Below are 229752 nucleotides of genomic sequence, written 5' to 3'. Positions count from 1 at the left end.
GCACCGCGTCCGCGCGCCTAACCTCGCTCCATGACCGGGATGTACGCACCGTCGCCCACACCCCAGGTCTGGCTGACCACGTACGACCAGGGGCTGGTGCGCGCCGACCTGGTGATGCGGATCGGCGCGGCCGAGCTGCTGGCGCACGGCAGGCCCAAGCCGTTCGGGGTGCTGGTGCAGCTGCACGGAGACGTGGAGGTGGCGCAGCGCGGCGCGCGGCAGTACGTGGTGGGCCACACCGACACGCTGCAGCAGGCCGAGGTGCTGATGCTGGAGCTGCTCGCCCTGCTCGACACGGCGCTGTGCGCCCGCGCCTCCGGGGTCATCGACCTGGACGCGGGCGTGCCCCGGCTGACCAGCCTGCACCCGGCCGCCCCCGCGCAGGGCGGCTTCGAGGAGGCCGTCTGACACCGGGCCACCGCGCGGGCACCGCCGGTGAGCGTCCCAGTAGGACAGTGTGTTCCGGTCACGGCGCGCGGTCTCCTCCGCGCTGCCGGTCGAGCCACGACCAGGGTCCGGACACGACTGCTCCGCCGGTCCTGGAGCGGGCCGGCGGAGCTGGTGTCGCGGGGTGGGTCAGCCGCGAGCCTCGTGGGAGACCCGCTGACCGGACTCGCGGGCCCGGTCGGCCACCTGCTGGGCGCTTTCCTTGGCGTGCTCAGCCGTCGTGCGCGCGGCGTCGGAAGCCGTCTGCTTGACCTCCGCGGCCGCTTCGCCGACCGTGGACATGGCGTCCTCGCGCAGGTGCTGCGCGGACTCGCTGAGGGCTTCCTTCACCGGCTCGACCACGCCGCTGGCGCGCTCGCCGAGCTGCTGGACGGCCTGCTCCTCGGTGCGCGTGCGGGGCAGCAGCGTCGCGGCCAGCAGGCCGCCGCCGAACGCGATCAGGCCCGCCGCCAGCGGGTTGCCCTGGGTCTGCCGCACGGCCTGCTGCGGCATGGCCTGCACGGCTTCGGCCGCCTGGCCCGCCTTCTCCGCGACGGTGCTCTTGGCCCCGTGCGCGTGGCCGTGCAGCGTCGAGGTGGTGTCCGATGCGGTACCCATCACCCTCTCCTTCAACGTGGTCAGCCCGTCGCGGACGCCCCGGACCCGGCGCTGCGCGATGCGCTTGGGGCTGGTGTGGTCGACCAGCCGGTTGGCGTCGGCGACCAGCTCGGCGCGAGTCCGGTCGATGTCCCGCTTTATTTGGTCGGGTGTCGGGCCCATTCCGCGTCCTCCTTGAGCGTTTCGATGGTGCGCTCGGGCTTGGAGACCCGGCGCAGCTTGGCGCGTCCGCTGCTGAACATCACAGCGCCCGCGATGCCCCACAGCGCGGCCACGATCAGCGCGGCCCACCCGAGGTCCATCAGGTTGCCCAGCGCGAAGACCAGCGCCAGGCTCAGCAGCACGGCCGTCATGTAGCCCGCGAAGCCCGCTCCGGCGAGCATCCCGGTGGCCTTGCCCGCCTTGCTCGCCTCCTCGCGCAGCTCCGCCTTGGCCAGCTCCAGCTCCTGCCGCATCAGGCGGGACAGGTCCTGGGTCAGCTCGCCGACCAGCTCGCCGATCGAGGCGCGGTCGTCACCGGGGGTAGCGGCGTCCACCCGAGGGTGCGGGACACCCGCTCCCACGCCGATGCCCGGCCCCGTTCCGGAGCCCGCCTCAACGCTGGACATGCGGCACACCTCCGCCCTGGTACGCGCTGCCCTGGTAGCCGCTGCCCTGGTAACCGCTGCCCTGGTAGCCGCCCGTCGGGTAGGCGCCGGGCACCGGGACGGGCTCCTCGCCCGTGCGCGGTGTGGGCGCGCCCACCGGGGCGGTGCCCATCGGGGTGGTCGTCTCGACCGCGGACACCGGGGGCACGCTGTAACCCGCGGGCTGCGGGGTGCGGCCGACCTGCTGGACCTCGTGCTGACCGCCCTGCCCGGTCGCGCCCTTGGCGATGCGGCCCACCAGGAAGCCCGCGACCGCGGCGCCGAGCAGGAACGCGCCCGGCTTGCGGCGGGCGAAGTCCTGGGCGGAGTCGAGCAGGCCGCGGGCGCCGCGCTCGTCGATGAACCGGGCGGCCTGCCTGCTGGTGTCCGCCACCTGGCGGATCGCCCCGGAGGTCATCGACTGCGACGAGCCCTCCGCCATCGAGGTCAGCTCGTCGGCGATCCGGTTGAGCTGCTGCGAGACCCGCTGGGCCTGCTGCTCGGCTTCGCTGGCGACCCGCTCGCGCACGTCGTGCACAGCGTGCCGGGCCTGCGCGCCCGCCTCCTGGGCCACCTGCCGGACCTGCTCCCCAGCGGTGGAGCCCACATCGCCTGCCGCCTGCCTGGCGTGCTGGGCCACCGCGGCGCCTTCTTCCTTCGCGGCCCCTCGGACCGCACCCATCTGGTTCTCGGTCACGACTGACTCCTCAACAGTCTGCGTGTACTGACTGCGATCTACCCGCCGTCCGAGGGGCCTAATCGATTTCCAGGACCAAAAACCTGAAGTCCGCAAGAGGTTTTCGCGCGCGAATCCTGGGTATGACCCCGCCTTCTCGTGCGTGAACCCCTATTACGGGTCAACAAACGAGGTCTTCACCTCACCGGGAACGGATGACGAGAAAAATTCGTGTCCATCGGGGATAGTCCGATGTGGATCTTCATCCGGTGGCGACCGCCGCCGGGACCACCGAGGCCGGTCCGGCGGCGGACCGCCACGCGCCCGCACCCGCGGGCCGTGAGAAGTCGATTACGCGCGTCCCTCCGGCAGCGCAACCCGGTCGCTCCGCGGAGCACGACGCCGCGTGATCGGCAGGGGGTCGCACCACGTGGTCAGGCTGCCACCTCGGCGTCACCGACCACCAGCTCCAGCGCGGGCGCGGACCGCTCCGACAGCAGCTCCCCCGACAGCAGCTCCGGCAGCTCCTCCTCCGGCAGCGGCTCCAGCAGCGGCGCGGCCCCGGCCAGCACCTGCTGCGCCAGGCGCAGCTCGTCGGAGATCCGGGACCGCCGCTCGCGCAGCTCGTCGACCCGCCGCTGCGCCTCGGCCACGACGCGACGGGCGTGCTCCTCGGCGTCGTGGACCACCTGGTCGGCGCGCGCCCGTGCGGCGGACTCCAGCTCCTCGGCCCGGCGCGCCGCCTCGGCCCGCCGGGCGGTCATGGCCAGCTCGAAGTCCTGCCGGACCTGCTCGCGCAGCCGCGCCGCCTGCTCGTCCAGCTCCCGGCGGCGGCGCTCGGCCTGCCCGGTCACCGCCTGGGCCTGCTGGTGGGCGCGGGCCAGCAGGTCGCGCTGCTCAGCCTCCAGCTCGCGACGCCGCTGCTCCAGCTCGGCGACCAGGTGCTCGGCCCGGCGGCGCATCCGGTCGGCGGCCTGGTTGGCCGCGGTCCAGGTCTGCTCGGCGGCGGCGCGGGCCTGCGCGGTGACCTCCGCGGCCTCGGCGTGGGCCAGCTCGACCATCCGCCGCAACCGGTCCGACAGCGCGTCCGGGTCCACCGGGGTCCGGCAGAGCCGGTCCACCTTGCCGGTCAGCTCGTGGACCTGGGAGCGCGCCTGCTCCAGTTGCCGCGCCAAGTCCTCCGCGCGCGCCACCGCCGCGTCGCGGTCGGCGGCCAGCAGGCGCAGGTCGGCCTCCGCGGCCCGCACGTAGTGCTGTACCTGGCCGCGGTCGTAACCGCGCCACGCCAGGTCGAAGTCGGTCCGCAGGGGCAGCAGCTCTTCACGCGGGTCCAGGGCCACTGATGTCGCCGTCCTTCCTGATCGGTGGGGTGGGTTCCACTGGTAAGGACGATTCCGTGTTGCGCGGAGTTCCGGAAGGGCAGACGCCCCCTGTGATCACATTGCAGTAAGCGGAGAACCGATAGCAGGCACCGCCGGCTACTCCCCGTCCCCGCTCACGCCGTGCTGCGCGCCGGCCCCCCGCGCCACGCCCCGCCACCCGCCACCGTCTCGGCGGCGAGGTGGTCCACCACCTCCGCCATCGACCCCGCGCGGGCGAACGCGCGGCGCTGCCGGGCCGCGCCGCCACCGCCGCGCACCAGCGCCGCCGACAGCTGCCGCACCACCCCCAGGTCACCGCTGGCCGCCAACTGGTCCCCCACCCGGTGCAGCAGCCGGTCCAGCAGCAGCCGCGCCGCCACCAGGCGTCCGGACAGCACGTCGAAGGCGTGCCCCTCCAGCCCGTCCCGCGCCGCGCGCCACTGGGCGGCGCGCAGCACCTCGGCGGGCACCGGCGGGGCGGGCAGGCCGCGCCGCACGTCGGCCAGGGCGGTGGACACCAGCCCGCGCACCAGGCCCGCCAGCAGCACCGCCTCGTCCACCGTCGCCGCCACGTCGGCCACCCTGACCTCGACGGTCGGCAGGTGGGAGGACGGCCGGACGTCCCAGTAGAGCATCTTCAGATCGGCCGCGGCCCCGGAGGCCAGCAGCAGGTCGCAGGTGGCCCGGTAGGTCCCGGCGGAGCCGAAGTACGGCGGCGGCCCCGACACCGGCCAGCGCGACCACACCACCGCGCGCCAGCTGGCGAACCCGGTGTCCCGACCGCGGGCGAACGGCGAATTGGCGGTCAGCGCGGTGAGCGCGGGCAGCCACGGCCGCAGGTGGTCGCACACCAGCACGGCGGTCTCCTGGTCCGGCACGGCCACGTGCACGTGGCAGCCGCAGATCGACTGCTCCGCGGCGAGCAGCCGGTGGTCGCGGGTGAGCCTGCGGTAGCGCTCCTCCTCGCCCAGGCCGACCTCCGGCCCGCCCAGCGGCGGCACCCCGACGGCCAGCAGCAGGCAGCCCAGCTCGCGCGCCACCTCCGCGGCCACGAAGCGCATCCCGTGCAGCTGCCTGCGCACGTCGGCCAGCTCCCGGCACACCCCGGTCCTGGTCTCCAGCTGGCAGGTGGCCAGCTCGACGTCGAAGTCCACGCCGAACCGCTCGCGCGCGGCCCGCACCAGCTCGCGCCCGCGCGGCACGGGCCGCCCGGTGGCGGGGTCGACGAGCAGGAACTCCTCCTCGACGCCCAGCGTCGGGGCCGGTGGTGCGTCCACAATGGTCCTCCGACGGTCCTCCGGCGGTGCTCCGGCGGTGGCGCAGGCACCCCGGCTACCCGGCCCGACCGGGGGCAAACGCGGTCTCCGCTGGTCGGGTGACCCCGCTCAGAGCCAGTCGCGGCGCTTGAACAGCGCGTACAGGCCGCCGGAGAGCAGGGCGATGGCGGTGGTGGAGGTCCAGAAGCCCCACGGCTGCTCCGAGCCGGGGTAGGGCACGTTCTGCCCGTAGAAGCCGGTGACCGCCGTGGGCACGGCGATGATCGCCGCCCAGCCGGTGACCTTCTTCATGATCAGGTTGAGCCGGTTGCTCTGGATGTTGAGCTGGGTCTCGCGGATGGTGGTGACCAGGTCCCGCAGCGACTCGGTCCACTCCGACGCGCGCAGCACGTGGTCGTAGACGTCCTGGTAGTACGGCCGCATGAACTCGTCGACAATGCCGTGGTCGGTCCGCATCAGCGCGTTGACGACCTCGCGCATCGGCAGCACCACGCGGCGCAGGGTGACCAGCGACTTGCGCAGCGACAGGGCGCGGCGCTGCATGTCGGCGCTGCTGGGGCGCTCGGCGAAGACCATGTCCTCCAGGTCCTCGATGTGCTCGTCGAGGTCCTGGACCGCTTCGAAGTGGGTGTCCACGACGTGGTCGAGCAGGCCGTGCAGCAGGAAGCCGACGCCGCTCTTGGCCAGGTGCGGCGACTCATCCCAACGGGCGACGACCGCGGCCATGTCGAACCGGTCGTCATTGCGCACCGTGACCAGGGCCTGACGGGTCAGGAAGACGGCCAGCTCGGCGGTGGCCAGCTTGCCGGACCCGCCGTCCAGCCCCACCGAGTAGGCGGTGAGGAAGCTGTGGGTCTCGTAGCGGTCCAGCTTGGGGCGCTGGCGCTCGTGCAGCGCGTCCTCCACGGCCAGCTCGTGCAGGCCCAGCTCCTCGGCGAGCATCGCCAGCTCCACCGGGGAGGGACCGCACAGGTCCAGCCACACCACGGCGTCCGGGTCGCGCAGGTGCTCGGAGATGTCCTCCGGGGGGAAGCCGTCGGCTTCCAGGACGCCGTGCCGGTACAAGCGGGTGCGGACCACGCTGGCGAGCCTAGCGGGGGCCACGCGGCGCTCACCCGATGCGGTGTTCCCCCGGCGGCGGGGTGCGCTGCGCGGGCACCTCGCCGCGCAGGGCGCTCTCCACGTCGGCGTGCACGTGCAGCAGCTCGCCCAGGCCGATGACGGTCAGCGGGCGCAGCACCTGCGGCGAGGGCACCACGCGCAGCTGCGTGCCGACCCCGTGGGCGCGGTGGTGCTGCAGGCAGACCTCGTTGAGCCCGGCGGCGCCGAAGAAGGTGGTGCCGGTCAGGTCGACCACCACCGGCGCGGGCGGGGTGGACAGCGCGAGCGCGACCGACAGCTCGTCGTGGAGCATCTCCACGCTGGTGCCGTCGACCTCCCCGGTGACGCGGACCACCACCGCGAAGCCGACCAGGTCCCGCTGCACCAGCAGCAGGCCCTTCAGGACGTCGATCACCGGGACATCGGTTGACACGGGCACGACAGCCTCCTGGCGCTACGCGGCCGGACAGCGGCTGCTGGGCTGAACCACTTGTGCCCCGACTCTAGCGGCCGTTCGGCGGAAAGCAATACGAAACGCTCGCCAGTCGAAGAGGGGTCACCGATTTGAGTGATGTGTCCACATCGGACGGATCAGTAGCGCCCGGCGTACCAGGCGGGCGGTTCGCCGAACACCTTCCTGAAGTCCCGCACCAGGTGGGACTGGTCGACGTAGCCCAGCTCGGCGGCCAGCGCCGCCCACGCCACCCGCTCGCCGCGCTCCAGCCGCCGGGTCACCTCGCGCAGCCGGTAGCGGCGGATCACCCGCTTGGGGCTCAGCCCCACGTGCTCGGCGAACAGGCGCTGCAGGTGCCGCACACCCACCCCCAGCTCTCGGGCCAGCGCCTCGACCCTGGTCAGCGCGGGGTGCGCGGCGATCCGCGCGACCGCCTCCACCGCCTGCCCGGCGGCCGGGTCGGGGGCGGGCAGGCGGGCTCGGAGGAACCCCTCCACCTCCGCCACCCCCGGATCGCGGGGCAGCTCCGGGCCGAACACCCGTTCGGCGTCGAGGACGCGATCGGTGATCGTGCGCACCGGCGCCCCCAGGAAGGCGCGGAAGACCCCCGGCCGGAAGGCCACCCCGAACACCCGTCCCTCGCCCCGCAGCACCTTGACCTGGTGGCCGCCGCGGGCGCCCTGCACGGACGCCGCGCCCGCGCGGAAGGTCAGGTGGACATTGGGGTACGGGACGACCAGCTGCCGGTACGGCTGGTCGTAACGCCACGAGACCACCCAGTAGCGCTCGACGTACGGGGCCAGGTCCGGCGAGGGGGTCGGGAAGTCGTGCCGCTGGTGCTCGGCCCACGCCCCCGCCAGTCCACGGACGTCCCTGACCACGCCCCCAGCCTACGTCGCGTTCGTCCTATACCGCCGCCGAGCGCCGTGCTTGTCTGCTCCGCATGTCAGCCGAGCACCTGGTCCCCCTCGCCGCGGGGCCCTTCCTGGAAGTCGTCCACGCCATCGAGCCGCACCACCTCGACGCGCCCACGCCGTGCGCCGATTACGACGTGCGGGCACTGGTGGACCACCTGCTGACCTGGGGTCCTCCGCTGGAGGGCGCGGCGGGCAAGCGCTTGGTCCCGCCCGCCGAGCCCGACCCCGACTGGCGACCCGCGCTGGACGCGCTGACGGCGCGGCTGGTCGCGGCGTGGGGCGAGCCCGCCGCCTGGGCGGGCACGGCCCGCGTGGGCGGCTCGCTGGAGCTGCCCGCCGAGGTGGTCGGCCACATGCTGCTGGCCGAGTTCGTGGTGCACGGCTGGGACCTGGGCCAGGCGATCGGCCACCGGGTGCAGTGGGACCACGAGCTGCTGCGCCGCCTGCTCGACGGGGTGACGCGGATGGCGGACCAGGCCCGCGCGATGGGCGCCTTCGGCCCCGAGGTCCCGGTGCCCGACTCCGCCCCGACGCTGGACCGGCTGCTCGGGATGACCGGCCGGGTTCCCGCGCGGCGGTAGGTTCGGTCGCGGAGGTGTCCCGGACGTGTACCTGATCTCCTACTTCACCACCGACGCCGAAGCGCTGCACCTGGCCACCAGCCGGGACGGCGAGCACTTCGAGCCGGTGCGCGGCGGCGAACCGGTGCTGTTCGGCGAGGTGGGCACGCGCACGCTGCGCGACCCGTTCGTGGGGGTCGCCCCGGACGGGCGCTACCACCTGCTGGCCACCGACGGCTGGTCCAGCCCGCACATCGTCCACGCCACCTCCGCGGACCTGCGGCGCTGGTCGCCCCAGCGGCTGCTCTCGCCCATGGCGGAGGTGCCGGGGGCGCTCAACGCGTGGGCGCCCGAGATGTTCGTCGACGACGGCGGCGTGTGCCACCTCATCTGGTCCTCGGTGGTCGACCCGCGCCCCGACGACGAGCGGGACTGGCACCACACCGCGCAGGAGCAGCGCATCTGGCACGCCCGCACCGAGGACTTCGAGACCTTCAGCGAGCCCGCGCTGTTCTTCGACCCCGGCCACCCGGTCATCGACGCGACCGTGCTGCGCGACGACGGCCGCTTCGTCATGGCCTACAAGGACGAGCGCGGTGACAACGACCCCGCGACCCCGCACAAGAACATCCTGCTCACCACGTTCACCGAGCCGGGAGGGCGGTTCACCCCGCCGATCGGGCCGGTCACCCCGCCGCTGGTCGAGGGTCCGTCGCTGTTCCGGCGCGGCGAGGAGCGGGTGCTCATCTTCGACCACTACGCCGAGGGCGGCTACGGCGCGCTGGCCACCCGCGACTTCGTCTCGTGGGAACCGGCGGCCGTCTCGCTGCCCGCGGGGATGCGGCACGCGTCGGTGGTCGAGCTGCCCTGAGCGGGCCGGGACTCAGCCCCCGCCCCGCGCGCTCTGGTGCAGGTGCTCCAGGGCGTCGAGCACGGTGGTGCGCTGGTGCCACTGCAGCCAGCGACCCGCCTGGGCGGCCAGCTGGTCCAAGTCCGCCTGCTGGGCGGGCGTGGGGGTGCGCCCCGGCCGCGGGTCGCAGGTCGACACCACGGCCAGGCAGCGCCCGGACGGCGCGAGCACCGGCGTGCTCTGCACCGCCCGCAGGCCCGCCCGCAGCATCGCCGCGGTCACCGGGTTGGCCGGGAGCACCAGGCTGCTCGCGACGTCGACGAGGGTGACGCGGGAGCGGCGGCGCAGCGCCAGCCCGCAGCAGGTGCTGTCGCCGGTGACCTCGGTCAGCAGCGCGACGAGGTCGGCGGGCAGGCCCTCGTGGCGCTCCAGCCGCAGGCCGTCGACGCCGGGGTCGAAGCGCTGCGCGTACCCCGCCGAGGTCGCGGTGCGCGACAGGGCCGCCCGGAGCAGGGCTCCCAGCAGCTCGGCGGCGTCCAGCGCGGGCCGCCGGTCCCCGGCCAGGAAGTCGGGCACCGGGGCGGGGGTGCGGGCCCGGCCGGGGAACCACCACGGGGTCGCCGCCGACGCCGGGCGCGGCGCGTGCAGCAGCGCGTCGGCCAGCACGCGCATCTTCAGGTTGTGCCGCTGGGAGGCTTCGCAGAGCAGGCGGTGGGCGGTGTCCTCGTCGGGCAGCCGGTAGCGCTCCTGGAGCACGCCCAGCGCCTTGGACAGCAGCGGCCGGGTGCGCAGCTTGGCGCGCAGGTCGCCGACCTCGCGGCGCAGCCGGTGCAACTCCTCGGCCTCGTCGTCCAGCGCCCGCGCCGCGGCGCTGCGGCGCACCGCGGCGACCTGGGCACCCACCGCCGCGTCGAGGTGGCCGAAGGTCTCCAGCACGTCGGCCACCTGCGCGGCGCGCAGCACGCGCCGCACCTCCGCGCCGCAGACCAGGCGCAGCCGCCGGGCGGTGCCCGCCAGGTGGTCGGCGGTCTCCAGCAGCACGCGCACGCCCGCCGCGGCGATCAGCCGCACGTCGCTCAGGTCGACGATGACGTCCCCCTCGCAGGCGTCGACGAACGCCGCGAGCTGCTCTTGGAAGGAGCCGCAAGCGGCGCTGTCGACCTCGCCGACCACCACCAGGACCCCGGCGGTCGGGCGGGCGGGCGGCAGCGGGCTCAGCCGCAGCGTTCGCGAGGTGAACACCATCCGGACCCCTATCGGTGGCGGGAGGCGGGAGGCGTCGCGCGGGAGGCTCGGACGCACCGCTACCGCAACCTAACAACGCGTGAGGGCAGGCCGCACGACGAGACGTGCCGGGCCCCGGCCTCACCTCCTCCGGCAGGTGGTGTGCAGGCAGGCGCCGGTCATCAGCAGCAGGCAGCCGAAGAAGACCAGCGGGAGCGCCACCGCCGTGCCCGCCACCACGAGGGTCAGGCCCGCCGCGTCCACCGCGAACCGGACCGAGCGCCGGTTGGCGGTGCGCACCGGTGCGCCCGGCCCGGCCAGGGTCGCGGCCAGGCGCGGGTCGGTGACCTCGAACCAGCGCTCGATCCTGCGCAGCTGGCGGCGTTCGTACTCGGCGTCCATCACGGGTCCTCCCCGTGCGCTCGGTCAGTCGTGCTCGGTGTCGCGGTCGGTGGGCGCGAGGTACTTCTCGGTGGTCTTGTCCACGCCGACGTCGCGCTGGTCGCGCCGCTTGGTCACCGAGTAGTGGGACTCGGCGCGCATCCGCTCGACCATCTCCGGGTAGTGCAGCTCGAAGGCGGGCCGCTCGGAGCGGATGCGCGGCAGGTCGGTGAAGTTGTGCCGGGGCGGCGGGCAGGAGGTCGCCCACTCCAGCGAGTTGCCGAAGCCCCACGGGTCGTCCGCGGTCGCGGGCTCGCCGAAGCGGTAGCTCTTGAACACGTTCCAGATGAACACCAGCGTGGAGGCGCCCAGCACGAACGCGGCCACCGTGGAGATGGTGTTGAGCAGGGTGAACTCGTCGGTGGGCAGGTAGTCGGCGTAGCGGCGGGGGAAGCCCTGCGTGCCCAGCCAGTGCTGGACCAGGAACGTGCCGTGGAAGCCCAGGAAGGTCAGCCAGAAGTGCAGCTTGCCCAGCGGCTCGTCCAGCATCCGGCCGGTGAACTTGGGGAACCAGAAGTAGATGCCGCCGTAGGTGGCGAACACGATGGTGCCGAACAGCACGTAGTGGAAGTGCGCCACCACGAAGTAGGTGTCGTGGACGTGGAAGTCCAGCGGCGGGGAGGCCAGCAGGATGCCGGTCAGGCCGCCCAGCAGGAAGGTGACCAGGAAGCCGATGCTGAACAGCATCGGCGTCTCGAAGGTCAACCGGCCCTTCCACATGGTGCCGATCCAGTTGAAGAACTTGATGCCGGTGGGGATGGCGATGATGAAGGTGGTCGCGGAGAAGAACAGCAGCAGCACCGCGCCGGTGGCGTACATGTGGTGGGCCCACACGACCACCGAGTACAGCGCGATGGCGATGGTGGCGAACACCAGGCCCTTGTAGCCGAAGATCGGTTTTCGGCTGAACACCGGGATGATCTCGGAGATGATGCCGAAGAACGGCAGCGCGACGATGTAGACCTCGGGGTGGCCGAAGAACCAGAACAGGTGCTGGTAGAGGATCACCCCGCCGTTGGTCGGGTCGAACACGTGCGCGCCCAGCTGCCGGTCGGCCATCAGGCCCAGCAGCGCGGCGGTCAGGATCGGGAAGGCGATCAGCACCAGGATGCTGGTGATGAAGATGTTCCAGGTGAAGATGGGCATCCGGAACATGGTCATGCCCGGCGCGCGCAGGCACACGATCGTGGTGATCATGTTGACCGCGCCCAGGATGGTGCCCAGACCGCTCACCACCAGGCCCGCGATCCACAGGTTCGCGCCCGCGCCGGGGGCGTGCATGGCGTCGCTGAGCGGGGGGTAGGCGGTCCAGCCGAAGTCCGCCGCGCCCGCGGGCGTGAGCAGGGAGGCGAGCACGGTCAGCCCGCCGAACAGGAACAGCCAGTACGAGAAGGCGTTGAGCCGGGGGAAGGCCACGTCCGGCGAGCCGATCTGCAGCGGCAGGATGAAGTTCGCGAAGCCGAACACCACCGGGGTGGCGTAGAGCAGCAGCATGATCGTGCCGTGGATGGTGAACAGCTGGTTGTACTGCTCGTTGGACAGGAACTGCATGCCCGGCCGCGCCAGCTCGCCCCGGATCAGCAGCGCCATCAGACCGCCGACCAGGAAGAAGCCGAAGGCCGTTACCAGGTACATCAGGCCGATCAGCTTGTGGTCGGTGGTGGCGAACAGCCGCAGCAGCGCCGAGCCCTTGGCGCGGCGGCGAGCGGCCTGGACGGGGACGGCGGGCGTCGGCTTGAGCGTGGTCATGGACGTCCTTCGACGCAGGGGAGTGCGCAGCACGCCGACTGCCTGACGCGCCGCAGGAGTACCCCCCCACCTTCGCGCGCAAGCGGCCGATCGGCCACTCGAACGCGGATTCCGTCGATCGGGTGAGCGGTTCCTCCTCAGTCGAGTGCGTTGGCCACGTCGGCGATGACGGCGCGTCGCGCGTCCAGGTCGGCGATCATGCGGTCGAGGACGGCCAGTGCCTCCTGCGTGGCCCCGGAGCCCACCAGCTCGACCACCTCCGCCGCCTGCTCGCCGATCTCCTGCGGCCACTGCTCCCACGACGAGCTGCCCTGGTTCGCCTCGGTCATCACGGCTCCTGTCCTCGCGCGGTCCCGCCGTTCAGCGCTGCTGGGGGTTGGTCCGGTCCTGGCCCGCGTCGGCCGTGCCGACCCGCGGGCCGCCGGGTGCGTCGGACCGCTCCGCCCTCGGGCGGCGTCCGCACCCCCATCGTCCTCGGACTCCCGCGCCCCGGCATCGCGGTCCACCGGGGCGTACCCGGTGGGGTGGGGGCGAACCACCGCGTTCGCGGCGGGATGCCAGGTGGGGGATTCCAGGCGGGGTTTCCCGGCAGGCTGATCGGGCACCCGTGATCACATGCGAGGTACGCGCACGCGAGTGCTGGACGAGACCGCCCGACTGCTCGTCCACGGCTACAGCTGGCTGCCCGCGCTGCGGCGCGACAACGGCACCGGCGTCGCGCACACGCGGGTGATGGGCCAGCGGGCCGTGGGCCTGTCCGGGCCGGACGCGGTGCGCTTCTTCTACGACGAGGACCACGTCCAGCGGCGAACGGCCATCCCCGGACTGGTGCAGAGCACGCTGTTCGGCCACCACGCCGTGCACACCCTCGACGGGGCGGCCCACCGCAAGCGCAAGGGGCTGTTCCTCCAGGCGATGACCCGGCCCGACGTGGCCGACCTGGTGGACCACACCGCCGCGGCCTGGGACGACGCGGTCACCGCGTGGCGGCCGGGACAGCGCGTGGTGCTGTTCGACCAGGCGGCCCGCGTGCTGACCAGGGGCGTGTGCCGGTGGGCCGGGGTGCCGCTGGCCGACGCCGACACCGCCCCGGTGGCGCGCGACCTCACCGCGATGGTGGACGGGTTCGCCACGCTGGGCCCCCGGCACTGGCGCGCCCGGCGTGCCCGCGCCCGCCGGGAGGCGTGGCTGGCGGACGTGCTCCGGCGGGTGCGCGAGGGCAGGCTGGAGACGCGCCCCGGTTCGGCGGTCGACGTGGTGGCCCGGCACCGCGACGCGGACGGCGAGCCGCTGGAACCGCGACTGGCGGCCGTGGAGCTGCTCAACGTGGTGCGGCCGACCGCGGCGGTGGCGTGGTTCGTGATGTTCGCCGGGCACGCGCTGCACCGGTGGCCCGAGCACCGCGAGCGGCTGCGCGGCGGCGACCGGGCCTTCGCCGAGGCGTTCGTGCACGAGCTGCGGCGCTTCTACCCGTTCGCGCCGTTCCTGGGCGGCCGGGCGGTGCGGGACCTGCACCTGCGGGGCGAGGCCATCCCGAAGGGCTCGCTGGTGCTGCTGGACGTGTTCGGGCAGAACCACGACGGCGACCTGTGGGGCGACCCGTACGCGTTCCGGCCGCAGCGGTTCCTGGACCGGCCGATCGGGGCGTTCGAGCTGATCCCGCAGGGCGGCGGCGATCCGGTCACCAACCACCGCTGCCCCGGCGAGCCCGCGACCATCGCCCTGCTCAGGACGCTGGTCGTGCGACTGGCCGACGCCGACTACGCGGTGCCGTCGCAGGACCTGACCATCTCCCTGCGCCGCATCCCCGCGATGGTGCGCAGCCGGTTCGTCATCACGCCCACCGAGGGCCGCACCGCCGAGCGGACCGACTGGTCGGAACAGGCGGTCACACCGGCCGGGTGAGGGCCAGTCCCGCGGCCAGGTCGCCGACGGCCCCCCGCTCCACCAGGTCCAGGAACACGTCCACCAGGCGCGGGTCGAACTGGGTGCCGCGACCCGCGCGCAGCTCGGCCACCGCCTGCTCCCTGCTCAGCGCGCCCCGGTAGGGGTGGTCGGCGCGCATCGCGGCCCACGCGTCGCACACCGCGAGCACGCGCGCCTCCACGCCGATCTCCTCACCCGCCAGGCCCTCCGGGTACCCCGAGCCGTCCCAGCGCTCGTGGTGCCCGCGGATGGCCGCGACCACCTCCCCCTCCTCCGGCAGCACGGCGACCAGCCGGGCGCCGCTGTCCGGGTGGGCGCGCAGCAGCTCCCACTCCCGCTCGGTCAGCGGACCGGGCCGGACCAGCAGCTCCTCCGGCAGCACGGCCAGCCCGACGTCGAGCAGCCTGCCCGCGCGCCCGGCGGTGCGCACCCGCGCGGGCGGCAGGTCGAGGTGGCCTGCCACGGTGCGGGCCCACTCGGCGATGGCCAGGCTGCGGCCGGGGCAGGCCAGGCGCAGGTCGACCAGGTCGGCGACCTGGTCCAGGTAGCCGCCCAGGGGGTCCTCGGGGGACACCGCGCCGCCCGCCACCACCCGGTCCCGCCCCGAGCCCTTGGCCAGGTACAGGGCGCGGTCGGCCGCCGAGACCAGCGCCTGCGCGCTGTCGTGCCGGGGCTCGAACACGGCGGTGCCCGCGGAGACGGTGACGGTGATCGACGTGCGGTCGTCCAGCCGGACCGGCCTGCGCGAGACGCCGTCGCGCAGCCGCTCCGCCAGTCCGCTCGGGTCCTCGGCCTGCGGACCGGTCACCACCACGGCGAACTCCTCGCCGCCGTAGCGGGCCAGCACCGCGCCGGGACCGGCGACCGCGCGCAGCCGGTCCGCCACCTCCACCAGCACGCGGTCGCCCGCCGGGTGGCCGAACCGGTCGTTGACGGACTTGAAGCGGTCCACGTCCAGGATGACCACGCCCAGCGGCACGCCCGAGCGCCGGGCCGCGGCCACGTCGTCGGCCAGTCGGGCCTCGAAGTAGCGGCGGCTGCGCAGCAGGGTCAGGCTGTCGGTGGTGGCCAGCCTGCGCTGGTCCACCGCCATGCCCGCCAGCCGCGCCGCGCCCAGCGCGAACAGCACCGCGCAGCAGGCCGCGATGACCGGCACGTCGCGCCACTCGCCCTTGGCGTGCTCCACCAGCAGCACCGCCGGGCCCACCAGCGCGCCCGCCGACGGCAGGGCCAGCCTCGGCGCGCTGAGCCGGGGCTCGGGCGCCTCGGCGGGCAGGCCGAGCCCGCTCATCGCCGGGTGCAGCGCGCACGCGCCCAGCGCGAGGTTGCCCGCCAGCCAGACCGCGTCCAGGAAGTTGCCCGCCTCGTAGGTCCCCGCCAGGCGCTGCAGCACGTAGGCGGTGTCCGCCGTGAGGATCGCCGCCAACCACCCGGTCAGCAGCACGAACGGGGCCCCGCGCGGCCCGGAGCCGAAGACCAGGCACAGCGCGACCAGCAGCAGCACCAGGTCCATCAGCGGGTAGGCCACCGAGGCCGCCTCGACCAGCGGCGAGGTGCCCAGCCTGGTCTGCGGGCCGAGCACGAACACCCACGACAGCAGGGCGGCGACCACGGTCAGCGAGGCCGCGTCGAGCAGGCCCGCCAGGTCGCGGCCCGAGCGGCGGGCCCGCACCAGCACCACCAGCCCGGCCACGACCAGCGGGTAGTGCGCCAGGTAGAGCACGTCGGCGACGAACGGGTACCGGGTCTGGCCGAACACGTAGTGCGCGGTGTAGAAGGCGGTGTCGGCCAGGGCGTACACCGCCTGGCTCAGGCCCAGCAGGACCCACGCCGCGCGCGGCCGGGGCCGGTGGCGGACCACGCCCCACCACACCGCGACGGCCGCCGACGCGCTCACCGCGCAGTAGACGAGCACCCGCGAGGGCACGCCCCCGGCGGGGACCGGCAGTGCGTAGTACAGCGCCACCGCGCAGAACCCCAGGACCAGGTAACCGGACCATAACCGGCTCCGGCCCTGGTCGCTGCGGGGCCTGCGGTTCCGGTCCGGGATTCCGCCACCACCGACCGTCGTTCCGGCGCGCAATCCCGAGCCCCTGTTCGCGTCAGTCCGATGAGACCGGGCCATGAGATCGGGAAACCGCGACTTGGTCAACAGTCCGTAGCTGATTCGTCACCCCACCGGGTTCGCGTGCGGGCGGGTGCTCGTCGCTAGGGTGGGCGGCCGGTTGTCGACGACGGGTTCGGGGGTTGCGGTGGGGCACGACGAGCAGGACCTGCTGGCACGGGTGCGCGTGGAGATCCAGGCGGAGGGAGGCGAGAACCGCCTGGTGCCGCTGGCCGCGAGCGGAGCCGCCGCGCCGCGCGCGCTGGCCGTGCTCGCCGCCGAGCAGCACCACGTCATCAGCAGCGACTGGCGGGCCTTCCTCGCGCTGGCCGCGCAGGCCACCGAACCGGCGGAGCGCGAGTTCTTCACCGCCCTGGCCGGGGGCGAGGGGCTCGCCATGGCCAAGCTCGCCGACTTCGCCGCGGCGTGCGGCCTGAGCACGGACGAGGTGGCCGCCCACCGACCGCTGCCGGGGTGCCAGGCGTACCCGTCCTACGTCGCCTGGCTGGTGCTCAACGGCGACCCGCACACCGCGCTGCTGGCGATCCTGGCGAACTTCGCGGAGTGGGGCGGTTACTGCGCGGCCATCGCCGCCGGGCTGCGCGAGCACTACGGCTTCGACGACGCCGGGTGCGCGTTCTTCGACTTCTTCGCCGAACCCGCGCCGGACCTCGACGAACTGGGGCTGCGCGCGCTGCGGGAGGTGCTGGCCTCGGGGTGGTCGCCGGAGCGCGCGTTCGGCCCCGCCCGGCTGCTGCACGGGTTCGAGCTGATGTTCTGGAACACGCTGGCCGAGTTGGCCTGAGCGGCGCTGGGTGCGGCGGAGCCGGGAGCCTCACGCCTGGGGGTGCGCAGGCTCCACCGGCTCCGCCGCGGCCGAACGAGGCTCCCCTCCTCCTCGTCCGGGCTCTCGGGCCCCGGTCACGCGGGGCCGCAGAGAAGTGTCCCACGCACTGTCCCACCTTCTCCGCAGAACAGCGGAGTCAATCCCGGTAGTTCTTGCCCCTTCGGGCAGGTGTTGTTGCCCGCAGCGCTACCAACCGACCACTCCCGCCCCTCAGACCTGGTAGGGCGGTAGTGGTCCGTAAACCGCACTCTGGGCGGCGGGTCGGTGGTGAAATGGTGCGGTGTACTCGGACGCGGAGAACGCGGCGCTCTACGACATGCTCAACGCGTGGGGCCCCAGCGACGACTTCTACCTCGATCTGGTGATGGCCGCGGAGTCGGTGCTCGACGTGGGTTGCGGCACCGGCGTCCTGCTGCACCGGGCCCGCGAGAACGGCCACCGCGGCAGGCTGGTCGGGCTCGACCCGGACCGGGCGGCACTGGACCGGGCCCGCGCGCGCGACGACGTGGACTGGGTGGTGGGCACCGCCGCGTCGGCGCGGTGGGACCGGGAGTTCGAGCTGGCCGTGATGGCCAGCCACGCGTTCCAGGTGTTCGTCACCGACGACGACCTGCGTGCTTCGCTGACCGCGATCCGCGCCGCGCTGGTCGACGGCGGCCGGTTCGCGTTCGAGACGCGCAACCCGCTGCCGCGCCCGTGGGAGCGGTGGACGCCGGACAACGCCGTGGAGCTGGTCGACCCCGGCGGACGGCACATCCGGGTGTTCCACCGGGTGGAGTCGGTGGTCGGCGATGTCGTCACGTTCAGCGAGACCGTCGCGACCCCGGCGGGCGAACCGCTGCGGGTGGACCGGACCAGCCTGCGGTTCCTCCCACCGGACGCGCTCGACTCGTTCCTCGGCGCGGCCGGGTTCGCGGTCGAGGCCCGCTACGGCGACTGGTCCCGCGGCCCGCTCACCCCGACCAGCCGCGAGATCATCACCGTCGCCCGCCGCGTCTGAGCGTCAGTCCAGGTGGCGGATCTCCGGCCACAGTGCGGCCCAGGACGCGGTGAACCCCGTGCACAACCACACCCGGCCGCCGTGCTCCTTGTTCTCGACGCCCTGGCCGTTGTAGGTCCGCGCCACCACGCGGAGCTCGCCGCAGGACCGCTCGGCCCAGCGCGGCGGCTCGGCCTTGGCCGCCGGGCGCACGATCAGCGCGGTCGTCGCGCCTTCGCGCGGGTGCCCCCAGTACCCGTAGCCCCGGTAGCCGCTGTAGACCTCCGGCAGCCCCAGGGCGGGTCCGTAGCGCTCCAGCGCGCCCGCCTCGCCGAAGTTGTCGGTCACCAGCACCGCGCGCCCCCGCTGCTCCTCGGGCAGCCCGTGGTAGACCCGCGCCACCGCCTCGGTCAGCTCGGGCCAGCCGAACTGCTCGGCGGTCAGCCCGTTGAGCTCCACCACCGGGACGACCGACAGCTTGTCCAGCGGCACCAGCGGCAGCGCCAGCGGCGCGACGAACGCCGCTGATGCCGCCAGTGACACCCCCACCGCGACGCGACGGGCCGCCGCTCCCCGTTCGAGCCAGCCGTCCACGGCCAGCGCGCCCGCCGCCAGCAGCGCGGGGTAGGCGCCGAACAGGTACAGCGGAGATCCCGCCGAAGCCAGGAACACCGCCGCCAGCAGCAGGTAAGCCGCACCGAGGAAGCGGAAGGCCGGGGTGCGCAGCAGCCGGACCAGACCGGCGATCCACAGTGGAGCGAGCATCGGGCTGACGTAGAGCAGTTGCAGCGGCAGGAAGGCCAGCCGCACGTCGTTGCCGCCGCGTTCGCTGATGAGCTTGGCCATCTCCCACTGCGGCCAGCCGTTGGCCACCTGCCACAGCAGGTTCGGCGTCCACAGCGCCAGCGCGAGCAGCGCGCCGCCGAAGAACCACCGGCTGCGCAGCACGCGCCTCGGCCCGATCACGGCCAGCCCGACCACCAGGGCCACCGCGACCACCGCGATCTGGTACTTGTTCAGCAGCCCCACGCCCAGCACACCGCCTGCGGCCAGCAACAGCCGCGCGTCACCGGTGCGGATCACGCGCACCACCAACCACGCCAACGCCGCCGACAGGCAGATGTCGACGGTCGTGGTGTGCAGCATGTGGCCGGGCACGAGCACCGGTCCGGACACCGCCGCGCTCACGGCGGCGATCAGCTGCGCTCGTGGCCTGCCGCCCATCTCCCTGGCGATCAGCGCCACGAACAGCACCGTCCCGCCCGCCGCGAGCGCGGCCGGAATCCTCAGCACGGCAAGGGAACCGGGCGCGAGCGAGTCCATCAGGTGCGCCAGGAACGGTGTCAGGGGCGGCTGGTCCGGATACCCCCACGCCAAGTGGCGACCCGCCGCCACGAAGTACAACTCGTCGCCGTGGTAGCCGTACCCGCCCGCGAGCGCCACCAGCACCACCACGACCGCCCCCGCCACCACGACCGCGCCACGCGACAGCCGTGCCACCACCGCCGAACCCACTTCCACGAGATCCCCCAAAGGTCGAACGCGAGGGTTCGAAACCTAGGCGGGCCGGGGCGGCCCCACGATGCAGCGCGCCCCCCGGATCATGGTGGGCCTACCACCCCGATCCCTCGCGGGAGACGGCGCCGAAGAACTCCCGGATGTCGGCGGCGAGGTGGTCGGGCTGGTCCATGGCGGTGAAGTGGTGCCCGCCGGGGTTGTCCTCGGCCCAGTGGACGACGCGGGTGTGCCGCTCGGCCAGCCTGCGGATGCCGGGCGGCCCGCTGTAGACGCCGGTCGGCACGCCCGGCACGCCCTGCGGCCAGGCGAAGCCGCTGCTGTCGTAGTAGGGCCACGCCGACGAGCCGAACGTGCCGGTGAACCAGTAGACGCTGGTGTTGGTCAGGATCTGGTCGCGGCTGATCACCTCCTCCAGCGGCTTGCCGGAGGCGTTGAACTCCTTGAACTTCTGCACCATCCACGCCAGCGCGCCCGCCGGGGAGTCGTGCCAGCCGTAGGCGAAGGTCTGCGGTGCGGCGCGCAGCAGGGCGTGGTGGTCCACGCCGTTGGCCCAGTCCGCGCTCATGAGAGCGGTGTAGGTCTCGCGCTCGGCCTCGGTCAGCTCGGGCAGGTCGGCCTCGGTGGGGAATCCGAGGCCGCTGATGAGGTAAACGCCGATCACGTGCTCCGGTGCGATCCTGGCGATCTCGGGCGCGACGTACGCGCCGAAGTCGCCGCCCTGCGTGCCGTACCGGGAGTAGCCCAGCCGGTCCATCAGCTCGGCCCACATCCGTGCCACGCGCGCGGTGTCCCACCCGGTTCCGCTTGGCGGGGCGGAGAACCCGAAGCCCGGCAGGGAGGGCACCACGACGTGGAAGTCCTTGGAGAGCGGGCCGATCAGGTCGGCGAACTCCACGAAGGAGTTCGGCCACCCGTGGGTCAGGATCAGCGGCACGGCGTCCGGCGCGGTCGAGCGGACGTGCAGGAAGTGCACCTCGTGGCCGTCGATCTCGGTGGTGTGCTGGGGAAAGCCGTTGAGCCGCGCTTCGTGCGCCCGCCAGTCGTAGCCGTCGCGCCAGTACTCGACCAGCTCCCGCAGGTAGTCCACCGGCACGCCGCGCCGCCACTGGTCGCCGGGCAGCGGGCGGGGCCAGCGGGTGCGGCCCAGCCGGGCGCGCAGGTCGTCCAGGTCCTCCTGCGGGATGTCGATGCGGAAAGGTCGGATGTCGGTGTTCATGGCCCGAACGCTAAACGCCATGTAGGTCGGATCATGTCCTACTTCTGCGCCATCATGGATCGCGTGACCGACACCCCGGGACGGCTGCTGCGGCTGCTGTCACTGCTGCAGACCCCGCGCGAGTGGCCCGGCAGCGAGCTGGCCGAACGGCTGGGCGTCAGCCCGCGCACCATCCGCCGCGACGTCGAGCGGCTGCGCGACCTGGGCTACCCGGTGGAGGCGAGCATGGGCGCGACGGGCGGCTACCGGCTGGTCGCGGGGACCGCCGTGCCGCCGTTGCTGCTGGAGGACGACGAGGCGGTGGCCATCGCGGTCGGCCTGCGCGCGGCGGCGGGCCAGGCGGTGGAGGGCATCGACGAGGCGTCCGTGCGGGCGCTGGCGAAGCTGGAGCAGGTGCTGCCGTCCCGGCTGCGGCGGCGGGTGGCGGTGCTGGGCGCGGCCACCGTGCCGCTGGTGACCGGTGACGCGGCCACCGTGGACCCCGCGCACCTGACCGCGCTGGCCGGGGCCATCGCCAACCGCGAGCGGCTGCGCTTCGGCTACCGGAACGGTGAGGGCGAGCCCACCAGGCGCCACGTCGAGCCGCACCGCCTGGTCGCCGCCAGTCGCCGCTGGTACCTGCTGGCCTTCGACGTGGAGCGGGACGACTGGCGGGTCTTCCGCCTCGACCGGCTGCGCGACCCCCTGCCGACCGGTGCGCGGTTCGCGCCGCGCGAACCGCCCGCCGACCCGGCCGAGTACCTCACCGGCCGGTTCCACTCCCTGCAGCCCACCTACCGCACCGTGGCGACCCTGCGCGCTCCGGCCGAGGAGGTGGTGCGGGCCTGGGGCGGGGTGGTGGGCGAGGTGCAGCCGCTGGACGAGCGGACGTGCCTGCTGCGCAGCCGCTCCGACACGCTGGAGTGGCTGGCGTTCCGGCTGACCGCGCTCGGCTGCGAGTTCGAAGTGCACGAGCCGCCGGAGCTGGCCGAGCACCTGCGCGCGTTGGCGGCGCGGGCCTCCCGCGCGGCGGAGGGGGTGTGACACGGCCGTTCCGGTACCACCACGCGGATGCGGTTTGGACTTCCCGCGCCCTGGATAAGGAGCGGTAGACCTCTTACCGGGAGCGGTGACATGCTGAGTTCCTACTGGGAGTCCATCAGGACGGGCTTCTTCGCCTTCGTGGGCGTCGGCGCGCTCGTGCTGCTCCCGCTGGTGGCGCTGCACTACTACCGGTTCGGCCGGGTGGAGCCGCGCCGGGCGCTGGTGCTGTACGGGCTGCTGGCGTACGGGCTGGTCGCGCTGGCGCTGATCTTCCTGCCGTTCCCGGCGCGGTCGCAGGTGTGCCAGGGCGAGCAGATGCTGTCCACCACGCCGTTCCAGTGGGTCACCGACGTGCGCAACAACCTGGCCGCGACCGGGCGCTCGGGGCTGCCCGCGGTGGTCACCTCCTCGGCGTTCGTGCAGCAGGCGTTCAACGTCGCGCTGTTCGTGCCGCTGGCGGTGGTGCTGCGCAAGTCCTACGGCCGGGGGCCGCTGACGGTGGTGGCGATCGGGTTCGCCCTGTCGCTGGCGGTCGAAGTGGTCCAGTACACCGGCAACTTCGGCGTCTACCCGTGCCCCTACCGCATCTCCGACGTGGATGACCTGATCTCCAACACCGGGGGCGCGCTGCTGGGTTGGGTGCTCGCGCCCGCCGCGCTGGTGGTGCCCGCCGTCCCGCCTTCGGCCGACTCGGCCGCGCCTGCGGGGACGGTGACCGTGCCGCGCCGGGTGGTCGGGCTGATGGCGGACCTGCTGGTGCTGCTGGTGATCAGCAGGCTGGTGCTGCCGGAAGAGCCGGGCTGGTTCCTCGCCGCCGCCGTGGCGCTGCGGGTGGCGCTGCCCTCGCTGACCGGCGGGCGGACAGCGGGCGGCTGGCTGCTGCGCTACCAGGTCCGCCGAGCGGACGGGGCGTGGGCCAACCCGGCGCGGATCGCGGTGCGGGAGCTGTTCGGCGTCACCGGTTTCCTGGCCTACGCCGTGCTGGTCTCCCCCGCCCTGGGCACGTGGGGCGACCTGGCCGTGGTGGCGCTGGTGCTGCTCGGCGCGTTCGCCGTGCCGGTGTTCCGCCGCGACCAGCGCGGCTGGCACGAGCGGATCTCCGGGACGCGCGCGGTGTCCACCGCGATCGCCGAGCCCGGTCCGGGTGGACCGGCCCAGGGCGGTGAGCCGCTCCAGCGCCGGTCCACCGCCCGTGAGCCGCAGCCCGACCGCCGGTGACCAGCTCACCTCGGCACAGCAGCTGCGGGTGGCCTCCCCGTGAGCTCGTCCTGCCACACCACCGCGCCGAAGCCTGCCGGGTCGAGGACCGCCTCGGCGTGGGCGGAATCGGCCGTGTCGCGGGTGACCGCACCCCGCTCGACCGTGGACACCATGAGCCGCAGAGGCATCCGCGCTCCCAGTTGGAGGTCGTCGGGGACGTGCACCCGCCAGCGCAGGTCCAGGGGCTTGCCGGGGACGACCACCCGGTCACCCGAGCGGCCCACCGGTTCGGCGGTCCACCCCCTGGGCAGCAGCAGCTCCGGGCGCACGGTGAGCGGCGCGGTGGTGCGGACCGAGGCGGTGACCTCGGCGCTGCGCCCCGGTCGCACGGCCACCACGTCCGCCCCGAGCCGCGCGGTCACCCGGCTGTCCCCGGTGCGCCACGACTGCAGGGCGGTGATGCCTACCGCGCCGCCATCCGCGCGGGACGGCAGGACGCGCAGGCCGTCGGTCAGCACCGGGGGGCTGACCAGGACCCTGTTCAAGCGCCCCTTCTCGGGCGTGCGAGGTGATCTGGCCTGGCCCGGCAGATCGGCCCACGTGCCGTCCGGCTCGCGGTACTGCACGGCGTAGGCGTCAGGCGTGCGGACTCCCCCGCCGTCGTCGTAGAAGGAGATCCGCACGTCCGAGACGCGCGTCGGCGCCCCGAGGTCGACCGCCAGCCAGTCCTGCCGGTTGGGGCTGCCGTAGCTGGTCCAGCGGGTCGACGGGACGTCGAGGTGGAAGTCCTGGCCGTCGATGGCGTCGGCGGCCCGGTCGGCGTGCCAGGTGTGGGACGCCGACGCCGTCGGGTAGCCGGTCTCGGCGGGGTTGACCAGGTCGTCCGCTGACGGCTCGGCGTCGCGCCGGTCGACCGGGGCGACGCTCACCTCGGCCGGGCGCAGGTCCGCCTGCCGGTGCACCGGTCGGCCGTCGAGCCAGACGCGCAACCCGGCGCCCCGCCCGTAGGCGGAGCCGTCGCGGTCCCACACCACGGTGAGGTTGCGCCCGTGGTACGGGACGTTCTCGGCGGCGAAGTGGTCCCAGTCCGGCGGGACCAGCGGCGCGATCCGGACGCGGTCGCCGCGCTGCGGGCGGATGCCCAGCAGGCCGGAGAGCACCAGGTCGTTGAACGTCGAGTGGTTGTAGTCCTCGCTGTGCCCGCGTGAGTCGTAGAGCCAGCGGTCCTCGTCGGGGTGGTGCGCCTCGGCCACGTACGGCTGCCCGTCCTTGCGCTGGGTCAGCGCGTACCCGCGCAGCAGCCGGTAGTAGTCGTGCGCGCCGACGTGGGGCTGGTCCGGGTAGTCGATCAGCAGGTTCGCCATCGCGGTCAGCGTCTGGCTGGTGGCGTACGGCCAACTCGGGCCGGACCACCGGCAGCAGCCCTTGAGCGCGTCGTGCATGAACCACGGGCTGCGTCGCTCCACTGTGGACGGCCCGAAGGGCGCGGCGAAACCCTGCGGGTCGGTCAGCTGCGCCCACGCGGCCGAAGCACTCGGCGGAGCCATGTGGAAGTACCACGGCACGTAGCCGATCTGCTCGCGGTCGGCGAGCTTGGCGCGGTCGGGATTGCCCTCGCGCATGACGTGCTTGTAGAACTGATCTTCCGCGTCCCACAGGTATTTGTCCATATTGGACCGCAAGGCGTGGGCTTCCTGTTCGTACCGCTTGGCTTCGCGGTGGTCGCCGCGCATCCGCAGCAGGGTCGCGATGGCCATGGCGTCGCCGTACTGGTAGGCGTTGAGAGTCGGCCGGAACCCGTCGCCACCGTGGTAGGGGTCGTCGCTCTGATAGGAGCCTGCCGTGTACTCCATCGCGTCCCACACCGGCACCTGCCAGTACAGGCCCAGTTCGCGGTCGAACTGCGGCGCCCACGCGGCCCACTGGCGTCGCAGCTCGGGCAGCCGGTCCAGCGCGAAGTCCCAGCGGCCGTCCACGGAAGCCCGCGCCACCACGGCATCGGCCGCCCAGAAGGAGTACTGGTGGGCCCAGTCGGTGGTGTTCTCGTTGAGGAAGTCGGTAGCGGGCTTGGGGCCCGATCCGCTGCCGCGCAACCAGTAGTCGAGGTAGTCGTCCAGGTAGCGGCTGTCGCGCAGCCAGCGCCCCTCGTACACGTGGTGTCCGGCCGCGGCCACGATCCCGCCGCCGGGGGCCGAGTAGCCCACCGGCCCCAGGAACTCCGAGACGATCCAGCCGTCACCGGTGCGCTTGAGGGCTTCTTTGTAGGTGCGCCAGCGGTAGTAGTACGTGTCCTCGATCTCCCGGTCGGGCAGGTCGACGAACGGGATGTTGGCCTCGTACCACTCCGGCTCCACGAAACCCGCCAGCTTCGCCGGGTGGTCCAGCAGGCGGGTGCCCGCGCCCACCTCCGGGTACGGCGGCGAGGGCCGCGCGGGTCCGGCGGACGCGGGCGGCACGACCAGGCAGGTCGCGAGCAGGAGAGGGGTGAGCAGGGAGGTGGCGCGGCGAGCGGACGACATGGAGGGCTCCCATCCTCGTCGGACCCGAGACCCGCGCCGACGGGCGTCATCGCGCGTCACCGCTGTTTATAACGTTTTCTTCTAACGTTGTATATAGACCCGCGGCAGGGGGTCTTGACAGGTGGCCGCACCGACGAACAACCTATGGAAGCGCTCTCACGGGTGGTCCCGGAGGTCGTCGACATCCCGGCCACCCCGGCGCGACCTGGCGCCGCGTCCCCCTGCCGGGAACGGCCGACCAGCCCTGCCCAGCGGAACCGAGGAGTCCTTCCTTGCGCACCAGAAAGAAGTGGTCGGGTGTGCTCACCGCACTGGCGGTGGGCGCCTCCCTGACGGGCCTCGCGCAGCCCGCGCAGGCCATTGGTCCGGACCTCCTGCCGATCACCGTGACCAACAACAGCGGCCGTTCCGAGGCCGTGCACCTCTACGTCCTGGGCACCGACATCCGCCCCGGCGGCAAGCTCGGGTACGTCAACCAGTCCGGCACCTTCACCGCGTGGCCGTCAGGCGCCAACCCGCCGGTGCCCGCGCCGGACGTGTCCATCGCAGGACCGGCCAACGGCGGCAGCGTCACCCTGCGCGTGCCCCGCTACATCTCCGGTCGGGTCTACATGTCCTTCGGGGAGAAGCTGAAGTTCTTCCTGACCCCGGACGGCCTGGTCCAGCCCGCCCCCTGGTCGCCGAGCGACCCGAACCGCAACATCCTGTTCGACTGGAGCGAGTTCACCTACAACGACGCGGGCCTGTGGCTCAACAGCTCGCAGGTCGACCAGTTCGCCGTGCCGCACGCGGTCAGCGTCACCGGCGCCAACGGCGTGACCAAGAAGACCGGCGAGCTGGTGAACAACGGCCGCGAGAACATCATCAACGGCCTGCGCAACCAGCCCGGCTGGGGCAACGCGGTGCAGACCCGGTCCGACGGCACCGTGGTGCGCGTCCTCGCGCCGGGCAAGGCCGCCGACGCGGGCCTGTTCGACCGGAACTACCTGGACCCGTACATCACGCAGGCGTGGAACGCCTACACGAGCAAGACGCTGACCGTGGTGCCCTTCGCCGACCAGCCGGGCACCAAGTTCTTCGGCCGCACCTCCGGTGACGTCATGAACTTCACCAACACCGCCGGTCAGCACGTGGCGTCGTTCCGCAAGCCCAGCACCGCCAACGTGTGGGGCTGCGACGGCGCGCTGGCCGCGCCCAACGACCAGGTGGTGGGCCCCATCGCCCGCACGCTGTGCGCGGCGCTGCACCGCTCGACGCTGGGCACCATCGACACCCAGCCCGGTGGCGGGCCCGCCGACTTCTACAAGGGCTCGCTGACCAACCACTACTCGCGGATCATCCACCAGAACATGGTCGACGGGAAGGCCTACGGCTTCGCCTTCGACGACGTGCAGGCGCAGGAGTCCCTGGTGCACGACGGCGACCCTCGTTCGGCGGGCATCACCCTGACGCCGTTCGGCGCGGGCGGGCCGGGCACGCCCCAGCCCACCGGCAGCATCATCAGCAACTGGAACAACAAGTGCGTCGACGTGCCGAACTGGAACTTCGCCGACGGTCAGCGGCTGGTCATGTGGGACTGCACCGGCGGCACGAACCAGGCGTGGGAGTTCGTCGGCGACACGGTGCGCACGCGCAACAACATGTGCATGGACGTGGCGTGGGGCTCGCGGGACAACGGCGCCGCCGTCCAGATCGCCACGTGCAGCGGCAACCCGGCGCAGCAGTGGGTGCTCAGCGCTGCGGGCGACCTGGTGAACCCGCAGGCCAACAAGTGCCTCGACATCGCGGAGTGGAACCCGAACAACGACGCCGTGCTGCACATCTGGGAGTGCGGCGGCACCGCCAACCAGAAGTGGCGGCGCGGCTGAACCATCGCTGAACGACCGGAGCGCCGGGGGACCACTCCCCCGGCGCTCCGGCGTTCTCCCCCTCAGTGGTTCTTGTTGAACTCCTTGAGGTCCTTCAGGTACTCCTCGGACGTGGGGTCGCGCTTGAGCTCGCCCTTCTCGTCCCGGTCGAAGTTGCCGTCGCGGTTCTCGTCCGACAGACCGCCCTGGTTCTTGGCGTACTCGTCGGAGGCGAGCTCCTTCCACAGCTCGTGCGCGAGGTGCAGGAGGCTGCCGCTGGCGACGACCTTGCCACTGGAGGTGGTGAAGCCGCCGCCGGGCGCGGCCAACTCCTCCACGTTCTTGATCCAGCGGGTGATCTCCGCGGCCTCCTGCGGGGTCTTGCCGTGCTTGGTGATCAGCGTCTGCTCCAGCTTGTCCTTGCTAAACTTCTGGAACTGCTGAAGCCCCTGCGGGTGGCCTTCCTTGATCTTGTTGGCGATGTCGTTGATCCTCTGCCACGCCGACGTGCCCGGCTTGGGGCCACCGGGGTTGGGCGTGGGGTGCGGCGTGGTGCCACCGGGAGCCGGGGTCGGCGTGGTGTTGCCACCGGGAGCCGGAGTCGGCGTCGGCGGCCTGACCGGGGGCGGCGGGGTCACCGGGTTGCCGCTGGTGGACGTCGTGCCACCGGGAGGCGGCGTGGGCGTCGGGTCCGGCGGCTTCACCACAGGCGGCGGAGCAACCGGGTTGCCGCTGGTCGACGTCGTGCCACCCGGAGGCGGCGTCGGCGCCGGGTCCGGCGGCTTCACCACAGGCGGCGGAGCAACCGGAGCACCACTGGTCGACGTCGCACCACCCGGAGGCGGCGTCGGCGCCGGGTCCGGCGGCTTCACCACAGGCGGCGGAGCAACCGGAGCACCACTGGTCGACGTCGCACCACCCGGAGGCGGCGTCGGCGCCGGGTCCGGCGGCTTCACCACAGGCGGCGGAGCAACCGGAGCACCACTGGTCGACGTCGCACCACCCGGAGGCGGCGTCGGCGTCGGGTCCGGCGGCTTCACCACAGGCGGCGGAGCAACCGGGTTGCCGCTGGTCGACGTCGCACCACCCGGAGGCGGCGTCGGCGTCGGGTCCGGCGGCTTCACCACAGGCGGCGGAGCAACCGGGTTGCCGCTGGTCGACGTCGCACCACCCGGAGGCGGCGTCGGCGTCGGGTCCGGCGGCTTCACCACAGGCGGCGGGGTCACCGACGAGTTGACCGGCGGAGGGGTCGGGGCACCGCCGGAGCTGCCGCTGCGGTTCAGCCTCCCCGCGCCGTCGACGACCTCGTCCAACTGCCTGCTGATCTGCTGGGTGGCGTTCTTGTTGGCGGTCAGCAACGACTTCAGGTTGGCGATGTGCCGCATGATGCGGCCCAGTGCCTCCATGGCCGTGGCGACGGCCACGCCGACGAACGCGACGATCGACGCGCCGAAGGTGAACGGCGCCAGTCCCGCGGCGGTGATCGCGCCGCCGATCAGGTTGCCCACGACCATCGCGATGATGTCGCGGACCAGCGACCGGAACGCCGTGACGCAGGCGCCCATGGTGGCCATGATCTCCGCGGCGCCGTGCACGCCCAGTGCGATCGCCTGGATCTCGTCGGCGACCTTGATCATGCTGTCCTTGAACCGCTGCGCGGTCTCCCCGGTCCAGGGGTCGAGCTTCTTGAGCGCCTCGACGTGGGTGGTCGCGATCGCCTGGTACTTCTCGGCGTCCTTCTTGATCTTGTCGGTCTCCAGGCGCACCGCGATGTTGTCGCCCATCAGCAGGTCGAGCGGCTCGCGGAGGAAGAAGATGTGGTCGATGAGCCAGCCCACGCCCGCGCCGATCACGGCGCCCAGCGGGTTGAGCGCCGCGCCTACGACGTCGAAGCCCAGTCCGACGCCGTAGGCGGCGATCGCGGCGGTGTTGTTCTCCCTGATCGACTTCACCAGGCCCGCCACGGTGTCCACCATGCCCGCGCCGGAGAAGCCGTCCCAGAACTCGGTGTCCTTGCCGAACCCCGGTGTCAGGTCGAGGCCCTGCACGTTCTCAGCCATGCTATCCCTTGAAGGTGTCGGAGATGCCGGACTCGGTCTCGCGGTAGGTCTTGGCGGTCTCCTTGGTGTTGTCCCGCGCCGAGGTGATCGCGTCCCGGTACTGGCCGATGACGTCCTTGGCCTTGTCGACCTTGATCCGCGCGGCGATGCTGAAGAACTGGCCCACGATGCCGAAGACCAGCGGGTCGAAGTGGACGCCGTTGAGCACTGTCACCGACTCGTCCAACTGCGCCACCAGCGCGTCGAGGTTGTCCGAGAACGTGTCGAGGTCATCGGGGTTGACCTGGAACCCTGCTGCCACCGGAGCCCTCCCTGTTCCGCAGCCGGGTCACCACGGCTGGTTGTCGTCGTCTTCGTCGTCGCGCCGGGGCGCCGCGGGCCGCGCCTGCGGTGGGTACTGCGGCTGGGCGTACTGCCGGGCAGGCGCGTACTGCTGGGGCGGGGGCGCGTACTGCGCTTGGGCCTGCGGGGCCGGGTACCGCTCCCGGTCTGCCTCGTCCGCCTCGTCGTCGTCCTCGACGGGGTAATCGTCCTCGTCGTCCATCGGCGGCAGGAAGCTGGTCACCAGGTTCATCGACTCGGTGCCCGCCCCCAGCGGCGCGAACGCCTCCAGCATCATCCCGGACGCCTGGCGCTGCCCCTTGCGCAGCGCTTCCATGATCGACGCGGTCAGCCGGTCCGGGCTCATCCCCGCCGCGCGCTGCTCCACCGCGATGTTCTGCACCGCCCCGGTGGGCGCGACGGTCACGGTCACCGCGCCGTCCTTCGAGGTCACCGTGGCCGTGGAGGCGGCGAGGTTCTGCGCCAGGTCCGCGCTCTTCCGCTTGAGGTCGGCGACCCGCAGTTCCATGTCCTTCATCCACTGGTCGGGGTCGACGCCCCGCATCCGATTCGCGTCGATCGGGCCCAAGGGGTCCATGCTGTCCCTTCGCTTCTCAAGACCTGCAACTGCGGCCGTCACACCACCCGTGCGCTGTGGAGCGCGCACGAGAGCAGCCAGGAGTTCACCTGGTCGATCCGCGGTGGTGTGGTCCGGGCCTTCGCCGACGAAGGCCCCGCCCGTGCGGGCGGTTCGGCAGAGTATGCGCGATATCGGCGGCTCGGCAGGGCCTATTGCGCATACAAGCGCCGTGACCTGCGTGTCAGCGCGAGAAGTTGCCCGTTCGGGCAACACGCTCCTGCGGATGGTGGAGGCGGGACGCGCTCGGCCCGCAGTTCACCGTGGACCGTCGTGGTCGCGGTCCACACCGGACCACTGCCGTTCGTCATCCCGGTGCGACGAAAGTTCTTCGACGGGTGCGCGAAGCACATCGACGGCGGCACCGGTCCGCCGGAGCGGCGTCGTCCTCGCCTTCCGCACGAGGACGACGCCCGTCCGTTCTCAGACGACCAGGACGCGGCGTCCGCGCGTGTGGCCTGCCTGGCTGTCGATGTGGGCGGCGGCGGCGTCGGCGAGCGGGTAGGACTTCTCGATCGGGATGTGGAGCCCGCCCCGCGAGATGAGGCGGACGGTTTCGGCGAGCGCTTCCGACATGCTCCCGGCCGTGTTGGAGAACCGGGCGCCGGACTCGGGCGCGCTCGGGTCGGCGATGGAGATCACCTTCCCCGCGTCCCCGGTCAGCTCGACGAGTTCGCGGATCACCCCCGAGCCCGCCAGGTCCAGCGCCGCGTCGACCCGGCCGAGCTGCCGCACCCGGTCCACCCAGCCCTCGCCGTAGGTCGTGGCGAGGGCGCCCAGGCCGCGCAGGTAGTCCTGGTTCGCGGCGCTCGCCGTGCCGATCACCGCGATGCCGCGGTCGCGGGCGACCTGCAGCACGGCCGACCCGACTCCCCCGGCGGCACCGCTGACCAGCAGCGTCTGCCCGGCTTCCACACCGACCTCGCGGATGACGCGCAGCGCGGTCTCCATCACGGAGGGGTATCCGGCCGCCTCCTGGAACGTCAGGCCCTCGGGGACGCGGGCCCAGGCCGACAGCACGGCGAACTCGGCGTAGGTGTGCACCCCTCCGCCGAACACGTGGTCGCCGACCGCGACCCCCTCGACGCCCTCGCCGACCTCGTCCACCACCCCGGCGGCGTCCTGGCCGACCCCGCTGGGCAGCTCGATCGGGTGGAACCGCTGCATCTGGCCTTCGCGAATCCGCCAGTCCACGGGATTCACCCCCGCCGCCCGCACCGCGATGCGCACCTGGCCAGGACCCGCGTGGGGCTCCTCGACATCCACCAGCCGCAGGACTTCCGGACCGCCGTACTCGGCGAAGCTCACCTTTTTCACGCCGCCGACCGTAGCACTAACGGTTAGCATTTAGGAACGGGTCTGGTTTTGCACCTGGTAGGGTCAGCGCATGACCGAGCCGTCCGGACGCCGTGAGCGCAAGAAGGCCGCGACCCGTCAGAAGATCGCCGACACCGCGCTGCGGCTCTTCCTGGAGCGCGGGTACGACGCGGTGGGCATTCGCGACGTGGCCGCCGAGGCCGACGTGGCCGTCACCACGCTGTTCTCCCACTTCGCCTCGAAGGAGGCGCTGGTGTTCGACCAGGACGAGAACTTCGAGCGGCGCCTCACGCGGGCGGTCACCGACCGCCCGCCGCACGAGCCGCTGATCCCCGCCCTGCGCCGCGAGATCCTGGCCCTGCTGCGGCACTGCGCCTCGGAGGCCGCCGCCCCGATCTGGCGCATGATCGACGGATCACCCGCCCTGCGGGAGTACGAGAAGTCGATGATGACCCGCCACGCGGAGTCGCTGGCGGCGGCCATCGCCGCGGACCTCGGTTTGCCGAGGCCCACGACCGCCTGCCGGACGATCGCGCGGTTCACGGTCGACGCCTACTCCCTGGCCCGTGAGGCGGCCGACCCGGAGACCGCGCTGGACGAGATCTTCCGGATGGTCGAGGCGGCCTGGGAAGTCGCGCGCCCGGACACCGCGAGCCGCGCGTTCGCACACCACGGATCGGGCGCTCAGGACGTCGGGTAGTGGTTACCGGCCCTGACGGGCGCGTCGGGTAGTACTTGCCGACGGGGTCAGCGTTGTTCGCGGGAGCAGGCGATACGCACGTACGCGATGTCCGACCTGCCCGCACGCGCGTCGGCCACGTCGGTTTCCTCCACGCCCCACCGGGTCAGGTTCGCTTCCGGCAACCGGTCGGGCAGGAACCGCAGGACGTCCGTCGTGCACCGGTTGCCGAGGTTGCTGTTGGCGACGCCTTCGAGCAGGCCCTGCCACTCGTCCGGGACGGTGGCCCCCTCGCGCGGCTCGCTCCCGTCGGACAGGCGCGCCCGCGGACCGCTCCCGGACCTCGGACCGACGTAGACGCCGTACGACACGAGGTCGGCGGACAGGGTCTGGTGCACCACCGCGACCCGCCGGAACCCGGTCAACGCCACCCCTTCGAGCAGCTCGGCGGGATCGACCGGGGCTTCTTCCTCCGCCACCGCGACGACCAGCGACCACGCCGCCACCGCGGCGACGAGGAACAAGCCTCCCGCGATGAGCGACTTCCCGCGACCCCCCACGGACACCCCTCCAGCCGCACAGCGCTCGCGCCGCAGCGTAGTGGGTGGGGTGAAGGGCGGGCCCCTCACCCCCAGCCCGTCGGTCAGTACCGCAGCTTGGTCAGGTAGTCGTAGCCGACCTGGGCGGTGACCAGCGCGTCCTTCGGCTCGTCGTTCTCCACGATGTACTCGGCCACGTCGGTGGCGCGGAAGATCCGGGCGAAGTCGATGTTCCCCTTGCCCAGGTCGGCGAACGACCCGTCCGGGGCGCGGTCCTTGACGTGGAACTGCCGCACCCTCGGGAAGTCGCGCCGCCACACCTCCACCGGGTCCACCCCGCCGACCACCGCCCAGTACAGGTCCACCTCCAGGTGGACGTTGCGCCGCGTGGTGGTCGAGGTGATCACGTCGAAGGGCCGCCGCCCCTCCACGGGGGCGAACTCGTGCGCGTGGTTGTGGTAGCCCAGGCTCAGCCCGGCGCGGCGCAGCTTCCTGCCCGCCTCCTCCAGGCGCTCGGCGAACGCCCGCCACTCGGCCAGCGTGGCGTAGTTGACGTAGGGCACCACCACGTACTGGTTGCCCAGCGTCCGCGCGTCGGCGATGACCTGGTCCAGGTCGCCGTCGATGCCGACGTGCGCGGACGAGGCGCGCAACCGGTGGCGGCGCAGCAGCTTGGCGAACTCGGCCGCGCTGCGCCCGTAGGTGCCCGCCAGCTCGACCCGGCGGTAGCCGATGTCGGCCAGCGCGGACAGCACGGGCTCGGGGTCGTCCCCGATGATGCCGCGCAGCGTGTAGAGCTGGATGCTGATCGCTTCCCTTGGCACGCGGCGGCCACGGCCGTGCGAACCGGCGGAGGCGGTGCCCGGCAGGGCGGCGCCCGCGGCGGCCGCGGCGAGCGCCCCGCTGAGCAGGGTCCGGCGGGAGGAAGGCATCGGTGGCTCCTCTGGTCGTCAGTGGTCGGTGGCGAACGCGGCGTCGAAGCTGGCGCTGGGCGGTTCGAACAGCACGGTGCGCAGGTAGGTGATGGCCTCCTCGGCGCCGCGCAGGCGGTCCATGCCCGCGTCCTCCCACTCCACCGAGATCGGTCCGGCGTAGCCGATGGAGTTCAGCGCCCGGAAGCTCTCCTCCCACGGCACGTCACCGTGCCCGGTGGAGACGAAGTCCCAGCCGCGCCGGGGATCGGCCCACGCCAGGTGCGAGCCGAGCCTGCCGTTGCGGCCGTCGAAGCGCTTCTTGGTGTCCTTGCAGTCCACGTGGTAGATCCGGTCGGCGAAGTCGAGGATGAACCCGACCGGGTCCAGGTCCTGCCAGATGAAGTGCGACGGGTCCCAGTTCAGCCCGAACGCGGGCCGGTTGCCCACCGCCTCCAGCGCCCGCTTGGTGGTCCAGTAGTCGTAGGCGATCTCCGAGGGGTGCACCTCGTGCGCGAACCGGACGCCGACCTCGTCGAACACGTCCAGGATCGGGTTCCAGCGGTCGGCGAAGTCCTGGTAGCCGTCGTCGATGACCGCCTGGGACACCGGCGGGAACATCGCCACGTACTTCCAGATCTTCGACCCGGTGAAGCCCACCACCGTGCGCACGCCGAGCTTGGCCGCCGCGCGCGCGGTGTCGGCTATCTCCGCCGCCGCCCGCCGCCGCACGCCCTCGGGCTCGCCGTCGCCCCAGATCCGGGCGGGCAGGATGGCCTTGTGCCGCTCGTCGATCGGGTCGTCGCACACGGCCTGGCCGACCAGGTGGTTGGAGATGGTCCACACGTCCAGCCCGTAGGACTTGAGCAGCTCGCGCTTGGCCGGGACGTAGTCGTCGTCGGCGAGCGCCTTGTCCACCTCGAAGTGGTCGCCGGAGCAGGCGATCTCCAGGCCGTCGTAACCCCACCCGGCGGCCAGCCTGCACACCTCCTCGAAGGGCAGGTCGGCCCACTGTCCGGTGAACAGCGTGATCGGTCGGCTCATCGGGTTGTTCCTTTCAGGCCCTGCAGGGACAGCAACAGGTCGCGGACGGCGGTCGCGGGCAGCAGGCCGTCCCGCTCGACCCCGGCGGGTGCGGCCGGGTCCGAGCACAGCAGCACGGGTCCGTCCTCGGCGCGGTCGGGCAGCCGCCCGTGCGTGCCGCGCACCGGGGACGGGTCCAGTGGCACGGTCTTCATCGCGTAGCGCAGCCCCAGCTTCTTGCGCACCAGGTTCGCGCCCGCCTTGGCCTTGGCCAGCCGGTCGGCCGGGTCGAAGAACAGCTCGGCCGGGTCGTAACCGGGTTTGCGGTGGATCTCCACACCTCGGGCGAAGTCGGGCGCGCGGTCGTCGTGGAGCCAGTAGTAGTAGGTGAACCAGGCGTCGGGTTCGGCGACCGCGACCAGTTCGCCGGAGCGCTCGTGGTCCAGGCCGAAGCCCGCCTGGCCGTCGCGGTCGAGCACCAGGTCGACGCCGGGCAGCGCCTCCAGGAGCGCCCGGACCTTCGGCACGTCGGCCTGGTCGGCCACGTAGACGTGGGCGATCTGGTGGTCGGCCACGGCGAAGGCGCGGGAGGTCCACGGGTCCAGGTATTCCATGCCCGCCTGGGTGTGCACCTCCAGCAGCCCCTCCCGGCGCAGCGCCCGGTTGACGTCGACCGGTCTGCGGGCGGGCGTGATGCCGTACTCCGACAGCGCCACGACGGTCGCGCCCGCCGCCTCGGCGTCGCGCAGCAGCGGCGCGACCGCCAGGTCCACGTCGGCCGCCGCGCGCCGGGCTTCCGGGCTGTCCGGGCCGAACCGCTGCAGGTCGTAGTCCAGGTGCGGGACGTAGACCAGCAGCAGGTCGGGCCGGTGCTCGGCGAGGACCTTGCGCGCCGCCCCGACGATCCACTGGCTGGACTTCAGCGCCGCGGTCGGCCCCCAGTACTGGAACAGCGGGAACTCGCCCAGCGCGGCGGTCAGCTCGTCGTGCAGCGCGGGCGGGCGGACGTAGGCGTCGGGCGACTTGCGGCCGTCGGCGTGGTAGATCGGGCGCGGGGTGACGGTGATGTCGGTGCTCGCGCCCATGGCGTACCACCAGCAGATGTTGGCCGCGGTGTAGCCGGGTTCGGCCCGGCGCGCGGTCTCCCACACCTTCTCGCCGCCGACCAGGCGGTTGTGCTGCCGCCACAGGAAGACCTCGCCGAGGTCGCGGAAGTACCAGCCGTTGCCCACCACGCCGTGCCGGGCCGGGGTGAGGCCGGTGAGGAAGGTGGCCTGCGCCGAGCAGGTCACGGCGGGCAGCACGGTGCCGAGCCGGGTCTGGAAGCCCTTGGCCCCCAGGGCACTCAGGTTGGGCATGTGCGGCAGCAGGGCGGGCGTCATGCCCACCACGTCCAGCACGACGAGCGGTTTCACCGGCACACCTCCGAGAACCAGCGCAGTTCGGCCGCGATCCCCTCGGCCAGGTCGTCCACCCCGCCGGGCAGCACCGACCACGTGTACGTCTCCACCTCGACGTCCGGCGGTTCCGCGCACGTCGCGTCCACCGCCGCCATCGCCCGCCGCAGCACGTCCGTGGTGGAGCGCAGCGGCGCGGGCGGGGCGGCGTGCAGCGGGACGTGGAAGTGCACCCGCCACGGGCCGCCCGTCGGCAGCCGGTCGAACGCCTCGGGCAGGTCGTCGGCCCGGTGCACCTGGCCGCCCGCCAGCGCCCGCACCTGGTGCAGGTACCGGGGTTCGGCGAACTCCCCGAGCGCGGCGCGGGCGTCGGTCGGGTCGGGCAGCTCCAGCGCGGCCGACGCCTGCACCTTGACCACGCGCAGGCCCGCCGCCGCGATCGACCGCACCGCCTCGGCCGGGTCGGCGAAGGACACCGCCAGGTGGCAGGTGTCCAGGCAGACGCCGATGTGCTCGGCGTCCACCCGGCCCGCGAGCAGCCGCACCGCGTCGGCCACGGTGTCGATCACGCAGCCCGGTTCCGGTTCGACGGCCAGCCGGACCGTCCGGCCGGTGCGCCGCGCCAGCTCGCGCAGCGCGTGGGCGGCGTCGTCGAGCGCGGCCACAGCGCGGCCGTGCTCGGCGTCGGACCACGGTTCCCGCCAGGCCAGCGGCAGCGTGGAGATGCTGCCCGCCGCCCCGTCCGGCAGCAGGTCGGCCAGCACGGTGGCGCAGTCCAGCGTGTAGTCCAGCCGGGCGGCCTCGGTCCAGTCCGGGCGGTAGACCCGGTGCTTGACCACCTCGTCGTGGAAACCCCCGTAGGGGAAGGCGTTGAGCGTGCGCACCACCAGGCCGCGGGTGTCCAGCGCCTCGCGCAACCGCTTGCGCTCCAACGGGTCCGCCGCCAGCGCGCGGGCCACCGGGGCGGACAGCCACAGTCCAAGGCCGAGTTCGCCGCCGAGCCGCTCGCGCACCGGGACCCCGTAGCGGTCGAGCTGGGCGAGCACGCCGGGCAGGTCCTCGGCCGGGTGGACGTTCGTGCAGTAGGACAGGGTCACGAGCCACCACGCAGGATGGAGTTGCCCGCGAAGGTGGCCTCGCCGTCGGCGGGCTCGTCGAGCATGAGCCTTCCGCTCTGGCCGTAGAACTCCACGGGGTTGCGCCACAGCACCTTGTCCACATCGGACTCGGTGAAGCCCGCTTCGAGCATGGCCAGGCCGGTGCGGTAGGTCTTGAGCGGGTCGGAGCGCCCCCAGTCGGCGGCGGAGTTGACCAGCACGCGATCGGTGCCGTGCTCGCGCAGGATCGCCACCATCCTGGCCTCGTCCATCTTGGTGTCCGGGTAGATGGAGAAGCCCATCCAGCACCCGGAGTCGGCCACCGCCTTCACGGTGACCTCGTTGAGGTGGTCGACCACCACGCGCTCCGGCGGCAGGCCGGACTCGCGGACCACGTCGAGCGTGCGGCGGGTGCCCGCGGCCTTGTCCCGGTGCGGGGTGTGCACCAGCGCGGGCAGGCCGTGCTCGACGGCCAGCGCGAGCTGGTGGGCGAACACCTCGTCCTCCTCCGCGGTCATCGAGTCGTAGCCGACCTCGCCGACCGCCACCACGCCGTCCTTGGCCAGGTAGCGCGGCAGCAGGTCGAGCACTTCGCGGCAGCGCGGGTCGTTGGCCTCCTTGGGGTTGAGCGCGATGGTGCAGTGGTGGCGGATGCCGAACTGCGAGGCCCGGAACCTCTCCCAGCCGATCAGCGAGTCGAAGTAGTCCACGAAGGAGGCCGCCGAGGTGCGCGGCTGCCCCAGCCAGAAAGCCGGTTCCACCAGCGCCGCCACGCCGACGGCGGCCATCGACTCGTAGTCGTCGGTGGTGCGCGAGCTCATGTGGATGTGCGGGTCGAAGATCCTCATGGCGTCCTCCCCAACAGGCGCAGGGCATCGTGCGGGACCGCGCGGCCCGCGGCCCGGCGTTCCGCGGCGTAGTCGGCGACCATCCGCCGCAGCTCGTCGTCGGCGCGCCGGTCCAGGTCGTGCACGGCGGCCAGCGGAACGCCGGTGAACAGGCACTTGAGCACGCCGTGCCGCCAGCCGTGCGGGTCCAGGTGCGCGGCGGCGAACGGGCCCATCGCGGCGGCGACCAGCCGGGTGTCGTTGGTGCGCAGCGCGTCGCGCACGATCGGCAGGCCGACCTTCGGGTCGGTGTCGGCGGTCAGGCCGCGCAGCACCCCGCGCTTCTCCGCGTCGTCGCCGTACCGGTAGAGCGCGGGCAGCTCACCCGCGTCGGGCAGTGCGGCGACCAGCCGGGCGCGGGCGGCGTCGTCGGCGGTGCCGTGCACCAGGCCGCCGGGGTCGTCCGCGCGCAGCGGGGCCCGCCCGACTTCCCGGCCCGCCGCCGGGAACAGCGCGCGGATCGCGGTCGGGTCGGCGCGCACCTTGCGCTCGGCCTCGGCCAACCAGTCCGGGGTCAGCGCGGCGCGCAGCGCGGACATGGCGCGGCGGGCCACGTCCGGGGCGGCGTGGCTGTGCCGGGGCAGCTCCACGGCGGCCAGGCCGGTGTAGCCGATGTCGGCCAGCGCGGCGAGGGTGGCGGCCAGGTCCAGCGTCCCCTCGCCGAACTCCAGGTGCTCGTGCACGCCGCGCACCATGTCGTCCAGCTGCACGTTGACCAGCAGCCCGCCCGCCCGGCGGACGCACGCCGCGGCGTCCTCCGGTTCGACGGCCACGCAGTGCCCCACGTCGAGGGTGACGCCAAGAGCGGTGGGCCCGCCCAGCTCCGCGCGCAGCGCCAGCGCCTGGTCGAGCCGTTCGACCACGTGCCCCGGCTCCGGTTCCAGGCCCAGCCGCACGCCTTCGCCCTCGGCGATCCGCACGACCTCCTCGACACCGGACCGCAGCCGCTGCCACGCGCGCTCCGGCGGCACGTCCGGGGGGCGCACGCCGGACCAGAACGACACGCAGTCCGCGCCGAGGTCCCGCGCGATCAGCACGGCCCGGCGCAGGAAGTCGATCCGCCGCTGCTGCTGGTCCGACACCAGGGTCGGGTGGTGCTTGCGGGTGGGGTCGAGCAGGTAGCGCGCACCGGTCTCGACCACCACCGACAGGCCCAGCTCCGCCAGCCGCCGGGCGACGGCGTCGACCCGCGCGGGCAGGTCCTCGGCGAACGGGTCGAGGTGGTGGTGGTCCAGGGTGAGCGCGACGCCGCTGTAGCCGAGGTCCGCGATCACCGCCAGCGCGTCGTCGAGCCGGTGGTTGGCGAAGCCGTTGGTCCCGTAGCCCAGTCGGATCACGTCGGCCCCACCTTCCGCCCGAACCGCCGCGCCAGCGGCAGCGCCGCGGCCACCGCCAGCGCCGCCCGCACCGACCCGCGCGCGGTGAGCGCGGCCTGGAGCGGGACCATGCCGTGGATGCCCGCCGCGGTGGCCGACCGCACGGTCCGCGCGCCGTTGTCCCGCACCGCCTTGAGCTGCGCCCGGCCCACGAACGCGGCGTACCCGATCGCGCCGACGAGTCCGCGGCGGCTGGCCGCCCCGGCGGCCACGGCGGTCGCCGCCGTGCCCGCCAGCACCGCCCGCGCCACGGCGGGCGTCGTCCCGTGCACCTCGCCTCGGGACAGCGCGGTCACCCCGAGGGTGTGCGCGAACAGGGCCCCGGCGGCGGGCAGCGCGGCCCCGCGCCGTCCGGGCGGGGCCCCGAGGAGCACGTCCAGACCTCGGCAGGCCGCCATCGCCACCGGGCCCACCGGGGTGTCCTTGAGCACGGTGTCGTAGGACCACAGCGCCGCGGTCAGCGCGCAGGCCGTCCCGAGCGCCTGCCGCCCGCCGCCCGCCGCGGCCAGCGCCAGTCCGGCGGCGCTGAGCCCGCAGGCCACCGCCAGCGCCCGGCCCGCGCTGATCCGCCCGGACGGGATGGGCCGCTCCGGCCGCTCCACCGCGTCGAGCTCGCGGTCGGCCCAGTCGTTGAGCGCCATGCCCGACCAGTACAGCGCGACCGAGGACAGCGGCAGCAGCAGCCGCCGCCCGCGCAGGCCGCCCGCCGCCCCGGCCGCCGTGTCGCCCAGGACGGTCAGCGCGGCCGGGGCCCGGACCAGGTGCAGGTAGGGGTTCCCGGAGATGTTCACAGTCCTCCCGCCCAGTCGACCAGGGTCCGCGCCTGGTCGGCGAAGCCGTGCTCGGCCGAGCCGAGCGGGTCCTTGAAGAAGAAGCCCAGCTCCGCCTGCGCGCCGACGCGGCCCGCCCGGTGCGCCGAGGACACCAGCCGCGCCAGGTCCAGCACCAGCGGCGCGGCCAGCGCGGAGTCCAGGCCGGTCCAGGTGAACTGCAGGCTCATCCGCGCGCCGAGGAAGCCCTCGAAGGACACGTGGTCCCAGGCGGTCTTGCGCTCCCCCAGGTCCGGCACGTTGTCGATGTGCAGCGGCGCCACCACCGGGTAGCCCAGCAGCGCCGCCAGCCCGGACGCCTTGGTCCGCAGCTTGCTCGCCGCGTGCGCCGGGTCCTCCAGCGTCGAGCCGTCGCCGCCGCCGAGCAGGTTGGTGCCCGACCAGGACAGCACGCGCAGGGCGCGGGCGGTGAACATCGGCGCGAGCACCGTGCGCACCAGGGTTTCCCCGGTCTTGCCGTCCCGCCCCGCGTAGGGCACGCCCACCTGGTGCGCCAACCGGTCCAGCGCGGGCAGCGCGGCACCGGTCGACGGCGTGAAGTCCACGAAGGAGCAACCGGCCCGCATCGCCGCGTACGCGGTCAGCGAGCTGGGCGGCAGGACCGCCTCCCCGGCGGCCAGCGCCCGTTCCAGCGCCGCCAGGTCCTCGTGCTCGGGGCGCGGTGGCTCCGGTGGTTCGGTGGAGGCGACGTTGACCACGACCACGCGGGCCAGGCAGTGCCTGGCGCGGAACGACTCCAGATCCGCCACCAGGCGGGCCGCGGCCTCGCCCTGCGGTCCGGTCGGCGCGTCCCGGATCTCCGCCTCGACCTCGGCCAGCCCGCCGTCGATCGGGCCCAGCAGGTCCGACGGGACCACGCCCGCCTTGGCCAGCTGCTCGGCGCGCTTGGCCAGCGGGGTGCAGACCACGTCGTGCCCGCCGACCACCAGCGAGTCCCACGGCGGCAGGTCGGCCTCCAGCAGCTCGGTCACGCAGCCCGTGGGCGGCACCAGGCCCGCGCGCAGCCCCAGCAGCCCGCACACGGCGGTGGTGGCCACCGATCCGCGAGCGCCCGCCAACCACAGCCCGGTTCGTTCGTCAGCCATCGACATCCCTCCCTGGCGGTCCCGCCGCCGGGGGCACGCGCCCCCGGCGGCGGGGTTGTTCAGCGTCGGTTCGTGCCGTCCCCCGGTCCTCGCAGGGACTCCAGCACCACCCCGCCGTCGCGGGCGAGCACCGCCCGCACGGCCGCGTCCGGCACCGACCGGGCGTCGCCCGCCAGTTCCAGGAAGCGCTCCAGCTCCTTCGCGGCCCTCTCGTCCCGGCCCGCGGCCTCGGCCGAGCGGACCTTGGTCAGCTGCTTGCTCAGGTCCGCGTGCGCCTTGGCGGACAACCGGTTCGTGGCGCGGAACCGGTCGAGCAGCTGCGCGATGTCGCGCAACGAGGTGGTGGTGGCGAAGGCCAGGTCCGCCCTGGTCTCGTTGCCCGCCCCGTCCTTCACCGACACCGCCAGCGAGTGCAGGCCCAGCGGCAGGGCGTGCAGGGCGATCAGCGAGCCGGACGCCACGGCCTGGCCGTCCAGCGTGCTGGTCACCGAGGCGACGCCGGAGGTGGCGTCACCGGTCTGCCACGACACCACCAGGTCGGTCGCGTCGCCGTAGACCCGGCCGTTGGCCACGCCCGAGACCAGCAGCGTGGGCGCGGTGGCGTCGATGTCGAGCGTGGCGGCCTTGTCGACCTCCACGTTGCCCGCCACGTCCACCGCGCGGTGCAGCAGCGTGTGCGAGCCGTCGCCGGAGATTTCCACCGGCCCGGTGTACGCCTTCCAGGCGCCGCCGTCGAGGCTGTACTCCGTGCGCGCCACGCCGGAGGTCGGGTCGGTCGCCGACAGCACCACGGACACCTTGCCCCGGTGCCAGCCGGTGTCGCCGGCAGCGGCGAACGAGGCCGTGCTCAGCGGCGCGGTCGCGTCCACCCTGAGCTGCGTGGACTTGACCTGCTCCACGTTGCCCGCGGTGTCGGTCGAGCGGTACTCCACCGTGTGCACACCGTCCCCGGAGACCAGGACGGCCTCCGCGTAGCGGGTCCACTCGCCGCCGTCGACCCGGTACTCGGTGCTCGCCACACCGCTGTCGTCGGTGGCCGCCAGGGTCACCGCGACCGGCGCGGCGGTGTACCAGCCGCTGTCCCCCGGCGGGGCGGCGGTGGCGGTGGTGACCGGCGCGGTCGCGTCGATCTCCTTGATCCGCACGTTGCGGAACCACACGTCGTCGCCGTCGCCGTGGTTCTGCAGGCCGATGTAGCCCTGCGTCAGGTCGCGCGCCGGGTCGGTGCTGGTGAAGTCGTTGATCAGCACCCCGTTGAGCAGCACCTGGATGCGCTGGCCGGTCACCACCAGCTCGTAGGCGTTCCACTGCCCCGGCGGCTTGAGCGCCGCGTCCCGCGCGGCCAGGTCGGCCGACTTGAAGGAGTAGACCGAGCCGGTGGTGCGCTCCGGCGCGTCGGTGGGGTCGATCTGGATCTCGTAGCCGTTGTTCACGGCCACCCACGGGTCGTCGCCGGGGTCGGGGAACCCGATGAAGACACCGGAGTTGTCGTCACCGGCCATCCGCCAGTCCAGCTTGAGGCTGTAGGAGTTGAACTCCTCCTCGAACCAGAGCAGGCCCATGCCGCCGGTGGACAGCACGTCGCAGCCGCTCTCGACGAACCGCCCCGGCCCGGCCTGCTTCCAGCCCTCGGTGCCCGAGTCGTCGAGCAGGCTGCGGTAGCCCTCCTCCACGGTGGTGCCGCACCCGGTGCCGATCGGCTTGTAGTTCTGGTACTTCACCGTGTCCACGTCGTAGAGCGCGCCGCCGGTGCCGCCCTTGAACACCAGGTACAGGTCCCGCACGCCGCGTTCGGTGACCGCCTTGGGCGCCAGGTCCAGGTAGGTGTCCCAGTTCCCGGTCACCGGCACGGTCAGCGGCTCGTGCACCAGCGGGCCGTCCGGGGAGTCGGCGTGCGCCTCAAGGGTGCCGCCGATGCCGCCGGAGGAGACGCGGTAGCCGATCGCGCCGACCCGCGAGAGGTCGACATCCTCGTACGACACCCAGTCGCCGTCGTGGATCTCGCCGACCCGCTTGCCGCCCTGGGCGGTTTCCCGGTCGTAGACCATGACGCCCTGCTGGCCGCTGAGGTTCTCGGCGGGCACGTCCACCCCGGCGACCGCGCCCGGTCCGGCGAAGGTGATCGTGTCCACGTCGAACAGCGCGCCCGAACCACCGCGGAACACGAAGTACAGCGCGTGCGCGCCACCGGGGTCGGTGACGCCGTGCGGGGCGATGTCGGCGTACGAGCGCCAGCCGCCGGTGTTGCCGACCGCGGTGGTCTGCAGCAGCGGACCGGTCGGCGAGTCGGCGCGCACCTCGATCGTGCCGCCCGCGCTGTCGGAGGCGACGCGGTAGCCGATGCCGCTGATCCCCGCGAGGTCGACGCCGTTGAAGGCGATCCAGTCGCCGTCGTGGATGTCGCCGACCTGCCGGCCGTCCTGCGCCGGGCCGTCGTCGAACAGGTTCACGCCCTGCTGGGAGTCGAACGACTCGGCGGGCTTGGGCTGCACGGGCTGCCAGCCGCCGGGACCGGTGCCGGTGCGGAACCGGATCGCGTCCACGTCGAACAGGCTGCCCGAGCCCCGGAACACCAGGAACAGCCGGTGCGTGCCGCCGGGATCGGTGATCGGCGCGGGGGCGATGTCGACGTAGTTGTCCCAGCCGCCGGTGGCGGGCACCGCGACCTGCTGCACCAGCGCGCCGTCGGGCGAGTCCACGCGCACCTCGATGACGCCGCCGCTGCCGCCGGAGGAGACCCGGTAGCCGATCGCGTCGACACCGGCCAGGTTCACCGGGTCGAAGGCGATCCAGTCGCCGTCGTCGATGTGGCCCACGCGCTTGTCGCCCTCGGCCTCACCGGCCTCGACGACCTGCACGCCCTGCATGGTGGTGAAGAACTCGGCCTGCTTGTCCTTCGGCTGCAGGATCACCTCGTCCGACCCGGTCAGCGCCGGGGCGCCCGGTGCGCCGGTGTCGGTGTAGGAGGCGTTGATGACGCCGAAGATGTTGGCGTCCATGCCGTGCCCGCCGTCGGACGGGGTGGCGATGACGCCCTCGCAGCCGGTGGCCCGGCTCAGCGGGTGGCCGTGGCTGTCGTGGCCGAGGATGTACTCCACGGTCACCTTCGAGCAGTCGACCTGCCCGTCCTCGGGGTCGGTCACGGTGACCGAGAACGGCACCTGGTCGCCGAAGCTGAACACCTTGCCGTCGGCGGGCGCGTTGAGCGTGACCACCGGGGCGGTGTTGCCCACGCTGATCACCACGCTGGCCGAGCCGACCAGGCCGGTCGGGTCGGTCACCGACAGCTTGGCGGAGAACTGGCCCAGCTCGGTGTAGGTGTGCGAGACCGGCCCGGCGGTGGTCGAGTCGACCGTGCCGTCGCCGTCGAAGTCCCACGCGTAGGTCAGCGCGTCGCCGTCCTCGTCCGCGGTGCCGCTCGGGTCGAAGTCGACCGTCAGCGGCGCCGGGCCGGAGGTCTTGTCTGCGGTCAGCTTCGCCACCGGGGTGTGGTGGCCGCGGGTGTAGTCGATGCGGTACACCGCCGAGTCCGGGGCGCCGCCGAAGTAGCCGCTGCCGTAGTCGAGCACGTACAGCGAGCCGTCCGGGCCGAACTCCAGGTTCATCGGGCGGGTCAGCGTCATCGAGTCGAAGAACGGGGTGATCGCGCCGCGCTCGCCGTCGGGGCCGACGTCGATGGTCTTGATCCAGCCCCGGTCCCACTCGTAGGCGAAGTTCTTGCCGTCGAAGTGCTCCGGGAACTTGGTGACCACGTCCAGGTCCGGGTCGAACCGGTAGGTCGGGCCGCCCATCGGGGACTCGCCGCCGCCGCCGAACTCCGGCACCGAAGCGCCGTCGTAGGGGATCCAGGCGGGCTGCACCGGCGGCAGGTCGACCAGGCCGGTGTTGTGCGGGCTGGTGTTCTTCGGCGCGGCGCAGTCGAACTTCTCACCGGAGGTGCCGGTGGCGAAGTCGTAGTCGACGTAGGGGACGTTGTCGCCCACGCAGTACGGCCAGCCGTAGTTGCCGGGCTGCTTGACCAGGTTGAACTCCACGCTGCCGCCGGGGCCGCGCGCCGGGTTGGCCGAGCCCGCGTCGGGGCCGTAGTCGCCCAGGTAGATCCAGCCGGTCTCCTTGTCCACGGAGAACCGGAAGGGGTTGCGGAAGCCCATGGCGTAGATCTCGGGCCGGGTCTTCTCGGTGCCGGGGGCGAACAGGTTGCCGTCCGGGATGGTGTAGCCGCCGTCCTCGCCGACCTTGATCCGCAGCACCTTGCCGCGCAGGTCGTTGGTGTTGGCCGAGGAGCGCTGCGCGTCGAACGCCGGGTTGCGGGTGGCGCGCTCGTCGATGGGGGTGTAGCCGTCCGAGGCGAACGGGTTGGTGTCGTCGCCGGTGGACAGGTACAGGTTGCCCTGCGCGTCGAAGTCGATCTCGCCGCCCGCGTGGCAGCACAGCCCGCGGTCGGCCGGGACCTGGAGGATCTTCTGCTCGCTGGCGTTGTCCACGGTGCCCGCCTCGGTCAGCTTGAACCGGGAGAGCTGGTTGTGGCCGCGGAAGCGCGCGAAGTCCGCCTCGGTGCCGTTCTCCGGCGCGTCACCGGCCGGGGTGTCCAGCGGCGGCGCGTAGTAGAGGTAGATCCAGCGGTTGTTGGCGAAGTCCGGATCGATGGCGACGCCCTGCAGGCCGTCCTCGTCGTGGTTGTAGACCGGGATCTGACCCGCCAGCGTGGTGGTCGCCTCCGGGGTGGTCAGCCAGATCCGGCCGTCGCGGGAGGTGTGCAGGACGCGGCGGTCGGGCAGCACGGCCAGCGCGATCGGCTCGCCGGTCTTCTCCTCGCCCTGCGCCAGGGTCACCTGGTCGAAGTCGGCGTCGGTCGGCGGGCTGTCCGGGTCGGGCTCGCAGTCCGCGGCGGTCGCGCCCATGGCGTACTTCAGGCCGCCGAGCAGGTGGGACCGGAACTGCGGGTCGGCGTAGGACTCCTTGGTGTGGCCCATGCCGGTGTACCAGGAGCGGCCCTGACCGGGGGTGTGGCACCAGGAGATCGGGTGGTCGCCGGAGGGGTCGGTGGGCGCGTAGCTCTGCTCGTCCAGCGAAGCCAGCACGTGCACCCTGCTGCGCGGGTTGCTGCGGTAGCTGTACCACTCGTCGGTGCGCGTCCACACCTCGGGCAGTCCCGCCGTGGCGGGGTGGTCGTGGTCCTCGACGTGGACGTCGGCTTCCTGGATGGCCGGGTGGGACTTGAAGTAGGAGCCCACCAGCTCGCCGTACCAGGGCCAGCTGTACTCGGTGTCGGCCGCGGCGTGCACGCCCGCGTAACCGCCGCCGCCGTTGATGTACCGCTCGAAAGCGCCCTGCTGCGCGTCGTCGAGCACGTCACCGGTGGTGGACAGCCACACTACGGCGTCGTAGCGGGCCAGGTTCTCGTCGGTGAACGCGCCCGCGTCCTCGGTCGCCTCCACGGTGAACCCGTTGGCCGCGCCCAGCTCGGTGATCGCGGCGATGCCCGCCGGGATCGAGTCGTGGCGGAAGCCCGCGGTCTTGGAGAAGACGAGGACGTGCTCGCCGTCGGGGTGGGCCGCCGCCGGGGTCACGCCCAGGGCAGCCGAGCCCAGGGCCGTGGTCAGCGCCAGCGCGGCGACGGCCGCGCGGCTCGCGGCGGAGCGGGGTGTCGGTGGGATGTCGGGGCTGCTTCTCTTTCCTCGCACGGGGTGTTCTCTCCTCGTTCTCACGCTCACGACGACGGGAACCGCGGACGGGTGGGCGTCCTCCTCTCCGCACGGCGATGCCGCCCCCGGCCCGCGCGCCGGGGCGGCGTTGCCGCCTGATCCGGGCTGGTCAGCCCCCGACGGGGGTCCAGGTGGCGCTGTGCGCGGCGCTGTCCTCCACCGCGGCCAGCACGCGCTGCACGCGCAGGCCGTCGGCGAAGCTGGGCGCCGGGTCGGTGCCGGTGCCGATGGCGGTCAGCAGGTCGGCGACCTCGTGGGTGAAGGTGTGCTCGTAGCCCAGCAGGTGCCCCGGCGGCCACCACGCGCCCACGTAGGGGTGGTCGGGCTCGGTGGCCAGGATTCGCCGGAACCCGGCCTCCGCGCCGGGCGCGTCGCCGTCGAAGAACGACAGCTCGTTCATCGACTCGAAGTCGAAGGCCAGGCTGCCGCGCGAGCCGTTGACCTCCAACCGCATCGCGTTCTTGCGGCCCAGCGCGTAGCGGGTGGCCTCGAAGGTGCCGACCGCGCCGCCCGCGAAGCGGGCCAGGAACAGCGCGGCGTCGTCCACGGTGACCTGCCCGGTGCCCTCGCCGTCGGGACGTTCCCGCACGAAGGTCTCCGACAGCGCCGAGACCCCGGTGATGAGGTCGCCGACCACCCACTGCGCGGCGTCGACGATGTGCGCGCCCAGGTCGCCCAGCGCGCCGGAGCCCGCTTTCTCCTTGCGCAGCCGCCAGGTCATCGGCGCCGCGGGGTCGGACAGCCAGTCCTGCAGGTAGACCGCGCGGACGTGGCGGACCTCGCCGATCCTGCCGTCCTCGACGAGCTTGCGGGCCAGCGCGAGGGCGGGCACCCGGCGGTAGTTGAACGCCACCATCGAGCGCACGCCCCGCGCCGCGGCCCGCTCGGCCGCCGCCGCCATGGCCTCCGCCTCGGCCACGGTGTTGGCCAGCGGCTTCTCGCACAGCACGTGCTTGCCCGCGGTCAGCGCCGCGATGGCGATCTCGGCGTGGGTGTCACCGGGGGTGCACACGTCCACCAGCCCCACGTCGTCCCGCTCCACCAGGGTTCGCCAGTCGGTCTCCACGCCCGCCCAGCCGTACTTGGCCGCGGCCTCCTTGGCCCGCGACTCGTCCCGGCCGCACAGCGCCGCCAGCCGCGGCGTCAGCGGCACCTCGAAGAACCGGTGCACGTTGCGCCACGCCTGGGAGTGGACCGCGCCCATGAAGGCGTGGCCCACCATCCCGACCCCGATCTCCCCGTTGCTCTCGCTCATCGCGTCGCCTTCCGTCCTGTGCCGTCTAACCGCAATGCCGCCTCGCTCACGAGTCGAAGCCGACGTCCATGTACTGGTCGACGTTGTCCTTGGTGACCACGGCGGAGTAGGTGGTGATCAGCGCGGGGATCTCGTGCTCGGCCAGGTCGCCGATGCCCTTGGCCTGGCCGAGCAGCCGGGCCAGCGCGATGGCCGACGAGGCCATGGAGGGGCTGTAGAGCACGGTCGCCTTGACCACGCTGCTGTCCGCCTTGATGCGGTCCATCATGTTCTTGGAGCCCGCGCCGCCGACCATGATGAACTCGCTGCGGTTGGCGTTCTCGATCGCCGCCAGCACGCCGATGCCCTGGTCGTCGTCGTGGTTCCACAGCGCGTCGATCCGGCTCGCGCCCTGGAGCAGGTTCGAGGTCTGCTGCTCGCCGGACTCGGAGGTGAACTGCGCCGAGACGCGGGGGCCGACGCTGAAGCCGCTGCGCGCCAGCGCGTCCTTGAAGCCCTGGCTGCGCTCCTGGGTCAGCGGCAGCGCGTCGATGCCCGCGACCTCGGCGATGACCGGGTTGGCGATGTTCTTGGCCTTCATCTGCTCGGCGATGTAGTTGCCCGCGTTGACGCCCATGCGGTAGTTGTCGCCGCCGATCCAGGTCCGGTAGGCCAGCGGGGTGTCGAAGATCCGGTCGACGTTGATCACCGGGATGCCCGCGTCCATGGCCTGCCTGCCGACCTCGGTCAGCGCCTTGCCGTCGAAGGGCAGCACCACCAGCACGTCGACCTTGTCGTTGATCAGCGTCTCGACCTGGGCGATCTGCTGGTTGACGTCGTTGGTGCCCTCGGTGGCCTTGAGGGTCACGTCGGAGAACTGCTCGGCCTGGGCGCGCGCGTTCTTGGTCATCGCGGCCATCCAGCCGTGGTCGGCGGCGGGTGCGGAGAAGCCGATGGTGACCTGCTTGCCCGGCTGGGTGTTCGCGCCCGAGGCCCCGGCCAGCGCGGCGCCGGTGCTCTGCGGGGTCTCGTTGGAGGTGCAGCCCGCGAGCAGCGCGGTGGCGCCCACGGCGGTGGTGCCCCAGAGGAACCTGCGGCGGTCGAGTGAGGACATGGCGGACTCCAGCGGTGTCGGTGGACGGCGGTGGGGGCTGGGACTGCTGGTGCGGTCAGGTCTTGAGCACGCGGCGCCTGCGCGCGGTGATCCCCTGGAGCAGCACCGCGGCGATGATGATCACGCCCTTGGCGATGTTCTGGATGTCGGTGTCGAGGTTGTTCTGGGTGAAGATGCTGTTGAGCACGGTGAAGATCAGGACGCCGATGAGCGTGCCGATCAGGGTGCCCCGGCCGCCGCTGAGCAGCGTGCCGCCGATGACCACCGCGGCGATGGCGTCCAGCTCGTAGAACAGGCCGTTGGTGGAGGCGCCGGAGGTGGTCCTGGCGACCACCATCAGCGCGGCGATGCCGCAGCACAGGCCCGCGATGCCGTAGACCAGCGCGGTGTGCCGCTTGACGTTGATGCCCGCCAGCCGGGCGGCCTCGGCGTTGCCGCCGACGGCGAAGGTGCGGCGGCCGAACGTGGTGCGGTTGAGCACCACCCAGCCGATGGCGAAGACCAGGGCCAGCATCCAGATCAGCACCGGGACGCCGAGGAACGCGCCGCGGAAGAACGTGGTGAACCCGGTCTCGGTGACCACCTGGGTGCGCCTGCCGGACAGCCGCTCGGCCAGGCCGCGCGCCGAGGCGTACATGGCCAGGGTGGCGATGAACGGCACGATCTTGCCGTAGGAGATCAGCAGCCCGTTGACCAGGCCGCAGCCCAGGCCGACCAGCAGCGCGCACAGCACCATCACCGCGGGTCCGTAGGACTGGGTGGCCACCGTGGTCATCCACACGCTCGACAGCGCCACGATGGAGCCCACCGACAGGTCGATGCCGCCGCTGATGATCACGAACGTCATGCCGACGCTGACCACGCCGATGGCCGCGGCCAGGCGCAGCATGGTGGAGATGTTGGCCTCGGTGAGGAAGCTGTCGGGTCGGGTGGCGTAGCCGACCGCGCACAGCACCAGCAGCACGCCGAGCAGACCGGCCAGCCGCACGTCGAAGCTCAGCCCACCGGACCACTTGCGCTCCCCCGGCGAGGGCGGGGCCTTCCCGACCCCCTGCTGCGCGGTCAGTTCCCGTTGGGGCGCAACCATCAGACAGCCTCCTCGGTGACGTCCGCGATCTCGCTCACGGCGCTGCCCTCCATCACGATGTCCAGCACGGCGGCCTCGGTCAGCTCGGCGGCGGGCCGCTGCGCGGCCACCTCCCCCTCGCGCAGCACCAGCACCCGGTCGGCCAAACCGAGCACCTCCGGCACCTCGCTGGAGACCAGCACCACGGCCACGCCCTCGGCGGCCAGCTCGTGGATCAGCCGGTACAGCTCGGCGCGCGCCCCCACGTCCACGCCGCGGGTCGGCTCGTCCAGCAGCAGCACCCGGCAGCCGCGCACCAGCCAGCGCGCCACCACCGCCTTCTGCTGGTTGCCGCCGGAGAACGTGCCGACCAGCCTGCGCGGGTCGGCCGGGCGCAGGTCCAGCCGCTCCAGGGTGGCGCGCGAGTCGCGCAGCTCGCGGGCGCGGTCGGTGAAGCCCGCCCGGCTGTAGGCGGACAGGCTGGCCAGGGTCACGTTGTGCGCCACCGGCAGCTCCAGCAGCAGGCCCTGGCTCTTGCGCTCCTCCGGGGCCAGCCCGATGCCCGCGCGCACCGCGTCGGCGACGCTGCCCGGCCGCAGCGCGCGGCCGTCGACGGTGACGCTGCCCGCGTCCGGCTTGCGCGCGCCGAAGACGGTCTCCAGCACCTCGCTGCGGCCGGAGCCGACCAGCCCGGCGATGCCGAAGATCTCCCCGGCGTGCACGGTGAAGCTGACGTCGCGGAACTCGCCGTGGCGGGTGAGCCCCCGCACCACCAGCACCTCGCGCCGCTCGTCCGCGGTGGATGCCTGCCTGACCGGGAAGACGGCCTCGACCTTGCGGCCGGACATCAGGTCCACCAGCTCGTTGGTCGGGGTGTCGGCGGACAGCCCGGAGGCGACCGTGCGGCCGTCCTTGAGCACGGTGACCCGGCTGCCGATCCGGCGGATCTCCTCCAGCCGGTGGGAGATGTAGACCACGGCCACGCCCGCGGCGGTCAGCTCGCCGACGATGCGGAACAGGTTGTCCACCTCGTCGGAGGCCAGCGCCGCGGTCGGCTCGTCCATCACGATCAGCCGGGCGTCGTGGACCAGCGCGCGGGCCATGCTGACCAGCTGCTGCCCGGCCGCGGACAGCAGGCCCACCTCGCGGTCGGGCCGGATCTCCGGGTGGCCGAGCCTGCGCATCAGCTCCACCGCGCGCTGCCGCATGGCGCCGCGCCTGCTGAAGCCGAAGCGCGCCCGCTCGTGGCCGAGGAAGATGTTCTCCGCCACCGAGATCCCCGGCACCAGGTCCAGCTCCTGGTACATGGTGGCCACGCCCAGCCGCAGCGCGGCGACCGGCGAGGACAGAACCGCAGGCGCGCCGCGCCAGGTGATCGTGCCCGCGTCCGGCTGGTGGGCGCCCGCGAGCACCTTGATCAGCGTCGACTTGCCCGCGCCGTTCTGGCCGAGCAGGCAGTGCACCTCGCCCTCGCGGACCTCCAGGTCCACCCCGTCCAGCGCCCGCACGCCGGGGAAGGTCTTGACGATGCCGGACATCGTCAGCAGCGGTTCGCTCACGCGGGGGCCTCCTCGTGGTCGTGGTGGTCCGGACCGGATCTGGCCGGGTCGTCGAACGCGCGCTCCAGCGCGAGCAGCGCGCCGCCCGCCCCCGCCGCGCTCGCGCCCAGCGCCGAGGCGCGCACCGAGGGCACCGCCGCGGCGGCCACCGGCCCCGCCGCGACCTCCGCCCGCACCGGTTCGACCAGCCACTCCGCCAGCGCGGCGAAGTAGCCGCCGAGCACCACGGCGGTGGGGTTGAGCAGGGTCGCCAGGATCGCCACGCCGGTGCCCAGCGCCGCGCCGATCCGGTGCAGGCCGTCCAGCGCGCGCCAGTCCCCGGCCGAGGCCCTGGCCCGCACCACGGCCAGGCTCTCGGCGGCGTCCAGCGCGGGGTCCAGCAGCGGGTCGCCGGGCGCGGCCACGGCGTGCAGCAGCGCGTCGAACCCGACGCAGGCCTCCCAGCAGCCGCGCCTGCCGCACGCGCAGTAGGGGCCCAGCGGTTCCAGCGCCATGTGCCCGACCTCGCCCGCGTAGCCCGACGCGCCGCGCACCAGGACGCCGTCGGCGACCACGCCCGCGCCCACGCCGTGGTCGCCGACCAGGCACAGCAGGTCGGGCACCGGGTCGGCGCGGTGCTCGGCGAGCGCGGCCAGGTTGGCGTCGTTGCCCAGCGCGAGCAGTTCCAGCGGCAGGCCGGTGCGCGCGGCCACGGTGTCCAGCAGCGCCACCTCCCGCCAGCGCAGCCGGGGCGCCAGCCGGACCACGCCGTGCTCGGTGTCGATCAGGCCGGGCGCGACCACGGTGATCCCGCAGACCCACCCGCCCGCCGCGCGCACGTCCGCGCTCAGCTCGGCGATCACCCACCCGATCCGGTCGGCGACCTCCTCGACCCGCAGCGCGGCGGGCTCGCACACCGCCTGCCTGCTCAGCCGGGTGCCGCCGTCGAGGTCCACGGCGGTGGCCACGACCCTGGTGAGGCGGACTTCGACGCCGATGCCGAACGCGGTGCGGGGCAGCAGCTCGACGCGGCCCGCGACGCGCACCAGGCCCCGCCGGGCCAGTTCCACGACCAGGGTTGAGACGGTGGCCTTGGGCAGTCCGGTCAGGACGGCCAGCCGCGCCCTGGAGGCGGGGCCGTGCTCGCGGAGGGTGCGGGCGAGCAGGGCGAGGGTGTCCCGCCTGCCCGGCGAACCGACCGATCGCGGCACGTGCGCCTCCGCTCCATCGAGGGGCGTTCCCGTGCTCCAGCTCACACTTCCGGCTGAAGCCGAGCGCAATCCTGTGGGCAAAAGGTCAAACTTGGCAAGACTTTTGCTTAAACTTGTCGAAAGTAGGCTCCGAACGGACGAAACATGGGCGCAACGGGGTAGCCGCGGGTGCCCCTGTCGGGGATGACGGCGCGGGCGCGCTCAGGCGATGTCGAAGGCCCGATCGGTGGCCGACCAGGCCGCGCCGATGACGCCGGACAGCTCGCCCAGCTCGGACAGCACGATGGGCAGGTTGCCGGTGGCCAGCGGCAGCGACCGCCGGTAGACCGCGCTGCGCACCTCGGCCAGCAGGGAGTGGCCCAGCCGGGACACGCCGCCGCCGATGACCACCATGCCGGGGTTGAGGAAGCTGACCAGGGAGGCGACCACCTGCCCCAGCCTGCGCCCGCCCTCGCGGATCAGGTTGGCCGCGGCGAAGTCGCCCGAGGAGGCGGCCACGCCGACGTCCTCGGCGGTCAGCGAGCCCTTCTCGGCCAGGGTGGCGGCCAGCATCGGCGAGCGCCCGCTGCGGGCCAGCGTCAGCGCGTCGCGGGCCAGCGCCGCGCCGCCGAAGTACGCCTCCAGGCAGCCCAGCTCGCCGCACGCGCAGGCGGGCCCGAAGTCGTCCAGCCGGATGTGCCCGATGTCGCCCGCGGTGCCCGCGGCGCCCCGGTAGACCCGCCCCCCGACGACGATCCCGCAGCCGATGCCGGTGCCCACCTTGACCAGTATCAAGTCGTCCAGCGAGCGCGCCACGCCCGAGTGGCGCTCCCCCAGCGCCATCACGTTGACGTCGTTGTCCACGGTGACCGGGCAGCCCCAGCGGCCCGCCAGGTCGTCGCGCACCGGGTAGCGGTCCCAGCCGGGCATGATCGGCGGCGCGACCGGCATCCCGTCGCGGAAGCTGACCGGCCCCGGCAGCCCGATGCCCGCGCCGATCAGCCGGCCGGGCGCCTTCTCCAGCACCCGCTCGGCCAGGTCCGCGACCCGCCGCAGCACCTCGACCGGGCCCAGCCGCACCGCGCAGTCCTCGCTCTGGCTGGCCAGCACCTCGCACCGGCCGTCGGTGACCGCGACCGTGATCGAGGTGACGCCCACGTCCACCCCGATCACCCGCAGGTCGTCGGCGAGGTGCACCAGGGTGGAGCGCCTGCCGCCCCGACTGGCGGCCGGACCGCCCACCGCGACCAGCCCCTCGTCGACCAGCCTGGCGATCTCGGCGGTCAGCTTGGCGCGCGGCAGGTCCAGCCGCTCGCCCAGGGCGACCCTGGACGTGGCGCCCTCGTCGCGCAGCAACCGCAGCAGGTCGGTCCGCGTGCGCGGACCACGTCCTCCACCAGGTGCCGCCATCGCCCGCCTCCTTCACCGCCCGCCTCCATTCAACACCCCCGCCCACCCCGCGAGTCGGACTCCCGGCACCCCGAGTTCGCCGTTCGGAAAACCCGGAGCCGACGCCCGACGCGCGGCCCTCGACGCACGGACGGCCCCGTCAAGCGCACGTTCGGCCGAACCGGTGAGCACGAACGGTGATCGGTCCGTCCACAGTGGCCACCCGGCGGAGCCCTCCGGTCCACAAAGGATCAACACCGGGTGTGAGCACAGTCATGCGCCACGGGCGACCACCACCGATAAAATAGTTTGGCTAGCTAACCGAGTCAGTCTCGGTCACTGTCGACACGGGGCACGGAGTCGACAGGAGCACCCCCATGACCGCGACCGCCACCGCCGCACCCGCCACCCGCCGGGGCAACCCCGCCGCCATGGCCGCGCTCGCGCTGGGCGGTTTCGGCATCGGCACCACCGAGTTCGCCACCATGGGCCTGCTGCCCCAGGTCGCCGACACCTTCGGCATCTCCATCCCCACCGCGGGCCACGCGATCAGCCTCTACGCGCTGGGCGTGGTGGTCGGCGCCCCGCTGATCACCGTGCTGGCCGCGAAGCTGCCGCGCAAGGGGCTGCTGATCGCGCTGACCCTGGCGCTGGCGGCGGGCAACGGGCTGTCCGCCGTGGCGCCGAGCACGGGGCTGCTGATGACCAGCCGGTTCCTGGCCGGGCTGCCGCACGGCGCGTTCTTCGGCATCGCCGCCGTGGTGGCCGCCGCACTGGTGCCGCCGGAGCGGCGGGGCACCGCGGTGGCCCGGATCATGGTCGGGCTGACCGTGGCCAACCTGGTCGGCGTGCCGGTCGCGACCGTGGCCGGGCAGCAGATCGGCTGGCGCGCGGCCTACCTGGCGGTGGCCGTCATCGAGGTCGCCACGGCGCTGGCGGTGGCCAGGTGGCTGCCCAGGACGCCCGCCCCGCGCGACGCGGGCGTGGCCGCCGAACTGCGCGCGTTCCGCCGTCCGCAGGTGTGGTTCGCCCTGCTCACCGGCATGGTCGGGTTCGGGGGCATGTTCGCCGTCTACTCCTACATCTCCCCGATCACCACCGAGGTCGCCGGGCTGCCCGGCGGGGCCGTGCCGTGGGTGCTGGCGGTGTTCGGGCTGGGCATGACGATCGGCGCGACGGTCGGCGGCCGGTTCGTGGACCGGTCGGTGATGGGCACCGTGTTCGGCTCGCTGATCGCGGTGACCGCCGTGCTGGTGCTGCTCGGGCTGACCGCCACCGCGCCCGCCGCCGCGTTCGGCTCGGTGTTCCTGCTCGGCCTGACCTCGCAGGTGCTGGCGTCGGCGCTGCAGGTGCGGCTGATGGACGCCTCCCCGGACGCGCCGTCGCTGGCCTCCTCGTCCAACCACTCGGCGCTCAACATCGCCAACGGCGCGGGGGCCTGGCTGGGCGGCCTGGCCATCGCGGCGGACTGGGGCTACACCGCCACCGCGTGGGTCGGCGTGGCGCTGAGCCTGGCGGGCCTGGCCCTGGTGGCGCTGTCGGTGGCCGTCGAGCGGCGCACGGCCTGATCCGCATCGCGCCGGTGGGTGCGCGGTGCCGCACCCACCGGCGCCGGAGCACGGGTCAGCCGAAGTAGCCGCCGAACATGATCCTGCTGGTCTCGGTCGTGGTCCGCACGCCGACCTCGTAACCGTTCTCGACGACCTGGGTGTTGTCCATGATGGCCAGGGTGTACCGCTCGTCGGGGCCGACGAAGCCGACCGAGTTGATCAGCCACGAACCGTCGTCGTTGTCGTCGGACCAGCCGTTCTTGTTGCCCGGCCGGGCGGTGCTCCCCGCTCCCCAGACCCCCCACTGCTGGTTGGGGTCGACCCCGCGCATCTCGTTGACGATGTAGTCGCGGTGGACGGCGGGCAGTTCCTCCAACACGTAGTTGATCAGCCGGTCGAGGTCGTCGGCCGTGGTGAGGATCCAGCCCCAGTGGTGCGGGTGCTCGTCGGTGAACCGCATGTCGGTCATGCCGTAGGACGGGAAGCGGGAGGCGAACTCGGCTTCTCCGCCGAAGCGGTTCCACAGGGTGTGCGCCGCGTCGTCGTCGCTGGAGTGCAGCATGCGGTGCATCAGGTCGCGGTCCTCGGCCGTGAGCGTGACGGCTCCCGCGTCGCTGCGCAGCAGCAGGTCCACCACCATCGCGAGCTTGGGGGTGGAGCAGGCCCAGATCAGCGTGTCGGAGTCGGAGTTGCGCCAGACCGCGCCCGTGAGGCGGTCCCGCACCACGATCCCCGCGAAGCCGGGGCGGTTCTGGGCGTAGGCGTTCGCCCGGTGGATGCGCGCCAGCAGCGCGGGGTCGAAGCGGTGCTTGGCGTCCTGCTGACCGCTGACGAGCACGGGCGCGGCACCCGCGGGCAGCGCGGGCGCGGCGGTCATGGCCACGAGGACGGCGACCGCGACCGCGCCCTTCCTGAATACCTTCATGGAGTCCGAACGATCCTTTCCCGCGGGACGACGCGCGGTGGGCGCACCCGCCGCGCGAACAGCCCCGTCATCGACAAGACGAATGGGACGTCACGAAGCGCGGGCGGCGCGCCGGTCCGGCGCGGTCGGCCACGGCTTCGATCTCCGCCACGTGCTCCCCCAGAGCTCGGACTGGCAGGCGCTCCACTCTAGTGGCACAGGTCGGTCCTACCGATCACCGGGTGGGACCGACGTCCCCGGCCCCGCTGTCCCGCCTGGTCGTCGCGGCCCGCGGTCAGCGGCCCCCGCGAGCGTGCCGGGACGCGCTCGGGAACGCCTCCGCGGAGCAGTCGTCGGTGGCGACCACCACCACGGGATCGCTGAAGTCCTCCGCGCCGTCGGAGCCGTTGAACACCACCACCTGACGGCTGCCCACCGCCTCGGCCAGCACGTCGGTGGAGACCCGCCAGGTGAAGGTCGGCCCGGCCACCTCCTGCTCGACCTCGGCGACCGGCTCCCAGGCCCAGCCCGGCCCGGTGTACCGGTAGAGCACGGAACCCTCGACCATGTGGTCCATGCCCTGCGGCTGCCCCGGCGGCAGCGCCCACCCGGTGGCCGGGTCGTCGTCGGAGTCGATGAACACCCGGCGGTGGGTGAAGTCCCTGGTGAAGTCGGCCCGGTACTGCGCGGCGGTCGGGGTGACGCACCCGGCGGGCGCCAGCACCGAGGCGGGCGGCGTGGTGACGGTGACCGGCGCGCTGGGCGTGGAGGCGTTGCCCGCGACGTCGCGGGCCCGGACGCTGAACGTGTAGGCGGTGCCCGGCTGGAGCCCGGTCGCGGTGAACGCGGTGTCGTGCGTGGTGCCGACCGGGACGCCGTCGCGCAGCACCTCGTAGTCGGTCACCGCCACGTTGTCCAGCGAGCCCCGCCAGCGCAGCACCACCTGCACCGGCGAGGCGACCGCCGTGGCCTCGCGCGGCGCGGCGGGCGCGGTCGTGTCCACCACGCCCGCCACCTCGCCCAGCTCGGCGTCCCAGTACCCGGCGATCACGTCCCACGGGTACGGGTCGTGCCCGCGGTCGGTGACGTAGACGTAGCCCGCGCCGTTGGCCTTGCTGCGGGCGACGACCGCCGCCATGTCCTCCCGCGTGGGCACGTCGTAGACCAGGTGCCAGAACTTGTCGTGGTCGGCGTGGGCCAGCTCCCAGTCCGGCGGGGTGTGCGCCAGGTAGGACTGGTAGTCGCCCTCGAAGGACAGGATGGTGTCGGCCACGCCCTCGTAGCACTGCTCGGTCGGGTGGCCGGGGTTGAGGGCGATGTGCGCGTGCGGGTGAGTGCTCCTGATCCGGGCGCTGATCGCGGCGTAGCGGGCCACGTGCTCGCCCTCCGCGCCGCAGGTCGCGATGGTCTGGTCGAGGAACACGCCGTCGACGCCGTAGCCGCCGTAGAGGGCGTACCAGTCGTCGATGTCCCGCTCGATCTGGGCGGTCCACGCCTCGGGCGAGGTCTCCCCGTCGCGGGTGCGGTGCGCGCCCTGGCCGAACTCCACGCCCAGGTAGCCGGTGTCGACGTAGACCAGGACCTTGATCCCCGCGTTGTGCATCGCCTCGATCGCGTCCGCCCACGCTCGGGAGAACGGCGCCTCGGGCATGCTGCGGCTGCCGTTGACCACCACGATGCCCGTGGTGGGCCGGTTCTGGGCCAGACGGCGGAACCCGGTCAGCCCGTCGGGCGTGGTCGGGCTCCAGTAGGCGGGAACGGCGGTCTTCTGGTGCGGTGGCGCGGCGCTGGCGGGTGCGGGCGCCAGCGCGGCGACCGTCGTGACGACAACCCCGGCGCGGCCCACGGCGGTTCTCAGGCGCGTCATGACGGTCAGTCTTGGCCGGCCCCCGGACCAGGGCAATCCTGCGAAGGCAGGTCCGGGGTGGGCCGGCTGGCGGCCGGTTTCGGCAACGATTCAGCCGCCGCGGCCGCGCAGGTAGGCCAGCACGGCCCGCACCCGCCGGTGGTCGGCGCTGTCGACGTGCAGGTCCAGCTTGGTGAAGATGCCGCCGATGTGCTTGGACACGGTGACCTCGGAGATCACCAGGTCCGCGGCGATGGCCGCGTTGGACCGGCCCTGCGCCATCAGCCCCAGCACCTCCAGCTCGCGGGCGCTGAGCAGGCGCAGCGGGTCGCGGCGGTGGGACAGCAGGCGGCGCACCACGTCCTGGTCGACAACCGTGCCGCCGCCCGCCACCTCGGTCAGCTTGGCCAGGAAGTCCGCGCCGTCGGCCACGCGGTCCTTGAGCAGGTAGCCGGTGCCCGCGCCACCGGTCTCCAGCAGCTCGGCCAGCGACGGGGTGTCCACGTGCTGGCTGAGCACCAGCACCGGCAGCGCGGGCAGCTCCGCGCGCAGCGCGATGGCCGCGCGCAGGCCCTCGTCGCGGAACGCGGGCGGCATCCGGACGTCGGTCACCACCACGTCGGGCACCTCGGCGCGGACGGCGGCCACCAGCTCCTCGGCGGTGCCCACCGCGGCGGAGACCCGGTGGCCGAACCGGGTGATCAGGCCGACCAGGCTCTCCCGCAGCAACCCGGAGTCCTCCGCCAGCACCACGCGCATCACCGCCCACCCGCCCCACCGGGCTCGCACGGGATCTCCACCCGCACGACCGTAGGCCCTCCGGGCGGGCTGGACAGCAGCGCCCGGCCGCCCACCGCCGTCACCCGGTCGGCCAGCCCGCGCAGCCCGCTGCCCCGCTCCGGGTCCGCCCCACCCGGTCCCCGATCACCCACCTCGACCACCAGCAGGTCCCCCGCCACCCGGCCGCGCACCCACGCCTGGTCGGCACCGGAGTGCTTGACCACGTTCGTCAGCGCCTCGCTGACCGCGAAGTAGGCCGTGCTCTCCACCGCGGCGGGCAGCCTGCCCACGCCGTGAATGCGCACGTCCACCGGCAGCGGGCAGCGGGTGACCAGCTCGGCCACCGCGGTCCGCAGGCCGCGCTCGACCAGGACGTGCGGGTGGATGCCCCGCACCAGCTCCCGCAGCTCGGCCAGAGTGGTGACGGCCTCGGCGTGGGCCCGCGCCAGCGGCTCGGCCGACTCCTCCCCCGCCCGCGCCCGCGCCGCGTCCAGCAGCACGGCCAGCGCCACCAGCCGCTGCTGGACGCCGTCGTGCAGGTCCCGCTCGATGCGCCGCCGCTCCGCGTCGAAGGCGTCGAGCAGCCGCCCGTTCGACCGGATCAGCTCCATGTCCTGGTCCGATCGCGCGGAGGTGCCGGTCAGCAGGGCGCGGGCGGTGCCCGCGTGCAGCGCCGCCACCAGGGTGACCAGGTACAGCCCGACCAGCAGGCCCAACAGCGCGGGCACGACCAGCGGCAGCGACGCGCGCACCGAGGTCAGTTCCAGGCCCAGGTAGCGCACCGACCCCGGCGAGAGGCCGCGGACCACCGGTGCGGCCAGCAGCGCCAGTGACAGCGCGGGGATCGCGGCGGCGACGAAGTCCAGCACCCACAGACCGGTGGCGAACAGCGCCGTGTAGGCGAACTCGCGCCACGTGGCGCTCTCGCCGCCCCTGGCGCGCACCCACCGCCTGCCCCGCACCGCGCCCAACGACCGGTGCGGGCTGGGCGGTGGCGGCCCGCCCAGCAGCGCCAGCCTGCGCCGCTCCAGCGCGCCGACCGCGAGCCCGCTGAACCCGACCGCGACCAGCACCGGCAGGCCGATGAGCACCGGTGTGAACGCCGTGCCCAGCGCGATCAGCGCGAACAGCGCCACCAGGGTGGGCAGGCCCAGCAGCGCGCCGGTGGCCGCGTAGGCCCAAGCCCGCCACGGGATCGCCGAGCCGAGCAGCCGCACCGGGTTCCGCATCACCGCGATGTCCACGTCCCCGCAGCGTACGAGGAAACCGCACGGGCGCAGCACAGCTGGCTATACCCGTGAACGGGTCTCCGCTGTGATCCGCCGGGCGAGCGGAGCCGCTGCACTGGTCGCCACAGCCGATTTCGGAGGAGCGGTGATGGCGGAACCCACGAGCACCAGCGCGCCCGACGACCGCCGGGGACCGGGGAAGCGCCCGTCGAGCAGGCGGATGAGACCGGGAGCGCGCAAGGTGTGGCTGCTGCTGCACGTCGCGATCTCGGTCGGCTGGTTCGGCGGCGCGTACGCGATGCTGGTCATGGGCGTCGCGGCCACGACCAGCGCGGGCGAGCCGCTGCGGCCCGCCGCCTACGAGCTGATGCACCTCAGCGACAGGGTGATCATGATCCCCGGCAGCCTGGGGGCCCTGGTGACCGGCCTGGTGCTGGCGCTGCGCACCAAGTGGCGGGTGCTGCACCACTGGTGGGTGGTGCTGAAGCTGGTGCTCACCGTGGGCGGGATGGCGTTCGCCTACGCCTGCGTCGCGCACAACGTCAGGACCGCGCTCGCGGCGACCGAGCACGACCCGGCCGCCGACATCGGAGCGCTGCCCGCGAACGTGGTCTCCGGGTCGGCGGTCATGCTGGTCGTGCTGTTCGTGATCACGCTGCTGTCGGTGCTCAAGCCGTGGGGCCGCACCAGGTGGGGACGCGCTGCCGCGCGGGACGCGGCCCGCCGGGGCGCGGTCGCGCCAATCGGCCGCGCGGGCGCGCAAGAGCTAGGCTCGACCCCGTGAGCAGCACCCCGGAAACCGCGCAGACCAGCGAGAACCCCGAACACGGCGAAGGCGGCAAGTACTCGGTCAAGGGCAAGGAGTACACCCGCGACACCCGCTACATCACCACGCGCGTGACCGCCGACGGCCGCGACGGGTTCCCGGTCGAGCCCGGCCGGTACCGGCTGGTCGCCGCCCGCGCCTGCCCCTGGGCCAACCGCTCGATCATCGTCCGCAGGCTGCTGGGGCTGGAGGACGCGATCTCCCTCGGCCTGCCCGGCCCGACGCACGACGCGCGGTCGTGGACCTTCGACCTCGACCCCGGCGGGCGCGACCCGGTGCTGGGCATCGAGCGGCTCCAGGAGGCGTACTTCAAGCGCGACCCGGACTACCCGCGCGGCATCACCGTGCCCGCGATCGTGGACACCACGACCGGCGCGGTGGTGACCAACGACTTCGCGCAGATCACCCTGGACCTGTCCACCGAGTGGCGGCGGTTCCACCGCGAGGGCGCGCCCGACCTGCTGCCCGAGGCGCACCGCGAGGAGATCGAGGAGGTCAACCAGCGGGTGTTCACCGAGGTGAACAACGGCGTGTACCGGTGCGGCTTCGCGGGCAGCCAGCGGGCCTACGACGAGGCGTACGCGCGCCTGTGGACCGCGCTGGACTGGTTGGAGGAGCGGCTCAGCGGCAGGCGCTACCTGGTCGGCGACACCATCACCGAGGCCGACGTGCGGCTGTTCACCACGCTGGTGCGCTTCGACCCGGTCTACCACGGGCACTTCAAGTGCAACCGCAACAAACTCGACCAGATGCCCGCCCTGTGGGGCTACGCGCGGGACCTGTTCCAGACGCCGGGGTTCGGCGACACGGTGGACTTCTGGCAGATCAAGCAGCACTACTACGTCGTGCACGAGGACATCAACCCCAGCGGGATCGTGCCGCTGGGACCGGACCTGTCCGGTTGGGTCACCCCGCACGGGCGCGAGGCGCTGGGCGGGCGGCCGTTCGGCGACGGCACCCCGCCCGGCCCGGTGCGCGAGGCCGAACGGGTCGACCCCACCCACACCCCCCTGCCCTGACCACGTCGGCAAGTACTACCCGTGCGCCTCGATCGAGCGCACAACTACCACCCGTGCGAACGGATGTCGTGGACGGGCAGTGGTCAACGGCCCGCCGCGGCGGCTCGGGTAGTACTTGCAGACGTGGCCAGAGGGCGGGTTTGGCGTAGTCCAAGGGGAGAGATCGTCCGCGCCGCAGCTCTCGCGGCGGCTGGTGAACGCCCCCAGCGGGGGTCGGTCGCGGTGGCCCCCAACGGGTTGTAGAAGGTGCCGGGGTTGCGCGAGTACCGCTCGATCCTGCCGCCCCAGCGGGCCGACCGGTCGCCGTCGGCGTCCCGCTCGGCCCGCCAGAAGTCCAGCAGGTGTCAGTCGACGGCTGGTAGATCGTCACCGAGGCGTCGGTGCCCTTGGACACCAGCATGTCCGGTGGGGTGGTAGATCGGCGTGGAGCACTCATCGGTGTTGACCGCTCAGGTCCCGTAGTTGTTCTCCTTGTCCAGCTTGATGTTGTCGACGATCTCCGCCGAACGCGGGTCCAGCGGCACGTGGGCGGGCAGCTTGGTGTTCCACGGCCCGCTGCGGGAGAAGCCGTTGGTCGGCCGCGCCTGCTCCGCGGTGGTCGGCGCGGTGACCGCGATCCCCAGCACCAGGACCGGGAGCGATGACACGACTCGTGCAATTCCGCGCACGGCGCATCGCCTCTTCACGTCGTGGGCGGCCACGTGGTGCGGAGGAGCGCCGCGCGGCGGACACGGGCGGTCCGGGATTCCGATCCGCACGGCCGCGATTGTCCCGAACCGCCGCGCACGCCTGTGTGCGTTTGCAAGTACTGTCGAAATTCGCGAAGGTTAACCCGAGACGCGCGAGCGCGCGACTTGAACGACGAACTCAGAGGTCGCGAACGTTCGACCCGTGGGGCGACAGGGCGTGACTCGCACGACACCGCCTAGTCCACTGTGGAGTCAGCGGTGCTGTGACGTGCTGCGACACCAGGGATAACACTTTTTCCGGAGAAATCCGCCGAGTCGCAGATCAGAGCGGGCGAGGAAATGCGACAACCCCTACGTCACGGCCTCCGGCCTTGACATCGCGCAGCGGAACCACAACGCTACGGGAGCGCTCTCACGGGATGTGGCGCCCTTTCCCGCCCGTCCCACGCCCCGGCGGCCCCCTGAACCGCCGGTGGGCGGAGACCGATATGCCCTGCACAAAAGAGGAGTTCTCGCTCGATGCGCACCAGAACTAAATGGGTGAGCGCACTGGTCGTGGGCGCGGCCGTCGCCGCCGGAACCCTGATCATCAAGCCCGTGCTGGCCAGCGGACCGGACCTGCTCCCGCTCACCGTGACCAACAACAGCGGCCGTTCCGAGGCCGTGCACCTCTACGTCCTGGGCACCGACATCCGCCCCGGCGGCAAGCTCGGGTACGTCAACCAGTCCGGCACCTTCACCGCGTGGTCGCCGGGGGCGAACCCGCCGGTGGCCGCGCCGGACGTGTCCATCGCCGGGCCCGCCAACGGCAGCAGCGTCACCCTGAAGGTCCCCCGGTTCATCTCCGGTCGGGTCTACATGTCCTTCGGGGAGAAGCTGAAGTTCTTCCTGACCCCGGACGGCCTGGTCCAGCCCGCGCCCTGGTCGCCCGGCGACGCGAACCACGACATCCTGTTCGACTGGAGCGAGTTCACCTACAACGACGCGGGTCTGTGGCTCAACAGCTCGCAGGTCGACCAGTTCGCCGTGCCGCACGCGGTCAGCGTCACCGGCGCGGACGGCACGACCAAGAAGACCGGTGAACTGCTCCCCGGTGGCCGTGACAAGGTCATCAACGGCCTGCGCAACCAGGCCGGGTGGGACAAGACGGTGATCACGCGGTCCGACGGCACCGTGCTGCGCGCCCTGGCGCCCGGCAAGGCCGCCGACGGCGCGTTGTTCGACCCGAACTACCTGGACCCGTACATCACGCAGGCCTGGAACGCCTACACGAGCAAGACGCTGACCGTGGTGCCGTTCACCGACCAGCCGGGCACCAAGTTCTTCGGCCGCACCTCCGGTGACGTCATGAACTTCACCGACACCGCCGGTCAGCAGGTCGCCTCCTTCCAGAAGCCCACCACGGCCAACGTGTGGGGTTGCGACGGCGCGCTGGGCGCGCCCAACGACCGGGTCGTCGGCCCCATCGCCCGCACGCTGTGCGCGGCGCTGCACCGCTCGACGCTGGGCACCATCGACACCCAGCCCGGTGGCACGGCCGCCGACTTCTACAAGGGCGAGCTGACCAACCACTACTCGCGCCTGGTCCACGAGAACATGGTCGACGGCAAGGCTTACGGCTTCGCCTTCGACGACGTGCAGGCGCAGGAGTCCCTGGTGCACGACGGCGACCCGCGTTCGGCGGGCATCACCCTGACGCCGTTCACCGGTGACGGCGGCACGCCCGCGCAGCCGCCCGCCACGCAGACCAAGACGGCCACCCCCACCACGACGACGGGCGTCACGAGCACGACGACCGCCGCTGCGCAGCCCACGGGCGGCACGATCGTCAGCGACTGGCAGGGCAAGTGCCTGACCGCGCCCCAACTCGCCGACGGCCAGCGCCTGACCGTGGCCGACTGCGCGGGCAGCGCGGGCCAGAAGTGGGAGTTCGCCGGCGGCACCCTGCGCACCGGCAACAACCTGTGCGCCGACGTCGCGTGGGGCGCGACCGCCAACGGCACGGCCGTCCAGGTCGCGACGTGCAGCGGCAACCCGGCGCAGCAGTGGGTGCTCAGCGACGCCGGTGACCTGGTGAACCCGCAGTCGAACAAGTGCCTCGACATCGCGGAGTGGAACCCGGCCAACGGCGCCGTGCTCCAGCTCTGGGAGTGCGGCGGCACCGCCAACCAGAAGTGGCGTCGCGCGTAGCTCGACCGCGATCGGAGAAAGGGGGCACGGGTCGTCGCGACCCGTGCCCCCTTTCTCGTTGTCCGCCCCAACTCCAGCACCCTCGGACTCCAGTTCGAGGAGCCGGGCGTGCTGTTCTCCGGTCAGGGCCACGCGTTCGTGCGCACCGCGTCCGGGCGGACGAAAGGGCCCGGCCCGGTCGGCGGTGCGGGCCGACCGGGCCGGGCCTGTGGTTCGCGGGCCCGCGTTCCCCGCTACGGAGCCGGGTACTCGTCGACGTACACCGGCACGCCGGTCTTGGTGGTGTCGGCCGCTTCGCCGACACCGTTGACGACGTGGTCGATGGTCCCCGCCGCGAGGTTGACCGTCATGATGTGGTGCAGCTTGACGCCCTTGGTCCGGGGGACCTCGAACCCGTTCTCGGTGTGGATGTCCGGGTTGTTCTGGTTGAACACGTACACGCCACCGCCGTGGAGGGTGTGCGACCGCACGCGGTCGCCGACCTTGTACCCGGCCCAGCCCTCGACGTCGCCGTTCATCCAGTGGGCCTGCGTCGGCGGGTCGTAGGGCAGTTCGTTCTGGTACAGCACGGTGGTGCCGTTCTCACCGTTCCACACGGTGTTGTACTGCTGGAAGTGCTCCACGAACAGACCGGTCGCCGTCACGTTGTCCCCGTTGACGATCACGCCGTTGCGGCCGGTGTTGGTGTGCCAGCGCTGGGTGTCGGTGAAGCCCTCCACGCCGTGGTCGGCCCGCCACACCCAGGTGTGGTCGATGAGCACGTTGTCGCTGTTGATCTCCAGCGCGGTCTCGGTCTTGCCGACGTGCGGCCCGCCGACCCGGAAGTAGACGTCGGAGAGCGTGGTCGGGTTGAGCGGCGAGCTGGGGCGCTTGCCGTGCTTCTGCCCCACCCGCAGCAGCACCGGCGAGGTCTTGGTGCCCGCGTCGACCGTGACGCCCGCGATGACGACGCCGGGCACGTCGGCGACGTCGAGCGGGATCGCGCCGTTCACGGCGGTCAGCGTGGCGTGCCCGATGCCGAGGACGACCGTGTTGGCGCGCTTGACCTCGATGCTGCGGGCGATGTCGTACACGCCGGGGGTGAGCAGCAGGTGCTTGCCGCGCGCGAGCTGGCTGTTGATCTCGCGCACCGAGTCGGTTGGCTTGGCGACGAAGAAGTCGCTCAGCGGGATGGTGCGGCCGGGGGTCATGCCGTTGGCCCAGGAGACGCCGCTGGTGTTCTTGCGCGCGGCGGGCACGCGGACGGCGTACTCGCCCGAGGCGTCGACGAACAGGTACGGCTTCTCCCGGCTGAGCGGGGTGGTGTCGAGCGTGGTGTACGGCGGGTTGGGGAAGGCCGCGTCGTCGGGAGCGCCCTTGACGCCGGAGAACACCTGGTTCCACACACCGTTGGACCAGCTCGCGACTTCGCTGTTGCGGGTCAGCCACTGCTGCTGCGAGCCGTTGGTGACCGTGGGCAGCTTGGAGTCGGCGATGAACCCGCCGCTGGCGTACTGCGGACCGGCGGTGCAGTAGTCCATCAGCGACAGTGTGCCGTTGGGAATGTTGAGGCGCCGCAGGGAGACCGCCTGGGAGACCGCCCAGAAGTTGGCGGTGGACCGGCAGTCGTCCTGGCCCTTCGGGTCGGTGTTGATCGTCAGGTTGCCCAGGGTGCGCCAGAAGTTGACCAGCGCCAGGCAGTTGGCCGTGCCGCCTTCGGTCAGGCAGCGGTTGTAGACCTCGACCTTGCCGTTGATGGCGACGTCGGTCGGCGCGGCGCCCAGGCCCGCGACTTCGGTGTAGTAGCCGACCTTGAGCTGCAGCGGCTGCTCGGCGGTGCCGTAGCGGCCGGGCTTGAACAGGTAGGCGTAGCGCTGGGTGCCCATCTCGTTGTCGACCTGGGCGGCGTGCGTGGCGTCCAGCGCCGCCTGGATTTCGCTGACCGGCATGCTCGGGTCGAACACCTTGACGTTGGCCCCGAGGTCCGGGGTGCCCTGCCGGGGCGGGTCCGCGGTCGCGGTGGGCGCGGTGGCCGCGGTGGTCGCAACCAGCACGAGGCCCAGCGCGAACGCCCGGCCGAGCCGTGTGTGAGCGCTCTCATGGTTGACGTGGCGCGTGATCGTCATTGACCTGCCTCTAGGAGGAGTAGGGACGCCTCCCCGCCACCTCACTGCGAGAGCGCTCTCACGGAAAGTCCGATGAGGTCACGCGGCGGACGGCGGGTGCGCTATTTCTACTTCACGAACCGGCGGGACGCCATGCCCTGCGGCCGATTGACCACTGAACCTACGTTCAGCCGGCGTCTCCTGCTGAACGGTCGTTCACTCAGTAACCGAGGAGAGCCGCCAAGGGCAAGCGCATCGTCATCGTCGGAGCAGGGCCGGGCGGGCTGCTGCGCGCCCGCGTCCACGATCGAGGCGGACCTGGCCCATCGGCGCGGACGGCGCGTGGTCACGGGTTCGGCCGCTCCTGAGCGACGCGGTGCCCGCGTACACCGGCGTCCGGTTCCTCGACGCCCGCTACGAGAGCGCCGAGCAGCGCCACCCACGGATTGCGGAACTGGTCGGCCACGGCCAGGTGTCCGCCACCGACGGCAACCACCGGGCGATCGTCGGGCAACGCAACGGCAACGGCCACGTCCGCACCTACATCGCCATGCGCGTCCCGCTCGACCGGCCCGACGCGGCGGGCGTCGACCCCGCTGGCACCGGGCCGTGCGGCGGTTCCTGCTCGGCGAGTTCGCCGGGTGGGCCGACGAGCTGCTGGCCTTCGTCACCGACAACGACGGGGACTTCGCCCAGCACCCGATCCACGCCCTGCCCGCCCCGCTGACCTGACGCCCGCTCCGGGGGTGACGCTGCTCGGCGACGCCGCCCACCTGATGGCGCCTTCGGCCGGTTCGGCGCCAACCTGACCATGCTCGACGGCGCGGAACACCCGTTCTTGGGTGATCGGCCGGGGATGGGTCCAGGCGACCGCGCTCAAGCCGCAGGACAGGTTGCAGGGCCGCGACGGCAGCGCGCCCGAGGTCACCGGCATCACCACCGAGGCCCGGGCCGTCCCGGTCTACAACTTCGAGGTCGAGGACGACCACAACTACTACGTCACCAGCGCGCACGTCTTGGTGCACAACAACTGCACGTCCGACCTCGGTGCCGACTGAGTGCCCAAGCCCGTTTCCGAGGTCTGCGATGTCGGCAGGTGCGAGGCGGTGGCCAAGGGCATTCAGCCCAAGATCGGCGGCGACCTCGTCATGATCCGGAACGCGGGCGGCGTCAACACGAACTCCTTCATCGGCAACGTCCGCAAGACGGAGACGAACTGGCGGTACCACGTGTTCCTGGTCAAGGACGGCAAGGCATTCGACACCACGACAGGCCGCTACGGGATGGAGATCGCGGAGTACTCAACCTGTTCAAAGACCGGCCTCCCTACGCTGGGCAGTCACCATGGACACTCGTGAACGGCTCGCACACGTGATGGCACGCCCGTCTGCGTACGGCCTCACCACCTTCGAGAAGGCCACCACCTTCCTGTTCGGGTTCGACTCCGCGCTGGAGTTCAGCTTGCTGGACGGTTTCGCGGACTGGTTGGCGGACCGCTTGGGAGAGGGGCGCAGCCTGGTGTGGTCCAGGCTCGCGCACGACCTCGCGGTGGCCCGCGAAATGCAAGCGGGCGGGTCGCTGGACGAACTCGCGCCCGAGGAGCGGATCGGCAAGTTCTTCGGGATCGTCCGCGAGTTCCTGGAGCAGCGCGACGGCCGCCCCCTGCCCGCACCGCCGACCGTGAGCATCGGCTGATCCACAAGGGAATCGATCGAGGTGAGGGGCTGTCGACCACGGCAACCCCTCATCTCTTCCAACGACACCCGCTGCACACCGACACGGGTCCACTACGCACCGCACACAAAGAACGGGCGCAAACAGGCCTACCGACCGCAGATTTCGTGGCCAAAACTGGTCTGGACGCGCAGGTATCCAGTGCGCGTACGCTGGCTCCTAACAAGTGTCGGGACTTCCCACTGGGGAGCGGGAGGTGCCGACATGGGGGAAACCGATGCGCCGCACCGCTGACGGGCGGTGGCGCGTCACGACGCCGCCAGGGGGATTCACATGACCGAGTTAGTCAGCAGGGCCTTACCCGCCGCGGAGGGGCCCACCTTCGGACTCACCAAGTTCCTCGACCCGCTGCGCGTGCCGCCGGTGATCCGGCCGCACTCGTGGTGGCACCAGGACGCGCTCACCGTGACCACGGTCCGCGCGACCACCCAGCTGCACTCGCAGCTGCCGCCCACCGAGGTGTGGGCCTACGACGGGCACTTCCCCGGACCGACCATCGAGGTGCGCCGCGGTCGCCAGCTGCGGGTCTCCTGGACCAACGGCACCGAGGGGAAGATCCCGCTGATCGCCGTGCAGGCGCCGATCGCGTCGGCGCCGCAGAACAACCCCGGTTTCCGCAACCCGGACGGCTCGCTGCCCGACGGCGTGTCGCTGATCGACGGGGTGGCCGACCTGCCGTCGTGGAACGTCGTGCACCTGCACGGCGCCCTCACCGGCGGCGGCAACGACGGCTGGGCGCACAACGCCGTGCTCAAGGACCTCTCCCAGCTCGCGGAGTACCCGAACCGGCAGCAGTCCACCACGCTGTGGTACCACGACCACGCCATGGCCATCACCCGCTTCAACGTGCACGCGGGCCTGGCCGGGGTGTACCTGATCCGCGACGAGGAGGAGGCCAGGCTCAACCTCCCCTCGGGCGAGCAGGAGGTGCCGCTGCTGATCACCGACCGCAACCTCGACACCGACGCGTCGGGCGCGCTCACCGGGCAGCTGCTCTACAAGGTCCCGTTCGTCACCGCGCCCGACGGCACGCAGCTGCACCTGCCGTTCACCGGGCCGTTCACGCTGGTCAACGGCGTCATCTGGCCGCACATGGAGGTCGAGACCCGCTGGTACCGCTTCCGCGTGGTCAACGCCTCGAACGCCCGCTTCTACCAGCTGCACCTGGTCGACGACGCCACCGGCGAGTCGCTCGACCACGCCGTCCACCAGATCGGCACCGACGGCGGTCTGCTGCCCAGGCCCGCCGCGCTGCCCGCGGGCGGGCTGGTCGTCGCCCCGGCGGAGCGGGCCGACCTGCTCATCGACTTCACCAAGCTGCGCGGCAGGCGGGTGCGGCTGACCAACGCCCACCGCAGCGCCGCGCCCGAGCCGGACATCATGCAGTTCCGGGTGGAGAACCGCGACCGGAACGACCGCTTCCGGCTGCCCGCGCGGCTGTCCACCTCCTACGTGCGGCTGCACCACGGCACCACGGTGCCCGAGGACCACGACCACGTCTTCATCGCGCTCGTGCCGCCCGGCACGGCGGGCGAGGGCCACCCGCAGATGTGGGAGCTGCACGAGATCGAGGAGCCCCCGCCGCTGCCCGCGGAGGGGATCATCCAGCTCACCGACCCGGCCACGGGCCAGGTGCGCACGTTCGAGCGGGTCGCCAGCCTGTTCGACGACACGACCAGCATCTTCATCAACCACGACCGCTGGGCGGTGTGGAACTTCATCCACCTCGGCGGCCCGACCCACCCGATGCACGTCCACATGAGCCAGTTCCAGGCTCTCAACCGCACGAAGTACGCGCTGGACCCGAACACCGGCAACGTCGCGGGGTTCGACCTCGCCACGGGCGGCACCCCGGCGCCGCTGCCGGTGCCCGGTCCGGGCACGCCGCTGACCCCGCAGGAGGAGGGCTGGAAGGACACCTTCCAGGTCGCGGCGGGCGAGTGGCTGTCCATCGCGGGCCACTTCGGGGGCGCGACGGGCGATTTCATGTACCACTGCCACATCCTCGACCACGAGGACGAGGGCATGATGCGGCCCTTCGTGGTCATGCCCGCCGAGGCCGCCCGGTTCCACATCCACCGGTTCGGCGGTCACCCGCACCACGGTGCGGTCGCGGGTGAAGCCCGCGACAGCGGCGACGCGCTCTGACGCCGACCCGCACCCGGTGGCCCCCGCCTGGCTCAGGCGGGGGCCACCGCGCGAGCGCCGCAGGACGATCATCAGTCCACAGTGGACACACCCGGCAGGGGCAGTCCGCGCTGCGGGGAGCCGACCGGCCCGCGCACCGGGCCGTACTGCCAGGTCGTCGGTTCGCCGGGCACGTGCACCCATCCCTGCCTCGGCGCCGGGCCGACCTGGATGTTCACCAGCGGCGCGAACGACGGCACCGCGATGCTGTCGTAGCCGTGGTGCACCACCGACCAGTACAGCTCGTCGGAGACCACCAGCACCAGCGGCGCGCTGGTCTCCCGCAGGGCCAGCTTCAGCCGGGGCGCGTCGAGCAGCCCGCACGCCACGTCCAGCAGCTCCCCGAACTGGCCGCGCTCGTCGAAGTGCACCTCACCCGCGTGCACCACCGCCCGCAGGCGCATCGACACCTCCGGCCGCCGGGTGTTGTGGCGGGTGAGCAGCCTGCTCAGCTCGGGCACGACCGATCCCAGCAGGAGCGTCTTCGGAACCCGGTCGGACGGCCGGATGAGGGCCAGCGCGCCGTCACCCCGGTCCACCAGCCGGTCGACGTCGTCGCCGATGCCGTGCCGCGCCAGCGCCTCGGCGATGATCTCGTACATGACCTCGCGCAGCACGGGCTTCTCCCGGTTGCTCCGGGTCGTCGAACCCTCGATGTCCACCCCGAGCGCTATGCGGTAGACGGGGTGCGCGTGTGCGTTGAGCATGGGCGAACGCTCCCGCTCCCGCGTTCCCGGGAACAAGCAGCACCGCGTCCCGGATTCACGGGTTGTGCTCCGCCCCGATGCCGTTCCTGCGCGCCTTCTCCACGGCCTCGTCGCGGTCGCGGACCTGGAGCTTGTTCTGGATCTCCAGCGCCCGGTTGGCCACCGTCTTGGTGGACAGGTGCAGCTCCCCGGCGATCCGCTGGTTGTTCCACCCCTTGGCCATCAGCACCAGCATCCGGTACTCGGCCATGGTCAGGCGGAACGGCAGGACGCCGTCGGCCAGCCGCGGCTGGCTGCCGAGCAGCGTCCTGCCCACGCGCGGGTCGAGCACCATCTTGCCCTCGGCCACCGTGCGCACCGCCTGCGCGATGTCCTTCTCCTCCTTGCGCAGGTAGCCGTTCGCGCCCGCGTTCAGCGCTGTCCGCACGTGCTCGGGCTCCTCGTGCATGGACAGCACGAGCACCCTCGTGGCGGGCGCCAGCTCGACGATCCGGCGGATCACGTCCGGCCCGCAGAGCTGTGCTTCCTCGCCGTCGGCGGGCGGTATCCGCAGGTCCATCAGCACCACGTCGGGGCGTTCCCGCTGCACCAGCGCGACGGCCCGCACGCCGTCCGCGCACTCGCCCGCCACGTGGATGTCGCCCGCGTCCTCCAGTTCGCTGCGCAGGCCCCTGACGAAGATCGGGTGGTCGTCCACCACCAGGACCCGCAGTCCGGTGTGCGTCCCGGTGTGCGTCCCGGTGTGCGTCCCGGTGTGCGTCACAGTGCGTCCCCCCACGCTGGTGCACGGCGGCAGTCGGTCCCGCCGCCGCGCGGGGCACCGGTCATCGCGGCCCCAGCGGGATGCGGGCCGTGACGCGGGTGCCGGGGCTCGCGCGCTCGACGTGGAACTCCCCGCCGAGATCCTGGCAGCGTTCCCGCATCGACACCAGTCCCACGCCGCGGGTCGGCCGCTCGGGCATCCCCCGGCCGTCGTCGGTCACCACCAGTCGCAGCCAGGTGGGGGTGCGGACCAGGTCGATCACGCAGTTCGCCGCCTCCGCGTGGTGCGCCACGTTCGCCAGCGCCTCGCTGACCACCAGGAAGGCGGCCAGCTCGACGGCGGGCGGGATGTCGTCGAACCGGCCCGCGTGGACCACCCGCACGGCGGGCTCGCCGTCGAAGCGCTCCGCTTGGCGGCACACCGCGTGCACCAGCCCCAAGCGCAGGTCCAGCGCCTGCACGTGGCGCGAGACCCGGCGCACGGTGTCGGTGAGCGTCTCCAGGTCGGCGACCACGTCCGCCAGGCGTCTCCGCGTTCTGCCGTCGGCGTCGTCGACCGCCCTGAGCACCGCGCTCACCTGCTTGCGGATGCCCACCACGCTGGGGCCGATGGTGTCGTGCAGGTCGTTGCTGATCCGGTGCAGGTCCTCCCGCCGCCTGCGCTCGAACCGGTCGTCGGCCTCGCGCAGCGCCAGCGCCAGCCGCGCCGCGTGCGCCGCCGGGGCGGCCTGCCCCGCCATGTCCTCCAGCAGCCTGCGCTCCCGCGCGGTGAGCCTTTCGTCGCGCGCCCTGGCCTCCGCCACCAGCACCCCGGTCCGCTCACCGCCGTGCCACAGCTCCACCTGGTACCGCTGCCCTCCGCAGGAGCGCCCGTGCACCGCCGACGGGGTGCTCTCCGCCCCCTCCAGGTGCACGGCCACGTAGGGCAGCTTGAGCGCCCTGCCCACCCACGCCGCCAACGTCGGCAGCAGCTCGTTCGGGCGCAGCGGGTGCGCCAGCGTGCGGCCCAGCTCGACCAGCGCGCGGTACGGGTCGGCGCGGTCGCCGAACAGCCACCGGTTCAGCGCGCCCTGCAGCAGCCGGTGCAGCGGGGCGAGCGCCGCCACGACCGCGACCGTGGCGAGCACGTTGCCGCCGGTGGGCACGGCCGTCGTGGTGGCCACCGCGATGGCCGTGTACCCGCCGATCAGCGACGCGCCGAGCAGCCCGTACAACAACGTGCGGTGGAGGACCAGCTCGATGTCGTAGAGGCCGTGGCGGACGATCACGATCACCACCGCCACCGGGAACGCCGCGGCGGCCATCAGCCACGCGCCCCAGGCCGCCCCGGACGCCAGCTCCAGCACCAGCGCCGGGACGACCACCAGGGCGCCCACCAGCGCCCACCGCACCACCCGGCGCTGCGAGCCCCGCGCCCGGTGCCACCGCACCACCAGGGACGCCACCGCGGCCACCAGGGCGACCGCGAAGGCGGCGAACCCGAACGCCGACAGCGCCACCGCGACCCCTCGTCGCGCGGTGCCGCCGAAGACGTCCTCCCAGAAGGTGGCCGGTTCGGCCCACGAGGCCCACCCGATCCCGACCGGCGGCAGCACCACGCCGACGCCCGCGACCAGCACGGCCGCCCACCACCACCGGCCGGGTGGCCGCCCGGTGGGGAACAGCAGGAGCACCACCGGCAGCAGCGAGTAGGTGGGCCACCAGACCCAGCTGCCGACCCACACCACCCACCGCTGGTCCGGCCACGCCGCGACCCCCGTCGCGGCGGCCCCGCACACCCCCATGGCGAGCACCGCCCACCCCACCGGGTTGCGCCGCGCGTACGCCACGAGCCGCTCGCCGAGCAGGCAGTGGACGATGGCGGTGATCCAGTTGTGCGGGTGCGCCGGGGTGGTGGCGGAGGCCGCGTGCACGGCCCCCGCCACCAGCACCAGTCCTGCCCCGCCCCCCGCGAGCAGCCTGGCGCCGATCACCGCCCCGCCGATGCCCCGCATCCCGGCCCCCGCTGTCCGTCCGGATGACATGCCCCTCCCCTGGAAGAATCCGCGGACGCCACCCCGCGGGGGTCACGTGCCGTTGAGCCAGTGCCAGAAGTTGTGGCACGGGGAACCCTCGTCGCTCACCCCCACGCCCTCGTAGTCCAGTGCCAGCGTCCCCTCCAGGCCGCCTCCGCTCAACGTGACGGCGGTGCCCGCGTGCAGCACCACCTCCCCGCCGTCCGCGATCACGTGCGGGTGCCGGTGCGCGACCACCGCCGTCCGGCTTCGGGTGGCCGGGGTCTCCGCCGCCGCGGCCAGTGCCCGCCGCATCGTCGCCAGGTCGGGCAGGAACCCCGGCCCGAGCAGCTGCCCGTACTCCTTCTCGAACCAGGCCAGCCCCTCCTGGACCCGCTGCGCGTCGAACTCCGCCTCGATGACGTGAGCCGTGGGGAAGTGCGGGTTGCCCGCCGGGGCGGTCGCCGCGTAGACGAGGAACGTCTCGTACCACAGCTCCAGGTCGCCGAGCACGGGGTGCGAGAGCTGTCCCCGGTCTTCGGTGGGTGCGGACATCTATCTCCTCCGGTTCGCCGTTGTCGTCGTGGTGCAGCCTGCCGGTCCCGAACTCCCGGGAACCAGGGGTCGCCTTCCCCCATTCACGGGCGATCCGGGTGCCGACGAACCGCATTACCCCCGGTCGCGGAGGAGGCGACAAGGTCATATGACGCAGACGCCCGCCCAGGTCGTCGCCGGGCCCGCAACGGTGGCGCGCTACTACGGGGTCCTTGATCCTGGTCGGGTCCTGTGAGAGGAAGGGTCCATGGCTGACAGCGCCGCCGGAACCGACGAGCAGCTCGTCCGCTCGGCCGTGCGCCGGGCGGGCAGGCGCCTGATCCCGCTGCTGGTCCTGCTGTACTTCGTGAACTACCTGGACCGGGTCAACATCGGGTTCGCGGGCCCGAACGGGATGAACGCGGAGCTGGGGCTGTCGGCCACGCTCTTCGGCGTGGCCGCCGGGGTGTTCTTCATCGGGTACCTGCTGCTGGAGGTGCCCAGCAACCTGATGCTGCACCGGTTCGGCGCGCGCCGCTGGATCGCGCGCATCATGGTGACCTGGGGCGTGGTGGCCACGGCGATGGCCTTCACGCCGAACCCGGCGGTGCTGATCGCGCTGCGGTTCGTGCTCGGCATCACCGAGGCGGGCTTCTTCCCCGGCATCATCCTGTACCTGACCTACTGGTTCCCGGCCGCGCAGCGGGCCAGGACGACCGCCTGGTTCATGACCGCGGTGCCGATCTCCACCGCGCTGGGGGCCGTGGTCTCCACGCTGATCATCCAGCACGGCGACGGGTTGTTCGGCCTGTCCGGCTGGCGGGTGATGTTCCTGCTGGAAGGCATCCCGTCGGTGCTGCTGGCCGCGGTCGTGTGGTTCCTGCTCACCGACCGGCCCGCCGAGGCGAAGTGGCTGCCCCGGCAGGAGCGGGACGCGCTGGAGCGCGCGCTCGCCGCTGAACGGGCGGCCGTCGCGCGAACGGGCCCCCGGTCGGTGCTGGGCGCGCTGAAGAGCCCGCGCGTGCTGGCGCTGTCCTGGGTGTACTTCGGCGTGGTGTACGGCCTCTACGCGCTGGGGTTCTTCCTGCCCACCATCATCAAGGGCTTCGCCGCGCAGTACGGCACCACCTTCTCCACGGTGGAGCAGGGCCTGATCAACGCCGTCCCGTACGTGGCGGGTCTGGTCGCGATGGTCGTGTGGGCCCGGCGCGCGGCGGACCCGGTGGTGCGGGTGGCGGTGCCCGCGCTGGTCGGCGGACTGGCCATCCCGGTGGCGCTGTACCTGACCGACCCGTGGCTGGCGATCGTCGCGGTGACGCTGTGCGCCTGCGGCGTGCTGGCCGCGCTGCCCTCGTTCTGGGCGCTGCCCACCGCCCACCTGACCGGCGCCGCCGCGGCGGCGGGCATCGGCCTGATCAACTCGCTGGGCAACCTGTCGGGGTTCCTGGCGCCCTACGTCACCGGCGCGCTGGCCGACGCGACCGGTGACAACCGGCTCGGTCTGTGGGTGGTGGGCGCCTGCATGGTGTCCGCGGCGGTGGTGACCCTGGCGCTGCGCGCGACCCGCTCGTAATCCCGGCGCGCTGTCGCGTGCCCTTTCGTCCCCGGCTGTCCGCGCTACCCCTCATACTGGCAAACGGGTCTTTCTTCCCGTTGTCGGCTAAGAGAAAGCTTGATCCACGTCGGATCTCTGACGCTGGCGCACGGAGAGGCGTGGACGGATGCGGAGACGGGCTTTGCGGCGGGCAGCGGCGCTCGCCGCCACGGGCGCACTGGTGATCAGTCCGCTGGTGATCGGTCCACCGGGGGCGCAAGCCGCGCCCCCGGGGCCTGCCGGCGACAGCGCGTCGGTCGTGCAGGGCGACACCGTCGAAGGCGGTGACATCGACAACCGACCGCAGGCCACCGCGCCGACCGACCGGCAGCGCGCCCTCGCGGGCGAACGCGGCAGCACGGTCCGGTGGAACCGGTACGGCTCGCCCGCGACGCTGGTGCCCCGCGCGGACCTGCGGACGCGGGGAAGCGGTTCCCCGGAAACCGTGGCGCGCGACTACCTGTCCGCCAACCGCGACGTGTTCGGCTTGGCGCAGCAGGACGTCGACTCGATGGACGTGCTCGTGAGCCGCCCGATGGGACAGGGCTCCTACGTCATGCTGCGCCAGCGGTTCGGGTCCGCGCCCGCGATCCTGGACGGGCTGGCGGCCTTCGGCATCCGCGACGGCGCGGTGGTGTTCCTCAGCTCGACCATGAGCCCCACCAGGGCCGCCCCGCAGGCCGCGACGCTGTCCCCGGAGCAGGCGGTGGACACCGCCGGGCTCGGTGACGCCACGCGGGTGCTGCTGGGCGCGGTGCCCATGCCGGACGGTCCCGCGCGGATGGCGTACCAGGTCGTCAGGATGACCGGGGAAAGCGGTTTCACCGATTACGTGGACGCCCGCACCGGCGAGCTGCTGGTCCGCGAGAACCTGGTGGACCACCAGGCGGACAACCCGGCCTGGGACGTGTTCCCGGCCAACCCGCCCGCCGACTACTCCTCGGCGGACACCCGCGAGCGGTGGTGCCTGGTGCGGCTGGAGGACTGCGAGCGGTCGGTCAGCACGGCCGACCGGGACCTGGCATGGGACGTCGACCCGGCCACCGGGACGCCCAGCCGGACCTCGTCGGGCAACTCCGCCCGCAGCACCGAGAAGTGGGACGACCTGGCCAACGGCACGGTCGGCACCCGCACCGCGGCCACCGCGGCCGACCGCCGCTACACCTACCCGTGGACCAACCAGTGGCACGAGGAGCGCTGCGACCCGGCGGTTTTCTCCTCCGCGCGGCAGAACGACGTCGACGCGGCGCTGGCCAACCTGGTCGCCACGCACAACCGGATGCACGACTGGTCCTACCACCTCGGTTTCACCGAGGAGACCTGGAACCTGCAGACCGACAACGGCGATCGCGGCGGACTGGGCGGCGACGCCGAGCGCGGCAACGCCCAGTCCGGCGGCCGGGCGGGCGGCGCGCCGCCGTCGTTCCCGTCCCGCAACAACGCCAACCAGGTCACCCCGCCCGACGGTGTCGCGCCGGTGACGAACATGTACCTCTGGCAGCCCACGCCCGGCGGGTTCTACGCGCCGTGCGTGGACGGCGACTACGACATGTCGATGATCGGCCACGAGTACGCGCACGCGATCACCAACCGGATGATCGCGGGCCCCGACAACGGTTGGGGCAGCGGCCAGGCGGGCGCGATGAACGAGTCGCACTCGGACCTGTTCGCCATGGAGTACCTGTTCGAGTACGGCTTCCAGCCCAGCGGCGACACCGCGCACGTCATCGGCGGGTACGTCTCCGCGGACGCCGGGGCGGGCATCCGCAACTACGACATGAGCCGCAGCCCCTTGAACTACAGCAACATCGCCTACGACCTGGTCGGCGCGCAGGTGCACGCCGACGGCGAGATCTGGGGCGCGACCAGCTTCGACGTGCGGCAGGCCATGATCGACAAGTACGGCCTCGGCACCCCGGAGTCGCAGCGGGCGTGCGCCGACGGCGAACTGCCCGTCGAGCAGTGCCCCGGCAACCGGCGCTGGGTGCAGCAGGCGTTCGACGCGCTGCTGCTCACCGCCTCCGGTGCGGTCAGCTTCGTCGACATGCGCGACGCCACCCTGGCCGCCAACGAGGTCCGCTTCGGCGGCGCGGACCTGCCGGAGCTGTGGGACGCCTTCGCCCGGCGGGGTCTGGGCCGCGACGCGGCCAGCAACGGCCCCAGTGCTGTGGACCCGACCCCGAGCTTCGCCTCGCCCGACGGGGAGAACGTGACGCTGCGGCTGTCCGCGGTGCCGGGGGCGCGGCTCTACATCGGCCACTACGAAGGGCGCACGGTCCCGGTGGCGGACACCGACCCGGCGACGGCGCTGCCCGACGCGGTGGAGGTCGTGCCGGGCGAGTACGACTTCATCGTCGCCGCGAACGGCTACGGCAGCACGCGGCTGCGGCAGGCGGTCCGGGAGGACAGCACGCTCAGCCCGTCGCTGACGCCCAACTTGGCCTCCCGCGCCCGTGGCGCGACCGCCACCGGCGACGGGGTGAACCTGGACCGGCTCATCGACGACACCGAGGCGACGAACTGGGCGTCGGTCGGTTCGCCGGTGGCGGGTCGGGGCGTCACGGTCGACCTCGCGGGCACCGCCCCGGAGGTGATCCGGCGGGTGCAGGTGAGCGCCCTGCTGCGGTCGGAGATCCTCCAGGACCCCGATCCCGGCGCGCAGAACCGGTTCACCGCGCTGCGGCAGTTCGAGATCCTGGCGTGCGACACCACGTCCGGCTCGTCGTGCGCGTCCCCGGCCGACTTCCGCCTGGCCTACACCAGCCCGGCCGACGCCTTCCCGGCGGGCATCCCCCGGCCGACCGCGCCGGACCTGACCGCGCGCTCGTTCCCGACGCCGCCGATCACGGCCACCCACCTGAGGATCCAGGTGGTGTCCAACCAGTGCACGGGCGCGCCGGACTACGCGGGGTCGCAGCACGACGACCCGCGGTCGACCAGCGACTGCGCCACCGGCAACCCGGAGCTGGCACGCGCCGTGCGCATCTCCGAGCTGCAGGCGTTCCGCGACTGAATCGACGCCAATTGGGACGCCATCTTTCCGGATGACACCGTCCTCACCGCACTGTCCGATGCGGACCGCTCACACCGAGCGATCTGGACACGCCCGACTCGCCTCAACGAGTCGGGCGTGTCTCATAATTCGGACAACTGTTTGCGCTCCCCGTTCGCCGGGCACTCGAAAGTGGTCCGCGAACGCGACCGGAGGTAACGCAGTGTCACGGTCGGGAAGTGAGAGCCTGTTGGCCAACCGGTACGAGCTCGCCGAGCCGATCGGGCTGGGCGGCATGTCCGAGGTCCACCGCGGCTGGGACACCCTCCTGCGCAGACACGTCGCGATCAAGCTGTTCCAGCCGGGCTTCGACGACGCCGCCGCCCAGCGGTTCGACAACGAGGTCCGCGCGCTGGCCAACCTCTCGCACCCCTGGCTGGTCTCCGTCTACGACGCCGACACCCACGAGGGCACCCCGTTCGTCGTGCTGCAACTGGTCGAGGGCGACACCCTGCGCGACCGGATCGAGCGGGGACCGCTGTCCCCGGACCAGGTGCGCAGGCTGGGGGCCGGGCTGGCCGACGCGCTGGCGCACGTGCACTCCCACGGTCTGGTGCACCGCGACATCAAGCCCTCGAACATCCTGCTCGACCGCGAGGACAACGCCTACCTCGCCGACTTCGGCCTGGTCCACCTGACCGGCGCGACGCGGCTGACCCGCACCGACCAGCTGGTGGGCACGGCCGCCTACCTCGCCCCGGAGCAGGTGCTCGGCCAGGAGGTCGACCACCCCGCCGACGTCTACGCCCTCGGCCTGGTGCTGCTGGAGTGCCTGACCGGGCGGCGCGAGTACGGCGGCGGCGACGTCGAGGCCGCGATCGCCCGCCTGCACCGCCCGCCCGCCATCCCCCAGCACCTGCCCGCCGACGTCGAACGGCTGCTGTCGCGGATGACCGCGTCCGCGCCGCACGACCGCCCCACCGCGCAGGACTGCGCACGGGCGCTGGCCGCCGCCTCACTGCTGCCCGACGACACCGTGCCGATGGGGACCGTGCCGACGGACGCCGCGCCCCTGGGCACAGTGCCCTCGGACACCGCGCAGGCCGCGCCGCGCCGCGAGCTGCGCCCCTCCCGGAAGGTGCTGGTCACGGTGGCGGGCGCGCTGGTCGGCGCGCTGAGCATCGGCACGGCCGCGACGGTCGGCCAGGAACCGGCGACCTCGCAGCCCGCCTCCTCCACCACGCCGCCCGCCTCCTCGGCACCGTCACAGCCGGTCGCCCCGCAGCTGCCGCAGGACGCGGCGCCGCAGGCCGTGTTCAACCCCCCGCAGAAGGCCGCCACCCAGACCCCGGACACCACCCAGGCGACCACCACCACTACCACCACGCCCCAGGTCACGACCTCGGAGACACCTTCGGCCACCACCTCCGCCCCCGCTGTGACCAGCGACCCGGCCACCGAGGTCACCACCTCCCCGCCGGTCATCACCACCACCGGGGGACAGACCTCCACCTCGGTGCCTCCCGCCTCCAGCCCCACCGACCTCCCGGAGAGCAACGCCGGGGCGGGCGAGCCGAGCCCGTCGGCCGATGAGCGGAGCTAGGTCCGCGGATCAGTACGGCTTGACCACGGGGACGCTGGGCTGCTGACCGGACGCGCCCAGCGTCCGGTCGTGGACCGCCCGCCACCCGCCGTTCCCGATCGCCTCCTCCAGGATCGCGTTCACCTCGTCCCGCAACGGCTTGTCGCCGTGGGCGAGGCCGATCCCGTACTCCACGGCGGCCGTCGGCTCGACGAGCAGGTCGAACCGGTTCGCCGCGAACGAGGCGTAGCCCAGCAGGACCGCCTCGTCGGAGACCACCGCGTCGACGGCCCCGGTGTCGAGCGCCTCGACGCAGTCCGCCCAGCTCGGCCTCGTCACGAAGTCGGCCCGCTCGACCCGTCCCGAGGCGGGGCGCGCGTCACCGACCGTGCACACCTCGCGCCCGCGCATCACGCCGGGGTCATCGGGCCACACGTACCCTTCGCGCACCAGCACGCTGGGCGCGCTGACCAGGTACGGGCCCGCGAAGTCGACCCTCCGCTTGGCCTCCTCCGTGATCGGGTAGTCGCCGACGACCATGTCCACCGCGCCGGAGGCGAGGGCGGTCTCGCGGTCGGCCGGGGCGACCGGCACGAAGGTGATCCGGTCCTCGTCGTAGCCCAGCCCGTCCGCGACCAGCTCGGCGATCTCCACGTCGAAGCCGCTGAACGTCTGGGACACCGAGTCCCACAGGCTCAGGCCGGGCTGGTCGTCGCGCACCCCGATGGTGACCGAGCCGCGCGCGGCCATGCGCTCCAGCGCCGATCCGCTCCCCCGCGACCAGTTCGCCCACAGCAGCGCCGCGGCGGCCAGCGCGATCACCAGCGCCATGACGCCCAGCACCTGGCGCCGTTCCCGCCGTGACAGCCCCTTCGGCTCGGGCCGGGTGGCGGTGCCGGAGGTGATCCGGCGGGTCGCCGCCGCGCCTGCGGGCAGCAGCGCGCCCGCCTCGGCGGCGGTGAGCCTGCGGGCGGGGTCCTTGCGCAGCAGACCCGCGATGACCGGTCCCAGCGCTCCGGGGACCGGCGGCGGTTCGTGGGTGAGCACGGCCCCGAGCACCGCCCGCACGTCGTCGCGCTGGAAGGGCGAGGTCCCGGTGACCGCGAAGTGCAGGGTGACGCCGAGCGCCCACAGGTCGCTCGCCGCCGCAGCGCCCGCGCCGCTGACGCGCTCGGGCGCGAGGTACTGCGGTGAGCCGATCAGCTGGTTGGTCGCGGTGAGCGCGGTGCCGCCCTCGACCGCCGCGATGCCGAAGTCGGTGAGCACCGCCCGGTCGCCGTCGAGCAGCACGTTGGCGGGCTTGACGTCGCGGTGCAGCACGCCCCGCTGGTGGGTGTAGGACAGGGCGGCGAGCAGCTGCCGGGCCAGGTCGACCGCCCGGTGCAGCGGCAGTGGTCCCTCCCGCTCGACGACCTCGGCCAGCGAAGGCCCCTCGACCAGCTCCATCACGATCCACGGCCGACCGCCCTCCAGGACCACGTCGTGCACGGTGATGACGCCGGGGTGCCGTAATCGCGCGCTCGCGCGGGCCTCGCGCAGCGTGCGCTGGAAGGCGGGCGCGGACTCCTCGACGGCGTCGAGGAGGGTCACCTCCTTGACCGCCACCTCGCGTTCGAGGAACTCGTCGGCGGCCCGCCACACCGTGCCCATGCCGCCGCTGCCGAGCCGGGCTCGCAACCGGTACCGGCCGGCCAGCAGCCGGTCCTCGGGATCGAGCATGGGCAGAAGATACCCACGCGGCGCGGCGCGCGTCAGCGGGTGTGTCAGCGGGTGCGTCAGCCGGTGAGCAGTCCCAGCAGCGCGTCCAGGACGCCCTCCGCCAAGCGGTCGACGACCACCGCGGCCAGGGCGGAGCCGACCGGGACGGCGACCCGGCGGACGGGCCCCGGTCGCGCCGCCGGGCGGATCGCGCTGTCCGGGTGGAGCGGGGTCGTGTCCAGGATGACGATCATGCCGCGAGTCTGGCCGTCCGCCGCAGCGCGGAACAGGTGGTTGACCGGGTTCGCCGGACAACCACCCGGCGTGGCACGAATACGGAGGAAGACCGGGCGCCGATCCCTAGACTCGTCTTCCGTGGCGATGTCGCATCCCGAGGTGCCCGGTTACGCGGTGGTCGGCTTAGCGGGGCGCGGTGGGTTCGCCGTGGTCTACCGGGCGCTCCAGGTCAGCGTCGACCGCGAGGTCGCGCTCAAGGTCGACAGCCGCATGGTGCTGGACGAGGCGGACCGGCGCAGGTTCCTCCGCGAGGCCAAGGCCGCGGGCAGGCTGTCCGGCCACCCGCACGTGGTGGGGCTCCACGACGCGGGCGTGCTGGCCGACGGGCGGCCGTACCTGGTGATGGAGCTGTGCACCGGCGGGTCGCTGCTGGACCGGCTGCGCACGGGCGGGCCCATGTCACCGGCCCGGGTGCGCGAGCTCGGGGTGCGGATCGCGGACGCGCTGGCCGCCGCGCACGCCGCCGGGGTGCTGCACCGCGACATCAAGCCCGCCAACATCCTCGTCAACCGCTACGGCGTGCCGGGACTGGCCGACTTCGGCCTGGCCGCGCTCGCCGAGCCGGGCCGGGACAGCTCGGCGAGCCTGTCCGCGCTGACCCCCGCCTACGCCGCGCCCGAGGCGTTCCGCCAGGAGCAGCCCACCGAGCGCGCCGACGTCTACTCGCTGGGCGCCACCCTCTACGCCCTGCTGTCGGGACGTCCGCCCCGGTTCCCCCGCGTCGGCGACCCCAACCTGGCCGAGATCATCCTGCTGCACGGCAAGCCGGTGCCCCCGGTGGCGGGCGTGCCGGACGAGATGATGGCGGTGCTGCGCAAGGCGTTGGCGAACGACCCGGCGCAGCGGTACGCGACTGCCGCGCTGTTCCGCGACGCCCTCTCCGCGCTCGACATCACCCCCGACACCACTGCCGAGAGCACTCCCGACGACACCCCTGACGGCGCTCCCGGTGGCACCACCGCCGCTACCCGCGACAGCACCGAGGTGGTCGACCCCGACCCACCCGCCCCGACGACGCACTTCGGCTTCGGGCCCAAGCGGGACGAGCAGCTCACCCTCGGTCGGGTGGTGACCCCGGACCCGGCCGACGACGTGACCGCGCACGTGGCCACGCACGTGGCTGCGGGCCCGCCCGCCGACCGGCCCGCGCGCCGCCGCGCGGGCCGGGTGCTCGGCCGGGTGGGCCGGGTCGTGGTGGCGCTGGCCGCGGTGGCCGTGCTGGTCTCCGCGGGCATCGCGTGGTGGGTGCTGTCGGGCGTGGACGAGCAGGTCAAGGTGCCCGGTGTGCTCGACGTGCCGGGCAGCCCCGACAGCGCCGACGGCATGACCGACCTGCTGCTGGTGGGCAGCGACAGCCGCACCGACGCCGAAGGGCGACCGCTGCCGGACGACGTGCTCAGGCAGCTGCGCACCGAGCAGTCGGCGGGCGTGAACACCGACAGCGCCATCCTGGTCCGGCTGTCGGAGGGCGGCGGTCGCGCGGCGGCGGTCTCCATCCCCCGCGACCTGCGGGTGCCGCTCCCCGACGCGGGCGAGGGGTCGATCAGCGAGGTGTTCGGCGTGGGCAAGCAGCGCGCGGAGGCCGAGCTGCGCGCGAGCGGGGTGGTCGACGAGCAGCGCCTGGCGCGGGAGTCCGACACCGCGGGCCGCCGCCTGCTGGTGCAGGTGGTGCAGCAGCTCACCGGGGTCCGCGTCGACCGGTACGCCGAGCTCAACCTGTACGGCTTCTACCTGCTCAGCCAAGCCGTGGGCGGGGTGGAGGTGTGCCTCAAGGCCGATGTCGCCGACCCCGGTTCCGGCGCGGTCTTCAAGGCCGGGCCGCAGTCGGTGTCCGGCAGCGACGCGCTGTCGTTCCTCCGCCAGCGGCAGGGGTTGCCGCGCGGCGACCTCGACCGGATCGCGCGCCAGCAGGCGTTCCTGGGCGCGCTGATCGACAAGATCACCTCCGCGGGCACGCTGACCGACCCGGCGGCCGTCTCCGACCTGGTCGCGGCCGTCAAGCGCACGATGGTCGTGGACTCCGGGTCGGACCTGCTCGACCTCGCCGGGCGGCTGCGGGAGGTGGCGGCGGGCGACGTCGACTTCCTCGTCCTGCCCGTGCAGGCGGCGGCAGGCGGTCCCGAGGGAGCCGTGACCGCCGACCCGGCCACGGTGCGCGCGTTCATCAATGGACTCCGGACCGCGAAGCCGGGTTCCGGCCCCGCCGCCGCCCCCAACCCCGTTCCCGCCGCTCCCCCGTGCGTCGACTGACCCCCGCGAGCCGAACCTCGAGGCTGTCAAGTAACCAAAGGCCGTGAACGTACGTCACCGTCTGCTCTGCCCCCGCAGCCGGGCAGGAGTCAGGGCCGGGTCGTCTGCCGGACCAACGGGCCGGGCAGACCGTGCGAATCGTCCGCGACGCGATGGGGCATGTCGTCGAGCAGAGCGGTCCGGATTCGACCGCGGTGTTCCGCCGCGATAGCGCGGGCCGTGTGCTGGAGGCCCGCGACGACAGCCGTGAGGTCGAACGAACGCTCGCCGACGCCGCGGTCCTCACCCAGACCCGGGACGCCAACCACTGGCTCAGGGCACAGGCCGTCACCGGGGCAGGCACCACCGGTCTGATTCAGCGACGTTCCTACGACTACCGCGGCGGCGGATACGTGAACAGGATCATCGACCAGCTCAGCGGAGTCCGGGAGCACTCGCTCGACCAGGTAGGGCGGGTCACCTCGGTCGACGGTCCACAGTGGAGCGAGCGATACGCCTACGACGCCGCCCGGCTGGGAGGTCGGCGGAGACCCCGCGCGTCGAGGTGAGCCCGGCTACCGGTACTCGGAAGACCCAGGGGCGCACGGCAACTACTCGCAATTCGAGACACCGGACGGCTCCCGCGTCATCGCCGAGCACACCAACGACCCGAGGGCACCGCAACCGCACTTCCACGCCGGGCAGCCCAAGGGGGACCCGGCTCGTGACGGCGTGGACTTCGGTTGGGGCGGCGGTTCGGAGTTCGAGAGGTACGGTCAGGTCGACGGCAAGCACCACTACTACTACCCGGAGGGCACCTAGATGGCCGACCGCACGGCGATGCTCGCCGCAGCAGGTCTGGAAGTCCTGGGCACCCTCGACCTAGCGGGTGACCTGGCGCCGGCGGAGGCGTGGCGCCGGGTCGTCTCCGGCACCGCTCACCCGACGGTCGAGATCCCTGACGACACCGCCGACGCGGACGACCGAATCGACGCCGAATGGCGGGAACTGGCTCTGCGGCACGGCGTGCTGGCCGATGACGGCACCTTCCTGATCAGCCCTCCAGGCCCCGGCGCGTTCACCGCACCGTGGACCGCCGTCCGGCTCACCGACCACACCCGCCTCGCCCGCCATCTCACCACCAACCCCAACGAGCCTGAATTCGTCACGGCCTCCGCCGACGGGACCGTGGTCCTTGGCGTCACCACCGAGGAATACGCCGTCTGGCTCGTCATCGACTGACTGGGGCGATCCCATCACCGGAGGGCCTCCGCAACCTTGTGGCTGCCGAGAACTTCATCCGTGCGGGGAATCGCGCCGATCACCTGCCGATGGCTACGCCACCGGCCCGTCTGCGCAGGCAGCGACGGCGCGATCCTCGCCCACACTTCGTCCGTCAGCTCACCACGTCCCACCACCCACCATCATCCGCACCCGATCATGAGGAAGATCCGCAGGACACGCACTAGTCGGCCACCAGGGCGCTGCCGCTCCACGCGGAGGAGGAGCCCGCCCGCCCCCGCACCGCCACGTACTCGCGCTGGCGGCGCACCAGCCAGCGGCCGAGCGCGAGGCCGGTGGCCCCGTGCTCGGGGTGCACGAGGTAGGCGGGGGCGGTGTTCTCCACGTAGGCCACGGCCAGTCCCAGCGGGTCGACCACCCCCGAGGTCCACCGGGTCGAGCCGGGGTCTGCGGTGAGCGTGTGCGGGTTGCCGCCCGCTGCGCCGCGCACGAGTTCCACGCCCTCCGGCGAGACGTCGGTCAGCCGCGCGTACCGGCCCAGCCGCACCGTGGAGGCCACCAGGTCGAACGGCAGCACCAGCAGGTCCCCCTGGGCGTGCAGCCCGTCCACCACCGGCACCGACACCTCCCGCTCCAGGTGGTCGAGCACGTCGAGGTTGGTCTTGTCGAGCAGTTCGAAGAGCTTCACCGGCACCTCTGCTTCAGGTTCGTCGGACGAGGAGGGCGTACTGAGCGCCCGTGAGGCCGTAGGTCCAGGCGGCGGCGTCCACGGGGTCGTCGAACCACGCCGGGACGCGCAGGCCGTACCTGCGGCGGGTGCCGTCGCGCTCGACGGACCCGTTGACGGTCACCAGGAGCCGCTGGTGCGGCCCCCAGTCGGGGGGCTGGTCGTAGAGCCGCAGCTCGTGCCCGTCGTTGCCGGGGTCGGGGGCGGTGCCCACCAGCACCAGCCCCGCGCCGTCGATGAACTCCGCCCACCCCAGGCGCTCCACGGCGCAGCGGCGCACCTCGGCGTTGCGCTCGGCCGCGATGCGTTCGGGCGTCGGGTCCTCGATCACCCAGGCCGGCACGCGGGTGCCATGCCACGCGTGCAAGGCGAACCCGTCGCCGTAGGCCACCGCAGGGCCGCTCGCGTGGTGCGGGCGCGGGTCCTCGCCCGGTTCGAGGTGGACCGCGACCGGCCGTTCGGAGACCACGCAGCGGCCCTCGCGGGGCCACCACCAGCCGCACGAGCGCGCGAGCACCGCCCACAGGTCCAGTTCCGCGCGGTCCTCGGCGCTCGGCGACAGGTCGCCCAGCGCCGCGTACACCTCCAACCACGCGATCCAGTCGCTCTCGTGCTGGCCGTACCAGCACAATCCGACGGTCTCGCCCAGTTCGGCGCGCACGAACCCGGCCACCCGGTCGCGCACCAGGCCGCGCAGCGGCTCCAGGAGGTGGGTTTCCGCGATCTCGGCGGGTGCGCGCCCGGCGCGCAGCCCGTCCAGCGCATCACCTCGCCACGGCAGCGTCCAGTCGCGCTGTGGCAGCTGCCTGGCCAGCCGCCACCGCAACGCGCTCCACCGGTCGGCGATGGCGTTGGCGACGCCGTGCTCCTGGTCGCGCCCGAGGTTGCGGATAGGTCCGGGAGGCACCAGGCGCAGGGCCGCGCGAGGCGAGTCGACCCAGGTGAACTCCGGTGGCGGTCGGTCGGCCATCCGGTAGAGCGCCGAGATCGCGGCCTCGGTGGTCACCCGGTCGGCGGGCCCGGTGGTGAGCGCGTGGGTCCGCCACTCGTCGCACAACGCCACGGCACGCCACCAGCGCTCGGCGTCGACCGGAACCGCAGGGGAAGAGGGGAACTGATGACGGGCAGCGCCGCGACGGCGCCTGCGGCTCACCGGCCGAGGGCGCTACCGCCCCTTCGCATCGACATGGCGGGAATGATCGCATCGCGCCCGCCCGCGCCACAAGACCCGCCTCACCGGGTGGAGACGGGGAACGGGTCGACTGCTCACCCACCACACCGGGTACTCGGGATCATGCGCTCACTTCGCGACGGGGTCGCGGCGGTCACCGGGGCACCCGTGCGGCGGGGGCGGACGTCACAGGGCCGCGGCCCCGGTGACGACCAGCAGCACCACGTCGATGACGGCCACCAGCAGCAGGGCGTTGAACGCCGCTCGGGAACCGGGGCGCCGGGCGCGCAGCCCGCCGACCACCAGGACCGCGACCGACAGGGGCAGCGCCACCAGCCCGGCAGGCGAGACCGGACCGGCGGGGCCGAGCACCAGGACCACCGAGGCGAGCAGCACCAGGGCGGCGGCCAGCACGGCGCTGGCGCGCGCGCCGAGGCGGTGCGGCAGGCCGCGGACCCCGGTGGCGAGGTCGTCGTCGATGTCGGGCAGGACGTTGGCGAAGTGGGCGGCGCTGCCCAGCACCGCCCCGGCCAGCACCAGCCAGGCGGGCGGCCAGGGGTGGCCCGGCGTGCCGATCACCAGGTAGGCGGGCAGCAGCCCGAAGGACACCGCGTAGGGGGCCACGGAGAAGGCGGTGCCCTTCAGCCCGAGGTCGTAGGCCCAGGCGGAGATCAGCGCGACCACGTGGGCGGCGGCGGCGAGCGGGCCCGCGAGCAGGGACAGGACGACCGCCAGCGGCGCGGCGATCCCGGCGGCGACGGCGACCGACCGCCTGCTGACCTCACCGGTGACCACCGGCTTGTCGCGCCGGTCCACCGCGGCGTCGCGCCGGGCGTCGAGGGCGTCGTTGAGCCACCCGACCGACAGCTGGCCGGTCAGCACGGCGGCGGCGACCCCGACCAACCCCCAGCCCGTGCGGCCCGCGGTGGCGGCGACGGCGGTGGACACGGCGGTGACGGCGAGGGCGGGCAGCGGATGGCAGGCACGGACCAGAGCGGGCAGACGCGGCACGGGGGGCCAGTGTGCCGGCTGGGCGAGCTGCCGAGGAACGACCAGCGGCTCTACGAGCTGCTGGCCGACCAGTGGTGGCGGCCGAGGGGTGCGTTCGCGATGCTGCACTGGCTGGCCGTGGCCAGGGCCGCGCTCGTGCCGCCCGCCACCCGCCCCGGCGCGGTCCTGCTGGACCTGGGCTGCGGGGCGGGTCTGCTCGCCCCGCACGTGCGCGACAAGGGCTACCGGCACGTCGGCGTGGACCTGTCGCCCTCGGCCCCGGTCCAGGCACGCGCCCACGGTGTCGACGCGGTGCGGGGCGACGTGCTCGCCGTGCCCGCCGCCGACGGGTCGGCCGACGTCGTGGTGGCCGGGGAGATCCTGGAGCACGTGCCCGACCTGCGGGCCGCCGTCGCGGAGGCGTGCCGCGTGCTGCGCCCCGGCGGGCTGCTGGTGCTGGACTCGCTGGCCGCCACCGCGCTGTGCCGCCTGCTGGCCATCGGCGTCGCCGAGCGGGTGCCCGGCCTTGCTCCGCGCGGGGTGCACGACCCGGCCCTGCTGGTGGACCGCGCGGCGCTGGTGCGCGAGTGCGCACGTCACGGTGTGCGGCTGGCTCTGCGGGGTATCCGCCCCTCTGTGCCGGGTCTGGTGGCCTGGCTGTCCGGGCGCGCCGCCGACGTGGCGATGGTGCCGACCCGGATGACCGCCGTGCTGTTCCAGGGGGTCGGCGTCAAGGCCGGCCGTGAGGGGGGATGAGGGTTGACCGCACCAGCGCACCAGCGGACGGGGAGCACCACACGGGTGCCCAGGTGGTGAGCGCGCACGTCACGGGCGTCGGCACCGCGCTGCCGCGCGCCTTCGACCAGCAGGCGGTGTGGGACGGCTACTTCCGCGAGCACTTCGGCGGCAGCCGCGTCGCGGAGCGGATCTTCCGCTCGGTGGCGGTCTCCCGCAGGCACGCGGTGGTCAGCCCGCTGGACGAGGACCTGTCCGGCACGTCGACCGACGCGCGGATGCGGCGCTACGAGGAGTTCGCGCCCGGACTGGGGCACGCCGCCGCCACCGCAGCGATCGAGTCCGCCGGTCTCACCCCCGCCGACGTCGGCCAGCTCACCGTGGTCTCCTGCACCGGCTACACCGCGCCGGGCCTGGACACCCTGCTGGCCGCGTCGCTGGACCTGCCCGACCGGGCCCGGCGGCTGCTCGTCGGGCACATGGGCTGCTACGCGGCCCTGCCCGCGCTGGCGGCCACCGCGGACTTCGTCGTCGCGCACCAGCGCCCGGCGGTGCTGCTGTGCGTCGAGCTGACCTCCCTGCACCTGCAGCCGCCCACCCGCGAGGTGCAGCAGGTGGTGTCGCACGCCCTGTTCAGCGACGCCGCCGCGGCGATCGTCCTGCGGCCCGGCGACGCCCCCGGCGGCCTCGAACTGCTCGGCACCACCAGTCACACCGACGCCACCACCCGCGACCACATGACGTGGCGGATCACCGACCACGGGTTCCGCATGGACCTGTCCCCGCACGTGCCCGAGGTGCTGGGCAAGCACGTGGGCACCGAGGTGGAGGATCTGCTCGCCGAGCACGGACTGGTGCCGTCGGACGTGCGGGGCTGGGCCGTGCACCCCGGCGGGCCGCGCATCCTGGCGACCGTGGAGCGGGAGCTGGACCTCCCGGCCGCCGCGCTGGAGCACTCCCGGCACGTGCTGCGCGAGCACGGCAACTGCTCCTCGGCGACCGTGCTGCTGGTGCTGGACCGGCTGCTCAGCCGCGGCGGCCTGCGCCCCGGCGACCCCGTGGTGGCCATGGCGTTCGGGCCGGGGCTGACGCTGTGCGCGGCGCTGCTGCGCGTCACGTGACCGGCGTCGACGCGGCGGCGGACGTGGCGGCGGACGTGGCGGTGGACGTGGCGGTGGACGTGGCGGTGGACGTGGCGGTGGACGAGGTGGCGGACGAGGTGGACGTGCCGGTCGTCGTGGTCGGCGCCGGGCCGACCGGGCTCACCGCCGCGACGCTGCTGGCCCGCCACGGCGTCGAGTGCCTGGTGCTGGAGCGGTGGGAGTCGGCCTACCCGCGTCCCCGCGCGGTGCACCTCGACGACGAGGTGCACCGCGTGCTGGCCCGGCTGGGGCTGGGCGAGGAGTTCGCCGCGATCTCGTGGCCGTGCCGGGGCCTGCGGCTGGTGGACCGGGACCGGCGGGTGCTGGTCGAGTTCCGGCGCGCTGCCGACGCGGGCAGGCACGGCTACCCCGAGGCCAGCATGTTCGACCAGCCGGAGCTGGAGCGGCTGCTGCGCGCGAACCTGGCGCGGCACGCGGGCGTCGAGCTGCGCGGGCGGGCGGAGGTCACCGCGATCGCGCAGGACGGCGACGGGCCGGTGCGGGTGGAGTTCACCGACCGCGCCACCGGCCGGTCCCACACCGTCCGCGCGCGGTACGCGCTGGGCTGCGACGGCGCCAACAGCCTCACCCGCGCCGCGATCGGGGCGGTGGCCCGCGATCTGGGCTTCACCCAGCGCTGGCTGGTCGTGGACGTGGCCACCGCGGCCCCGCTCGACGCCTGGGAGGGGGTGCACCAGGTGTGCGACCGCGACCGCCCGGCGACGTTCATGCGGGTCGGCCGGACCCGCTACCGCTGGGAGTTCCGGCTCGCGCCCGGCGAGAGCGCCGAGGACTTCGGCACGATGGCCGAGCTGCGCCCGCTGATCTCACCGTGGACCGGTGGCGTGCCGCTGGAGGACTCGGCGCTGGTGCGCGTGGCCGAGTACACCTTCCGCGCGCAGGTCGCCGACCGGTGGCGGGACCGCGGCGTCTTCCTCCTCGGCGACGCCGCCCACCTCACGCCCCCGTTCACCGGCCAGGGACTGGGGGCGGGCCTGCGCGACGCGGCCAACCTGTGCTGGAAGCTCGCCGGGGTGCTCGACGCAACCCTGCCGGAGTCCGCGCTGGACACCTACCAGTCCGAACGCGCCCCGCACGTGTGCGTGATGATCGCGCTGGCCAGGCTGCTGGGGGCCGCCATGACCGAGGGCGGGCGGGTCGGCGACCTGCTGCGCGGCGCGGTGGTCCCCCGGCTGCGGCTGCTGCCCGGCCTGCGGGACCGGGTGCTCAGCAGCGAGACGCCCGCGCTGCGCCGTTCCGAGCTGGTGCGGCGGCCCCCGCTGCGCGGCGGCCTGGCGGGCGGGCTGTGCCCGAACGCGGTGCTCGGCGACGGCCGCCGCTTCGACGACGTGGCCGCCGGGCGCTTCGCGGTGGTCACCTCGCGGGCCGACCCGCCCGAGCTGCGGGCCGCCGTGCGGCGGCGCGGAGCCGTCCTGGTGGTGACCCGTCCCGGCGAGGAGCTGCACTCCTGGCTGCGCCGGGGGCGCGCGCGGGCGGCCCTGGTCCGCCCCGACGGCGCGGTCCTGCGGGCCGGGCGCGACCCGGTCGCGCTCTGCGCCGCCCTGCCCTGCCGCGCACCGGCCCTCTGAGGGGCGATCACCACCCCGCGTCGGCCGGGTGCGGGGCGTACACCACGCTCCAGGGGCGGTCCTGGTCCGCCTGCGGCACGCTCATCGGCTGCGGGGCGCGCTCCTCCAGCGTCGCCGCGGCGATGGCCGCGAACCGCTCGGCGGCCGGGTGCGGCGACTGCGCGGGCCAGGCGGCGGAGGTGCTGCGGTGCAGCGGGTGCCCGGTGAGGGGACGCCAGACCACGCGCGCCTCGCGGCGCGCGGTGCTCTCCGGTTCGAACGCGACGCCCTGCCCGGCGAGCACCAGGCCCAGCAGGAACTCGGTGTCGCGGGCGTGGCGGACGCGAGCCGGGGTGAAGCCGTGCCGCCCGCACACGTCCAGGACGTGGTCGTGCCAGCCCGGCGCGGTGGGGCGGGGCGGCAGGACCAGGTCGTGGCCCGCGAGGTCGGCAGGCGCCAGTTCGGCGCGCCGCGCCAGCGGCGACGCGCGCGGCAGCAACACCCCCAGCCTGGTCCGCACGACCGGGCCGAACCGCAGGTCCGGGGCTTCGACCGGGTGGTGCACCAGCCCGATGTCGAGCCGGGCGTCGGCCAGCGCCCGCAGCTGCTCCCCCGTGGTCAGCTCCTGCAGGTCCACGTCGAGGCCGGGCAGCTGCTCGGTCAGTGCGCGCAGGAGGGCCTGGAGCACGACGGCGGGCGTCTCGGGCGGCACGCCCGCGCGCAGCACCCCCAGCGCGCCCTCGCGCACCAGGCGCGCCAGGGTGCGCATCCGCTGCTCGGCCGCGAGCAGCCCGCGCGCCTGGTCCAGCAGCAGCGCGCCCGCCGGGGTGAGCCGGACCCGGCGGCGGGAGCGGTCGAACAGCTCGACGCCCAGCTCCCGCTCCAGCCGCTGGACGGACTGGCTCAGCGGGGGTTGCGCGATGCCGAGCACCTCGGCGGCGCGGCCGAAGTGCAGCTCCTGCGCCACCACCGCGAAGTGGCGCAGGTGCCGGAGGAGATCCACGGCCCGAAGGTACGCCGGCCGCCGGCTACCGTGGCGGCGTGCTCATCGCGGAGATCTTCGACGAGGTCGGCGTCGACGCGCGCCTGCACGCGGTCGACCTCGACACCGGCCGCGAGGTCGGCATGGGGGCCGACGAGCAGGTGGTGATCGCGTCGGTGTTCAAGGTGCTGCTCGTGCTGGAGTTCGCGCGGCAGGTGGTGGCCGGGCAGGTCGACCCCGCCGAGCGGGTGCTGGTGCGCGCGCACGACCGGTTGGGCGGCTGGGGCACGGCCGGGTGCGCCGACGACGTGGAGCTGTCCCTGCGCGACCTGGCCTACTTCACCATGTCGGTCAGCGACAACACCGCCGCCGACCTGCTGCTGCGCCGGGTCGGGCCGGACGTGCTGCCGCTGCTGGCCGCCGAGCTGGGGCTGTCCCGCACGCGGGTGCTCGGCGGGCCGCGGCAGCTGCTGGAGTCGATGTTCGACGACGTGGGCGCGCGCGACGCGGCCGAGTTCGCGCGGGTGTTCGCCACCCTGTCCGAGGAGCGGGTGCGGTCGCTGCGCGTGTTCGACCCCGAGCGCACCACCTCCAGCACGGCGCGCGAGATCACCCGGCTGCTGGCCCTGATCTGGCGCGACGAGGCGGGGCCGCCCGCCGCGTGCGCGATGGTGCGGGAGCTGATGGCGCGGCAGATGTCCTGGACCCGGCTGGCGTCCGGGTTCCCGCCCGGAGTGCGGGTGGCGGCCAAGACCGGCACCCTGCCGGGCCTGCACATGGAGGCGGGTGTGGCGCAGTACCCGGACGGCGGCCGGTACGCGATCGCGGTGTTCGCGCGCACCCAGCGGCTGGCCACCCGGCGGATCGACGTGGACCTGGCGATGGGCGAGGCGGCGCTGGCCGCGGTCGAACAGCTGCGCGCGGTGTGAACCGCGTCTCACCGCCCGCACCGGGCCGGGTCCGCCTGCCAGGACCGATACGCGGCCCGCTATCACAGCCCCGCCGCGGTGGTCTTGGACGCGCCGCGCCGGGCGTTGCTTGGCTGCGCGCCATGACCGATCCACGACTGGGCCGTCGCCGCTTCCTGGCCACCGCGGCGGGCGCGGCGGCAGGCATCCCGGTGGCCGCCGCTTCCGCGATCCCGCCCACCGCGCAGGCCGCGCCGCGCCGCCGGGGGCGGGGCGGGTCCACCGCCACGTTCCGCTGGCTGGGCACCGCCGGTTGGCGCGTCGACATCGGCGCGAAGACCGTGCTGGTGGACCCGTACCTGAGCCGCTTCGACACCGGGTTGTTCAAGCCGCCGTTCAACCCGGCCACCGGGCTGACCGTCGACGCCGAGCGCATCGCCGAGCACGCGGGCACCCCGGAGACGATCCTGGTCACCCACACCCACTGGGACCACTACAACGACGTGCCGCACATCGCGCGGCGCTCCGGCGCCAGGGTGTTCGGCACGCTCACCGCCTACCACCTCGGCCTGGCGCACGGCCTGCCCACCGGGCAGCTCAGCCCGGTCAAGGGCGGCGAGGTGCTGGACTTCGGCGAGTACACCGTGGAGGTGGTGGCCTCGCTGCACAGCCGCAACCCCTCGTACTCGATGGCCTTCCCCGGCGTGCGCACCGAGGTGCCCGCCCCGCCCGCGACGATCGCCGACCTGCCGGAGGGCGACACGCTGGCCTTCCAGATCACCCCGCGCGGCGGCCCCTCGGTGTTCTTCATGGGCGCCAGCGACTTCGTCGAGCGCAACCTGGCGGGCCTGGCCCCCGACGTGGCGATGGTCGCGGTGCCGAGCACCGACGTCACCCACGAGTACGCGCCGCGCCTGCTGGAGGCGCTGGGACGGCCCGCCACCGTGGTGCCGGTGCACTGGGACGACTTCGAGACGCCGCTGACCAACCCGCCCCCGGTCACGCCGGAGGACCGCAGGCGGCTCGACGGGTTCCTCGCCGCCGTCCGCCGGGTCGCGCCGCGCACCGAGGTATTGCTGCCGCGGTACCTGACGCCCTACACGTTCGCGTAGGCCGTCACGCGGACCGGGGCAGCGGCACCGCCTGGGGCACCGCGTCGAGCGTCAGGTCCTCCTGCGCCCGGCGCGGCGGCACCAGGAAGGGCTGCCGCTTGCGGCCCGCGAACAGCTCGCGCACCCACCGCGCGACCGCGCGCGGCGAGGGCGTGGTGTCGGGGCCGAAGTAAGCCTGGACGAGGAGGTCCTCCCCGCTGTGCGTCTCGACCGCGGCGGACCAGCCGAGGTCCTCCTCCCACAGCAGCGCCACGTCCCGGTCGGGGAAGCCGGGCAGCCTGCCGTCCAGCGCCAGGTAGGCCCCGACCGGCCGCTCGACCTGCACGAAGGAGCTCTCGCCGGACAGGCCCAGCTCCTCGGTGACCTGCCGGACGTAACCGCGAAGCCCGCGCACCTTGGCGTCGTCGAACTCCAGCTCCATCGCGCACCGCCCTCTCCACGCACGTGAGAACAACGCGCCGGCTGTTTGACGCCCACGTCCAGGTACCCCCGCCGACGGGAAGTAACCGCCCAAGATGCCCGATATGGCCGGTCTCACAACCGCGAGCCGGGCGTTCGCGCACCTCGGGCGGCCCTTGCCGGAGCGCCCCCGGTCAGAGGAAGCCGAACAGCGGCGGGAAGACCAGGGCCACCACCCACGCCCACCCCGCGTACACCGGCAGGTAGTTGGTCTGCCAGCGCTCCAGCGCCGCGAACGGCGCGCGGCGGCGGACCATCCCCAGCAGCAGCCAGGCCGACCAGGCGAGGTTGGCCAGCAGGATGACGTTCTCCCCCAGCGCCGCCGCCTTGTTGGGCGTGGTGCCGTACTCGGTGATGCGCCCGGTGATCGCCAGCAGCACCAGCACGTCGATGGCCAGCGCGCTGACCACGAGGGCCAGCTGCAGCTTGTCGAACGGGCCGGGCGGGGCCAGCGGGTCGCGCGCGGAGATCGAGTAGAGCAGCAGTCCCAGCACCACGGCCAGCAGCAGGTCGAACAGGATCAGCGCTTCCCGCTCGACGTCGATGCCCCCGCCGGTCACCCCGTAGGTGACCAGGAAGGCCAGCAGCACCGCGGTGAACAGCGGGGTGAACAGCCGCGTGAGCACCGGGGCGATGTTCTCCACGACGCTCTGCTTGGCCTCCACCAGCCACCCGGCCACCACCACCGCCCCGGCGGCCCCGCAGGGCAGCAGCCAGCGCCCCACGAAGTCCTCCGGGGATGCGCCGATGGTCTCGAAGGTGCCGAACACGAAGACGGTCAGCACCCCGCCGCCGAGGGCGATGAGGACGTAGTAGACGAACCACTCGCCGGTGAAGCGGACGAAGTCCATGCGCCTGCGCGGCGAGCGCGGGTCGTCGGCCACGTAGGCCACGCCGACCGCGAACCACAGGGCGATGAGGAGGTGGATGCTGGTCAGCACCACCGACTGGGAGTCCTCGGCGAGCGGGTAGGCGTTGGCCGCCACGGCCCCGAGCGCGAACAGCGCGAGCAGGACGCCGACCACCACCCTGCCCGCGCGACGGCGCCAGGCCAGGAAGGCCGCGAGCCAGGGCAGCACGAGCAAGCCCGCGTTGGGCCCGTAGAACGCGCCGTCCCGCTCGAAGTCCGCGCCGAACAGCTCCGGCGCCTTGACCGACACCGCCGCGCCCACCGCGCACAGCACCATCGCGAGCAGCTCGCGCCGGGGCCGCCCGCCCACCGCCGGGTCGTCGGTCCCGCCGGTCAGCACCAGCTGCTTCCACAGCCGCTCCGAGTGCTCCCTGGCGAACTCGCGGGCCAGCTCGTCCAGGCTGCCCATGCGCTTGACCGCGACCAGGAACGCCTCGTCGGCGCGCAGGCCTGCGGCGCGCAGCTCCTCGACCGACCCCCGGAGGTGGTCTTCGAGCTCGTCGGTGTCGGTCTGCCGCAGCTCCCGGCGGCGGCGCACGTACTGCCGCCACTGGGCGAACTGGGCCTCCAGGTCGTCCTGCTCGCCCGTCATGCGAAGCCTCCCCGCAGAACCGCCGTCAGCGGCCTGGTCTCCCCTGAGCCGGGCCAGATCTCCTTGAGCGCGCCGACCACCGCGTCCCACTGGCGGCGCTGCTCGGCCAGCTCGGCCAGGCCACCGGAGGTGATGCGGTAGTACTTGCGCCGCCGCTCCCCGGCCACCGACTGCCAGCTGGACTCCACGTGCCCGAGGCGTTCCAGCCGGTGCAGCAGGGGGTAGAGCAGCCCCTCGGTCCAGTCCAGCTCCCCGCCGGAGAGCTCGTTGATGCGCTTGAGGATGGCGTAGCCGTAGCTGTCCCCCTCGGCCAGGATGCCCAGCACCATCGGCGTCGCCGAAGCGGCCACGAGGTCCTTGGCGACTTTCACGGGACCTCCTTCAACCCTAGAAGCATGATGCATAGTACTTCTAGGTATAGGCCGGGGCAAAACGCGCTCGTCAGCGCCACCCCACCGACCAACCCGACCCGTTGACTCATCCCTATTGTTCTATAAGAATTAGAACATGTTGTTCCGAGTCGACCCCGGCAGCAGCACCCCGCTGGGAGACCAGATCGCCGCCTGCGTGCGGAGCGCCCTCGTCAGCGCGACGCTGAAGCCGGGCGAGCGGTTGCCGCCCGCTCGGGAGCTCGCCTCCTCGCTCGGGGTGAACATGCACACCGTGCTGCGGGCCTACGCGGCACTGCGGGACGAAGGGCTGATCGAGCTGCGGCGAGGGCGTGGCGCGGTGGTGGTCTCGACCGCCCCGGACGAGCGGGCACGACTGGCCGACGCGGTGCGGGAGGTCGCCGCGACGGCCCGGCGAATCGGCATGGGCGCCGACGAAGTCGTCGCCCTGATCAGGGAGGCGTTCGCATGAACCAGGTCCTTCGATGGTTGACCGGACTCGTCCTCCTGCCCGGCGCCGTGCTGGGCACCACCGCCGCGGTGGTCTCGGGCTGGGCGGACAGGCTGCCGGAGCGGATTCCCAACAAGGGCGGGGGCGACAGGCCCGTGCTCAGCACGCTGGCCACCGAGCCCCTGATCACCACCGGACTGGCCGCGATCACCGGGCTGTGGCTGCTGGGGGCGGTGGCGTTCTTCCTGGCCCGACGGCTGCCCGCCCCGGCCGTGCACTGGGCGCGCACCGTGGCGCAACTGGTGGTCGCGATGCTGGTCACCGCGTTGTGCGGTGCGCTGCTGCTCATCCTGGCCCCGGCCTTGGACGCGCGGAGCCCCGAGGAGGTGCGGACGCCGTCGGCTCCGTTCGCGACAGGGCTGCCGGTGGCGGTGCTGCTGGCAGGCGCGCTCGCCCTCGCACTGGCCGGGCGGCGTTCTTCCGGGTTGCCCGCGGCAGGCGCGCCGCCCGCGAACGCGGTCCGGTTCCCGCTGGCCACGGGCGAGCGGGTGCTGTGGAGCGAGCACCGCGTGCTGCGCCCGCTGGTGTGGGCCGCCGTCGGACAGGTGCTGATCGGCGCGATCATGGCGGTGGTGTTCGGGCTGTCGCTGGGCGCCGGGTACGCGCCGATCGGTCTGGCCGTGGCGCTCACCGCGGTGGCGACGCTGGCGATCAGCCGGTACCGACTGGTGGTGGACGAGCACGCGGTGCGAGTGGCCACCGGACCGTTCCGGCGCGAGTTCCCCATGACCACCGTCGAGTACGCCACCAGTTCCCGCCTGAACGCAGGCGACTGGTTGACGGCCGGGGTGCTCCACGGCTACGGCACCGTGATGGCGCCCGCGCCGGGCCCGGTCGTGCGACTGGTGTTCGCCGACGGCAGCGGGTTCACCGCGGGCTGCGAGGACGCCGACACCCTGGCCGCGCTGATCAACAGCCTGCGCCACCGCCAGTACACGGCCTAGTGCCGCAGTCGCATGCGTGACCGTCATCGGTGACGTGGTGACGGTCACCGCCCCGGGCACACCATCAAGCCCTCGGCGGCCACCACCGCCGCACTGCGTCCGCGGTCGTGCCCGGTCCGGTGTTGAAAAGCAGAGCACGGATGCCGGGGCGTGTGTCCGCGCGATGTTGACGAGCTCCTCGAACAGCGGCGTCACTGCGGGTTCAAGTCGTACACCACCGCCGTCGTGCTCCGGTCGAGCAGACAGGTCTCGAAGCCGAGACCGAGAAGCGCGAGTTCGGTCCCGGCTCTGGCCAGCCCGGCCTCGACCTGAGCGGCGTCAACCGTCGGGAACGCGTCGTTCGGCGCCGAGGGGTCGTCGACGACCCGCGGGTCGAGACCTACGTTGAGCACAGTGGGCATACGGCCGCACAACCAGTCCACCGCGGTGTCATCCATGCTGGATTCACGCATATGCATGTGGGATCGGCTCAAGCCGTGGACGTGCTGACGAACCTGCTCCAGCGTTCGCGCGCCGGTTCACCGCGCTGCTCGGCGTGGCACCCCGCCGTTGGCGGCGAACCGGATCAGGCACAACCGCTTCGAGGACGTGACTCGGTGCTCCGGCGGCCGGAGCACCGAGCCAGTGCTGCGTCACGCGACCTCGGCTACCTCCACAGAGACTCCCGATACCTGGAACCTTGATTCATCGCAGTTCCAGGCATCGGGGCGGGCGCGTCAGCCCCGGCCCATCGGCTTGCGGGCCTCGACGAGGAAGCGGCGGGAGTGGGCGACGAACGCCCCCTCGGCCTGAATCCGCTCGTGCAGCGTGGCCAACCGGTCGCGGTACTTCTCGACGGTGAAGTCGGGGACGAACCAGATCACCTTGCGCAGGAAGTAGACGACCGCGCCGATGTCGAAGAACTCCATCCGGAGCTCGGCGGTCCGCAGGTCCACGACCTCCAGCCCGGCCGCCTCCGCCCTGGCCCTGGCCAGTTCCGGATCGCGGTCGCCGCGCCCCGGCTGCCGGGGACCGAGGAAGAAGTCGGAGATCTCGTGACCGCTGTCCGGACCGATCTGCTGGGAGAAGTAGGTGCCGCCCGCCGTCAGCACGCGGGCGATCTCGGCCCAGTGCGTGGTCACCGGGTGGCGGCTGGTGACCAGGTCGAAGGTGCCGTCGGCGAAGGGCAGCGGCGGCTGGTCCGCGTCGGCGACCACGACGACGCCCTTGTCGCGCAGGTTCTCCTGCGCCCGCGCGAGGTTCGGCGGCCATGACTCGGTGGCGACCATGGCCTTGGCGGCGCGCTGCGGGATGCCCGCCAGCACCTCGCCGCCGCCGGTCTGGACGTCCAGGCTCATCACCGCGCGGCCCACCCGCTCGCCCATCAGCCGCTGGTAGCCCCAGGGCGGCCGTTCCTCGGTGGCGCGGCCGTGGAGCCAGGAGAAGTCCCAGCCGGTGACGTCAACCGCGTCGGCCTCCGCGACCAGTTCGTCGAAATCCCCGCTCATGGCTCGAACCATCGCAGGGACCGCGCCGTTCCTCCAACCCGATAACGGGATCGGCGCGGCGCACCGGACCGGTCGGCGTGAGAGGGTGGGCCGTCAACCCGCAGGTCCGAAGCAGCAAGGTGTCCCATGCCCACCGATACCGACGAGAACACCCCCGCCGCACCGCTCCCGTCCGGCTCGCTGGCCATGCTGCTGGTGGGCGCGGGCCGCGCGGCGCAACGCCGCATCGAGAAGGCGCTGGCGCCGCACGGGTTGACCCTGCGCCACCTCGGCGCGCTGGGCCACCTGTCCCGGCGGCCCGACATGTCCTACAGCGACCTCGCCCGCCGGGCCGGGGTGACCACCCAGAGCATGCACGCCACGGTGCGGCAGCTGCAGGAGCTCGGCGCCATCGGCAAGGAGCCAACCGGGCAGGGGCAGCGCGCCCGCCTGGACGTCACCGCCAAGGGGCGCGAGGTGCTGGCCGAGGTGGCGGCGACGCTGCGCGAACTCGACGCCGAGCTGTCGCGGGACCTGCCGGAGGGCGGGGAGCGCTTCAAGTCCTTCCTCATCGGGCTCACCGCGAACTCCGACGGGACCACCTGAACTATCAGCCAGGCTTTAAGTCTGTCTGATAGTCTGCCTCCGTCGTCCCCCGAAGGAGGCACCGTGTCCGCACCCATGAAGCTCGACCTGTCCGAGCAGGACGCCAAACCCGTCGAGGTGGCGTTCCTCGTCGCCCCCGGCTACAACCCCGTCGACATCATCGGCCCGCACACCGCGCTGGGCATCCTCCCCGGCGTGAACGTGCACCTGGTGTGGAAGAACACCGAGGAGGTCATGGGCCAGCCGGTCTTCCCCACCCGACCGACGACCAGCTACGCCGACTGCCCCCGCGACCTGGACGTCCTCTACGCCGGGGCGGTCGGCGCGGAGGTGTTCGAGGACGAGGAGACCCTGGAGTTCCTCGCCGACCGCGGCAGCCGCGCCCGCTGGGTGGCCGGGTCCTGCGGGGGCGCGCTGCTGATGGGCGCGGCGGGCCTGCTGCGCGGCTACCGCGCGACCACCAACTTCCACTGCGTGGACCTGCTGCCCTACTTCGGCGCGACCCACGCGCCCGGCAACGTCGTCGAGGACCGCAACCGCATCACCGCGGGCCCCGCCACCGGCGGCTTCGAGATCGCCTTCCGCATCATCCAGGACATGTTCGGCGACGAGCGGGCGCGGGAGTCCATCCTGCACGCCGAGTACGCGCCCAAGCCGCTGTTCGACGTCGGGACGCCGGAACTGGCCGGTCCCGAGCTCACCGCCCGCGCCAAGGCGCAGGTTCAGCCGATGGTCGCGCCGTTCACCGACATCGCCAAGCGCGCCGCCGAGCGCCTCGGCGTCTGACGGGCGTCCACATCCCGCCGCACGGCCTCACCCTCGCCGAGGCCGTGCGGCGGGATGTGTGCTGCAGCAAAAAGCGCGCGGATACCGACCCTCGGTTGTCATCGCAAAGCTAGGATCAGGCCATGCCCAGGCCCCCGCTGCACGAGCTGACCACCGAGACGCTGGCCGACCGCGCCTACCGCGCCGTGCACGAGGCCATCGGCTCCGGTGAGCTGCGCCCCGGCGAGCGGATCACCGAGCGCGGCCTGGCCGAACGGCTCTCGGTCAGCCCGACGCCGATCCGCGAGGCCATTCGACGGCTGGAGCAGGACGGGCTGGTCGAGCGCACCGGCCCACGCACGGTCGTCGTCGCCACCATCGGCGAGGCCGCCGTCCAGGACCTGGCCGAGGTGCAGGTCGCGCTGCGCGGCCTGGTCGCCCGGTTCGCCGCCCGGCACGCCACGCCCGCGCAGCTGGACCACCTGGACGAAATCCTCGACGACGCCGACGACCTGGCGATCCTCGTCCAGCAGCACCGCGCCGCCGGCCGGTCGGCCGACCGGCAGATCACGGCGCTGCTGGACACCATGCAGCGCTTCAACGACACGGTGACCGCGTGCGCGGGCAACCCCGTGCTCGCCCGCCTGCTGGAGCAGACCAGCGTCTTCTCCCGCGCCGAACGCCGGACCCGCCTGCTCGAACGGGTCACCGCCGACGACCGCTTCGGCGTCGACCGCTACGCCAGCCACCGCGCGCTGGTCCGCGCGCTGCGCGCGGGCGACTCCGCCGAGGCCGAGCGGATCGTCACCGAGGACGCCCGCGGCGGCCTCGACGACCTGCGCCGCGCCACCGGCCACCCAGTGCCCGACCAGCTCACAGCGCCCGAGCAGCCCCCGGCGAGCTGACCGGGCCACGGGCGTCAGGACCGCAGCGCCTCGACCGCGACGAAACGGCTCCTGACGTTGTCGGTGAGCCGCTTGAGGCCGAGCAGCTCCAGCACGGCCCGCCGCGACGCCTCCTGGCCGAGGTTGCCGTTCCGCTCGGCCACGTGGTCGAGCAGCGCCGCCAGCTCGCTCGGGGGCACCTCGTCGAGGGAGCGCGGCCCCAGGTGGCGCGTCCGCACCTCCGGCTGGTCGGGCAGCCGGTACGTGCGCGCCCTGACCCAGCTCTCGCGCAGCGGGTTGTCCTCGACCAGCTTGCCCTCGCGCACCGCTTGGGAGATGGCCTTGTTCAGCTCGCCCGCGATCTGCTTGGTGACCCTGATCGAGCCCGAGGCCCGGACGTAGGCGGTGTGCAGCCTGCTGCCCAGCACGGGCCCCTCGGCCGCGACGATGCGCACCAGGCCGTCGAGCAGCTCCCGCCGCGACGCCCCACCGACCTGGATCACGGTCCCGTCGAACTCCTCGTACGGGGCGAGCACGGAACCCCCGACGGGGGCCGCCACCGATTCGGCGACCGTCACGGGCGGCAGCTCGTCCTCGTGCTCCACCACGTGCTCCACGATGCGCTCCACGACGGCGGGCGCGACAGCCACCGGTGCGCGCACGGCCTGCACCGGAGCGGCGGGTTCGGGGACCACCGGTCGCGGCGCAGCCACCACGGGTTCGGGCACCACGGGTTCCGGCGCGACCGCCTCCGGTGCGGGCGCCCCGGCCGATGGGTCGTCACCGTCCGAGGTCCACCCGGAGGGGTGGATCTCCAGCTCGTGCAAGGCGTCCCACAGCCGGGCCAGCACCGCGGGCCGGTCGGCGTAGAACTCCGACTCGCGGATGCGGAAGAACCGCCAGCCGCACCGCTCCAGGTCCCGCTGCCTGGCCATGTCGCGCTCGTACGCGTCGGGCCCGTGCCAGGCGTCGCCGTCGCACTCGACCGCCAGCCTCGCCTTGGCCCCCACGACCACCAGGTCGATCCGGTAGCCCTGGGCCGGGAACTGCGGGACGACGCTGTACCCGCGGTCGACCAGCCGGTTGAACACCCGCTGCTCGAACAGCGAGTCGAAGGGCTCCACCTTCCGGTCCTCCGGCACGGCCGTGCTCCTGGCCCCGTCCACGCCTTCCGCCCGCCCGGACAGCGCGTAGCAGTAGTCGAGCAGCTGGAACCGCATGTCCTCGGGGTTGCCGAGGTCGGACAGGCGCAGGGAGTGGAACACCCACATCTGGTCCTTGGCGCGGGAGGCGGCGACGTTGAAGCGCTGGACGTACATGTCCTGGGTCAGCGCGCCGATCCGCTTGCCCGGCTCCGCCGCCTTGACCATGGACAGGAACATCACGTCGCGCTCGGAGCCCTGGAAGTCCGCCGAGTCCCCGCAGCGCAGCTCGCGCGCCCGCCACTCCTCCGGCGGGATGCGCTCCAGCAGCCGCTTCTCGATCGCCTTCGCCTGGGCGCGGCCGAGCAGCGACACGACGCCGAAGGTCAGGCCGTCGTAGCGCGGGTCGGCGACGCACTTCTCGATCTGGTCGACGATGGCGTCCGCCTCGACCGGGTTGACCTTGTCGGTCGAGCCGCGCTCGTAGCCGTTGTCGAGGAACACCGGCTTGACCGGCTCCAGGCGGTCCGCGCCGTACTGGCGCACGGGCACCAGCCGGATGCCGTCGGGCTCGTAGGCGATCCGGTTGGAGAAACCGATGATCTCGGGCACGCAGCGCCGGTGCTCGACCAGCGTGATCATGCCTTCGAACAGCTTCTTGGCGTGGTCGAACAGGCTGTACTTGGGTTCCTGCCAGGTGGCGCGGTAGGGGTCGTCCCACAGGTACTGGTCGGCGAGGTCGCGCAGCTGCTGCCGGTCGACGCCCACGGCCGTGGGCGAGACCTGCTTGTCGTCGCCGATGACCACGATCTTGGGTGCGAGGTACTGCAGGAACGTCGCCTCCAGGCCCGCCTGCGACGCCTCGTCGACGATCACCACGTCGAACATGTCGGGCTGGACGCGGAACTGCTCGGCGATCCGGTAGATCGGCATGATCCACACCGGCACCGCCGGGCGGCAGCGGTCCATGGCGGCCTTGATGTCGGCCCTGCGCTGCTCGGCGTACACGCCGGTGCCCTTGCCGAGCAGCTTGACCAGCTGGGCGTACTGGAGCAGGTCTGCGCGGGCCTTGCCGGACAGCCGCTCCGGCGACACGGCGTGCGCCCACGCCCGCTCGGCCGCCAGCCGCTCGACCCGGCCGCGCACCTGCTCCTCGACGTGCAGCACCTCGGCCTGCAGGGCGTTGACGTCCGCGTCGCCGCGACCGAGCACCCACTCCCGCGCCACGGCCCACGCCCACGCGGCGTCCCAGTCGGCCAGCCGCTGCGCCCAGGCGGGGTCGCGCGGGTCCGCCGAGACGGCCTCGTGCACCCTGGGCAGCAGCCGCGCCAGCGCCGCCGCGATCTCGTCCCGGCGGCGCACCAGCCCGGCGACCTCGGTCAGGCGCACCAGCCTGTGGTGCGCGACCGCGTAGGACTCGTGGTCGCGCTCCTCGGCGGCCCGCGCCAGGTGCCGCACGCACGGCGCGGCGTCGGCCCACCGCGCCACCTCGGCGGTGGTGCGCGCGACCTCCAGCAGCGGCAGGGTGGCGGCGGTGCGGGCGTCGGACGCGGCGGCGGCGTCGACGAGCCGGGCGTAGGTCTGCACGGCGTCGAGGTCGTCCCAGTTCGGACGGGGCAGGCCCAGTTCCGCCAGGCCGCGCTCCTCGGCTTCGAGGGCTTCACCCAGCGCCAGCACGCGGCGCAGCTGCGCCAGCTCGGTCACGTGCCACTGGAGCCGTTCGCTGAGGGTGTCCTCGGCGGGGATGCGCACCGAGTCGGGCCAGGCCCGGTCCAGCGCGTCCAGCGCCCTGGTGGCCTCGGCCCACATCAGGAACGCGTCGAACTGGTCGGCGGTGGTGGGCGGGACGCCGTTGACGCGCACCGCCTGGAACAGCGGCTGGGCCTGCTTGACCGCCTTCGAGGTGAACGCCCCGATCTTGGGCGAGCCGTCCGGGTTGGTCTTGAGCCCGCCGCCGTCGCCGACGTGCGTGCGGAGCGTGCCAGCCAGCGCGACGAGCGCGCCCGTGTCACCGGGGCCGACGCGCACCTCGGTGAGCGGGCCGAGCCGGTCGACGAGGGGTTCGACGCGCCCGATGAGCTGGGCGACCTGGTTCCCGCGCGACCGCCAGTGGTTCGCGCGGCCGGACAGCACGTCGGACAGCGCGTCGTCCATCCACTCCTCGCGCCGCCGCGACAGGTCCTCGGCTTCGCGCGCGAAGCCGTTGAGCCGCTGCCGCAGCGCGGTCCGCGTGGCCTGGTCGAGCCCGCGGACGGCGTCGAAGGCGGTGTGCCGGGTGAGCTCGCCGTGCCCCTCCTCGGCCTCGATGGCCCGCCGCTCGGCGATCACCAGGGCGAAGAACTCCTCGGGGGCGGGCACGTCGGTCAGGGGCAGCAGCCTGAGCCGGGCTTCGGGCTCGTCGGCGATCAGCGCGTCGTCCACCACGCTCCGGTGCCACTCGGCGATGTCGCCCGCCGGGACCGGGGACGGCCCGGCACCGCCCGTGGTGACCAGGTCGGCCAGCCAGCCGAACCGCTCCCGCTCCTCCTCCACGCGCCGCGCGATGGCCGCGAGCGTGCCGCGGTAGTCGCCGACCTCGTGCTCGGTCACCTCCTCGCCGCGCGCGTCGAGCAGCCGCCGGTACAGCCCGGCGCGACGTGCCCGGAGGGCCTCGATGGCCGCGAGGTGCTCGTCGATGGCCCGACGCGCGGCGCCCGCGTCGTACTCGCCCGCCACGTCGCTGATCCGCTCCACGGCGACCTTGAGGTCGGCCAGGTCCGAGCGCGAGGAGCCGACGACCGAGACGGCCAGCGGCGCGATGGCCTCGGGCAGCTTCGCCCGCACCTCCTTCAGCGCGCGGTCGGTGTGCGCGGTGACCAGGACGCGCTTGCCCTGCGCGAGCAGGTGGGACAGCAGTGCGGCGACGGTGTGCGTCTTGCCCGTGCCGGGCGGGCCCTGGACCAGGGTCTGGGCCTTGGCGTCGACCTGCGTGAGGACGCGCAGCTGGCGCTCGTTGACCGGCAGCGGCAGGAAGGGCTCGGTGTCCAGCTCGACCAGCGCCCCCGGCTCGGGCGAGCGCCGCGCGGCGGGCCGGTGGTCCGGGTCGACCAGCGGGAGCAGGCCGTCCGGGACGACACCGGACTCGCCCAGCTGCGCGGCGACGGAGTCGAGGATGTCGACGATCCCCTGCCGGGAGCGCCTGCGCAGGACGAGGGCGGGCGCGAACGCCGCCACGGCGTGCGGGCCGGGCTTCTGGACGTCGTCCTCGTCCACGTAGGCGGCATCGCCGTCGAGGGCGTGCACCAGCTTGCGCAGCACCTCGCCCACGACACCGCGGTGCAGGGCGGCGGCGGTGACCTCGCGGGCCTCGTTCCTGATCCGGGCGACGTGCTGGGGGTTGGCCACGCGGCCGGGGTCGAGCATGTCCAGCTCGACGTTCAGGCCGTCCGCGGCCTCGGCCTGGTGGACGGCCAGCCGCCCGGTGGCGTCGTCGAAGTGGATCACGGCGGGCGCGGTGGCCAGGTGCCGCCGCACGACGGGGTGGCCGGGCGGCGACCACGACAGGCAGCCCGCGCCGACGACCAGTTCCAGCTCCTCGCCGTGCCCGGTCGCGGTGACGTAGGTGGAGAACAGGTCGTTGTAGACCTCCCGCGCGGGCCGGTCGGCCCGCTCGCGCTCGGCCCACCGCGTCCAGCGGGCCTCCCACTCGGCGTGGGCCTCGCGGATCTCGGGCGCGTCGTCGAGCGCGGTGCGCCGCTCGCCCTCGCCGATCGACTCCCTCAGGCGCGGCGCGTCGTCGGGGTCGTCCCACGCCCCGTCCAGCCACGGCCGCAGCTCCTCCGCCGGCTCCGGCGGCTCCTGGTGCGGAACCCGTTCGACCACGAGCAGGGCGTCACCGGCCTCCGGCGCCTCCGCGCGGTGGGCGGACCGGATGGCGGGGTGCTCGGGCAGCCGCCCGAACCACAGCACCGAGTCGTAGCTGTCGGTGGTGCGGGGCGAGTTCGACTTGAGCTGCTGGCTGCGCGCGAGGAACTGGAAGAGCCGTATCGCCCGATCAACCGCCGCGCCTCGCTGATCCGGAGCAGCGTCGTTGCTCGCCACAGCCATTCCCCTTCCGCACACCGAACCGATCACGCTGATCATCGTTCGTGGCGCGTACGGCGATACGGCCGACACCGCACTGTTATGAACACCGAGGTGTGAACACCAAGCGCAGTTTCTCGACCACGTTTCGCATTAATGCGGTGCCCCTCCTCGGGAATTCGGACCAATCCCCGGCGGACCGCAGGATCAGTCGCGGTACGCGGCCACCGCGATCCGGGCGAACGACCCGACCAGCGGGTTGGTGTTCGCCTCGTGCCAGGCCAGCACCACCGGGCTGGGCGCCATGTCGACCACCGGCACCACGACCAGCCCCTCGGGCTGGTCGTGCCCGAGCGGGGCCAGTCCGACCGTGCCGTTCCACAGCACGGCCTGCCTGCACTCCTGGACGGCGCGCACCACCGGGCCCTCGCGGGGCTCGCCGCCGCTCCAGTACGACCGCCAGGCCGGGTCGGTGCCGTCGGGGAACCGGAACCAGCGCCGGTCGGCCAGGTCGGCCAGCTCCAGGTGGTCGCGGCGGGCGAGCGGGTCGCCCGCGCGCAGCACCGCGCCGACCGGGTCGGCGCGCAACTCGCGCACCACCAGGCCGGTGCCGTCGAACGGGCCTCGGGTCAGCGCGATGTCCACCAGCCCGGCGCGCAGCCCGCAGGTGGGGTCGGTCAGGTCGGTCTCGCGGACGTGGACCTCCACGTCCGGGTGGCGGCGGCGGTAGGCGGCGGCCAGCCGCGCCACGCCGGGGTCGCCGATCTCGCCCAGGATGCCCACCGCGATGGTCGCGGCGCCCGCCGCCGCGGCCACCCGCACGCGCGCCCGCTCGGCCTGGTCGAGCAGCGCGCGGGCCTCGTCCAGCAGCGCCACGCCCGCCGGGGTCAGCGCGACCCCCGCGGCGGAGCGCCGCAGCAGGGTGGCGGCGAGGTCGGTCTCCAACTGCCTGATCGCCCGGCTCAGCGGCGGCTGGCTCATGTGGAGCCGCGCGGCGGCCCGGCCGAAGTGGAGCTCCTCGGCGACGGCCACGAAGTAGCGCAGCGTCCGCAGTTCCATCACCGCCGAAGATACCCGCCGGGTATCGGCGATGCGGAACCGGTCTTGGACCGCGGGCTCCGCGCGGTGCTGCACTGGAGTCGATCAACCGCACCGCAGTTGTCGAGGAGACACACCATGTCCGAGTACCCGTTCCCCGATCCCGTCGTCGAGATCGCCGACGTCCAGGAGTTGGCCCGCGACGTGGTGGTGATCCCGAACCGGGACGTGGACCTCGTGCCCAACATCGGGGTGATCGGCGGAACGCACTCGGTCCTGGTCGTCGACACCGGTCTGGGGCCGCGCAACGCCGAGACCGTGCTGGCGTTCGCCTCCGAGTACGCCAACGGCCGCAGGCTCTACCTGACCACGACCCACTTCCACCCCGAGCACGCGTTCGGCGCGCGGGTGTTCGCCGGGGAGGCGACGTACCTGGTCAACACGGCGCAGGCGGAGGACCTGGCGGTCAAGGGCGAGGGCTACCTCGCGATGTTCCGACAACTCGGCGAACCGGTCGCGCGTGCACTGGAGGGCACCGGGATTCCGGTGCCGGACAGCACCTACGACGGAACCCGCGAACTCGACCTGGGTGGCCGGGTGGTGCTGCTGCGGCCCACCGGGCGCGCCCACAGCAAGGGCGACCAGGTGGTCACCGTCCCCGACGCGGGCGTGCTGTTCACCGGCGACTTGGCGGAGGCGGGGCAGTTCGCGATCTTCCCGTGGTTCCCGCCGCACGACACCGACGTCTCCGGCATCCGCTGGATCGAGGTCGTGGAACGCCTCGTCGGGGAGCGGCCCCGCGTCGTGGTTCCCGGTCACGGCGCGGTCGGCGACACCGGCCTGCTCACCCAGGTCCGGGACTACCTCGTGGAACTGCGCGACGAGACCTGGGCGCGCCGGGACTCGGCCGTGCCCGAGGAGACCATCGCCGAGGAGGTCCGGGCGCTGATGGTCCAGAGGCACCCCGAATGGCGGCTGCCGGAGTGGGTCGAGCGGGGCGTCGGCTGCCTGTGCGCCGAGTGGTCCGGTCCCCGCGATCAGGGGCGCAGCAGGTAGCCCAGCAGTCGGCGGCGCTGCGCGGCGTTGTCCGGCCGCGGGTCGAACACCGCGTCGAGCAGCGGCAGCACCCGCTCGCGCGCTTCGCGGGTGCGCATGACCCGCCGCCACAGCGCCAGGTTCAAGCGGTAGCGCCACTTCGGGGTGGTCGCCAGCCGCAGGACGTTGGCCACGTTGCGGCGGGTCCTGTCGGGCAGGGCGCGCACGTCCTCGGGTGTGGCCAGCAGCGACTCCGGCAGCACGTCGAGGCCGTGCGCGGTCATGAAGCCGAAGTCCGTCGGCCACGCCGCCGCCCACAGGTAGTCGACCATCCGGCACCAGCCGCGCAGGAAGGTGATCTCCAGCTCGGGCCACGGCGCGGCGTCGATGTCGGCGATCGCGTCGACGACCACGTCCAGGCACGTCTTGTGCGCCTTCCACAGCGCCATGCGCGCCGGTTCCGGGTCCGCCTGCCCGCTCCCGTCGACCAGGGTGAAGTAGGCGCGCCAGTCGGCCACCGCGTCGACCAGCTCCGCCGGTGCGGTCCCGCCCACCGCGTAGCGGAACCGGGAGCGGGTCGGCGGGTCGGCGACCGGCAGGGCGGGCACCACCCCGGCGGCCACGGCCCCCAGCCACGGGACGACGCAGAGGGTGTAGTTGCCGTAGCCCCACGGCGCGTCGGGGTCGATCCGCCCGTCCCGCCGCGCGCTCGCGCCGAGGCGGCCGGTGCGGAACTGCCACTGGTGCTGGAACATCAAGCCCCACAACGGGTTGTGCCGGTTGTCGGCGCCGAACCGGTCCGCCGGGTTGGTGTTGTCGATCATCAGCCGGTAGGCGGCCATCCGCTGCTCGAAGGAGAACGGGTCGAACACCTCCCGCAGGTCCGGCGCCGTTGTCCAGACCGAGTACAGGTCCAGTGCCGCCAGCTCGTCGGGGTGGGCCATGGCCGGGATTCTGCGCGGGGCGCGGGGCGGTGTCCAGCGCCCCGCAGCGCCCTGGGCGGCGGGCCGCACCGGGGAAGAGCAGGTGACCCCGCCCGCAGCCAGTCCCGGTTGGCGGTGCGGGATTCACCCGGAGGTGTGTCGTGTGGACGGTCGGGGGAAGAGCACCCCACGCGAGGGGGAATCATCAGGTGATCCGGACTGATCTCATGTCCCACCCCTCGCGCTTGGCGACGGACTGGCCGGTGTCGGCGATGTCCTGCAGTCCGCGCGCCTCCTCCTCCGGCACGACGGCCGCCACGAACTCGCCGTCGACGGCCCCCGACCGCTTCTCGCACCGCCACTCCTGGCGGAAGGCGTTGTCCTGGCGGCACTCCTGCTGCGGGTAGTAGCGGTCGCCGGACCGGACGAACCCGAACAGCCGCCGGTCCGCCGCGACCTCGGCGGTCACCGTGCCCGACAGCTGCTGCCCCGGTGTCGGCTCGGTCCTCGGCGGGGTGGTGGGCCACGCCTCGGTGACCGACGACTGGGGCACCGGTGGCACCGCGGTGGTGGGGCCCGCCTGCTCCGCCGGGCTCGCGACGAGCAACCCCAGCAGGAAACCGACCAGCAGGAGCACCGCCGCCAACCCGACGCCCACGAGCAGCGCGCCCCGCCCGCCCGCGACGCGCGGCACCCGGCGCGGACCGGGGGACACCGGGCCGCGCAGCCTGCCGACGCGCAACCACCGCCTGTAGGCCGCTTCCCCGATGTCCGTCGCGTTCTGCTCGCCCGCGTACGCGGCGAGGGCCGTCGCGACCTGATCGGACCGGCAGCCGTCGATCAGCTTCAGGGCGTGCTGCCTGGCGGTCGGGTCCAGCAGGTCCCGGCAACGCGGTCCGTACAGGGTCTCCAGCAACCGCTCCACCAGCTCCCTGGGCGCGGACAGCTCGGCGAAGTCCACGATCTTGTCGACCACCCGGCTGTCGAAGTTCTCCCGGATGCGCACCGCCGGGTGGTCGTGCGCCAGCAGCTTCAGCTCGGCGCGCAGGTCGGCGGTGTTCGTCGCGGCCAGCACCGGTTTCGCCAGGTCGGCTTTGGGGTTGGGCGGGCCTTTGCGGTAGCTGGGAGCCGACGACCACGTCTCGGCGGCTGTCTCCGCGCTCGCGGGCCGGTCATCACGGGTCGCCCACGCCCCGCCGTAGTCCGGGAGGGGGGAATGCGCTGCCTGTGCCTCTTCGGGGTGCCCGACGTCCTGCCGCGCGACATCCTGCTGAACGGCGTCCAGCTGGGTGGCGTCCAGCTGGGTGGCGCCTTGCGGGGCGAGGTCGTGCTGGGCGACTTCCTGTTGGGCAGGGTCCTGCTGGGCGGGCGTCCGCGATGGCTCGGCGAACACGCCGGCCACCAGGTCGCGCGCGTGGGGGGTGCGACTGCCGAGCACCGGTCGGGCGAGGTCCACGACGAGCCGGTGCGACACCCCCAGCGTCGGTCGCGGCGGCAGGAAGAGGATCCACGGCAGGTTGGCCACGCTGTCGTCCGCCCGGTCGGCGTAGGTGGAGAACGACCACCGCCAGTCCGCGCTGCGGTCCCGCGCGGGGCGGTCCCCGTCGAGCGCGCGGCGCAGGGCCCACACCATCGCCAGCCGCTCGCGCTCGGGGCAGCCGATCACGCTCACCGGCCTGTCCGGCTGCTCCAGCACCTGCGCGACCACGTTGACCAGCCTGCCGCCCAGTCCGGATGCGGCCTCGCGCAGCACCGGCGCCGGATCGGCCCTCCTGGCGAAGTACTGCGGGTCGAACGAGTACGTCGAGACGCCCTCCGCCACCTCGTCCTGCCACGGCTGACCGGCCTCGGTCGACAGGCACAGGCCCAGCGCGACCGGCGGGGTGAGCACGGCCACCGGTCCGACCAGCGCGTGCGCGTTCTCCCGCCCCGGCGACCTGCCGCGGGCCACCCGGCGGATCACGGCCGCCTGCCCGTCGGGGAACACCAGGTAGGAGAACGCGCTGGCGGGCGCGTCGCTCCCCCCGGTGCTCGCGAGCCGGACGTGGTTCTTGAGCCGGGCGGCCCAGCGGCGCATGTCCTCGTCGCCCTGGAACGAGTGGCACATCACCGTGTGCTGCCGGTGCACGGTGGACCACCCGAAGAACAGCTGGTGCACCACGCCATCGGGACCGGTCACGGCATTCCCACCTTCTCCGCTTCGGGACCGGTGATCGTCCCGGTCATCGCGAGGATCGCCACCAGCGGTTCCAGCACGCGGGTCGGGCGGCACCCGCGCGGGAAGTACCTGCCGCTCCCGCCGCCCGGCTCGACGGGCACCGCGTCGCCGCCGCTGGCGGAGACGAAGTGCAGGGTCGAGCGGGCGAAGGTGTGGAAGGGCCTCAACGACGCACGCGCGCCCACGCCGTGCAGGTAGGCGTAGACGTCGCGGCTCTCCTCGCGGATGCGGGCGGCGTCGAGCACGCGCTCGTCGCCCCGGTGCAGCCAGCGGTCCACCGGCGGCACGTAGCGCAGCCGGTCGGACTTGGTCATCGCGATCACGGCGGGGACGCGCTCACCACCCGGCAGGGCGCGCAGGCTCTCCACGGCGAGCTGGAAGGACTTGTTCTCGCTCTCCGGCTCCGACTCGCCGGTTTCCAGCGGGTCCTCCCAGGCGTGCACGAAGACCACCGCGTTCGCGCTGAGCAGGAACCTGGTGGCGGGGTTGCGGGCCTCGGTGCTCTCCAGGTCCTCGCCCGCCACGTCGAAGAACGTCACCGGCCGCCGCTGCCCGTCCGGACCGCGCAGCAGCAGGATGTCGGCGGCTTCGATGATGCCGGTGTCGGTGCCCGGCAGCGCCCCGCCCTTCTCGAAGGGCTTGATGTAGTTCTCGCGGAAGTACTCGTGCCTGCGGAAGTCCAGAGCGGACACGTCGATGCCGTAGGCGGCCAGGCCCTCCCGGTAGACCTGGCGGATCATCGCGGTCAGCAGGTGGGTCTTGCCGGAGAACGGGGCGCCGACCAGACCGATCACCAGCGGGTCGGCGTACTCGGCGTAGGTGGCGGGCAGGTAGTGCTCGGCCACGTCCTGGGACGGGTTGGGGCACTGCCGGTAGCCCCGGCGGGCGAGGCTGGCGCGCTTGACCTCGGGCAGCGCCCGCGTGTCCTCGTCCTGGTAGCGGCGGTTCTCCTCGTCGTAGAGCCAGATCCGCCCGTCGTCGGGCCAGTCGTACTCGTCGGCGCACACGGGGCAGCGCACCCGCCTCGGCGGCGGGGTCCACCCGGAGGCGGTCACCGGCGCGCCCCCTTCCCGAACGGGGCCGTCGCGGTGAGGACCGCGACGGCGAGCAGGGAGAACAGCCGCAGCCCTCGCCTGCCACGCCGGGGCGGCCGCGCGGGCGGCGGTGAGGGCGGGCCACCCTTGGCGGCGCTGACCTGGTCGAACAGGGCGCGCCCCGGACCGAGTCCGGCTTCCGGGTCGGTGGTGGGCGGCAGGCTCGGGTCGCCCCGCAGCGCGGCCAGCACCTCCGCCGCCCGCGGTCGCAGCTCCACCGGGTTGTCGAACACCGGGTCCAGCAGCACCCGCAGCCGCTCGGGGTCGCGGGCGCGGTCGAGGACCGGGCCGTCCGCGTGCGGACCCAGGCTCACCCGGCGCAGCAGGCGCGCGGCGTCCCACACGTCGTCGCGGGGATCGGCGCGGGCGCCGGCGCGGCCCGCGCCGTCGGGGGACGAGGCGTCCCACCGGGGGTCGCCGACGCGCAGCGCGTGCTCGAAGTCCACCAGCTGCAGCCTGCCCTCCTGCCAGCGCACCGCCTCCATCCCGACCGCGCCGTGCACGACACCGGCCGCGGCGGTCAGCACCAGTGCGCGGAACAGCTCCTGCTCGAACCGCCGCCGCTCGTCCTCCGCGAAGCGCGACGCCGGGCCGATCGCGGGTTCGCCGTGGTAGGCGTGCAGCAGCGCGAACGGCTCCTCCACGTCGAGGTTGTAGGCCGCCAGGCGGGCCAGCTCGCGCGGGTAGAGCCGCTTGAAGACCTGGCCCAGGCGCGTGCCCGCGCGGACCTCCCGGTCGAGCAGGTCGTAGCGCCGCGGATCGCGCGCGCCCGCCGCGCGGGAGACGTACTTGCGGACGAACAGCGCGCCGTCGACGTGGACCAGCCGCTGCTCCAGCACCGAGCCGGGGGTGACGAACTCCCCCACGTCCTCGACCACGACCTCCCGCAGCACGCCGAACACGTCCCGGCAGCGCTCGGGCTCCCTGACCGCTCCCATCTACTCCCCTCCACCCGCGTCGTGCCGCACGGACTCCACGCGCAGCGGGAGCAGCCGCAGCGCGCCGATCAGCTCGCCGCCCGCGCCCCACGTGACGGCGAGGTCGGCGGCGAAGCCCTGGTGCGCGCCGCCGTCCCGGACCACCCGGCGCAGCCGCGCGGGCGCGAACCGCAGCAGGCCGGGTTCGGCGGAGGTGCTCAGGTAGCGCAGCTGACCGCTGCGGCACAACTGCGTCATCTCGCCGCCCGCCCCGACGCGCAGGGCTTGCGCCGCGGCGGGGGTCTCCGCCCACACCCGCGCCATGAGCGCGTCGCGCGCCGCCTCGTCGCGGTCCGCGCGGGCGGCGGCGAACAGGCCGTGCCGCCGGATGTCCCCGGTGTACTCGTCGATCAGCCGGTTCAAGCGCTGCTCGTACACGCCCGGCGCGGTGCGCAGCGCGGAGGTGGCCGCGGGCCAGGCGGGTTCCAGGGCGCAGCGGCACACCTCGACCACGTCGCCGCGCACCACCGCGTACAGCTCCGCGGGCACCGGCCGCATCATCCGGTCATGACCGTCCACAGTGGTCCCACGTGGAACGGCGCAGAAGTGCTCCTGGGCTCCGCGCAGCGCGGTGGCGACCTCCTCCAGGCCCGCGGCGACCTCGTCGGCGGCCGCCGCGATGGCCCGGCGGCGGCGCAGCGGACGCCACTGGCCCGCGACCGCGTCCTCCGCGAGCCCGGTCAGCTCGACCACGGCGTCGTGCATCGCCGCCAGACGCAGCCGCGCCCGCCACTGGTGCACCGCCGAGCGCCAGCCCAGCACGACCACCGCGGCGCTGAGCAGCGCCGCCGACCACACCCCCGCCTGCACCTGCCAGCCGGAGGTGAACGGGGACGGCTGGGCCAGCGCGCCGAGCGCGCCGCCCACCACCCCGACCGCCGCGGCCGCCCCGAAGGTGGCCAGCGCCACGGGCGCGGCGGCGACAGCGCCCGCCTCGCCCTCCGCACGCGGTCGCCGCGCCAGCACCAGCCATCCGGCGCCGGACCAGCAGGCGGCCAGCAGCGCGCCGCCCACCCAGCCCGCCCACCCCGGCCCGAGCAGGTAGGCGACCACCGCGCAGCACGACAGCACCAGCGGCAGGGTCCACAGCGACAGCGGCCACCGGGGGAACTCGGGCATCTCCAGCGACAGCGGGCCGCGCAGGCGCGCCGCCTCCAGCGCGGCCGTGCAGCCCTGCGGTCCGGTGCGCGCCGAGAGCAGGCGCAGCTCGTGGGCCAGCGCGGGCAGCGCCGCCCCGGCGTCGAGCTGGGCGTCCACCGCGCGGCGCAGGTCCGCGGCCACCTGGTCGCCCGCCGCCTCCACCGGCGGCGACACGCCCATCGCCAGCACGTCCTCCATCGGCGGCCTGCCGATCTGGACGTGCCCGTCCACCCGGTCGAGCAGCTCGACCACCACCTGCCGGTAGTTCTCCACCGCCTGGCCGGCCCACAGCACGTGCTTGCCGATCTCCTCGGTCGGCCTGCGCGTGCCGAACAGCGCCGCGGGCGTGCCCAGCGCCCGCGCCAGCTCGGTCACGTGGTTGAGCCGCCGCACCACGTCGAGCTGCACGGCGTGCACCCGGCCCGCGAGCACCGCCCCGTCCCGCGTCGACGACACGTGCGCCTCGACCAGCGCCGCGCCGAAGTCCTCGCCGACCGGCTGGTCGTCCGCGCACAGCGACCGCACCGCCGCGGCGCGGGCGGCGGCCTCCTCCGCCGGGTCCACCGCGCACGACACCAGCCGGACGCCGGGGCTCACCGACCGCCCCTCCGCCAGCTCCACCACGCGGTCGAACAGCTCGGGCACGCGCAGCGCCGCGACCAGGTCCTCCAGCGCGGCCCCCGGCCGCTCGGGCGGGCGGGGCGCGGCGTCGCCGGGTGCCCAGTCCACGCCGCGCTCGTCGCCGACCCACAGCACGGCGGCGTTGCGCAGCACCGACGGCGCGGTGAGCGCCACACCGCCCGGCCCGTCGTCCGGGGCGGGCTCGCCGACCGCGACGCACACCACCGCCGTGACCATCTCCTCGCTCAGCAGGCCCAGGTAGACCTCGGCGTGCTCGACCAGGGTGTCCGCGCGGTCGAGCACCACCACGCCGCCGGACGGGCTCGGGGGTGGCTGGTCGGCCCCGTCGCGCAGGTCGAGCACGAACACCTCCGACGTGCTCATGGCGCGAGACCACCGCCCAGGCCCCGCGCCAGGTCGACCTGCTCGCGCAGGACCCGCAGGCTCTTGGTGGTGTTGCCGACCCGCAGGTCCAGCGCGGTGCCCAGGGTCTGCGACCAGAACTCGCGGAACACCGCCAGCTGCGGGTCCTGTCCCAGGACGCGGTGCTGCTCGGCCTCCTTGATCTTCAGCAGCTCCTGGTCGGCGATGTCCACCAGCGCGGCGAACTCGGGGGCGGGCGGGCGCGGTGACCGGTCGGCGTCGGTGGGGACGGTGGACATCAGCCTGCCCGCCAGGCCCCGCCTGCTGAGGTTGTCGTCGGCCAGGACCCACTGCTCGTAGGACTGCAGGACGGTGGCCCACGACGACAGCGCGCCCAGCGGGGACAGCGCCAGCTTCATCGACACCGCCTCGCGGCTGCCCAGCTCCACGGTGATGTGGTCGGGGCTGGCCGGATCGCCGGAGATGACGACCTTGCCGTCCCACGCCGCGCACAGCAGCCGGTGCAGCACCTGCGCCCGGTCGCGCTCGCCCATCAGCAGGTAGGGGCTGTCCGGGTGGAGCCGCCGCCACGCCAGGGTGTCCTGGTCCTGGGGGTTGCGCCGGGCCTGGGCCCACAACCGGATCACGTGCCGCAGCTCGGGCACCTCGGTGATGCCCATGGAGCTGCGGTTGAGCACGACGACCATGGTGTCGGCCTGCACCGCCCGGTACTCCGGCTCGCCGACCATGTCCAGCGGCAGCGCGATCTCGCGGCGCAGGAACCGCTCCACCTCGGTGCTCTCCTGCGAGGCGGGGTAGGTGACCAGCGCCTTGAGCGGGCCGTGGCCGTCGGGGGCGAACCCGCCGGGCACCAGCTCGGCGAGCTTCTGCCGGAACCGGTTCAGGTCGGCCTCGGAGACGGTGTTGTCGCGCCGCTGCACGGCGTTGGCCACCAGGTCCTCCATGCGCGGCACCAGCGCGGGCCGCTCCCGGTCGCCGGGCCGGATGCGGTCGGAGACCGCCCGCTTGACCCGCCTGCGCACCTCGGCCACGGCCGCCGCCGGGTCGGACATGCCCTTCTCGTAGGCCGCCACCCACCCGTCGGAGCCCATGACCAGGTTCAGCAGGTGCCCCTCGTGCGGGTTCTCCGGCAGGTGCTGCGCGTAGTCCTGCTTCAGCCGGGCCAGCACGGACTGGTAGAACCCCTCCAGGCCGCGGTCCTCCGGCGGCAGCAGGTATGTCACGCCCACGCGCGGCTTGTACAGGTCGCGGGAGCGCAGGTCGAACTGCTGCGGGTCGTTGCGGGCGTGCTCCTCCAGCTGGTCGAGCACGAGGGCGAACTCCTTGCGGAAACCCTCCCACGGCCGCGTCCACAGGCGCCTGCTGTCGTTCCACGCGCTGTTCCACTGGCGGCGCGTCTGCCAGGCGTACCACTGCTCCTGCAGCGCCAGCACGTGCCGGACCGACTCGTCGGTGATGCGCAACCGCTGGGTGACGCGACGGCGCAGGTCGACCGGCAGCGGCGGGGTGGCCGGGTTCAGCCCCGGCGGTGTCGGCGGCGGCTGCCGCCAGTTCTCCAGCAGGGACACGAAGCCGCCGCGGTCGAGCGGGTCGGTCAGCTCCGGGCTGCCGAAGACGGTGCGGTTGAGCCGGAACAGGTCGACCACCTGGAGCAGGTCCAGCGCCGCCGCGCGCGGGTTGAACTCCTGCGCCAGCGTCGCGATCGGGGCGGCCAGCGCCTCGTGGGCGCGGTCGATGTTGTGCTTCATGGCCTCGGCGCGCAGGTTGAGCGCCTCGACGACCTTGCCCAGGCCCACCGGGTTGCCCGGCGGCGGCACGCGCGTCGGCGCGGCCTCCAGCAGCCGGTCCAGCCCTGCGGAGGTGATGAAGCGCCGGATGTGCTCCCGGTTGCTCTCCGCCGCGCCCGGCGGCACGCGCAGCTCGTCCACCGCCCGCGCCAGCAGGTGCGAGCTGATCACCTCGGTCAGCTCCAGCAGCGGCGTGGTGAGGGCGGCGACGGCGCTGGTGGTCACGCCCCGCCTGCCCACCCCGGTCTCCGCCACGGCGTGCCGGTCGACCTTGCTGTTGATGAACCCGTCCGCGAAGGACATGTACGGCCGCTGCGCGCCGTCCTCGTCGTCGCCCTGCTCGGTCGGTCCCGCGCCGACCAGCGAGGTCATCAGCGACACCATCGAGCGCTGGAGGTCGTCGCGGCGCACCCCGCCGACGGGGCGGCCGAACAGGAACGCGGTCTGCACGGTGTTGGCCGCCAGCTGCACCTGGCCCAGCTTGACGTGCGGGTAGCGCACGGAGATCGCGCCGTAGGTGCCCGTCGCGTCGAGCTGGTCGGGCGCGGCCTGCGCGTTCTGGTCGTCCACCAGCCGGAACAGGTCCACCAGCGCCGCGCCCGCGTTGAGCTGGGCGGGCCGCCCGCCGCCCTGGCCGTCGTCGAACGCCGACGGCATCAGCACCAGCGGGTAGACCTCCGCCTGGCTCTGGCTCTTGGCGATCATGTCGCCGATCAGGTGCAGGTAGTCGTAGTAGAGGCCGCTGCCGGTGCCGCCCGCGACGGAGAACACCACGAACACGATCACCGAGTCCACGCGGTGCGTGCGCTGCCCGCTGACCTGGTACAGCTCGCCCGCCGACTCGTTGATGTCGGCCAGCGCCTTGCTGATGCCCAGCAGCGCGGTGTCGGGGTTGCGGCGGATCGTCTCGAACAGCACGCTGCGGCCCACCGTGGGCAGCTGCCCCGCGCCGCGCACGAGCGGGCCGATCATCGGGTCGCTCTCCCGCGACGGCAGCCAGCGGATGGCCTCCTCGTCGGTGTGGATGCGCAGGCTCTGCGCCACGTCGGCGGAGTTGGTCATCCTGGCGGGCACGAGGTCCGCGATGAGGTGCATGGTCTTCTGCGCGGCCTGGTCGTGCTCGCGGCCGGGCACCACCTCGCGGCGCACCCGGTGCAGCTCGTTGGCGCTGAGGTCGGCGTAGACGAACTGCAGGCACGACGGCAGCTGGTAGGGCAGGAAGCCGGGGGTGTGCACCACGTCGAGCAGCCGCGTGCCGTCGGGGCCGCACAGCTCCTCGCGCAGCCGCTTCTCGAACTCCGCGCCGACCCTGCACCCAGTCCCGCCGAGTCCGACGAACAACATCGGTTGGTAGATCTTCACTGCGCAGCCGTCCTCACTCGATGGGGTGGGTGGTGCTCCGGTGCTCCCACCGGGTCACGCGAAGGGGTTGTTGGGGTCCACGGGGAAACCGCGCCGGTCGTCCGCGCCGAGCGGGTCGGGCCGCGCGCCGCCGCCCGGCGGTGGGAAGGACGGGGCGCCGTGCGCGGACGGGACCGGCGGCGGCTGCGCGCCCGGTGACGGGGGCGTGGTCCCGCTGCCGAAGTCGTCGACGATGGCGACCTCCAGGTTCGGCGTGATCGGGTGCCGCTCCCCCGGCGTCAGCCGCGCGGGCGGTCGCCCCGGTGAGGTGAGCAGCAGCGCGGTGCCGTCCCTGCGCACCTGGTAGGCGCCCGGCTCGCCGTCGGCGGCCTGCTGGAGCTGCGGTCCGGTGAAGTCCTCGTGGACGGTGAAGCCGAACACGCGGCTCCTGGCGTCGCGGGGCTCCACCTCCGACCGCACCGCCCCGTCCCGCCACAGCTGCGCCCGCAGCCCGGTGACCCGCGCGCCGCGCCGCGCCGCCCGCAGCCGCGCCAGCGCCAAGGCGGCGAGGGCGAGCACCGCGACGGCGGCCGGGATGAGCCACCACAGGTTGCGCTCCGGCCACCCCGGCGGTTCGACGACCTCCCGGCTGACGAGGCGTTCGACCACCGGCGTGGTCGGGTCCGCCTCGTCCACCAGCCGCAGGGTCACCCCGAAGCCGCCCAGCGGGGCCTCCTGCCCGACCGCGAGGGTGAACGGCACGTCCACCGTCCCGGTGGGCGCTTCGACGGCGGCCGGGTCCACGGTCAGGCTCGCGCCCTCGGGCGGGTCGGCGATCTGCAGGCGCAGCCGCGCGGGCCGCCCGGAGCTGTTGGCCAGGCGGAGGGTGCCCTTGACCCGCTCGCCCCGCAGCACCCGCGGGCTGCCCTCGTCGAGCAGGATCTGCCCCTGGACGGGCCGGGCGCCCCGGTGCACGCGGGTGAACAGCTCGCGGGTGTCGCCGCCGACGCCGACGCCGGTCACGGTGCCGGTGAACTTCAGCTCCCCCTCGGCGTCGTCGGGCACGGCGAGCTGCCCGGTGAACGTGCCGTCGCCGTCGGGGTCGGTCAGCGTGGCCTCCCGCGCCGGGAAGCCGGAGCTGCCGGTGAGCGCGGTGACGAAGGTCAGGCCCTCCAGCGCCTGCCGGTCGGTGACCGCCTTGTCCCGCGCCCAGACCTGCATGGCGATCTCGACGGTCTGCCCGGCCTCGGGCGCGGGCGGGGTGGCGGTGAGGCGGGTCCGGACCGCCGCCTGGTAGACCACGGTGGCGAACACGTCCTGCGCGGGCTCGGTCGCCGAGGACACCCGGACCCGCCACTCGCCCGGCGTGGGGTCGGTGATCAGCACCGACTCGGTGTCGGTCGACTGGCCCGCGAACTCGAACCGCCCGCCGCCCTGCTCGGGGGCCGGTCGCGCCGCGCCCGCCGCCCGGTACTCGACCTGCACCTTCGGGTTGCGCTTGTAGACCACGATCGAGGCGTCGGCCGCGATGGCGGGGATGGTGACGGTGAACTCGGCCGAGCCCCCCGCGGGCAGGTCCTGCGGCGGGCTGGGGATGATCTTCACGCAGCTGGCGGCGCTGATCGCGTCCGCCACCGCGCGGGTGAGCTCGGCCGAGGTGGGCACCGTCCGGGCGCTGGGGCTGGGCGCCGCGGCGGTGCAGCTGCGACCGCGCGCGAAGCCGCCCAGCGCCGCGTCGTTGACCTCGCCGAAGCCCAGCGGCCACACCTGCGCGCCCTCCCGCTCCAGCTCGCCCAGCACCTCTCTGGCACCCGCGGCGGCAGCCGCGTTGCGCCGCTCGGGCGTGTCACCCCACTGGGGGCTGTCCGCGACGTCCAGCTCGCCGTCGGTCAGCAGGAACACGATCTTCTTGTCCGGGCCGGGGCCGCGCACCGCCGACAGGGCCTGCTGCAGCGCGGCGGCGTGATCCGTTCCGGAACCTTCTTCGGGTTTTCTCCTGGCCAACTGGTCGACGCATTTCGCGACCGCGTCGCGGCCCTGCCCGTTGGCCAGCGTGGTGGGTGGGCAGACCACGTCCACCGCGCTCTGCCCGGCCGCGTTCGAACTGCCGAAACCGGCCACGGACATCACGGTGCCGGGCGCGAGAGCGCTGAACAGAATCGTGCGCGCCGCTTCTTTCTCCTTGACCACGTCGGCGTCGCTCAAACTGCCGGACTCGTCCACGAGCACGACCACCCGCAGCGGCGGCAACGTGGGTTCGGGCTGCTGAGCTGCGCCTTCGACCACGCCCACCGGCATGGTCGACACCACCAACCCGACCGCCGCGGCCAGCGCAGCCCAGCGCCCCCGCCCTTTCCCGCGAAATTCCATCCAGCCAGCCAATCCCCGTGCGAACAACGGCCACCACTGTCGGAGCGGCGCCAGGTTACCGCCAGAATCGGCGGCGAATGAACCACCGTTACAGCCCGATCGGACGAGGCCGCAATTTCCGGGCGTGGTGTCCCGATCGTTATGCGACACCGAGGAGTGCTCGATATTCCACGGCATTCCGCGACCCTCTTTTGGCGGTTAGCGCAGATTTCGGTTAACGCCCCGAGCCGACGCGCGGGTCGCACACCTCCGGCCGAGCGGCCATGTCAGAGCTTGAGCGTGGCGGACATCCGCGCTTTCCTGGTGTGCGCGTTCACATGCCGCTGCCGCCGCCGGTACCGCACCTCCACCGAGGGAGATCGGATGTCCGGACCCGAGCGGGCGGCCAGAGCCGTCCTCGCCCTGACCACCGCCGTGCTGCCGCTGACCGCGTCGACACTGACCACGCCGGCCCCGACCGCCGTCGCGGCCGGTTCCCTGACCATGCTCGGAGCCGACGTCTCGACCGCGCAGCGCGCCCTGGACCTCGGCGCGAAGTACTACGACGCCTCCGGCACCGCCCGCGACCCCCTCGACGTCCTCAAGGGCGTGGGCGTCAACTACGTCCGCCTGCGCGTGTGGAACAACCCGCGCAGCGGCTACAACAACAAGGCCAAGGTCCTCGCCTACGCCAGGACCGTGAAAGCCAAGGGCCTCAAGCTGCTGGTGGACTTCCACTACTCCGACACCTGGGCCGACCCCGGCAAGCAGTACAAGCCCGCCGCCTGGGCGAGCCACGGCATCGGCCAGTTGCGGACCGACGTCCACGACTACACCTACGACGTGTGCACCGCGCTCAAGGCACAGGGCACCACGCCGGACAGCGTGCAGATCGGCAACGAGATCAACGTCGGGATGCTGTGGAACGACGGTAAGGTCATCAACAACGACTTCACCAACCTCAGCCTGCTGCTGAAAGCGGGCTACGACGCGACCAAGGCGTGCGACAGCGGCACCGAGGTCATGGTCCACACCGCCAACGCCGACAACCTCGACCACGCGCGCTGGTTCTACGACGGCATCAGGTCCAAGGGCGTGGCCTGGGACATCACCGCCCTGTCGTACTACTGCTCGTGGCACGGCACGCTCGCCAACCTCTACAACGTCATCGCCGACGTGCGCTCCCGCTACGGCAAGGACGTCGTGCTCGCCGAGACGGCGTACCCCTTCACCGACCAGAACGCCGACGGCACCGGCAACTCCATCACCACCGGCTGCGCTGACTACCCGCTGACGCCGACCGGTCAGGCCACGAATTTCGCCCACGTGCAGAACACCGCGCGCGACGCGGGCGCCATCGGCGTCTTCTACTGGGAACCGACCTGGTACGCCGTCCCCGGCAACGGCTGGGACCCCGCCGACATCAACGGCAGCGGCAACGGCTGGGACAACATGGCGGTCTTCGACCGCGACGGCCGTCTCAACCCCCACATCCGCTGGACGCCGTGACCCGACGCGCGCTCTGTGCCATGTGGACGGTCACGGTGCCGGACCACCGTGGCGGATGACCGTGGCGGATGACCGAACCGGCAGCAGTTATCCGGGTGCGCGGCGGCTCGGCGACGCGGGACTATCGCGAGCGGACCGCCCCGACGCAGGGAGAACCGCAGACCATGACCAGCGCACCGCACGAGAACGCCGAACACGCCCTGCTGCTCGGGGGCGAGCTGTCCGGTTACCGGCACCACCAGGTCGAGGACGCCGCGCGCGAAGCCGGACCGGTGCACCTGGTCGAGCAGCCCAACCGGGTGCGCGTGCACGTGGTCACCGTGGGGCTCGAACCCGCGCGGGCCCTGCTGGCCGACGAGCGGCTGTCCAAGGACGCCGAGGGCGTCGCCGGGGTGATGCGGCGGCACATGGCCGAGGCGGGCGTGGCGTCGAACCTGTCGGCGATCATCGGCGGCAGCATGGTCAACTCCGACCCGCCGGACCACGCGCGGCTGCGGCGACCGGTCGCGGCGGTGCTGACCCCGCGCCGGGTGGAGGGGCTGCGCGACCGCGTCACCGGCATCACCCGCGAACTGCTCGACGGACTGGACCCCGACCACCCGACCGACGTGGTGGCGGGCATGGCGCTGCCCCTGCCGCTGACCGTGATCTGCGAACTGCTGGGCGTTCCCGCGCCGGACCGGGCCGCGCTGGCCGCCTGGTCCTCGGCGATGATGACCGAGGTGCCCGAGCGGCAGGAGCCCGCCTCGGCGGCGATGGTCGACTACCTGGCCGCCCTGGTCGACGACAAGCGGGCCAGGCCGGACGAGGGGCTGCTGTCGGCGTTGGCCCACGGGGAGCACGAGGGCGAGCGGCTGGCCCCGGACGAGGTGCTGACCACCGCCGTGCTGATGATCGCCGCGGGCCACGAGACCACCACCGCGGCGATCGGCAACACCCTGGCGGCGCTGCTGCGCACCGGGCAGTGGTCCGCGGTCGCCGCGGCGCCCGCTTCGGTCCCGGAGGTGGTGCGGGAGGGTCTGCGCTTCGACCCGCCCGTGCGCAACGTCCCGCACTACCTGGTCCGCGAGCCGGTCGACCTGGGCGGTGGCGCGACCCTGCCCGAGGGCGCGCTGGCCGTGGTCAACCTGGGCTCCGCCAACCGCGATCCGGCGGCGTTCGGCCCCGACGCGCACCGGTTCCTGCCCTCGCGGACCCGGACCGCCCGCTCCCACCTGAGCTTCGGCAACGGCTGGCACCGCTGCGTCGGCAGCGCCCTGGCCATGATGGAGACCGCGATCGCGGTGCGCGAGATCGTGGTGCGCTGGCCGAAGGCCCGCCCGGCGATCCCGGTGGACCGGATGGTGCGGCACCCCCACGTGGTGATCAACGGGTTCGCCGGGGTCGACGTCGTGCTGGCGGGCTGACCGCAGGCGACCTGACCGACGGCGAACCGGCCCAGATGGGCGGGCTGCTCCTCGCGGCGGGCCTCGACACCACCGCCGACATGATCGCGCTGGGCACCTTCGCGCTGCTGCGGCACCCCGATCCGGCGGAGTTCACCGACCCGGACGCCCTGGACCCGCGCCGCGCCGCCTCGGGCCACCTCGGCTTCGGCCACGGCCCCCACCTGTGCCCTGGCCACCACCTGGCCAGGGTGGAGATGCACGTGACCTCCACCGCGCTGGTGCCCCGGTTTCCCGGCCTGCGCCTGGGTGTTCCCCCTCTGATGACGTCCCGCTGCGGGCAGGAACGGGCATCCACGGGGTGACCGCGCTGCCGGTCACCCCGTGAGAATGTGGACGGCGACGGCACGCTCATCCGCTGGACCTACGAGTTCGAACCGCTCCCCGGCCGCCGCCCCCAGTCGGCCGGCTCCGGACGCCGATCCGCTGCGCCCGGTTCGAGGATCAGCAGTTCGGGCAGGACGGTGACCGGTGTCGGACCGCCGAGGACGATGCCGTCCACATCCGTCGCCAACGAGCTGCCCCGCCGATCGGCGACCAGTCCGACGGCCGACGAGCCGGTCTCGCGCAGCTGGGGCAGGATCAGGTGGATCACCCGGTCCTGCCTGGGCTCGTACCAGGGCCCGCCGAAGCCGTCGAGGCTGAACTCCTCCACCACGACGTCGGGCGTGACCCGGCGCACGGTGCAGAAGATGTCGGTGTCCGCGTCGAGCCAGTACTTGAAGTCCTGGCTGTCCCGGTCGTCCCACTCCCCCGTGTGGATCTTCCCGGTGGCGGGGTTGGCCAGTGCCGCTCCGGCCAATCCCAGGGAGGTGATCCGCAGCGCGGCGCGCACTCGCGACCAACCGGTCTGGTAAAGGTGCACGAACCCGTCGGCCATGGTCCTCCCTCGTGAAGACGCGCTTCCGCGCAGGCGTGGCGGGATTCGCCTGGCGCGTTCAGGGGGTCCGCGCGGCGGCCAGCTCCGCCAGGCCGGGGCGGTCGAGCAGGTCGAGTCGCTGCTCGGACCGGGCGAGCAGGCCCCGCCGCTCCAGCAGGGCCACCGCCTTCCTGAGCCGCTCGGTCACCAGCGACCCCTTGCCCCTGGCCGCGAAATCCGCCTTCTCCTCGGCGGTCAGGGTCGGGGCGACCTTCCTCTTCCACACCTCCAGCAGGTCGGCACGCGCGACCGACGCCGCGTCACCGGCCAGGTCCAGGACGATCCGCGCCAACACGCTCCCGAGGTGGTCCTGGCCGGCTGTGTGCCGCTCGACCAGCGCCGCCAACGAGGTGCGGCCCGCCGTGCCGGGCACGGCGGGCACGTCCAGCTCCGCCAGCCGCGCCCACAGCGCGCGGTCGGCCCCGGTGGGCTCGCCCCCGCCACCGAGCACGGCGGAGCGGTGGCCGTCGATCGCGGTCCCCAGGGCGATCACGAGGCTCATCAGCTCGTCGCGGACGTCGTCGCCGCGCAGCCTGCGCGCCTTGGCGGCGATCAGCCGGTGGTGCTCCCGCACCAGCGCCTCGAAGTGCGCGGTCCGCTTGGCCCGCTCGCCGCCCTCGGCCCGCTCCCGGTCGTGGTCGGCCCTGGTGATCTCCCCCGCCGCCAACCGCGCCCGCGCGGTGTCGCGCTCGGCGTTGCGGTGCGCGCGGTCCGCCGCGATCCGGTCCAGGATCGCCAGCAGCACCCGGTCTGTCTGCTCGACGTAGGCGTCGGCGGCCAGGTCCCGCCACACCTCGGGGTCCTGGCCGCGCAGCGCTTCGTTCACGAACCGGGCCGCGGCTTGGTCGTCATCGGGGGTGTAGGGCAGTGCCACGGTGTCAGTCCTTCATCGCGCGGGCGGTCGTCGTAGTGTCCCAGCCCCGTCCGCGCGACGCTCACCGCCCACGGGCGGTCAGTCGGACACGTGGGTCACCAGGAGCGTCACGCCCACCTCGCCCCCGCAGTGCGCGAAGACCGGGCCGACGCCGTTGCCCAGGCCCTCCCGGAGCCGGGCGGTGGCCTCGAACCGGTCCGGACCCGCTTCGACGATGGTGATGTCCTCCAGGACGGGGCGGCCCCCGACGCCGCTGGTGATGGCCCGCAACCCGGTTCCGCCACCGCAGTCGCCGGTGATGGTCACCCGCTGCCGCCGTTCGGTCGTGGGGTTGGGGGACACCCGCACCACCGCGCGGGCACCCTTGGGCGGCATCTCGTCGTGACGGCTGTCGTCCATCGTGGTGTTGTTCTCCATGCCCGGCAAGACGCGGGCGAGGCGCGAACGGTTCTCACCGGGGCGTGTCCGTCCACGTGACCGGCAGCGCGTGGACGCCGTAGATGTTCATGTCGGTCTTGAGCCTCACCTCACCGGCGGGGACGGCGAGCGCGAGGGTCGGGAACCGGCGCAGCAACGCCGCGAAACCGGCGCGCATCTCGATGCGGGCCAGCTGCTGGCCCAGGCACTGGTGCACGCCGTGGCCGAAGGACAGGTGGCCACGGGCCTCCCTGCGCAGGTCCAGGGTGTCGGGGTCGTCGAAGCGCCGCGGGTCGCGGTTGGCGGCCAGCAGCGAGACGACGACGGTCGATCCCCCCGCGATCGTCTCGCCGCCGAGTTCGAGGTCCTCCGTGGCGTAGCGGTAGAGGACGTCGACGACCGACAGGTAGCGCATGAGCTCCTCGACGGCACCGGGCAGCAGCTCCGGGTCGGCGCGCAGTTCGGCGAGCTGCTCCGGGTGCTCCAGCAGCGCGAAGGTGCCCAGCGCCAGCACGTTCGCGGTGGTCTCGTGGCCCGCGAACAGCAGCACGAAGGCGATGCCGGTCAGCTCCTCGACGCTCAGCTCGTCGCGGCGGGCCAGGTCGGACAGCAGGTCCTCGCCGGGGGCGGCGCGCTTGGCCGTGACCAGTTCGGCCAGGTACGTGGTCAGGCCGGTGTAGGCGGCCACCTTCTCGTCCAGCGAGATGTCCTTCTCCAGGAACTTGGCGGAGTTGGCCTGGAAGTCCCGCCGGTCGGCGTAGGGCACGCCGAGCAGCTCGCAGATCACCAACGAGGGCACCGGCAGCGCGAACTCCGCGACCAGGTCGACCGGCGGGGTCAGCCGCGCCAGCTCGTCCAGCTGCCGCTCGACGATGTCGGCGATGCGCTCTTCGAGCTGCTTCACGCGTTTCACGGTGAAGGCCCCGGTGAGCATGCGCCGCAGCCGCGTGTGCTCCGGCGGGTCCATGGTGATGAACAGACCCGGCACTTGCGGGGACGGTTCGGTGGCGGCGGGCATCCTCGACGCCTCGTACGGCACGTGGAGGATGCCGATGTCCTGGCGGGAGCTGAACCGGGTGTCGGCCATGAGCTGGCGCACCGCGTCGTAGCCGGTGACGAGCCAGCCCTCGTGACCGTCGGGGAACAGCAGCGGGCTGACCGGACGGGCGTCGCGCAGCCGGGTGATCAGGCTGGGCGGGTCGAAAGGGCCCGCGTCGCGGTCCACGGGCAGGCCGAGCGGGACGGGGATGGTCTGGTTCACGCGATTTCCTTCCGCAGCAGTGGTTTCGGTCGTGACGGCCGGTGGCACCGACGTGGTCCGAGCGCGTTCGGGCACCACGAGTCGGGCGTTCAGCGCAACAGCGGTGGTCGCCCGCCTGCCCGCGCGTCGGCAGGCGGCGGCGGGAGGCGCGGGCCTAGGCCCAGGTGACCGGGAGCCGGTGCACGCCGTAGATGCTCATGCCGTGGCGCATCGGCACGTCCTCGGCGGGGACAGCCAGGCGCAGGGCGGGGAACCTGGCGAGCAGCGCCGGGAACGCGATCCGCATCTCGACCCGCGCCAGCTGCTGGCCGAGGCACTGGTGGACGCCGTGCCCGAAGGTCAGGTGCCCGGTGGCGGACCTGCGCAGGTCCAGGGTGTCCGGGTCGGCGAACCGCGCCGGGTCGCGGTTGGCCGCCTGGAGGGACAGGGTGACCGTCTCACCCGCCGCGATCACGTGCCCGGCCAGCTCGACGTCCTCCAGCGCCGCCCGCGCGCCGGTGTGGGTGACGCTCAGGTAGCGCAGCAGCTCCTCCACGGCGCGGTCGACCACGTCGGGCTCGGCGCGCAGCGCGGCGAGCTGGTCCGGGTGGGTCAGCAGGGCGTAGGTGCCCAGCGCGATCATGTTGGCGGTGGTGTCCAGGCCTGCGGCGAGCAGGAACGTGCCCAGGCCCGTGACCTCCTCGTCGCTCAGGTCGGTCGCGGTCAGCTCGCTGAGCACGTCGTCGGTCGGGTTCGCGCGCTTGACCGGGACCAGTTCACGCACGTAGCCCTGCAGCGCGCCGTAGGCCGCGTACATGTCCTCTTAGGAGGCGTCCGCGGCGGTCATCGCCCTCACGTGGCGGGTGAAGGTCGCGCGGTCCTCGTAGGGCACGCCGAGCAGCTCGCAGATCATCATCGCCGGGATGGGCTGGGCGTAGGACAGAACCAGGTCCGCGGGCGGCCCCTGCTCCTCCATCGCGTCCAGGTGCTCGGCGGTGATCCGCTCGAGGCGTTCGGCGAGCAGGCGCATCCGGCGGACGGTGAACCTGCCGGTGAGCAGCTTGCGGTAGCGGGTGTGCTCGGGCGCGTCGATGCCGGTGAGGTCGCCGACCGGCGCCGGTGGTAGTGCCTCCGCGCCGCCGGGCACCGGTAACGGGTGGTGCAGCAGCTCGTACCGGGAGCTGAACCTCGGGTCGGCCAGCACCGCGCGGACCACGGCGTGGCCGGTGGCCAGCCAGCCGACGTGCCCGTCCGGGTAGGTCATCCTGACCAGCGGGTTCTCCCCGCGGAGCCGGGCCAGCTCCTCGGGCGGGTCCAGGGGACGCCCCTGGGGACGGGTGGTGGGCAGCGACTCCACGGCGGGGACCTGGCGCATCACCCCTCCTCTCCTCGGGTCGGTGGCTCAGCGGGTGGACTCGCGGTTGAACAGCTTCTTCGACCAGAGGTAGCCGACGAGCGCGATCAGCAGGCCCCAGCCGAGCGCGAGGGCGGCGTTGGCGCCGACCGGGGTGCCCATCAGCAGGCCGCGCAGGGTCTCGGTGAACGGGGTGAACGGCTGGTACTCGGCGAACCAGCGCAGCGCGGTGGGCATCGAGTCGGTCGGGACGAACCCGCTGCCCAGGAACGGCAGCAGGACCAGTGGCATGCCCACGTTGCTCGCCGCCTCGACGCTCCCGCTCGCCAGGCCCAGCGCGACGGACAGCCACACCAGGGCGAAGGACATCAGCACCAGCACCCCGGCGAGGGCGAACCAGTCGCCGAGGTCCGCCGACGGCCGGAAACCGATGAGCAGCGCGACACCGATGACCGCCGTGACGGCCAGCACCGCCTGGATGACGCTGCCGACGACGTGTCCGGTGAGGACGGAGACGCGGGCTATGGCCATGGTGCGGAACCGGTCGACGATGCCCTCGGTCATGTCCATGGCGACCGAGACGGAGGTGCCCTGGACCGCGGAGGCGATCGCCATCAGGATGATCGCGGGGGTGACGTAGTCGACGTACTCGGCGCGCCCGCCGGAGGGATCACCGAGGCCCGCGCCGAGCGTGCCGCCGAAGACGTAGACGAACAGCAGCAGGAAGACGATCGGCATCCCGATCAGCAGCACCGTCATGGACGGGTAGCGCAGCATCCGCTTGAGGTTGCGGCGCAGCATCGTCGCCGAGTCGGTCAGCGCCAGGGTGGCGGTGCTCATCGCGCGGTCACCTTCTCGTGGTCGGGGTTGCCGGTCAGGGCGAGGAAGACGTCGTCGAGGTCGGGGGTGTGCGTGTCCAGCGCGTCGACCTCGACCGCGTTCTCGTCGAGCAGGTCGAGCAGGGCCTTGAGCGACCGGGGGCTGCCGTCGTGCGGCACCCGCAGGGCGAGCGCGTCACCGTCGCGGGCGGCGTGGCGCACGACGCGCGCGGCGGCGTCGAGGTCGCGGGGATCGGCGAAGCGCAGCAGGACGTGGCCGCCGGGGATGCGCCGCTTGAGCTCGTCCGCGGTGCCCGTGGCGACGATCGCGCCGCGGTCGAGCACCGCGATCAGGTCGGCGAGCTCGTCGGCTTCCTCCAGGTACTGGGTGGTGAGGAAGATGGTGACGCCGCCCGCGACGAGTTCCCGCACGATCCGCCACATGGCCCGGCGGCTGCGCGGGTCCAGGCCGGTGGTGGGCTCGTCGAGGAAGATCACCTCGGGCGAGCCGACCAGGGTCATCGCCAGGTCGAGCCTGCGCCGCATCCCGCCGGAGTAGGTCACCGCCGGTTTCCCGGCCGCTTCGACCAGGTCGAACCGCTCCAGCAGCTCGGCGACCCGGCGCCTGCCCGCCGCCCGGCCCAGGTGGTGCAGGTCCGCCATCAGCCGCAGGTTCTCCCGACCGGTCAGCAGGTTGTCGACCGCGGAGAACTGCCCGGTGACGCCGATCGCCGCGCGGACGGCGTCGGGATCGGTGGCGAGGTCGTGGCCCGCGACGCGTGCGCTGCCGCCGTGCGCCCGGATCAGGGTGGAGAGGATCTTGACCGTGGTGGTCTTGCCCGCGCCGTTGGCGCCGAGCAGGGAGAACACGGTTCCCCTCGGCACGCGCAGGTCGATCCCGCCGAGCACGGGGTGGTCGCCGTAGGACTTGCGCAGCCCGATGGCGGCGATCGCCGGTGGGGGTGGGGTGGTCATCGGGGATCTCCTCGGGTTCTCAGGAGCGGCGGACGGTGATGTCGCCGAAGGAGGTGCGCGCGCGGACTTCGACCGTCTGCTCGGACTCGTCCGGTGCGCGGTCGACGGCCTCCAGCGAGTTGCGCACCCGGCCGTGCCCGGTGTTGAGGTCCAGCCACGCCGCGACGCCTTCGGGGACGGCCACGTCCAGATCGCCGTACCCGCTGTTCAGCACGACCACGTCGCGGGCCACCTCGCCGACGCGGATGTCGCCGTTGGCGGTCCTGGCCTCCACCTCGGCGCCCGCCCGGTCCACGGTGATGTCGCCGTTGGCCGAGCGCACCCGCAGCACGCCGGTGATCTCGCCGATCTCGGTGCCGCCGTTGGAGTTCTTGACCACGGCGCCGCCGTCGACCACGCCGACGCGCACCTTCCCGCCGCCGGTGGCGATCTCGGCGTCGCCGCCGACCTCTTCCACGGTGAGGTGGCCCGCGGAGGTGTCCAGGCGCAGCGGGCCGGTCCGGTCGAGGTGGACGTTGCCCGCCGCGGTCTTCACCCGGCACTCCCCCAGCACCCCGGTGCCGTGGCAGTCGCCGAGCGAGAGCTCGACGTGCAGCCGCGAGCCCGCGGGCAGCTTGACCAGCAGGTCGACCGACCTGCTCCGCTTGGAGAAGTCGATCATGCGGGGCTTCGGCCCGCGCACGGTCAGCGTGCCGTCGGCGAAGTCCACGCGGGTGGCTTGGGCCGCCTTGACGTCGGACTCGTCCGACTTGTCGCTGGGCCGCACCTCGACGACGGTGTCCGCCCGGTCGCTCGCGACGATCCGCACGTCCCCGGCGTAGAGCTCGATCACCGCGGAGATCGGCTCCGGAGTGGCGAAAGTTGGCATGGATGTCCCCTCAGAACGAGTCGCAAGAACATCCCCGCAGGTGAGCGGGGCGAAGGAGGTGAAGTGCGGGAGGTGCGCCCGCTAGCGCACCCAGCCGGTGTAGCTGCGCGTGTTGCGCTTGCCGCGCGGAGCGGTGTCGTGCTCGGTCTCCGGGTTCCGCAGCGCGGCCGCGGCCGCCCGGACCAGCCACGCGTTGACCGAGCGGCCTTCGCGGGCCGCCGCCTCTTCGACCGCGGTCTTGAGCTGCTCCGGGAGGCGGACGTTGATCCGCACCGCGGGGCCGTCCTCGAAGCCCGCCACGACATCACCCGCCCGCGCCGCGTCGCGATCCGAGGTGTCCTCGGGCGACTGCTCCGGCTGCGGGACCGACACCACGAACTGCGGGTCGCGACCGCGCAGGCGCACCTGGACCGAGCCGGGGGCCAGTTCGCGGGTGATCTCGTCGGCGGCGGCCGACAGCGCTTCGAGCAGCGCGAGCCGGATCGCCGACTCCATGGCCACGGTCAGCCGCTCGATCAGCGCACCGGCGTCGTCCCCTCCGGTCTCGGCGACCGTCAACAGCTCACGACCGAGGGAGTCCACATACGGCGTCAGGTCCATGGCACCACTTTGGCACACCTTGATGCCATTGGCAATCACTCATGGCTCACTTTGGCTCAACTTGGCATAACGGTGGCACCACCACGACACGTCCAGGTGGTCCGGTCTCCACCGCCGATGGCCAGCGCGGCAAAAGGCCCCGGTCGCGCGAACGCGATCGGGGCCCGGCGTCGCCGGTCCGGGGCAGGACCGGCCCAGCGGCGGGTCAGCGCCCGCTGTCCCGGCGCGCGCCCGGCACGTCGCCCTCGGTGTCGATGCGCTCCTTGCGGACCTCGCCGGAGACGGTCTCGGTGTCGGTGACCTGCTCCTTGGCCAGTCGCACCCGCTCGACCGGCACGGCCTCGGTCTCGACCACCGGGCGCTCCTCGCGCAACGTCACCTCGTGCTCCTCCTCGGAGATGTCCGGCCCCGACAGCGCGGCGCCGCGGTTGGCGCCGGTGATCGGCTCGCGCTCGACGCGCACCTCCTCGCGCCTGACCGGCACGGAGACCTGCTCGGTCTCGGTGACCACGTACTTGCGCAACCGCACCCGCCCGGCCTCGTGCTGCTCGGTGCCCACGCGCAGGCGCTCCTCGGAGCGGGTCATCGCGTCGTCGGTGTCCGGGCCCGACACGTCGTGACCCGCAGAGGCGCGCTGCCCGGTGTCCGCACGGCCGGTGTCCGCACGCTCCTGCCGCCCGGCTCCGCCGGTGACCCCGTAGTGGCTGTAGAGGCGCTGCTCCTCGGCGGGGTCGAGGTGCTCGTCGGAGGCGTCCACGCTGGGCGCGTCCTTGACCTGGTCCTTGGTGCAGGTGGTGCGCAGTTCGCCGTCCGGGCCCTCGGTCAGGCCCTGGATCGGCAGGAACGACTGCCGCAGCCCGAACAGGCCGGTCCTGACCGACACCCAGGTGGGGCTGCCGTCCTCGTCGTCGAACCACAACTGCTCGACGCTGCCGATCTTCTCGCCGACGGGGTCGCGGACGTCGCGGCCGATCCAGTGGGTGATGCGCGCACGGGTCGCGTTGGTCATGCTCTTCTCCTTCGTCGCGGCCCCGCACGCACTCCGGTCCGCACCGGGGAACCGGGACGCGCGGGTTCGGTCGGGTGGCCGTCCCCGAGGACGGGGCGTGTCATCGACACGGGTGGTCGGGGTCGGCCGCCCCTTCGGCTACCCCGGTTGGGGGCAATGACGCACCCGATTGACCTACCGGCTGAACGGGGGCGCTCAGGACGAGTCAGGACACGCGACCGAGCAGACCGATCCTTCCCCCGCCCCCGGCCGCGCTCCGCCCCGCGCAGGCGGCCCCCTCTCCGGCGGGTCAGGACCGGTCGCCGACACCGAGGGCGCGGTAGACGGCGCTGACGTAGGCCGCGGCCCGCGCCGAGCCCAGGATGTCGGCTCCCATGTTGTTCATGACGTAGCCGATGGTCACCCGCCGGTCGAGGTCCATGATCGCCATCGAGCCGCCCCAGCCGCCCCAGAAGGCGACGCGGCCCTCGGGAATCCAGGCGGCGGTGCGCGGGTCGGCCAGCGCGTACCCGATGCCCCACCGCAGGTGCAGCCCGTTGACCAGGTCCGTACCGTTGGACTGCTCCTGGAAGATCAGCTCGGCGGTGCGCGGCTTGAGCAGCCGCCCGCGCTCCGCGTCGCCCGCGCGGGAGATGGGGGCGAGGACCTCGGTTACCGACCGGGCGTTGCCGTGCCCGTTGGCCGCGCCCAGGTCCGCCGCGCGCCAGGCCGGGGTGTTGGCCGCGCCCGCGTCGAACGGGGGGCCGGTGAACGTCTTGTGGGCGACGGTGCGGTGGTCCAGCGCCGAGGGGTCGAAGTCGGTGGCCGGTGCGATGACGTCGCTGACCCGGTCGAGATCGGCCTCCCGCACCCCGATGCGGAAGTCCGCGCCGAGCGGCGCGGCGATGTGCCGGTCGACGAACTCGCGCAGCGACAGGCCGGTCAGCCGGTGCACCAGCTCGCCGACGAGGTGGCCGTAGTTGAGCACGTGGTAGCCCGACGCGGTGCCGGGCCGCCACCACGGCTCCTGGGCGGCCATCCGGGCGGCGGCCGCGCGCACGTCGTAGAGGTCCTCCAGCCGGGCCGGGTGCGCCAGGCCGGACACGCCCGAGGTGTGCGACAGCAGGTGCCGCACCTCGACCTCCCGCTTGCCGCGCGCCGCGAACTCCGGCCAGTAGCGGGCGACCGGCGCGTGCGGGTCCAGTTCGCCCGAGTCGACCAGCAGCAGGGCGGCCAGGCTGGTCACGGTCTTGGTGATCGACCACACGTTGGTGATGGTGTCGCGCTGCCAGGGCTGGGTGCGCGCCGCGTCGCGGTGCCCGCCCCACAGGTCCACCACCTTCTCCCCGTCGACGTCGACGACCAGCGACAGGCCCACCTCGGCGCCTCGGCGCAGCTGGTCGGCCACGGCGTCGCGGACTGGTTCGAAGGAGGCGCTGGTGGTTCCGCTCGGTTCGGTCATGCCCGCAGCGTCCAACCTTGACACCCGTGTCAAGGTCAAGTGCTAGCGTCGTGGCGTGCGTATCGGGGAACTGGCCGCGCGAGCGGGTGTCTCCACCCGGCAGGTGCGGTTCTACGAGGCCAGCGGCCTGATCACCTCGACCCGCCGTCCCAACAACTACCGCGACTACGACGAGGTAGCGCTGGGGCGGGTCGAGCAGATCCGCGAACTGCTGGCCGCCGGTCTGTCCACACAGGTCATCCGCGCGCTCCTGCCGTGCCTGCGGTCGCCGCGCGCCCCCATCGTCTTCGAGGGCGTCACCCCCGAGACGGTGGCGGCGCTGGAACGCGAGCGCGACCGGCTGTCCGAGCGCATCGACGTGCTGACCCGCAACCGCGACGCCGTCGCCGCCTACCTCGCCGAACTCCGGCGGCACGCGGACCGGTCGGCCGCGACGCCCGCGCCCGCTCGGCGCACCGGGCGAGCCGTGCCGTAGTGGCGGACCGCGTTGCCCACACGGAAGGACCGGGAGTTGTCCACCTCGGCGAGTCGATTACCGAGCACAGGCGGGGCGAGGCCGCCGGGCTGGTTCCACCGGCACCGGCGGTGGTGGTTCGCCCCCGTCGTGGTCGCGCTGCTCGCCTGGATGGCGACGGCGATGATCACAGCGGCCGTGCGGCAGACCCCGACCATCGACGAGCCGGTGTACGTGGGCACGGCCGTGGTCCACCTGGAGCAGCACAGCCTGCGGTACAACCCGGAGCACCCCCCGCTGGGGAAGCTGGTGATGGCGGCCGGGCTGGTCTTCGCCGACGCGCGCCTGGACCCCGCCTTCGCGGGCGACCAGACGCGACTGGGCAGGCACGTGCTGTACGAGGCGGGCAACGACCCCGGACGGCTGCTGCTGCTGGCGCGGCTGCCGGTCATCGCGCTCACCCTGCTGTTCGGGCTGGTCGTGTTCGCCTTCGCGCGCGATCTGGTCGGCCCGGCGGGCGGCGTGGTGGCGCTCGCCCTCCACGCGTTCTCCCCCGACGTCATCGCGCACGGGTCGCTGGCCACGCTCGACGTGCCCACGGCCGGTTTCCTGCTGACGTCGGTCTGGTTGCTGTGGCGGGCCCGACGCCGCCCCCTGGTCCACCTCCCCCTCGCGGGACTGGCCCTCGGCGCGGCCCTCGCCACGAAGATGAGCGCCCTGGCGGCGGTGCCGGTGGCGCTGCTGCTGGTCGTGCTGTCCGTGCGGCACGCCCACCGCACGTGCGACCCCGCCCCGGACAGGACCGCCCGGCTCCGCCACCACGGGGCGGCCATCGCCGCCGTGGCGCTGATCGCGATCGCCGTGGTGTGGGCCTCCTACCTCGCGGTGGACCTTCGGCTGCGCTGGGAAGCGCCGCCGGACCTGCCCATCGTCGAGGGTCCGCGCGCGCTCGTCGCCTGGCTGCCGTTCCCCGAGCCGTACCGGGCCGGGATGCGCCTGCAGTTCGGCTTCGAGGACCGGGTGTGGGGCGGCTTCCTGTTCGGCAGGCACTACCTCGGTTCGCTGTGGTACTACCTGCCCGCCGCGCTGCTGGTGAAGACGCCGCTGGGGGCGCTGGTGCTCTGGCTGGCGGGCACCGCCGCGGTGGTGGCGCTGCCCCGGCTGCGCCCGGCCGCGCCTTACGTCCTCGTCCCCACGGCCGTGCTGCTGGCCGCGGCCATGACCGGCGACCGCGACCTCGGCGTCCGGTACGCGATCTTCGTGCCGGTGTTCCTGGCGGTCGCGGCGACGGGCGTGCTCGCCGTGCGCGGGCGGTGGGCGCACGGCGCGGTGGCGGCACTGGTCGCCTTCACCGCGATCAGCTCGTTGCGGGCCTTCCCCCACTACCTGCCGTACTCCAACGAGGCGTTCGGCGGTCCGTCGGAGACGCACCTGCGCCTGCACGACTCGAACGTCGACTGGGGCCAGGACCTGGGGCTGCTGGCCGACCACCTGAGGCGGCACCACCGGGGCGAGCGGATCTGGCTCGTCTACAAGGGCAGCGGCCTGCCCTCCTACTACGGCATCGACGCCGCCGATCCGCTCGCCGCACCCCCCGATCAGGTGCGCGGGCTGCTCGTCGTGTCGGACTCCTCCATCGCGAAGGCCGATGACCGCTTGCGGGCGCTGATCCGCAGCAGCACGCGGATCGGCGATGTCGGCCACTCCATCACGATCTTCCGCCGTCCCTAGCCCGCGTGGCCGCCCCGGCCACCACCGACCGGGTCATCGCCGCGGCGCTGCCCAGGTAGGCGGTGGGGCCGCAGAGCTCTTCAACGCGGTCGTCGCCGAGCACCGCCACGGCCTCCGGGTCGGCGCGCAGCGCGGCCACCAGGCCCTTGCCCGTGTCGATCGCCCGGCCGCAGGCGGCGTAGACGAGGTCGTGGGCGCGCTGGCGGCCGAGGGCGGGCGCGAGCGCCATCATGACCGCCTCCGCGACGACGAGCCCCCCGGTGAGGTCGAGGTTGGCGCGCATCCGCGCCGCGTCGACCCGCAGGCCGGACAGCACGTGCGCGGCCTGGGCCAGCGACGAGGACAGCAGGAGGAACGCCTCCGGGAGCACGGCCCACTCGACGTGCCACGGCCCGGTGGCGCGCTCGAAGTCCTGCACCATCGCGTCGAGCATGGCCGAGGCCTTGTCCCGCAGCAGCTTCGCGGCCGCGACCATCAGCTCGCTGCCGACCGGGTTGCGCTTCTGCGGCATGGTGGAACTGGCCCCGCGCCCCGGCGCGAACGGCTCGGCCAGCTCGCCGAACTCCGTCGAGCAGCTCATGGCGACGTCCACGCCGATCTTGCCGACCGACCCGCCGATCGCGGCCAGCAGCCCGACGATCTCGACCAACCCGTCACGGGCGACGTGCCAGGTGATCCCGGGGTCGCGCAGGCCCAGCTCGGCGGCCAGCTCCGCGCGCACCCGCAGGCCGTCAGCGCCGGGACCGAGCGCGGCCAGCGTCCCGGCCGCGCCGCCGAACTGCACCATCAGGTCCCGCTGCCGCACGGCGGCCAGCCGCTCGGCGTGGCGGTCCAGCGCCGACAGCCACACCGCCACCCGGTAGCCGAAGGTGATGGGCAGCGCGTGCTGGAGGTGCGTGCGCCCGGCGGCGACCGTGTCGGCGTGCGCGGCGGCCAAGCGCCGCAGGTGCTCCCGCAGGCGGTCCAGCGCCGCGGCGATCAGCTCCAGCCCCTCGGCGCACCGCAGGGAGGTCGCCGTGTCCATGATGTCCTGGGTGGTGGCGCCCCAGTGCAGGAAGCCGCCCGCGTCACCGCACTGCTCGGCGAGCTGGGTGACCACCGGGAGCACCGGGTAGCCGACGTTCCCGGTGTCGCGGCGCAGCCGCTCGCGGTCGAGCCGGGCGGCGTCGCAGGAGGCGGCGATGGCTCGCGCCGCCTCCTGCGGGATGATCCCGACGCGCGCCTGCACGCGCGCCAGCGCCACTTCGACCCGGACCAGTTCGTCCACATAGGACTCGTCGGAGAACACCTCCCGCATCTCCGGAGTGCCGAACATATCGCGGAACAGCAACGAGTCGAAGACCGTGGCCGCGCTCACCGGGCACCGCCGGTCGCCACGTTGATGGCGACGTACTTCTGCTCCAGGTACTCGTCGATGCCGCTGTCGCCGCCCTCGCGGCCGATGCCGGACTGCTTCACGCCGCCGAAGGGCGCGCTGGGGTCGGAGATGTAGCCCCGGTTGAGCCCGACCATGCCGGTCTCCAGCCGCTCGCTCATCCGCAGCGCCCGGTCCAGATCGCGGGTGTAGAGGTAGCCGACGAGGCCGAACTCGGTGTCGTTGGCGGCGCGCAGCGCTTCGGCCTCGGTGGTGAACGTCCGGATCGCCGCGACCGGGCCGAAGATCTCCTCCTCGGTGATCCGGCAGCCCTCGGGGACGTCGGTGAGCACGGTCGGCGGGTAGAAGTAGCCCCGCCCGGCGGGCAGCACGCCCCCGGCGCGCAGGCGGCCCCCCGCGACGACGGTGTCGTCGACCAGGTCCGCGACGCGGCGGCGCTGGCGCTGGTCGATCAGGGGGCCGAGGTCGCAGGCGGGGTCCGTGCCCGCGCCGACGGTGAGCTCGCCCATGCGCGCGACGAGCTTCTCGCTGAACTCCTCGGCGACGTCGGCGTGGACCAGGAAGCGGTTGGCGGCGACGCACGCCTCGCCGATGTTGCGGAGCTTGGCGATCATCGCGCCGTCGACCGCGGCGTCGAGGTCGGCGTCGTCGCAGACGATGAACGGCGCGTTGCCCCCCAGCTCCATCGAGGTGCGCAGGACGGTGCCCGCCGCCTGGGCGAGCAGCAGCCGCCCGACCGGGGTGGACCCGGTGAAGGACAGCTTGCGCAGCCTGCCGTCCCGCAGCAGGGGTTCGGTGACCTCGGCGGCCCGCGAGGTGGGGACGACGTTGAGCACGCCGTCGGGCAGCCCGGCTTCGCCGAGCAGCTCGGCCAGCGCGAGGGTGGTCAGCGGGGTCTGCGGGGCGGGCTTGACGACCATGGCGCAGCCCGCCGCCACAGCGGGCCCGATCTTGCGGGCGGGCATCGCCAGCGGCGCGTTCCACGGCGTGATCAGCAGGCACGGCCCGACCGGCTGCCGGGTGACCAGCACGCGCGCGGTGCCGTCCTCGCCGACCTTCCAGCTGCCGTCGATCCGGACCGCCTCCTCGCCGAACCAGCGCAGGTAGTTCGCGCCGTACTCGACCTCGGCGCGCGACTCGGCCAGCGACTTGCCCATCTCCAGGGTGATCAGCAGCGCGAACTCCTCGGCGCGCTCGACCAGCAGGTCGTGCGCGCGGCGCAGGACCTCGCCGCGGCGGCGCGGGGGCGTGGCGGCCCAGCTCTCCTGCGCGGCGACGGCGGCCTCCAGCGCGGCCATCCCGTCCTCGGGCGTGCCGTCGGCCACCTCGCACAGCGGCTCCCCGGTCGCCGGGTCCTCCACGACCAGCGTCCCGCCGCGGGCGGCCGGTCGGCTGCGCCCGTTGACCAGCACCCCCTTCGGGACGCGGCTGATGACGTCGTGCTCGGGCATGGAACCCACCTCTCTGCGAACCGGTCGGTGCGGCAACGGCTGCGGCAACGGTCACTGGGCGAGCGCGGCGACCATGGCTTCGGCCATGGGGGCGCTCGACGCCGGGTTCTGACCGGTGAACAGGTTCCCGTCGCGCACGGTGTGCGGCTGGTAGGCCGGTCCCTGCGAGTGCCGCGCCCCCTTCTCCCGCAGGGTGGCCGCCAGCAGCCACGGAGCGCCTTCGGCGGTGCCGAACAGCTGCTCCTCCTCGTCGGTGAACGCGGTCATCTCCCGACCGGCGAACAGCCACCGGCCGTCCGCGTCGACGGCGGACAGCAGGCCGGCGGGCCCGTGGCAGACGGCTCCGATGAGCTTGCCGGAAGCGTCCGCGGCGGTGAGCAGCCGACCGAGGTCGGCGTCCTGGTACAGGTCGACCACCGGGCCGTGGCCGCCGGGCAGCACCACGGCGGCGTAGTCGTCGACGTCGACCCGGTCGAGCTTGAGCAGCGGCCCGAACTCGCGCAGCGCGCGTTCGGCGTGCGCCACGTGGTGCGCGCAGTCCGGTCCGGCGATCGCCGGGTCGGCGCTGTGCCGGTCCAGCGGCTGGAGCACGCCGCCGGGCGAGGCGAAGTCGACGGTGTGGCCCGCCTGGACGAACCTCTCGTGCGGTGCGGCCACCTCCTCCGCCCAGTAGCCGGTCGGGTAAGCCGAGCCGTCGGTGCGGACCCAGGTGTCGGCGGCGGACATGACGATCAGAATTTTGCTCATGAGCGTTCTCCACAGATTTCGTGTCGTTCGGGGGGAACACCCCGGAATCGGGTCTCGCGGAAATCGCCGACCGATTCCGGGGCGTGAATTCGTCGCGGCGTCCGGCCCGCCGCGCGGGCGGCGCGTCAGGCGGCCGGGAAGTCCGTGGCCGGCGAGGTCGCCGCGGCGGCGTCGAGGTTCGCGCGCAGCGCGTCGACCTTGGCGGTGGCGTAGGCGTGGGAGTCCGAGCCCAGCAGCTGGCGCAGCGGCCCGCCGCCCTCGACCACGTTGGCGATGATCCGCTCGGCGCCCCTGACCGGGTCGCCGAGCTGGCTGCCCTGCAGCTGGAGGTGGTTGGCGGTCATCTCGCGGATGGCCGGGTAGGCGTCCGTGGTGGCGGCGGGCAGCGCCAGCGAGTCCCGGGTGAGGAAGTCGGTGCGGAAGTAGCCGGGCTCGACGATGGTGACCCCGACGCCGAAGTCGGCGACCTCGGCGGCGAGCGCCTCGCTCAGGCCCTCCAGGGCGAACTTGCCCGCGCAGTACAGGCCCCAGCCGGGCACGGCGGTCAGCCCGAGCACCGACGACACGTTCACGACGTGGCCGCCGCGCTGCTCGCGCAGCACCGGCAGCGCGGCGCGCAGCACGTTCCACACGCCGACGACCTGGACGTCGAGCATGGCCCGGACGTCGCGGTCGGTGGTCTCCTCCACCGCGGCCAGGAAGCCGTAGCCCGCGTTGTTCACCACGACGTCGAGGCCGCCGAAGCGCTCCACCGTCCGGGCGACGGCCTGGCCGACGGCCGCTTCGTCGCGCAGGTCGACGGCCAGCGGCAGCAGCCGCGTCGTGTCGACGCCCTCGCCGAGCGCGGCGAGCAGCCGTTCGGTGGAGCGCGTGGTCGCGGCCACGTTGTCGCCCCGCGCCAGCAGCTGCTTGACGACTTCGAGCCCGAGACCGCGCGAGGTGCCGGTCACGAACCAGGTCGCGGGCCGATCCGCCGGAAAACCCATCTCAGTGTCCTCTCATGATTTCGGAAAATCTCGGACCGGGCATTTCCCGGTGCCGGCATGACATAACCGTAGGACACCGGAAATCGGCGTGGGCGCTTATTTCAGGCCCTCCGCGGACTCGGACGGGGCAACCTAGGACTCAGCGGTCCACCCGGCGGCGCGCGAGTGCGGCGACAATCGGGTCCATGGCCGGGACGAACCGCGAACTCGCCGATTTCCTGCGCCGGGCGCGCAGCCAGGTCGACCCGTCACGGGCGGGACTGCCACCCGACGGCCGGGTCCGCCGGGTGCCCGGCCTGCGCCGCGAGGAGGTCGCGCTGCTGGCCGGGGTGTCCACCGACTACTACGCCCGGCTGGAGCAGGGCCGCCGCATCACGCCCTCCGCTGCGGTGGTGGAGGCGGTCGGGCGCGCCCTCGGGCTCGACGCGGCGGGCCGCGCGCACCTGGCGGACCTGATCGGGCTGTCCTCGGCCCCCGCGTCGCGCCGGGGCCGCCGCGGCGTCCAGCGCGTGCGCCCCGGTCTCCACCAGCTCATCGACGCGCTGGACGGTGAACCCGCGCTCGTGCTCGGGCGCCGCACCGACGTGCTCGCCGCCAACCGGATGGCCAGGGCGCTGTTCACCGACTTCGACGAGATCCCGCCCGGACAGCGCAACTACGCGCGCTGGATGTTCCTCGACGAGGACGCGCGGTCGCTGTTCGTCGACTGGCCCGACCAGGCGCGCGCCGCGGTCGAGAGCCTGCGGTTCGAAGTCGGCCGCGACCCCGACGACAGCCGCACCACCGCGCTCGTGGCCGAGCTGCGCGAACGCAGCCGCGAGTTCGACCAGTGGTGGGAGCAGCACCGGGTGCACCAGCGCACGCACGGCTCCAAGCGCCTGCGGCACCCCCTCGTCGGCGACCTGACCGTCGAGTACGAAACCCTGGCCCTGCCCGGTGACCCGGACACCACCCTGTACGTCTACACCACCGAGGCGGACTCGCCCTCGCGGCGGGCCATGGACCTGCTCGCCAGTTGGACCGCGTCCGGTCCCGGCGGGCACCCGGCGCACCGGGGCCACCGCCGGGCCGGTCTCGGTGCCGATTCCCGTGTCGAGCGGTGACGGCCCGGCGGGCCGGTGCGGCGTTGACGATCCCTCCGCCGACGACGCGGCCGCGCGCGGTGCGGGGCTCGGGCACCCGCTGCGCGGAGCGGGTGGCGCGACGAACATTTAGTTGAGGAATCAACCAGCCCGGTGGCGCGTTCCAGGGGTGTGAAGAAAATCGGCTTCCTCTCCTTCGGACACTGGTCGGACAGCCCGCACTCGCGGACGCGCACGGCGTCGGACACGCTGCTGCAGTCCATCGACCTCGCCGTGGCCGCGGAGGAGCTCGGCGCGGACGGCGCCTACTTCCGGGTGCACCACTTCGCCAGGCAACTGGCCTCGCCGTTCCCGCTGCTGGCCGCGATCGGCGCCAAGACCGAGCGCATCGAGATCGGCACCGGCGTGATCGACATGCGGTACGAGAACCCGATGTACATGGCCGAGGACGCGGGCGCGGCGGACCTCATCGCGGGCGGCAGGCTCCAGCTCGGCATCTCCAGGGGATCGCCGGAGCAGGTGATCGACGGGTGGCGGTACTTCGGCTACCAGCCCGGCGATGGCCAGACCGACGCCGACATGGCCCGCAAGCACGCCGAGGTGCTGCTGACCGTGCTGCGGGGCAAGGGCTTCGCCCAGCCCAACCCGCGCCCGATGTTCGCCAACCCGCCGGGGCTGCTGCGCGTCGAGCCGCACTCGCCGGGGCTGCGGGAGCGGATCTGGTGGGGCGCGGGCTCCAACGCCACCGCCGTCTGGGCGGCCGAGCAGGGCATGCACCTGATGAGCTCGACGCTGAAGAACGACGAGGGCGGGGCGCCGTTCCACGTGCAGCAGGCCGAGCAGATCCGGGCCTTCCGCGAGGCGTGGTCGGCGGCCGGGTGGCAGCGCGAGCCGCGTGTCTCGGTCTCCCGCAGCATCTTCGCGATCACCTCCGACCTCGACCGCGCGTACTTCGGCGGCGACCGCGACAGCTCCGACCAGATCGGCTACATCGACGCCGACACCAAGGCGATCTTCGGCCGCTCCTACGCCGCCGAGCCCGACGAGCTGGTCGAGCAGCTGGCCGGGGACGAGGCGATCGCCGAGGCCGACACGCTGCTGCTGACCGTGCCCAACCAGCTCGGCGTCGACTACAACATCCACGTGCTCGACAGCATCCTCACCCACGTCGCCCCGGCGCTGGGCTGGCGCTGACCCCGACCGGCGCCTGCCCGCGGTTCAGCGCCGGGCCGCGCCTCGGGAGCGCTGGTGCGGGTCGCCGTGGACGTGCGTGCGCATCCCCTGCGGGTCGAACAGGATGAGCAGCTCGACCGCGCCGCCGTCGGCGCTGCCCAGCCAGTGCGGCAGGGAGGTGTCGAACTCGGCCGCCTCGCCGGGCGGCAGGGTCAGGTCGCGCTCGCCCAGGAGCAGCCGCAGGTGCCCGTTGAGCACGTACAACCACTCGAAGCCGTCGTGGGTCTGCGGGGTCGGTTCGAGGGGTTGCGGCCGGGCTGGGATGACCATCTTGAACGCCTGCACCCCGCCGGGTCGCCGGGACAGGGGCACGAAGGTCATCCCGAACCGGTGGATCGGGGTGAGGTGGATGCGGGGGTCGCCGGTGCGCGGGGCGCCCACCAGGTCGTCCAGCGGAACGCCGTAGGTGCGGGCCAGTGGCAGCAGCAGCTCCAGGGTCGCCCGGCGCTGCCCGCTCTCCAGCCTGGACAGCGTGCTCTCGGACACCCCCGTGGTCGTCGCCAGCTCGGCGAGGGTGATGCCGCGGTGGCGGCGCAACGCGCGCAGCCGCGGCCCCACCGCGTCGAGCACGTCGCCTGTCTCGGGGTCCACGAGCCCATCTTGCCAGAAGCGCAAGTTTTCGTGCCAAATCGGGGGACTCGCGGTGAGACTGGGGCGCACACCGACGAGGAGGAGCCCTGATGAACGCCACCGACGAGGTCACGTTCTGGGACGACATGCACGCGTCCCGACCGGCGACCACCGGGCCGCGCCCGAACGCCCGCCTCACCGAAGTGGTCGCGGACCTGCCGCCCGGCGACGCGCTGGACCTCGGGTGCGGCAACGGCGGTGACGCGCTGTGGCTGGCGGACCGGGGGTGGCGGGTCACCGCCGTCGACATCTCGGCCGTCGCGGTCCAGCGGCTGGCCGACCTCGCCCGCTCACGCGGGCTCGACGGCCGCGTCACCGCCGTGCGGCACGACCTGGGCGGGGCCTTCCCCGAGGGCGAGTTCGACCTGATCTGCGCCCACTACCTGCACACCCCCTTCGCCCTGGACCGGGCGGCCGTCCTGCGCGCGGCCGCGCACGCGCTGCGCCCTGGCGGGCGGCTGCTGGTGGTCGACCACGGCTCGACCGCGCCGTGGTCGTGGAACCAGGACCCCGACGCCCACTACCCGAGCCCGCAGGAGGTCGCCGGGGACATCGCCCTGGACGCGGCGGGCTGGACGGTCGAACGGGCCGACGCGCCCCGCAGGATCGCGACCGGACCGGACGGGCGCACCGCCGAGGTCGTCGACCACGTCCTGCTCATCCGCCGCACCGCCTGAGCACGCGAGCGACCACCATGCCCACCGAGCACCGCCGCGACACCCCACCACCCCGAACCGGGACCGGCGAGATCGAGGTCCTGCGCGGCTTCCTCGACTACCTCCGGACCTCGATCGCCGCGAAGGTCGACGGGACACCCGAACCTCAGGTCCGGGCCCCGGCGGTGCCGTCCGGCACGAACCTGCTCGGCCTGCTCAACCACCTGACCCACGTGGAACGCGCGATGTTCCTCGCCGAGGACGTCACCGACTGGCAGGCGACGTTCCGGGCGGCACCGCAGGACGGCGTCGCCGAGGTGGTCGCCCGCTACCGCGAGGCGGTCGAACAGGCGAACGCCGTCATCGACGGGTGCGCCGATCCCAGCGCCCCGCTCCCCCGAGCACGCGCGGGCCGCCCGACGCCCAGCCTCCGCTGGGCGCTCGCCCACATGATCGAGGAAACCGGCCGCCACGCGGGTCACGCCGACATCCTCCGCGAGCTGATCGACGGCACGACCGGGCGCTGATCTCCGTCGCTCTTCCCCGGTTCCGGCACACGGCGGGATGATCTCTTGCCACTATGGTCGCCGCTCATCGGCGGCGTGCGCGCCGCCGCGCCGGAAACCCGCGGAGGTCTTGTCGTGTCGGCCGAGTTCGACCAACTCGTCGCCCAGTTCGAGCAGTTCCAGGCCAAGCTGCACCGAGTCGACCAGCAGGTCGACGGCATCGGGGAGATGCGGCGGGATCTGGCGGCCTTGGAGGCGGTCGCCATCTCGCCGGACCGCGCGGTGACCGTGGTGGCGGGACCGTCGGGGGCGATCAAGGACATCCGGCTGGCCGACCACGCCATGCGCCGCCCGCCGCAGGCGCTGGCCTCGGCGCTGATGGCGACCCTGCGCCAAGCCGTGGCCGAAGCCGCGCGCCGCCAAGCGGCGATCGTGGAGAACGCGCTGGGCGACGACATGCGCCTCACCGACCAGGTGCTGGAAACGCAGGCCGAGCTGTTCGGCGTCACGCCGCAGGAGCTGCGCGCCATGACCGAGCAGGCACCGGGCCAGGTGCCGCCGCCGGTCGGTCCGCCGCCGGTGGCGCCCCCTCCGCCGCTCGGTCCCCCGGCGGCGGGACCGGGAGCGCACCGGATGCCGCCTCCTCCGCCCACCCGACCGGCCCCTCCGCGCCGACCCGCGCCGGTCGAGGAACCGGAGGACTTCTCGCAGCGCCGGTTCCTCCGCGACGACGACCGTCCCGCACCGCCACCACCCGGCCCCGCCCAGAAGCAGGACGACCGCTTCCTCAACCTCTACAACGAGGAGGACATGTGATCTCCGCCCGCGACCGGCGAAGGAGCGCGCGATGAGCGGCGGTTTCCACGTCAGCCCCGAGGAGCTGCGGGCGTTCGCGGACAAGCTGGACGGCCACCGCGGCACCGCGGGCGAGATCGCGGGCCTCGTGGCCAAGTCGGACGTGGGCGACAAGTCGTGGGGCGTTGTCGGCCTGTTCGTCAAGGACCGCTACACCCGGATGCTGAACGACCTGGAGGATCTGTTCACCGCCATGCAGGAGGGCCTGCGGTCCGGTTCGGACAAGTTCCGGGGCGCGGCGCAGGACTACGCGGACCAGGAGGAAGCGGTCAAGCGACTGCTGAGCGGTCTGCAAGTCGAGCTGGACGGCAAGTAGGGGCGGGGCATCCACTGTGGCGGAAGTGAAGACCACGGCGGGCGGCGTCGAGATCACCGTCGGCGAGAAGGACACCAGCCAGAAGATGGCGGAGGCCGCTCCCTTCTACGGCAACTACCTCAAGACCGCGGAGGCGCTGGGCAAGGCCCAGCAGGACGGCGGCGCGGAGGTGACCGGCCTGGCCTCCGAGGCCACCGGCCTGATCGGAGCGCTGGGCACGTCGGCCTACGGCATCGCGACCGACCCGATCGGCTGGCTGGTCGGGCAGGGGCTGAGCTTCTTGATCAGCGTCGTGCAGCCGCTGGAGGACGCGATCCACTTCGTCAGCGGCGACGGCCCCGCGCTGGCCCAGGCGGCCGAGAACTTCGACGCCATCGCCAAGGGCGTGGCCGAACTGCGCCAGAAGTTCGACGAGGACCTGCGCAACTCGGTGACGAACTGGGGCGGTCCCGCGTCCGAGGCGGCGGGCACGAAGCTCGGCGAGTTCGCCAGCGGCATCGACGGCGTCGCCGGCCAGGCTGGTGAGATCGCTCAGATCCTCCAGATCTCCAGCATGATCATGACCATCGTCGAGGACTTCATCAAGGCGATCCTCACCGAGCTGATCACCTGGCTGATCATGATCTGGATACCCGCGCTGGCGGCGGCCGTGCCCAGCTTCGGTGCCTCGACCGCCGCCGCGGGCGCCGCGACCGGCGTGCGGGTCGCGGCCACCGGCAGCCGAGTGGCCCGGATCGTGGCCAAGCTCAAGGACTTCCTGAGCAGGATTCTCGACTTCCTGCGCAACCTGAGCAGCCGGGTCGGCAACGTGAGGGCCGCGTTCCAGCGTTCCATGGCCAACAAGCAGGTCAGGCACGCCACCGCGGTCGACATGCAGGCGAAGAAGCTGCCCGGCAGCAACTCCCCGATGGTGAAGCTCTGGGGCGAGAAAGGCATGCTCGGCCAGCGGGTGCAGGACGGGTTCGGCAAATCCGTGTGGACAGCGACTACTGACGCGGCGGCGTCGCAAGCGGGAATCGGCACGGGCACCAACGCCGGTATCGACAAGCCACTGCGCAACTACGGCGCAGGCCAGAAGGCGTTCGACTACGACGACACCGGCACCGACCAGTCGAAGCAGCAGACCGAGGGATACCTGGACATCTGATCATGGCGGATTTCTACTGGGACCTCGCGCCGTTCGTAGCCATCTGCCTGGCCCTGATCGGCCTGGTGTACTGGTGGGGGTGGCGCAGGGACCGCGCGGAGGAGCGGGAACACGTGAACGCCTTGGCCGCGCTCGCCGACAGCCTCGGCGGGAAGTCGGTCGTCGGCCGCAGCGAGTCCCGCGCGTGGTCGGCCGACCTCCTGCCACCGATGAAGACCGCAACCGAGGGCTTCTTCGGTTGGTTGGGCACGATCCGGCAGCCCCGCTTCGAAACCGCCGTGGACTTCCAGCGGGGCGAGTGGTCGGTGCGGGTGAGCGAGGCGTCGGTCAAGCAGCACGTGGTGACAGCAGGCGCGACCATCAGCTACGAGCACAGGATCGAGGTGGCCACCTCGCCTCTGCCCGCGACGAGGATCTGCAAGCGCGTCTACCCCGAGTCCAGGCGCACATGGCTGTTCAAGAACGTCCAAGTCGTCGGCCCCGCAGGCGAACCACCGCTGACGGCGGAGCGGGACCAGCAGCAGTGGTTGCGCGTCGTGCTGCCGGAGGCGCTGGACCGGGAGTTCACCGTCTTCAGCACCGACCCCGCCACCGTGCGGCGGATGTTCACCCCCCAGGTCGTCGAGTGGATGCTCGACCGGACCGGCTCTCCCGGCACGAGCGCGATGCCGTTCGCGCTGACCTTCGAAGCCGGATTCGCCTACACCGTCGAGCACGGCCGGATCGCCCCGGACCTCCTCCTGCCCCAGGTCGACGCCATCCTCGGCCTGCTCGACCGGATGCGCGCCGCACCGGCCCACCCGCCCGCCCCGGTCTGACGCGGGTGCGGTGCGAAAAGGACGAGCCCGGCCGATCGCTGTGGATCGGCCGGGCTCGTCCGGTGACGCGGATCAGGCGAGGTCGAACCGGCCGAGCTCCATGACCTTGGTCCAGGCCGCCACGAAGTCCGCCACGAACTTCTCGCGGGCGTCCTCGCTGGCGTAGACCTCCGACAGGGCCCGCAGCTGCGAGTTGGAGCCGAAGATGAGGTCGACCGCGGTGGCGGTCCACTTCAGCTCGTCGGTGGACGCGTCGCGGATCTCGTACACGTTCTCCTCGGACTCCGACGCCTTCCACCGGGTGCCCGGCGAGAGCAGGTTGACGAAGAAGTCGTTGGTGAGCACGCCGGGCCGGTCGGTGAACACGCCGTGCCTGGCGTCGCCGTAGTTGGCGCCGAGGGAGCGCAGGCCGCCGACGAGGACGGTCATCTCGGGCGCCGTCAGGTTGAGCATGTAGGCGCGGTCGACGAGCAGCACCTCGGGCTGGAGCTTCTCACCGGCGCGCACGTAGTTGCGGAAGCCGTCGGCGCGCGGTTCGAGGACCTCGAACGACTCGACGTCGGTCTGCTCCTGCGTGGCGTCGGTGCGGCCGGGGCGGAACGGCACGGTCACCTCGAAGCCCGCGTCGCGCGCGGCCTTCTCGACGGCGGCCGAGCCCGCCAGCACGATCAGGTCGGCCAGCGAGATCTTCGCGCCGCCCGCCTCGTTGAACTCGCGCTGGACGCCTTCGAGGACCTCCAGGACCTTCGCGAGCTGCTCCGGCTGGTTGACCTCCCAGTTGCGCTGCGGCTCGAGGCGGATGCGGGCGCCGTTGGCGCCGCCGCGCTTGTCGGTGGAGCGGAAGCTCGCGGCCGAGGCCCAGGCGGTGGCGACCAGCTGGGCGGTGGTGAGGCCGGATTCGAGGACCTTCGCCTTGAGCTCGGCGATGTCGGCCTCACCCACGAGCTCGTGGTCCACGGCGGGCACGGGGTCCTGCCACAGCTGGGCCTCGGGCACCCACGGGCCCAGGAAGCGGCTGACCGGACCCATGTCGCGGTGCAGCAGCTTGTACCAGGCCTTGGCGAACGCCAGCGCGAACTCGTCGGGGTTCTCCAGGAAGCGGCGGGAGATCTTCTCGTACGCCGGGTCGACGCGCAGCGACAGGTCGGTCGTGAGCATCGTCGGCTTGTGCTTCTTCGACGGGTCGTGGGCGTCCGGGATGATCTCCTCGGCGTCCTTGGCGACCCACTGCTTGGCGCCGCCGGGGCTGGTGGTCAGCTCCCACTCGTAGCCGAAGAGGATCTCGAAGAAGCGGTTGCTCCACTGGGTCGGCTTGTCGGTCCAGGTGACCTCCAGGCCGCTGGTGATGGTGTCGGCGCCCTTGCCGCTGCCGTGGGTGCTCAGCCACCCCAGGCCCTGCGCCTCCAGCGGGGCGCCCTCCGGCTCCGGGCCCACGTTGCCGTCGGCGGGGGCCGCGCCGTGGGTCTTGCCGAAGGTGTGGCCGCCCGCGATGAGGGCGACGGTCTCCTCGTCGTTCATCGCCATCCGGCCGAAGGTCTCCCGGATGAAGTGGGCCGCCGCCAGCGGGTCGGCGTTGCCGCGCGGGCCCTCCGGGTTGACGTAGATCAGGCCCATCTCGGTGGCGCCGACCTCGGGCGCCATCTCCTTGTCGGAGAGGTAGCGCTCGTCACCCAGCCAGGTGTCCTCCGGGCCCCAGAAGATCTCCTCGGGCTCCCAGACGTCCTCGCGGCCGAAGCCGAAGCCGAAGGTCTTGAAGCCCATCGACTCCAGGGCGACGTTGCCCGCCAGCACGAGCAGGTCGGCCCACGAGATCTTCTGGCCGTACTTCTGCTTGACCGGCCACAGCAGCCTGCGCGCCTTGTCGAGGTTGGCGTTGTCGGGCCAGCTGTTGAGGGGGGCGAAGCGCTGACCGCCGTCGCCCGCGCCGCCGCGGCCGTCGTGGATGCGGTAGGTGCCCGCGGCGTGCCAGCTCAGGCGGATCATCAGACCGCCGTAGTGGCCGAAGTCGGCGGGCCACCAGTCCTGCGAGGTGGTGAGCACCTCGACGATGTCGCGCTTGAGCGCCTCGACGTCGAGCTTGGCGAACTCCTTGGCGTACTGGAACTTCTCGCCCAGCGGGTTGCTCTTCGACGAGTGGGCGTGCAGCACCGAGAGGTCGAGCTGGTTGGGCCACCAGTCCCGGTTGGTGCGCGGGCGGCCGCCGGTCTTCGGGGTCGGCGAGTCGATCGCCGGGTTCTCGCTCTCGCTGCCGTGCGCGGTCACGGAGTCGTGCGCGACCGGGCAGCCGGCCGCGGCCTTCTGGTCCACGCCCTGCGCGCTGGACGGGGGCGTGGTCCTGGGGTCGCTCATCTACTTCCTTCCGGGTGGCGGTTCGTTGGCGGTTCGTTCGGCCGCGCAGTCGGGGCAGGTGCCCCAAAAGACGACCTCCGCCTCGTCGACCACGTAGCCGTGGTCGTCCGAGGCGGTGAGACAGGGGCTGGGGCCGACGGCGCAGTCGACGTCCGCGATCTCGCCGCAGGAGCGGCACACGACGTGGTGGTGGTTGTCCCCCACGCGGGACTCGTAGCGGGCGGTCGCGCCCGCGGGCTGGATGCGCCGCACCAGGCCCGCGTCGGTCAGCGCTCGCAGCACGTCGTAAACCGCCTGGTGGGAGACCTTCGGGTGGTCCACCCTCACCAGTTCGATCACGGTCTCGGTGTCGACGTGCGGGTGGTCGCGCAACGCCGCGAGCACCGCCAACCGGGGGCGGGTCACGCGCAGCGAGGCCGCCCGCAGCCGCGCCTCGAAGTCGGACGTCACACGATGACCATAAGGTGCTTGACTGGAACTAATCAAATTTAGCTCGGTCACACCACTGCGGCCGGTCGCTCTCGCCGGTGCTCCGCCGCGCGGGTCAGCCGCTTCGCCCTGGTGGGCGTGCCAGGCCGCCGACCAGGGCGGCACCGCGCCGGGCGCCCCCGCCCGCGCGGATCGCGGCGCGCATCCGGTCGAGGTTGCCCCGGACGGCGCTGTCCGCGCTGACCCGCTCGACCGCCGCCCGCAGGTCGGCCACGTCCGTCAAGCGCTCGCCCAGGCCGAGTTCCTGGATACGGTCGGCGTTGGCGGCCTGTTCGGGTGTCCTCGGGACCGCAACGAGCGGGACGCCGTAGTACAGCGCCTCCATCGTCGAGTTCATCCCGGCGTGCGTGACGAACGCCTGTGCCCGCCGCAGGACCTCGGGCTGCGGGAACCAGCTCCGGACCTCCACGGTGGCAGGCACCGGGCCCGCGTCGGGAGCGGTCATGGCCACCTGCCACGTCCCGTCGCCGAATGCCGCGACGCAGGCCCGGTAGAACGCGGGATCGGTCATGATCGAGCCGAGGGAGACGTAGAGCAGCGGCAGGTCGGGGTGCTCGGGCGACCAGGGTTCGTCGGCGCGGCGCCCGAGCAGCGGACCGAGGAAGTGGAACGTCTCGTCGAAGGTCTCCCCGGCGGGCTGGAACCGCCTGGGCACGAACACCAGGTTCACCTCCTCGGGCACGTCGAGCGTGCCGCGCACGTCGAGGTCGACCCCGTACCGGGTGGCGAACTCCGCGCAGTCGTCCGCGACCACGTGCGCCGCGTCGGGCACCGGCAGCGCGAAGGACTCGTTTGACGCCAGGTGCGGCACGCACCGCACGGCCGGGATGCCCAGCTCCCCGGCCACCAACCGCGCGGGCCAGTTGGTCGCGTCGTAGCAGATCACGTCGGGGCGGTGGGTCCGGCAGCGGTCGAGCAGGACCGGGTAGGCCGCCCGCATCGCCGCGAAGTAGTGCCGGAACCAGGCCGCCATGACGTCCGCGCCCACGGGCCGGAAGGGCCGCAGCCCCGGCAGCTCCACCCAGTTCGCGCCTGCCGAGGTGACGGTCCCGGCGTTCTCCGGCCCGGTCGCGTAGTCGACCCGGTGACCGCGCGCCGCCAACTCCTCGACCAGGGCCAGCGTCGGGGTGATGTGGCCGTGGCCCGCCAGCGTGACGAAAAGAAGTCCCACAGGCCCCTCCTCCACCCGGTCGCGCCTCGGGTGGAGCCTGTCGAGCCGGGGCGGGGGCCGCAACCCGATTCCACGGGCGGCGCGCTCCTGTCGGAGCCGTCCTCCTGCCATGCCCGCGACCGCACGACGTCCACGGCTCCGCCGTGAACGGAAAAAGGCAGGCCCGACGCCGTACCGCTCGCGTCGGGCCTGCCACTTCGGCGTTCCGGTCGATCGACCGCGCCTCAGCCGAAGTTCACGTCACTGCACCACATGTAGGCCTGGTCCAGGTGCGAAGCCTGCCAGATGGTGAACACGACGTGGTGACCCCGGTAGTTGCCGGAGGTCTGGACGTTGAACGAGATCTCCTTCGCCGGGGCGAACCGGCCGGTCTCCGTCACGAGGTCCAGGTTGCCCCAACCGAGGCGCTGGGTGGTGGGGTCGAACCCGTTCTTGCTGACGTAGACCTTGAAGTAGTCAGCACCGTGGCTGGCCTGGTCCTGCAGGCGCATCGTGAAGCTGCTGCCGACGTTGGTGGTCTTCCAGTTGCCGGGGGTGTTCAGGGCGTTGTTGCGGGACAGGGCGTTGCTGCACAGCTGCCCGTCCGGGGTCGAGCCCTGGAAGTTCCCGCGCAGGCCGTCCCGCAGCGCGCTCATCCAGTTCCACATGGTGTCGGGGTTGGCCTGGAAGGCCTGCCAGCACATGGGGTCCTGCTGCTGCATGGCGGGGTTGGTGTGCTGACTGCCCCACGTCTGCCAGCACTGGTAGGCACGGGTGGCAGGGCTGACGATGGTGCCGTGTGCCGAGGCCGTCGGCGTCCAGACGAACATGCAGGCCAGCGTGCTGACGATCAGCGCGATGATGGCCGGGCGCCTGGCAACGGACCCCGAGGTACTGCGCATACGCATGAATGGGCCTCCACTCTTCGGGTGTCTGAGCGGCGGTAATCGATATTGGGAGCGCTCCCAGCGCATCGTCAGCCTATACGTCACTCTACGAAACTTCAACGAAACATTGAGTGATGGTTACGAGCTGTTCCGCGCGTCGTCGGGCAACCGGCCGCCTTCCCTCCTGCGTCAGGCGGCTGAACTGCGGCGATCACGCACCGCGAGGGAGGTCGAGGAGCAAGTGTGAACGTGGCGTCACAGCCGTCTTAACTGATGTTCGGCTGATCGGCCCCGCCGGAGTTGCCCTGTACGCGGCACCGGCAGCGCTGCTCGGTCCTGCCGCTCCACTCGGGAAGTCGCCTCGCGGGCGCGTCAGTCGACGGCCGACTCCGGGGCGGTGGCGGTCCTGCCGCCGCGGAGACGGCGCACGCCTTCGACGATCCCGGTCACCAGGAAGGCCAGCCCGATGCCGACGGCGAAGGCGAGCAGGGCGTTGTCCTGGAACACGACTCCGCCGAGGTAGCCGGTGAGCGCGGTGTAAGCGCTCCAGGTGCTGGTGGCGACCCCGATGAACAGCGCGTACCTGCCCAGCGGGTAGTCGACCAGCCCGGTGGACAAGGTGGCCAGGTAGCGCCCGACCGGGATGAACCGCGTGGTCACCAGGATGAAGCCGCCACGGGCGTCGAGCTCGCGGGCGAACCAGTCGTGCGCGGCTCGCCGCTTGCTCCCCGGCGGCAGCCGCTTGAGCACGCGCGTGCCGAGCAGCCGCCCGGCGGAGTAGGGGACGAGATCGCCGAGGAAGGCGCCGAGCGTCGTGGCGGCGATGACGAGCACGATGTCGGTCGGCCCGGTGGCGGCGTAGACGCCCGCGAGGATCACGACCGGTTCGCTCGGGATCAGCGGGAGGAAGGAGTCGAGGAAGGACACCGCGATGAGCACGGCGTACAGCCACGGCGAGGTGATCAGCGATTCGGCGAGCTCGAGCCAGTCGATCACCGGCCGCCGCCCGTCATCGGCCGCGAGTGGGTCGTCATGGGGAATTCCTCCGGGAGGGTCCGGTCGTCAGAGGTCGACGGCGAGTCGGGGCGACAGGGCGCGGGAGACGCAGCAGTACATGCGGCCGGGCGGAGCGCCGATGTCGTCGCGGTGCTCCGGTTCCCCGCCGACGACGGGAATCTCACAACTGCCGCACACGCCTTCCCGGCAACCGGACGGCACCGGGAAACCGGCGTGGTTCAAGGCGTCCAGCACGGACTGCTCCGCGCCGACCTCGACCGTCCGCCCGGATCGGACGCAGTCCACCAGGAACGCCGAGTCGGGGGCGAACTGCTTGGCCGCCGGGCGGAAGCGCTCCACGCGCAGCCGTGACGGCGGGAAGACCGCCTCGGCCGTGTCGATCATCGACGCCGGACCGCAGCAGTACACCAGCGCCAAGGGGTTCAGCGTGGCCGCGAGCGCGGCGAAATCCGGCCTGCCGTGCTCGTCGGTGGTGTGGATGCGGACCCTGTCGCCGTAGGTGGCGCGGAGTTCGTCGGCGAAGGGCATGGTGGCCGTCGACCTGCCCACGTACACCAACCTCGCCGCGGCTCCCGCTTCGACCGCCGAGGCCAGCATCGGCACGATGGGCGTGATGCCGATCCCACCGGCGATGAACAGGTACTCCGCCGCAGGCGACAACGGGAAGTTGTTGCGCGGCAACGAGATTTCCAGGGTGCGGCCCGTGCGCAGGTACAGGTGGACGTACTCCGAGCCGCCCCGGCTGAGCGGGTCGTGGCGGACGGTGACGCGGTAGCTGTCCCGATCGGCGGGGTCGCCGCACAGCGAGTACTGCCGGGTCAGCCAGTTGGGCAGCACCAGGTCGACGTGCGCGCCCGGCTCCCAGGCGGCCAGCGGACCGCCGTCACCGCGCAGGACGAGCGAGACGGCGCCCTCTGCGACGGGTTCCACCCGTTCGAGAACCGCTCGTTGCATGGTGGTCACCTCAGTACAGCTCCCGGTACTCGGCTTCGAGCATCCGCGTCACGACCGCCGGATCGATGTCGAGCCCCATCTGCTCGGCGGCGATCTCGCCCACGGAGGGCAGTTCCGCGGCCAGCGCCTGGCTCGCGGGGTCCCACAGCCGGGAGCGGATCAGCGCGCGCCCGCAGTGGAAGAAGACCTCGGCCACCTCCACGACGATCGCCAGCCGCGCGGCCTTGCCCTCGGTCCGCATCCGGGCGAGCACGTCCGGTTCGTCGGTGGGATACGCGCGGCCGTTGACGCGCAGCACCTCCCGCACGCCGGGGACGATGAACATCAACCCGATCCCGTCGTTCTCGGCGAGGTTGCGGAACGAGTCGGCGAGCTGGTTGCCCGGCCGGTCGGGGATCGCCAGCGTGCGCTCGTCGAGCACCTTGGCGAAGCCGGGGTAGTCGCCGCGCGGCGAGCAGTCGGGCAGCCCGGTGGCGTCCGAGGTGGCCATCGCCAGGAACGGGGCGTGGGCGATGAAGCGGCGGGAGTGCCGGTCGATCCGGTCGTGGACCTTGGACTTGATCAGGTCCTCGGGCTCCCCGATCCTGGCCCGCACCTCCTCGTGGGAGATCCGTCGTGGGCGCGCCTTGAAGGCGACATCATTGCTGTTCATGGTGTTCTCGACAATCACTCGGTCGGCACGCCGGTCAGGCGGCGAGGACTTCCAGCGCGGCGGCGTGCACGCCGGGCGCGGCGGCGAGGTAGTCCCGGCTGGTGAGCCGCCACGGCTCGCCGTGGAGGTCGGTGACGACGCCGCCCGCTTCCCGGACCAGCAGGACGCCCGCCACGTGGGAGCGCACCTGGTCGAACTGCCAGTGCAGGTCCATCCGGCCCGCGGCGACCTGGGCGAGCTGGTGGGTCACCGGCACCGAGACGCGCACGTAGATGGCCGCCTTCACCATCGCGGCGAAGGAGGAGCCCATCCGCTCCGCGACGCCCGCGTCCTGGCCGGGCTTGGCCTGGCCGGTGCCGACCAGGGCGCCCTCCAGCGACGTCTTGTCCGACACCCGCAGCCGCACACCGTTGAGGAACGCCCCGCCGCCCTCGGTGGCCGTGAACATCTGGTCCAGCAGCGGGAAGTAGAGCACCGCCAGCACCGGGCGCCCGTCGCGGACCAGGCTCACGCCGACGTTCCAGTCGGTCATGCCGTGCACCGCGTTGATGTTGCCGCCGACCGGGTCGATGAGCCACCACTGGCCGGTGTCCAGCGGACCCGATCCGTGCTCGTCGTTGAGCCAGCCCGCTTCCGGCAGGATCCGCGCCAGCGCGGGCCGCAGCGCGTCGACCACGGCCGCGTCGTTGTCCTCGGCGGCCGCGAGGAGCTCGGCGAGCCCGGCTTGGCGCGTTTTGGTGGAGTAGCGCCGCAGCAGTCGTTCTCCGGCGCGGCGGACGGCCCCGGTGGTGGCCGCGAGCAGGTCTTCGGTCATCTGCTTCCCCTGTCCTCAGGTTCGGTGGTTCTTCGGTTGGGTAGGATTTGCCGCTGTGCAAGCAGATCTGAATCTGCTCACCGTGCTCGACGCCCTGCTGGAGGAGGGCAGCGTGATGGGCGCGGCCGAGCGCCTGCACCTGTCCTCACCCGCGGTCAGCCGCGCGCTCGGTCGGCTCCGCTCCGCGACCGGCGACGACATCCTGGTGCGCACGGGCCACACGATGACCCCCACGCCGTACGCGCTGGCCATCCGGGAGGACGTCCACCGGCTGGTCGGCCAGGCGCACCGGCTGCTCTCCCCGAGCAGGCGGCTCGACCTCGCGGAACTGGAGCGCACCTTCACGATCCAGTGCCACGACGTGCTGGCCACGACGCTGGTCCCGGTGCTGATCGGCAGGCTCCAGCAGCAGGCCCCCGGTGTGCGGCTGCGGGTGCTGGCCGAGCACTCCGGCGACACCGACGACCTGCGGCACGGCCGGATCGAACTGGCGCTCGGCGGTGACGCGCCGGACCTGCCCGAGTTCCGGTCCGAGGTCCTCGGCCACGACCCGCTCGTCGTGGTGATGCGTCCGGGCCACCCCTGCGCCGACGGCCTCGACCTGCGCTCGTACGCGGCGCAGCCGCACGTGCTGGTCTCCCGGCGCGGCCGCCTCACCGCGCCGATCGACGACCTGCTGGCCGCCGAGGGTCTGCGCCGCCGCGTGGTCGCGGCCGTGGCGACCGTGCCCATGGCCCTGCAGGTGGTGGGTCGCAGCGATGTCCTGGTCACCACCACGGCGGTGCTGAGCCGTCCGCTCACCGAGGCGTTCGGGCTGATCACCCGACCGCTGCCGGTCGAGTTCCCCGCCGCGGCGATCAACTGCACCTGGCACCAGCGCTACGACTCCGACCCCGCCCACACCTGGCTGCGCGACCAGGTGCGGACCTGCCTCGCGGAGGTCGTCGCGGGCTAAGCGGCCAGCGGCAGCGCCACCGCGCCCGCGAAGCGGGGCGCCTCGGCCTCGTCGAGCATGGCCGCGGCGACGGTTTCCCGGCTGACCTTCGCGCCGAGGTCGAACGGCGGCGCGGCGTCCAGGCCGACCGTGCGCCGGTCGGGGCTCTCCGGTCCGTCGTCGAGCACCCCGGCGTGGAAGACGGTGCCCCCGGCGGCGAGGACGGTGTTGTCGGCCTCGACCTTGTCCGGCAGTCGGTCGCCCAGCAGTTCCACGAGGATTGCGGCGGCCGCTCCGGCCGCGGCGGCGGACTCGCCCGTGCCGTACGCGCCGAGCCAGATGACGCGCCGAGGTTCGGCCGCGACGACCGCCTTGGCCCCCGCCGTGAGAATTCCCGGTCGGTCCGCGCCGAGGGCGGACAGGACGACGGAATTCCCGTCGACAACGGCGGCGACGCTCGCCGGGTCGTTCACGTCGGCCGCCACCTTGCGCAGGCAGGCGGCGTCCGGGAGGGCGATGCGCTCGGGTCTGCGGGCGATCGCGGTGACGGTGTGACCGCGTCGCAGCGCTCGTCGGGTGATCGCGAGACCGGTGCGGCCGGAAGCCGCGAGAACGATGAGGTGCATGCCGAAAACGCTAGAGAAATCTTCAATTCACATCAAATGCAAGATTGGCAAGAAGTGATTTACCGGAACGCAATTGAGCCTGCCGCCCGGCTCCGCAGGCCCGTCGAAGCGAGCCGACGAGACAGCTGATCGAGCAGCTTCCCGGTCTGAGTCGCGAACCTCGGCCCACCCGGTGACCCAGGTGAACCGAATCGTGCCGGCCAACCGGCGCAACACCTCAGGTCGCGATCCAGGTCACCTGGGGCGCGACAAAGCACGACCTCGGTTAGTTACCTGTTCGAACAGGTGATCATGCGCTCCGCCTGAGTGCGTCACGGGCGGTCCTCGACGGGACTCTGCCGACACCGGTCATCAGGAGTCCACAACGGACGGAAGCGGAGGCACCATGCCGGTCACCCACCTGGACGTCGGCAACACCGCTGTCCCGCCGATCGACCACCAGGTCGGCACGATGGGCCGGGTCCGCTGCACCCCGTTCGAGGCCGTGAAGGCGAACGCGCAGGCCGCCGTCCTGCTCGACTTCTCCGGGACACCGGTTGAGCCCGCCGGAGGCGGCGACCACCGCGGGCGGTGGGTACGGTCGCGGCATGACAACGCCCAGCCGGGCCCTCGTGGAGGACCCCCTCGCGCGTCACCACCCGGTGAGCTTCGCGATCTTCGCGCTGGCCCGCCAGCACCGCGCCCTGGCCGCCGCGCTGCTGGCCGACTGCGGCCTGTTCCCAGGGCAGGAGCTGATCCTGATGCAGCTGTGGGAGCAGGACGGCCGGTCGCAGAAGCAGTTGGTCGAGGCGCTGAAGCTGGACCACTCGACGATCGCCAAGTCGGTGCGGCGGCTGGAGAACTCGGGACTGGTGGTCCGCACCGCCGACGAGTCCGACGCCAGGGTGAAGGTGGTCTCGCTCACCGCCGAGGGACGCGCGCTTGAGGAGCGCACCAAGGCCAAGTGGCGAGAGCTCGAAGAGGCCACCACGCGGGGGCTGACCGAGCAGGAGCGCCGCCAGTTCGTCGCGCTGGCCGCCAAGGTGGTCGACCAGCTCGGCTGACGGTCGGACCCGTCCCCCGGTCGGGTCCGGCGGAGATCCGCGCCACATAATGTGGTCGGCCACATAAAATCCGGCGCATCATGTGGTCGACCACACGATGAAGGGAAACCGATGGACGAGCAGTTGTGGACCCCGGTCAAGGTGGGGGACATCTCGCTGGAGCACCGCCTGGCGATGGCACCCATGACACGCGACCGGGCGACACCCGAAGGGGTGCCTACGGAGCTCAACGCCCTCTACTACGCCCAGCGCGCCTCGATGGGACTGCTCATCACCGAGGGCACCCAGCCCTCCGCGGACGGGCAGGGCTACCTGCTCACCCCCGGCATCCACACCGAGGAGCAGGTCGCGGGGTGGCGGCGGGTCACCGACGCCGTGCACCACGCGGGCGGGCACGTCGTCATCCAGCTCATGCACGCGGGCCGCATCGCGCACCCGGCGAACACCCCGCACGGCAGGCAGCCGGTGGCGCCGTCGGCGGTGCGCCCGGCGGGTGTGATGTTCACCTTCCAGGGCGCCCAGGAGATGCCGGAGCCCCGCGAGCTGAGCACTGACGAGGTGTCGGCCACCGTCGAGGACTTCCGCGCCGCCGCCGCCAAGGCGATCGAGGCGGGCGCGGACGGCGTCGAGATCCACGGCGCGAACGGGTACCTGGTGCACCAGTTCCTGGCAAGCAACACCAACCGGCGAACCGACCGCTACGGCGGTTCGATCGCCAACCGCATCCGCTTCGCCGTCGAGGTGGTGGAGGCCGTGGCCGACGAGATCGGCGCGAACCGCACGGGCATCCGCCTGTCCCCCGGCAACCCGTACAACGACATCGCCGAGGACGACACCCGCGAGCTGTACTCGGCGCTGGTGCGGGCGCTGGCCCCGGTGAACCCGGCCTACCTGCACGTGGTGCACGGCGACGACGCGGAACTGGTGCGCGAGCTGCGGGAGCTGTGGCCGACGGCCTTCCTGCTCAACCGGCCCGGCGCCGACATCGACACGCGGGTGCGGGACATCAGCTCGGGCCTGGCCGACGTGGTCACCGTGGGCGTACAGGCGCTGGCCAACCCCGACCTGGTCGAACGGCTGCGCACGGGCGCGCCGCTGAACGCCCCGGACCCCGCTTCCTTCTACGGCGGCGACGAGCACGGGTACACGGACTACCCGTTCCTCTCCCGATGACCGGCGCACTGGCCGACCAGGTGGCCGTGGTGACCGGCGCCTCGCGGGGGATCGGCGCGGCCGTCGCCAACCGCCTGGCGCGGGACGGCGCCGCGGTCCTGATCACCTACTCCTCGTCGGCCGACGCCGCGCGGCGAGTCGTGGACGGCATCAACGAGCGGGGTGGGCGCGCGGCGGCGGCGCAGGCCGACAACGCCGACTCCGACGCCGTGCGGGCCGCGGTCGCGCGGGCGGTCGAGCTGTTCGGCCGACTGGACGTCCTGGTCAACAACGCGGGCATCGGCGCCCCCGCGCCGCTGGAGGAGCTGTCGGACGAGGACCTGGACCAGCTGTACCGGGTGAACGTGCGCGGGACCTTCGCGGCGACCAGGGAGGCGATCAAGCACTTCGACCGCGGCGGGCGGGTGATCACCACGGGCAGCGTCTTCGCCGAGCGGGCGCTCGTCCCCGGCATGGTCGGCTACTCCGCCACCAAGGCCGCGCTGGTCGGGTTCACCAAGGCTGCGGCCCGCGAGCTCGCGCCGAGGGGGATCACCGTGAACCTGGTCCAACCGGGCGCGGTGGACACCGACCTGAACCCCGCCGACGGGGCGGACGCCAAGATCATGCGCGTGGCGACCCCGCTGGGCCGCTACGGCGTGCCCGAGGAGATCGCGGGCCTGGTCGCCCACCTCGCGGGGCCGGACGCGGGCTTCATCACGGGCGCGACCCTGAACGTGGACGGCGGTTTCGCCACCTGACCGACTCGCGATCTCCGGTCCGCCGCGCTCCCGTCCCCGACGCGGGAGCGCGGCGGACCGGAGATCGGCGACCGGCGCTCACACCGGCCCGTCGTCCTCGCCCAGCGCCCGGCCGAGGTTGCCCTCCAGCCGTTCGAGCACCTGCCGCACGGCGACCCGCTCGTCGTCGTCGAGGCCGCGCACCGTCATCTCCTCCAGCCCGCGCCAGGTCAGCTCGACCTCGCGGCGCAGGGCCTGGCCGGCCCGGCCTCGGGCACGCGCACCTCCTCGCACCGCGCAGGGCCGCCGCCGTGCGCCGCGCACATCGTAGGCGCGACCGCACCTGACCGCGGTCGGCCGAGGGCGCTCTAAGCGTCCGCCGTGGACGATCGGATGGCGCGGCCAGCCCGCGTGGCCGGGGTCTCCGACTCACGTCGGGTGAGCACCAGGGGGCCGTCCTCGGTGATGGCCACCGTGTGCTCGGAGTGGGCCGCGCGCGAGCCGTCCGCCGACCGGATGGTCCAGCCGTCGGCGTCGTAGACGATCCGGTCGGTCGTGCGGGCGAACCAGGGTTCGAGGGCGAGGGTCAGCCCCGGCCGGAGCCGGGGGCCGCGCCCCGGCTTGCCCTTGTTGGGCACGTGGAGGTCCTCGTGCATGGTGCGGCCGATGCCGTGGCCGCCGAACTCGGTGTTGACCGGGTAGCCGTGATCGCGGGCCACCGCCCAGATGGCCGCCGAGATGTCACCCAGGCGGTTGCCCGGACGCGCCGCGTCGATCGCCGCCTCCAGCGCTTCCTCGGTGGCGCGGATGACCCGCAGGTCCTCCTCGGCCGCGGTGCCGACCACGATCGTGCGCGCCGAGTCGGCCGCCCAGCCGTCGATGCTGACCGCGAGGTCGGCGCTGAGCACGTCGCCGTCGCGCAGCACGTAGTCGTGGGGCAGGCCGTGCAGGACGGCGTCGTTGACCGACAGGCAGATGACGTTGCGGAAGGGGCCCTTGCCGAAGGACGGGGCGTAGTCCCAGTAGCACGACTCGGCCCCGCGCTCCGCGATCATGCCGCGCGCGTGGTGCTCCAGGTCGAGCAGGTTGACGCCCACGTCGGCGAGTCGGCCGACCTCGGAGAGCACCTCGGCGACGAACCGCCCGGTCACGTGCATGCGCTCGATCTCCGCAGGCGTCTTCAGCTCGATCACGATTACCTCGCGTCACGGTGGTCGGTATAGTTATACCGGACGCTAGCACTTGCCGGTATAGTAATACCAGTCGTATCCTGGGGGCATGGTCCGCCAACCGCTCACGCCCGAGCAGGTCGAAGCAGGCAGGCGCCTGGGTGCCCGGCTGCGCCGGGCGCGGGCCGGACGCGACCTGGCGGAGGTCGCCCACGCGGCGGGCGTCTCGCCGGAGACCCTGCGCAAGATCGAGACCGGGCGGCTGCCCTCCCCCGGCTTCGGCACCATCGTCTGCCTCGGCGAGGCGCTCGGCCTGCCGGTGCAGGAGCTGGCCGCCGCCTGGCGGGGCGACGACCTGCCGCTGGGAGCCGTCTCGTAGCCGTCCCCGTGGACACCTGCTCGCCGAACCGCGCGGGCTACGCCGCGTGGAGCCCGGCGCGCAGCTCCGCCAGGGGCGACAGGGGGCACCGCAGCCCATCCGCGCCCACGACGAGGGCGAACCGCTCGATGACGGCCGCGCCGCCGCGCTCCAGGGCGACTTCGACCCCGGTCTCGTCCTGCTCGATGCCGACCGGCGGGCGCGCGCTCGTTCCACGATCACCGGCTCCCAGCCGACCTGGCGCAGCCGGATGGCGGCGGCCAGACCGCTGATGCCGAGACCGACGACGAGGCAACGCTTCAACGAGGAAGGCGTAATCCCCCTTCGGGCGGACGGGCGCGGCCTGCACGCAACCGCTACGGGACGTAGACGATGCGGTCGTCGGTCCGCGCGTCCCACGTCTCGGCGATCCGGGCGAGGGGCACGGGCCGCGACCGCACCTCGATCTCGCCGCTGTGCACCGCGACGGCCAGTTCCGGCAGCTCCTCGAGGAGGTCGCGGGGCGAGAGCGACCCGATGCCGCTGCCGCAGAGCTGGAGCCGGGAGGCGCGCAGCAGCGCGGAGTCGACGGGAGCGGTCTGCCCGGCCACCGACCCGATCTGGATCCAGTCCAGCGGGGCTCGGCGGTCCCGCCGGGTGGTGATCATCGCGGCCATCGCCAGCGCGGCGGGCTCTCCCCACACGTAGTCGATGACGACGTCGACGTCGGCGGCGCGGTCGGCCTGGTCGAAGGTCACCGTCTCGTCCGCGCCCAGGTCGGTCAGCGGGGCGAGCCGGGCGGCGTCGCGCCCGGCGGCGATCACGCGCTCGGCGCCGAACCGCTTGGCGATCTGCACCGCCATGCGCCCGGAGCTGCCGGTGGCGCCGAGCACGAGGACGCTCTGGCCCTTCTGGAACGCGATGCGGCGGCGCAGCGCGACCCAGGACGACATGGCCGGGTTCATCGCGGCAGCGATGCGCACCGGGTCGACGTCGTCCGGCAGCACCACGCTGCGCCTGGGGTCGATCACCGTCCGCTCGGCGAAGGTGCCCGCGGCGCCTTCCACGACCGCGTACCTGAGGTTGCCCTGCTGGTCGCGCACGACGCCGTCGACACCGGGCACGAGCGGGAACGTGCCGGTGCTGCTGTAGTGCTGCCCGGTCGCCCGCGCCTTGACCAGCCGGTGCAGACCGGCCGCGAGGACCTCCACGACCATCTCCCCCTCGCCGCCCACGACCGGGTCGGGGTGCTCGCCGTAGTGGGGCGGGGTGTCGAAGCTGGTGACGATTGCGGCGTGCACGGATCACTCCTCAAATCGGTTTGTACTACCAACTATATCCAGGATGGTTGGTAGTACAAACCATGTCAAGTAGGATCACGGCATGAAACCTGACGACGCGCTCGAGGACGCCCTCGTCCGGGTGTCCTTCCGGGTGATGGCCGTGCTCACCCGCATCGGCTCGGAGCACGACCTGTCGCTGACGCAGCTGCGGCTGCTCGGCCTGCTGCGCGACCGCAGGCCGCGCATGACCGACCTCGCGGCCTTCCTGGGCCTGGACAAGTCCACGATGTCCGGTCTGGTCGAACGCGCCGAGCGGCGCGGCCTGGTGGCACGGGGCAAGTCCCCGGAGGACCGCCGGGTGGTCGACGTGACCATCACCCCGGCGGGGCGTGAGCTCGCCGAACGGCTGCAGGAGGAGGTCAACGCGACCCTCGCGCCCTTCACCGACCGCCTGGAGCCTGCCGACCGCCACCTGCTCACCCACCTGCTCGACACCATCGCGGGCAACTCGGGGCACAGCGACGAGGAGAGGTGGCTCAACGCGCCGTGAGCCCGGTGCGAGTGCGCTTCCCAGCCCCACCGGACCGCCGCGGCACAGCGGATCGGGAGCAACGACAGCACCAGGCCACTGACCTCTGCCCGCTCGCCACCGCCTCAACCACGCTCGATTGTCCACTGTGGCCGGTCGACGTGCCGCTGCGCGGGCAGTGGGCGAGCGAGCACTGCGACGATGCGGACGCCCCGACCGCGAACACGATGGTCCGCCGCGGGTTTCACCGCGCGTGCCGCGACCTGGCAGGCGGATTCTCACCAGGTTCCTACCGTCCTCAGTGCCGATTCCGGTGCTGTGCGGTGAAAACCTCGGCGAGAATCACCGGCGACGGTCGAAACGGGGGGAAGGAACTGGATGACCCGCACCGTGCTGATCGCCGATGACGACCGCGCGATCCGCGAGTCGCTCGTCCGCGCGCTGGAGCTGGAGGGCTACTCCGTGGTCGAGGTCGACGACGGGGTGAAGGCGGTGACCCGAGCGCGCGGGCAGCGGTTCGACGTCCTCGTCCTGGACGTGTTGATGCCGGGGCTCGACGGGCTCGGCGTCGTCCGGCTCCTGCGGGCGGAGGGCGACCAGGTGCCGGTGCTGATGCTCACCGCGATGGTCGAGACCTCCGACCGGGTCGCCGGTCTGGACGCGGGCGCCGACGACTACCTGCCCAAGCCCTTCGAGCTCGACGAGCTCCTCGCCCGGCTGCGCGCGCTGCTGCGCAGGGCCGAGCCGTCGGCGGACACCGGTGACCGCGCCCTGTCGGTGGGCGCGCTGCGGCTGGACCCGGCCAGTCGCCGCGCGTGGTGGGCGGCGACCGAGCTGAACCTGACCAAGACCGAATTCGACCTGCTGGAGCTGCTCATGCGCAACGAGGGCGTGGTGCTCGACCACTCGACGGTCTACGAGCGGATCTGGGGCTTCGACTTCGGCGGGGACTCCAAGAACCTGGCCGTCTACGTCGGATACCTGCGGCGCAAGCTGGCCGCGGCGGGAGCCTCGTCGGTGATCCACACGGTGCGCGGCGTCGGCTACGCGGTGCGGTGCCCGTGAACCTCGCGACCCGATTCGCCCTCGCCTTCGCCCTCGTCGCCGCGCTCGTCGCGGCGGTGGTCGGCGTGCTCGGCTTCCGCTCCGCGGTCGAGCGCGTCAGCGGCGAGGTGGAGCGCGGCCTGCGCACGGCCGCCGCCGCGGTCATCGACGGGCACCACGCGGTGCTGCACCACCCGGTCACCAACGCCACCGACGGCGAGGGCGGGAAGGAGCCGCTGCCGCTGACCGCGCAGCGCGTGGCAGCCGACGGCACCACCACGCCGCTCGGCGGACGAGCCGTGACCTTCCCGGTCAGCGCCGCCGACCGGGCGCTCGCCGCCGGAGCCGACCGCGGCGCGACGCGCATGGCGGAGGTGATCGTGCGGTACGACACCTACCGGGTGCTGACCACGTCCCTGGGGGACGGCGGCGGCGCGGTGCAGGTCGGCATCGACATCAACCAGTCCCGGCGGGTGATGAGCGGGTTGGCCAAGGAGATCGCCGTGCTGGCCCTGCTCGTGGCCGCGGTCGCCGCCTGCCTGGGCTGGGTGCTGGCCCGCCGGATCACCCGGCGGCTGGTGCGGCTGACCGCGACCGCCGAGGAGGTCAGCGCCACCGGCTTGGGCGCGGGCGGGGTTCCGGTGCGGGGGCGGGACGAGGTGGCCCGGCTGTCGTCGTCGTTCAACACCATGCTGCGCAGGCTGGCGGACGCGCGGGAAGCGCAGGAGCGGCTGATCCAGGACATCGCGCACGAACTGCGCACGCCCCTCACCAGCCTGCGCACCAACGCCAGCGTGCTGCGCCGCCTCGACCGGCTCGGGCCGGACTCGCGCGCGCGGCTGCTCGCCGACGTGGAGGGCGAGACCAGGGAGCTGTCCCACCTGGTCGACGAGCTGATCGCGCTGGCGCTGGCCAGGGGGGTCGACGAGGAGGACAGCGACGTCGCCCTCGCCGAGGTCGTCCGCGGCGCGGCCACGCGGGCGCGCCGCCGCACCGAGCGCGAGATCGACGTCGACTCCGACCGGACGCGGGTGCGGGGGCAGCGGCTCGCGCTGGAGCGCGCCGTGGGCAACCTGCTGGAGAACGCGGCGAAGTTCGACACCGGGGGCACCGGCGCCATCACCGTCAAGGTCCGCGCGGGCACGATCGCCGTGTCCGACCGCGGCCCCGGCCTGGACGCCGGGGACCTCGACCGGATCTTCGACCGCTTCTACCGCGCGGACACCTCGCGATCGCTGCCCGGCTCCGGTCTGGGCCTGGCCATCGTGGCGGGTATCGCCGAAGCCCACGACGGGACGACCTTCGCCAGGAACCGGGCGGGCGGCGGGGCGACGATCGGCTTCACCATCGGCGCCCGCAGGCTCCTGCCCGCCCCCGACGCCGCGAGCAGTCCCGCCCCCGGTTAGACCCGGACCGCGCCGACCTGCTCGCGGATGGCCACGTCGATGTCGGTGGCGGTCAGGCCGAAGGTGCGGGCCGTCTCGGTCGCGTCCAGGTGGAACGGGGCGTACCACTGGTAGTCCATCTCGGCCATCTCGCGGGCCATCGGCACGAGCACCCCGGCCGCGCGCATGGCGAAGCGCGGCAGCTGGACGAGCTTGATCGGGGGTTTGCCCGCCGCGGCGGCGTAGCGCCGGGCGAGTTCGCGGATGGTGATGGCGGGCGGGGACGGCACGTGCCAGGCCCGCCCCCACGCCCGCTCGTCCAGGGCGAGCGTGACCAGCGCCCTGGCCATGTCGCTGTTGCAGGTGAAGGTGTGCGGCACGTCCAGGTTCCCCGGGATGAAGGCGGCGCGGCCCTTCTCCATGGCCGGACCGAGGACCAGGGAGTAGAGGCTGACCGCGTCCTTGCCGACGTAGTCGGCGCCCCGGACCTCGACGGTGCGGATGCCAGCGGCAAGCGCTTGCTCCCACAGGCGCTTGCGCAGGCGGCCCTTGCGCCCGGTGGCGGCCATCGGGGTGCGCTCGTCCATCCGCCCCCCTGGCTGCTCGCCGTAGGCGTACAGGCCCGCGGTGAGGACCAGGACCGCGTCGTTGGCCTTCGCCGCGGCGATCAGCGCCGTCTGCAGTGGCGGCAGCTCGCGCTCCCACGAGGTGTACGAGGGCGGGTTCGCGCAGTGGTAGATCGCCTTGGCGCCGCGGGACAGCTCGATCGCGCGGGTCGCGTCGGACGCGTTCGCGGCGACGCGCTCGACCAGGGGGTGCTCGGGGCCCGAGCCGCGGCGCGTGACGATCCGGACGCTCTCGCCGCGCTCGGCCAGCAGCCGCGCGACGTTCGTGCCGATGGACCCGGCCCCGATGATGACGTGTTGAGCCATGGCTGGCTTTCCTCCGGGATGACCGCTCCTCGCCGGGAGCGGCGACCGCGTGGGCGGCATCGCGGGCGAGCGCGACGCCGCTGAGCGGTGGTTCGGTTGACGTGGGCTGGTTCCGGGCGCGGTCAGTCGTCCACACCGGAGCCCTGGTAGGCGGGCACGCCTGCCAGCAGCTCGGCCACCCTGGGGTTGTGCGCGTTGCGGCGCCGGTGCAGCTGCTGGATCTTCGCGTTCAGCTCGGGGTCGTCGTCGTCGCTGACGTCGAAGATGTGGAGCTCCTCGGCCAGGTCCAGCCCGATGCTGTCGGTGTGGTAGGTCGTCGGGTGCGTCAGGTACTCGAAGAGCCCGTCCAGGTCCTCCACGACGAACACCGCGCTGTACTGGAAGTCGCCGCCGTGGTCGCGGCCCACGACGAAGGACTTGACCGCGGGGATCGAGCGGCCCTGGGCGCGCCACCCCTCCAGCGCCGCCTCGATCTGCTCCGGCGTCGCGCTCGCCTTCACCTTGGCCCGGTTGATGTGGTAGATCACTGCCCGCCTCGTTTCTAACGACGTTAGATCTTCTAACGTCGTTAACCTAACGGCGGCGCGGCGACGCTGTCAAGGAAGGGGCGACTACTGTCCTGGGAAACCAGCGAAGCGGAGTGACGGGACATGCCCAGCAGCACACGACGCGCCCGCGAACGGGCGCGGACCCGCGACCGGATCGTCGAGGTCGCGCTGCACGTCCTCGAAACCGAGGGCGCCGCCGCGTTGACGATCCGGCGCATCGCGGCCGAGGTGGAGTACACCGCACCGGTGGTCTACCAGCACTTCGCCAACAAGGACGCGCTCGTGCTGGAGCTGATCGCGCACGGCTACGACCTGATGCTGGCCCAGGCCAGGCGCATCGCCGACGAGGAACCCGACGTCGACCGGCGCGTGCTGCGCGTGGCCCGCGAGTACGTGCGGTTCGCGGGCGAGCACCCCTCCCTCTACCAGGCCATGAACGACAGCGCGGTCGACGCGGACGCGCGCAGGCGCGCCGCGCAGCCGACCGTCGACCTCCTGCTGGAGCTGCTCACCACCTGGTCGGACGCGCACGGCGTGGTGCTGGCCGACCACGCCGACGCCTGCGAGATCGTGTGGGGAACGCTGTACGGCATAGCCTCGCTCGGCCACTTCGACACCATCGGCGGCCAACGCGCGCAGCGGCTCGCCGAGCAGGCGCTCGGCGCGATCCTCCTCGGCTGGCGCGGCCAGGGCGGCGGATGAGCCCCGGCGGCCCTCAGACGAGCCGGTGGTCGTCGTTGACGGGACGGCGGGAGGCCCGCCTGCGGTCGGCGACCTGCCGCCACTGGTCGCCGTAGACGAGACCGATCATGTCCTCCTCCGCCATGACGTCGTGCGGGAAGCCGAGCTCGGGAGCGCTGATCTCGTCGAGCGCGCGCAGGACCTCGTCGTCGAGGGCGACCTCGAGCGCGCCGAGGTTGGCGGCCAACTGCTGCTCGCTGGTGGCGCCCAGCAGCGGGATGACGGTGCCGGGCCGTGCGCGCAGCCACGCGAGCGCGACCTGGGCGGGGGTCCAGCCACCGGCCTCGGCGACGGCGACGACCTCGCGCACCACGTGGTCGCCGCGCTCACCGCTGAAGTCCCAGCCGCCGCGGGTGAGGCGGCCCTGCGCGCCGTCGAGGTACTTGCCGGTCAGCCGTCCCTCGGCGAGCGGGCCCCAGGCGACGACGGCGAGGTCGTGGGCCTGCGCCATGGGCGTCAGCTCGGACTCGACCGAGCGGGCCAGCAGGTTGTAGCGCAGCTGGACGCCGACGAACGGCGACCAGCCGCGCAGCTCCGCGAGGGTGTTCGCCTGCGCGATCTCCCACGCCGACCAGTCCGAGACCCCGACGTGCAGCACCTTGCCCGCCCGGACCTGGTCGTCCAGCGCGCGCATCAGCTCCGGCAGCGGGGTGAGGGTGTCGCGGGCGTGCACCCAGAGGACGTCGACGTAGTCGGTTTCCAGACGGCGCAGGCTGGCCTCCAGCGAGGTGACCAGGTTCTTGCGGTGGTTGCCCGCCGTGTTCAGGTCGCCGGGCGCGGTCTGCGCGGTGTACTTCGTCGCGAGCACGAAGCGGTCGCGACGACCCCGCAGGGCGCGGCCGATGATCGACTCCGAAGTGCCGCCGGTGTAGACGTTCGCGGTGTCGATGAAGTTCCCGCCCGCGTCGGCGTAGAGGTCCAGCATCCTGCTGCTGGTCTCGGCGGGCGCACCCCACCCCCAGTCCTCGCCGAAGGTCATGGAGCCGAGCGCGAACTCGGAGACGCGGATGCCGGAGCGGCCCAGAAGCGTGTAGCGCATGGATGTCCCTCGTGTTAGTGCCGATCGGGAAGGCGTGGCGAGAGCTCGCCCGCAGCCCCCACGCTGCCCCGCCGCGCGGGCGGCGACCAGGCCGGCGACTTCCCGGGTGCGGCGCACCCAGGAACCCGGCGCGGTGGCGAAGTAGCCTCGGGGGCGTGGACGACGAGGGGTTGGGAGCGTTCCTGCGGGCACGCCGGGCGGCGGCCCGGCCGCATCCGGCGGCTCTCACGGGATCGGGGTACCGGCGGGTGTCCGGGCTGCGGCGCGAGGAGGTCGCGGTGCTCGCCGGCCTCAGCGCCGACTACTACACCCGGCTGGAGCAGGGTCGCGAGCGGCACCCGTCCGAGCAGGTGCTGGACGCGCTGGCCCGCGCCCTCGACCTGGACGCCGACGCGCGGGCGCACGCCTACCGCCTGGCCAACCGCACCGCACCGGGCACCCCGGCCGCCAGTGGCGGGCGGATCGGCCCCGAACTGCCCGCGCTGCTGGAGATGTGGCTGACGACGCCCGCCTACGTGATCAACCGCACCTTGGACGTCGTCGCCGAGAACGAACTCGGGCGGGCGCTGCACTCGGGCTTCGCCGAGACCGGCAACCTGGCCAGGATGACCTTCCTCGACCCCGCCGGACGCGACTTCTACGCGGACTGGGAGGTAATGGCGCACTCCGCCACCGGACACCTGCGGCTGGCGCAGGGCCACGACCCCCGCGAGCCGAGGCTGCTCGAACTGCTCGACGAGCTCACCACCGGCAGCACGGCGTTCCGCGACCTCTGGCAGCGGCACGACGTGCGCGGCAAGACCAGGGAGTCCAAGCGGTTCCGGCACCCCGACGTCGGCCTGCTGACGCTGGACTACCAGACCTTCGACGTGCGCGGCTCCTCCGGCCTGCTGCTGGTCGTGTACCACGCCCCGGCGGACAGCCCCAGCGCGGACGCCCTGGGCCTGCTCGGCTCGCTGGCCGCCAGCCGCGACCGACGGGGCGAGTCCTCCGCTGTCCCGCGGGAACGCTGATCCCGTAAGAACTCGGTAACCGGCAATCCCGCCGCGCACGACCGGCCGTCCGGTTGGATGTCGGGGGGAACAACGGGTTGTCGGGAGGACGGAATGAACTGGACCCGGCGCGGGCGGGCGAGGTCCTGGGTGATCGGGGTCCTGGCGGTCGGCCTCGTCGTGCTGGCCGCGGGGATGTACTGGTTCCAGCCGTGGAAGCTCTGGGTGGACGAGGCGGTGCACGAGGACCTGGCCCTGCCGAGCCGGACCCAGCAGGCGGAGGACCAGCTCCCGTCCGACGCGCCGAGCTCGGCGGTGTCGCCGACGCCGTCCGAGCCCCGGACGCTGGCGACCGGCGCGCTGATCAGCCACGAGCACGAGACCAGCGGCACCGTGCGGATCGTGCGGCTGCCCGACGGGGCGCTGGTGCTGCGCTTGGAGGACATCAGCACCAGCAACGGGCCCGACCTCCACGTCTGGGTCACCGACGCACCGGTCAAGCCGGGCAAGGACGGCTGGGGCGTGTTCGACGACGGCGCCTACGTGAGCGCGGGGAAGCTCAAGGGCAACAAGGGCAGCCAGAACTACGAACTGCCCGCCGATCTCGACCTCGACCGCTACTCCAGCGTGACCATCTGGTGCGACCGCTTCGACGTCTCCTTCGGTGCCGCGGAACTGGCCAAGAACGCCGCGTGATCCCTTCCGCCGGGACGCCCGCCACCAGCGCTGCCCGTCGCGTCGAGACCGGAAAAATGTACCGAAGAGTACAGTTGACGGTGTGACCACCCCCAAGGGCGCCGCCACCCGTCTGCGCATCGTGGAGGCCGCCGCGGCCGAGATCCGCGAACGCGGCACGATCGCCACCACCCTCGACGACGTGTGCAGGCGCAGCGGCACCGGCAAGAGCCAGCTGTTCCACTACTTCCCCCAGGGCCGGGAGCAGCTGCTGCTCGCGGTCACCGAGTTCGAGGCCGAGCGGGTGTTCCAGGACCAGGAGCCGTACTTGCACGAGCTCGACTCGCGCACGGCGTGGGAGGCGTGGCGCGACGCCATCGTCGAGACCTGCCGCGACCAGGGGCCGCACTGCCCGCTGGGCGTGCTGATCGCCGACGTGGGCCGGTACAGCCCGGCCGCCCAGGCCGTCACGACGCAGCTGATCCGGCGGTGGCAGGCGGCTGTGCGGGCGGGCATCGAGGCCACGCGGGCGGCGGGCGGGATCGGCCCGGACCTCGACGCCGACCGCACGGCCGCGGCCGTGATCACCGCCATCCAGGGCGGCGTCAGCGTGCTGCTCTCCACCGGTTCCGCGACGCACCTGGAGGTCGCGCTGGACCTCTGCCTGGACCACCTGTTCGCCGCGAACGCGCGGCCGGTGGGCTGACCCGGTCCCCGGCGCGTGATCGCGCGGGAACTTTCCACCCCGCGCGTCCGACTCTCTGACGAGGAGGCGCATCGGCGTCATCCCGGTCGCGGAGGTGCCAGCACGATGATCCAGGTGGAGGCGACGATCGAGAGCGCCCGGCGCGGGCCGGGGCTGCGGGCGGACTTGCGAACAGCCGTGCTCGACGCCACGGCCGCGCTGCTGATCACGGCGGCGATCTTCGCGTGGCTCTACGCGCGAGTGCGGTCCGGGACTTCGGCGACCCTCGCGGTGATGCCGTACCTCGCCGACGCCGACACCTACCTGATGTACTGGCTGTGCCAGGCGTTCGGCTGGACGGCGCTGCTGTGGGCGTGGCTGACGACCGTGCTGGGGCTGGTCCGCTCCAGCGCCCGACCGGCGTGGTCGCGCCTGTCACCGGTCGCCGTCGAGCGGTGGCACCGCGCCACCAGCCTGACCACGATCGGGCTGATGTTCGCCCACGCCTTCTGGTTCTTCGCCGAACTGGTGCGCTCCAACGAGCACGGCCTGGACTGGGCGGGCCGGTTCGGCACCGCGTTCGTCGAGGTGTTCGTGCCCGGCGGGTACCAGTCGGGCACCGGCCGGGTCGCGATCCTGCTCGGGCTGCTGGCGTTCTACCTCGCCATCCCGCTGGGGCTGGCCTACTACCTGCGCGCCCGCACCGGCGCTCGGGTGTGGCGGGCGCTGCACCGGTTCGTGATCGCCGTCTACGTCCTCAGCGTCTGGCACACCCTGCTGTACGGCACGAACGTCTGGTTCGACGGCTGGCCCCGCACCACCCTGTGGGTCCTGCAGCTGCCGGTCGCCGCGCTGCTGCTGGCCCGGCTGCTCGCCCCGGCGCGCCCCGCCGAGCGGCTCGGGCGGACCAGGGGCGTGCTGGTGACCGGCAGGCGGGCGGTGGCGCTGCTGGCGGTCGTCGGCGCGATCGGCGCGCTGGTCGCCGTGGTGGTCAGCGGCCGGGACGGCGGACGCACCCCCGGCGCGCACCACAGCGCGGGTCTGTCGGTGCTGCCGTGGATGGTGTGGCTCGGGTTCGCGGTCTTCACCGTGGCGGTGGTCGTGGCGGTCGCCCTGGTCCGGCGCGCCGAGCGGGGTTCGCCGGTCCGCTGACGCGCCTCAGGCCCGCGCCCTGATCCTGGTCGCGGCGCGGCGCAGCAGGGCGGAGCGACCGCGGTTGGGCACCGTCCACAGGTCGTGGCCGTGCAGGCCCCAGTGGCCGAGCAGGCTGTTGGCGGCGAGGAAACCGGTGGTGGCGGCGCGCTCCATCAACGCGACGGGCAGGTCCACCCTGGCCAGGTCGCCCGCGACCACCAGGGTCGGGTCGGGGGTGGCGACGGTGGGGCGGGTGGTGAACGAGCCGGGGGCGAACAGGGGGCAGTCGGCGGACAGGACGTGCTCCTCCTGGCGCACCCGCGCGCCGGACAGCTCCGGGTAGACCGCCTCCAGCTCGCGCACCAGGGTGGCCACCACCTCGTCCTGGTCGCAGTCCTCGTCCAGGGCGTAGGCGTGCAGCTCCACGACGGAGCCGCCGGTGCGGTCGCGGTAGGCGCGCGCCTGGTCCTCGAAGTGGTCGAGCACGCTGACGTTGTCCAGCCGCCCGAAGCCGCTGGTGCCCAGGAACGGGGCGCGGTCGGGCCGGGCGGGGCGGTCCAGCCACAGCCTGCTCACCAGGAACGGCGGGGTGGTGCGCAGGCCCGCCACTCGCGCGCGCCACTGCGGGGTGGCCAGTTCCGGTGAGGCCTCGACCAGGGCGCGCAGGCCGTTGACGTCCACCGCGAGCACGACCGCGTCCACGTCCTCCGCGCCGCCCGCCACCACCCGGTAGCCCTCGGCGCGGCGGGTCACCCGCTCGACCGCGCTGCCGGTGCGCACCTCCACGCCCAGCGCCGCCAGGTGCTCGCGCATCGGCTCCCAGATCGCCGCCGGGTACGGGTCGCGCGGCACGTCGAACAGCAGGCCCTCGCTGGAGCCCAGGAAGTAGATGTGGAACATGGTCACCAGCTCGGCGGCCGACAGCTTCGACGGGTGGGCGAAGAAGCTGCGCGAGAACACCTCGAACGCCAGGTGCCGGGCCGCGTCGGGGAAGCGGATGCCGCGCAGGAACCCGTCCGCGTCCACGTCGTCGAGCTCGGCGTAGGTGCGCGGCAGCGACACGTCGAACAGCGCGGTGGCCGCGCGGGTGTCCATCCGCGCCAGGTCCCGCAGCGTGAACGTCTCGCTGCGCAGCACGAACCCGGCCACGTTCCACGGCGGGGTCAGCGGCAGCCGCGCGAAGCTCTCCCGCGTGCCGTTGGCGTGCAGCAGCGGGTAGTCGGCCACCGGCCGCAGCCGGGCCAGGTCCGGGTCGGCGCGGCGCAGCAGGGCCCGCAGGTTGTAGTACTGCCGGAAGAAGGCGTGGAAGCCGCGCGTCATCGTCTCCCCGGTGCGGGTGGTCCACCCGCGCACCCGGCCGCCCAGCTCGTCGTGCCGCTCGTGCAGCACCACCCGCACGCCGCGCTCGGCCAGCGCGACCGCCGCGGCCACCCCGGCGATGCCGCCGCCGACGACGGCGACGCGCGGCTCGCGCCCGCTCTCGGCGCGGGCCCGGCCGGGGCGTCCTGGCAGCAGGCGCGCGCGGCGGTCGCGACCCGACGGCGGGCCCTGCCTGCCGGTGAGCAGGAACAGGGGCAGGCCGGGGGTGGTGGTCATGTCAGCGATCCTGGCACCGCCGCACCGCCCTCGCCCGGTGGAGCGCGACCCGCTCATCCGGTCCGATCGGGTGAGCGCCGCTAGGGTTGCGTGACATGTCGACGCGCCAGGTCCTCCGCGTTCCCACCCGCGCGGTCCCGGCCGCCGCCTGGGTCCTCGCGCTCGGCGTGGTGCTCACCCAGATCGTCTACTCGATGACCGACCCCGCCGACCGGATCTTCACCACGGTGCTCTCGGTCGCGCTGTTCTGCGCGGCCTCGGTGCTCGACGCGGCCCGCCGCGCGGGCGCTCGCGCGGCCGGGCTGCTGGTCCTGGTCGCCGGTGGCGGCGGGCTGCTGGCCGAGGCGGTGGGCGTGCGCACCGGGTTCCCGTTCGGCGAGTACGCCTACACCGACGCGCTGGGCGCGCAACTGCTGGGCGTGCCGGTGGTGGTGCCGATGGCGTGGATCATGATGGCCTGGCCGTCGGTGCTGGTGGGACGGGCGCTGGGGAACCGGCTGCCGGGCGGGGGCCGGGCGGTGGTCCCGGTCGCGACGTGGGCGCTGGCGTCGTGGGACGTGTTCCTGGACCCGCAGATGGTCGACGCGGGCCACTGGACGTGGGCGCACCCGACGCCCGCGCTGCCCGGCGTGGCGGGCGTCCCGCTGACCAACTTCGCGGGCTGGCTGCTGGTCGCCGCGCTGATCACCGGCGCGCTGCACGCGCTGCTGGACCACGACCCCGGCGTGGACCCGCGTCGCGGCCCCGCGCCCGCGCTGTACCTGTGGACCTACGGCTCGTCGGTGTGGGCGCACGCGGCGTTCTTCGACCGGCCCGGCTCGTCGCTGGTCGGCGGGCTGCTGATGGGCGCGGTCGCGGTGCCGTTCGCGGTCGCGCTGTGGCGGGCGCACCGGTGAGGCGGCTGCTGGGGGCGCTGGTCGCGGGCGGGTCGGCGACCGCCGCGCTGGGCACGGCGCACGCGCTGGTCAACGCCCGGCTGGTGCGCACGCCACCCGCCGACCCGCCGCCGTGCGCGGAACCGGTGTCGGTGCTGGTGCCCGCCAGGAACGAGGCGCACCGCGTCACGCCGACGCTGCGGTCGCTGCTGGCGCAGCGGGGCGTGCCCGACCTGGAGGTGCTGGTCTGCGACGACGGGTCGACCGACGGCACCGCCGACGTGGTGCGCGCCGTGGCGGCGGGTGACCCGAGGGTGCGGCTGATCACCGGCTCCCCTCCCCCGGACGGCCTGCCCGGCAAACCCGGCGCGTGCGCGCGGCTGGCCGCCGAGGCGCGCGGGCGGGTGCTGGTGTGCGTGGACGCGGACGTGGTGCTGGAGCCGCACGCGGTGGCGGCCACCGTCCACCTGCTGCGGTCGGCGGGGTTGGACGCGGTGTCGCCGTTCCCGCGCCAGCTGGCCGACGACGCGGCGACGCGCCTGGTGCAGCCGCTGCTGCAGTGGTCGTGGCTGGTGTTCCTGCCGCTGCGGCTGGCCGAGCGGTCCCCGCGCGAGTCGCTGAGCGCGGCCAACGGCCAGTTCTTCGCCGTGGACGCGGACGCCCTGCGGCGCTGCGGCGGGTTCGAGGCGGTGGCCGACGCCGTGCTGGACGACATCGCGCTCATGCGGGCGGTGAAGCGGTCCGGTGGGCGCGGGGCGGTGGCCGACGGGTCGGGCGTGGCGCGGTGCCGCATGTACCGGGGGTGGGCGGAGGTCGCGGCGGGCTACGAGAAGTCGCTGTGGGCGGCCACCGGCAGCCCGCTGAACGCGGTGCTGCTCGCCGTCCTGCTGGGGTGGGTGTTCGTGCTGCCGCCGGTGGCCGCGCTGACCGGGTCGCGGGTGGGGCTGCTGGGGTACGCGGCGGCGGTGCTGGGGCGCGCGGTGACGGCTCGGCGCACCGGTGGCCGGGCGTGGCCGGACGCGCTGGCGCACCCGGTGTCGGTCGGCGTGCTGCTGCGCCTGCTGGCGCGCTCGTGGCGGGCCCGCCGCGCGGGGACGCTGACCTGGAAGGGCCGACCGCTGCACGGGAGCCGCTGATGGCGCGGGTCGTCGTGGTCGGCGCGGGCATGGGCGGGCTGGCCGCCGCCGCGCGCCTGGCCGCCACCGGGCACCGGGTGACCGTGCTGGAGCAGTCCGGCACGTACGGCGGCAAGCTCGGCGAGCTGCGGCGCGACGGGTTCGCGTTCGACACCGGGCCGTCGCTGCTGACCCTGCCGCGGGTCTACCGCGACCTGTTCGCCGAGACCGGCGGCGACTTGGACGCGGCGGTCGAAGTCGTGCCGGTGGAGCCCACCTGCCACTACCGGTTCGCCGACGGGTCCGAAGTGGACCTCCCGCACGACCCGGCCGCCGTGCCCGGCGCGCTGGAGGCGGCCTTCGGCGCGGGCGCCGGGCGGGAGTGGGCGGAGCTGATGGCCGACGCCGCCCGGCTGTGGGAGCTGGTGGGCGAGTCCGTGCTGCAGCGCCCGCTCAACGGGGTGGGCGACCTGGTGCGGCGCTCGGCGAGCGTGCGCGACCTGTGGGCGCTGGCGCCGTGGCGGACCCTGCGCGCGGTGGGCAGGCGGCTGTCCGACCCGCGCGCCCGGATGCTGCTGGACCGCTACGCCACCTACAGCGGCTCGGACCCGCGCCGCCTGCCCGGCCTGATGACCGTCGTGCCCTACGTCGAGCAGCGCTACGGCGGCTGGTACGTGCGCGGCGGCCTGCGCAGGCTCGGCGACGCGCTGTTCGCGCACTGCCGGGGGCTCGGGGTGCGCTTCGAGTTCGGGGCCCGCGTCACGGCGGTGCGCGCGGCGGGCGGTGGGGTGACCCTGGAGGGCGGCGCGGTGGTGCCCGCCGACGTCGTGGTCTCCGACGCGGACGCGCGGCACCTCTACGGCCACCTGCTCACCGACCGCCGGGCCCGCGCCCCCCGCCGCGCGCTGGCCCGCGCGGTGCCGTCCCTGTCCGGGTTCGTGCTGCTGCTGGCGCTGCGCGGGCGTTCGCCGCGCCCCTACCACCACCGCGTGCTGTTCCCCGCCGACTACGACGCCGAGTTCGACGCCCTGTTCGGCCCGGACCCGCGACCGGTGCCCGACCCGACGGTCTACGTGTGCTCCCCGGACGACCCGACCGTCGCCCCGGAGGGGCACGAGGCGTGGTTCGTGCTGGTCAACGCCCCGCGCCAGGGCCAGGTGGACTGGACCGCGCCCGGAGTCGCCGAGGGGTACGTCGACCGCGTGCTGGACGTGCTCGCCGAACGCGGGCACGACGTGCGCGACCGGCTGCTGTGGCGCGAGGTCCGCACTCCGGCCGATTGGGAGCGCGACACCGGATCGGTCGGCGGCGCGCTGTACGGCTCGTCGTCCAACGGGGCGCGCGCCGCGCTGCTGCGCCCGGCCAACCGCAGCCCCGTGCCCGGCCTCTACCTGGTCGGCGGCTCCGCCCACCCCGGCGGCGGGCTGCCGCTGGTGGCCATGTCCGCCAAGATCGCCGCCGACCTCATCGGCCCTGCGTGAGGTCCGGCGCGAGTTCCGGCGCGGCGCGGTCGCGCAGCTCCCGGCGCAGCGCGACGGCCAGGTGCGCGCCGCCCGCCACGGCCACCACCGCCCACAGCACCAGGCACACGGCCCCCCACGACCAGCCCGTCCACGGCGTGCCGCCGGTCCACAGCCCCGCACCCAGGCACGCCACCGCCGCGATCACCACGCGCGTCGGGCGCTCGGCCACGGTGATCGCCCCCGCGCCGGTCATCCCCGCGCCCTGGGCGCGGGCGCGGGCGTACTCGTGCAGGAACAGCGACCCGCCCACCGCGGCCGCGAGCCACCCCGGCCCGCCCAGCACCACCAGCAGCAGCACCAGGCACACGTCGCCGAGCCGGTCGGCCACCGCGTCCACCACCGCCCCCAGCGGGCGGGCGCGGCCGGTGCGCAGGGCCACCGCCCCGTCCACGCCGTCGAGCAGCCCCGACAGCACCACCAGCGCGCACGCGAGCAGCGCCCACCGCCCACCCGCCGCCGCCACGCCCACCGCGCCCGCGGCGATCACCACGCCCGCTGCCGACAGCGCGTCGGGCGGCACCCGCAGCAGCCCCTTCGCCAGCAGGTGGACGAGCCTGATCCACCCCACCGCCAGGCGGTTGCCGGACACGTCGTGCCCGTGCAGCCGTGACCAACCCCGCACCTCGTCCACCGCACCACCGTAGGTCGGCCGGTGTGCGCCCGCCGGTCGCGGGGTACACCCGACCATGCGAACGGTCCGTGCGGTGCTGCGGCACGCCCTGGCGGCACTGCGCGGACGCGACCTGGCGCTGTGGGCGGCCGGGATCACCTTCTTCGCGGCGCTGGCGGTGGTGCCGGTGCTGCTGCTGGCGCTGCGCGGGGCGGCGGTCCTCTTCGGACCGGACCTGGTCACCGATGGCGTGCGGCTGCTGAGCGGGGCACTGCCCGACGCGCAGGCGCCAGGGCCCGCGCTGCGCGCGCTGACCGACGCCGCGCTGGGCGCGTCGTGGCCGGTGCTGCTGTCCACCCTGCTGCCCGCCAGCCTCTACGGCGAGGGACTGCGCCGGGGCCTGCTGCAGATCGCGGGCGAGCCGTCCGGCGCGAAGACCGGCTGGCTGGGTCGGATCGGCTTCCTGCCGGTGCTGCTCGCCGCTCCCCTGCTGGTGGCCGCGCCGCTGGCGCTCGCGCCGTCGGTCGCCCCCGACTACCGGGCGGGCGGCTGGTCGGCGGTGTGGGGTGTCGTGGTGTCGTTCCACGTCGACTGGGTCGCGTTGTCGGTGGCGACCTGCCTGGTGTTCCTGGCCACCGGCCCCAGCCTGCTGCCCCGCGCGCTCGCCGTCGTCGGCGGGTTCTGCGCGGGCGCGGTGCTGACCGGGTTCCTGCACGGGTTCCTGCTGTTCCTGGCCATCCCGGTGGACTGGGCGTTCCCGTTCGCCGGTCTGGAGGTGGTGGGCGCGGTTGCCGCTCTGGGCCTGTGGCTGTACCTGCTGCACATCGTCCTGCTGCTGGCCTACCGGGTGCTGCTGAGCGCCCACGAGGTCCGCCGATCACCACCCCGGACCTGATCGCGCCGGACGGCACGACCTACCGCCTCCAGCACCAGCCGACGAGCAGTCAGCCGGACCCCGGTGGCACCTTCACCGTCGGCCTGCCCTACGAGACCCGCGACGGCACCTGGCGGCTGCGGGTGCACAACGTGGTCTGGGCGGGGCCGGGCTCCCTCGACCGGTGGAGCCTGACGCTGTAACCCGACCAGGGGGATCGCCGCCCGCTCAGCGCGGCGGCAATCCCCTCCCGGTGCGACGGCTCACCCGGACGCCGAGGCGATCATGGACGAGTAATTCGACTCGACGTGCGCTCCGGCCCGCACCGGATGGCGATATCCGCGATCACGTCCGTTGACACGCCATTGATCACGAGATTACCGACACCGCCGAGCAGCGGTTCCACCCGAGCAGTGCGGAAACCGCGATCAGACCATTCCACCGGCGGCTGCTCAGGGTGTCCTGGCACGACCCAGTCGGGATGACGTGAGGCCGCTGCTGTCCGTGTCGCTCCTATCAAGAGCATTACCGGGATCGGGTGAAGTGACCTACGATCGGTCCTGGTCAACACACCGACAGTCGACCCGGCTCCTCGTCGACGGCAGACGTGCTCTTTCCATCGGGTGATCGTATAAGAACAAGTTGCCCGACGACTCCGGCGGGTTGTACGGTCGGGTTCGCGGCGATCGGCAATCGACGAAGCTGGGCGGCTACACCGGTTGAGCCGCGTTATATCGAAACCAATCACGAGACCTGGCACCCTGCCATCACGGCACGAACGCGCTGTCGCCGTCGGTGAGCACGTGAATGTGATCCGAATGGATGGGCGGCGCACAGGTCGCGAGGTGTGTTCCCGGCACTGCTCGCGGATGTCGACACACACCGCCCTCACCGGCTCCGCACCCACCACCGATCCGGCGCCATGGCGGTCGGTGCGGCACGTTCCTCCTCGACCGCTCGGAGAGCGCGTCGGGAAACCACGGGATCGGAGAAGGACATGCCCCTGGAAGGATCGCCGCAGTTGGAAGCACGGCTGGAGAAGCTGTTCAAGGCGATCGACCGCGACGGCAGCGGGTGCGTCGAGCGGAGCGACTACGAACGCGTCGTGGACCGGTACAACACCCTGTTCGAGGTCGACCCCGAGTCGCCCGAGGGGCAGGAGCTGCTGGGAGCCCACATGATGCTCTACTCGGAGGTGGTGCGGCACGCTCAAGGCCACGACCGCGTGTCGAAACAGGAGTACGTGTCCGCTCTCCTGCAGATGCTGGTGGAGACGAACCGCGACAACTTGTTGATGGCCATGCCCAACGCCGTCTTCGACGTGATCGACCGGAACGACGACGACATGATCGACGAGCAGGAGTTCAGGCGGTTCCTGCAGGTGTGGCAGATCGACAGCCCGGCGACCATGGAGGTGTTCACCAGGCTCGACACGGACCGGGACGGCCGGATCAGCCGCCACGAGTACGTCAGTTCGTGGCGCGACTTCTTCTCCGACAGCACCACCGCACCGGGCACGCTGTACTGCCGGTGCGCATGACCCTGTCGACGTCGGCCTGCCACCGGGTCGGGCGGGTTCATCGCCTGACCCGGCACCGATAACGCGGAACTCGCCGACCGGTCAGCACACGCCGTCGTCGGACTTGGGGTTGGTCAGGCCGAACAACGGGCGGCACCGCACGCCCAGCCACGCGCCGCACAGCGCGCAGACACCCCAGATCCAGCCGTGCAGGCTGCCGGAGGAGATGCCGCCCAGCAGCGCGCCGATGTTGCAGCCGCCGGACATCCGCGAGCCGACGCCCATCAGGAAGCCGCCCAGCAGCGCCGCCAGCGCGGTGCGCCACGCCACCCGGCTGTGCAACCGCCAGGTGCTCGCCGCGGCGGCGGCCACGGCCGCGCCGAGCACGATGCCGATGTTGGTCAGGCTGGTCCGGTCGGCCAGCACGGAGCCTGCCAGCGCCGCCGCCTGCTCGCCCTCCCGCCAGAACGGCCAGTGCTCCGGGTGCGCGCCGAAGAGCTGGAGGATCTTCGCGCCCCACAAGGAGTAGGCGCCGGTGACGCCCCACACCTGACCGGACACCAGGAACACCACGCCCGCCAGCAGGCCGAGCACGATCGCTCCGGCGAACACCGACCACGAGCCCCGGTACAGCCGGGCCAGGCCGTGCGCGGTCGGCGGCGGCACGACCGGGGGCGGGTTGCGGCGGTGCTGCACCACCAGGGTGGCCGCCACGACGCCGAGCAGCGCGAGCGCGGTGATCGCCCACGAGCCGAACCAGCCGACGTGGTCGGCGAGCAGGACGCCGCCGGTCTGCGGCAGCCGGTCCAGCAGCGGCATCAGCCAGGTGCAGAACACCGCGCCCGCCACGAAACCGCCCAGCGCGGGCACGATCGTGCTCTGCCCCGACCCCACCGCGAACAGGGTTCCGGAGGCGCAGGAGCCCGCGAGCTGCATCCCGACGCCGAACAGGGCGGCCCCGAGGAGCAGCGGCACGCCCAGCGACCCCGCCTGGGCGTGCGGGACCGCGCCGAACAGCCCCAGCCCACCCGCCGAGATCGCCGCGACGGCCGTCGCGGCGGTGCCCAGCAGCAGCGCCTGGGCGCGCAGCCCCTGGCCGTTGCCGACGGCGACCAGCCGCTGCCAGGCCGAGGCGAAGCCGAACCGCGAGTGGAACAGCGCCATCCCCAGCAGCAGTCCCAGCGCCAGGTAGACACCCTCCCTGGCGCCGTGGGTGACGGCCACGGCCGCCGTCACCAGCACCGCCAGCGCCGACGCCACCAGCAGCGGCACGGGCCGGATGGGGGCGCTGGGGTCCGGCGGCGGTGGGGCGCACGAGGTCCGGGCCGCGCCGAGGAACCTGCGGTCCACCCGGACGTCGGTGGGCACCACCGGAACGCGGCGCACGGTGACCGGCATCGCCACTCCCCGGTTCAGGCCCGGCTCGCGGCGGCGGCCCGGCGGAGTTCCTCCACGTCCAGCTCCCGGACTTGGCGCAGCACGTCCTGCAGCGCCTCCTCGGGAAGCGCGCCCTCGTGCGCGAACACCAGGGCGCCACCGCGCAGGACGGCGATCTTCGGGATCGCCTCGACGTCGAAGGCGGTCCGCAGTTCCGGCTGCTTCTCGACGTCGACCAGGGCGAAGGTGATGTCGCGGTTCTCGTCGGCGGTGTCGGTGTAGGCGGTGCGGAAGGCCCGGCACGGGCCGCACCAGGACGCACCGAAGTTGATGACCAGGAAGTCGTTCCCGGCCAGGACGTCCTCGAAGTCCTCCGCGCGGAGCTCGATCAGGCCCGCGGTGTCGTCCGGCATGTCAGCGGCCAATCATCAGATGAGGGAGGGTTCCGACGCGGGGTCTTCCGCACCGGCCATCACGTGCTCCAGCAGCCCCAGCACGGTCTGCTTCACCTCCTCGCGGACCCGCGCGTCGCAGCGGAGGATGGGGATCGACGGGTCGAGCGCCATCGCCTTGCGGACGCTGTCCAGCGAGTGGTGCAGGATGCCGTCGAAGGTGTTCACCACCACGATGTAGGGGATCTGCCGGTTCTCGAAGAAGTCGACCGAGGTGAAGGAGTCGGCCAGGCGGCGGGTGTCCACCAGCACCACGGCGCCGATCGCGCCGCGCACCAGGTTGTCCCACATGAACCAGAACCGCTCCTGCCCCGGCGTGCCGAACAGGTACAGCAGCAGGTCGTCCTCCAGCTCGACCCGGCCGAAGTCCATCGCCACCGTCGTGGTGCCCTTGAGGGGAACCCGCTTGGTGTCGTCGAAGTCGGTGCTGGCCGCGGTCATCATCGCCTCGGTGGTCAGCGGCTTGATGTCCGAGACCGAGCCGACGAAGGTCGTCTTGCCCACGCCGAAGCTGCCCGCGACCACGACCTTGACCGAGGTGACCGCCTTGCGCTGCGCCTTGCGCGCGGCGCGGTCGGCCCGCGCCCCGTTGTCCGTCATGCCCAACCCCTCTCCACCGCGACCGGTCGCCCGGTCACGCGCCAGCGCCCTCGTTGACCGCGACCCGCTCGTCCGGCGTCAGCGTCCGACCCACCCGGTCGACCAGCAGGGCCATCTCGTAGGCGATCTGGCCGACGTCGTGGCCGGGATCGGCCAGCACCGCCAGGGACGAGCCGTCGCTGATCGACATCAGCAGCATGGTCCCGGCGTCCATCTCCAGGATGGTCTCGTTGACGTTGCCCGCCTCGAAGCACTGCGCCGCGCCGTCGGCGAGGCTCACCAGGCCGCAGGCCACGGCGGCGAGCTGGTCGGCGCGGTCCTCCGGCAGGCTGTCGGACGCGGCGAGCAGCAGGCCGTCCGCGGACACCGCGATGCCGTGCGCGACACCGGGTACCCGCTCCGCGAAGTCGTTGATCAGCCAGTCGTAATCGTTGTCCTGCGCGGACTTCTCGGCCATTTCTTCCTCCACTCCCCCGGCTCGCGCCGGGTCCGCGTGGCGCGGCGCGCTCACGCGCCGTCGCCCTTCCTGCCCATGGCCTTCCACCCGCCGGACCGCTTCGACCGCGTGCCCGACGTCTTCTTGGCCCGCTGCACACCCCGCTGGAAGCTGGAGATCCGCAGCCTGGTGTGCTCGGGGTCGCGCTCCACCGGCTGCGCCCGACGGCCCGCACCGGACCCGGCGCTGCCCGGCAGCAGCTGGGCGCCGCGTTCGCGCATGGGCAGGCCGTCCTCGGTGTAGGCGTACCTCTCCGGCCTGGACATCGTCTCCACGACGTTCCAGTCGTCGTCGACCACCGATTGCCAGTTCTCCGGCCGCTCGCGGTCCCGTGCGCTCGGGGCGACCGAGACCGCCCTCGGCTGCTCGGCGGTGTCGCGGGCGCGGAACCACGCCGACGCGGCGCGCTCGGCCGGGCTCTTGACCGCACCGGCCTTGCCGATGACCCGGTTGGGCTTGCGCAGCGGCAGCTCCTCCGGGACGTCGGCGTGGGCCTGCTCGACCAGCTCCCGCGCGCGCTCCTCGGGGGAGGAGCGGACCGCGGTCGCGGTCGCTGCCCCGGTGCGCGCCGGGGTGTCGGTGTCGGACCCGCCGACGGAGACCAGCCGCCTCGGCTTCGTGCCGCCGGTGGGCTCGTCGGACTGGGCGCGGCGCAGCTGCGCGGCCTTCATCGCGTGCCTGCGGTCGGCCCACCCCGGCCGCTCGGCCTCCACCACGAAGTCTGCGGGCACCGAGACCAGCACGGTGACACCGGGGAAGTTCTCACCGCCCAGCAGCTCGACGCCGAAGCCGTGCCTGCCCGCCAGCCTGCCGACGACCAGCAGGCCGACCCGGCGGGAGGTGGCCAGCTCCAGCGAGCCGAGCCGGGTCAGCCGCTCGTTGGCGGCGCGGACCTCCTCGTCGGACATGCCGATGCCGTTGTCGGCCACCGCGATCGACAGGCTGCCGTCGCGCAGCACCTGGGCCTGCACGGTCACCGCGGTGTCCGGCGCGGAGAACGCGGTGGCGTTGTCGATCAGCTCGGCCAACATCCGGATCAGGTCGCCCGCGGCCGAGTCGACCACCTTCGCCTTGGGCGGGTCGACCGCCTCGACGCGCTGGTACTGCTCGACCTCGGACATCGCGGCCTGGATCACGTTGGCCACCGGGACCGGCATCCCCGTCTTGCGCACCAGCTCGGTGCCGGACAGCACCAGGACGTTCTCGTTGTTGCGGCGGGTGCGCGTGACCAGGTGGTCGAGCTGGAACAGCTTGGTCAGCTGGTCGGGCGAGTCGGCTTCCTGCTCCAGCTGCTGGACCAGCTGCAGCTGCCGCTGCACCAGCGACTGGCTGCGGCGGAACATGTTGACGAACACCTCCGCGTAGCCCGAGCGCATCTTGGCCTGCTCGGTGGCGGCCTGCACGGCCTCGCCGCAGACGGTGTCGAAGGCCGCCGCGATGGCGCCGAACTCGCCGCCCGCGGGCGCGGGCATCGACGGCCGCTCGGCGGCGCGCCCGTCCCGCGCCCGCTGCAGCGCGGCGGGCAGCTTGTCGCCCGCGATGTCGATCGCCGCCGCCCGCAGCGCGCCGACCGCCCCGCGAACGTGCCGCAGCACCGCGAAAGCCACCGCGGCGGCCAGCAGCGCTGCCGCCACCAGCCCGACGACCAGGTTCCGCTGCGTCGCCGCGGCGTCGGCGGCGTGCGCGCCCACCTCGTCGACCGCCGCGTCGGTCAGCCGGGCCAGCGCCTCTCCGACCTGGTCGATGACCGGCTGGGAGACCGTCAGCCACTGCGGTGCCGACACCGACGGGCGGAAGACGCCGTCGGGCCCCAGCACGGCCGCGGCGAGCTGGTCGCGCGCGTCGACGGCGGTCGCGACCACGGTGGAGGACAGCAGCGCCTGCGCCTCACCCGACGCGGCCGAGCTGAACCGGCCGAACCAGGCCGTGGCCAGCGCGGTGGCGGCGCGGGCCTGGCCGAGCTGCGGTTCGGGCAGGGCGCGCGCGGCGAGGCCGAGCGCGATGAACGACTGCTGCTGCGACAGGTGCTCGTTCGCCCGCGCCAGGTCGTGCGCGGTGGAGAGCCGGTGGGCGGGTTCGGCCCGCGCGATGGCGGGCAGCAGCGCGGCGTGCAGGTCCAGCAGGGCCCCGGTGACCGCGGAGTACTCGGCCACCGCCTGGGTGGGGACCGCGATGGCGCGCACCTCGTCCAGGCGGGCCAGCCGGGCCTGGGCGGTCTCCGCCGCGCGGCCGGGGTCGGCCACCTGCGCGAGCGCGCCGGTCAGCTGGGCGACGGCGGCGTCGGTCCCGGCGCGGGCGGCGGTCAGCCGCTCGCCGCCGGTCTGGCCCGCCACCAGCTCGCGCTCGTCCTGGACCGCGGCGAGCGCCGAGGAGGCGCCGCGCACGGCCTGGACGACGCGCTCGTCGGTCCGGTGGGCGCCGAGGGCGTCGGCACCGCGCCAGAGCAGGCCGGTGCCCGCCGCGAGCGCGACGACGAGCGGCAGCGCGAGCACGGCGGCGATCTTGAGGGGCAGGGTCCAGTCGCGCCACGCCAGCAGCGCGCGGACCCTTCCTGTGGTGGCCAAGGTCTTCCCCCGTTCTCAGGCGAGCTTCGCCAGGCTGGCGTGCACGCGTTTGAGCAGCGCCAGGGGCGGCTTGCCGTCGAAGATCGGCGCGGTGTCGTGCGGCACCAGCAGGCCCAGGTCGAGCGCGTCGCCGATGAGCACCTTGGCCACGCCGATCGGGGCGTCGATCGCCACCGCGATCTCGGCGACCGACTGCGGCGACTCGCACTGGCGGCAGATGCGCATCTGGTCCTCGTCCAGCTCGCGCTCGCCCGGCCACTCCTCGTGCAGCCCCGTCGCGGTGAGCACGGTCTCGAACTGCAGGTCGTGCGCCGCCTCCGCCCGGCCGCCCGCGCGGACGTAGGGCCGGACGACGGTGGCGTCCTCACCCTCCGGAACGCACTCGGGGGTGCCGTCCTCACCCGGCGTCAAACGGCACAGGTCGCTGCCGTCCTGAGTCCTGCCCTCGACGAACCAGCGGGGCAGCGCGACGGGCGAGAGCTGCGTCAGCACCTCCACCACGGTGGTGCGCGAGCCGCCGGTCCCCGTCTCGTCCGCGGGCGTCCTGACCCGGAAGTCGCGGTCGGCCCACTCCCCGTAGTCGGCCCACCCGCCGAACCGATCTCGCTGCGTATTGGATGTGCTCACCCCTGGCTCCTCGCTGGTGCTGCTCGGTCTTGGCTAGGCATTCGGCACCGTGCAAGCCAGCCGCGCGCCGTCCGGCGACGCGGTCAGCAGGCCGCCGTCGGGGGACATCGGGGGCAGCGCGCCGCTGCCGCCCTGACCCCGCAGCTCCCACGCGGTGAACGGGCTCGTCCCCTGGGCGGACTGGCCACACCGGAACGACGCCCCGCCACGGGCGACGGCCGAGGCGTAGGCCGCGACGGCGCTCGCGTCGTTCGCCGTGACCAGGTAGAACCGGCCGCCGACGACGGTGAAGCCCACGGCGGTGCCGGAGGTGCCCGCCACCTGCTGCGCACCGCCCGGCTGCGCCGAGGGCGCCTCCCCGTGCGAGGGGTGCTCCCCCGCTGCCGGATCGCCGCCCGCCGACGGCAGCGGCGGCGCCTGCACCACCCGGTCGTCGGCCGTGACGGTCCTTGCGTCGAAAATCTGCTGCACCGCGAACAGCGCCGCGACACCGACACCGCCCAGTGCGAGCAGCAGCACCAACCTGATCCTCATCGGTGGTCTCCTCCTCGGTCAGCGGTTGCCCGCGCGCACGGCTTGCAGGAACGACACCCGGCGCTGGGGTCGGGGCGCGCTCGTCGCGGCGGTCACCGGCGGGCGGTCGACCAGCTGGTCGGCGTAGGCGAGCACCGCGGCGGAGCTGTCGAAGCCCACGACGCCCATCAGCCGCCCGTCCCGCACGTACCCGGTCACCGACCTGCCGCTGGTGTTCCTGGGCCGCAGGGCGACCCGCTCCGGTCCCAGCGCGGGCACCCCGGCCGCCTGGATGCGCAGCCCGTGCTGCTCCGACCAGAACCGGGGCACCGGCATGAAGGGCGTCGCGGACGCGCGGCCCGCGAGCAGGTTCTCGGCGGCGGCGCGGCCCATCTCGATGGCGTTGGTCCAGTGCTCGACCCGTCGCGGTCGCTCGTCGAACCGCAGGTTCGGCCACTTCGCCACGTCGCCCGCCGCCACCACGTCCTCGAGCCCGACGACGTGGCACGTCGCGTCGCACACCACGCCGTCGTCGAGCCGCAGGCCCGCGTCGCGCAACCAGGACACGGTCGGCACCGAGCCCACCGCGACGACCACGCACGCGGCCTCGTAGGCCCGGCCGTTGGTCAGCCGCAGCCGCACGCTCTTGGTGCCCGGCGCCCACTCCTCGACGGTGGTCCCCAGTTCCAGGGTGACGTCGTGCGCGCGGTGCAGGTCGGTCAGCTGCCGTCCCAGCTCCGGTCCGAGCAGGTTGGCCATGAGGCTGTCGCCGCGCCCCACGACCACCACCTCCCTGGACATGGAGCGCAGGCTGGAGGCGATCTCGCAGCCGGTGAACCCGCTGCCCAGCACGACCACCGGATAGCGGTTGCCCGCCAGCGCGCGCTGCAGCCGCTTGCCGTCGGCGAGGGTGCGCAGGGTGACCACCCGCTGGTGGCCGTGCTGGCCGCCGTTGGTCCGGCGCGCGTCCACCCCGGTCGCGATGATCAGGCCGTCGTAGCTCAGCTCCTCGCCGCCGGGCAGGTGCAGCACGCGGCGGCCGGTGTCCAGTTGGGACACCGGCGTGCCCAGCCGCCACACCGCGTCCAGCTCGTCCAGCGGCTCGATCTCCAGCTCGGCCGCGGCGAGCGCACCGGTGAGGAACTGCTTGGACAGCGCGGGCCGGTGGTAGGGCATGGTGTGCTCGGCGCCGAGGATGACGATCTCGTCGGTGTACCCGAGCTCCCGCAGGCGCTCGGCCGCGCGCAGCGCGGCCAGCCCGGCCCCGACGACCGCGATGCGGCTCACTTCTCCGCTCCCTGCAGCTGGATGGCGCGCATGGGGCAGGCGCGGGCGGCCGAGCGGACGTCCTGGTTGCGCGCGACGTCCGGGTGCTGCCGGTACTGGAGCCTGCCGTCCTCGCGCAGCTGGAACACGTCCGGCGCCTCCGCCTGGCAGAACCCGTAGCGGTGGCAGCGCTGGTTGTCCACGCTCACCACCATCGGCGCGGTCTTGTCCAGGCGCTTGGTGGTGCCGGTCTCGCCGTCGATGAGACCTGCGCGGACCAGCCACGCGGGCGGTGCCACCCGCATGGCGGTGAGCACCAGCGCGGGCGCCGCGGCGGTGAGCCCGCCGATCCACCACAGGTCGATGTCGCTGTTGGCCCAAGCGCCCCACCAGGAGTGCGCGACGCCCAGCGCGATGGCCGCGTAGGCGAACTGGTGGAACCGCAACCAGTTGCGGTAGCGGAAGAACCGGTGCAGCCCGGCGGTGATCGCGATGGCGACCATGAGGTCGAAGGCGATGATGCCCAGGGCGTGCCGGAGTTGGCCGTTCATGAAGGGGACGACGAGCTCCAGGCCGGTGAGCACCCGTTCGTCGAGGAACAGGAAGGCCAGCGCGTGGGTGGCCGCCGCGCCCAGGGTGAACGCCGCGAGCATCATGTGGCCGCCGCGCAGGGCCTGGTGACCGGTGACCCGGCGGACCCAGCCGGTGGCGGTCAGCACGCCCCAGCACAGGGTCAGGCACATCATCAGGTAAGCCAGGCGCGCGGACAGCGCGGCCATCTGGCGGACGCCGTTGTCGTGGGGACTGATCCCCGCCGCGAAGACCAGGTCAACGGAGTGCAGCACGTCGGATTCTCTCTCTTCCGCTCATTCCGCCGCGGTCCGCGGTTCGTAACGGGCGCCCATCCGCACGGCCAGGAACGTGAGGACCACGACCAGGCAGGCCAGCGCGATGCCGAGGACCAGTTCCCGCCAACTCGGCATGATTTGGTGCGGCGCGCCGTCGGTGGACCCGACGTAGAGGGACGATGCCCGGACCAGGCCGGTGCTCTCGAGCAACGTCATGTGCCGCAGAACGTATTCATTGGCAATCTGTGCGAACTCGCGCATCAGGTCGTTCTGGGTGGCCGTGCGGACCTGCGCGATGGACATGAAAATGGAGCCGTGGGCTTCCCTGGTTATGTTGGACCACGCGTCGTCGGCCGCGCTGCCGCTCTTGCCGAGGATTTCGTCGATCCACGACTGCTGCAGCGGCGTCGGTGAGTCCGGCAGGGGCACGCCGAGCTTCGCGACGGTCTCGGCGACCATCACGTCCAGCACGTGGTGCTCCTTGGACAGCTGCTCGGCGACCGCCTTGACCTTGGGGTTCGTCGACCGCTGGGCCATCTGCTCGCTGGTCGGCCCCTCCCACAGGTTCGCCCAGCGGACGTTGATGAGCAGATTCCGGTCGTACTGGGACAACGGCCCCCACGGGGTGTCCCAGTCCGCGGTGTTGTCATCGCCGCGAACCGGGTCGAAGTCGACCGCGGGTTGCCCCGCCCGCTCCGGCGCGGCGCCCTTCTCCTGGCCCGCCGCCACCGAGGCGGCGGGGAACAACAGGAGCAGCAGCACCGCCGAGAGCGGCAGGAGCATTTGGCGGGCGGACCCGCCGCGCGGCGCGCGGGCAAAGCGGCGCGCGCGTGCGAAACAAGATGGCATGAACCGCCCACCTCTCGGATGCTCCAAGCGACTGATCTGAGTAGAACACCGCGGTCGACAGCAAGGACGAGCGCAACTGGATTTATCGACCGGTGCGGGCGAGATTCAACCCCATGCCGGACCCGACCGGAAGGGCGGGGGAACGAGTGGGGTCTTTCGGGCAACGGTCTGCCCGATAACCCCGAGCGCGATCGGGTGTCGCCCACCACACGGCTCGCGGCGCAACAGCGGGCGCGCGCACAGGCCGCACTGTCGCGGTTCTGTTGTCCTGCAACGGTTTTTTCCCACCGACGTGGAACACGTCCCTCGACTTCGCCGAGTCGAACCGGGCCGGAAAGCCGACGGCCACCGCGACGCGCGTGAGCACCCCCACATCAGCTCACGGCACGCTTGGTTGGCAAGACCAACTATCTCGACTAGTCTCACCGCCTGAGGTCCGACGAGGTGCCGTGCCGGAGAACGCTCTCCCGGGTACCGCCCCGACCCGAGTGACGGCCGCGCTCGCCCACCTCGACTCGGAGCACGACCCACCCCCGCTCAGCGGCGACCGCTCGACCCGCGCGGACAGTCACAAGAGGAGGACCGCGCGGTCCACGGCGGCGGGGCACCTCGGGATCGCCGGACCCGCTCGTCGCGCTCTGAGTCCTTTGTGGCCGCGCACTCGAATCAGAGGAGAACCATGTCCGCAACAGCCATGCCCGTTCTCGTCACCGGTGCCACCGGGAAACAAGGCGGGGCCACGGCTCGCGCCCTGCGTGCCACGGGCTTGCCCGTCCGCGCGCTCGTGCGCGATCCCGCCTCGGACCGCGCCAGGGCCGTCGCCGCGCTCGGCGTGGAACTGGTCACCGGCGACCTGCACGACCGGGAGGCGGTGATCCGAGCCGCCGAGGGCGCTCGCGCCGTCTTCTCCGTGCAGACACCCCTGACCGCGGCAGGCGTCGACTTCACCGGGGAGGTCGCCCAGGGCGTCAACCTCATCGAGGGCGCGAAGGCAGCGGGCGTGCGGCAGTTCGTGCACACCTCGGTGGACGGCGCGGGCCGGCACACCGAAACCCCCGGTTGGGCCGAAGGTCGCTGGGAGTTCATGAAACCGACGCTGAACGCCAAGGCCGAGCTCCAGGACCGGCTCCGCGAGGCGGGCTTCGAGCACTGGACGCTGCTCAAGCCGGGCTTGTTCATGGAGAACTTCCTGCCTTCGGCGGCGTTCCTGTTCCCGCGCGGCGTCGCGGGCGGCCTGGTGACCCTGCTGAAGCCGCACACCCGGTTGTCACTGGTCGCGGCGCGGGACATCGGCCGGGCGGCGGCCGCGGCCATCGTCGAGCCGGAGCGGTTCCACCGGGTCGAGCTGGAGCTGGCGAGCGAGTGCCTGTCCATGGCGGAGATCGCCGAGGTGCTGTCCCGCGCGCTCGGGACGCCGCTGTCCGCACCGGACATGACCGTGGAACAGGCCACCGCCGCCGGGATGCCGCCGATGGGCGTCGCGCACGAGTGGATCAACGCCGTCGGCATGGCGGGCCGTCCCCAGCACGCGCGCGACCTCGGCATCCCGCTCACCAGTTTCGAGCAGTGGGCGCGGGAGCACATGCGGGCCGACGCCTGACCCGCGGCGCCCCTCGTCCCTCGCGCGGACCACGCGCGGAGGTTCACCTCGCGGGGGCCGGACGCGACCACCGACAACCGCGAGCCGGGTCTCAGCTCTCAGCCTGAGCACGTTCCGGGAAAGCGGTTGCCGACAGAGCGCGCAGGTCTTCGAACGCTCGCAGCAGGTGCGCGTCCAAGCTCTGGGCGGGATCGTCGACCCAGGCTTGGGTCGCGTGCTGATAGGCGGCCCACCCGGTCCGCGCGGCCAGGTCGGCCAGGCCGTCGCCGACACCTCGCTGTCGCAGCGCTTCCGCCACGGCGTCGACGAGCAACGCGTGCTTGGCCAGTTCCCGTTCCCGCAGCGCCGGGGTCGCCGCGATGACCTTCCACCGCGGTTCGGAGAACGGGCGGTTGTCCTCCAGGTTCCGCGCGGACTTCCGGAAGGCGCACAGCAGCACCTCGAACGGCCCTCGTCCGGCGGGGGCGTCGACCACCGCCCGCACCAGCGCGGCGCGCAGGTCGGCTTCGCCGTCGAAGAGCACCTCCCGCTTGTCCGGGAAGTGCCGGAAGAACGTGCGCTCGTTGACGCCCGCCCGAGCGGCGATCTCCGCCGCGGTGGTCTGGTCGAACCCCCGTTCCAGGTACAGCTCCAGGGCCGCCCGCTGAAGGCGGTGACGCGCTTCCGCTCCGCTCCGTGGCACCCGCCGAGGCTACCCCATTGCGCCAGTGACTGGCGTCACGTTGTGCCAGTCACTGACATTAAGCGTAGAGTCAGTGACTGGCACTAAGTAGCGCCAGTCACTGACATCATTCGGAGGGCGTCATGCACGTCTTCGTCACCGGCGGTTCCGGTCAGACCGGTCCCGCCGTCGTCGCCGAGCTCATCGCGGCGGGCCACACCGTCACCGGCCTGGCGCGCTCGGACACCGCCGCCGCCCGGTTGCGGTCGCTGGGCGCCACACCGCACCGCGGCAGCTTGGACGACCTCGACAGCCTGCGCCGCGGCGCCGAAGCCGCCGACGGCGTTGTGCACATGGCCTACGGCGGCGACTACGCCGATCCGGACGGCCTCATCCGCCGCGACCGCGCCGCGATCGAGGCCCTTGGCCAAGCGCTGGTCGGGTCCGGCAAACCGCTCGTCGGCACCTCGGGCACGCTGGTGATGCGGGCAGGCCGGGTCAGCACCGAGCGGGACGAGCCGGACCCCGACTCGGTCGCCGCCTTCCGCATCCCCGGCGAACGGGCCTGCCTCGGCTTCGCCGACCGGGGAGTCCGGGCCTGCGTCGTGCGACTCGCGCCGACGGTGCACGGCCCCGGCGACCACGGGTTCATCCCCGCCCTCATCGCGGCCGCGCGCAGGGCGGGCGTCTCCGCCCACATCGGCGACGGCGCCAATCGCTGGCCCGCCGTCCACCGCTGCGACGCCGCCCGGCTCTTCCGGCTGGCGCTGGAGGAAGCTCCCGCGGGCAGCGTCCTGCACGGCGTCGGCGAAAGCGCCGTCACGATCCGGAGCATCGCCGAGCGGATCGCGCGGGCGCTCCAGGTCCCCATCGCCCCGCTGACCCTCGACCAGGCCGCCGAACATCTCGCAAACCCGTTCCTGGCCCGGTTCTTCTCCCTCGACGTGCCCGTCTCCAGCAGGCACACCCAGGCGCTCCTGGGCTGGCGCCCGGAGCACGCGACGCTGTTGGAGGACCTCACGACCGGCGACTACTTCACCCCGCGAGCCAGTGCCCGCGCCGAGGAAGTCTGGCTGCCGCGCCACGACACGCACGGGCGCGGCCGGGGCTGACGCCCCCGAGGGCCGCCGGGCCCGGAGGTCGGCCACGCCCGCCTGCCCTCATCCGGCGAGTCCGCGCGCCGCGGCTTCGAAGCGGGCCCGGTAGGCCGCCACGGCGGGCAGGGACTCGAAGCCGTACAGCACCGCCGACACCGGAACGCGGTCGCCGGTGGCGGCCATCACCTCGGTGGCGGGCACCGGCCCCATCCCGCCGCACACCTCGATCCGCTCCACGCCCTCGGCCACCAGCTCCCGCGCGACCGGGGCCACGTCGGCCGTCGAGGGCACCACCACGACCGTCACCCGGCCCGCTTCGTGCTCGAACACCCACCGGTCGGTGGCCGAATCTGCGCCCGAGGCGGCGAACACCGCCGCGATGTTCCCCTCCGGCGCGGGGTACTCCACGCCGACCAGACCAACCGGCACGGCGCCGTCACCGGTCACCGCCAGCACCTTCGCGGCCGCCTTCGGGCCGAGCCCGCCGTAGAGCTCGATGAGGTCGAGGCCCTCGCTCGCCAGCAGCTCCGCCGCCACCGCTGCCGCCGCCTCGGCGGAGGGAACCGGCACGAGGGTGATGCGGGTCAGCGCGTCCTCGCGGACGACCCGCTGGGACGTTGGATCCGCCCCCGGCACCAGGTACGCGAACAAACCCCTGAGCAACGCCATAACCTCTCCCAATAGCTTGGCATTGAACTACTTGATACCAAGCTACACTGCTCCGGTGGATTCCGTGGATCACGTGGTCGACGCATGGCGGGCCCGGCGCCCCGAGCTGGACACCAGCCCGCTGGAGGTGGTCGGCCGCCTGCTGCTGTGCGCCCACCACCTGGAGAGCGCCCTGGTCGCCGCGCTCAAACCGCTCGGCCTCTCGTTCGGCGACTTCGACGTGCTCAACACGCTGCGGCGGATCGGCGCGCCGTCGGGCACCAACCCGCGCGAGCTCGCCCGCAGTTCGCTGATCACCTCCGGCGCCATGACCGCCCGGCTCGACCGGCTGGCCAACGCCGGGCTCGTCGAGCGCGCCCCCGACCCCACCGACCGGCGCGGTGTGCTCGTCCGGCTCACCGACAGCGGCACCCGGCTCGCCGACGAGGCGCTCACCGCCGTCCTAGCCGCCGACGAGCGGTTCCTCGAACCACTCGGCCCGACCGACCGGGACCAGGCGGCACGCCTGCTCAAGAGACTCCTCGAGCCGTACGACGCCACGGCGTGATGCCCATCGCGGGGGCGCGGACCCGCCGATTCCGTTGCCCCGGCCCACCCACTGCCGGAGCATGGGATCATGACCGAAACGTCCCCTCCGGCGTCGGCGGACCCCGATTCGGAAGAGCTCGTCATCCACCCTCCCCGACATCGGGTGGACCGCCGGTTCATCCTCTGGCGCACGCTCAACACGTTGTTCTGGGCGTTGGGCGTGATGGGGGTTCTGGTCACCCTGTGCGCGCTGCTCGACGGCATCCGGACGTGGCTGCTGCCGATCACCCTGGTCGTCGGCGCCATCTACCTGGTCAACCTCGCGATCATGCCGACCTGTCGCTACCTGGTGCACCGCTGGGAAACCTCGGACGAAGCGGTCTACGTGCTGCAGGGCTGGCTCACCAGGGAGTGGCGGATCATCCCGATCTCGCGGGTCCAGCGGATCGACACCGAGCGCGGCCCGCTGCAGCAGGTGATCGGCCTGGCCACGATCAAGGTGGTCACCGCGTCCAGCGAGGGCGGCATCACCATCGAGGGGCTCGACGCCAGGGTCGCCGAGGAGACCGTGCGCCACCTCAACAGGATCACCCAAGCCACCCCTGGCGACGCCACGTGACCGCCGGGAACCCCACCCCCGACACCACCGCTGAACCCGCGCCCGGCCCCGAGAGCCATCCGGAGATCCCCTGGGAACGCCTCAGCGCCCGGATGGTGTGGATCAACCTGGTGCGGCTGGTCATCTCCGTCGTCCCCGGCGTGCTGGCCACCGCCGTGCTGGACACCCCGACCGGCCCCGCGTGGCCTCTGCTCGTCGCCAGCGCGGTGGGCGTCTCGGCCACCGCGCTGGCCTGCCTGCGCTTCCTGAGCACCCGCTACCGCGTCACCGGCGAACGCGTCGAGCGCACGACCGGCCTGCTGGTGCGCAAGTACCGCTACGTCCCCCGTGACCGCGTCCGGAGCGTGGACAGCAGCGCGCGGCTGCGGCACCGCCTGGCCGGGGTGCGGGTGGTCCACATCGGGTCCGGGGAGGCGCGGTCCTCGTTCAAGCTGGACGCGCTCACCGCCGCCACCGCCGAAGAACTCCGCCGCGAGCTGATGCCGGACGCGGCGGGCGAACCGGAGGAGGAAGCGGGCCGGGAGGCCCTCGGGCCGCAACCCGGACCGCACGAGGAAGTCATCGCCCGGTTCCGCAAGCCCTGGGTCCTCTACCAGATGTTCAGCGTCTGGGCCGTGCTCGTGGTCACCGGTCCGGCCTTCGGCCTGCACTGGTTGCTCCAGCCGTTCGGCGTCGACCTCCTGGAGCTGGTCGGCGAGCTGGTCGACTACGAGCGCCGCGGGTTCTGGTGGTCGCTCGCGCTCTGCCTCGCGGTGGCCTACCCGCTGGGCTTCATCGGCCTCGCCCTCACCTTCGTGATGAGCCACTGGAATTTCACGCTCGTCCGCACCACCGCGAAGGGCCACCCGGTGCTGCTGACCCGGCGAGGGCTGCTCAGCACCCGGACGGTGCACCGCGACGAAACGCGCGTCCGCGGCATCACCTTCCGGGAACCGCTGCTGTGGCGCTGGCTCGGCCTCACCAGGACGAGCGTCATCACCACGGGACTACGGCAGGGCCCCGACGAGGACTCCGCGGCGGGCGTCCTCCCCCGCGTGCGGATGTGGGAGGCGCGCGAGGTGGCCGCCAGGGTGCTCACCGGCGAGCCGAGCCCGCTGGAGGCGCCCCTGCGGCGCCATCCGCGCGGTGCGCTGACCCGGCGCCTGGTCTGGGCCGCCTGCGGCCCGGCGGTCGTCACGGGCGTGCTGTTCTGGCTCGGGAGGACCGATGTCCTGCCGGACCGGGCGTGGCTGGTCGGGGTGGGTGCCTGGCCGGTGACCCTGTTCGCCGCCGTGTTCTCCTACCTGGCGCTCGGTCACGCGCTCAGCGGTTCGTACCTGGTGGTCCGGCGCGGGGCGGTCAACCGGTCCACGGTGGCGCTCCAGCACCGCGCGGTGATCGGCTGGACCCTGCGCCAGTCGATCCCGCAGCGGTTGGGACGGCGGGTGACCGTGCGAATTCCCACCCCGGCGGGAGAGCGGCACTACGTGCTGCCGGACGCGAGCACCCGCCAAGCGCTCGCGTTCGTCAAGGGCTCGACCCCGCAACTGGCGGCCCAGTTCATCGGGGAAGCCGAGTCCGGCGGTCGGCGCGCAGCACCACCGCCGTGACGACCACGCCCACCGCCACCACCAGCGTCGCGAACGCGACGGGGAGCAGTTGAACGTCGAGGATGAAGTACGGCCTGCTCCCGTCAACGAAAACGCACGACACCGTCGTGACTCCGAGCTCCGAGGCCCCCAGGCCGTTGGGCGCCCAGTCCCTGGCGTTGTGGCACGAGTACGCGGTCAACGGCCACTGGGCCAGCAGACCGATCAGCGCCACCACTTGCAGCGCCATGACCACTCGCACCAGCGCGCGGATGCGCTTGGTCACGCCTGCCTCCTGTGCCGTGCGATCGGCGCGCGGACCGCGTCAGGGTCCCCTCGGCCACGGTACCGCGACCGACCAGGACGTCGTGCCGCCGCGGTTCGCGCATCAGGCCGTGGGGCCGAAGCGGCGGCGGTAGGCCGATGGCGACAGACCGGTGTGACGGCGCAGCTGCGCGCGCAGGTTGGCGACGGTGCCGAGTCCGCTGGCCTCGGCCACGCGGTCAAGGCGCAGCTCACCGCGTTCGATCAGGCGGCAGGCCAGGGTCACGCGCTCACCGGTCAGCCACGCCAGCGGGGTGGTGCCCAGCTCGGCGCGGAACCTGCGGTGCAGGGTGGCGGGGCTGGTCGCGGCGCGAGCGGCGAGGTCGGGGACGGTGAGCGGCCCGCCCAGCCGCCCCCGCGCCCACTCGAGCACGGGGGCGAGCGAGGTGTCGGGCACCTCGGGCACGGGCCGTTCGACGAACTGGCGCTGCCCGCCGTCGCGGTGTCCGGTGAAGACCAGGCGCCTGCTGACGGCGTTCGCCACCTCGGCGCCGTGGTCGCGGTTGATCAGGTGCAGGCCGAGGTCGAGCGCGGCGGCGCTGCCCGCGGCGGTGAGGACGGTGCCGTCGTCGACGAACAGCACGTCCGGCTCGAGGTGGACGGCGGGGTAGCACGCGGCGAACTCGTCCGCCCACCGCCAGTGCGTGGTGGCACGCCTGCCGTCGAGGACGCCCGCCTCGGCGAGGGTGAACGCGCCGGTGCAGAAGCTCACCAGCCGGGCGCCCCTGGCGGCGGCCCGCGCGATGGCCGCCAGCACGGCCGGGTCGGGCGGTCGCCGGGGGTCGGGCCGGTTCGGCACCACGAGCGTGTCGGCGCTGTCCGCCGCCGTCAGGTCCGCGATCCCCGTCATCGTGTACATGCCCAGGTGCATCCGCACGCGTGGTCGCGCGGCGCACAGCGTGAAGTCGTACCAGTCCCGCTCCAGCTCGGGCCGTCGCAGCCCGAACAGCTCGGTCGCCACCCCCATCTCGAACGGGTTCGAGCCCTCGTCGACCATCACCACCACGCGGTGCGAGAATCCTTTCGACATGTGCGATTCCTAGCACTCGCGCGGAGTGGCCACCAGCGTGAGGATGAGCGCATGCGCCAACCCATCGACCTCGAAACCGTGCTGGCGGGCTTCACCGCGCCCTGGAGCCCCAGGATCGTCGCGCAGGTGAACGACTACGACGTCCGCCTGGCCCGCTTCGCGGGTGAACACGTGTGGCACGTCCACCACGACACCGACGAGTTCTTCCTCGTGCTCGACGGAACAGTCCACATCGGACTCCGCGAGCAGGGCGGGGAGAGGGTTGTCACGCTCCCGAGGGGATCGGCTTTCGTGGTGCCCCGCGGTGTGTTCCACAAGCCGTCGTCGGAGGAGGGCGCGGTGGTGCTGCTCGTGGAGCCGACCGGCACCGTCACGGTCGGCGACGAGCACGACGAGGTGCCCGACCACATCGACGCCACCACCGGCCACCTGGTGCCCTGATTCGTCGACTCGCCGCTGAGGCGGTGCAGGCCGAGGCGACGGGTCCACCCGCGCAGGCGTGAACCCGTCGCCGTTGCTCGACCGGACTTCGGTGTCGTGGCAGCGAATCGTGCGAGCGCGCGCCGAATGAAAATCCACTGTGGATCAGTTGGTGCTCGACCGCTCCGGTCGGGTGAATCGGCCACCGGGGAAGTGGCGCACCCGCGAGGAGGCCGGATGTCGAGTGCTGGACAACGACCGCGTCCGGACTTCGCTTGATCCGAGTGGGCAAGCCCGACGAGGACGGCGAAGCACTGCCGACCGGGGCCAGGACGTGCCGTCCGCATCGCCACCGGGGTGCCGCGAGCGCCGCTCGACCTCGGACGGGGGCGACGCGCGTGCCGGATTCAGCTCGTGGGCGGGAACTCCGGCAGGGTGAGCGCCGAGTGGGCCGGTCGCCCCTGCGCGGGGGGCGTGGCGCCGAGGTGGCGCAGTCTGTCGTTGCGCTGCGCCAGCGCCTCGGCGGTGGTCGGGAAGAGCGTGGCACCGCCCTTGCCGACCAGCGCCTGGTTCGCGGACACGAACTCGCGGGTGCCGTCCTCGTAGGCGGCGAACCCCTCGGTGTGGTCCCGCCCCGCGAGGGAGCAGGCGAGCATGTACGCGCCGACGAGCGCGAGGCTGGTGCCCTGCCCGGTGAGGAACGAGGGCGCGTAGGCGGCATCGCCCGCCAGCGCGACCCGGCCGCTGGACCAGTGGGGCATGCGGATCTGGCCGACCGCGTCGAAGTACAGGTCGTCCGCGTCGCGCATGGCGGTGAGCATTCCGGGGACCTCCCACCCGGCGTCGGCGAAGACCTCCGCGACCAGTCCCCGCTGGGCCGCCGGGTCCGGGAACGCGGAGAACGGCAATTCCGGCCGGGCGAAGGTGAAGAAGGCGTGCACCGCGTCGTCGTCCCCCACGGCGTAGAGCGCCGCGGCCCGACCGGGGGCGTTCCACATCACGGTCTCGTGGGACAGCCCGAAGGTGTTGCGCATGGTGAACACTGCGAAGCAGTAGCCCAGGTAGTGGTGGAACTGGTCTTCCGGGCCGAACAGCATCTCGCGGGTGTCGGAGTGGATTCCGTCCGCGCCGAGCACCACGTCGAACGACCGGGCGCCGCCCCCTCGGAAGGTGACGTCGACGCCGTGGGCGTGCTGGTCGAGGGTGGCGATCGAGTCGTTGAACAGGAACTCCACGTCGTCGCGGACCGCCGCGTGGAGGGCGTCGGTGAGGTCCCCGCGCCGCACCTCCAGGTCGCGCCCCTCGACACCGCCGGTGACGGTGTGGGGGTGGATCGAGGCCACTTCGCTGCCGTCCTCGTGGAGGAAGGTCAGCCTGCGCAGGTCGATGTGCGCGTCCCGCAGCCTGGGCAGGATGCCCATCCGCCGGACGACTTCGAGCGCGGTGCCGCGCACGTCGATGGGGTAGCCACCACTGCGCGGCGCGCTCGCCCTCTCCACCACCGTGACCGCGTATCCGCAGCGGTTGAGCCAGAACGCGAGGGTCGGGCCCGCGATGCTGGACCCCGAGATCAGTGCCGTCCGCGTGGTGCGGGTCATCGCTTGACTCCTTCGCTCGTGGTGCGGGTGAACAGCAGGGCCAGCGCGGTGACGGCGCCTGCGATGAGGAAGCCGGTGACGAAGGCCGATTCGACCGGGACCTTCGACCCGACAGGGGTTCCCGCGGTGAGGATGGCGCCGCTGACCTGCATGCCCACGGCGAGGCCGAGCACGCGCGTCACCAGGACCAGGCTGGTGGCGATGCCCGTGTCGGCCCGGTCGACGGAGGTGGCGGCGCCGCTCACCATCGCCGTGATGCACAAGCTGTTGGCGAGCGCGATCAGCGCCTTGCCGACGACGAGGTGCCAGACCTCGGTGTGCACGTTGGCCAGGACGACCAGGGAGGAGGCCATCATGACGGCCCCGACGACGACCACGGCGCGCGAGCCGAAACGCCGCGCCCCGATCCCGGCGATCGGCCCGGCCAGAGAAGCGGCCAAGGTGCCGGGGAGCATGAAAAGACCGATCTGGGTCGCGCCCGCCCCGAACCCGTACCCGTCGCCGGAAACGGCGAACAGCTGCGGGACCAGGTGGCTGGCCCAGGCGGTGCCGACGCAGATCATGAACGTCAGCACGCACGACTTCCACACCTCGGGCCGGGCCAGCATGCGCAGGTCGACCATCGGCGAGACCGCGCGGCGCTCGACGGCCACCCATCCCGCCACCATGGCGACCAGCAGCACGACGAGGGCGACGAGCACGAGCGGCTGCGAGGTGAGCCTGGGCGCCAGCGCGAGCAGGAGCATGAGCGTGACCAGCACCCCGCTCAGCAGGACCAGGCCGGGCCAGTCGATCCCGGCGTCGTCCGAGCGGTCCGGCGGGTCGTGCGGCATCAACCGGTGCACCAGCAGGGTCGCCCCGATGACGACGATCGTGGGCAGGGCGAACATCCAGTGCCGGGACAACTGCTCGGCCACGGGTCCGGCGGACAGCATTCCCGCCATCCCGCCCGCGACGAACATCCCGCTGACCACCCCGATGGCCACCTTCGACCTGTCGACCGGGAGGTGCTTGCGCACGAGGATGAACGACAGCGGCAGCGCGCCCACCATCGCCCCCTGCAGGAGCTGGCCGACCAGCAGCACGGGCATGCTGGGCGCCAGGGCGGAGACCACGCCACCGGCGCCCACCACCGCCATCAGCCGGATCATGACCCGTTTTCCGCCGTAGCGGTCGCCGAACTTGCCCGCGAGCGGTGTGACGAGCGCGCCGGTGATGAGGAGCACGATGCTGAGCAGCGCCCCTTCGGCGGGGGTCATGTCGAGTTCGCGCTGCAGGAGCGGGAGCGTCGGCGTCACCACCGACTCCAGAGCCCCGGTGGCGAGCGCCAGCACGCTGAGGGCCGCGAGAGCGGGTTTGCTCATGGTGACCGGTCGGGACAGGGTTGTGGTCATAGAAGTCCTCTTCGTCGTTGCGTGGTGCGTGAGGTGCTGGCCGCGTGCGCGAAGCCGCGGCCCTGTGGGGAAGTGCGCGTGCCGCAGCCCGCGCGAGTGGTCGGCGGTGCCGTCACGGCACCGCTCATGGGGAGGTGGTCGACCCGGTTGTGGCTGTCGCGGCGCGGTCCGCGGCGTGAGCGGACGCGTGGCCCAGGCCGCTGACGGCCAGCACGACCACCGCCGCCACCGCCACCGCGAGGCCGGGGTGCGCGTGGCACAACGCGGCGCCGGCGAGCGCTCCGACGACGATGAGCGCGACGGCCGCGCTTCGTCGCAGCGCTGCCTGAGGTCGGGCCGCTCCCAGCCGGGAGTCGGCCGCCAGACCGGTCAGCGTGGAGGTGACGACCACCGTGGTGACGTCCTTGACCGCCAGGTGGCGGGCCGTCGCCGCCTGCGCTCCCATGGCCAGCGCGAGCGACGACGCGAGCACCGCGCGGACACCGGGGACGCCCACGCCGACGACGGCCAGGCCGAGCGCCGTGGCGACCAGCACCAGGCCGACGCCGCCCAGCAGCCAGGTGCACCGGTGGCTCCAGCCCTCGGCGGCGGTGCGCAGCACCCGTCCGGCCGCGACCGCGCCGACGAGGAAGGACAGCAGCGCCACGGCCGGACCGAGCACCGGCAGTCCCGTCCCGCCCGCGACGGCCATCCCGAGGATGACCACGTTGCCCGTCATGTTGCCCGCGAACACCTGGTCCAGGCGCAGGTACCCGACGGCGTCGACGACGCCCGTCGCGAAGGTGAGCGCGAGCATCAGTCCCAGCGGCGTCGCACGCCTTCGCACCGGCGAACCGCCCGCGCGGGCCGCGGAGGCGCTCATCGCCCTGCCGCGTAGCCCTGGGCGCCGCGGGGGTTCGCCGCCGCCTGGAGGGTGCCGCTGGCCGGGTCCCGCGTGACGACGGAGAGCCTGCCCTGGCTCCAGGGTCCGGAGACGGTCACGTCGTGGCCGCGTTCGCGCAGTTCGCCGATGACCGCTTCGCCCGCGCGCTCCTCGATCACCAACCCGCCCGGCGTCCAGGTGCGCGGCCAGAACGAGCTGGGCACCGCGGTGGTGTGGAACGCGGGGGCGTCGATCGCCTCCTGCGGCTCGAAGCCGAACGCGAGCGTGCGCACCAGGTAGAGCAGTTGCCACTGGTCCTGCTGGTCGCCTCCCGGTGTGCCCAGCGCGGCCACCGGCTCGCCGTCGCGCAGCAGCAGGGTCGGCGTCAGCGTCGTGCGCGGTCGCCGCCCCGGTGCCAGGCGCGACGGTGCGGCGGGGTCCAGCCACGTCATCTGGAGCCGGGTGCCCAGCGCGAAACCGAGTTCCGGCACGGCGGGCGACGACTGGAGCCACCCTCCCGACGGCGTGGCGGAGATGATGTTGCCCCAGCGGTCGACGACGTCGATGTGGCAGGTGTCGCCCCTGGTCTCCCCCGTCTGCTGCACGGTGGGTTCGCCCACTCCCCCGCCTTGGGCGGCGTGCCGACGGGGGACCAGCGGCGGCGTGTACGGCGCGATGCCGATGTCGCCGGGCCTGAACTCGGTCGACGCGACCGCGCCGATCATGCGGGCGCGCTGCTCGCTGTAGCGGGGGGACAGCAGGCGGCGCACCACCGATTCAGCGTCGGCGGGGTCCAGGTGCCCGTAGAACGCCTCCCGGTCGGCCATGGCCAGCTTCAGGGCCTCGGTGATCGTGTGGATCCCCTCGGCGGTCGACGGGTCGATCCGCCGGTCGTCGAAGTGGTCGAGCACGGTGAGGGCCTGCAGCAGCACGGGCCCCTGGGACCACAAGCCCGCTTTCGCCACCGTGGTCCCCCGGAACCGCGCGGTGACCGCGGGTTCCAGGGACGGGACGAAGTCGGCGAAGTCGGCGGCGGTGATCACCCCGGCGTGGTCCCCGCCGGAGGAGTGCCGGTGCGGCACGGCCGCGAACTCGGCCACGGCGGTGGCCACGAAACCGGTTCGCCAGGCGTCGCGCGCGGCCTCGATCCGCGCCGTTCTCCGCCCGCCCGCGCCAGCGGCGACCAGTCGGCGCAGGGTGCGGGCGTAGACCGGGTTCACGACCGTGGTGTGCGGCTGCGGGACTTCTCCCCCTGGCATCCACAGCGCGTACGAAGTCGGCCAGTGCGCGCGGAAGAGGTCCTCGACCGTCGCCAGGACGCGCGCCAGCTGGGGCACCACGGGAACCCCGCGCTCGGCGTAGTCGATCGCGTAGGCCAGCACGTCGGCGAGCTCCCAGGTGCCGAACTCGGCGAGCAGCCACAGCCAGGAGTCGACCGCGCCCGGCACGGCGGCGGCCAGTGCCCCCGCGCCGGGGACGTGGTCCAGCCCTTCGGCCGCGAAGTGCTCGATCGTGGCCCCTCGCGGGGCGTGCCCCTGCCCCGCCAGCACCAGCGGGGACGGGTCCGCCGCGGTGGCGAGCACGGCGACGAGGTCACCGCCGGGCCCGTTGAGGTGCGGTTCGGCCACGTGCAGGACGAAGGCGCCCGCCGTGGCCGCGTCGAAGGCGTTGCCGCCCCGCTCCAGCACGGACTGCGCCGTCGCGGAGGCCAGCCAGTGCGTCGACGCGCACATGCCGAAGGACCCGCGCAGCGTGGGGCGCGTGGTGTGGGGGGAGGGATCGGTCGGTGGCGGCTGTTGACCGGCCATGTGCGTCGCACTCCGTTCCGGTAAGACGTGGTGGCTCATCGCGCGTGGTGGGCGGCGTGGTGGGCGGCCAGGACGTCGCCGCCGAAGTCGGTCTCGGGGTCCCTCCACACGGCGTGGGCGTGGTTGGCACCGCGGTGGACGTTGGTCCACTCGATGAGCAGGCGGGGACCCTGCAGGCGGTAGTAGTGCGGTTCGCCCGCACTGGTCGACCCGGCCCAGGCGAGGTGCACGGCGTCCAGCGCCGCCGGGTCGTCGTAGCGCGACAGCGGGGACACCCCGTCCGGGACGCGGCCGAGGTAGGTGCCCAGCAGGGCGCGCAGCAGCTCCCGCTGCGCGGCGTCGAGCTCGGCGCCCGGCACGCCCCTGGGGGCCGGGGTGAGGGCCAGCGCCCGCTGGTCGGCGCCGTCGAGGCCGGTGACCGGGTGCTCGGCGCGGTCCGGCAGGTGCGGGCCGGGGCGCCAGAGCTCGGCGCGCTTGACCACCCGGTCGCCGACCCTGGCGCTGTTGCCCGCCACGACGTCGTTCGGGGCTCGGGACAGCAGCACCGCGCGGCGGGCCGCTTCGGGCCGCAGGGAGCGGACCAGCTCCCTGGCCAGGTCCTCGGCCGTCCCCAGTGGACGCAGCGCCGCGCCGCCCAGCAGCGGTGAGGCGGCCGGGTCGGCGCCCAGGAAGCACGGCGTGGTGGCGACGACCCGCCCGTCCACCACGAGGTTGTTGATCGAGACGTGGTGGCCGCCGAAGCGCCACCCCCACGGCAGGTCCCCGCCGGGCCGCCCGAAGACGCGCAGGTAGTACATGCCGGGATCGCGGGTCCGCTCCCTGCCCCAGTTCACCGAGAAGCCCTCGACGCGGTCGAGCACGTTCTCCAGGCCGAGCACGGTGGCGACGGTCGTGTAGCCCGCTTCGGACAGTCCACTCGCGACCAGCCGCATCGCCAAGCGCTGCTGGGCGGGGCGTTGCTGGTGGAAGGTCAGACCGCCGTGATCGGTGGGCGTGTAGTACCAGCGGGTGCGCTCGGCCTCGGCTTCGCCGTCGACACCCGGCGCCGGTCCCGCACCCACCTCGCGCTGGTCCGCGTCCAGGGCGTCCAGCCACGCCGCGGCCGCCTCCGCCATCCGGTCCGCGACCTCGCGGCCCGCGTCGACCGCCGTCGCCGAGTCGCGAGTGGAGCGTGGCGAACCGGGTTCGGGCCGCTCCTGCCGCAGTGCCATCGCCACTCCTTGACTGATGCGATGTGTAACAAAAGTATGATTTGAGACAACATTATCAGATAGCGTCGGGGCGTCGACAACCCCAGTCCGCTCCGGGACGGCCGGGTGTTCCCCGAAATTCTCTTGCCCGCGGGAGGAGCGGGGCTACCGCGTCAGCGGCGGAGGAAGGTGTCGCCGCACGTCGAACTCGGGCTCCGCCCGTCGGGCATCCCGAGTTCGACGTGCGGTGGATGACGGAAATCGGGGCGTTGTCCGGCGGCCACGCGCCTTCTCACCGGTGGCGCTGCCGCGTGCGAAGCGGACGCGGCACCACGCCCGCGCGGAGCGATCAGCCCGCCCGTGCCCACCCGCGCAACGCGCCGCGGTAAGCCTCGGTCAGCCGGGTGATGACCTCCCGGCGGGACAGGCTCGTCTCCCGCAGCAGGTCCTGGACCTCGCGCGGGTCGAAGATCATGTTGTTGAGGAACAGGGCGTGCTCGAGCATCTCCTCGGGCAGCCCGATGTCGGCGAGCAGCCCCCGCACGGGCGGACCCCAGGCGTCGCGCATGGCGGCGATGATCTCGTTGCCGTCGTGGAGCCGCTCCAGGTAGCCCCGCCGGGACCGGAGCTGCACCAGCGCCGGGCCGTGCTCGGCGAGCAGGTCCACCCACCTGTCCACGACGGCGTCGAAGAGCGGGCGCCCCTGTGCGGTCGACTTGGCGGTGAAGTCCTTGAGCTCCTCGACGACGCTGAGCACGTAGGCCGCGAGCACTTCCTCCATCGAGGAGTAGTAGCGGTAGGCGGTGGCCGGACCGATCTCCGCGCGGGCCGCGATCGCCTGCATGGTGAGCTCGTCGGGCGCTTCCCTGGCCAGTTCGCCGACGGCCTCGAGGAGGCGCCTGCGGTTGCGGAGGGTGTCACTGCGCAACTTGCGCCCCCCACGTGGGGCGGCCTGCCGATCGGACACGGGCCTCCTCCGCTCGTAGAAGTGCGGGCAAAGGGTAACGCTTCCGGCCGCGGCGCGTTCCACCGCTCGGACGCGCGCGGCGCGCGTCCCGCCCCGTCGGGATCACGCGGTGCCGAGGTGGTCCACGATGCGGGCCAACCCGATCCGCAGGTCGTCCTCCGAGGCCGCGAACGAGATCCTGATGTGCCCCTCGCCCGATGGCCCGTACTCCGCCCCCGCCCGGACGAGCACCTTCCGCTCGGCGAGCTCGCGGACGACCTCCTCGGAGGGGCGAGCGGCGTCGTAGCGGAGGAATCCGTAGAACGCGCCCTCCGGCGGGACCAGGTGCAGGCCCCGGACGCCCGACAGGCGCTCGACCACCAGTTCCCGACGCCACCGGTAGGTGTCGACCATGACGTCCACGACCTCGTCCGGCAGATCCAGAGCGGCGATGGCGGCGCGCTGGACCGCCGTGTTCACCGAGCCGTTGAAGGTCCGGTGCATGTGCGCCGCCGCGTCCACCACCTCGCGCGGTCCGGCCAGGTACCCCACCCGCCAGCCGGTCATCGCGTACGTCTTGGAGAACGTCTGCACGCACACCGTCCGGTTCCGCAGCGAGTCGACCGCCAGCGCGGGGGTCGCCTCGTGTCCGGAGTAGACCAGCCGGTGGTACGCCTCGTCGCTGACGACCAGGACGTCGGAGCCGCCGAGGAGATCCCCGAGGGCCTTGAGCTCCTGCTCGCTGTGCACGATCCCGGTGGGGTTGGCGGGGTTGGAGAAGATCACCATGGTGGCGCCGGGGAGCGCGGCGGCCAGCGCGTCGAGGTCCCAGTGCAGGTCCGGGGCGAGCGGGACGAAATCCACGGTGCCCCCGGCGAGGACGACCAGGTCGGCGTACAGCGAGTAGGCGGGCTCCGGGATGACCACGCGGTCGCCGGGGCCGACCATCGCGAGCACGACCGCCGCCAGCGCACCGGTGGCGCCGTGGGTGACGACGACGTCGTCCGCGCTCCACGTCCGACCGGGGTGCGAGGGCAACCGGGAGGCGAGCGCGGCGCGCAGTTCCGGCAGCCCCTTCTGGTCCGCGTAGTGGGTGTGCCCCGCGCGCAACGCGGCCGCCGCGGCCTCGACCACCGGTGGCGGCGTCGGGAAGTCCGGCTCGCCCATGGCGAGGGAGACCGCGCCCGGCGGAGCCGGGGTCAGGGCCGGGCGCCGCGAGAAGCGGCGCAGTTGCTCGATCCGCGGTGCGGCGGTCATCCGGTCACCACCGGGCGGTCGGGGCGGGCCGCGAGGATGCGCCGCCGCAGCGCCTCCTCCATCTCGCCGATCCCGTCGACCGCGTCGACGACCTCCCGCACCCGGTGCCTCGGAACGACGACGACGCCGTCGGCATCACCGACGACCACGTCACCGGCCGCCACCACCACGCCGCCGACCGCCACCGGGACACCGATGGCGCCGGGTCCGTCCTTGAAAGGCCCGGCGGGGGTGACCGCTCGCGCGTAGACGGCCAGGCCCATCGCGGACAGCGCCCGGACGTCGCGGACCGCGCCGTCGACCACAGCGCCGACGACGCCGTTGTTGACCATGATCTCGCCGATGAGGTCGCCGATCAGCGCGCGGGTGATGTCGCCGTGCCCGTTGACCACCAGAACATCGCCCGGTCGGGCTTCGTCGAGCGCCCGGTGGACGGCCAGGTTGTCACCCGACCGCACGTCCACCGTCAGCGCGTTCCCCAGCAGCGCGGCGTGCCCGGTGAACAGCCGGATGCCGCCGTCCACCACGGTCATCCGCTGCAGCGCGTCACCGACGTTGGCCGCGGGCACCTCGCCCAAGCGGTGGATCTCCGCCGCTGCCGCGCGAGACCAACCTGGGGCGATGGACACGCGGTCGGTCGCCGCGGCAATATACATATCAATACCCTATCATTAAATGATACGTCTCTCTCAAACAAGGCGACCATAACTCTCCCGACCTCCGGCCACAAGGAGCGCGGAGCGGAACCGACCGCGCGGTCAGACGCCGCGGGTCCAGAACTCCTCCGCCGATCCCGTGAACGGCGTCGGGTCGCCCGCGAGGAAGAACTCATCCCACGTCGGCCCGTCGGAGAGCTCCCAGTGCTCGACGGCCACGCCGTCCTTGAAGCGCCACGCGCCCATGCCGACCCGAGTCCAGTTCCAGTCACCGCGCGACGTGCGGAAGGTCCCGTGGACGATGCCGTAGTGGTCGTCGGCGAGGATCTGGTCGAACTCGACAGGCTCGACGTTGGCGTCGGCGAGGCTCGCCCGCCGCTTCACGTAGCGGTCCAAGAAGTCCCTCCCCCCGGTCGCCGCCAGCCGCACGCCGCCGGTGTGGATCACCAGGTCGGGGGACATCCGCTGCATCACCTCACCGATGTGCTCCCGTTGCCGCCGGAGCCGCTCGTCCTCGCTGAGGGTCGGATCGGCGGTGATGGCCGCGCCGCCCCGGTACAACTGGGCCAGCCACAAGGCGTTCGGATGAGTATCGGACAGCACGATCGTCCCCTCCCGAGCCGGGCGAGCGCGTCCGCGCCCACCCTTAGAGTCCCAACAAGCTCTTATGTGAGAAGACGCTATCATTTAATAGGGACATGGCACACTGTGTTCGCGGCCACAGTCCCGGTCGCACTCGTCGACCGGGAAGCAGCCCAACCAGGACGTCCACCGCGCGATCCGCGAACAGGAAGAAGCGGCGACCCTGGCGGTCGTTCCCCGCCGCCACCGCCACTTCACCTGCGGTCCCCATTGGACGGACCGGCATTCGCGCCCCGTGATCGCGACGTGAATGCCGTCCACGCCCTGCCCCAACGCGCGGCAGACGTGGAACCCCCGCGCTCAGGTCGTGAGTTGCCGCCGCATCTCGGCGGAGTCGTGCAAGTTCGTCATCTGCACGAAGCGGCCGTCCGCGACCTTGTAGATGGCGTACTCGACGATCTCGAACGACGCGCCGGACGGCGGAACGCCGAGCCACTCCTTGGCGGGAGTACCGGTGTTGATCGCGCGGACGGCGATCCCGTCGCGGTCGAACAGCAGCTCGTCGACCTCCCAGTGGATGTCGGGAACGGCGTCGACGATCCCCTTCAAGGTGTTGACGACGTCGTCACGGGTTCCCGGCACGCCGCCGAGCAGGACTTCGTCGTTGATGAACTCGTCCATGCCGTCGAAGTCGTGGGCGTTCAGCGCCTCTATGTACCGCATGTACCAGTCACGCAGGCCGTTGTCGGTCACGGGATCGTCCTCTCCTGTCTCGCCACCGGCCGGCAGGGCGCACTCGAGGCCACTTATGCACCGATCGGTACTGAACTTGATGCTAGCACTTCTGCACCGATCGGTGCCAAAGTGCGATGACGCGGTGGCGACACCACGGATCGGCAGACCGCGTGGGCTCGACGCCGACGTGGCGCTGAACAAGGCGATGCCGACCCTCTGTCGGCTCGGCTACGAGGGAGCGGGAACCGCCGAGCTGACCAGTGCCCGTGACGTCGCCGAGCACCACCGCGGCAGGACCTGGTCTTCGTTGTCCCCGACGACTGCTACCGCACCGGGGACCCGGTGCGGGCGGATGCCTCCGACAACTACGTGGTGATCCGCCGGATCGGGGCCGCCATCCACCGAGGCGGCAAGAAGGTCCCCGCCGACGGACCGGTCGCGGGCACCCCCAGGAAGTCCGCGGCCGCCGCCGGCGGAATCCGCCGCTCGCCCCGCCGCCGACCGGTCAGCCCACCCGGCAGCGCCGTCGGCGGCCTGCCGCCCGTCGACAGCCAGGACCCCAGCACGATCAGCAGGAACCCGGCCGCGGTCCACGCGGTCACCGGCTCGTCCAGCAGCACCACGCCCAGCACCACGGCAACCGCCGGGTTGACGTAGGTGAACACCGTGCCCCGGCTGGCGCCGACCTCGGTGATGAGGGCGAAGAACGCCAACCAGGCCAGGGCCGTGCACAGCACGCCCAACCCGACCAGGCTGCCCACGACTTCCAGCGAGGGAACGTGCGAGGGAACCCGGAACGCCGCGAACGGCGCGATGACGACCGTCGCGATCGCGCACTCGGCGGTGACCACGCCCAGGCTCGGCAGCGACGCGTACGTCGGTCGCTTCAGCATCAGCGCCCCGGCCGCGTAGCCCGCCGCCGCGAGCACCACCAGCGCCGCGCCGAACAGCACCCGCGCGTCACCGCCGACGTCGAAGCCGAGCAGCAGCAGCACGCCGACGAGTCCCACCAGCAGACCGACCATCCGGCCGCCCGTCACCCGCTCCGAGCGGTCCAGCCAGATCGCGAACACGGCGACCAGCAGCGGGTCCGCCGCGATCAGCAGGCTGGCCAGCGACGAGGAGACGTGCTGTTCGGCGATGCCGATCAGGGTGAACGGTCCGACGATCTGCACCAGCGCCAGCACGGTGATCGCCGCCCAGCGGCCGCGCAGCCGCGACATCACTGCCCTGTGCAGCGCCACGGGCAGCAGCACCAGCGCCGCGATGCCGACGCGGGCGAAGGTGACGAACACGGGGTCGACCTCGTGCACCGCCACGCGGATGAACAGGTACGGCACCCCCCAGAGCACGGACATGACGGCGAACAGCGACCAACCTTTGCCAGACATCCACTCCCCTGGGCCCCAACCGGCCGAAACGCGGCCGCACGGCCGCGTGCAGGAACAGGGCGACCGTACCGCTCGCCGCACACCGCGTCACCGAATCCGGGATCGCGGTCCGCGACATCGGCAACAACGCCGGCGACGCGGAGATCGGCGACATGCTCGTGGGGTCCTGGGCCGCAGGCGGTTCCCGCGTGCGGACAGCGGAGGAAGTCGTGACCACCGCACTCGCCACCGCCGCAGCCGAGTCGCGACTCCCCCGCGCGTTCGACTTCAACCGTCGAGCGGGACATCATGTACTCGCCCCGGACGAGCCGGACAGGGTCGCCACCACCGCCGTGAACCGCGATTGAGAGCAATGGACACACCGCGCCAGCCGACCACGCTGTGGGACCGGTCACGACAGGCCGTTGTCGCGGAAATCGTCGACACCGCGCTGGCGCTGTTCACCGAGCACGGCTACGAAGCCGTGACCGTCGGGCAGATCGCCAAGCAGGCGGGTGTGTCGCAGCGCTCGCTCTTCCGCTACTTCGGCACCAAGGAGGACCTGGTCTGCGGCGACCAGGACGGCCTGGGGCAACTGCTGGTCAGCACCGTCGAGGCCCAGCCCGCCGGGATGTCGCCGTGGGACGCGCTGCGCGCCGGGTTCGCCGCCATCGCGTCGGCCGAGCACACCTCGCGGCAGGTGCTGGAGATCACCACGCTGATCTTCGACAACCCTCCGCTGCGGTCGAGGTACCACGAGAAGCGGCTGAAGTGGCAGGCCGCGCTGGTGCCCGTGATCGAGGCCCGGATGGGCATCGAGCCGGGTCCGACACCCGATCCGCGCGCCGTGGGCGTCATCGCCGCGGTGTTCGCGTGCGTTGACGCCGCGTCGGAGCTGTGGGTTCGCCAGGGGGGCAAGGCGGACCCGTTCGCCCTGTACGACCAGATGATCGCCGCCGTCCGCGGCTGACACCGGCGCCGATCAGCGGGGCCTGCCGCCGATCGGCGCGTCACCTTCGCCTGGCCCGCCGGGCCGCGTCCGCGAGAACCGCGCCCCGCTCCTCCGCGGAACCGCGCGCGAGCTCCAAAACCGCCGGATCGGGTCCCGCAACGCCTCGTTATGCACTTCCAGCATGACGACGTGCGAAACAGGTCTTGGACGCGCTGGCCGACCCGTTGCTGTCATACCGGTGTGACCGCTGTCCTCCATCGCGGCGTCCCGGCGACCTCCGCGGTGTGGACACCCCGTTCACCGAACCGTCCGACAGGGGCGGTTGTCCGGAACCACCGGTGCCGCCACCGCGCAACACGTCCACGGAAAGAGCCCATCACGTCATGACCACGCACATCCCCGATCAAACCGGCCGGACCGCGATCATCACCGGCGGCAGCAGCGGCATCGGCAAGGCCACCGCGATGGCGCTGGCCGCGAAGGGCGCGCGGGTCATCCTCGCCGTGCGCGACCAGAACAGGGGCCGTGCGGCCGCCGCGGAGATGGGCGGTCTGGCCGAGTCGCGCCCGCTGGACCTCGGTTCCCTGGCCTCGGTGCGCGAGTTCGCGGACACGGTGGACGCGCCCGTCGACTACCTGATCAACAACGCGGGCTCGATGACCAGCACCCTGCGGCACACCGCCGACGGTTTCGAGAGCCAGTTCGGCACCAACCACCTCGGGCACTTCGCGCTGACGAACCTGCTGCTGGGCCGGGTCACCAGGCGGGTGATCACCGTGTCCTCCACCAACTACCGCAACGCGCACATCGACTTCGAGGACCTGCAGTGGCAGCGGCGGCCCTACCGGCCGTTCGGCGCCTACGGCCAGACGAAGCTGGCCAACCTGCTGTTCACCCGAGAACTGCAGCGCCGCCTCGACGAGGCGGGCTCCCCGGTGCTGGCCACGGCGGCGCATCCCGGCTGGGCGGCGACCGGGTTCACCATGACCACCGGCAAGCGCCTGCTCGACCGCACCCTCGCGCTGGCGACGCGGCTGCTGGCCCAGACCGCCGAAGGCGGAGCGCGGCCGGTGCTGCTGGCCACCGTCGGCGACGTTCCCGGTGCGGGCTTCTGCGGGCCCAGCCGGTTCGGGGTGCGCGGCCCGGCCGCCCTCGAGGAACTGTCCGGCGAAGCACTCGACGACGGGATCGCGCGCGAGCTGTGGGAAGTCTCCGAACGCCTCACCCGCGTCGAGTTCCCCATGCCAGCCGCCTGAGGCGAGCGGGCAACGGGTCCTCGCCCGCGAGCACGGGGACACGACACCGGGATGTGACACGCCTCGACTTTGAGGGTGCCCTCATCCTCGCCATGGTCGACGAACCAGATGAGAGCACCCTCATTTCACTCGGTGAGTGGCATGGCGAAGCTCGACGGCAAGGTCGCGGTGATCACCGGCGCGACTTCCGGACTGGCCCTGGCGACGGCGAAGCTGCTCGTCGCGGCGGCCGCACCGGTTCGGCCCTCGCCGCCACTCCCGAGGGACGACAGCCGAACCCGCGTCGCGGGGGAGTCATCGGTCGGTCCTGGCGGACGCCAGGGCGACCGGATCACCGCGTGGGCAGCACGCGGCCCAGGAAGTCGCGCACCAGGCTCACCACCTCGTCCAGGTTGGTCTCCAGCGCCCAGTGCCCGCCGTCGACCAGGTGCAGTTCGGCGTCGGGCAGGTCGCGCAGGTAGGCGCGGGCCGCGCCCTCCGGCATGTAGCCGTCGTGCGGGCCCCAGACGATGAGCGCGGGCGGCCGGTGCTCGCGCAGGTAGGCCTGCTCCTCGGCGAACCAGTCGAGGGTGCGGGCCTGGTCGGCGATGAGGTTGACCAGGTTCTCCCGGCGGTCCGGCCGGTTCATCAGCGACCAGGACAGCCGCCACAGGTCGGGGCTCACCCGGTCGGCCAGGTGCTCCGGGATCTCGCCGACGAACTCGTCGCGGAAGCCCTCCTCGCTCACCGCGGCGGCCAGTTCGGCGCGCCCCTCCTCGGTGGGGTCGGCCCAGTAGTCCTTGAGCGGCTTGTACTTCGGGCCGTGCTGGTCCTCGTAGATGTCGCCGTTCTGGATGATCAGGGCGGTGACCCGCTCGGGCGCGCGCATCGCCAACCTGAGCCCGAACTGGGCGCCGTAGTCGTGCAGGTAGATCGCGTACCGCGTCAGGCCCAGCACCTCGGTGAACCGGCACAGGAAGTCGGCGTAGCCCGCGAAGGTGTAGGAGAACCGGTCCGGGGCGGGCGTGGCGCTGTAGCCGAAGCCGGGGTAGTCCGGGGCGACGCACCGCCACCGGTCGCCCAGGGCGGGCATCAGGTTGCGGAACTGGAACGAGGACGAGGGGTAGCCGTGCGGGAGGAGCACGACCGGCGCGTCCTCGGGGCCCGCCTCGCGGTAGAAGGTCTCGATGCCGTCGACGTCGACGGTCCGGTGGCTGACGGTGGTGGGTCCCTGCTCACGAGTCACACCACCGGGTTGCGCGGTGGCGAGGACGTCAAACAATCCGCTCACTGCCACGAAAAGGTGAATTCCGCCGCCCTGGCACCGCGGCCGGCCGAGCTGCCGGGGCCCGCGTCGACCATGTCACCGGACGACCCGACGGTGACGGGCGCGCGGTCCCCGGCAGCAGCGGCCACACCCGGTGGCCGCTCCCTCACCCGGCGGGCCTCACCCCAGTACGGACAGCTCGTCGCGCAGCGCCGCGGCGTCGTCGACGACCTGGGCCCGATCGACGAGGCCGGTCACCACGGCCACCGCCGCGCGCAGCAGCACCCTGGCGATCATCGGGTCGATCGCCCCGGCCAGGTGCGGGATGCTGGTGCGGAACGACACCCGGTAGGCCACCTCGCTGCCGTCACCGGTCGGGGTGACCTCCCAGGCACCGCCGAGGGCCGCGAAGTCCCCCTCGACCTGCTCGAAGCGCAGCACCCGTGCGGCGTCGTCGACCTCGACGCGCTGCACCCAGCGCGCCACCCCGCCGCGGAAGCGCAACTCGTAGCGGTAGCGGTCGTCCCCCTCGGCCGTGACCGCCAGGATGTCGGCGGAGACCTCGGGGAACCGCTCCTGCCGCCGCAGCGCGGCGAACACCTCGCCCGCGGGCGCCGGGGTCGTCAGGACAACGGTGTGCTCGCTGGTCACCACGATCCTCCTCGCACGATGTTGACGCCCTGCAGCCGGGTGGTCCTGAGCATCAGGTAGTTCGCCTCGCCGAACGCGCCACCGGTCAGGCCGGTGCCGCCGTGGGTGGGCAGGAACGGCCGGAACGCCGAGTGCGAGTCGTTGACGTTGACCACGCCGCCGTGGGTCACCTCGCAGACGATCCGGTGCACCAGCCGCTCGTCGCGCACCCAGAACGAGGTGCGCAGCCCGTAGGCGTTCTCGCCGACGAACCGCAGGACGTCGTCGAACAGCGCCTCGTCGTCGTCCTGCTCCGGCACCACCACCGGCACCAGCGGGGAGAACGTCTCCTCCCGCACGGCGGGCACGTCCCGCGCCCCGGCCAGGCCGTCGACGCGCAGCACGGTCGGCTCGACGAACAGGCCGGTGTCCGACGGCGAGCCGTCCACCTCCAGGCGGCGACCGCCGTGCAGCAGCTTCGCGCCCCGGCCCACCGCGTCGGCGATGTTGGCGAAGTGCGCCCCCGCCATCAGCACGGGCGTGAGCACCACACCGGGCTCGTCGGGGTAGCCGGGCCGGACCTCGGCGGCCTCGGCCACCAGGCGGTCCAGCAGCTCGTCGGCGATCGCCGGGTGCGCCACCACGTGGTTGGGGATGTTGCAGATCTGCCCGGACTGGCGGAAGTTCTCCGCGATGGCCCGCACCGCGCCGTCGAGATCGGCGTCCCGCCACACCACGACGCAGTCGTTTCCCGCCAGCTCCAGCACCGGCTTCTTGCCCGCCGCCACCGCGGCGCGCTCGAACTCCAGGCCCTTGGCGCTGCCGCCGACGTAGACGATGTCGTCGACGTGCGGGCTCTCCAGCCACAGCCGGGTCATCGGCGGTCCACACAGGACGTTGAGCACGCCCGGCGGCGCGCCCGCCTCCTCCAGCACCGGCACGACGACCTCGCGCAGCGCGTGCGTGGTGGCCAGCGGCACGCCGCGCGGCGCGCGCACCACCACGGCGTTACCCGCCAGCAGCGCCGACACGCCGAACAGCGCGTTGGGCGTGGACGCGTTCTGCGGCGGGTTCACGCACACCACCCCGTCGGGCACCCGCCGGACCACGGCCCGCCCGCTGCCCCGGTGGTGGGTCCACCCCATCTGCGAGGCGCACCAGTGCAGCGTCTCCCGGCTGTAGTCGGCGTACCAGTACTCGTCCAGGGTGGGCCCGGCCAGGTCGCGCGGCTGCCCCTCGGCCACCAGCAGGTCGACGATGTCGTCGCGCCGCTCGCGGAGCCGCTCGCCGATGCGCACGCCGACGGCGATGCGCTCGTGCAGCGGCACGCGGGCCCACTCGGGGGCGGCCCGCGCCGCCGACTCCAGCGCGTACCTGGCCATGTCCTCGTCGGCCAGCGCGCAGCCGCCGACCACCGCGGGTCCGGCCGAGCGGGCGTCGACCAGGCCGGCGTCCAGGTCCCGCTTGAGCGCCATGGCGGGGAAGGTGTCCTCCAGCACGGCCCGCGCGGCGACCGTGTGGACGTACTTCCCCTCGGGGTGCTCGACGTCCTTGCCGCCGATGTACGCGGGGTGCATCACGGGTTCACGCGTGCTCATGTCGTCACCTCTCTTCCGGGAATCGCCATCGCGGTCGCGGCCACGGCCGCGGCCTGGGCGCGGATCTCCGGCACCGCGGTGCTCTCGAACAGCTCGCCCCGGCGCAGCGCGCCGAGCACGAACACCGGCCGCGGCGCGCCCCGCCGGTCCAGCACGCGCCCGTCGGGCCCGGTGGTCAGGCCCAGACCCAGGGGGTCGGGCCGGGCGGTGCCGTCGTCGAGCAGCCGCCGCAGCAGCGGGTCCGGGCGGTCGGTGACCTCGCCGCTGAACCCGGTCGCGTTGACCACCCAGCCGACGCGCAGCGACCGGCGGCCCGCCCGTGTGACCAGATCGGCCTCGAAGCCGTCCGGCACCGGGCGCAGGCCCGCCACCCGGCCGCGGTGCACGCGCAGCCGCCCGGCGCCCATCAGCGCCCGCACCCGCCGGTGCGTGGCGGGCGCGGCCCGGTGGCGGTGGACGTCCCAGTACCGGTTGACCCGGTCGAGGAAGCGCCGCCGCTCGGGGATGTCGAGCTGCTGCCACAGGCGCGGTGCGTGGGGCCGCAACCGGTCGACGAACTCCCGCCACCGGTCGGGGTCCTCGGCCACGCCGCGGCGCGCGAAGGCCAGCAGGTCGCGCAGCGAGCCGACGCGCTCGGGCGGGTGCGGTCCGCGCGGCGGCGCCACCGACGCGCCCCCGGTGCGGTGCGGCCGGGGCAGCAGGCCGTGCCGGGACACCGCGTGCACCTCGGCGCGGGGATGGGCGCGGGTCACCGAGATCGCCAGGTCCATCATGGACAGACCGGTGCCCAGCACCAGCACCGGCGAGTCGTCGGTGATCGCCGCGGCGCCGTCCCACGGGTCGGCCACGTAGCGGGGCGCCCCGGTGGGCAGCAGTCCTGCGAGCGGGTCGCCGCCGCCCACACCGGTCGCCAGTACGACGAGATCCGCGCGCAGCGGGGCCCGCTCCGCCTGCTCGACGACCACTCGGGCGCCGTCGGCCGACAGCCCGGTCGCGGTGGCCGCGACCCGCTCGACCACCGCGACGCCGCCGGCCCGGCGCTCCTCGGCGAGCAGCGCCTCGGTCAGGTAGCGGCCGTAGTCGCCGCGCGGCAGGAAGGCCGCGCCGTCGACGTCCCGGCCCCGCCCCAGGTTCCAGCGCACGAAGTGGTCCGGGTCGTCGGCGAACGCGCTCATCCGCCCCGCCGGGGTGTTGAGCAGGTGTTCGGGGTCGGCGGTGCGGTAGGCCCGGCCGGGGCCGAACTCGCCGCTGCGGTCGACCAGGACCAGCCGCAGCGGCCTGCCCCGGTCCGCGGCGGCCCGCAGCAGGTGGACCGCCGCCAGCGTGCCGCTCGCGCCCGCGCCGACGACGGCCACCCGCAGCAGGTCCCCGTCCCGCTCAGTCATCCCGCGCCCCGCCGCCCGACGCCATCACCGACAGCGCGTCGCCCAGCAGGCCCGCCGCCAGCGTGTTGCCGTCGTTCGGCTCGATGAGCAGGAACGCGCCGGTGGCGACGCAGTCGGCGTAGTCGTCCGCGGGCAGCGGGTCGGCGACCTGGAGGCGCACCCGCCCGATCTCGTTGAGCGACAGCTCCTGCGGGCCGTCCTCCAGCGCCAGCTCCTGCTCGTCGAACCGGGTGGGCAGGTCCAGCACCCGGCACGTCGTCGTGCGCGTGCCGTGCTTGAGCAGCACCCGCGCGCCGGGCCGCAGCGGCTCGTCCGCCAGCCAGCACACCGTCGCGTCGAGCTCGTCGTCGACCCGCGGCCTGCGGTCGGCGGAGGCGATCAGGTCGCCCCTGGTGATGTCGACCTCGTCGGCCAGCACCAGGGTCACCGGCTCGCCCTCGCGGGCGCGGTCCACCGGGCCGTCGGGCGTGCCCACCTCGACCACGGTGGTGGTGGCGCCGTCGGGCAGCACCACCACGGGGTCGCCGGGACTCACCTCGCCCGCCACGACCTGACCGGCGTAGCCGCGGTAGTCGGTGGCGCCGTCGCGCAGCACGTACTGCACCGGCATCCGGAACCCGACGTCGCAGCCGCGCCGGTCGGGCACGACCGTCTCCAGGTGCTCCAGCAGCGTCGGCCCGTCGTACCAGGGGGTGCGGTCGGACGCGGCCACCACGTTGTCGCCCGCCAGGGCGGACAGCGGCACCGCGGTGACCTGTTCCTCGCGGTAGCCCAGCGAGGTCGCGTGCGCGACGAACTCGTCGCGGGTGGACTCGAAGGTGCCGCGGTCGAAGTCGACGAGGTCCAGCTTGTTCACCGCCAGGGTGATGCCGGGCACGCCGAGCATCGCCATGACCGCCAGGTGCCTGCGGGTCTGCGGCAGCACGCCCTTGCGGGCGTCGGTCAGCAGCACCGCGTGGTCCGCGGTGGAGGCGCCGGTGACGGTGTTGCGCAGGTACTGGACGTGACCGGGGGTGTCGGCGAGCACGAAGGTGCGCCGCGACGTGGCGAAGTACCGGTAGGCCACGTCGATGGTGATGCCCTGCTCCCGCTCCGCGCGCAGGCCGTCGACCAGCAGTGACAGATCGGGATCGGCCAGCCCTCGCTCGGCGCTGCTGCGCAGCACCGCGTCCAGCTGGTCGCTGAGCACGGACTTCGTGTCGTAGAGCAGCCTGCCGACCAGAGTGGACTTGCCGTCGTCCACGCTGCCCGCGGTCACCAGCCGCAACAAGTCTGATGCCATCAGAAGTACCCCTCCCGCTTGCGGTCCTCCATGGCCGCCTCGGAGATGCGGTCGTCGGCCCGGCTGGCGCCGCGCTCGGTGAGCCTGCTGGTCCTGATCTCGTCGATGATGTCCTCGACGGTGGCCGCGTCGGACTCGACCGCGCCGGTGCACGAGCCGTCGCCGACCGTGCGGTACCGGACGACCTTCTCGACGAGCTCGCCGTCGTCGTCCGGCCCGCCCCACGGGCCGGGCGTGAGCCACATGCCGTCGCGCTGGTAGACCTGCCTGCGGTGCGCGAAGTACAGCGAGGGCAGCTCGATGCCGCGCTCGGCCACGTACCGCCAGACGTCCAGCTCGGTCCAGTTGGAGATCGGGAACACGCGGACGTGCTCATCCGGCTTGTGCGCGCCGTTGTACAGGTTCCACAGCTCCACGCGCTGGCGGCGAGGATCCCACCGGCCGAAGGCGTCGCGGACGCTGAACACCCGCTCCTTGGCGCGCGAGCGCTCCTCGTCGCGCCGACCGCCGCCGATCACGGCGTCGTAGCGCTGCTCGGAGATGCTGTCCAGCAGCGGCACGGTCTGCAGCGGGTTGCGCAGCCCGTCGGGGCGCTCCCGCACCGCGCCGCGGTCGATCCAGTCCTGCACCTCGGCCACGTGCAGCCGCAGGCCGTACCGCTCGACCAGCTCGTCGCGGAACCGCAGCACCTCCGGGAAGTTGTGCCCAGTGTCGACGTGCAGCAGCGTGAACGGCGGCGGCACCGGCGCGAAGGCGCGCACGGCCAGGTGCACCAGCACGGTGGAGTCCTTGCCGCCGGAGAACAGCAGCGCGGGGCGGTCGAACTCCCCCGCCACCTCCCGCAGGATGTGGATGGCCTCGGCCTCCAGGACCGCCACGCCGGTGGCGGCGCGTTCCGTCGTCGGCGCGCTCATCGCAGCACCACCGCCCGGCTGTCCTGCTCGGCGCGCCGCAGCGCGCGGTCGATCAGCTCCAGGCACTGGTCGACGCCGTACTCCGAGGTGTCCACGCGCACCTCGGGGGTGGTCGGCGCCTCGTAGACGTCGCTCACCCCGGTCATGCCGGGCACCTCGCCGCGCTCGGCCTTGGCGTACAGGCCCTTGACGTCGCGCTCCGCGCACACCTCCACGGGCGCGTGCACGTGCACCTCGACGAACGTCAGGCCCGCCCTCTCGTGCAGCTCGCGCACCTCGGCGCGGGCGCTGCGGAAGGGCGCGATGACGGAGACGACCACGAGCACGTCCTGGGCGGCCAGCATCGCGGCCAGCCTGCCGATGCGCCGGACGTTCTCGATCCGGTCCTCCTTGGCGAACCCCAGCTCCGGGAAGAACTCCCGGCGGATCGCGTCGCCGTCCAGGTGCTGCACGGCCCGCTGCCCCTGGTAGCGGGCGACCAGCTCCCGGCCCAGCGTCGACTTGCCGGAGCTGGGCAGCCCGGTCAACCACAGCGTGGTGGTCACAGGTCTTCCTCCTCCTCGTCCTGTCGGTAGCCGCTCCGGCCCGTCTACGGCGCGTGCTCGCGGCCCAGCAGTTGTCGGGCCACCACGAGCTTGGTGGCGTTCTCGGTGCCGTCGGCGATCTCGGGCCCGATGGCGTCGCGCATGCGACGGCTGATCGGGTGCTCGTCGTGCCAGCCGCGGTGGCCGAAGGTCAGCAGCGCCTGGTGGGTGGCCTCCACGCCCACCCGCGGCGCCCACCACTTGGCCATGTTCGCCTCGACCCGGTGGTCCAGGCCCGCGTCCTTGCGCCACAGCGCCTCGTAGGCGAGCAGGCGCGCCGCCCGCACCCTGGTGGCGTGCTCGACCAGGGGGAAGGCCACGCCCTGGTGCCTGCCGATGGGCTGCCCGAAGGCGGTGCGCTCGCGGGCGAAGGCCATCGCCTCGTCGAGCGCGGCCTGCGCGGACGCCGCGGCCATCACGGCGATGAGGGCGCGCGAGTGGTCGAAGCCGCGCATGACGCCGACGAACCCCTCCCCCACCTCGCCGACGACCTCGTCCGCGCGCACGGCGCAGCGGTCGAACACGATGGTGGCGCGCCCGCCCGCGCGTGCGCCGAGGTCGGGCAACCGCTCGCGGCGCACGCCCTCGCGCTCCAGCGGCACGTAGAACGCGGTGACCCCGCGCGCCCCGCCCTCTCCGGTGCGGGCGAAGACCAGGCCGTGGGTGGCGTGGGCACCCAGCATGATCGAGGTCTTGGTGCCGGTGAGCGCCCAGCCGTCGCCGTCGCGCTCGGCGCGCAGCTCGATGGCGGCCGCGTCGGTGCCGTGCTCCGGCTCGGTCAGCACCAGTGCCACCACGGCCTCGCCCGCGGCCACGGCGGGCAGCCAGGCCGCCTTCTGCTCCTCGGTGCCGTTGCGGTCGATGATGCCGCCGATGAGCGCCGCGTTGAGCACCGGGTAGCAGGCGGTCACCTCGGCCTTGGCCAGCTCCTCCACGGCGATGCCGACCTCGACCGCGCCCAGGCCGCGGCCGCCGTGCCGCTCCGGGATGCCGAGGCCGGTCAGGCCCGCGCGCCCCAGCTCGGTGAAGAAACCGGGCGGGAACGTGCCTTCCCGGTCGTTGCGGGCCGCGCCCGGCGCGATGCGCTCCTCGGCGAAGTCGCGCACCTTGCGCGCCAGCGCCCGCTGCTCGTCGGTGAACCCGAAGTCCACGTCCCACCTCCTCAGCCGTGCACCAGCTGCTCGCGCAGCTTGAACTTCTGGACCTTGCCGCTGGGCGTCTTGGGCAGCTCGGTGGCGTGCTCGACCCGCTCCGGCCAGTACTGCTTGGCCATGCCCAGCGCGTCGAGGTGCTCGCGCAGGTCGGGCAGCCTCGGCGGCTCGCCCTGCGGCACGACCACCGCGCACGCCCGCTCGCCCAGCCGGTCGTCGGGGTAGCCGACGACCGCGACGTCCTTGATCCTCGGGTGGCGCAGCAACGCCGCCTCGACCTCGACGACGGGAACCTTCTCGCCGCCGCGCGAGATGACGTCCTTCTCGCGGCCCGCGATGCGGATGCCGCCGTGGCCGTCGTCGCGGGCCAGGTCGCCGGTGTCGAACCAGCCGTCGTCGGTGACGTTGTCGGCGTAGACCTCGGGCCGCCGGAAGTAGCCGAGGCACTGGGTCGCGCCGCGCACCTGGAGCCTGCCGGTCCCGCCCGGCGGCACCGGCCCGCCGTCCTGCCCGACGATGCGGACCTCCATGCCGGGCACGGGCGAGCCGTCGCTCTCCGCGGCCCGCATCTCCGGGTCCTCGGGCCGGGTGATGGTGGGCGCGCCGTTCTCGGTCATGCCCCACAGCGCGTACAGCCTGCAGCCCAGCACGTCGCGGGCCTGCTCGACGAGCACCGGCGGGATCGGCGCGCTGCCGGTGGCGAAGACCGCCAGGTGGGACAGGTCGCGGCGCTGCGCGCGCTGCCGGTCGATGAGGTCGACAAGGAACGGCGGGGCGCCCATGAAGAAGGTGACCTTCTCCTCCTCCAGCACGCGCAGCATCAGGTCGGCGTCCCAGTTGTCGATGTGCACGCAGGTCGCGCCCAGCAGCAGCGGCATGGTGAAGTTCCACGTCCACCCCGCGTTGTGCGTGGTGGGCGAGCCCATCGCGGTGACCTCGTCACCGGTCAGGTGCAGCGCGTCGATCTGCATCCGGTTGGTGGCGTGCAGCGTGTTGTGGCTGTGCATCACGCCTTTGGGCTCGCCGGTGGTGCCCGAGGTGAACATCACGTAGGCCAGGTCGTCCGGGCGCGCCTCGCGCCCCCCGGTGTCGCCGAACACGGCGCCCTCGGCGCCGGGCTCGCCCAGCAGCGCGGTGTCGAAGTCCAGCGCGCCCGCCAGGCCGGGGGCGTCCTCGGACTCCTCGGCCAAGCCGACCAGGACGCGGTGCCGGATGGTGGGGACCTCGTCCGCCACCTCCGCGCTGAGCTGCGCGTGCGAGAAGCCGCGGTGCCGCGCCGGTCCGATGTAGACGGAGCTGCCGGTCAGCCCGGTCATGAACGACAGCTCGCGCTTGCGCATGATGGGCAGCACGGGTCCGGCGACCGCCCCGATCCGGAAGCAGGCCAGCGAGGTGGCCAGCAGCTGCCAGGAGTTGGGCAGCTGGAGGGTCACGACGTCGCCGCGCGCGACGCCCAGGCCCGCGAGGCCTGCGGCGATGCGCTCGACCCGCCGCTCCAGCTCGGCGTAGGTGAGGGATTCCTTCGGCCTGCCGTCGGTGTGCCACACCACGACCGCTGTGCGGTCCGGGTGTTCGCGAGCGGCCCGGCGCAGGTCGTCGACCAGCGTCTCGTCGGCTCGCCACCACCCCTGCGCCAGGTACTTCCCGGCGTGGTCGTGCACCGGTGGTTGTTCCAGCATGGTGGTTCTCCCGTGGGTCGTCTCGGTACTCGTGGTCAGACCGCGGCTCGGGTGTTGCCGCCGTCGACCAGCAGCAGCGCCCCGGTGACGAACCCGGCCTGCTTCGCGGCCAGGAACGCGACCAGCGCGCCGAAGTCGTCCGGGTCGCCGACCTTGCGGACGGGCACCTCGGCGGCGGCCGCGGCGGTGTCCTCACCGGACGGTCCGCGCAGCGCGGGGGTGTCGTGGTAGCCGGGTGCCAGCACGTTCACGGTCACGCCGCTGTCACCGAAGGAGTGCACGAGGTTGCGCGCGTACCCCAGCACGCCCATGCGGGCGACACCGGAGAGCACGTTGTGCGGCATCGGTTGGCGCACCGACTCGGAGGTGATCAGCAGCACCCGGCCCCACCCGCCGCGCTTGAGGTGCGGCGTCGCGGCGGTGACCAGGGCGACGTGCGGGATCAGCGCGGTGTCCACCGCCTGGCGGTAGTCGTCGGGCCCGAAGTCCTCGACCGGGCCCTGCACGACACCTCCGGTGTGGCCGACCACGATGTCGACGCCGCCGAACTCGGCCGCCGTGTCGGCCACCCAGCGCCGCACCGCGGCGGTGTCGGCCACGTCGGCGACCTGGCCGCGCACCCGGCCGCCGCCGATGGCCTCCAGCTTGCCGCACGCCTGGGCGAGCCGCTCCGCGTCGCGGGCGCAGATCGAGACGTCGGCGCCCTCGGCGGCCAGCGCCTTGGCCACACCCAGGCCGAGCCCGCTGCTGGCGCAGGCGACCATGGCCACCCTGCCGTCCAGTCCCAGGTCCATCAGCTCCCCCTCCCGGCGCGGACGCGGTAGCCGTAGCGCAGCAGTTGGGGCCCCGCCGCGGCCGTGGTCAGCGCCTTGGGCTTCCAGTCCAGCTCGGTCCGCCACCGGCCGTCGGAGCGGATGGGCACCCGGCCGCGGTGGAACCGGTCGGGGTTGCCGGTGACGGTGTGGTTGACGCCCAGTTCGACGGTGCCGTCCTCGGCGACCGGGTTGGCCCCCTGGATGCCCGCGAACGCCATGATCCGCTGCACGACCTCGCGGGGGCGGGCGGAGAAGTCCTCGTGCCGCACCCGCAGGTAGCGGTCGCGCCCGGCCAGGGCGAGCAGGTCGGAGGCGGCGTTGACCGCGGCCCAGTACCCGGTGCTGCGGTGGGCGCTCATGCGCGTGACGT

General features: G+C 73.1%; 211 protein-coding genes and 2 pseudogenes (1 of these 213 running past the window's edge). 77 read left to right on the top strand and 136 right to left on the bottom strand.

What is annotated here, in order from left to right; all coding sequences use genetic code 11:
• The first annotated feature begins 30 nt into the window (after window positions 1–30).
• Entirely contained in the window at window positions 31–408 is a 378-nt protein-coding gene (locus JOF41_RS06555; protein ID WP_209617037.1) for a hypothetical protein, read from the top strand.
• A 168-nt stretch (window positions 409–576) separates the two neighbouring features.
• On the opposite strand, the gene JOF41_RS06550 is transcribed toward JOF41_RS06555, so the two are convergent.
• The 8 genes from JOF41_RS06550 to JOF41_RS06515 form a co-directional block, all read right to left on the bottom strand.
• Window positions 577–1206 carry a DUF3618 domain-containing protein gene (locus JOF41_RS06550; protein WP_189225759.1) on the bottom strand — a complete coding sequence of 210 codons (630 nt, stop codon included), beginning with the start codon at window positions 1204–1206 and terminating at the stop codon, window positions 577–579.
• Window positions 1182–1652 carry a phage holin family protein gene (locus tag JOF41_RS06545; protein WP_189225758.1) on the bottom strand — a complete coding sequence of 157 codons (471 nt, stop codon included), beginning with the start codon at window positions 1650–1652 and terminating at the stop codon, window positions 1182–1184. Before JOF41_RS06545 ends, JOF41_RS06550 begins: the two co-directional genes overlap by 25 nt.
• Entirely contained in the window at window positions 1639–2367 is a 729-nt protein-coding gene (locus JOF41_RS06540) for an ATP synthase subunit B family protein (protein WP_189225757.1), read from the bottom strand. The genes JOF41_RS06545 and JOF41_RS06540 overlap by 14 nt, the downstream gene beginning before the upstream one ends.
• 413 nt (window positions 2368–2780) lie before the next feature.
• Window positions 2781–3686: a coiled-coil domain-containing protein gene (locus tag JOF41_RS06535; RefSeq protein ID WP_209617034.1), complete on the bottom strand. Its 906-nt coding sequence runs from the start codon at window positions 3684–3686 to the stop codon at window positions 2781–2783.
• A 155-nt stretch (window positions 3687–3841) separates the two neighbouring features.
• Complete coding sequence (locus JOF41_RS06530; protein WP_209617031.1) at window positions 3842–4984, bottom strand: carboxylate-amine ligase; 1143 nt, start codon at window positions 4982–4984, stop codon at window positions 3842–3844.
• Between the two features lie 108 nt (window positions 4985–5092).
• Entirely contained in the window at window positions 5093–6064 is a 972-nt protein-coding gene (locus JOF41_RS06525) for a magnesium transporter CorA family protein (protein ID WP_307867266.1), read from the bottom strand.
• A 31-nt stretch (window positions 6065–6095) separates the two neighbouring features.
• Window positions 6096–6524 carry an STAS domain-containing protein gene (locus JOF41_RS06520; protein WP_189225755.1) on the bottom strand — a complete coding sequence of 143 codons (429 nt, stop codon included), beginning with the start codon at window positions 6522–6524 and terminating at the stop codon, window positions 6096–6098.
• A 152-nt stretch (window positions 6525–6676) separates the two neighbouring features.
• Window positions 6677–7420, bottom strand: a complete 744-nt coding sequence (locus tag JOF41_RS06515; protein WP_189225754.1) for a helix-turn-helix domain-containing protein — start codon at window positions 7418–7420, stop codon at window positions 6677–6679.
• A 62-nt stretch (window positions 7421–7482) separates the two neighbouring features.
• Here JOF41_RS06515 and JOF41_RS06510 point away from each other — a divergent pair, with 62 nt between their 5' ends.
• On the top strand, window positions 7483–8037 hold the full coding sequence (locus JOF41_RS06510; protein ID WP_209617028.1) for a TIGR03086 family metal-binding protein: 555 nt from the start codon (window positions 7483–7485) through the stop codon (window positions 8035–8037).
• Between the two features lie 25 nt (window positions 8038–8062).
• Window positions 8063–8887: a glycoside hydrolase family 43 protein gene (locus JOF41_RS06505; protein WP_209617026.1), complete on the top strand. Its 825-nt coding sequence runs from the start codon at window positions 8063–8065 to the stop codon at window positions 8885–8887.
• 12 nt (window positions 8888–8899) lie between these two features.
• On the opposite strand, the gene JOF41_RS06500 is transcribed toward JOF41_RS06505, so the two are convergent.
• From JOF41_RS06500 to JOF41_RS06485, 4 genes are all read right to left on the bottom strand, one after another.
• Window positions 8900–10111: an ANTAR domain-containing protein gene (locus JOF41_RS06500; protein WP_209617011.1), complete on the bottom strand. Its 1212-nt coding sequence runs from the start codon at window positions 10109–10111 to the stop codon at window positions 8900–8902.
• A 120-nt stretch (window positions 10112–10231) separates the two neighbouring features.
• Window positions 10232–10492: a DUF3040 domain-containing protein gene (locus JOF41_RS06495; RefSeq protein ID WP_189225752.1), complete on the bottom strand. Its 261-nt coding sequence runs from the start codon at window positions 10490–10492 to the stop codon at window positions 10232–10234.
• A 24-nt stretch (window positions 10493–10516) separates the two neighbouring features.
• The gene (gene ctaD, locus JOF41_RS06490; RefSeq protein ID WP_209617008.1) at window positions 10517–12280 is read right to left on the bottom strand and encodes an aa3-type cytochrome oxidase subunit I; all 1764 of its coding nucleotides are present in this window, start codon (window positions 12278–12280) and stop codon (window positions 10517–10519) included.
• Between the two features lie 137 nt (window positions 12281–12417).
• Window positions 12418–12609: a hypothetical protein gene (locus JOF41_RS06485; RefSeq protein ID WP_209617005.1), complete on the bottom strand. Its 192-nt coding sequence runs from the start codon at window positions 12607–12609 to the stop codon at window positions 12418–12420.
• Window positions 12610–12916: 307 nt separating this feature from the next.
• Between JOF41_RS06485 and JOF41_RS06480 the strand changes: the two genes are divergently transcribed.
• Entirely contained in the window at window positions 12917–14185 is a 1269-nt protein-coding gene (locus tag JOF41_RS06480) for a cytochrome P450 (RefSeq protein ID WP_307867265.1), read from the top strand.
• Here the strand turns inward: JOF41_RS06480 and JOF41_RS06475 are convergent.
• The gene (locus JOF41_RS06475; RefSeq protein ID WP_307867264.1) at window positions 14169–16172 is read right to left on the bottom strand and encodes a diguanylate cyclase; all 2004 of its coding nucleotides are present in this window, start codon (window positions 16170–16172) and stop codon (window positions 14169–14171) included. The two genes, JOF41_RS06480 and JOF41_RS06475, sit on opposite strands and share 17 nt — an antisense overlap.
• Window positions 16173–16458: 286 nt before the next feature.
• Here JOF41_RS06475 and JOF41_RS06470 point away from each other — a divergent pair, with 286 nt between their 5' ends.
• Both JOF41_RS06470 and JOF41_RS06465 read left to right on the top strand, forming a co-directional pair.
• Window positions 16459–17115 carry a thiaminase II/PqqC family protein gene (locus JOF41_RS06470; RefSeq protein ID WP_209616999.1) on the top strand — a complete coding sequence of 219 codons (657 nt, stop codon included), beginning with the start codon at window positions 16459–16461 and terminating at the stop codon, window positions 17113–17115.
• 322 nt (window positions 17116–17437) lie between these two features.
• The gene (locus JOF41_RS06465; protein WP_307867263.1) at window positions 17438–18157 is read left to right on the top strand and encodes a class I SAM-dependent methyltransferase; all 720 of its coding nucleotides are present in this window, start codon (window positions 17438–17440) and stop codon (window positions 18155–18157) included.
• Between the two features lie 3 nt (window positions 18158–18160).
• Here the strand turns inward: JOF41_RS06465 and JOF41_RS06460 are convergent, their stop codons facing one another.
• The gene (locus JOF41_RS06460) at window positions 18161–19657 is read right to left on the bottom strand and encodes a glycosyltransferase family 39 protein (protein WP_209616996.1); all 1497 of its coding nucleotides are present in this window, start codon (window positions 19655–19657) and stop codon (window positions 18161–18163) included.
• A 91-nt stretch (window positions 19658–19748) separates the two neighbouring features.
• Window positions 19749–20870 (bottom strand): epoxide hydrolase family protein, encoded by a 1122-nt coding sequence (locus tag JOF41_RS06455; protein ID WP_209616993.1) that lies wholly within the window; start codon window positions 20868–20870, stop codon window positions 19749–19751.
• Between the two features lie 63 nt (window positions 20871–20933).
• On the opposite strand from JOF41_RS06455, the gene JOF41_RS06450 reads away from it, so the two are divergent.
• Together JOF41_RS06450 and JOF41_RS06445 are read left to right on the top strand one after the other, a co-directional pair.
• A complete protein-coding gene (locus JOF41_RS06450; protein WP_209616990.1) occupies window positions 20934–21893 on the top strand; it encodes a helix-turn-helix transcriptional regulator in 960 nt (319 codons plus the stop codon).
• Between the two features lie 90 nt (window positions 21894–21983).
• Window positions 21984–23111, top strand: coding sequence for a VanZ family protein (locus tag JOF41_RS06445; RefSeq protein ID WP_209616988.1), 1128 nt, complete (start codon window positions 21984–21986; stop codon window positions 23109–23111).
• Window positions 23112–23116: 5 nt separating this feature from the next.
• Here JOF41_RS06445 and JOF41_RS06440 read toward each other — a convergent pair whose 3' ends face one another.
• The gene (locus JOF41_RS06440) at window positions 23117–25612 is read right to left on the bottom strand and encodes an MGH1-like glycoside hydrolase domain-containing protein (RefSeq protein ID WP_209616985.1); all 2496 of its coding nucleotides are present in this window, start codon (window positions 25610–25612) and stop codon (window positions 23117–23119) included.
• A 272-nt stretch (window positions 25613–25884) separates the two neighbouring features.
• Here JOF41_RS06440 and JOF41_RS06435 point away from each other — a divergent pair, with 272 nt between their 5' ends.
• Window positions 25885–27480 (top strand): glycoside hydrolase family 64 protein, encoded by a 1596-nt coding sequence (locus tag JOF41_RS06435; protein ID WP_209616982.1) that lies wholly within the window; start codon window positions 25885–25887, stop codon window positions 27478–27480.
• A gap of 62 nt (window positions 27481–27542) precedes the next feature.
• Here JOF41_RS06435 and JOF41_RS37645 read toward each other — a convergent pair whose 3' ends face one another.
• The 4 genes from JOF41_RS37645 to JOF41_RS06415 all read right to left on the bottom strand — a co-directional run bounded on the left by JOF41_RS37645 (window position 27543) and on the right by JOF41_RS06415 (window position 31794).
• A complete protein-coding gene (locus tag JOF41_RS37645) occupies window positions 27543–29519 on the bottom strand; it encodes a hypothetical protein (protein WP_209616979.1) in 1977 nt (658 codons plus the stop codon).
• Window position 29520: 1 nt separating this feature from the next.
• On the bottom strand, window positions 29521–29820 hold the full coding sequence (locus JOF41_RS06425) for a WXG100 family type VII secretion target (protein WP_189225511.1): 300 nt from the start codon (window positions 29818–29820) through the stop codon (window positions 29521–29523).
• 27 nt (window positions 29821–29847) lie between these two features.
• Window positions 29848–30438 carry a YbaB/EbfC family nucleoid-associated protein gene (locus JOF41_RS06420; protein ID WP_189225510.1) on the bottom strand — a complete coding sequence of 197 codons (591 nt, stop codon included), beginning with the start codon at window positions 30436–30438 and terminating at the stop codon, window positions 29848–29850.
• A gap of 462 nt (window positions 30439–30900) precedes the next feature.
• Complete coding sequence (locus JOF41_RS06415; RefSeq protein ID WP_209616976.1) at window positions 30901–31794, bottom strand: NADP-dependent oxidoreductase; 894 nt, start codon at window positions 31792–31794, stop codon at window positions 30901–30903.
• Window positions 31795–31864: 70 nt separating this feature from the next.
• On the opposite strand from JOF41_RS06415, the gene JOF41_RS06410 reads away from it, so the two are divergent.
• Window positions 31865–32494 carry a TetR/AcrR family transcriptional regulator gene (locus JOF41_RS06410; RefSeq protein WP_189225508.1) on the top strand — a complete coding sequence of 210 codons (630 nt, stop codon included), beginning with the start codon at window positions 31865–31867 and terminating at the stop codon, window positions 32492–32494.
• 47 nt (window positions 32495–32541) lie between these two features.
• Here the strand turns inward: JOF41_RS06410 and JOF41_RS06405 are convergent, their stop codons facing one another.
• From JOF41_RS06405 to JOF41_RS06330, 16 genes are all read right to left on the bottom strand, one after another.
• A complete protein-coding gene (locus JOF41_RS06405; RefSeq protein WP_209616973.1) occupies window positions 32542–33033 on the bottom strand; it encodes a hypothetical protein in 492 nt (163 codons plus the stop codon).
• Between the two features lie 83 nt (window positions 33034–33116).
• The gene (locus JOF41_RS06400; protein ID WP_209616970.1) at window positions 33117–33944 is read right to left on the bottom strand and encodes a sugar phosphate isomerase/epimerase family protein; all 828 of its coding nucleotides are present in this window, start codon (window positions 33942–33944) and stop codon (window positions 33117–33119) included.
• 18 nt (window positions 33945–33962) lie between these two features.
• Window positions 33963–34967 carry a sugar phosphate isomerase/epimerase family protein gene (locus tag JOF41_RS06395; protein WP_209616967.1) on the bottom strand — a complete coding sequence of 335 codons (1005 nt, stop codon included), beginning with the start codon at window positions 34965–34967 and terminating at the stop codon, window positions 33963–33965.
• Window positions 34964–36361: an alkaline phosphatase family protein gene (locus tag JOF41_RS06390; RefSeq protein ID WP_189225504.1), complete on the bottom strand. Its 1398-nt coding sequence runs from the start codon at window positions 36359–36361 to the stop codon at window positions 34964–34966. Before JOF41_RS06390 ends, JOF41_RS06395 begins: the two co-directional genes overlap by 4 nt.
• The gene (gene eboE / locus JOF41_RS36720; RefSeq protein ID WP_307867262.1) at window positions 36358–37440 is read right to left on the bottom strand and encodes a metabolite traffic protein EboE; all 1083 of its coding nucleotides are present in this window, start codon (window positions 37438–37440) and stop codon (window positions 36358–36360) included. The genes JOF41_RS06390 and eboE overlap by 4 nt, the downstream gene beginning before the upstream one ends.
• Window positions 37437–38288 (bottom strand): TatD family hydrolase, encoded by an 852-nt coding sequence (locus tag JOF41_RS36715; RefSeq protein ID WP_229796028.1) that lies wholly within the window; start codon window positions 38286–38288, stop codon window positions 37437–37439. The genes eboE and JOF41_RS36715 overlap by 4 nt, the downstream gene beginning before the upstream one ends.
• Window positions 38285–39661 carry an EboA domain-containing protein gene (locus JOF41_RS06380; protein ID WP_209624048.1) on the bottom strand — a complete coding sequence of 459 codons (1377 nt, stop codon included), beginning with the start codon at window positions 39659–39661 and terminating at the stop codon, window positions 38285–38287. Before JOF41_RS06380 ends, JOF41_RS36715 begins: the two co-directional genes overlap by 4 nt.
• Window positions 39661–40494 carry an SCO3242 family prenyltransferase gene (locus JOF41_RS06375; RefSeq protein ID WP_307867261.1) on the bottom strand — a complete coding sequence of 278 codons (834 nt, stop codon included), beginning with the start codon at window positions 40492–40494 and terminating at the stop codon, window positions 39661–39663. Before JOF41_RS06375 ends, JOF41_RS06380 begins: the two co-directional genes overlap by 1 nt.
• Window positions 40491–41618, bottom strand: coding sequence for an inositol-3-phosphate synthase (locus tag JOF41_RS06370; RefSeq protein ID WP_209616965.1), 1128 nt, complete (start codon window positions 41616–41618; stop codon window positions 40491–40493). Before JOF41_RS06370 ends, JOF41_RS06375 begins: the two co-directional genes overlap by 4 nt.
• 59 nt (window positions 41619–41677) lie before the next feature.
• Window positions 41678–47221, bottom strand: a complete 5544-nt coding sequence (locus tag JOF41_RS36710; RefSeq protein ID WP_244990308.1) for a ThuA domain-containing protein — start codon at window positions 47219–47221, stop codon at window positions 41678–41680.
• 211 nt (window positions 47222–47432) lie between these two features.
• A complete protein-coding gene (locus JOF41_RS06355; protein ID WP_189225503.1) occupies window positions 47433–48578 on the bottom strand; it encodes a Gfo/Idh/MocA family protein in 1146 nt (381 codons plus the stop codon).
• A 46-nt stretch (window positions 48579–48624) separates the two neighbouring features.
• Window positions 48625–49671, bottom strand: a complete 1047-nt coding sequence (locus tag JOF41_RS06350; protein WP_189225502.1) for a substrate-binding domain-containing protein — start codon at window positions 49669–49671, stop codon at window positions 48625–48627.
• A 55-nt stretch (window positions 49672–49726) separates the two neighbouring features.
• Window positions 49727–50758: an ABC transporter permease gene (locus JOF41_RS06345; RefSeq protein WP_189225501.1), complete on the bottom strand. Its 1032-nt coding sequence runs from the start codon at window positions 50756–50758 to the stop codon at window positions 49727–49729.
• Entirely contained in the window at window positions 50758–52275 is a 1518-nt protein-coding gene (locus JOF41_RS06340) for a sugar ABC transporter ATP-binding protein (RefSeq protein WP_209624046.1), read from the bottom strand. The genes JOF41_RS06345 and JOF41_RS06340 overlap by 1 nt, the downstream gene beginning before the upstream one ends.
• Window positions 52276–52292: 17 nt before the next feature.
• Window positions 52293–53486 (bottom strand): ROK family transcriptional regulator, encoded by a 1194-nt coding sequence (locus JOF41_RS06335; RefSeq protein WP_189225500.1) that lies wholly within the window; start codon window positions 53484–53486, stop codon window positions 52293–52295.
• Window positions 53487–53687: 201 nt separating this feature from the next.
• Entirely contained in the window at window positions 53688–54875 is a 1188-nt protein-coding gene (locus tag JOF41_RS06330; RefSeq protein WP_189225499.1) for an ROK family transcriptional regulator, read from the bottom strand.
• 356 nt (window positions 54876–55231) lie between these two features.
• On the opposite strand from JOF41_RS06330, the gene JOF41_RS06325 reads away from it, so the two are divergent.
• Window positions 55232–56422 carry an MFS transporter gene (locus JOF41_RS06325; protein WP_189225498.1) on the top strand — a complete coding sequence of 397 codons (1191 nt, stop codon included), beginning with the start codon at window positions 55232–55234 and terminating at the stop codon, window positions 56420–56422.
• 55 nt (window positions 56423–56477) lie between these two features.
• On the opposite strand, the gene JOF41_RS06320 is transcribed toward JOF41_RS06325, so the two are convergent.
• From JOF41_RS06320 to JOF41_RS06305, 4 genes are all read right to left on the bottom strand, one after another.
• Complete coding sequence (locus JOF41_RS06320; RefSeq protein WP_209616963.1) at window positions 56478–57329, bottom strand: serine hydrolase; 852 nt, start codon at window positions 57327–57329, stop codon at window positions 56478–56480.
• A gap of 274 nt (window positions 57330–57603) precedes the next feature.
• A complete protein-coding gene (locus JOF41_RS06315) occupies window positions 57604–59175 on the bottom strand; it encodes a spherulation-specific family 4 protein (RefSeq protein ID WP_209616961.1) in 1572 nt (523 codons plus the stop codon).
• A 90-nt stretch (window positions 59176–59265) separates the two neighbouring features.
• Complete coding sequence (locus JOF41_RS06310) at window positions 59266–59913, bottom strand: LuxR C-terminal-related transcriptional regulator (protein ID WP_189225530.1); 648 nt, start codon at window positions 59911–59913, stop codon at window positions 59266–59268.
• Window positions 59913–61178 carry a sensor histidine kinase gene (locus JOF41_RS06305; protein WP_209616959.1) on the bottom strand — a complete coding sequence of 422 codons (1266 nt, stop codon included), beginning with the start codon at window positions 61176–61178 and terminating at the stop codon, window positions 59913–59915. The genes JOF41_RS06310 and JOF41_RS06305 overlap by 1 nt, the downstream gene beginning before the upstream one ends.
• Window positions 61179–61311: 133 nt before the next feature.
• On the opposite strand from JOF41_RS06305, the gene JOF41_RS06300 reads away from it, so the two are divergent.
• Both JOF41_RS06300 and JOF41_RS06295 read left to right on the top strand, forming a co-directional pair.
• Window positions 61312–61947: a hypothetical protein gene (locus JOF41_RS06300; RefSeq protein ID WP_209616957.1), complete on the top strand. Its 636-nt coding sequence runs from the start codon at window positions 61312–61314 to the stop codon at window positions 61945–61947.
• A gap of 101 nt (window positions 61948–62048) precedes the next feature.
• Window positions 62049–63008, top strand: coding sequence for a glutathione S-transferase family protein (locus JOF41_RS06295; protein WP_209624045.1), 960 nt, complete (start codon window positions 62049–62051; stop codon window positions 63006–63008).
• Between the two features lie 449 nt (window positions 63009–63457).
• On the opposite strand, the gene JOF41_RS06290 is transcribed toward JOF41_RS06295, so the two are convergent.
• Window positions 63458–63655: a hypothetical protein gene (locus JOF41_RS06290; RefSeq protein WP_209616955.1), complete on the bottom strand. Its 198-nt coding sequence runs from the start codon at window positions 63653–63655 to the stop codon at window positions 63458–63460.
• Between the two features lie 582 nt (window positions 63656–64237).
• Between JOF41_RS06290 and JOF41_RS06285 the strand changes: the two genes are divergently transcribed.
• Window positions 64238–65887, top strand: coding sequence for a beta-1,3-glucanase family protein (locus tag JOF41_RS06285; RefSeq protein ID WP_307867259.1), 1650 nt, complete (start codon window positions 64238–64240; stop codon window positions 65885–65887).
• Between the two features lie 233 nt (window positions 65888–66120).
• On the opposite strand, the gene JOF41_RS06280 is transcribed toward JOF41_RS06285, so the two are convergent.
• Together JOF41_RS06280 and JOF41_RS06275 are read right to left on the bottom strand one after the other, a co-directional pair.
• Window positions 66121–67992 (bottom strand): pectate lyase-like domain-containing protein, encoded by a 1872-nt coding sequence (locus JOF41_RS06280; protein ID WP_209616951.1) that lies wholly within the window; start codon window positions 67990–67992, stop codon window positions 66121–66123.
• Window positions 67993–68317: 325 nt separating this feature from the next.
• Window positions 68318–68503, bottom strand: a complete 186-nt coding sequence (locus JOF41_RS06275; protein WP_209616948.1) for a hypothetical protein — start codon at window positions 68501–68503, stop codon at window positions 68318–68320.
• Between the two features lie 77 nt (window positions 68504–68580).
• On the opposite strand from JOF41_RS06275, the gene JOF41_RS37640 reads away from it, so the two are divergent.
• The 5 genes from JOF41_RS37640 (at window position 68581) to JOF41_RS06255 (ending at window position 71853) form a co-directional block, all read left to right on the top strand.
• Window positions 68581–68703 (top strand): hypothetical protein, encoded by a 123-nt coding sequence (locus tag JOF41_RS37640; RefSeq protein WP_276515665.1) that lies wholly within the window; start codon window positions 68581–68583, stop codon window positions 68701–68703.
• 110 nt (window positions 68704–68813) lie between these two features.
• On the top strand, window positions 68814–69029 hold the full coding sequence (locus JOF41_RS06270; protein ID WP_209616934.1) for a polymorphic toxin-type HINT domain-containing protein: 216 nt from the start codon (window positions 68814–68816) through the stop codon (window positions 69027–69029).
• A complete protein-coding gene (locus tag JOF41_RS06265) occupies window positions 69030–69329 on the top strand; it encodes a hypothetical protein (RefSeq protein ID WP_209616931.1) in 300 nt (99 codons plus the stop codon). It begins immediately after the preceding gene.
• Window positions 69330–69345: 16 nt separating this feature from the next.
• Complete coding sequence (locus tag JOF41_RS06260) at window positions 69346–69666, top strand: hypothetical protein (RefSeq protein WP_209616928.1); 321 nt, start codon at window positions 69346–69348, stop codon at window positions 69664–69666.
• Window positions 69667–69978: 312 nt separating this feature from the next.
• Entirely contained in the window at window positions 69979–71853 is a 1875-nt protein-coding gene (locus JOF41_RS06255) for a multicopper oxidase family protein (RefSeq protein ID WP_209616925.1), read from the top strand.
• A gap of 71 nt (window positions 71854–71924) precedes the next feature.
• On the opposite strand, the gene JOF41_RS06250 is transcribed toward JOF41_RS06255, so the two are convergent.
• The 4 genes from JOF41_RS06250 to JOF41_RS06235 all read right to left on the bottom strand — a co-directional run bounded on the left by JOF41_RS06250 (window position 71925) and on the right by JOF41_RS06235 (window position 75910).
• Window positions 71925–72599: a hypothetical protein gene (locus JOF41_RS06250; RefSeq protein ID WP_209616923.1), complete on the bottom strand. Its 675-nt coding sequence runs from the start codon at window positions 72597–72599 to the stop codon at window positions 71925–71927.
• Window positions 72600–72654: 55 nt separating this feature from the next.
• The gene (locus JOF41_RS06245; RefSeq protein ID WP_209616920.1) at window positions 72655–73362 is read right to left on the bottom strand and encodes a response regulator transcription factor; all 708 of its coding nucleotides are present in this window, start codon (window positions 73360–73362) and stop codon (window positions 72655–72657) included.
• A 61-nt stretch (window positions 73363–73423) separates the two neighbouring features.
• Window positions 73424–75385 carry a sensor histidine kinase gene (locus tag JOF41_RS06240; protein ID WP_209616917.1) on the bottom strand — a complete coding sequence of 654 codons (1962 nt, stop codon included), beginning with the start codon at window positions 75383–75385 and terminating at the stop codon, window positions 73424–73426.
• A 42-nt stretch (window positions 75386–75427) separates the two neighbouring features.
• Window positions 75428–75910, bottom strand: a complete 483-nt coding sequence (locus tag JOF41_RS06235; protein ID WP_189225487.1) for a hypothetical protein — start codon at window positions 75908–75910, stop codon at window positions 75428–75430.
• 247 nt (window positions 75911–76157) lie between these two features.
• Between JOF41_RS06235 and JOF41_RS06230 the strand changes: the two genes are divergently transcribed.
• From JOF41_RS06230 to JOF41_RS06220, 3 genes are all read left to right on the top strand, one after another.
• Window positions 76158–77462 carry an MFS transporter gene (locus tag JOF41_RS06230; protein ID WP_189225486.1) on the top strand — a complete coding sequence of 435 codons (1305 nt, stop codon included), beginning with the start codon at window positions 76158–76160 and terminating at the stop codon, window positions 77460–77462.
• Window positions 77463–77610: 148 nt separating this feature from the next.
• Entirely contained in the window at window positions 77611–80496 is a 2886-nt protein-coding gene (locus JOF41_RS06225; protein WP_209616914.1) for a M36 family metallopeptidase, read from the top strand.
• Between the two features lie 229 nt (window positions 80497–80725).
• Window positions 80726–82078: a serine/threonine-protein kinase gene (locus JOF41_RS06220; RefSeq protein ID WP_209616911.1), complete on the top strand. Its 1353-nt coding sequence runs from the start codon at window positions 80726–80728 to the stop codon at window positions 82076–82078.
• Between the two features lie 9 nt (window positions 82079–82087).
• Here JOF41_RS06220 and JOF41_RS06215 read toward each other — a convergent pair whose 3' ends face one another.
• A complete protein-coding gene (locus tag JOF41_RS06215; protein WP_209616908.1) occupies window positions 82088–83776 on the bottom strand; it encodes a serine/threonine-protein kinase in 1689 nt (562 codons plus the stop codon).
• A 56-nt stretch (window positions 83777–83832) separates the two neighbouring features.
• Window positions 83833–84009: a hypothetical protein gene (locus tag JOF41_RS06210; protein WP_189225482.1), complete on the bottom strand. Its 177-nt coding sequence runs from the start codon at window positions 84007–84009 to the stop codon at window positions 83833–83835.
• A 127-nt stretch (window positions 84010–84136) separates the two neighbouring features.
• On the opposite strand from JOF41_RS06210, the gene JOF41_RS06205 reads away from it, so the two are divergent.
• From JOF41_RS06205 to JOF41_RS06190, 4 genes and pseudogenes are all read left to right on the top strand, one after another.
• Window positions 84137–86302 (top strand): protein kinase domain-containing protein, encoded by a 2166-nt coding sequence (locus JOF41_RS06205; RefSeq protein WP_244990303.1) that lies wholly within the window; start codon window positions 84137–84139, stop codon window positions 86300–86302.
• 131 nt (window positions 86303–86433) lie between these two features.
• Window positions 86434–86850, top strand: a complete 417-nt coding sequence (locus JOF41_RS06200; RefSeq protein WP_189225480.1) for a hypothetical protein — start codon at window positions 86434–86436, stop codon at window positions 86848–86850.
• Between the two features lie 67 nt (window positions 86851–86917).
• Window positions 86918–87103: pseudogene (locus JOF41_RS36705) on the top strand (HNH/endonuclease VII fold putative polymorphic toxin); the annotation flags it as partial.
• Window positions 87104–87523, top strand: coding sequence for a hypothetical protein (locus JOF41_RS06190; RefSeq protein WP_189225479.1), 420 nt, complete (start codon window positions 87104–87106; stop codon window positions 87521–87523).
• Window positions 87524–87746: 223 nt separating this feature from the next.
• Here JOF41_RS06190 and JOF41_RS06185 read toward each other — a convergent pair whose 3' ends face one another.
• The 3 genes from JOF41_RS06185 to JOF41_RS06175 all read right to left on the bottom strand — a co-directional run bounded on the left by JOF41_RS06185 (window position 87747) and on the right by JOF41_RS06175 (window position 90432).
• The gene (locus JOF41_RS06185; RefSeq protein ID WP_307867257.1) at window positions 87747–88211 is read right to left on the bottom strand and encodes a DUF8820 family protein; all 465 of its coding nucleotides are present in this window, start codon (window positions 88209–88211) and stop codon (window positions 87747–87749) included.
• Window positions 88212–88224: 13 nt separating this feature from the next.
• Window positions 88225–89313, bottom strand: a complete 1089-nt coding sequence (locus tag JOF41_RS06180) for a DUF6745 domain-containing protein (RefSeq protein WP_209616902.1) — start codon at window positions 89311–89313, stop codon at window positions 88225–88227.
• 294 nt (window positions 89314–89607) lie between these two features.
• Window positions 89608–90432 (bottom strand): UbiA family prenyltransferase, encoded by an 825-nt coding sequence (locus tag JOF41_RS06175; RefSeq protein WP_307867256.1) that lies wholly within the window; start codon window positions 90430–90432, stop codon window positions 89608–89610.
• Window positions 90433–90441: 9 nt separating this feature from the next.
• Between JOF41_RS06175 and JOF41_RS06170 the strand changes: the two genes are divergently transcribed.
• From JOF41_RS06170 to mhpA, 3 genes are read left to right on the top strand one after another with little or no spacing between them, the layout of a single operon-like run.
• Complete coding sequence (locus tag JOF41_RS06170) at window positions 90442–91167, top strand: class I SAM-dependent methyltransferase (RefSeq protein ID WP_229796019.1); 726 nt, start codon at window positions 90442–90444, stop codon at window positions 91165–91167.
• Window positions 91164–92267, top strand: a complete 1104-nt coding sequence (locus JOF41_RS06165; protein WP_209616898.1) for a type III polyketide synthase — start codon at window positions 91164–91166, stop codon at window positions 92265–92267. Before JOF41_RS06170 ends, JOF41_RS06165 begins: the two co-directional genes overlap by 4 nt.
• The gene (gene mhpA, locus JOF41_RS06160) at window positions 92264–93877 is read left to right on the top strand and encodes a bifunctional 3-(3-hydroxy-phenyl)propionate/3-hydroxycinnamic acid hydroxylase MhpA (protein ID WP_307867255.1); all 1614 of its coding nucleotides are present in this window, start codon (window positions 92264–92266) and stop codon (window positions 93875–93877) included. Before JOF41_RS06165 ends, mhpA begins: the two co-directional genes overlap by 4 nt.
• 7 nt (window positions 93878–93884) lie before the next feature.
• Here mhpA and JOF41_RS06155 read toward each other — a convergent pair whose 3' ends face one another.
• Window positions 93885–94859 (bottom strand): LysR family transcriptional regulator, encoded by a 975-nt coding sequence (locus tag JOF41_RS06155; RefSeq protein ID WP_209616883.1) that lies wholly within the window; start codon window positions 94857–94859, stop codon window positions 93885–93887.
• Window positions 94860–94897: 38 nt separating this feature from the next.
• Here JOF41_RS06155 and JOF41_RS06150 point away from each other — a divergent pair, with 38 nt between their 5' ends.
• Together JOF41_RS06150 and JOF41_RS06145 are read left to right on the top strand one after the other, a co-directional pair.
• Complete coding sequence (locus JOF41_RS06150) at window positions 94898–95767, top strand: serine hydrolase (protein WP_209616879.1); 870 nt, start codon at window positions 94898–94900, stop codon at window positions 95765–95767.
• A gap of 122 nt (window positions 95768–95889) precedes the next feature.
• On the top strand, window positions 95890–96858 hold the full coding sequence (locus JOF41_RS06145; protein ID WP_209616876.1) for an MBL fold metallo-hydrolase: 969 nt from the start codon (window positions 95890–95892) through the stop codon (window positions 96856–96858).
• A gap of 4 nt (window positions 96859–96862) precedes the next feature.
• On the opposite strand, the gene JOF41_RS06140 is transcribed toward JOF41_RS06145, so the two are convergent.
• From JOF41_RS06140 to JOF41_RS06130, 3 genes are all read right to left on the bottom strand, one after another.
• Window positions 96863–97279 (bottom strand): DUF6292 family protein, encoded by a 417-nt coding sequence (locus JOF41_RS06140; RefSeq protein WP_189225471.1) that lies wholly within the window; start codon window positions 97277–97279, stop codon window positions 96863–96865.
• 172 nt (window positions 97280–97451) lie between these two features.
• Window positions 97452–98819, bottom strand: a complete 1368-nt coding sequence (locus tag JOF41_RS06135) for a permease prefix domain 1-containing protein (protein ID WP_209616873.1) — start codon at window positions 98817–98819, stop codon at window positions 97452–97454.
• Window positions 98816–99190 carry a PadR family transcriptional regulator gene (locus JOF41_RS06130; RefSeq protein ID WP_189225469.1) on the bottom strand — a complete coding sequence of 125 codons (375 nt, stop codon included), beginning with the start codon at window positions 99188–99190 and terminating at the stop codon, window positions 98816–98818. Before JOF41_RS06130 ends, JOF41_RS06135 begins: the two co-directional genes overlap by 4 nt.
• A 136-nt stretch (window positions 99191–99326) precedes the next feature.
• Between JOF41_RS06130 and JOF41_RS06125 the strand changes: the two genes are divergently transcribed.
• Window positions 99327–99680 carry a GntR family transcriptional regulator gene (locus JOF41_RS06125; protein WP_209616870.1) on the top strand — a complete coding sequence of 118 codons (354 nt, stop codon included), beginning with the start codon at window positions 99327–99329 and terminating at the stop codon, window positions 99678–99680.
• Window positions 99681–99697: 17 nt separating this feature from the next.
• Window positions 99698–100663: a hypothetical protein gene (locus JOF41_RS06120; protein WP_209616867.1), complete on the top strand. Its 966-nt coding sequence runs from the start codon at window positions 99698–99700 to the stop codon at window positions 100661–100663.
• 191 nt (window positions 100664–100854) lie between these two features.
• Here JOF41_RS06120 and JOF41_RS06115 read toward each other — a convergent pair whose 3' ends face one another.
• Window positions 100855–101100, bottom strand: coding sequence for a hypothetical protein (locus JOF41_RS06115; protein WP_209616864.1), 246 nt, complete (start codon window positions 101098–101100; stop codon window positions 100855–100857).
• 279 nt (window positions 101101–101379) lie between these two features.
• The gene (locus tag JOF41_RS06110) at window positions 101380–102150 is read right to left on the bottom strand and encodes a class I SAM-dependent methyltransferase (protein WP_209616862.1); all 771 of its coding nucleotides are present in this window, start codon (window positions 102148–102150) and stop codon (window positions 101380–101382) included.
• Between the two features lie 126 nt (window positions 102151–102276).
• On the opposite strand from JOF41_RS06110, the gene JOF41_RS06105 reads away from it, so the two are divergent.
• The 3 genes from JOF41_RS06105 (at window position 102277) to JOF41_RS06095 (ending at window position 104405) form a co-directional block, all read left to right on the top strand.
• Complete coding sequence (locus JOF41_RS06105) at window positions 102277–102735, top strand: MarR family winged helix-turn-helix transcriptional regulator (protein WP_209616858.1); 459 nt, start codon at window positions 102277–102279, stop codon at window positions 102733–102735.
• A gap of 63 nt (window positions 102736–102798) precedes the next feature.
• Window positions 102799–103521 (top strand): DJ-1/PfpI family protein, encoded by a 723-nt coding sequence (locus JOF41_RS06100; RefSeq protein WP_209616855.1) that lies wholly within the window; start codon window positions 102799–102801, stop codon window positions 103519–103521.
• Window positions 103522–103643: 122 nt separating this feature from the next.
• Window positions 103644–104405 carry a GntR family transcriptional regulator gene (locus JOF41_RS06095; protein WP_189225463.1) on the top strand — a complete coding sequence of 254 codons (762 nt, stop codon included), beginning with the start codon at window positions 103644–103646 and terminating at the stop codon, window positions 104403–104405.
• A gap of 14 nt (window positions 104406–104419) precedes the next feature.
• Here the strand turns inward: JOF41_RS06095 and JOF41_RS06090 are convergent, their stop codons facing one another.
• Window positions 104420–109606, bottom strand: coding sequence for a PDDEXK-like endonuclease domain-containing protein (locus JOF41_RS06090; protein ID WP_307867254.1), 5187 nt, complete (start codon window positions 109604–109606; stop codon window positions 104420–104422).
• Window positions 109607–109795: 189 nt separating this feature from the next.
• Window positions 109796–110647, bottom strand: a complete 852-nt coding sequence (locus JOF41_RS06085; RefSeq protein ID WP_209616849.1) for a LysR family transcriptional regulator — start codon at window positions 110645–110647, stop codon at window positions 109796–109798.
• A 117-nt stretch (window positions 110648–110764) separates the two neighbouring features.
• On the opposite strand from JOF41_RS06085, the gene JOF41_RS06080 reads away from it, so the two are divergent.
• Complete coding sequence (locus tag JOF41_RS06080) at window positions 110765–111682, top strand: MBL fold metallo-hydrolase (protein ID WP_209616846.1); 918 nt, start codon at window positions 110765–110767, stop codon at window positions 111680–111682.
• On the opposite strand, the gene JOF41_RS06075 is transcribed toward JOF41_RS06080, so the two are convergent.
• The 7 genes from JOF41_RS06075 to JOF41_RS06045 all read right to left on the bottom strand — a co-directional run bounded on the left by JOF41_RS06075 (window position 111664) and on the right by JOF41_RS06045 (window position 124516).
• Window positions 111664–112605, bottom strand: a complete 942-nt coding sequence (locus tag JOF41_RS06075) for a Leg1-related protein (RefSeq protein WP_189225459.1) — start codon at window positions 112603–112605, stop codon at window positions 111664–111666. The two genes, JOF41_RS06080 and JOF41_RS06075, sit on opposite strands and share 19 nt — an antisense overlap.
• A gap of 184 nt (window positions 112606–112789) precedes the next feature.
• Window positions 112790–114763, bottom strand: a complete 1974-nt coding sequence (locus JOF41_RS06070; protein ID WP_209616843.1) for a hypothetical protein — start codon at window positions 114761–114763, stop codon at window positions 112790–112792.
• Window positions 114760–115857 (bottom strand): ATP-binding protein, encoded by a 1098-nt coding sequence (locus JOF41_RS06065; RefSeq protein ID WP_209616841.1) that lies wholly within the window; start codon window positions 115855–115857, stop codon window positions 114760–114762. Before JOF41_RS06065 ends, JOF41_RS06070 begins: the two co-directional genes overlap by 4 nt.
• On the bottom strand, window positions 115854–116834 hold the full coding sequence (locus JOF41_RS06060) for a hypothetical protein (RefSeq protein WP_209616837.1): 981 nt from the start codon (window positions 116832–116834) through the stop codon (window positions 115854–115856). The genes JOF41_RS06065 and JOF41_RS06060 overlap by 4 nt, the downstream gene beginning before the upstream one ends.
• Window positions 116835–119018 carry a hypothetical protein gene (locus tag JOF41_RS06055; protein ID WP_209616834.1) on the bottom strand — a complete coding sequence of 728 codons (2184 nt, stop codon included), beginning with the start codon at window positions 119016–119018 and terminating at the stop codon, window positions 116835–116837. It abuts the gene before it with no gap.
• A complete protein-coding gene (locus tag JOF41_RS06050; protein ID WP_209616831.1) occupies window positions 119015–122167 on the bottom strand; it encodes a tubulin-like doman-containing protein in 3153 nt (1050 codons plus the stop codon). The genes JOF41_RS06055 and JOF41_RS06050 overlap by 4 nt, the downstream gene beginning before the upstream one ends.
• A gap of 54 nt (window positions 122168–122221) precedes the next feature.
• The gene (locus JOF41_RS06045; protein ID WP_209616828.1) at window positions 122222–124516 is read right to left on the bottom strand and encodes a vWA domain-containing protein; all 2295 of its coding nucleotides are present in this window, start codon (window positions 124514–124516) and stop codon (window positions 122222–122224) included.
• A 363-nt stretch (window positions 124517–124879) separates the two neighbouring features.
• Between JOF41_RS06045 and JOF41_RS06040 the strand changes: the two genes are divergently transcribed.
• From JOF41_RS06040 to JOF41_RS06030, 3 genes are all read left to right on the top strand, one after another.
• A complete protein-coding gene (locus JOF41_RS06040; RefSeq protein WP_209616825.1) occupies window positions 124880–126004 on the top strand; it encodes a glycoside hydrolase family 53 protein in 1125 nt (374 codons plus the stop codon).
• Window positions 126005–126168: 164 nt separating this feature from the next.
• Window positions 126169–127410 carry a cytochrome P450 gene (locus tag JOF41_RS06035; protein ID WP_209616823.1) on the top strand — a complete coding sequence of 414 codons (1242 nt, stop codon included), beginning with the start codon at window positions 126169–126171 and terminating at the stop codon, window positions 127408–127410.
• A gap of 35 nt (window positions 127411–127445) precedes the next feature.
• Entirely contained in the window at window positions 127446–127754 is a 309-nt protein-coding gene (locus JOF41_RS06030) for a cytochrome P450 (RefSeq protein ID WP_244989522.1), read from the top strand.
• A 59-nt stretch (window positions 127755–127813) separates the two neighbouring features.
• Here the strand turns inward: JOF41_RS06030 and JOF41_RS06025 are convergent, their stop codons facing one another.
• The 11 genes and pseudogenes from JOF41_RS06025 to JOF41_RS05975 all read right to left on the bottom strand — a co-directional run bounded on the left by JOF41_RS06025 (window position 127814) and on the right by JOF41_RS05975 (window position 137964).
• On the bottom strand, window positions 127814–128329 hold the full coding sequence (locus JOF41_RS06025) for a hypothetical protein (protein WP_209616821.1): 516 nt from the start codon (window positions 128327–128329) through the stop codon (window positions 127814–127816).
• A 58-nt stretch (window positions 128330–128387) separates the two neighbouring features.
• A complete protein-coding gene (locus JOF41_RS06020; protein ID WP_209616819.1) occupies window positions 128388–129242 on the bottom strand; it encodes a hypothetical protein in 855 nt (284 codons plus the stop codon).
• Between the two features lie 78 nt (window positions 129243–129320).
• On the bottom strand, window positions 129321–129659 hold the full coding sequence (locus tag JOF41_RS06015; protein WP_189225448.1) for a hypothetical protein: 339 nt from the start codon (window positions 129657–129659) through the stop codon (window positions 129321–129323).
• 34 nt (window positions 129660–129693) lie between these two features.
• Window positions 129694–130920, bottom strand: coding sequence for a cytochrome P450 (locus JOF41_RS06010; protein ID WP_209616817.1), 1227 nt, complete (start codon window positions 130918–130920; stop codon window positions 129694–129696).
• Between the two features lie 154 nt (window positions 130921–131074).
• A pseudogene (locus tag JOF41_RS06005) lies at window positions 131075–132274 on the bottom strand (cytochrome P450).
• Between the two features lie 27 nt (window positions 132275–132301).
• Window positions 132302–133093 carry an ABC transporter permease gene (locus JOF41_RS06000; RefSeq protein ID WP_209616815.1) on the bottom strand — a complete coding sequence of 264 codons (792 nt, stop codon included), beginning with the start codon at window positions 133091–133093 and terminating at the stop codon, window positions 132302–132304.
• Window positions 133090–134046, bottom strand: coding sequence for an ATP-binding cassette domain-containing protein (locus JOF41_RS05995; RefSeq protein WP_209616813.1), 957 nt, complete (start codon window positions 134044–134046; stop codon window positions 133090–133092). The genes JOF41_RS06000 and JOF41_RS05995 overlap by 4 nt, the downstream gene beginning before the upstream one ends.
• 19 nt (window positions 134047–134065) lie before the next feature.
• The gene (locus tag JOF41_RS05990; protein WP_209616811.1) at window positions 134066–134914 is read right to left on the bottom strand and encodes a DUF4097 family beta strand repeat-containing protein; all 849 of its coding nucleotides are present in this window, start codon (window positions 134912–134914) and stop codon (window positions 134066–134068) included.
• An 81-nt stretch (window positions 134915–134995) separates the two neighbouring features.
• Complete coding sequence (locus JOF41_RS05985; protein ID WP_189225443.1) at window positions 134996–135514, bottom strand: ribbon-helix-helix protein, CopG family; 519 nt, start codon at window positions 135512–135514, stop codon at window positions 134996–134998.
• 205 nt (window positions 135515–135719) lie between these two features.
• Window positions 135720–136523 (bottom strand): DUF2382 domain-containing protein, encoded by an 804-nt coding sequence (locus JOF41_RS05980; RefSeq protein WP_209616809.1) that lies wholly within the window; start codon window positions 136521–136523, stop codon window positions 135720–135722.
• A 289-nt stretch (window positions 136524–136812) separates the two neighbouring features.
• Complete coding sequence (locus JOF41_RS05975) at window positions 136813–137964, bottom strand: serine hydrolase domain-containing protein (RefSeq protein ID WP_209616807.1); 1152 nt, start codon at window positions 137962–137964, stop codon at window positions 136813–136815.
• A gap of 55 nt (window positions 137965–138019) precedes the next feature.
• Here JOF41_RS05975 and JOF41_RS05970 point away from each other — a divergent pair, with 55 nt between their 5' ends.
• Window positions 138020–138439, top strand: a complete 420-nt coding sequence (locus JOF41_RS05970; protein WP_209616805.1) for a MerR family transcriptional regulator — start codon at window positions 138020–138022, stop codon at window positions 138437–138439.
• A 36-nt stretch (window positions 138440–138475) separates the two neighbouring features.
• Window positions 138476–140149: a glycosyltransferase family 39 protein gene (locus JOF41_RS05965; protein ID WP_244989521.1), complete on the top strand. Its 1674-nt coding sequence runs from the start codon at window positions 138476–138478 to the stop codon at window positions 140147–140149.
• On the opposite strand, the gene JOF41_RS05960 is transcribed toward JOF41_RS05965, so the two are convergent.
• From JOF41_RS05960 to JOF41_RS05945, 4 genes are all read right to left on the bottom strand, one after another.
• Window positions 140127–141506 (bottom strand): class-II fumarase/aspartase family protein, encoded by a 1380-nt coding sequence (locus tag JOF41_RS05960; RefSeq protein ID WP_209616802.1) that lies wholly within the window; start codon window positions 141504–141506, stop codon window positions 140127–140129. The genes JOF41_RS05965 and JOF41_RS05960 overlap by 23 nt on opposite strands.
• Entirely contained in the window at window positions 141503–142984 is a 1482-nt protein-coding gene (locus tag JOF41_RS05955; RefSeq protein ID WP_209616799.1) for an NAD-dependent succinate-semialdehyde dehydrogenase, read from the bottom strand. Before JOF41_RS05955 ends, JOF41_RS05960 begins: the two co-directional genes overlap by 4 nt.
• A gap of 42 nt (window positions 142985–143026) precedes the next feature.
• Window positions 143027–143722, bottom strand: a complete 696-nt coding sequence (locus JOF41_RS05950) for a type 1 glutamine amidotransferase domain-containing protein (protein WP_189225438.1) — start codon at window positions 143720–143722, stop codon at window positions 143027–143029.
• Window positions 143723–143847: 125 nt separating this feature from the next.
• Window positions 143848–144708, bottom strand: a complete 861-nt coding sequence (locus JOF41_RS05945) for an SDR family NAD(P)-dependent oxidoreductase (RefSeq protein ID WP_209616796.1) — start codon at window positions 144706–144708, stop codon at window positions 143848–143850.
• 185 nt (window positions 144709–144893) lie between these two features.
• Between JOF41_RS05945 and JOF41_RS05940 the strand changes: the two genes are divergently transcribed.
• Both JOF41_RS05940 and JOF41_RS05935 read left to right on the top strand, forming a co-directional pair.
• Entirely contained in the window at window positions 144894–145811 is a 918-nt protein-coding gene (locus tag JOF41_RS05940) for a helix-turn-helix transcriptional regulator (RefSeq protein WP_209616793.1), read from the top strand.
• A gap of 150 nt (window positions 145812–145961) precedes the next feature.
• On the top strand, window positions 145962–146984 hold the full coding sequence (locus tag JOF41_RS05935) for an LLM class flavin-dependent oxidoreductase (protein WP_209624040.1): 1023 nt from the start codon (window positions 145962–145964) through the stop codon (window positions 146982–146984).
• Between the two features lie 24 nt (window positions 146985–147008).
• Here JOF41_RS05935 and JOF41_RS05930 read toward each other — a convergent pair whose 3' ends face one another.
• A complete protein-coding gene (locus JOF41_RS05930; RefSeq protein WP_189225435.1) occupies window positions 147009–147614 on the bottom strand; it encodes a helix-turn-helix domain-containing protein in 606 nt (201 codons plus the stop codon).
• 89 nt (window positions 147615–147703) lie between these two features.
• On the opposite strand from JOF41_RS05930, the gene JOF41_RS05925 reads away from it, so the two are divergent.
• Genes JOF41_RS05925 through JOF41_RS05900 form a run of 6 tightly spaced genes read left to right on the top strand, consistent with a single transcriptional unit; the run spans window position 147704 to window position 151951 of the window.
• Window positions 147704–148330: a class I SAM-dependent methyltransferase gene (locus JOF41_RS05925; RefSeq protein WP_189225434.1), complete on the top strand. Its 627-nt coding sequence runs from the start codon at window positions 147704–147706 to the stop codon at window positions 148328–148330.
• A 17-nt stretch (window positions 148331–148347) separates the two neighbouring features.
• Window positions 148348–148836 carry a DinB family protein gene (locus tag JOF41_RS05920; RefSeq protein WP_209616789.1) on the top strand — a complete coding sequence of 163 codons (489 nt, stop codon included), beginning with the start codon at window positions 148348–148350 and terminating at the stop codon, window positions 148834–148836.
• A 45-nt stretch (window positions 148837–148881) separates the two neighbouring features.
• On the top strand, window positions 148882–149631 hold the full coding sequence (locus JOF41_RS05915) for a YbaB/EbfC family nucleoid-associated protein (protein ID WP_244989518.1): 750 nt from the start codon (window positions 148882–148884) through the stop codon (window positions 149629–149631).
• A gap of 31 nt (window positions 149632–149662) precedes the next feature.
• Window positions 149663–149986 carry a WXG100 family type VII secretion target gene (locus JOF41_RS05910; RefSeq protein WP_189225431.1) on the top strand — a complete coding sequence of 108 codons (324 nt, stop codon included), beginning with the start codon at window positions 149663–149665 and terminating at the stop codon, window positions 149984–149986.
• A gap of 16 nt (window positions 149987–150002) precedes the next feature.
• Complete coding sequence (locus JOF41_RS05905) at window positions 150003–151133, top strand: hypothetical protein (RefSeq protein ID WP_209616786.1); 1131 nt, start codon at window positions 150003–150005, stop codon at window positions 151131–151133.
• Window positions 151134–151135: 2 nt separating this feature from the next.
• Window positions 151136–151951 (top strand): hypothetical protein, encoded by an 816-nt coding sequence (locus JOF41_RS05900; protein WP_209616783.1) that lies wholly within the window; start codon window positions 151136–151138, stop codon window positions 151949–151951.
• A gap of 72 nt (window positions 151952–152023) precedes the next feature.
• Here JOF41_RS05900 and katG read toward each other — a convergent pair whose 3' ends face one another.
• The 8 genes from katG to JOF41_RS05860 all read right to left on the bottom strand — a co-directional run bounded on the left by katG (window position 152024) and on the right by JOF41_RS05860 (window position 160263).
• Window positions 152024–154300, bottom strand: coding sequence for a catalase/peroxidase HPI (gene katG, locus JOF41_RS05895; protein ID WP_209616781.1), 2277 nt, complete (start codon window positions 154298–154300; stop codon window positions 152024–152026).
• On the bottom strand, window positions 154301–154750 hold the full coding sequence (locus JOF41_RS05890) for a Fur family transcriptional regulator (protein ID WP_209616779.1): 450 nt from the start codon (window positions 154748–154750) through the stop codon (window positions 154301–154303).
• 94 nt (window positions 154751–154844) lie between these two features.
• Window positions 154845–155960, bottom strand: coding sequence for a macrolide family glycosyltransferase (locus tag JOF41_RS05885; protein WP_209616775.1), 1116 nt, complete (start codon window positions 155958–155960; stop codon window positions 154845–154847).
• A 224-nt stretch (window positions 155961–156184) separates the two neighbouring features.
• Window positions 156185–156847: a lytic polysaccharide monooxygenase auxiliary activity family 9 protein gene (locus JOF41_RS05880; protein ID WP_189225425.1), complete on the bottom strand. Its 663-nt coding sequence runs from the start codon at window positions 156845–156847 to the stop codon at window positions 156185–156187.
• Between the two features lie 351 nt (window positions 156848–157198).
• Entirely contained in the window at window positions 157199–157822 is a 624-nt protein-coding gene (locus JOF41_RS05875) for a DedA family protein (protein WP_209616773.1), read from the bottom strand.
• Between the two features lie 66 nt (window positions 157823–157888).
• On the bottom strand, window positions 157889–158797 hold the full coding sequence (locus JOF41_RS05870; protein WP_209616770.1) for a PDR/VanB family oxidoreductase: 909 nt from the start codon (window positions 158795–158797) through the stop codon (window positions 157889–157891).
• Between the two features lie 10 nt (window positions 158798–158807).
• Window positions 158808–159449: an MSMEG_1061 family FMN-dependent PPOX-type flavoprotein gene (locus tag JOF41_RS05865; RefSeq protein ID WP_209616768.1), complete on the bottom strand. Its 642-nt coding sequence runs from the start codon at window positions 159447–159449 to the stop codon at window positions 158808–158810.
• A 34-nt stretch (window positions 159450–159483) separates the two neighbouring features.
• Window positions 159484–160263, bottom strand: a complete 780-nt coding sequence (locus tag JOF41_RS05860; protein ID WP_209616765.1) for an inositol monophosphatase family protein — start codon at window positions 160261–160263, stop codon at window positions 159484–159486.
• Between the two features lie 55 nt (window positions 160264–160318).
• Between JOF41_RS05860 and JOF41_RS05855 the strand changes: the two genes are divergently transcribed.
• Window positions 160319–161218: a LysR family transcriptional regulator gene (locus JOF41_RS05855; protein ID WP_209616762.1), complete on the top strand. Its 900-nt coding sequence runs from the start codon at window positions 160319–160321 to the stop codon at window positions 161216–161218.
• Here JOF41_RS05855 and JOF41_RS05850 read toward each other — a convergent pair.
• Window positions 161215–161823 (bottom strand): NAD(P)-dependent oxidoreductase, encoded by a 609-nt coding sequence (locus tag JOF41_RS05850; protein ID WP_209616759.1) that lies wholly within the window; start codon window positions 161821–161823, stop codon window positions 161215–161217. The genes JOF41_RS05855 and JOF41_RS05850 overlap by 4 nt on opposite strands.
• 587 nt (window positions 161824–162410) lie before the next feature.
• Between JOF41_RS05850 and JOF41_RS05845 the strand changes: the two genes are divergently transcribed.
• From JOF41_RS05845 to JOF41_RS05835, 3 genes are all read left to right on the top strand, one after another.
• A complete protein-coding gene (locus JOF41_RS05845) occupies window positions 162411–162866 on the top strand; it encodes a MarR family winged helix-turn-helix transcriptional regulator (protein WP_189225418.1) in 456 nt (151 codons plus the stop codon).
• 111 nt (window positions 162867–162977) lie between these two features.
• Window positions 162978–164039: an alkene reductase gene (locus tag JOF41_RS05840; RefSeq protein WP_209616756.1), complete on the top strand. Its 1062-nt coding sequence runs from the start codon at window positions 162978–162980 to the stop codon at window positions 164037–164039.
• Window positions 164036–164779 (top strand): SDR family NAD(P)-dependent oxidoreductase, encoded by a 744-nt coding sequence (locus tag JOF41_RS05835; protein WP_189225416.1) that lies wholly within the window; start codon window positions 164036–164038, stop codon window positions 164777–164779. Before JOF41_RS05840 ends, JOF41_RS05835 begins: the two co-directional genes overlap by 4 nt.
• Before the next feature lie 78 nt (window positions 164780–164857).
• Here JOF41_RS05835 and JOF41_RS05830 read toward each other — a convergent pair whose 3' ends face one another.
• Together JOF41_RS05830 and map are read right to left on the bottom strand one after the other, a co-directional pair.
• The gene (locus JOF41_RS05830; RefSeq protein ID WP_209616753.1) at window positions 164858–165052 is read right to left on the bottom strand and encodes a hypothetical protein; all 195 of its coding nucleotides are present in this window, start codon (window positions 165050–165052) and stop codon (window positions 164858–164860) included.
• Window positions 165053–165126: 74 nt separating this feature from the next.
• Complete coding sequence (gene map, locus JOF41_RS05825; protein ID WP_209616750.1) at window positions 165127–165951, bottom strand: type I methionyl aminopeptidase; 825 nt, start codon at window positions 165949–165951, stop codon at window positions 165127–165129.
• Between the two features lie 85 nt (window positions 165952–166036).
• Between map and JOF41_RS05820 the strand changes: the two genes are divergently transcribed.
• The gene (locus JOF41_RS05820; RefSeq protein ID WP_189225414.1) at window positions 166037–166306 is read left to right on the top strand and encodes a helix-turn-helix domain-containing protein; all 270 of its coding nucleotides are present in this window, start codon (window positions 166037–166039) and stop codon (window positions 166304–166306) included.
• Between the two features lie 356 nt (window positions 166307–166662).
• Here JOF41_RS05820 and JOF41_RS38150 read toward each other — a convergent pair whose 3' ends face one another.
• Window positions 166663–167586 carry a quinone oxidoreductase family protein gene (locus JOF41_RS38150; RefSeq protein WP_209616736.1) on the bottom strand — a complete coding sequence of 308 codons (924 nt, stop codon included), beginning with the start codon at window positions 167584–167586 and terminating at the stop codon, window positions 166663–166665.
• A gap of 82 nt (window positions 167587–167668) precedes the next feature.
• Between JOF41_RS38150 and JOF41_RS05810 the strand changes: the two genes are divergently transcribed.
• From JOF41_RS05810 to JOF41_RS05800, 3 genes are all read left to right on the top strand, one after another.
• Window positions 167669–168118, top strand: a complete 450-nt coding sequence (locus tag JOF41_RS05810; RefSeq protein ID WP_189225412.1) for a MarR family winged helix-turn-helix transcriptional regulator — start codon at window positions 167669–167671, stop codon at window positions 168116–168118.
• A gap of 357 nt (window positions 168119–168475) precedes the next feature.
• Window positions 168476–169162, top strand: a complete 687-nt coding sequence (locus tag JOF41_RS05805) for a response regulator transcription factor (RefSeq protein WP_189225411.1) — start codon at window positions 168476–168478, stop codon at window positions 169160–169162.
• Window positions 169159–170547, top strand: coding sequence for a sensor histidine kinase (locus JOF41_RS05800; RefSeq protein ID WP_209616733.1), 1389 nt, complete (start codon window positions 169159–169161; stop codon window positions 170545–170547). The genes JOF41_RS05805 and JOF41_RS05800 overlap by 4 nt, the downstream gene beginning before the upstream one ends.
• Here the strand turns inward: JOF41_RS05800 and JOF41_RS05795 are convergent.
• On the bottom strand, window positions 170544–171458 hold the full coding sequence (locus tag JOF41_RS05795) for an NAD-dependent epimerase/dehydratase family protein (protein WP_209616730.1): 915 nt from the start codon (window positions 171456–171458) through the stop codon (window positions 170544–170546). The two genes, JOF41_RS05800 and JOF41_RS05795, sit on opposite strands and share 4 nt — an antisense overlap.
• 122 nt (window positions 171459–171580) lie before the next feature.
• A complete protein-coding gene (locus JOF41_RS05790; protein WP_189225408.1) occupies window positions 171581–171985 on the bottom strand; it encodes a Dabb family protein in 405 nt (134 codons plus the stop codon).
• A gap of 123 nt (window positions 171986–172108) precedes the next feature.
• On the opposite strand from JOF41_RS05790, the gene JOF41_RS05785 reads away from it, so the two are divergent.
• Entirely contained in the window at window positions 172109–172708 is a 600-nt protein-coding gene (locus JOF41_RS05785; protein WP_189225407.1) for a TetR/AcrR family transcriptional regulator, read from the top strand.
• Between the two features lie 13 nt (window positions 172709–172721).
• On the opposite strand, the gene JOF41_RS05780 is transcribed toward JOF41_RS05785, so the two are convergent.
• Window positions 172722–173786 carry an aldo/keto reductase gene (locus JOF41_RS05780; RefSeq protein WP_209616727.1) on the bottom strand — a complete coding sequence of 355 codons (1065 nt, stop codon included), beginning with the start codon at window positions 173784–173786 and terminating at the stop codon, window positions 172722–172724.
• 155 nt (window positions 173787–173941) lie between these two features.
• Between JOF41_RS05780 and JOF41_RS05775 the strand changes: the two genes are divergently transcribed.
• From JOF41_RS05775 to JOF41_RS05760, 4 genes are all read left to right on the top strand, one after another.
• Entirely contained in the window at window positions 173942–174799 is an 858-nt protein-coding gene (locus tag JOF41_RS05775; RefSeq protein ID WP_209616711.1) for a helix-turn-helix transcriptional regulator, read from the top strand.
• 93 nt (window positions 174800–174892) lie between these two features.
• On the top strand, window positions 174893–175474 hold the full coding sequence (locus JOF41_RS05770; protein ID WP_189225404.1) for a DM13 domain-containing protein: 582 nt from the start codon (window positions 174893–174895) through the stop codon (window positions 175472–175474).
• A gap of 82 nt (window positions 175475–175556) precedes the next feature.
• Window positions 175557–176159 carry a TetR/AcrR family transcriptional regulator gene (locus tag JOF41_RS05765; RefSeq protein ID WP_189225403.1) on the top strand — a complete coding sequence of 201 codons (603 nt, stop codon included), beginning with the start codon at window positions 175557–175559 and terminating at the stop codon, window positions 176157–176159.
• Between the two features lie 105 nt (window positions 176160–176264).
• On the top strand, window positions 176265–177290 hold the full coding sequence (locus JOF41_RS05760) for a ferric reductase-like transmembrane domain-containing protein (RefSeq protein ID WP_189225402.1): 1026 nt from the start codon (window positions 176265–176267) through the stop codon (window positions 177288–177290).
• Between the two features lie 6 nt (window positions 177291–177296).
• On the opposite strand, the gene JOF41_RS05755 is transcribed toward JOF41_RS05760, so the two are convergent.
• Entirely contained in the window at window positions 177297–178868 is a 1572-nt protein-coding gene (locus tag JOF41_RS05755) for an FAD-dependent oxidoreductase (RefSeq protein WP_209616707.1), read from the bottom strand.
• A gap of 95 nt (window positions 178869–178963) precedes the next feature.
• On the opposite strand from JOF41_RS05755, the gene JOF41_RS05750 reads away from it, so the two are divergent.
• From JOF41_RS05750 to JOF41_RS05740, 3 genes are read left to right on the top strand one after another with little or no spacing between them, the layout of a single operon-like run.
• Entirely contained in the window at window positions 178964–179764 is an 801-nt protein-coding gene (locus tag JOF41_RS05750) for a carotenoid biosynthesis protein (RefSeq protein WP_209616704.1), read from the top strand.
• Window positions 179761–180879, top strand: coding sequence for a glycosyltransferase family 2 protein (locus tag JOF41_RS05745; RefSeq protein ID WP_209616702.1), 1119 nt, complete (start codon window positions 179761–179763; stop codon window positions 180877–180879). Before JOF41_RS05750 ends, JOF41_RS05745 begins: the two co-directional genes overlap by 4 nt.
• On the top strand, window positions 180879–182339 hold the full coding sequence (locus JOF41_RS05740; protein ID WP_209616699.1) for a phytoene desaturase family protein: 1461 nt from the start codon (window positions 180879–180881) through the stop codon (window positions 182337–182339). The genes JOF41_RS05745 and JOF41_RS05740 overlap by 1 nt, the downstream gene beginning before the upstream one ends.
• Here the strand turns inward: JOF41_RS05740 and JOF41_RS05735 are convergent.
• The gene (locus tag JOF41_RS05735) at window positions 182323–183012 is read right to left on the bottom strand and encodes a CDP-alcohol phosphatidyltransferase family protein (protein WP_307867251.1); all 690 of its coding nucleotides are present in this window, start codon (window positions 183010–183012) and stop codon (window positions 182323–182325) included. The two genes, JOF41_RS05740 and JOF41_RS05735, sit on opposite strands and share 17 nt — an antisense overlap.
• Before the next feature lie 55 nt (window positions 183013–183067).
• Between JOF41_RS05735 and JOF41_RS05730 the strand changes: the two genes are divergently transcribed.
• From JOF41_RS05730 to JOF41_RS05720, 3 genes are all read left to right on the top strand, one after another.
• The gene (locus JOF41_RS05730; protein ID WP_209616696.1) at window positions 183068–183886 is read left to right on the top strand and encodes a YhjD/YihY/BrkB family envelope integrity protein; all 819 of its coding nucleotides are present in this window, start codon (window positions 183068–183070) and stop codon (window positions 183884–183886) included.
• On the top strand, window positions 183796–184068 hold the full coding sequence (locus JOF41_RS38565; RefSeq protein WP_209616693.1) for a proprotein convertase P-domain-containing protein: 273 nt from the start codon (window positions 183796–183798) through the stop codon (window positions 184066–184068). The genes JOF41_RS05730 and JOF41_RS38565 overlap by 91 nt, the downstream gene beginning before the upstream one ends.
• A 794-nt stretch (window positions 184069–184862) precedes the next feature.
• Entirely contained in the window at window positions 184863–185405 is a 543-nt protein-coding gene (locus tag JOF41_RS05720; RefSeq protein WP_209616690.1) for an EF-hand domain-containing protein, read from the top strand.
• 81 nt (window positions 185406–185486) lie between these two features.
• Here JOF41_RS05720 and JOF41_RS05715 read toward each other — a convergent pair whose 3' ends face one another.
• From JOF41_RS05715 to JOF41_RS05670, 10 genes are read right to left on the bottom strand one after another with little or no spacing between them, the layout of a single operon-like run.
• Entirely contained in the window at window positions 185487–186782 is a 1296-nt protein-coding gene (locus tag JOF41_RS05715; protein ID WP_209616687.1) for a YeeE/YedE family protein, read from the bottom strand.
• Between the two features lie 14 nt (window positions 186783–186796).
• Window positions 186797–187174 (bottom strand): thioredoxin family protein, encoded by a 378-nt coding sequence (locus tag JOF41_RS05710; RefSeq protein WP_189225394.1) that lies wholly within the window; start codon window positions 187172–187174, stop codon window positions 186797–186799.
• A gap of 15 nt (window positions 187175–187189) precedes the next feature.
• Window positions 187190–187813 (bottom strand): GTP-binding protein, encoded by a 624-nt coding sequence (locus tag JOF41_RS05705; RefSeq protein WP_189225393.1) that lies wholly within the window; start codon window positions 187811–187813, stop codon window positions 187190–187192.
• A 34-nt stretch (window positions 187814–187847) separates the two neighbouring features.
• Entirely contained in the window at window positions 187848–188270 is a 423-nt protein-coding gene (locus JOF41_RS05700) for a roadblock/LC7 domain-containing protein (protein ID WP_189225392.1), read from the bottom strand.
• Window positions 188271–188320: 50 nt separating this feature from the next.
• A complete protein-coding gene (locus JOF41_RS05695) occupies window positions 188321–190873 on the bottom strand; it encodes a sensor histidine kinase (protein WP_189225391.1) in 2553 nt (850 codons plus the stop codon).
• 15 nt (window positions 190874–190888) lie between these two features.
• Window positions 190889–191500, bottom strand: coding sequence for a DUF742 domain-containing protein (locus JOF41_RS38145; RefSeq protein ID WP_189225390.1), 612 nt, complete (start codon window positions 191498–191500; stop codon window positions 190889–190891).
• Window positions 191501–191533: 33 nt separating this feature from the next.
• Window positions 191534–192034 (bottom strand): hypothetical protein, encoded by a 501-nt coding sequence (locus JOF41_RS05685; protein WP_189225389.1) that lies wholly within the window; start codon window positions 192032–192034, stop codon window positions 191534–191536.
• Window positions 192035–192052: 18 nt separating this feature from the next.
• Window positions 192053–193300: an NAD(P)/FAD-dependent oxidoreductase gene (locus JOF41_RS05680; RefSeq protein ID WP_209616684.1), complete on the bottom strand. Its 1248-nt coding sequence runs from the start codon at window positions 193298–193300 to the stop codon at window positions 192053–192055.
• Window positions 193297–194124 (bottom strand): ferredoxin, encoded by an 828-nt coding sequence (locus JOF41_RS05675; protein ID WP_229796006.1) that lies wholly within the window; start codon window positions 194122–194124, stop codon window positions 193297–193299. Before JOF41_RS05675 ends, JOF41_RS05680 begins: the two co-directional genes overlap by 4 nt.
• A gap of 21 nt (window positions 194125–194145) precedes the next feature.
• Window positions 194146–194910: a DUF4142 domain-containing protein gene (locus tag JOF41_RS05670; RefSeq protein WP_189225387.1), complete on the bottom strand. Its 765-nt coding sequence runs from the start codon at window positions 194908–194910 to the stop codon at window positions 194146–194148.
• Between the two features lie 745 nt (window positions 194911–195655).
• On the opposite strand from JOF41_RS05670, the gene JOF41_RS05665 reads away from it, so the two are divergent.
• The gene (locus JOF41_RS05665; protein ID WP_189225386.1) at window positions 195656–196576 is read left to right on the top strand and encodes an NmrA/HSCARG family protein; all 921 of its coding nucleotides are present in this window, start codon (window positions 195656–195658) and stop codon (window positions 196574–196576) included.
• Between the two features lie 91 nt (window positions 196577–196667).
• Here the strand turns inward: JOF41_RS05665 and JOF41_RS05660 are convergent, their stop codons facing one another.
• The gene (locus JOF41_RS05660; RefSeq protein WP_189225385.1) at window positions 196668–197258 is read right to left on the bottom strand and encodes a TetR family transcriptional regulator; all 591 of its coding nucleotides are present in this window, start codon (window positions 197256–197258) and stop codon (window positions 196668–196670) included.
• Between the two features lie 122 nt (window positions 197259–197380).
• Between JOF41_RS05660 and JOF41_RS05655 the strand changes: the two genes are divergently transcribed.
• Window positions 197381–198349, top strand: a complete 969-nt coding sequence (locus JOF41_RS05655) for an SDR family oxidoreductase (protein ID WP_209616681.1) — start codon at window positions 197381–197383, stop codon at window positions 198347–198349.
• 48 nt (window positions 198350–198397) lie between these two features.
• On the opposite strand, the gene JOF41_RS05650 is transcribed toward JOF41_RS05655, so the two are convergent.
• The gene (locus JOF41_RS05650) at window positions 198398–199003 is read right to left on the bottom strand and encodes a DUF6506 family protein (RefSeq protein WP_189225537.1); all 606 of its coding nucleotides are present in this window, start codon (window positions 199001–199003) and stop codon (window positions 198398–198400) included.
• Window positions 199004–199058: 55 nt separating this feature from the next.
• Between JOF41_RS05650 and JOF41_RS05645 the strand changes: the two genes are divergently transcribed.
• The 3 genes from JOF41_RS05645 (at window position 199059) to JOF41_RS05635 (ending at window position 201739) form a co-directional block, all read left to right on the top strand.
• Window positions 199059–199550, top strand: a complete 492-nt coding sequence (locus tag JOF41_RS05645) for a MarR family winged helix-turn-helix transcriptional regulator (RefSeq protein ID WP_229796004.1) — start codon at window positions 199059–199061, stop codon at window positions 199548–199550.
• A gap of 69 nt (window positions 199551–199619) precedes the next feature.
• Entirely contained in the window at window positions 199620–200150 is a 531-nt protein-coding gene (locus JOF41_RS05640; protein ID WP_209616678.1) for a PH domain-containing protein, read from the top strand.
• Complete coding sequence (locus JOF41_RS05635; protein WP_209616675.1) at window positions 200147–201739, top strand: PH domain-containing protein; 1593 nt, start codon at window positions 200147–200149, stop codon at window positions 201737–201739. Before JOF41_RS05640 ends, JOF41_RS05635 begins: the two co-directional genes overlap by 4 nt.
• On the opposite strand, the gene JOF41_RS05630 is transcribed toward JOF41_RS05635, so the two are convergent.
• Window positions 201690–202004 carry a hypothetical protein gene (locus JOF41_RS05630; RefSeq protein ID WP_209616670.1) on the bottom strand — a complete coding sequence of 105 codons (315 nt, stop codon included), beginning with the start codon at window positions 202002–202004 and terminating at the stop codon, window positions 201690–201692. The genes JOF41_RS05635 and JOF41_RS05630 overlap by 50 nt on opposite strands.
• Window positions 202005–202106: 102 nt before the next feature.
• Window positions 202107–203072, bottom strand: a complete 966-nt coding sequence (locus JOF41_RS05625) for a helix-turn-helix domain-containing protein (protein ID WP_209616668.1) — start codon at window positions 203070–203072, stop codon at window positions 202107–202109.
• Between the two features lie 51 nt (window positions 203073–203123).
• Here JOF41_RS05625 and JOF41_RS05620 point away from each other — a divergent pair, with 51 nt between their 5' ends.
• Entirely contained in the window at window positions 203124–203513 is a 390-nt protein-coding gene (locus JOF41_RS05620; RefSeq protein WP_209616665.1) for a cupin domain-containing protein, read from the top strand.
• 386 nt (window positions 203514–203899) lie between these two features.
• Here JOF41_RS05620 and JOF41_RS05615 read toward each other — a convergent pair whose 3' ends face one another.
• The 11 genes from JOF41_RS05615 to JOF41_RS05565 form a co-directional block, all read right to left on the bottom strand.
• Entirely contained in the window at window positions 203900–205090 is a 1191-nt protein-coding gene (locus tag JOF41_RS05615) for an FAD-dependent monooxygenase (protein ID WP_209616662.1), read from the bottom strand.
• A complete protein-coding gene (locus JOF41_RS05610) occupies window positions 205087–206484 on the bottom strand; it encodes an MFS transporter (RefSeq protein ID WP_189225378.1) in 1398 nt (465 codons plus the stop codon). Before JOF41_RS05610 ends, JOF41_RS05615 begins: the two co-directional genes overlap by 4 nt.
• Before the next feature lie 124 nt (window positions 206485–206608).
• The gene (locus tag JOF41_RS05605) at window positions 206609–207346 is read right to left on the bottom strand and encodes a YoaK family protein (RefSeq protein WP_189225377.1); all 738 of its coding nucleotides are present in this window, start codon (window positions 207344–207346) and stop codon (window positions 206609–206611) included.
• Entirely contained in the window at window positions 207343–209154 is a 1812-nt protein-coding gene (locus JOF41_RS05600) for a gamma-glutamyltransferase family protein (RefSeq protein ID WP_189225376.1), read from the bottom strand. Before JOF41_RS05600 ends, JOF41_RS05605 begins: the two co-directional genes overlap by 4 nt.
• 35 nt (window positions 209155–209189) lie before the next feature.
• Window positions 209190–210365, bottom strand: a complete 1176-nt coding sequence (locus JOF41_RS05595) for a DUF3500 domain-containing protein (RefSeq protein WP_209616659.1) — start codon at window positions 210363–210365, stop codon at window positions 209190–209192.
• 328 nt (window positions 210366–210693) lie between these two features.
• Window positions 210694–211272: a TetR/AcrR family transcriptional regulator gene (locus JOF41_RS05590; RefSeq protein WP_209616656.1), complete on the bottom strand. Its 579-nt coding sequence runs from the start codon at window positions 211270–211272 to the stop codon at window positions 210694–210696.
• Window positions 211273–211413: 141 nt separating this feature from the next.
• The gene (locus JOF41_RS05585) at window positions 211414–212547 is read right to left on the bottom strand and encodes a pyridoxal phosphate-dependent aminotransferase (RefSeq protein WP_189225374.1); all 1134 of its coding nucleotides are present in this window, start codon (window positions 212545–212547) and stop codon (window positions 211414–211416) included.
• The gene (locus JOF41_RS05580; RefSeq protein ID WP_209616653.1) at window positions 212544–213203 is read right to left on the bottom strand and encodes an RraA family protein; all 660 of its coding nucleotides are present in this window, start codon (window positions 213201–213203) and stop codon (window positions 212544–212546) included. The genes JOF41_RS05585 and JOF41_RS05580 overlap by 4 nt, the downstream gene beginning before the upstream one ends.
• A gap of 102 nt (window positions 213204–213305) precedes the next feature.
• Complete coding sequence (locus tag JOF41_RS05575; RefSeq protein WP_209616649.1) at window positions 213306–213806, bottom strand: hypothetical protein; 501 nt, start codon at window positions 213804–213806, stop codon at window positions 213306–213308.
• A 339-nt stretch (window positions 213807–214145) separates the two neighbouring features.
• Window positions 214146–214538 carry an ester cyclase gene (locus tag JOF41_RS05570; RefSeq protein ID WP_209616646.1) on the bottom strand — a complete coding sequence of 131 codons (393 nt, stop codon included), beginning with the start codon at window positions 214536–214538 and terminating at the stop codon, window positions 214146–214148.
• 347 nt (window positions 214539–214885) lie between these two features.
• Window positions 214886–215911, bottom strand: a complete 1026-nt coding sequence (locus JOF41_RS05565) for a DMT family transporter (protein ID WP_209616643.1) — start codon at window positions 215909–215911, stop codon at window positions 214886–214888.
• Window positions 215912–216263: 352 nt separating this feature from the next.
• Between JOF41_RS05565 and JOF41_RS05560 the strand changes: the two genes are divergently transcribed.
• On the top strand, window positions 216264–216860 hold the full coding sequence (locus JOF41_RS05560) for a TetR/AcrR family transcriptional regulator (RefSeq protein WP_189225370.1): 597 nt from the start codon (window positions 216264–216266) through the stop codon (window positions 216858–216860).
• Between the two features lie 365 nt (window positions 216861–217225).
• The gene (locus JOF41_RS05555; protein WP_209616640.1) at window positions 217226–218098 is read left to right on the top strand and encodes an oxidoreductase; all 873 of its coding nucleotides are present in this window, start codon (window positions 217226–217228) and stop codon (window positions 218096–218098) included.
• Window positions 218099–218429: 331 nt separating this feature from the next.
• Here the strand turns inward: JOF41_RS05555 and JOF41_RS05550 are convergent, their stop codons facing one another.
• The 11 genes from JOF41_RS05550 to JOF41_RS05500 all read right to left on the bottom strand — a co-directional run.
• The gene (locus JOF41_RS05550) at window positions 218430–219323 is read right to left on the bottom strand and encodes an alpha/beta fold hydrolase (protein ID WP_189225516.1); all 894 of its coding nucleotides are present in this window, start codon (window positions 219321–219323) and stop codon (window positions 218430–218432) included.
• A gap of 201 nt (window positions 219324–219524) precedes the next feature.
• Entirely contained in the window at window positions 219525–219995 is a 471-nt protein-coding gene (locus JOF41_RS05545) for a type II toxin-antitoxin system RatA family toxin (protein ID WP_209616637.1), read from the bottom strand.
• Window positions 219992–221572, bottom strand: a complete 1581-nt coding sequence (locus tag JOF41_RS05540) for an aldehyde dehydrogenase family protein (protein WP_209616634.1) — start codon at window positions 221570–221572, stop codon at window positions 219992–219994. The genes JOF41_RS05545 and JOF41_RS05540 overlap by 4 nt, the downstream gene beginning before the upstream one ends.
• Complete coding sequence (locus JOF41_RS05535; protein ID WP_189225367.1) at window positions 221569–222957, bottom strand: FAD/NAD(P)-binding protein; 1389 nt, start codon at window positions 222955–222957, stop codon at window positions 221569–221571. The genes JOF41_RS05540 and JOF41_RS05535 overlap by 4 nt, the downstream gene beginning before the upstream one ends.
• On the bottom strand, window positions 222950–224239 hold the full coding sequence (locus JOF41_RS05530; protein WP_209616629.1) for a sulfate adenylyltransferase subunit 1: 1290 nt from the start codon (window positions 224237–224239) through the stop codon (window positions 222950–222952). Before JOF41_RS05530 ends, JOF41_RS05535 begins: the two co-directional genes overlap by 8 nt.
• Window positions 224239–225153, bottom strand: a complete 915-nt coding sequence (cysD, locus tag JOF41_RS05525; protein ID WP_189225365.1) for a sulfate adenylyltransferase subunit CysD — start codon at window positions 225151–225153, stop codon at window positions 224239–224241. Before cysD ends, JOF41_RS05530 begins: the two co-directional genes overlap by 1 nt.
• Window positions 225150–225698 carry an adenylyl-sulfate kinase gene (gene cysC / locus JOF41_RS05520; protein ID WP_189225364.1) on the bottom strand — a complete coding sequence of 183 codons (549 nt, stop codon included), beginning with the start codon at window positions 225696–225698 and terminating at the stop codon, window positions 225150–225152. Before cysC ends, cysD begins: the two co-directional genes overlap by 4 nt.
• A 44-nt stretch (window positions 225699–225742) precedes the next feature.
• On the bottom strand, window positions 225743–226888 hold the full coding sequence (locus JOF41_RS05515; RefSeq protein ID WP_189225363.1) for an acyl-CoA dehydrogenase family protein: 1146 nt from the start codon (window positions 226886–226888) through the stop codon (window positions 225743–225745).
• An 11-nt stretch (window positions 226889–226899) separates the two neighbouring features.
• The gene (locus JOF41_RS05510; protein ID WP_209616627.1) at window positions 226900–228567 is read right to left on the bottom strand and encodes an AMP-binding protein; all 1668 of its coding nucleotides are present in this window, start codon (window positions 228565–228567) and stop codon (window positions 226900–226902) included.
• Between the two features lie 35 nt (window positions 228568–228602).
• Window positions 228603–229361 (bottom strand): SDR family oxidoreductase, encoded by a 759-nt coding sequence (locus JOF41_RS05505; protein WP_189225361.1) that lies wholly within the window; start codon window positions 229359–229361, stop codon window positions 228603–228605.
• Window positions 229361–229752, bottom strand: the 3' portion of a protein-coding gene (locus tag JOF41_RS05500) for a sulfotransferase (protein WP_189225360.1). Its footprint extends 532 nt past the window's final position; only the last 392 of its 924 coding nucleotides appear in the window; the start codon falls outside the window, past its right edge — the gene reads right to left on this strand; it ends in the stop codon at window positions 229361–229363. The genes JOF41_RS05505 and JOF41_RS05500 overlap by 1 nt, the downstream gene beginning before the upstream one ends.

This window comes from Saccharothrix coeruleofusca, from assembly GCF_017876325.1.
GTDB lineage: Bacteria > Actinomycetota > Actinomycetes > Mycobacteriales > Pseudonocardiaceae > Actinosynnema > Actinosynnema coeruleofuscum.
This window is presented reverse-complemented; position numbering and strand designations above follow the sequence as displayed.

Bases quoted from the DNA above. Each gene is read 5' to 3' on its own strand.
- JOF41_RS06555 (WP_209617037.1), top strand. From the start codon at position 31: ATGACCGGGATGTACGCACCGTCGCCCACACCCCAGGTCTGGCTGACC.
- JOF41_RS06550 (WP_189225759.1), bottom strand. From the start codon at position 1,206: ATGGGCCCGACACCCGACCAAATAAAGCGGGACATCGACCGGACTCGC.
- JOF41_RS06545 (WP_189225758.1), bottom strand. From the start codon at position 1,652: ATGTCCAGCGTTGAGGCGGGCTCCGGAACGGGGCCGGGCATCGGCGTG.
- JOF41_RS06510 (WP_209617028.1), top strand. From the start codon at position 7,483: ATGTCAGCCGAGCACCTGGTCCCCCTCGCCGCGGGGCCCTTCCTGGAA.
- JOF41_RS06500 (WP_209617011.1), bottom strand. From the start codon at position 10,111: ATGGTGTTCACCTCGCGAACGCTGCGGCTGAGCCCGCTGCCGCCCGCC.
- JOF41_RS06495 (WP_189225752.1), bottom strand. From the start codon at position 10,492: ATGGACGCCGAGTACGAACGCCGCCAGCTGCGCAGGATCGAGCGCTGG.
- ctaD (WP_209617008.1), bottom strand. From the start codon at position 12,280: ATGACCACGCTCAAGCCGACGCCCGCCGTCCCCGTCCAGGCCGCTCGC.
- JOF41_RS06485 (WP_209617005.1), bottom strand. From the start codon at position 12,609: ATGACCGAGGCGAACCAGGGCAGCTCGTCGTGGGAGCAGTGGCCGCAG.
- JOF41_RS06455 (WP_209616993.1), bottom strand. From the start codon at position 20,870: ATGAACACCGACATCCGACCTTTCCGCATCGACATCCCGCAGGAGGAC.
- JOF41_RS06445 (WP_209616988.1), top strand. From the start codon at position 21,984: ATGCTGAGTTCCTACTGGGAGTCCATCAGGACGGGCTTCTTCGCCTTC.
- JOF41_RS06440 (WP_209616985.1), bottom strand. From the start codon at position 25,612: ATGTCGTCCGCTCGCCGCGCCACCTCCCTGCTCACCCCTCTCCTGCTC.
- JOF41_RS37645 (WP_209616979.1), bottom strand. From the start codon at position 29,519: ATGGCTGAGAACGTGCAGGGCCTCGACCTGACACCGGGGTTCGGCAAG.
- JOF41_RS06420 (WP_189225510.1), bottom strand. From the start codon at position 30,438: ATGGACCCCTTGGGCCCGATCGACGCGAATCGGATGCGGGGCGTCGAC.
- JOF41_RS06410 (WP_189225508.1), top strand. From the start codon at position 31,865: ATGACCGAGCCGTCCGGACGCCGTGAGCGCAAGAAGGCCGCGACCCGT.
- JOF41_RS06400 (WP_209616970.1), bottom strand. From the start codon at position 33,944: ATGCCTTCCTCCCGCCGGACCCTGCTCAGCGGGGCGCTCGCCGCGGCC.
- JOF41_RS06395 (WP_209616967.1), bottom strand. From the start codon at position 34,967: ATGAGCCGACCGATCACGCTGTTCACCGGACAGTGGGCCGACCTGCCC.
- JOF41_RS36715 (WP_229796028.1), bottom strand. From the start codon at position 38,288: ATGAGGATCTTCGACCCGCACATCCACATGAGCTCGCGCACCACCGAC.
- JOF41_RS06370 (WP_209616965.1), bottom strand. From the start codon at position 41,618: ATGGCTGACGAACGAACCGGGCTGTGGTTGGCGGGCGCTCGCGGATCG.
- JOF41_RS06355 (WP_189225503.1), bottom strand. From the start codon at position 48,578: ATGAGCGAGAGCAACGGGGAGATCGGGGTCGGGATGGTGGGCCACGCC.
- JOF41_RS06350 (WP_189225502.1), bottom strand. From the start codon at position 49,671: ATGTCCTCACTCGACCGCCGCAGGTTCCTCTGGGGCACCACCGCCGTG.
- JOF41_RS06345 (WP_189225501.1), bottom strand. From the start codon at position 50,758: ATGGTTGCGCCCCAACGGGAACTGACCGCGCAGCAGGGGGTCGGGAAG.
- JOF41_RS06340 (WP_209624046.1), bottom strand. From the start codon at position 52,275: ATGTCCGGCATCGTCAAGACCTTCCCCGGCGTGCGGGCGCTGGACGGG.
- JOF41_RS06330 (WP_189225499.1), bottom strand. From the start codon at position 54,875: ATGGCGGCACCTGGTGGAGGACGTGGTCCGCGCACGCGGACCGACCTG.
- JOF41_RS06325 (WP_189225498.1), top strand. From the start codon at position 55,232: ATGACCGCGACCGCCACCGCCGCACCCGCCACCCGCCGGGGCAACCCC.
- JOF41_RS06320 (WP_209616963.1), bottom strand. From the start codon at position 57,329: ATGAAGGTATTCAGGAAGGGCGCGGTCGCGGTCGCCGTCCTCGTGGCC.
- JOF41_RS06315 (WP_209616961.1), bottom strand. From the start codon at position 59,175: ATGACGCGCCTGAGAACCGCCGTGGGCCGCGCCGGGGTTGTCGTCACG.
- JOF41_RS06310 (WP_189225530.1), bottom strand. From the start codon at position 59,913: ATGCGCGTGGTGCTGGCGGAGGACTCCGGGTTGCTGCGGGAGAGCCTG.
- JOF41_RS06300 (WP_209616957.1), top strand. From the start codon at position 61,312: ATGGCGGAACCCACGAGCACCAGCGCGCCCGACGACCGCCGGGGACCG.
- JOF41_RS06280 (WP_209616951.1), bottom strand. From the start codon at position 67,992: ATGACGATCACGCGCCACGTCAACCATGAGAGCGCTCACACACGGCTC.
- JOF41_RS06260 (WP_209616928.1), top strand. From the start codon at position 69,346: ATGGCACGCCCGTCTGCGTACGGCCTCACCACCTTCGAGAAGGCCACC.
- JOF41_RS06255 (WP_209616925.1), top strand. From the start codon at position 69,979: ATGACCGAGTTAGTCAGCAGGGCCTTACCCGCCGCGGAGGGGCCCACC.
- JOF41_RS06250 (WP_209616923.1), bottom strand. From the start codon at position 72,599: ATGCTCAACGCACACGCGCACCCCGTCTACCGCATAGCGCTCGGGGTG.
- JOF41_RS06240 (WP_209616917.1), bottom strand. From the start codon at position 75,385: ATGTCATCCGGACGGACAGCGGGGGCCGGGATGCGGGGCATCGGCGGG.
- JOF41_RS06235 (WP_189225487.1), bottom strand. From the start codon at position 75,910: ATGTCCGCACCCACCGAAGACCGGGGACAGCTCTCGCACCCCGTGCTC.
- JOF41_RS06230 (WP_189225486.1), top strand. From the start codon at position 76,158: ATGGCTGACAGCGCCGCCGGAACCGACGAGCAGCTCGTCCGCTCGGCC.
- JOF41_RS06225 (WP_209616914.1), top strand. From the start codon at position 77,611: ATGCGGAGACGGGCTTTGCGGCGGGCAGCGGCGCTCGCCGCCACGGGC.
- JOF41_RS06215 (WP_209616908.1), bottom strand. From the start codon at position 83,776: ATGCTCGATCCCGAGGACCGGCTGCTGGCCGGCCGGTACCGGTTGCGA.
- JOF41_RS06210 (WP_189225482.1), bottom strand. From the start codon at position 84,009: ATGATCGTCATCCTGGACACGACCCCGCTCCACCCGGACAGCGCGATC.
- JOF41_RS06205 (WP_244990303.1), top strand. From the start codon at position 84,137: ATGTCGCATCCCGAGGTGCCCGGTTACGCGGTGGTCGGCTTAGCGGGG.
- JOF41_RS06190 (WP_189225479.1), top strand. From the start codon at position 87,104: ATGGCCGACCGCACGGCGATGCTCGCCGCAGCAGGTCTGGAAGTCCTG.
- JOF41_RS06165 (WP_209616898.1), top strand. From the start codon at position 91,164: ATGAGGGTTGACCGCACCAGCGCACCAGCGGACGGGGAGCACCACACG.
- JOF41_RS06145 (WP_209616876.1), top strand. From the start codon at position 95,890: ATGACCGATCCACGACTGGGCCGTCGCCGCTTCCTGGCCACCGCGGCG.
- JOF41_RS06140 (WP_189225471.1), bottom strand. From the start codon at position 97,279: ATGGAGCTGGAGTTCGACGACGCCAAGGTGCGCGGGCTTCGCGGTTAC.
- JOF41_RS06135 (WP_209616873.1), bottom strand. From the start codon at position 98,819: ATGACGGGCGAGCAGGACGACCTGGAGGCCCAGTTCGCCCAGTGGCGG.
- JOF41_RS06125 (WP_209616870.1), top strand. From the start codon at position 99,327: ATGTTGTTCCGAGTCGACCCCGGCAGCAGCACCCCGCTGGGAGACCAG.
- JOF41_RS06115 (WP_209616864.1), bottom strand. From the start codon at position 101,100: ATGGATGACACCGCGGTGGACTGGTTGTGCGGCCGTATGCCCACTGTG.
- JOF41_RS06110 (WP_209616862.1), bottom strand. From the start codon at position 102,150: ATGAGCGGGGATTTCGACGAACTGGTCGCGGAGGCCGACGCGGTTGAC.
- JOF41_RS06105 (WP_209616858.1), top strand. From the start codon at position 102,277: ATGCCCACCGATACCGACGAGAACACCCCCGCCGCACCGCTCCCGTCC.
- JOF41_RS06095 (WP_189225463.1), top strand. From the start codon at position 103,644: ATGCCCAGGCCCCCGCTGCACGAGCTGACCACCGAGACGCTGGCCGAC.
- JOF41_RS06085 (WP_209616849.1), bottom strand. From the start codon at position 110,647: ATGGAACTGCGGACGCTGCGCTACTTCGTGGCCGTCGCCGAGGAGCTC.
- JOF41_RS06080 (WP_209616846.1), top strand. From the start codon at position 110,765: ATGTCCGAGTACCCGTTCCCCGATCCCGTCGTCGAGATCGCCGACGTC.
- JOF41_RS06075 (WP_189225459.1), bottom strand. From the start codon at position 112,605: ATGGCCCACCCCGACGAGCTGGCGGCACTGGACCTGTACTCGGTCTGG.
- JOF41_RS06060 (WP_209616837.1), bottom strand. From the start codon at position 116,834: ATGGGAGCGGTCAGGGAGCCCGAGCGCTGCCGGGACGTGTTCGGCGTG.
- JOF41_RS06055 (WP_209616834.1), bottom strand. From the start codon at position 119,018: ATGAGCACGTCGGAGGTGTTCGTGCTCGACCTGCGCGACGGGGCCGAC.
- JOF41_RS06045 (WP_209616828.1), bottom strand. From the start codon at position 124,516: ATGGAATTTCGCGGGAAAGGGCGGGGGCGCTGGGCTGCGCTGGCCGCG.
- JOF41_RS06040 (WP_209616825.1), top strand. From the start codon at position 124,880: ATGTCCGGACCCGAGCGGGCGGCCAGAGCCGTCCTCGCCCTGACCACC.
- JOF41_RS06035 (WP_209616823.1), top strand. From the start codon at position 126,169: ATGACCAGCGCACCGCACGAGAACGCCGAACACGCCCTGCTGCTCGGG.
- JOF41_RS06030 (WP_244989522.1), top strand. From the start codon at position 127,446: ATGGGCGGGCTGCTCCTCGCGGCGGGCCTCGACACCACCGCCGACATG.
- JOF41_RS06025 (WP_209616821.1), bottom strand. From the start codon at position 128,329: ATGGCCGACGGGTTCGTGCACCTTTACCAGACCGGTTGGTCGCGAGTG.
- JOF41_RS06015 (WP_189225448.1), bottom strand. From the start codon at position 129,659: ATGGAGAACAACACCACGATGGACGACAGCCGTCACGACGAGATGCCG.
- JOF41_RS06000 (WP_209616815.1), bottom strand. From the start codon at position 133,093: ATGAGCACCGCCACCCTGGCGCTGACCGACTCGGCGACGATGCTGCGC.
- JOF41_RS05995 (WP_209616813.1), bottom strand. From the start codon at position 134,046: ATGACCACCCCACCCCCACCGGCGATCGCCGCCATCGGGCTGCGCAAG.
- JOF41_RS05990 (WP_209616811.1), bottom strand. From the start codon at position 134,914: ATGCCAACTTTCGCCACTCCGGAGCCGATCTCCGCGGTGATCGAGCTC.
- JOF41_RS05985 (WP_189225443.1), bottom strand. From the start codon at position 135,514: ATGGACCTGACGCCGTATGTGGACTCCCTCGGTCGTGAGCTGTTGACG.
- JOF41_RS05980 (WP_209616809.1), bottom strand. From the start codon at position 136,523: ATGACCAACGCGACCCGTGCGCGCATCACCCACTGGATCGGCCGCGAC.
- JOF41_RS05975 (WP_209616807.1), bottom strand. From the start codon at position 137,964: ATGACCGAACCGAGCGGAACCACCAGCGCCTCCTTCGAACCAGTCCGC.
- JOF41_RS05950 (WP_189225438.1), bottom strand. From the start codon at position 143,722: ATGAGCAAAATTCTGATCGTCATGTCCGCCGCCGACACCTGGGTCCGC.
- JOF41_RS05945 (WP_209616796.1), bottom strand. From the start codon at position 144,708: ATGGGTTTTCCGGCGGATCGGCCCGCGACCTGGTTCGTGACCGGCACC.
- JOF41_RS05940 (WP_209616793.1), top strand. From the start codon at position 144,894: ATGGCCGGGACGAACCGCGAACTCGCCGATTTCCTGCGCCGGGCGCGC.
- JOF41_RS05925 (WP_189225434.1), top strand. From the start codon at position 147,704: ATGAACGCCACCGACGAGGTCACGTTCTGGGACGACATGCACGCGTCC.
- JOF41_RS05920 (WP_209616789.1), top strand. From the start codon at position 148,348: ATGCCCACCGAGCACCGCCGCGACACCCCACCACCCCGAACCGGGACC.
- JOF41_RS05910 (WP_189225431.1), top strand. From the start codon at position 149,663: ATGAGCGGCGGTTTCCACGTCAGCCCCGAGGAGCTGCGGGCGTTCGCG.
- JOF41_RS05900 (WP_209616783.1), top strand. From the start codon at position 151,136: ATGGCGGATTTCTACTGGGACCTCGCGCCGTTCGTAGCCATCTGCCTG.
- katG (WP_209616781.1), bottom strand. From the start codon at position 154,300: ATGAGCGACCCCAGGACCACGCCCCCGTCCAGCGCGCAGGGCGTGGAC.
- JOF41_RS05880 (WP_189225425.1), bottom strand. From the start codon at position 156,847: ATGCGTATGCGCAGTACCTCGGGGTCCGTTGCCAGGCGCCCGGCCATC.
- JOF41_RS05870 (WP_209616770.1), bottom strand. From the start codon at position 158,797: ATGCAACGAGCGGTTCTCGAACGGGTGGAACCCGTCGCAGAGGGCGCC.
- JOF41_RS05865 (WP_209616768.1), bottom strand. From the start codon at position 159,449: ATGAACAGCAATGATGTCGCCTTCAAGGCGCGCCCACGACGGATCTCC.
- JOF41_RS05860 (WP_209616765.1), bottom strand. From the start codon at position 160,263: ATGACCGAAGACCTGCTCGCGGCCACCACCGGGGCCGTCCGCCGCGCC.
- JOF41_RS05850 (WP_209616759.1), bottom strand. From the start codon at position 161,823: ATGCACCTCATCGTTCTCGCGGCTTCCGGCCGCACCGGTCTCGCGATC.
- JOF41_RS05845 (WP_189225418.1), top strand. From the start codon at position 162,411: ATGACAACGCCCAGCCGGGCCCTCGTGGAGGACCCCCTCGCGCGTCAC.
- JOF41_RS05840 (WP_209616756.1), top strand. From the start codon at position 162,978: ATGGACGAGCAGTTGTGGACCCCGGTCAAGGTGGGGGACATCTCGCTG.
- JOF41_RS05835 (WP_189225416.1), top strand. From the start codon at position 164,036: ATGACCGGCGCACTGGCCGACCAGGTGGCCGTGGTGACCGGCGCCTCG.
- JOF41_RS05820 (WP_189225414.1), top strand. From the start codon at position 166,037: ATGGTCCGCCAACCGCTCACGCCCGAGCAGGTCGAAGCAGGCAGGCGC.
- JOF41_RS05810 (WP_189225412.1), top strand. From the start codon at position 167,669: ATGAAACCTGACGACGCGCTCGAGGACGCCCTCGTCCGGGTGTCCTTC.
- JOF41_RS05805 (WP_189225411.1), top strand. From the start codon at position 168,476: ATGACCCGCACCGTGCTGATCGCCGATGACGACCGCGCGATCCGCGAG.
- JOF41_RS05795 (WP_209616730.1), bottom strand. From the start codon at position 171,458: ATGGCTCAACACGTCATCATCGGGGCCGGGTCCATCGGCACGAACGTC.
- JOF41_RS05785 (WP_189225407.1), top strand. From the start codon at position 172,109: ATGCCCAGCAGCACACGACGCGCCCGCGAACGGGCGCGGACCCGCGAC.
- JOF41_RS05780 (WP_209616727.1), bottom strand. From the start codon at position 173,786: ATGCGCTACACGCTTCTGGGCCGCTCCGGCATCCGCGTCTCCGAGTTC.
- JOF41_RS05770 (WP_189225404.1), top strand. From the start codon at position 174,893: ATGAACTGGACCCGGCGCGGGCGGGCGAGGTCCTGGGTGATCGGGGTC.
- JOF41_RS05760 (WP_189225402.1), top strand. From the start codon at position 176,265: ATGATCCAGGTGGAGGCGACGATCGAGAGCGCCCGGCGCGGGCCGGGG.
- JOF41_RS05755 (WP_209616707.1), bottom strand. From the start codon at position 178,868: ATGACCACCACCCCCGGCCTGCCCCTGTTCCTGCTCACCGGCAGGCAG.
- JOF41_RS05750 (WP_209616704.1), top strand. From the start codon at position 178,964: ATGTCGACGCGCCAGGTCCTCCGCGTTCCCACCCGCGCGGTCCCGGCC.
- JOF41_RS05740 (WP_209616699.1), top strand. From the start codon at position 180,879: ATGGCGCGGGTCGTCGTGGTCGGCGCGGGCATGGGCGGGCTGGCCGCC.
- JOF41_RS05730 (WP_209616696.1), top strand. From the start codon at position 183,068: ATGCGAACGGTCCGTGCGGTGCTGCGGCACGCCCTGGCGGCACTGCGC.
- JOF41_RS05720 (WP_209616690.1), top strand. From the start codon at position 184,863: ATGCCCCTGGAAGGATCGCCGCAGTTGGAAGCACGGCTGGAGAAGCTG.
- JOF41_RS05715 (WP_209616687.1), bottom strand. From the start codon at position 186,782: ATGCCGGTCACCGTGCGCCGCGTTCCGGTGGTGCCCACCGACGTCCGG.
- JOF41_RS05710 (WP_189225394.1), bottom strand. From the start codon at position 187,174: ATGCCGGACGACACCGCGGGCCTGATCGAGCTCCGCGCGGAGGACTTC.
- JOF41_RS05705 (WP_189225393.1), bottom strand. From the start codon at position 187,813: ATGACGGACAACGGGGCGCGGGCCGACCGCGCCGCGCGCAAGGCGCAG.
- JOF41_RS05700 (WP_189225392.1), bottom strand. From the start codon at position 188,270: ATGGCCGAGAAGTCCGCGCAGGACAACGATTACGACTGGCTGATCAAC.
- JOF41_RS05685 (WP_189225389.1), bottom strand. From the start codon at position 192,034: ATGAGGATCAGGTTGGTGCTGCTGCTCGCACTGGGCGGTGTCGGTGTC.
- JOF41_RS05670 (WP_189225387.1), bottom strand. From the start codon at position 194,910: ATGCTCCTGCCGCTCTCGGCGGTGCTGCTGCTCCTGTTGTTCCCCGCC.
- JOF41_RS05665 (WP_189225386.1), top strand. From the start codon at position 195,656: ATGTCCGCAACAGCCATGCCCGTTCTCGTCACCGGTGCCACCGGGAAA.
- JOF41_RS05655 (WP_209616681.1), top strand. From the start codon at position 197,381: ATGCACGTCTTCGTCACCGGCGGTTCCGGTCAGACCGGTCCCGCCGTC.
- JOF41_RS05650 (WP_189225537.1), bottom strand. From the start codon at position 199,003: ATGGCGTTGCTCAGGGGTTTGTTCGCGTACCTGGTGCCGGGGGCGGAT.
- JOF41_RS05640 (WP_209616678.1), top strand. From the start codon at position 199,620: ATGACCGAAACGTCCCCTCCGGCGTCGGCGGACCCCGATTCGGAAGAG.
- JOF41_RS05625 (WP_209616668.1), bottom strand. From the start codon at position 203,072: ATGTCGAAAGGATTCTCGCACCGCGTGGTGGTGATGGTCGACGAGGGC.
- JOF41_RS05620 (WP_209616665.1), top strand. From the start codon at position 203,124: ATGCGCCAACCCATCGACCTCGAAACCGTGCTGGCGGGCTTCACCGCG.
- JOF41_RS05615 (WP_209616662.1), bottom strand. From the start codon at position 205,090: ATGACCCGCACCACGCGGACGGCACTGATCTCGGGGTCCAGCATCGCG.
- JOF41_RS05610 (WP_189225378.1), bottom strand. From the start codon at position 206,484: ATGACCACAACCCTGTCCCGACCGGTCACCATGAGCAAACCCGCTCTC.
- JOF41_RS05605 (WP_189225377.1), bottom strand. From the start codon at position 207,346: ATGAGCGCCTCCGCGGCCCGCGCGGGCGGTTCGCCGGTGCGAAGGCGT.
- JOF41_RS05600 (WP_189225376.1), bottom strand. From the start codon at position 209,154: ATGGCCGGTCAACAGCCGCCACCGACCGATCCCTCCCCCCACACCACG.
- JOF41_RS05595 (WP_209616659.1), bottom strand. From the start codon at position 210,365: ATGGCACTGCGGCAGGAGCGGCCCGAACCCGGTTCGCCACGCTCCACT.
- JOF41_RS05585 (WP_189225374.1), bottom strand. From the start codon at position 212,547: ATGACCGCCGCACCGCGGATCGAGCAACTGCGCCGCTTCTCGCGGCGC.
- JOF41_RS05580 (WP_209616653.1), bottom strand. From the start codon at position 213,203: ATGTATATTGCCGCGGCGACCGACCGCGTGTCCATCGCCCCAGGTTGG.
- JOF41_RS05565 (WP_209616643.1), bottom strand. From the start codon at position 215,911: ATGTCTGGCAAAGGTTGGTCGCTGTTCGCCGTCATGTCCGTGCTCTGG.
- JOF41_RS05560 (WP_189225370.1), top strand. From the start codon at position 216,264: ATGGACACACCGCGCCAGCCGACCACGCTGTGGGACCGGTCACGACAG.
- JOF41_RS05555 (WP_209616640.1), top strand. From the start codon at position 217,226: ATGACCACGCACATCCCCGATCAAACCGGCCGGACCGCGATCATCACC.
- JOF41_RS05540 (WP_209616634.1), bottom strand. From the start codon at position 221,572: ATGAGCACGCGTGAACCCGTGATGCACCCCGCGTACATCGGCGGCAAG.
- JOF41_RS05535 (WP_189225367.1), bottom strand. From the start codon at position 222,957: ATGACTGAGCGGGACGGGGACCTGCTGCGGGTGGCCGTCGTCGGCGCG.
- JOF41_RS05530 (WP_209616629.1), bottom strand. From the start codon at position 224,239: ATGGCATCAGACTTGTTGCGGCTGGTGACCGCGGGCAGCGTGGACGAC.
- cysD (WP_189225365.1), bottom strand. From the start codon at position 225,153: ATGAGCGCGCCGACGACGGAACGCGCCGCCACCGGCGTGGCGGTCCTG.
- JOF41_RS05510 (WP_209616627.1), bottom strand. From the start codon at position 228,567: ATGCTGGAACAACCACCGGTGCACGACCACGCCGGGAAGTACCTGGCG.
- JOF41_RS05505 (WP_189225361.1), bottom strand. From the start codon at position 229,361: ATGGACCTGGGACTGGACGGCAGGGTGGCCATGGTCGCCTGCGCCAGC.